Source organism: Gordonia sp. KTR9, assembly GCF_000143885.2.
Lineage (GTDB): Bacteria > Actinomycetota > Actinomycetes > Mycobacteriales > Mycobacteriaceae > Gordonia.
In genome coordinates this window covers 1150149-1380834 of sequence record NC_018581.1, presented here as the reverse complement: position 1 = coordinate 1380834, position 230686 = coordinate 1150149, and the positions used below count along the sequence as shown (strand labels likewise).

The 230686-nt window shown below is 67.2% G+C and carries 200 protein-coding genes, 4 tRNA genes, 6 pseudogenes, 2 riboswitches and 1 other annotated feature (2 of these 213 only partly in view); of the genes and pseudogenes, 115 read left to right on the top strand and 95 right to left on the bottom strand.

Annotation, left to right across the window (positions count from 1 at the left end; all coding sequences use genetic code 11):
- On the top strand, positions 1–1389 hold the 3' portion of the coding sequence (gene pruA, locus KTR9_RS07005; protein ID WP_014925806.1) for an L-glutamate gamma-semialdehyde dehydrogenase. Its footprint begins 258 nt before the window's first position; the window shows 1389 of its 1647 coding nt (coding positions 259–1647); its start codon lies off the left edge, out of view; its stop codon occupies positions 1387–1389.
- Positions 1389–2339: a proline dehydrogenase family protein gene (locus KTR9_RS07000; protein ID WP_014925805.1), complete on the top strand. Its 951-nt coding sequence runs from the start codon at positions 1389–1391 to the stop codon at positions 2337–2339. Before pruA ends, KTR9_RS07000 begins: the two co-directional genes overlap by 1 nt.
- Before the next feature lie 404 nt (positions 2340–2743).
- Here the strand turns inward: KTR9_RS07000 and KTR9_RS06995 are convergent, their stop codons facing one another.
- Positions 2744–4324, bottom strand: coding sequence for an FAD-dependent oxidoreductase (locus KTR9_RS06995; protein ID WP_014925804.1), 1581 nt, complete (start codon positions 4322–4324; stop codon positions 2744–2746).
- Positions 4321–5106 (bottom strand): FAD:protein FMN transferase, encoded by a 786-nt coding sequence (locus KTR9_RS06990; RefSeq protein WP_238554063.1) that lies wholly within the window; start codon positions 5104–5106, stop codon positions 4321–4323. The genes KTR9_RS06995 and KTR9_RS06990 overlap by 4 nt, the downstream gene beginning before the upstream one ends.
- On the opposite strand from KTR9_RS06990, the gene KTR9_RS27920 reads away from it, so the two are divergent.
- Complete coding sequence (locus tag KTR9_RS27920; protein ID WP_238554164.1) at positions 5036–5185, top strand: hypothetical protein; 150 nt, start codon at positions 5036–5038, stop codon at positions 5183–5185. The two genes, KTR9_RS06990 and KTR9_RS27920, sit on opposite strands and share 71 nt — an antisense overlap.
- A gap of 19 nt (positions 5186–5204) precedes the next feature.
- Here the strand turns inward: KTR9_RS27920 and KTR9_RS06985 are convergent, their stop codons facing one another.
- The 3 genes from KTR9_RS06985 to KTR9_RS06975 all read right to left on the bottom strand — a co-directional run bounded on the left by KTR9_RS06985 (position 5205) and on the right by KTR9_RS06975 (position 8115).
- Positions 5205–5753: an FMN-binding protein gene (locus KTR9_RS06985; protein WP_193363232.1), complete on the bottom strand. Its 549-nt coding sequence runs from the start codon at positions 5751–5753 to the stop codon at positions 5205–5207.
- Between the two features lie 68 nt (positions 5754–5821).
- The gene (locus KTR9_RS06980) at positions 5822–7558 is read right to left on the bottom strand and encodes a substrate-binding domain-containing protein (RefSeq protein WP_014925801.1); all 1737 of its coding nucleotides are present in this window, start codon (positions 7556–7558) and stop codon (positions 5822–5824) included.
- A 119-nt stretch (positions 7559–7677) separates the two neighbouring features.
- A complete protein-coding gene (locus tag KTR9_RS06975) occupies positions 7678–8115 on the bottom strand; it encodes a type II toxin-antitoxin system Rv0910 family toxin (protein WP_010843575.1) in 438 nt (145 codons plus the stop codon).
- On the opposite strand from KTR9_RS06975, the gene KTR9_RS06970 reads away from it, so the two are divergent.
- Positions 8093–8713: a DNA-3-methyladenine glycosylase gene (locus tag KTR9_RS06970; RefSeq protein ID WP_044506119.1), complete on the top strand. Its 621-nt coding sequence runs from the start codon at positions 8093–8095 to the stop codon at positions 8711–8713. The two genes, KTR9_RS06975 and KTR9_RS06970, sit on opposite strands and share 23 nt — an antisense overlap.
- A gap of 3 nt (positions 8714–8716) precedes the next feature.
- Here KTR9_RS06970 and KTR9_RS06965 read toward each other — a convergent pair whose 3' ends face one another.
- The 3 genes from KTR9_RS06965 to KTR9_RS06955 are packed head-to-tail and all read right to left on the bottom strand — an operon-like array spanning position 8717 to position 12722.
- Entirely contained in the window at positions 8717–8989 is a 273-nt protein-coding gene (locus tag KTR9_RS06965) for an antitoxin (RefSeq protein ID WP_010843573.1), read from the bottom strand.
- 53 nt (positions 8990–9042) lie between these two features.
- Positions 9043–11541, bottom strand: coding sequence for an HAD-IC family P-type ATPase (locus KTR9_RS06960; RefSeq protein ID WP_014925799.1), 2499 nt, complete (start codon positions 11539–11541; stop codon positions 9043–9045).
- A complete protein-coding gene (locus KTR9_RS06955; protein ID WP_014925798.1) occupies positions 11538–12722 on the bottom strand; it encodes an MBL fold metallo-hydrolase in 1185 nt (394 codons plus the stop codon). The genes KTR9_RS06960 and KTR9_RS06955 overlap by 4 nt, the downstream gene beginning before the upstream one ends.
- 194 nt (positions 12723–12916) lie before the next feature.
- Here KTR9_RS06955 and KTR9_RS06950 point away from each other — a divergent pair, with 194 nt between their 5' ends.
- From KTR9_RS06950 to KTR9_RS06940, 3 genes are read left to right on the top strand one after another with little or no spacing between them, the layout of a single operon-like run.
- Positions 12917–13540, top strand: coding sequence for a TetR/AcrR family transcriptional regulator (locus tag KTR9_RS06950; RefSeq protein WP_010843570.1), 624 nt, complete (start codon positions 12917–12919; stop codon positions 13538–13540).
- Positions 13524–14810 carry an alanine racemase gene (locus KTR9_RS06945; protein WP_014925797.1) on the top strand — a complete coding sequence of 429 codons (1287 nt, stop codon included), beginning with the start codon at positions 13524–13526 and terminating at the stop codon, positions 14808–14810. Before KTR9_RS06950 ends, KTR9_RS06945 begins: the two co-directional genes overlap by 17 nt.
- Positions 14807–16129 carry a D-arabinono-1,4-lactone oxidase gene (locus tag KTR9_RS06940; RefSeq protein ID WP_443134921.1) on the top strand — a complete coding sequence of 441 codons (1323 nt, stop codon included), beginning with the start codon at positions 14807–14809 and terminating at the stop codon, positions 16127–16129. The genes KTR9_RS06945 and KTR9_RS06940 overlap by 4 nt, the downstream gene beginning before the upstream one ends.
- Before the next feature lie 10 nt (positions 16130–16139).
- On the opposite strand, the gene KTR9_RS06935 is transcribed toward KTR9_RS06940, so the two are convergent.
- Genes KTR9_RS06935 through KTR9_RS06910 form a run of 6 tightly spaced genes read right to left on the bottom strand, consistent with a single transcriptional unit; the run spans position 16140 to position 22230 of the window.
- Positions 16140–16607 (bottom strand): nucleoside deaminase, encoded by a 468-nt coding sequence (locus KTR9_RS06935; RefSeq protein WP_014925795.1) that lies wholly within the window; start codon positions 16605–16607, stop codon positions 16140–16142.
- Positions 16604–17584 carry an ornithine cyclodeaminase family protein gene (locus KTR9_RS06930; RefSeq protein WP_014925794.1) on the bottom strand — a complete coding sequence of 327 codons (981 nt, stop codon included), beginning with the start codon at positions 17582–17584 and terminating at the stop codon, positions 16604–16606. The genes KTR9_RS06935 and KTR9_RS06930 overlap by 4 nt, the downstream gene beginning before the upstream one ends.
- Positions 17585–17619: 35 nt before the next feature.
- Positions 17620–18546 carry an ABC transporter permease gene (locus KTR9_RS06925; RefSeq protein ID WP_014925793.1) on the bottom strand — a complete coding sequence of 309 codons (927 nt, stop codon included), beginning with the start codon at positions 18544–18546 and terminating at the stop codon, positions 17620–17622.
- Entirely contained in the window at positions 18543–19694 is a 1152-nt protein-coding gene (locus KTR9_RS06920; protein ID WP_083888938.1) for an ABC transporter permease, read from the bottom strand. Before KTR9_RS06920 ends, KTR9_RS06925 begins: the two co-directional genes overlap by 4 nt.
- A complete protein-coding gene (locus tag KTR9_RS06915; RefSeq protein WP_014925791.1) occupies positions 19694–21235 on the bottom strand; it encodes an ABC transporter ATP-binding protein in 1542 nt (513 codons plus the stop codon). Before KTR9_RS06915 ends, KTR9_RS06920 begins: the two co-directional genes overlap by 1 nt.
- A gap of 11 nt (positions 21236–21246) precedes the next feature.
- Positions 21247–22230, bottom strand: coding sequence for a BMP family ABC transporter substrate-binding protein (locus KTR9_RS06910; protein ID WP_044506118.1), 984 nt, complete (start codon positions 22228–22230; stop codon positions 21247–21249).
- 163 nt (positions 22231–22393) lie between these two features.
- Between KTR9_RS06910 and KTR9_RS06905 the strand changes: the two genes are divergently transcribed.
- Positions 22394–23134 carry a GntR family transcriptional regulator gene (locus KTR9_RS06905; RefSeq protein WP_014925789.1) on the top strand — a complete coding sequence of 247 codons (741 nt, stop codon included), beginning with the start codon at positions 22394–22396 and terminating at the stop codon, positions 23132–23134.
- 10 nt (positions 23135–23144) lie between these two features.
- On the opposite strand, the gene KTR9_RS06900 is transcribed toward KTR9_RS06905, so the two are convergent.
- Entirely contained in the window at positions 23145–24527 is a 1383-nt protein-coding gene (locus tag KTR9_RS06900; protein WP_044506116.1) for an L-serine ammonia-lyase, read from the bottom strand.
- Between the two features lie 228 nt (positions 24528–24755).
- Positions 24756–24849, bottom strand: a riboswitch (glycine riboswitch).
- Between the two features lie 233 nt (positions 24850–25082).
- Between KTR9_RS06900 and KTR9_RS06895 the strand changes: the two genes are divergently transcribed.
- The 11 genes from KTR9_RS06895 (at position 25083) to KTR9_RS06845 (ending at position 39685) form a co-directional block, all read left to right on the top strand.
- Positions 25083–26399: an aromatic ring-hydroxylating oxygenase subunit alpha gene (locus KTR9_RS06895; RefSeq protein ID WP_014925787.1), complete on the top strand. Its 1317-nt coding sequence runs from the start codon at positions 25083–25085 to the stop codon at positions 26397–26399.
- An 8-nt stretch (positions 26400–26407) separates the two neighbouring features.
- Complete coding sequence (locus KTR9_RS06890) at positions 26408–27487, top strand: hybrid-cluster NAD(P)-dependent oxidoreductase (RefSeq protein WP_010843558.1); 1080 nt, start codon at positions 26408–26410, stop codon at positions 27485–27487.
- A gap of 13 nt (positions 27488–27500) precedes the next feature.
- On the top strand, positions 27501–28748 hold the full coding sequence (locus KTR9_RS06885; protein WP_014925786.1) for a sarcosine oxidase subunit beta family protein: 1248 nt from the start codon (positions 27501–27503) through the stop codon (positions 28746–28748).
- A 40-nt stretch (positions 28749–28788) separates the two neighbouring features.
- Complete coding sequence (locus KTR9_RS06880) at positions 28789–29103, top strand: sarcosine oxidase subunit delta (RefSeq protein ID WP_014925785.1); 315 nt, start codon at positions 28789–28791, stop codon at positions 29101–29103.
- A complete protein-coding gene (locus tag KTR9_RS06875) occupies positions 29100–31937 on the top strand; it encodes an FAD-dependent oxidoreductase (protein WP_148281154.1) in 2838 nt (945 codons plus the stop codon). Before KTR9_RS06880 ends, KTR9_RS06875 begins: the two co-directional genes overlap by 4 nt.
- The gene (locus KTR9_RS06870) at positions 31930–32526 is read left to right on the top strand and encodes a sarcosine oxidase subunit gamma (RefSeq protein WP_014925783.1); all 597 of its coding nucleotides are present in this window, start codon (positions 31930–31932) and stop codon (positions 32524–32526) included. The genes KTR9_RS06875 and KTR9_RS06870 overlap by 8 nt, the downstream gene beginning before the upstream one ends.
- Positions 32527–32537: 11 nt before the next feature.
- Positions 32538–33386 (top strand): formyltetrahydrofolate deformylase, encoded by an 849-nt coding sequence (gene purU / locus KTR9_RS06865; protein WP_014925782.1) that lies wholly within the window; start codon positions 32538–32540, stop codon positions 33384–33386.
- Between the two features lie 34 nt (positions 33387–33420).
- The gene (locus tag KTR9_RS06860; RefSeq protein ID WP_014925781.1) at positions 33421–35877 is read left to right on the top strand and encodes a GcvT family protein; all 2457 of its coding nucleotides are present in this window, start codon (positions 33421–33423) and stop codon (positions 35875–35877) included.
- A 13-nt stretch (positions 35878–35890) separates the two neighbouring features.
- Positions 35891–37633 carry a BCCT family transporter gene (locus KTR9_RS06855; RefSeq protein ID WP_014925780.1) on the top strand — a complete coding sequence of 581 codons (1743 nt, stop codon included), beginning with the start codon at positions 35891–35893 and terminating at the stop codon, positions 37631–37633.
- A gap of 77 nt (positions 37634–37710) precedes the next feature.
- On the top strand, positions 37711–38526 hold the full coding sequence (locus KTR9_RS06850) for an IclR family transcriptional regulator (RefSeq protein WP_014925779.1): 816 nt from the start codon (positions 37711–37713) through the stop codon (positions 38524–38526).
- A 64-nt stretch (positions 38527–38590) separates the two neighbouring features.
- Positions 38591–39685, top strand: a complete 1095-nt coding sequence (locus KTR9_RS06845; RefSeq protein ID WP_014925778.1) for an XdhC family protein — start codon at positions 38591–38593, stop codon at positions 39683–39685.
- A gap of 10 nt (positions 39686–39695) precedes the next feature.
- Here the strand turns inward: KTR9_RS06845 and KTR9_RS06840 are convergent, their stop codons facing one another.
- On the bottom strand, positions 39696–40427 hold the full coding sequence (locus KTR9_RS06840) for an enoyl-CoA hydratase (protein ID WP_010843548.1): 732 nt from the start codon (positions 40425–40427) through the stop codon (positions 39696–39698).
- Positions 40428–40480: 53 nt separating this feature from the next.
- On the opposite strand from KTR9_RS06840, the gene KTR9_RS06835 reads away from it, so the two are divergent.
- The 6 genes from KTR9_RS06835 to KTR9_RS06810 all read left to right on the top strand — a co-directional run bounded on the left by KTR9_RS06835 (position 40481) and on the right by KTR9_RS06810 (position 47046).
- Entirely contained in the window at positions 40481–41674 is a 1194-nt protein-coding gene (locus KTR9_RS06835; protein WP_014925777.1) for an NAD(P)-binding domain-containing protein, read from the top strand.
- Positions 41675–41720: 46 nt separating this feature from the next.
- Positions 41721–42041: a helix-turn-helix transcriptional regulator gene (locus KTR9_RS06830; RefSeq protein ID WP_035717806.1), complete on the top strand. Its 321-nt coding sequence runs from the start codon at positions 41721–41723 to the stop codon at positions 42039–42041.
- Positions 42041–42673 (top strand): hypothetical protein, encoded by a 633-nt coding sequence (locus tag KTR9_RS06825; RefSeq protein WP_014925775.1) that lies wholly within the window; start codon positions 42041–42043, stop codon positions 42671–42673. Before KTR9_RS06830 ends, KTR9_RS06825 begins: the two co-directional genes overlap by 1 nt.
- Complete coding sequence (locus KTR9_RS06820; RefSeq protein ID WP_010843544.1) at positions 42670–43566, top strand: ABC transporter ATP-binding protein; 897 nt, start codon at positions 42670–42672, stop codon at positions 43564–43566. Before KTR9_RS06825 ends, KTR9_RS06820 begins: the two co-directional genes overlap by 4 nt.
- Positions 43563–44804 (top strand): ABC transporter permease, encoded by a 1242-nt coding sequence (locus KTR9_RS06815; protein WP_014925774.1) that lies wholly within the window; start codon positions 43563–43565, stop codon positions 44802–44804. The genes KTR9_RS06820 and KTR9_RS06815 overlap by 4 nt, the downstream gene beginning before the upstream one ends.
- Positions 44805–45384: 580 nt before the next feature.
- Entirely contained in the window at positions 45385–47046 is a 1662-nt protein-coding gene (locus KTR9_RS06810) for an HNH endonuclease signature motif containing protein (RefSeq protein ID WP_044506111.1), read from the top strand.
- A 142-nt stretch (positions 47047–47188) separates the two neighbouring features.
- On the opposite strand, the gene KTR9_RS06805 is transcribed toward KTR9_RS06810, so the two are convergent.
- From KTR9_RS06805 to KTR9_RS06790, 4 genes are all read right to left on the bottom strand, one after another.
- Positions 47189–48484, bottom strand: a complete 1296-nt coding sequence (locus KTR9_RS06805) for a cryptochrome/photolyase family protein (RefSeq protein ID WP_044507680.1) — start codon at positions 48482–48484, stop codon at positions 47189–47191.
- Between the two features lie 14 nt (positions 48485–48498).
- Positions 48499–48867 carry an FKBP-type peptidyl-prolyl cis-trans isomerase gene (locus KTR9_RS06800; RefSeq protein ID WP_004020157.1) on the bottom strand — a complete coding sequence of 123 codons (369 nt, stop codon included), beginning with the start codon at positions 48865–48867 and terminating at the stop codon, positions 48499–48501.
- A 56-nt stretch (positions 48868–48923) separates the two neighbouring features.
- Positions 48924–50246 carry a citrate synthase gene (locus KTR9_RS06795; protein WP_010844776.1) on the bottom strand — a complete coding sequence of 441 codons (1323 nt, stop codon included), beginning with the start codon at positions 50244–50246 and terminating at the stop codon, positions 48924–48926.
- Positions 50247–50307: 61 nt separating this feature from the next.
- Positions 50308–51258, bottom strand: coding sequence for a carbohydrate kinase family protein (locus KTR9_RS06790; protein ID WP_014925771.1), 951 nt, complete (start codon positions 51256–51258; stop codon positions 50308–50310).
- Between the two features lie 125 nt (positions 51259–51383).
- Here KTR9_RS06790 and KTR9_RS06785 point away from each other — a divergent pair, with 125 nt between their 5' ends.
- The 6 genes and pseudogenes from KTR9_RS06785 to KTR9_RS06760 all read left to right on the top strand — a co-directional run bounded on the left by KTR9_RS06785 (position 51384) and on the right by KTR9_RS06760 (position 55131).
- Entirely contained in the window at positions 51384–52049 is a 666-nt protein-coding gene (locus KTR9_RS06785) for a 5-oxoprolinase subunit B family protein (RefSeq protein ID WP_014925770.1), read from the top strand.
- A pseudogene (locus KTR9_RS06780) lies at positions 52046–52919 on the top strand (biotin-dependent carboxyltransferase family protein). The gene KTR9_RS06785 and the pseudogene KTR9_RS06780 overlap by 4 nt, the downstream one beginning before the upstream one ends.
- A gap of 127 nt (positions 52920–53046) precedes the next feature.
- A complete protein-coding gene (locus tag KTR9_RS06775; protein WP_014925768.1) occupies positions 53047–53442 on the top strand; it encodes a phage holin family protein in 396 nt (131 codons plus the stop codon).
- Positions 53443–53700 carry a DUF3618 domain-containing protein gene (locus KTR9_RS06770; RefSeq protein WP_010844781.1) on the top strand — a complete coding sequence of 86 codons (258 nt, stop codon included), beginning with the start codon at positions 53443–53445 and terminating at the stop codon, positions 53698–53700. It begins immediately after the preceding gene.
- Between the two features lie 64 nt (positions 53701–53764).
- Entirely contained in the window at positions 53765–54034 is a 270-nt protein-coding gene (locus KTR9_RS06765; RefSeq protein WP_010844782.1) for a DUF4235 domain-containing protein, read from the top strand.
- A gap of 44 nt (positions 54035–54078) precedes the next feature.
- Positions 54079–55131, top strand: a complete 1053-nt coding sequence (locus KTR9_RS06760; protein ID WP_014925767.1) for an oxygenase MpaB family protein — start codon at positions 54079–54081, stop codon at positions 55129–55131.
- Positions 55132–55147: 16 nt separating this feature from the next.
- On the opposite strand, the gene KTR9_RS06755 is transcribed toward KTR9_RS06760, so the two are convergent.
- Complete coding sequence (locus KTR9_RS06755; protein WP_014925766.1) at positions 55148–56221, bottom strand: isopenicillin N synthase family dioxygenase; 1074 nt, start codon at positions 56219–56221, stop codon at positions 55148–55150.
- Positions 56222–56265: 44 nt separating this feature from the next.
- Positions 56266–57534: an MFS transporter gene (locus tag KTR9_RS06750; protein ID WP_044506108.1), complete on the bottom strand. Its 1269-nt coding sequence runs from the start codon at positions 57532–57534 to the stop codon at positions 56266–56268.
- Between the two features lie 186 nt (positions 57535–57720).
- On the opposite strand from KTR9_RS06750, the gene KTR9_RS06745 reads away from it, so the two are divergent.
- Positions 57721–59421 (top strand): purine-cytosine permease family protein, encoded by a 1701-nt coding sequence (locus KTR9_RS06745; RefSeq protein ID WP_010844786.1) that lies wholly within the window; start codon positions 57721–57723, stop codon positions 59419–59421.
- 60 nt (positions 59422–59481) lie between these two features.
- Here the strand turns inward: KTR9_RS06745 and pdxH are convergent, their stop codons facing one another.
- Positions 59482–60177 (bottom strand): pyridoxamine 5'-phosphate oxidase, encoded by a 696-nt coding sequence (gene pdxH / locus KTR9_RS06740; protein ID WP_425307045.1) that lies wholly within the window; start codon positions 60175–60177, stop codon positions 59482–59484.
- Between the two features lie 210 nt (positions 60178–60387).
- Between pdxH and KTR9_RS06735 the strand changes: the two genes are divergently transcribed.
- The 6 genes from KTR9_RS06735 (at position 60388) to KTR9_RS06710 (ending at position 68842) form a co-directional block, all read left to right on the top strand.
- Positions 60388–61515: a citrate synthase 2 gene (locus tag KTR9_RS06735; RefSeq protein ID WP_014925764.1), complete on the top strand. Its 1128-nt coding sequence runs from the start codon at positions 60388–60390 to the stop codon at positions 61513–61515.
- Positions 61516–61669: 154 nt separating this feature from the next.
- Positions 61670–61960: a hypothetical protein gene (locus KTR9_RS27245; RefSeq protein ID WP_044506100.1), complete on the top strand. Its 291-nt coding sequence runs from the start codon at positions 61670–61672 to the stop codon at positions 61958–61960.
- On the top strand, positions 61957–64341 hold the full coding sequence (locus KTR9_RS06725; protein WP_044506098.1) for a TPR repeat region-containing protein: 2385 nt from the start codon (positions 61957–61959) through the stop codon (positions 64339–64341). The genes KTR9_RS27245 and KTR9_RS06725 overlap by 4 nt, the downstream gene beginning before the upstream one ends.
- A gap of 1380 nt (positions 64342–65721) precedes the next feature.
- A complete protein-coding gene (gene serC, locus KTR9_RS06720; protein WP_014925761.1) occupies positions 65722–66867 on the top strand; it encodes a phosphoserine transaminase in 1146 nt (381 codons plus the stop codon).
- A 232-nt stretch (positions 66868–67099) separates the two neighbouring features.
- Complete coding sequence (gene sepH, locus KTR9_RS06715) at positions 67100–68074, top strand: septation protein SepH (RefSeq protein ID WP_014925760.1); 975 nt, start codon at positions 67100–67102, stop codon at positions 68072–68074.
- Positions 68075–68842, top strand: coding sequence for a DUF6928 family protein (locus tag KTR9_RS06710; RefSeq protein WP_010844791.1), 768 nt, complete (start codon positions 68075–68077; stop codon positions 68840–68842).
- Positions 68843–68907: 65 nt separating this feature from the next.
- Here the strand turns inward: KTR9_RS06710 and KTR9_RS06705 are convergent, their stop codons facing one another.
- A complete protein-coding gene (locus KTR9_RS06705) occupies positions 68908–69210 on the bottom strand; it encodes a DUF2537 domain-containing protein (RefSeq protein ID WP_010844792.1) in 303 nt (100 codons plus the stop codon).
- Entirely contained in the window at positions 69207–70061 is an 855-nt protein-coding gene (locus KTR9_RS06700) for a TrmH family RNA methyltransferase (RefSeq protein ID WP_014925759.1), read from the bottom strand. Before KTR9_RS06700 ends, KTR9_RS06705 begins: the two co-directional genes overlap by 4 nt.
- A gap of 80 nt (positions 70062–70141) precedes the next feature.
- Between KTR9_RS06700 and KTR9_RS06695 the strand changes: the two genes are divergently transcribed.
- Positions 70142–71365, top strand: coding sequence for a GNAT family N-acetyltransferase (locus KTR9_RS06695; RefSeq protein ID WP_148281254.1), 1224 nt, complete (start codon positions 70142–70144; stop codon positions 71363–71365).
- Between the two features lie 223 nt (positions 71366–71588).
- Here KTR9_RS06695 and KTR9_RS06690 read toward each other — a convergent pair whose 3' ends face one another.
- Positions 71589–72053, bottom strand: coding sequence for a MarR family transcriptional regulator (locus tag KTR9_RS06690; protein WP_044506095.1), 465 nt, complete (start codon positions 72051–72053; stop codon positions 71589–71591).
- A gap of 107 nt (positions 72054–72160) precedes the next feature.
- Complete coding sequence (locus KTR9_RS06685) at positions 72161–73729, bottom strand: NCS2 family permease (RefSeq protein WP_010844308.1); 1569 nt, start codon at positions 73727–73729, stop codon at positions 72161–72163.
- Between the two features lie 24 nt (positions 73730–73753).
- On the opposite strand from KTR9_RS06685, the gene KTR9_RS06680 reads away from it, so the two are divergent.
- From KTR9_RS06680 to KTR9_RS27805, 5 genes are all read left to right on the top strand, one after another.
- Positions 73754–74002: a DUF2530 domain-containing protein gene (locus KTR9_RS06680; protein WP_010844309.1), complete on the top strand. Its 249-nt coding sequence runs from the start codon at positions 73754–73756 to the stop codon at positions 74000–74002.
- A 189-nt stretch (positions 74003–74191) separates the two neighbouring features.
- The gene (phnD, locus tag KTR9_RS06675; RefSeq protein ID WP_014925757.1) at positions 74192–75091 is read left to right on the top strand and encodes a phosphate/phosphite/phosphonate ABC transporter substrate-binding protein; all 900 of its coding nucleotides are present in this window, start codon (positions 74192–74194) and stop codon (positions 75089–75091) included.
- Positions 75088–75900 carry a phosphonate ABC transporter ATP-binding protein gene (locus KTR9_RS06670; RefSeq protein WP_010844311.1) on the top strand — a complete coding sequence of 271 codons (813 nt, stop codon included), beginning with the start codon at positions 75088–75090 and terminating at the stop codon, positions 75898–75900. Before phnD ends, KTR9_RS06670 begins: the two co-directional genes overlap by 4 nt.
- Complete coding sequence (phnE, locus tag KTR9_RS06665) at positions 75881–76723, top strand: phosphonate ABC transporter, permease protein PhnE (RefSeq protein ID WP_014925756.1); 843 nt, start codon at positions 75881–75883, stop codon at positions 76721–76723. The genes KTR9_RS06670 and phnE overlap by 20 nt, the downstream gene beginning before the upstream one ends.
- Positions 76720–78120, top strand: coding sequence for a tyrosine-protein phosphatase (locus KTR9_RS27805; protein ID WP_014925755.1), 1401 nt, complete (start codon positions 76720–76722; stop codon positions 78118–78120). The genes phnE and KTR9_RS27805 overlap by 4 nt, the downstream gene beginning before the upstream one ends.
- Here KTR9_RS27805 and KTR9_RS06650 read toward each other — a convergent pair.
- The 4 genes and pseudogenes from KTR9_RS06650 to KTR9_RS06635 all read right to left on the bottom strand — a co-directional run bounded on the left by KTR9_RS06650 (position 78117) and on the right by KTR9_RS06635 (position 84269).
- Positions 78117–79601, bottom strand: coding sequence for an APC family permease (locus KTR9_RS06650; protein WP_014925754.1), 1485 nt, complete (start codon positions 79599–79601; stop codon positions 78117–78119). The two genes, KTR9_RS27805 and KTR9_RS06650, sit on opposite strands and share 4 nt — an antisense overlap.
- A gap of 22 nt (positions 79602–79623) precedes the next feature.
- A pseudogene (locus KTR9_RS06645) lies at positions 79624–80695 on the bottom strand (phosphotransferase family protein).
- Between the two features lie 13 nt (positions 80696–80708).
- Complete coding sequence (locus tag KTR9_RS06640; protein WP_044506093.1) at positions 80709–81959, bottom strand: acyl-CoA dehydrogenase family protein; 1251 nt, start codon at positions 81957–81959, stop codon at positions 80709–80711.
- Between the two features lie 84 nt (positions 81960–82043).
- Positions 82044–84269 (bottom strand): outer membrane protein assembly factor BamB family protein, encoded by a 2226-nt coding sequence (locus KTR9_RS06635; RefSeq protein ID WP_238554061.1) that lies wholly within the window; start codon positions 84267–84269, stop codon positions 82044–82046.
- 596 nt (positions 84270–84865) lie between these two features.
- On the opposite strand from KTR9_RS06635, the pseudogene KTR9_RS06630 reads away from it, so the two are divergent.
- Positions 84866–86041 (top strand): annotated as a pseudogene (locus KTR9_RS06630) (HNH endonuclease).
- A gap of 202 nt (positions 86042–86243) precedes the next feature.
- Here the strand turns inward: KTR9_RS06630 and KTR9_RS06625 are convergent.
- Positions 86244–86825, bottom strand: coding sequence for a phosphatase PAP2 family protein (locus tag KTR9_RS06625; RefSeq protein WP_014925750.1), 582 nt, complete (start codon positions 86823–86825; stop codon positions 86244–86246).
- A 110-nt stretch (positions 86826–86935) separates the two neighbouring features.
- Here KTR9_RS06625 and KTR9_RS06620 point away from each other — a divergent pair, with 110 nt between their 5' ends.
- Complete coding sequence (locus KTR9_RS06620; RefSeq protein ID WP_014925749.1) at positions 86936–87658, top strand: hemerythrin domain-containing protein; 723 nt, start codon at positions 86936–86938, stop codon at positions 87656–87658.
- Positions 87659–87677: 19 nt separating this feature from the next.
- Here the strand turns inward: KTR9_RS06620 and KTR9_RS06615 are convergent, their stop codons facing one another.
- Complete coding sequence (locus KTR9_RS06615; RefSeq protein ID WP_010844322.1) at positions 87678–88817, bottom strand: acyl-CoA dehydrogenase family protein; 1140 nt, start codon at positions 88815–88817, stop codon at positions 87678–87680.
- 118 nt (positions 88818–88935) lie between these two features.
- Here KTR9_RS06615 and KTR9_RS06610 point away from each other — a divergent pair, with 118 nt between their 5' ends.
- Positions 88936–89529, top strand: coding sequence for a TetR/AcrR family transcriptional regulator (locus KTR9_RS06610; RefSeq protein ID WP_010844323.1), 594 nt, complete (start codon positions 88936–88938; stop codon positions 89527–89529).
- Here the strand turns inward: KTR9_RS06610 and KTR9_RS06605 are convergent.
- Both KTR9_RS06605 and KTR9_RS06600 read right to left on the bottom strand, forming a co-directional pair.
- Positions 89489–92272: a sacsin N-terminal ATP-binding-like domain-containing protein gene (locus tag KTR9_RS06605; RefSeq protein WP_014925747.1), complete on the bottom strand. Its 2784-nt coding sequence runs from the start codon at positions 92270–92272 to the stop codon at positions 89489–89491. The two genes, KTR9_RS06610 and KTR9_RS06605, sit on opposite strands and share 41 nt — an antisense overlap.
- Positions 92273–92289: 17 nt before the next feature.
- On the bottom strand, positions 92290–93096 hold the full coding sequence (locus KTR9_RS06600; protein WP_010844325.1) for a DUF3027 domain-containing protein: 807 nt from the start codon (positions 93094–93096) through the stop codon (positions 92290–92292).
- Between the two features lie 87 nt (positions 93097–93183).
- Here KTR9_RS06600 and KTR9_RS06595 point away from each other — a divergent pair, with 87 nt between their 5' ends.
- Both KTR9_RS06595 and KTR9_RS06590 read left to right on the top strand, forming a co-directional pair.
- A complete protein-coding gene (locus tag KTR9_RS06595; RefSeq protein WP_014925745.1) occupies positions 93184–95205 on the top strand; it encodes an MFS transporter in 2022 nt (673 codons plus the stop codon).
- Positions 95202–95714, top strand: a complete 513-nt coding sequence (locus KTR9_RS06590; protein ID WP_014925744.1) for a DUF2771 family protein — start codon at positions 95202–95204, stop codon at positions 95712–95714. Before KTR9_RS06595 ends, KTR9_RS06590 begins: the two co-directional genes overlap by 4 nt.
- Before the next feature lie 18 nt (positions 95715–95732).
- Here the strand turns inward: KTR9_RS06590 and KTR9_RS06585 are convergent, their stop codons facing one another.
- On the bottom strand, positions 95733–96146 hold the full coding sequence (locus KTR9_RS06585) for a cold-shock protein (protein ID WP_004020198.1): 414 nt from the start codon (positions 96144–96146) through the stop codon (positions 95733–95735).
- 228 nt (positions 96147–96374) lie between these two features.
- Here KTR9_RS06585 and KTR9_RS06580 point away from each other — a divergent pair, with 228 nt between their 5' ends.
- From KTR9_RS06580 to KTR9_RS06560, 5 genes are all read left to right on the top strand, one after another.
- The gene (locus tag KTR9_RS06580) at positions 96375–96584 is read left to right on the top strand and encodes a hypothetical protein (protein WP_010844328.1); all 210 of its coding nucleotides are present in this window, start codon (positions 96375–96377) and stop codon (positions 96582–96584) included.
- 5 nt (positions 96585–96589) lie between these two features.
- Positions 96590–97135, top strand: coding sequence for a flavin reductase family protein (locus tag KTR9_RS06575; protein WP_010844329.1), 546 nt, complete (start codon positions 96590–96592; stop codon positions 97133–97135).
- A 13-nt stretch (positions 97136–97148) separates the two neighbouring features.
- Entirely contained in the window at positions 97149–98237 is a 1089-nt protein-coding gene (gene moaA / locus KTR9_RS06570; RefSeq protein WP_014925742.1) for a GTP 3',8-cyclase MoaA, read from the top strand.
- Between the two features lie 11 nt (positions 98238–98248).
- Positions 98249–98497 carry a MoaD/ThiS family protein gene (locus tag KTR9_RS06565; protein ID WP_014925741.1) on the top strand — a complete coding sequence of 83 codons (249 nt, stop codon included), beginning with the start codon at positions 98249–98251 and terminating at the stop codon, positions 98495–98497.
- Between the two features lie 257 nt (positions 98498–98754).
- Positions 98755–98938: riboswitch (cyclic di-AMP (ydaO/yuaA leader) on the top strand.
- A gap of 6 nt (positions 98939–98944) precedes the next feature.
- Complete coding sequence (locus KTR9_RS06560; RefSeq protein ID WP_010844332.1) at positions 98945–99565, top strand: transglycosylase family protein; 621 nt, start codon at positions 98945–98947, stop codon at positions 99563–99565.
- 165 nt (positions 99566–99730) lie between these two features.
- Here KTR9_RS06560 and KTR9_RS06555 read toward each other — a convergent pair whose 3' ends face one another.
- From KTR9_RS06555 to KTR9_RS06540, 4 genes are read right to left on the bottom strand one after another with little or no spacing between them, the layout of a single operon-like run.
- The gene (locus KTR9_RS06555; protein ID WP_014925740.1) at positions 99731–100177 is read right to left on the bottom strand and encodes a molybdenum cofactor biosynthesis protein MoaE; all 447 of its coding nucleotides are present in this window, start codon (positions 100175–100177) and stop codon (positions 99731–99733) included.
- Complete coding sequence (locus tag KTR9_RS06550) at positions 100174–100665, bottom strand: MogA/MoaB family molybdenum cofactor biosynthesis protein (protein WP_014925739.1); 492 nt, start codon at positions 100663–100665, stop codon at positions 100174–100176. The genes KTR9_RS06555 and KTR9_RS06550 overlap by 4 nt, the downstream gene beginning before the upstream one ends.
- Entirely contained in the window at positions 100658–101170 is a 513-nt protein-coding gene (gene moaC / locus KTR9_RS06545; RefSeq protein ID WP_014925738.1) for a cyclic pyranopterin monophosphate synthase MoaC, read from the bottom strand. Before moaC ends, KTR9_RS06550 begins: the two co-directional genes overlap by 8 nt.
- Positions 101171–101175: 5 nt before the next feature.
- Complete coding sequence (locus KTR9_RS06540) at positions 101176–101448, bottom strand: hypothetical protein (RefSeq protein WP_010844336.1); 273 nt, start codon at positions 101446–101448, stop codon at positions 101176–101178.
- A gap of 101 nt (positions 101449–101549) precedes the next feature.
- On the opposite strand from KTR9_RS06540, the gene KTR9_RS06535 reads away from it, so the two are divergent.
- Together KTR9_RS06535 and KTR9_RS06530 are read left to right on the top strand one after the other, a co-directional pair.
- A complete protein-coding gene (locus tag KTR9_RS06535; RefSeq protein WP_014925737.1) occupies positions 101550–103703 on the top strand; it encodes a protein kinase domain-containing protein in 2154 nt (717 codons plus the stop codon).
- A gap of 124 nt (positions 103704–103827) precedes the next feature.
- Complete coding sequence (locus KTR9_RS06530; RefSeq protein ID WP_044506087.1) at positions 103828–106203, top strand: protein kinase domain-containing protein; 2376 nt, start codon at positions 103828–103830, stop codon at positions 106201–106203.
- A 14-nt stretch (positions 106204–106217) separates the two neighbouring features.
- Here KTR9_RS06530 and KTR9_RS06525 read toward each other — a convergent pair whose 3' ends face one another.
- Positions 106218–106979: an IclR family transcriptional regulator gene (locus KTR9_RS06525; RefSeq protein WP_014925735.1), complete on the bottom strand. Its 762-nt coding sequence runs from the start codon at positions 106977–106979 to the stop codon at positions 106218–106220.
- Between the two features lie 154 nt (positions 106980–107133).
- Between KTR9_RS06525 and KTR9_RS06520 the strand changes: the two genes are divergently transcribed.
- The 7 genes and pseudogenes from KTR9_RS06520 (at position 107134) to KTR9_RS06490 (ending at position 114455) form a co-directional block, all read left to right on the top strand.
- On the top strand, positions 107134–108408 hold the full coding sequence (locus KTR9_RS06520) for a DUF6986 family protein (protein WP_014925734.1): 1275 nt from the start codon (positions 107134–107136) through the stop codon (positions 108406–108408).
- Positions 108405–109220, top strand: a complete 816-nt coding sequence (locus tag KTR9_RS06515) for a bifunctional allantoicase/(S)-ureidoglycine aminohydrolase (protein ID WP_014925733.1) — start codon at positions 108405–108407, stop codon at positions 109218–109220. The genes KTR9_RS06520 and KTR9_RS06515 overlap by 4 nt, the downstream gene beginning before the upstream one ends.
- Positions 109221–109256: 36 nt before the next feature.
- Complete coding sequence (locus tag KTR9_RS06510; RefSeq protein ID WP_044507658.1) at positions 109257–109919, top strand: response regulator transcription factor; 663 nt, start codon at positions 109257–109259, stop codon at positions 109917–109919.
- A gap of 235 nt (positions 109920–110154) precedes the next feature.
- Positions 110155–111369 (top strand): sensor histidine kinase, encoded by a 1215-nt coding sequence (locus tag KTR9_RS06505; protein ID WP_014925731.1) that lies wholly within the window; start codon positions 110155–110157, stop codon positions 111367–111369.
- Positions 111370–111484: 115 nt separating this feature from the next.
- A complete protein-coding gene (locus KTR9_RS06500) occupies positions 111485–112876 on the top strand; it encodes an MFS transporter (RefSeq protein WP_014925730.1) in 1392 nt (463 codons plus the stop codon).
- Positions 112877–112885: 9 nt separating this feature from the next.
- Positions 112886–113810: pseudogene (locus KTR9_RS06495) on the top strand (TAXI family TRAP transporter solute-binding subunit).
- A gap of 33 nt (positions 113811–113843) precedes the next feature.
- A complete protein-coding gene (locus KTR9_RS06490; RefSeq protein WP_014925727.1) occupies positions 113844–114455 on the top strand; it encodes an LGFP repeat-containing protein in 612 nt (203 codons plus the stop codon).
- Positions 114456–114475: 20 nt separating this feature from the next.
- On the opposite strand, the gene KTR9_RS06485 is transcribed toward KTR9_RS06490, so the two are convergent.
- Entirely contained in the window at positions 114476–115912 is a 1437-nt protein-coding gene (locus tag KTR9_RS06485) for an HNH endonuclease (RefSeq protein ID WP_044506083.1), read from the bottom strand.
- Between the two features lie 127 nt (positions 115913–116039).
- On the bottom strand, positions 116040–116432 hold the full coding sequence (locus KTR9_RS06480; protein ID WP_014925725.1) for a winged helix-turn-helix transcriptional regulator: 393 nt from the start codon (positions 116430–116432) through the stop codon (positions 116040–116042).
- A gap of 97 nt (positions 116433–116529) precedes the next feature.
- Here KTR9_RS06480 and KTR9_RS06475 point away from each other — a divergent pair, with 97 nt between their 5' ends.
- Together KTR9_RS06475 and KTR9_RS06470 are read left to right on the top strand one after the other, a co-directional pair.
- Positions 116530–116928 (top strand): hypothetical protein, encoded by a 399-nt coding sequence (locus KTR9_RS06475; RefSeq protein ID WP_044506078.1) that lies wholly within the window; start codon positions 116530–116532, stop codon positions 116926–116928.
- A gap of 158 nt (positions 116929–117086) precedes the next feature.
- Positions 117087–117494, top strand: a complete 408-nt coding sequence (locus KTR9_RS06470; RefSeq protein ID WP_044506076.1) for an STAS domain-containing protein — start codon at positions 117087–117089, stop codon at positions 117492–117494.
- 13 nt (positions 117495–117507) lie between these two features.
- Here the strand turns inward: KTR9_RS06470 and KTR9_RS06465 are convergent, their stop codons facing one another.
- Entirely contained in the window at positions 117508–118272 is a 765-nt protein-coding gene (locus tag KTR9_RS06465; RefSeq protein WP_044506074.1) for an alpha/beta fold hydrolase, read from the bottom strand.
- Between the two features lie 97 nt (positions 118273–118369).
- Here KTR9_RS06465 and KTR9_RS06460 point away from each other — a divergent pair, with 97 nt between their 5' ends.
- The gene (locus KTR9_RS06460; protein ID WP_044506073.1) at positions 118370–118984 is read left to right on the top strand and encodes a TIGR03086 family metal-binding protein; all 615 of its coding nucleotides are present in this window, start codon (positions 118370–118372) and stop codon (positions 118982–118984) included.
- Here the strand turns inward: KTR9_RS06460 and KTR9_RS06455 are convergent.
- On the bottom strand, positions 118981–119703 hold the full coding sequence (locus KTR9_RS06455; RefSeq protein ID WP_014925721.1) for an aspartate/glutamate racemase family protein: 723 nt from the start codon (positions 119701–119703) through the stop codon (positions 118981–118983). The genes KTR9_RS06460 and KTR9_RS06455 overlap by 4 nt on opposite strands.
- Positions 119704–119724: 21 nt before the next feature.
- Positions 119725–121236: an NCS1 family nucleobase:cation symporter-1 gene (locus KTR9_RS06450; protein WP_014925720.1), complete on the bottom strand. Its 1512-nt coding sequence runs from the start codon at positions 121234–121236 to the stop codon at positions 119725–119727.
- Between the two features lie 247 nt (positions 121237–121483).
- On the opposite strand from KTR9_RS06450, the gene allB reads away from it, so the two are divergent.
- The 4 genes from allB (at position 121484) to KTR9_RS06430 (ending at position 127992) form a co-directional block, all read left to right on the top strand.
- Complete coding sequence (gene allB, locus KTR9_RS06445) at positions 121484–122857, top strand: allantoinase AllB (RefSeq protein ID WP_014925719.1); 1374 nt, start codon at positions 121484–121486, stop codon at positions 122855–122857.
- Between the two features lie 72 nt (positions 122858–122929).
- Positions 122930–125278, top strand: a complete 2349-nt coding sequence (locus tag KTR9_RS06440; RefSeq protein WP_014925718.1) for a helicase-associated domain-containing protein — start codon at positions 122930–122932, stop codon at positions 125276–125278.
- A gap of 55 nt (positions 125279–125333) precedes the next feature.
- Positions 125334–126266 carry an oxygenase MpaB family protein gene (locus tag KTR9_RS06435; RefSeq protein WP_044506070.1) on the top strand — a complete coding sequence of 311 codons (933 nt, stop codon included), beginning with the start codon at positions 125334–125336 and terminating at the stop codon, positions 126264–126266.
- A 55-nt stretch (positions 126267–126321) separates the two neighbouring features.
- Positions 126322–127992, top strand: coding sequence for a DNA repair helicase XPB (locus KTR9_RS06430; RefSeq protein ID WP_014925716.1), 1671 nt, complete (start codon positions 126322–126324; stop codon positions 127990–127992).
- A 12-nt stretch (positions 127993–128004) separates the two neighbouring features.
- Here the strand turns inward: KTR9_RS06430 and KTR9_RS06425 are convergent, their stop codons facing one another.
- Positions 128005–129672: a serine/threonine-protein kinase gene (locus tag KTR9_RS06425; RefSeq protein ID WP_014925715.1), complete on the bottom strand. Its 1668-nt coding sequence runs from the start codon at positions 129670–129672 to the stop codon at positions 128005–128007.
- Positions 129673–129803: 131 nt separating this feature from the next.
- Between KTR9_RS06425 and KTR9_RS06420 the strand changes: the two genes are divergently transcribed.
- Positions 129804–130970 carry a pyridoxal phosphate-dependent aminotransferase gene (locus tag KTR9_RS06420; protein WP_044506066.1) on the top strand — a complete coding sequence of 389 codons (1167 nt, stop codon included), beginning with the start codon at positions 129804–129806 and terminating at the stop codon, positions 130968–130970.
- Between the two features lie 23 nt (positions 130971–130993).
- On the opposite strand, the gene KTR9_RS06415 is transcribed toward KTR9_RS06420, so the two are convergent.
- The 5 genes from KTR9_RS06415 to KTR9_RS06395 all read right to left on the bottom strand — a co-directional run bounded on the left by KTR9_RS06415 (position 130994) and on the right by KTR9_RS06395 (position 136030).
- On the bottom strand, positions 130994–131977 hold the full coding sequence (locus KTR9_RS06415) for an LLM class F420-dependent oxidoreductase (RefSeq protein ID WP_044506064.1): 984 nt from the start codon (positions 131975–131977) through the stop codon (positions 130994–130996).
- Positions 131978–132010: 33 nt separating this feature from the next.
- Positions 132011–132679 (bottom strand): GntR family transcriptional regulator, encoded by a 669-nt coding sequence (locus tag KTR9_RS06410; RefSeq protein WP_014925712.1) that lies wholly within the window; start codon positions 132677–132679, stop codon positions 132011–132013.
- Between the two features lie 96 nt (positions 132680–132775).
- Entirely contained in the window at positions 132776–133762 is a 987-nt protein-coding gene (locus tag KTR9_RS06405; RefSeq protein WP_014925711.1) for a transketolase family protein, read from the bottom strand.
- Position 133763: 1 nt separating this feature from the next.
- Positions 133764–134654, bottom strand: coding sequence for a transketolase (locus KTR9_RS06400; protein WP_014925710.1), 891 nt, complete (start codon positions 134652–134654; stop codon positions 133764–133766).
- Positions 134651–136030: an MFS transporter gene (locus KTR9_RS06395; RefSeq protein WP_014925709.1), complete on the bottom strand. Its 1380-nt coding sequence runs from the start codon at positions 136028–136030 to the stop codon at positions 134651–134653. The genes KTR9_RS06400 and KTR9_RS06395 overlap by 4 nt, the downstream gene beginning before the upstream one ends.
- Positions 136031–136197: 167 nt before the next feature.
- On the opposite strand from KTR9_RS06395, the gene KTR9_RS06390 reads away from it, so the two are divergent.
- The 8 genes and pseudogenes from KTR9_RS06390 (at position 136198) to KTR9_RS06360 (ending at position 143797) form a co-directional block, all read left to right on the top strand.
- The gene (locus KTR9_RS06390) at positions 136198–137043 is read left to right on the top strand and encodes a sugar phosphate isomerase/epimerase family protein (RefSeq protein WP_014925708.1); all 846 of its coding nucleotides are present in this window, start codon (positions 136198–136200) and stop codon (positions 137041–137043) included.
- A gap of 27 nt (positions 137044–137070) precedes the next feature.
- On the top strand, positions 137071–137841 hold the full coding sequence (locus KTR9_RS06385) for an SDR family NAD(P)-dependent oxidoreductase (RefSeq protein ID WP_014925707.1): 771 nt from the start codon (positions 137071–137073) through the stop codon (positions 137839–137841).
- Positions 137842–137965: 124 nt separating this feature from the next.
- Entirely contained in the window at positions 137966–138547 is a 582-nt protein-coding gene (locus KTR9_RS06380) for a TetR/AcrR family transcriptional regulator (protein ID WP_014925706.1), read from the top strand.
- Positions 138540–140096: a flavin-containing monooxygenase gene (locus KTR9_RS06375; RefSeq protein WP_014925705.1), complete on the top strand. Its 1557-nt coding sequence runs from the start codon at positions 138540–138542 to the stop codon at positions 140094–140096. The genes KTR9_RS06380 and KTR9_RS06375 overlap by 8 nt, the downstream gene beginning before the upstream one ends.
- Positions 140093–141811 carry a GMC family oxidoreductase N-terminal domain-containing protein gene (locus tag KTR9_RS06370; RefSeq protein ID WP_014925704.1) on the top strand — a complete coding sequence of 573 codons (1719 nt, stop codon included), beginning with the start codon at positions 140093–140095 and terminating at the stop codon, positions 141809–141811. Before KTR9_RS06375 ends, KTR9_RS06370 begins: the two co-directional genes overlap by 4 nt.
- A 322-nt stretch (positions 141812–142133) precedes the next feature.
- Positions 142134–142403, top strand: a pseudogene (locus KTR9_RS26840) (GIY-YIG nuclease family protein); the annotation flags it as partial.
- 58 nt (positions 142404–142461) lie between these two features.
- Positions 142462–143091 carry an alpha-ketoglutarate-dependent dioxygenase AlkB gene (locus KTR9_RS06365; RefSeq protein WP_014925702.1) on the top strand — a complete coding sequence of 210 codons (630 nt, stop codon included), beginning with the start codon at positions 142462–142464 and terminating at the stop codon, positions 143089–143091.
- Positions 143092–143278: 187 nt separating this feature from the next.
- Positions 143279–143797: a hypothetical protein gene (locus tag KTR9_RS06360; RefSeq protein WP_014925701.1), complete on the top strand. Its 519-nt coding sequence runs from the start codon at positions 143279–143281 to the stop codon at positions 143795–143797.
- 1 nt (position 143798) lies between these two features.
- Here the strand turns inward: KTR9_RS06360 and KTR9_RS06355 are convergent, their stop codons facing one another.
- From KTR9_RS06355 to KTR9_RS06335, 5 genes are all read right to left on the bottom strand, one after another.
- Positions 143799–144686 (bottom strand): oxidoreductase, encoded by an 888-nt coding sequence (locus KTR9_RS06355; RefSeq protein WP_014925700.1) that lies wholly within the window; start codon positions 144684–144686, stop codon positions 143799–143801.
- A 121-nt stretch (positions 144687–144807) separates the two neighbouring features.
- The gene (locus KTR9_RS06350) at positions 144808–146523 is read right to left on the bottom strand and encodes an adenylate/guanylate cyclase domain-containing protein (RefSeq protein ID WP_014925699.1); all 1716 of its coding nucleotides are present in this window, start codon (positions 146521–146523) and stop codon (positions 144808–144810) included.
- A 158-nt stretch (positions 146524–146681) separates the two neighbouring features.
- A complete protein-coding gene (locus KTR9_RS06345) occupies positions 146682–147233 on the bottom strand; it encodes a YceI family protein (protein ID WP_010844148.1) in 552 nt (183 codons plus the stop codon).
- 99 nt (positions 147234–147332) lie between these two features.
- On the bottom strand, positions 147333–147935 hold the full coding sequence (locus tag KTR9_RS06340; RefSeq protein ID WP_014925697.1) for an NUDIX hydrolase: 603 nt from the start codon (positions 147933–147935) through the stop codon (positions 147333–147335).
- Complete coding sequence (locus KTR9_RS06335; protein ID WP_014925696.1) at positions 147932–148975, bottom strand: hypothetical protein; 1044 nt, start codon at positions 148973–148975, stop codon at positions 147932–147934. The genes KTR9_RS06340 and KTR9_RS06335 overlap by 4 nt, the downstream gene beginning before the upstream one ends.
- A gap of 330 nt (positions 148976–149305) precedes the next feature.
- Between KTR9_RS06335 and KTR9_RS06330 the strand changes: the two genes are divergently transcribed.
- Positions 149306–150673 carry a PE-PPE domain-containing protein gene (locus tag KTR9_RS06330; protein WP_014925695.1) on the top strand — a complete coding sequence of 456 codons (1368 nt, stop codon included), beginning with the start codon at positions 149306–149308 and terminating at the stop codon, positions 150671–150673.
- A gap of 158 nt (positions 150674–150831) precedes the next feature.
- Positions 150832–152448 carry an HNH endonuclease signature motif containing protein gene (locus tag KTR9_RS06325; RefSeq protein WP_014925694.1) on the top strand — a complete coding sequence of 539 codons (1617 nt, stop codon included), beginning with the start codon at positions 150832–150834 and terminating at the stop codon, positions 152446–152448.
- 70 nt (positions 152449–152518) lie between these two features.
- On the opposite strand, the gene KTR9_RS06320 is transcribed toward KTR9_RS06325, so the two are convergent.
- The 3 genes from KTR9_RS06320 to KTR9_RS06310 form a co-directional block, all read right to left on the bottom strand.
- Positions 152519–152592, bottom strand: a tRNA-Phe gene (locus KTR9_RS06320).
- Between the two features lie 32 nt (positions 152593–152624).
- A tRNA-Asp gene (locus KTR9_RS06315) sits at positions 152625–152701 on the bottom strand.
- Between the two features lie 47 nt (positions 152702–152748).
- A tRNA-Glu gene (locus tag KTR9_RS06310) sits at positions 152749–152821 on the bottom strand.
- Between the two features lie 182 nt (positions 152822–153003).
- Here KTR9_RS06310 and KTR9_RS06305 point away from each other — a divergent pair.
- A tRNA-Lys gene (locus tag KTR9_RS06305) sits at positions 153004–153079 on the top strand.
- A gap of 23 nt (positions 153080–153102) precedes the next feature.
- On the opposite strand, the gene KTR9_RS06300 is transcribed toward KTR9_RS06305, so the two are convergent.
- Positions 153103–154029, bottom strand: coding sequence for a hypothetical protein (locus KTR9_RS06300; RefSeq protein ID WP_070415649.1), 927 nt, complete (start codon positions 154027–154029; stop codon positions 153103–153105).
- A 1117-nt stretch (positions 154030–155146) separates the two neighbouring features.
- Between KTR9_RS06300 and KTR9_RS26485 the strand changes: the two genes are divergently transcribed.
- From KTR9_RS26485 to KTR9_RS06270, 5 genes are all read left to right on the top strand, one after another.
- Positions 155147–156397 carry a hypothetical protein gene (locus KTR9_RS26485; RefSeq protein ID WP_238554057.1) on the top strand — a complete coding sequence of 417 codons (1251 nt, stop codon included), beginning with the start codon at positions 155147–155149 and terminating at the stop codon, positions 156395–156397.
- A gap of 18 nt (positions 156398–156415) precedes the next feature.
- Positions 156416–156943, top strand: a complete 528-nt coding sequence (locus KTR9_RS06285) for a hypothetical protein (RefSeq protein WP_014925690.1) — start codon at positions 156416–156418, stop codon at positions 156941–156943.
- 743 nt (positions 156944–157686) lie between these two features.
- Positions 157687–159207, top strand: coding sequence for a sugar transferase (locus KTR9_RS06280; protein WP_049942572.1), 1521 nt, complete (start codon positions 157687–157689; stop codon positions 159205–159207).
- Positions 159208–159269: 62 nt separating this feature from the next.
- Positions 159270–160301, top strand: coding sequence for a GDP-mannose 4,6-dehydratase (gmd, locus tag KTR9_RS06275; RefSeq protein WP_014925688.1), 1032 nt, complete (start codon positions 159270–159272; stop codon positions 160299–160301).
- The gene (locus KTR9_RS06270; protein WP_044506057.1) at positions 160298–161317 is read left to right on the top strand and encodes a GDP-L-fucose synthase family protein; all 1020 of its coding nucleotides are present in this window, start codon (positions 160298–160300) and stop codon (positions 161315–161317) included. The genes gmd and KTR9_RS06270 overlap by 4 nt, the downstream gene beginning before the upstream one ends.
- Here the strand turns inward: KTR9_RS06270 and KTR9_RS06265 are convergent.
- Entirely contained in the window at positions 161285–161728 is a 444-nt protein-coding gene (locus KTR9_RS06265) for an acetyltransferase (RefSeq protein WP_238554055.1), read from the bottom strand. The two genes, KTR9_RS06270 and KTR9_RS06265, sit on opposite strands and share 33 nt — an antisense overlap.
- A 77-nt stretch (positions 161729–161805) precedes the next feature.
- Here KTR9_RS06265 and KTR9_RS06260 point away from each other — a divergent pair, with 77 nt between their 5' ends.
- From KTR9_RS06260 to KTR9_RS06215, 10 genes are read left to right on the top strand one after another with little or no spacing between them, the layout of a single operon-like run.
- Complete coding sequence (locus KTR9_RS06260; protein ID WP_148281153.1) at positions 161806–163098, top strand: glycosyltransferase family 4 protein; 1293 nt, start codon at positions 161806–161808, stop codon at positions 163096–163098.
- A complete protein-coding gene (locus KTR9_RS06255; RefSeq protein WP_044506053.1) occupies positions 163095–163673 on the top strand; it encodes an acetyltransferase in 579 nt (192 codons plus the stop codon). Before KTR9_RS06260 ends, KTR9_RS06255 begins: the two co-directional genes overlap by 4 nt.
- The gene (locus KTR9_RS06250) at positions 163670–164809 is read left to right on the top strand and encodes a glycosyltransferase (RefSeq protein WP_014925683.1); all 1140 of its coding nucleotides are present in this window, start codon (positions 163670–163672) and stop codon (positions 164807–164809) included. Before KTR9_RS06255 ends, KTR9_RS06250 begins: the two co-directional genes overlap by 4 nt.
- Positions 164796–165644 carry a glycosyltransferase gene (locus tag KTR9_RS06245; protein WP_014925682.1) on the top strand — a complete coding sequence of 283 codons (849 nt, stop codon included), beginning with the start codon at positions 164796–164798 and terminating at the stop codon, positions 165642–165644. Before KTR9_RS06250 ends, KTR9_RS06245 begins: the two co-directional genes overlap by 14 nt.
- The gene (locus KTR9_RS06240; RefSeq protein ID WP_014925681.1) at positions 165628–167643 is read left to right on the top strand and encodes a GDSL-type esterase/lipase family protein; all 2016 of its coding nucleotides are present in this window, start codon (positions 165628–165630) and stop codon (positions 167641–167643) included. The genes KTR9_RS06245 and KTR9_RS06240 overlap by 17 nt, the downstream gene beginning before the upstream one ends.
- Positions 167640–168296 carry a hypothetical protein gene (locus tag KTR9_RS06235; protein WP_014925680.1) on the top strand — a complete coding sequence of 219 codons (657 nt, stop codon included), beginning with the start codon at positions 167640–167642 and terminating at the stop codon, positions 168294–168296. Before KTR9_RS06240 ends, KTR9_RS06235 begins: the two co-directional genes overlap by 4 nt.
- Positions 168293–168982, top strand: coding sequence for an acyltransferase (locus KTR9_RS06230; RefSeq protein WP_014925679.1), 690 nt, complete (start codon positions 168293–168295; stop codon positions 168980–168982). Before KTR9_RS06235 ends, KTR9_RS06230 begins: the two co-directional genes overlap by 4 nt.
- Positions 168982–169704 carry a hypothetical protein gene (locus KTR9_RS06225; protein ID WP_044506051.1) on the top strand — a complete coding sequence of 241 codons (723 nt, stop codon included), beginning with the start codon at positions 168982–168984 and terminating at the stop codon, positions 169702–169704. Before KTR9_RS06230 ends, KTR9_RS06225 begins: the two co-directional genes overlap by 1 nt.
- Positions 169701–171005 carry an O-antigen ligase family protein gene (locus KTR9_RS06220; protein WP_044507651.1) on the top strand — a complete coding sequence of 435 codons (1305 nt, stop codon included), beginning with the start codon at positions 169701–169703 and terminating at the stop codon, positions 171003–171005. Before KTR9_RS06225 ends, KTR9_RS06220 begins: the two co-directional genes overlap by 4 nt.
- On the top strand, positions 171002–172000 hold the full coding sequence (locus KTR9_RS06215) for a YveK family protein (RefSeq protein ID WP_083888935.1): 999 nt from the start codon (positions 171002–171004) through the stop codon (positions 171998–172000). Before KTR9_RS06220 ends, KTR9_RS06215 begins: the two co-directional genes overlap by 4 nt.
- 292 nt (positions 172001–172292) lie before the next feature.
- Here the strand turns inward: KTR9_RS06215 and KTR9_RS06210 are convergent, their stop codons facing one another.
- The 15 genes from KTR9_RS06210 to rfbB all read right to left on the bottom strand — a co-directional run bounded on the left by KTR9_RS06210 (position 172293) and on the right by rfbB (position 191753).
- A complete protein-coding gene (locus KTR9_RS06210; protein WP_014925676.1) occupies positions 172293–173306 on the bottom strand; it encodes an acyltransferase family protein in 1014 nt (337 codons plus the stop codon).
- Positions 173307–173444: 138 nt separating this feature from the next.
- Positions 173445–174614 carry an O-antigen ligase family protein gene (locus KTR9_RS06205; RefSeq protein ID WP_158409747.1) on the bottom strand — a complete coding sequence of 390 codons (1170 nt, stop codon included), beginning with the start codon at positions 174612–174614 and terminating at the stop codon, positions 173445–173447.
- 304 nt (positions 174615–174918) lie between these two features.
- Entirely contained in the window at positions 174919–175935 is a 1017-nt protein-coding gene (locus KTR9_RS06200; RefSeq protein ID WP_238554053.1) for a cellulase family glycosylhydrolase, read from the bottom strand.
- Between the two features lie 191 nt (positions 175936–176126).
- Positions 176127–177461, bottom strand: coding sequence for an O-antigen ligase family protein (locus KTR9_RS06195; RefSeq protein ID WP_014925673.1), 1335 nt, complete (start codon positions 177459–177461; stop codon positions 176127–176129).
- A gap of 76 nt (positions 177462–177537) precedes the next feature.
- Entirely contained in the window at positions 177538–179034 is a 1497-nt protein-coding gene (locus tag KTR9_RS06190; protein WP_014925672.1) for a polysaccharide biosynthesis tyrosine autokinase, read from the bottom strand.
- 101 nt (positions 179035–179135) lie between these two features.
- Positions 179136–180269, bottom strand: coding sequence for a glycosyltransferase (locus KTR9_RS06185; RefSeq protein WP_014925671.1), 1134 nt, complete (start codon positions 180267–180269; stop codon positions 179136–179138).
- Entirely contained in the window at positions 180253–181266 is a 1014-nt protein-coding gene (locus KTR9_RS26835) for a glycosyltransferase family 4 protein (RefSeq protein WP_238554111.1), read from the bottom strand. The genes KTR9_RS06185 and KTR9_RS26835 overlap by 17 nt, the downstream gene beginning before the upstream one ends.
- Positions 181267–181403: 137 nt before the next feature.
- Positions 181404–182498, bottom strand: coding sequence for a glycosyltransferase (locus KTR9_RS06180; protein ID WP_014925669.1), 1095 nt, complete (start codon positions 182496–182498; stop codon positions 181404–181406).
- Positions 182499–182529: 31 nt separating this feature from the next.
- On the bottom strand, positions 182530–183462 hold the full coding sequence (locus KTR9_RS06175; RefSeq protein ID WP_014925668.1) for a glycosyltransferase family 2 protein: 933 nt from the start codon (positions 183460–183462) through the stop codon (positions 182530–182532).
- Positions 183463–183469: 7 nt separating this feature from the next.
- On the bottom strand, positions 183470–184876 hold the full coding sequence (locus KTR9_RS06170; protein WP_014925667.1) for a lipopolysaccharide biosynthesis protein: 1407 nt from the start codon (positions 184874–184876) through the stop codon (positions 183470–183472).
- Positions 184873–185697: a glycosyltransferase family A protein gene (locus KTR9_RS06165; protein ID WP_238554047.1), complete on the bottom strand. Its 825-nt coding sequence runs from the start codon at positions 185695–185697 to the stop codon at positions 184873–184875. The genes KTR9_RS06170 and KTR9_RS06165 overlap by 4 nt, the downstream gene beginning before the upstream one ends.
- Positions 185698–185828: 131 nt before the next feature.
- A complete protein-coding gene (locus tag KTR9_RS06160; protein ID WP_014925665.1) occupies positions 185829–187133 on the bottom strand; it encodes a UDP-glucose dehydrogenase family protein in 1305 nt (434 codons plus the stop codon).
- Between the two features lie 51 nt (positions 187134–187184).
- Positions 187185–188588: a hypothetical protein gene (locus KTR9_RS06155; RefSeq protein ID WP_193363231.1), complete on the bottom strand. Its 1404-nt coding sequence runs from the start codon at positions 188586–188588 to the stop codon at positions 187185–187187.
- Positions 188589–188705: 117 nt separating this feature from the next.
- Entirely contained in the window at positions 188706–190223 is a 1518-nt protein-coding gene (locus KTR9_RS06150; protein ID WP_014925663.1) for a sugar transferase, read from the bottom strand.
- A 525-nt stretch (positions 190224–190748) separates the two neighbouring features.
- Positions 190749–191753 carry a dTDP-glucose 4,6-dehydratase gene (rfbB, locus tag KTR9_RS06145; protein WP_014925662.1) on the bottom strand — a complete coding sequence of 335 codons (1005 nt, stop codon included), beginning with the start codon at positions 191751–191753 and terminating at the stop codon, positions 190749–190751.
- Positions 191754–191878: 125 nt separating this feature from the next.
- On the opposite strand from rfbB, the gene rfbA reads away from it, so the two are divergent.
- The 3 genes from rfbA (at position 191879) to KTR9_RS06130 (ending at position 194386) form a co-directional block, all read left to right on the top strand.
- Positions 191879–192757, top strand: coding sequence for a glucose-1-phosphate thymidylyltransferase RfbA (gene rfbA / locus KTR9_RS06140; RefSeq protein WP_014925661.1), 879 nt, complete (start codon positions 191879–191881; stop codon positions 192755–192757).
- 32 nt (positions 192758–192789) lie between these two features.
- On the top strand, positions 192790–193755 hold the full coding sequence (locus KTR9_RS06135; RefSeq protein WP_014925660.1) for an acyltransferase family protein: 966 nt from the start codon (positions 192790–192792) through the stop codon (positions 193753–193755).
- 310 nt (positions 193756–194065) lie between these two features.
- Positions 194066–194386 carry a hypothetical protein gene (locus KTR9_RS06130; RefSeq protein ID WP_044506046.1) on the top strand — a complete coding sequence of 107 codons (321 nt, stop codon included), beginning with the start codon at positions 194066–194068 and terminating at the stop codon, positions 194384–194386.
- A gap of 95 nt (positions 194387–194481) precedes the next feature.
- On the opposite strand, the gene KTR9_RS27915 is transcribed toward KTR9_RS06130, so the two are convergent.
- From KTR9_RS27915 to KTR9_RS06090, 7 genes are all read right to left on the bottom strand, one after another.
- On the bottom strand, positions 194482–196452 hold the full coding sequence (locus tag KTR9_RS27915; protein WP_014925658.1) for a glycosyltransferase family 39 protein: 1971 nt from the start codon (positions 196450–196452) through the stop codon (positions 194482–194484).
- A gap of 35 nt (positions 196453–196487) precedes the next feature.
- Positions 196488–198446, bottom strand: coding sequence for a hypothetical protein (locus KTR9_RS06120; RefSeq protein WP_014925657.1), 1959 nt, complete (start codon positions 198444–198446; stop codon positions 196488–196490).
- Complete coding sequence (locus tag KTR9_RS06115; protein ID WP_014925656.1) at positions 198439–199884, bottom strand: glycosyltransferase family 2 protein; 1446 nt, start codon at positions 199882–199884, stop codon at positions 198439–198441. The genes KTR9_RS06120 and KTR9_RS06115 overlap by 8 nt, the downstream gene beginning before the upstream one ends.
- Positions 199881–200180 carry a hypothetical protein gene (locus KTR9_RS06110; protein WP_044506044.1) on the bottom strand — a complete coding sequence of 100 codons (300 nt, stop codon included), beginning with the start codon at positions 200178–200180 and terminating at the stop codon, positions 199881–199883. The genes KTR9_RS06115 and KTR9_RS06110 overlap by 4 nt, the downstream gene beginning before the upstream one ends.
- Before the next feature lie 45 nt (positions 200181–200225).
- A protein-coding gene (locus tag KTR9_RS06105; RefSeq protein WP_085949824.1) for an IS3 family transposase occupies positions 200226–201508 on the bottom strand; the annotation gives its coding sequence in 2 pieces (ribosomal slippage) (positions 200226–201220 and positions 201220–201508; 1284 coding nt in all).
- Positions 201102–201230: a sequence feature (AL1L pseudoknot), on the bottom strand. (Overlaps the previous gene by 129 nt.)
- Positions 201509–201557: 49 nt before the next feature.
- Positions 201558–202658 carry a hypothetical protein gene (locus tag KTR9_RS06095; protein ID WP_238554042.1) on the bottom strand — a complete coding sequence of 367 codons (1101 nt, stop codon included), beginning with the start codon at positions 202656–202658 and terminating at the stop codon, positions 201558–201560.
- 659 nt (positions 202659–203317) lie between these two features.
- Positions 203318–204220: an alpha/beta fold hydrolase gene (locus tag KTR9_RS06090; protein WP_193363230.1), complete on the bottom strand. Its 903-nt coding sequence runs from the start codon at positions 204218–204220 to the stop codon at positions 203318–203320.
- A gap of 30 nt (positions 204221–204250) precedes the next feature.
- Here KTR9_RS06090 and KTR9_RS06085 point away from each other — a divergent pair, with 30 nt between their 5' ends.
- A complete protein-coding gene (locus KTR9_RS06085) occupies positions 204251–205174 on the top strand; it encodes an alpha/beta fold hydrolase (RefSeq protein WP_010844536.1) in 924 nt (307 codons plus the stop codon).
- Positions 205175–205670: 496 nt separating this feature from the next.
- Here the strand turns inward: KTR9_RS06085 and KTR9_RS06080 are convergent.
- The 5 genes and pseudogenes from KTR9_RS06080 to KTR9_RS06060 all read right to left on the bottom strand — a co-directional run bounded on the left by KTR9_RS06080 (position 205671) and on the right by KTR9_RS06060 (position 209753).
- Positions 205671–206755, bottom strand: a pseudogene (locus tag KTR9_RS06080) (IS110 family transposase).
- 181 nt (positions 206756–206936) lie between these two features.
- Positions 206937–207845: a copper resistance D family protein gene (locus tag KTR9_RS06075; protein WP_014925653.1), complete on the bottom strand. Its 909-nt coding sequence runs from the start codon at positions 207843–207845 to the stop codon at positions 206937–206939.
- A gap of 19 nt (positions 207846–207864) precedes the next feature.
- The gene (locus KTR9_RS06070; protein ID WP_014925652.1) at positions 207865–208416 is read right to left on the bottom strand and encodes a copper resistance CopC family protein; all 552 of its coding nucleotides are present in this window, start codon (positions 208414–208416) and stop codon (positions 207865–207867) included.
- Positions 208409–209152: a YcnI family protein gene (locus KTR9_RS06065; RefSeq protein ID WP_014925651.1), complete on the bottom strand. Its 744-nt coding sequence runs from the start codon at positions 209150–209152 to the stop codon at positions 208409–208411. The genes KTR9_RS06070 and KTR9_RS06065 overlap by 8 nt, the downstream gene beginning before the upstream one ends.
- 85 nt (positions 209153–209237) lie before the next feature.
- Positions 209238–209753: a hypothetical protein gene (locus KTR9_RS06060; protein ID WP_044506039.1), complete on the bottom strand. Its 516-nt coding sequence runs from the start codon at positions 209751–209753 to the stop codon at positions 209238–209240.
- 72 nt (positions 209754–209825) lie between these two features.
- On the opposite strand from KTR9_RS06060, the gene KTR9_RS06055 reads away from it, so the two are divergent.
- Positions 209826–210665 carry a GNAT family N-acetyltransferase gene (locus KTR9_RS06055; RefSeq protein ID WP_014925649.1) on the top strand — a complete coding sequence of 280 codons (840 nt, stop codon included), beginning with the start codon at positions 209826–209828 and terminating at the stop codon, positions 210663–210665.
- A gap of 44 nt (positions 210666–210709) precedes the next feature.
- Positions 210710–211927, top strand: coding sequence for an alkaline phosphatase family protein (locus KTR9_RS06050; protein ID WP_044507642.1), 1218 nt, complete (start codon positions 210710–210712; stop codon positions 211925–211927).
- 149 nt (positions 211928–212076) lie between these two features.
- Here the strand turns inward: KTR9_RS06050 and KTR9_RS06045 are convergent, their stop codons facing one another.
- Positions 212077–213210, bottom strand: coding sequence for a DNA polymerase IV (locus tag KTR9_RS06045; protein WP_014925647.1), 1134 nt, complete (start codon positions 213208–213210; stop codon positions 212077–212079).
- Positions 213211–213264: 54 nt separating this feature from the next.
- Entirely contained in the window at positions 213265–213981 is a 717-nt protein-coding gene (locus KTR9_RS06040; protein ID WP_014925646.1) for a hypothetical protein, read from the bottom strand.
- A 287-nt stretch (positions 213982–214268) separates the two neighbouring features.
- Between KTR9_RS06040 and KTR9_RS06035 the strand changes: the two genes are divergently transcribed.
- A complete protein-coding gene (locus KTR9_RS06035) occupies positions 214269–214913 on the top strand; it encodes an Rv1733c family protein (RefSeq protein WP_014925645.1) in 645 nt (214 codons plus the stop codon).
- A gap of 30 nt (positions 214914–214943) precedes the next feature.
- Here KTR9_RS06035 and KTR9_RS06030 read toward each other — a convergent pair whose 3' ends face one another.
- Genes KTR9_RS06030 through KTR9_RS06020 form a run of 3 tightly spaced genes read right to left on the bottom strand, consistent with a single transcriptional unit; the run spans position 214944 to position 220019 of the window.
- Positions 214944–216746, bottom strand: coding sequence for an Hsp70 family protein (locus KTR9_RS06030; RefSeq protein ID WP_014925644.1), 1803 nt, complete (start codon positions 216744–216746; stop codon positions 214944–214946).
- Positions 216747–216791: 45 nt separating this feature from the next.
- Positions 216792–218609 carry a dynamin family protein gene (locus KTR9_RS06025; protein WP_014925643.1) on the bottom strand — a complete coding sequence of 606 codons (1818 nt, stop codon included), beginning with the start codon at positions 218607–218609 and terminating at the stop codon, positions 216792–216794.
- A gap of 27 nt (positions 218610–218636) precedes the next feature.
- Positions 218637–220019, bottom strand: a complete 1383-nt coding sequence (locus tag KTR9_RS06020; protein ID WP_238554040.1) for a GTPase — start codon at positions 220017–220019, stop codon at positions 218637–218639.
- 217 nt (positions 220020–220236) lie between these two features.
- On the opposite strand from KTR9_RS06020, the gene KTR9_RS06015 reads away from it, so the two are divergent.
- From KTR9_RS06015 to glsA, 7 genes are all read left to right on the top strand, one after another.
- The gene (locus KTR9_RS06015; protein WP_044506035.1) at positions 220237–220602 is read left to right on the top strand and encodes a hypothetical protein; all 366 of its coding nucleotides are present in this window, start codon (positions 220237–220239) and stop codon (positions 220600–220602) included.
- A gap of 63 nt (positions 220603–220665) precedes the next feature.
- The gene (locus tag KTR9_RS06010; RefSeq protein WP_010844550.1) at positions 220666–221205 is read left to right on the top strand and encodes an RNA polymerase sigma factor; all 540 of its coding nucleotides are present in this window, start codon (positions 220666–220668) and stop codon (positions 221203–221205) included.
- A 158-nt stretch (positions 221206–221363) separates the two neighbouring features.
- Positions 221364–221690 carry a hypothetical protein gene (locus KTR9_RS06005; RefSeq protein WP_014925451.1) on the top strand — a complete coding sequence of 109 codons (327 nt, stop codon included), beginning with the start codon at positions 221364–221366 and terminating at the stop codon, positions 221688–221690.
- Positions 221691–221751: 61 nt separating this feature from the next.
- Positions 221752–222633 carry an AlbA family DNA-binding domain-containing protein gene (locus KTR9_RS06000; protein ID WP_014925641.1) on the top strand — a complete coding sequence of 294 codons (882 nt, stop codon included), beginning with the start codon at positions 221752–221754 and terminating at the stop codon, positions 222631–222633.
- Positions 222634–222940: 307 nt separating this feature from the next.
- Positions 222941–223174 (top strand): hypothetical protein, encoded by a 234-nt coding sequence (locus tag KTR9_RS27910; protein WP_238554038.1) that lies wholly within the window; start codon positions 222941–222943, stop codon positions 223172–223174.
- A gap of 241 nt (positions 223175–223415) precedes the next feature.
- The gene (locus KTR9_RS05990) at positions 223416–223787 is read left to right on the top strand and encodes a VOC family protein (RefSeq protein WP_004023387.1); all 372 of its coding nucleotides are present in this window, start codon (positions 223416–223418) and stop codon (positions 223785–223787) included.
- A 77-nt stretch (positions 223788–223864) separates the two neighbouring features.
- Positions 223865–225130, top strand: coding sequence for a glutaminase A (gene glsA, locus KTR9_RS05985; RefSeq protein ID WP_044506032.1), 1266 nt, complete (start codon positions 223865–223867; stop codon positions 225128–225130).
- Here the strand turns inward: glsA and KTR9_RS05980 are convergent.
- Positions 225037–226149 carry an AraC family transcriptional regulator gene (locus KTR9_RS05980; protein WP_014925638.1) on the bottom strand — a complete coding sequence of 371 codons (1113 nt, stop codon included), beginning with the start codon at positions 226147–226149 and terminating at the stop codon, positions 225037–225039. The genes glsA and KTR9_RS05980 overlap by 94 nt on opposite strands.
- Before the next feature lie 117 nt (positions 226150–226266).
- Between KTR9_RS05980 and KTR9_RS05975 the strand changes: the two genes are divergently transcribed.
- The 4 genes in view from KTR9_RS05975 to KTR9_RS05960 are tightly spaced (at most 59 nt apart) and all read left to right on the top strand, a layout consistent with a single transcriptional unit that may run on beyond the window.
- A complete protein-coding gene (locus KTR9_RS05975; protein WP_014925637.1) occupies positions 226267–227721 on the top strand; it encodes an aldehyde dehydrogenase in 1455 nt (484 codons plus the stop codon).
- Between the two features lie 55 nt (positions 227722–227776).
- Complete coding sequence (locus KTR9_RS05970) at positions 227777–228574, top strand: maleylpyruvate isomerase N-terminal domain-containing protein (RefSeq protein ID WP_014925636.1); 798 nt, start codon at positions 227777–227779, stop codon at positions 228572–228574.
- A 59-nt stretch (positions 228575–228633) separates the two neighbouring features.
- Positions 228634–229470, top strand: a complete 837-nt coding sequence (locus KTR9_RS05965) for an SDR family oxidoreductase (RefSeq protein WP_014925635.1) — start codon at positions 228634–228636, stop codon at positions 229468–229470.
- Positions 229471–229504: 34 nt separating this feature from the next.
- Positions 229505–230686 carry the 5' portion of an acyl-CoA synthetase gene (locus KTR9_RS05960; protein WP_014925634.1) on the top strand. Its footprint extends 333 nt past the window's final position, so only the first 1182 of its 1515 coding nucleotides appear in the window; its start codon is at positions 229505–229507; its stop codon lies off the right edge, out of view.

The following is a 230686-nucleotide window of genomic DNA, read 5'->3' as shown; positions in this document are numbered from 1 at the left end:
GATTCGGCCCGCGCCGCCGCCGACGACTGGGCGCACACCAGCTTCGACGACCGCGCGGCGGTCATCCTGCGCGCCGCCGAACTGCTGGCCGGGCCGTGGCGCGAGCGGATCGCGGCGGCGACGATGCTCGGTCAGTCGAAGTCGGTGCAGCAGGCCGAGATCGACGCCCCGTGCGAGCTCGTCGACTTCTGGCGGTTCAACGTCGCCTTCGCCCGCGAGATCCTCGCCGAACAACCGGAGTCGTCACCGGGGGTGTGGAATCGGCTCGACCACCGCCCGCTGGATGGGTTCGTCTACGCCGTGACCCCGTTCAACTTCACCGCGATCGCCGCGAACCTGCCCACCGCTCCGGTCCTGATGGGCAACACCGTCGTGTGGAAACCATCGCCCACGCAGGCTTATTCGGCGCAGCTGATCATGGCTCTGCTCGAGGCGGCCGGATTGCCACCGGGCGTGATCAACCTCGTGCACGGCGACGGCGCGGCCGTCTCGGATGTGGTGCTCGCCGACCGGGATCTGGCCGGCATCCACTTCACCGGGTCGACGCGGACGTTCCGTCATCTGTGGCGCGAGGTGGGCGCCAACATCGAGCACTACCGGAACTATCCGCGCCTCGTCGGCGAGACCGGCGGCAAGGACTTCATCGTCGCGCATGCCTCGGCCGAACCGCATGCTCTGCGAACAGCATTGTCCCGCGGCGCCTTCGAGTACCAGGGACAGAAGTGTTCGGCAGCATCGCGGGCCTACATCGCACGATCGGTGTGGGACCGGATGGGCGACGAGTTCCTGGGCGAGGCCGCCGAACTCACCTACGGAGATGTCCGCGACCTGACGAACTTCGGTGGTGCGGTGATCGATCGGCGCGCGTTCGACAAGCAGGTCGCGGCGATCGATCGCGCCAAGTCGTCGGCGTCGCTGACCGTCGCGGTCGGCGGGGACTGCGACGACAGCGAGGGATTCTTCGTGCGGCCCACCGTGCTGCTGTCCGACGACCCGACCGACGAGGCGTTCGCGACGGAGTACTTCGGTCCCATCCTCGCCGTCCATGTCTACGACGACGCGGACTACGAGAGCATTCTCGGGCTGGTGGATTCGACGGCGCAGTACGCACTGACCGGCTCCATCATGGCCACCGACGTCGCCGCTGTCGCGCTGGCGTCCGATCGTCTGCGCAACGCCGCAGGCAACTTCTATGTCAACGACAAACCGACCGGCGCGGTGGTCGGACAGCAGCCCTTCGGCGGGGGCCGGGCGTCGGGCACCAACGACAAGGCCGGATCGAAGCAGAACCTGATGCGGTGGACGTCCACCCGGACGATCAAGGAGACCTTCACCCCGCCCACCACGTCGACGTACCCGCACATGGTGGCCGACTGGACGGGGATCTGATGGGTTCCGTCTTCGACACCGTGTTGCGGCCGGCGATCGTTGCGGCGTCGCGCAGCGAACGGATCAGGGACGCGTCCCAGCGATGGCCGGTGACCGAGAAGGTGGTCCGCCGGTTCGTCCCGGGCGAATCGATCGCCACCGCGATGAGCGCGGTCGAAAGCGAAGTCGACGACGGGATCGCGGTGACGGTCGACTTCCTGGGCGAGGACACCGTCGACGAATCCCAGGCCGACGCGACGGTGGGTGCGTATCTCGCACTGCTCGAGTCGATGTCCGGGCTCGGTGCGACATCTCCCGGATCCCTCGAGGTGTCGCTGAAGCTCACCGCGGTGGGTTTGGGTCTGCCGGAGCACGGCGCGAAGATCGCCGAGGAGAACGCGCGGACGATCGTCGAGGCGGCCGACGGGCTGGGCGTCCTGGTCACCGTCGACGCCGAGAGCCACGCCACCGTCGATCAGCGGCTGGCGATCGTGCGGTCGTTGCGCCACGACTTCCCGGACACCGGCACCGTGCTGCAGGCCTGCCTGCGTCGCACCGAGGACGACTGCGCCGAGTTCGCGTCGTCGGGAGCCCGAATCCGGTTGTGCAAGGGCGCCTACGCCGAACCGGCCGCGGTCGCCTTCGTCGAGCGCCGACAGGTCGACGACAACTACCTGCGCTGCCTCCGGGTGCTGATGAAGGGTTCCGGATATCCGATGGTCGCCACCCACGACCCCACGATGATCGACGCCGCGGCGATCCTCGCCGGCGAGTTCGGACGGTCCCCGGACACGTGGGAACACCAGATGCTGTACGGGATTCGCGTCGACGAGCAGCATCGCCTGGCCGACGCCGGCGCGCGGGTCCGGGTGTACATCCCCTATGGCGAGCAGTGGTACGGCTACCTCGTCCGCCGCCTCGCCGAGCGGCCGGCCAACCTCGGGTTCTTTCTCCGCGCCCTGGCCGGGTGAGTCGGTCATCCGTCGACCGTGCGTCCCTTTTCGTCGACTGTGCGTCGCTTTTCGTCGACTGTGCGCTCGCGGATCCGCCACTGGGCCACTGTTCGAAAATTTGCGTCCACGTCAGCACTACCGAAGGGCAATCTGCCCTTCGATCGACCTGAGGAGGACGAAACTTCATTCGACCGAGCAGTCGCGACTGCCAAGCCCCCTCACTACTCGCGAAACAAACGCACAGTCAACGAGAATCAACGCACAGTCGACGAAATCTGCCGCACAGTCAGCGGTTTCGCGAATCGGAGGCGTTCCACCGAATCGGGCAGGGTGGGTCTCGACATCGTCGGCAGGATCGTCCGTCGGGCCACCGAGATGGGCGGTCTACAGCGAGACGACGAGCATCGCCGTCTCGCAGGGATTCAGTACCCGGAGAACGAGTCGGCGTGCACACGCCAGGGCTGGGTCCTCGTGGAACCGTCTAGGCGGCGGATCGCCGCGGACGTCCGTTCGACGAACGCCGGTGTGCCGGACACGTAATAGTGTGCGCCGGCCGCGTCGGGACCGAGCAGGTCGGCGAGCCGGGCCGGATCGTCGATGCCGTCGGCCAGCTCCGGCGCGTCGACGGTCACGACGCGCGCGTTCGCCGCCCGGGCTCTGTCGAGATCGTCGGCGTAGACCGCGCGTCGGTGATCCCGCAGGACGTGCACGACCGTCAGACGGGAGAGGTCTCCGTCCGGCCCCGCTTGCACGAGTTCCCGGACCATCGACACGAACGGCGTGATCCCGATCCCGGATGCGATCAACACGACCGAGCCCGTCGACGGAAATGCCCGGGGCAGCACGAAGTCACCGCCGATGTTGTCGACGTAGGCGCGGCGCGCGGTCCCCTCGACCAGTGCCGCCTTGTACGCGGACGGCGTCGAGGCGACGGTGAAACCGAACTCCACCGGTTGCTGCCGGGGAGCGGACACGAACGAGAAGACCCGCCGCGAACCCGACCACACCGGCGCCGACCATCGCGGCACGCTGACGCTCGACCACTGCCCCGCCCGGAACAACGCAGGGGCACCGACCGGTTCGCCTCGCACCGCGTAGGTTCGGTCGGCGACCGGGAGGGTCACCACATCGAGCGGCACCCGGCGCGCGGTCCCGGTCACCAGCCGGACGGCGAAGGCGTACAGACATCCGACGAGCAAGGCGACCTCGGGCACGAACGCCAACGTGTACGCGTCGGTGATCGCGACCGTGTACTGGCAGTGCATGAGTGCACCCACCAGGGCCGCGTAGACGAGACGATGGATTCCGGTGGCGGGCGACGTGAGCGGTTCGGGCAGCATGATGGCCGCGACGAACAGCATCGGACTCGACACGATCCACGTCGACAGGTCCTGCCCACCCCGGACCAGCTCGACGACCCCGATCGTGACGAGCGAGGCACCGATGAACACCAGAGCCATCCGCCAGTCGCGGATCAGCGTCACGACGATCGCGCCGACGACGATCATCGGCACGAGAAGCGGTTCGGCGGCCACCCACCAGAAGGGAAAGCTGATGCCCTCGACACCGGCGTAGGCCAACGCATAACAACCGATCGCGCCCGCGACCGCGGGATTGACGATCAGCCGACGACGCCACGCGAGAACGTATTTCGACGCCGCGGCGATCGCGGCGCCCACCGCCACCGTGGCCACCGCGGTGTCCTCAGAGCCACCGGGCAGGACGAAGAACAGGATCAGTCCCGTGATCAGCCACGAATCGGAGTTCGGCGGCACCCGCAGCACACCGGCACATGCATAGCTCACCACCGCGCTGACCCCGACCGCGACAGACAGCCACACCGCGAGGTCGCCCGGGCCGTAGCCGAAATCGGAGTCGGTCGCGGACACGACGAAGGCAGCCGCCGCCAGCACCACCAACCCGCACAGCACCGCCCGATACGGAGTCAGGTGTCGCCGGGTGGCATCGATCGGCGAGAGAAGCTGCGGCAGAAGCGTTGTCACAGGAACAACTCCAATCCGGGGATCGCGGTGTGCTCGACACTCCCGTTGCGTCGGATGGTCACGTGGTGGAAACCCTCACGGTGGTGGTCGAAGTCGCCGCGCAGAAACGCCGCCGGCGTGAAGAACAGCGCCGTCGCGAGGCCGTCGGCCTCCATCGCCGACGGCGCGATCACCCAGGTCGCCAGAACTTCCCGTGCGGGCGAGGCGGTTCGCGGGTCGACGATGTGATGCCAGTCGGCCCACACCCGCCGGTTGCTCGCCGACGCGCAGATCGCGCCACCGGCGACGGACACGACCCCGATCGCCCTCGTCGGGTCCGACGGATGTTCCAGCGCCACCCGCAGCCCCCGGGAGCGCGGCGAGATCACCATGTCGCCACCGGCGTCGACCACGAAGTCGTCGAAGCTCTCACCGACGATCTCCGCCACCCGATCGACCGCGAATCCCTTACCGGCGGCACCGACGTCGAGCAACGCCGGTTCGCGGATCTCCAGTGCGCCCTCGTGCTCGCCGATCACGGCGTCCCAGGCCGGGGCCACCGGCACTTGCGCCGATGCGCGCAGCGAGTATGCCGCGTCATAACCCGCGTCGGCGAGCGTCTGACCCACCAGCGGCGACACGGCACCGCCGGTGAGGTCGTAGAGACGGCGATACCAGTCGACGAGCGGCTGGTCGGTGGCGGCGATCGGGTATCGGCCCGCCCGCCTGGCCATGTCCGCGACCGTCGAATCGTCCCGAAACCGTGACCACGCCCGGTCGATCCGGTCGATCTCGACGCCCACCGCGCCGACGACGTCGGCGGGCAGCGGCTCCGGGGTGCTGATCGTCCACCGGGTGCCGATCGCCTCGAAAGCCCAGTGATCCGCGGTGCCGAGGGAGGTCAGGCCTGGGCCTCTTCCTTGATCTGGGCGATCGCGTCGTTGAAGCCGCCGGACGTGAGGGACGAGCCGGACACCTTGTCGACCTCGATCTCGTCGATGTTCTTGCCCACCACGACGTCTGAGATACCGCCCGCGAACTTGCCCTGGTACTCCAGCGACGGACCCTTGGTCTGGCTCGTGTCCACCGACACCGCGGTGATGACCGAGTTCGACAGCGTGACGGTCACGCCGACACTCTGCGGACCGCCCGGCGAGATGTACTCACCACGCGCGGTGTACTCGCCGTCCTTGTACTCGCCGGAGCCGGTGTCGGCGACCTCGGTCGCGGCCGAATCTGCTGCTGTGGTGCCGGTGGTCGACCCTCCGGACCCGGAGTCCTCGGACGAACACGCGCCCACGACGAGCCCGGCCGCCGCCATCGCCGCGACGATGCCGCCGGTGCGGGCCAGGGCGGACGAGCCCCGGGACGGTCGGGTCGGACTCGGGGACACCGAGTGGGTCAGTGCGCTGGGTGCGAGGGTCTTGGGCGTCTCTGGGATGTGCGTCATGCACCAATTGTGCCGAGTGCGCGCCCAATAGTCCCGGCGACGGCCGACGCGCCGGCCGAGACCGGGTCTCAACGCCCGGCGGCCGCGACCCTCGCCTGGATGGCGTCGACGAACACGGTGCGGATGTCGGCCGCGTTCTCCGCGACGTAGGCGGTGCCACCCGTGGCCTCCGCGATCTGTTCGAGCGCATCGGAATCCGCGTCGTCGGAGATGCCGATCGTCAGCACCAGCACCGGACGTGCCGGATCCTCGAGGCGCTTCAGCTCGGCGAGCAGATTGTCGAGCGTGATGCTGTTCGGGTCCTCGTTCTGTCCGTCGGTCATGATTATGACGCTGTTGGAGTAGTTCGGGTCGTAGGTGTCCTGCACCCTTTTGAACGCGGCGAGGGTCGTGTCGTACAGGCCCGTTCCGCCACCGAGATCCGACAGTCCCTCCTCGACGGCCCGGCCGAGTGCGTCACGATGTGTACCGCTCCCCGAGCGGGCATCGAGGCGCCGGATCGGTGCGAGTTCCACCCAGTCCTGCCCGGGTCCGCCCTTGTCGACGCTGAAGGCCCAGCCGCCGATCATCGTGTTGTTCGGGAAGAGCTTGAGCCCGGTCTGCGAGGCGTCGATGAGCAGGCCCGCGCGGGTCGTCCCGCCGGCCGCCGTCTCCATCGATCCCGAGGTGTCCTGCACGACCAGCGAGCGGATCGGCACGCCGAGGACCTGCCACTGCCGCAGCGCCTTGTCGACCGACGACGGGTCGCGCAGTTCGAGTTCCTTGACCGGCTGCCCGACGCCGTTCCCGTCGGCGTCGCGGTATCCGGAGTCGGTCAGCGCCGCTCGGCCGGCATCGGTCTTCAGCGCGGTGACGAGCGCCGTCCCCGCGTCGGCGGCCGCCTGCTGACGAGCCGCAGGTGCCGTGTTGACCAGCGGGTAGTCGAGCATCACGGTGCCCGCCGCAGGGATCGTCGACGTCAGCTGGGAGCCCTGATGGGTCCGCATGAAGAGGTCGAACTGCTGCTCGGTGGTGACCACCGGGACGCCGGAGGTGTTGGCGAGGTTGAGACGTGTGCCCTCGTTGTCGTTGGCGAGGCGCGCGTTGTTCTGCTGGATGGCGAGGATGGTCATCGCCTCGGTGAAGTCCTCGTCGGCTAGTTCGCCGGAGTCGACCGCCGCGAGCGCGCCGATGATCGGCGCGTCTCCCGTGCTGGTGTCCACGGGGCTGCCGGTCCGCAGATCCGGCAGTTTCATGACCTCCACCCAGGTGCCCAACTCGGGCACGTCGGTGCCGGCCACGACAGTCGGGGTCGACGCGATGGACGGCGACACCATGTCGAGTTCACGTCGCACCTGGGTCGTCACACGGCGGGCCTGTACCTGCGAGTCCGCGACCCAGAGGTCCGGAGCCGCAGCGCCCTGAGTGAGCAGCCCGGGCACGTCCGCACCGGCGACCGTCTGCACGTCGTAGTCGAAACAGGAATCCGCCGACGCCTGACGCGCCACCTCACGCAGCGGACCCGTCATCGCCGAGTCCGACGCGACGGCCAACCGGGTACGTTCACCGCAGCCATCCGAACTCGTCTGCCAGATGATGACGCCGGTGACCAGAGCGACGACGACCAGCAGGACGGCACCCGCCCACAGCCATCCGCCGCGACGGCCCCCGTCGGTCTCGCGATGGTCGAAACCGAAATCGTCCTCGGGTTCTGACCGGGCATTGTTCGACGGAGACTGGGCACGACGCGGGACCGCCCCGCCCGTCCGCTCGTTCCCGTTCCACTCGTTTCCGGCGCGATCGGCACCGGAGCTGTGACGCCCCATTGTCTTCTTCCCCGTTCCCCTCGTACGGCGGCCTGCAGACCTGCCTCTCGCGTGGTCACCGCCCGACGCATCGACGCATCGGCGGCCGCGCTCGCGAACCTCACACGGTTACGCGTGGCTCAGCCGAACACCTCGCGGAACTTCAGCAGCGACTTACGCAGATCCCCCGACACCGCCATGGCCGCGGTCTTACCCACGGGCCCGATCAGCGGCAGCCCACCCAGATCAACAGTGAAGGTTACTTCCGATCCGCTCGAAGTGGGAGCGATGCCCAGATCCAGCTTGGCCTTGACCCCGCCTTTGCCGTTCCCCTTGAGGCGGACATGAGAGACCGGCTCGAACTTCTCGACCACCCAGTCGAAGCGGACGCGCGTGCCCTTGACCTTCACGATCGACGAGATCTCGGTCCCCTTGCCGAGCTCGGCGGCCGCCGGAATGGGGCTGCGCCACGTCTCGTGGATCACCAGCCATTCGCCGTACCGCGAGAGATCGGATGCCGCGGCCCAGGTATCTTCCGGTGACAGATCAACGCCGATGGAGTCACTCGTCTTCGCCATGACCCAAGAGAGTAGTGCCCCCGCCTCCGCCGCCGAACAGGCACGTTCGTTGCTGGGCTCACACCTGACCGGGCACGGCGTGACGATCCGCCTGACCGAGGTCGAGGCGTATGCCGGTCCCGACGACCCGGCGTCGCATGCCTACACCCGAACGGCTCGCTCGGAGATCATGTACGGGCCGCCGGGCCGGCTGTATGTCTATCGCATCCACGGCCACCATTGCGCGAACGTCGTCGTCGCCGGTCCGGGACCCGCAGCTGCGGTGTTGCTGCGCGCGGGTGAGGTGCTCGACGGCGCCGACGTGGCGCGCTTCCGACGCGGTGTGACCCGCGTCGGGCCGATCCCCGACGGTCGGCTCGCGAGCGGCCCGGGCAATCTGTGCCGCGCCCTGGGGATCACGATGACCGACCTGGCCACCGATCTCACCGACCCGTCGAGTCCGGTTGTCCTCGAGCCGGGCACGCCCGACCCTGGAGAACGCGTGGTCGCGGGCCCGCGGGTGGGCGTCCGCCGGGCCGCCGATCGCCCGTGGCGGTTCTGGATCGACGGGGACCCGACGGTGTCGGCGTATCGCCGGCACCCGCGAGCAGAGCTCTGAGGACTACTTCTGCGGGTGCTGGGGGTTCTGGGGCTGCGGGCTCTGCTGACCCGGCAGCGGCTCCCCGGGGTTGGTGGGGTTGGTGGGCGGATTCTGCTGACGCGGGTTCTGCCCTGGCGCGCCGACTGCCTTGCGCACCGCGTCCTGCGCCTTGTCGACCTGACCCGAGTACTTGTTCTTGGTGACCTTGTCGAGGGCGTCACCACCCTTTTCGATCAGGTTCGGGTTCTTCTGCAGCGTGGCCCTGGCCTTGTTGACGAGTCCCTTGAGATCCATCGCGTCTCCTCTGATCGACGTGCCGGACGTCTTCCGACAGCTTGCCGCCGATTCTATCCGTCGGACGCGACAGCACTGCCGTGCTGCGCGTCGTCCCCGTGCGCGGCGATCCACCTGGGCGCCACCCGCGAGACGACCTCGACGCACGCGATCCCGACTGCCGCCGAGACCAGGGCCACCGAGTTCATCCCCCAGTTCGAGGAGTCGAGCCGGAACAGGTCCTGGGTGAACGGCCACGCGAAGATCAGCACGTACGCGCCGGCCGAGACCGCCAGCAGCACGAGCTTCCACCAGTTGTAGGGACGGGCGACCACGGCGAGCACGTACACCGCGATCGCGATCAGCGTCATCAGCGCCGCGGTGGCGGCCTGTGTCTGCGCCGGCGAGAGGTCGACGGCGTCGCCCCCCATCTCGACACCGGTGCCGCCCGGGTTGACGAGCAGGTAGGTCACGAAAGTGCACAGACCGACGACGACGCCGTTGGGCACCGCGCTGAGCAGCACCCGGCGCACGAAACCGCGGCGGGCCCGCTCGTTGTTGGGCGCGAGCGACAGCACGAACGCGGGGATCCCGATGGTGAACCATGCCGAGATCGTCACGTGTATCGGCTGGAACGGGTAGCTGAGCGGATCCGACCCGAACACCGCGCCGAGCAGCCCGCCGACTCCGACGAACAGCGCGAGCAGGACCGCGTACACGGTCTTGGTGAGGAACAGGTTCGAGACGCGCTCGATGTTGCCGATCACCCGACGGCCCTCGCCCACCACATATGGCAGAGTGGCGAACTTGTTGTCCAGCAACACGATCTGTGCCACCGACCGGGCCGCGGAGCTACCCGATCCCATCGCGACGCCGATGTCGGCGTCCTTGAGCGCCAAGACGTCGTTGACGCCGTCACCGGTCATCGCGACGGTGTCGCCCCGCGACTGCAGCGCCTTCACCATGGCGCGCTTCTGGTCGGGCCGCACCCGACCGAACGTGACGCCGCGTTCGACGACGTCGGCGAGTTCGCCTGTCTCGGCGGGCAGCTCACGCGCATCGACCGACTCTTCGGCCGATCCGAGGCCCAGGGATGCGGCGACGGCGCCCACCGACCGGGCGTTGTCCCCGGAGATGACCTTCACCGCGACATGCTGCTGTCCGAAGTAATCGATCGTGCCGCGCGCATCGGGCCGGACCCGTTGTTCGAGAACCACGAGGGCGACCGGGGAGACCGTCCCCGGTGCGACCTGGCCAGGTGCGGGTTCGGTGTCGACGGGCGCGTCGGTGCACGCGAGCAACAGCACGCGGAGTCCGGCGGCGCCGATGTCGGACGCGAGGCGGGCCGTCTCGCCCTCCGGATCGAGCAGGACATCGGGCGCACCGATCAGCCAGTGCCCGCTGTCGTCCCCGGCCGGCGCGCCGGAGCCGTTCCCGCGGAACGACATCCCGCTCCACTTGGTGGCCGAGGTGAACGGTTTGATGGCCGTCACCGTCCAGTCCGGAGCGACCGGGTGGGCTTCGGCGACCGCGATCATGCTGGCGTTGGGGCGTGGGTCATGGGCGGCGAGCGCGGCCAGCACCTGGGCCACGGTCTCGCCGGGTACCGCCCCGAGGGTCCGCACCTCGGCCAGCCGCATCCCGTTCTCGGTCAGGGTCCCGGTCTTGTCCGCGCAGACCACGTTGACGCGCGCCAGTCCCTCGATGGCCGGGAGCTCGTTCACCAGACACTGTCGCCGGCCCAGGCGCACGACGCCCACGGCGAAGGCGATCGAGGTCATCAGGACCAGCCCCTCCGGGACCATCGGCACCAGCGCGGCGACCATGCCCAGCAACGACCGCCGCAATCCGTTGTCGCTGATGAAGAGCTGATTGACGATGGTCAGGATCCCGGCCGGGATCAGCAACCAGGTGATGACCCGCAGGATCTGGTCGATCCCGGAGCGCAGTTCGGAGGAGACCAGGGTGAACTTCGACGCCTCCGCGGCGAGTTGCGCGGCGTAGGCGTCGGCACCGACCTTGGTGGCGCGATACGCGCCGCCGCCGGCGACCACGAAACTGCCCGAGAGCACCTCGGCACCCGGGTCCTTGTCGATCGGGTCGGCCTCGCCGGTGAGCAGCGACTCGTCGACGTCGAGCGCGGTCGCCTCGATGACCTCGCCGTCGACGACGATCTGGTCGCCCGCACCGATCTCGATGATGTCGTCGAGGACCACCTCATCCGGCGGCACCTCGGTCACCGTGCCGTCGCGCCGTACCCGGGGTCGGGTCTGGCCGACGATGGCGAGCTTGTCCAGGGTCCGCTTGGCGCGGATCTCCTGGATGATGCCGATGCCCGAGTTGGCGATGATCAGCAGCCCGAACAATCCGTTGATGAGCGATCCGGTGAACACGACGATCGCGAACAACACCCCGAGGATCGCGTTGATCCGGGTGAAGACGTTCGCGCGCACGATGTCCGACACACTGCGACCGGACCGGTCGGGCAGCGCGTTGACCTGGCCGGCGGCGACCCGCTGTGCGACCTGGGCCGCGGAGAGACCGGGACTGGCGACCGGAGTCGGTACGCTCACGCCGAGGCCTCCCACCAACCGGGTTGTGCCACACCGGTACCGGTCCGGTGTGTCAGGTCGATCGTGCCACCGGGCTGCGGCACCAGGATCGTCGGCGAGTCCGGCCGCGTCTCCGCCTGCAGACGTGCGATGGGCTCCCCCCACGGGTGGCGCGCGAGGTTGAACGTCCCCCAGTGGATGGGCACGAACACCGAGTCCGATCCCGAACCGGGCGAGACCATCCGGTGAACCGAGAGAGCCTCCTCCGGGTTCACGTGGATGTCGGGCCACATCACGTCGTAGGCCCCGACGGCGATGAGGGTGAGATCGAACGGGCCGAGTCGGGCGCCGACATCCTCGAAACGTTCACTGTGCCCGGTGTCCCCGGAGAAGAAGACCTTGTGGTCTCGGCCCGCGATGGCCCAGCTGCCCCACTGGGTGAGGTTCCGCTCCAGCCGGCGGCCGGAGAAGTGCCGCGCCGGACCGCAGGTGAACCGCAACTCGCCCGCACCGGTCGGCACGACGACCTCGTCCCACCAATCCGCCTGCCGGATGCGGTCTTCGGCGATGCCCCAGGAAGCGAGGTGCGCGCCGACCCCGATCGTCGTGACGAACACCGCGTCGGGCTGGGTGTCGGCGATGGCCGTGACGGTGTCCATGTCGAGATGGTCGTAGTGATCGTGACTGATCAGGACGACGTCGAGCGGCGGCAGCTGCGACGGCGACACGGGCGCCGCGTGCATGCGCCCGGGACCGACGAGCCGGCTCGGCGAACAGCGACGGCTGAGCACGGGGTCGGTGATGATGCGGGCGCCGTCGATGTCGACGACGGCGGTGGCGTGCCCGAGCCAGGTGACGGCGAGGTCGGCGGGCGCCTCGAACCGCGGGACCGTCACCATGATCGGTCGGCGGGGCCGGCCGGGCCGCCGGGCCATGTCGGTGAGGACCTGCAGGCTCGGGTCGACGATCGACGGGGGTTCCGGGTTGTCGAAGGCACCGTCGCGCTGGTGCGGGCTCCCGAGCACGTGCGGCGCTATCTCCGCGCGGGAGGCGCCGAGCGCGCGGGCGGGGCCCAGTCCCTCGGCGGCGAGCCGTCCGACGACGGCATCGGCCACCGCCACGCCCGCCGAACCCATCCGCGCGAGGACATCACGACGCAGGTCGGTCGCGCCTTTTCTACCGGTCGTGGAGGTCACGTTCACACAGTAGTGCGTCCGGCGGATTCCGCCGGGAGGACGAGACCGCGGTCATCTGGGCGCACCGGCCGGCCGCCCACCGGTGTGATCTGCGATTTCTTCCGCGTGAAGCGCATTGTGCGCCTCACCGGCACTGATAGGCTGCGGCGAGCATTGTCCACCGTGCATGCGCCGGCGCATGTGGTCAGAAAGTCACCGAAGTGGCACGGATGTCCGTCGACCAACGTCGAAGCGCACTCATCGAATCGGCGTACCGCGTGATCGCCGATCACGGCGTGGAGGGCGCGACGACTCGTCGTATCTGCGCCCACGCCGGCATGCCTCTGGCGAGCTTCCACTACGCCTTCGAGAGCCGCACCGCATTGTTGTGCGCGGTGATGGAGACGGCCGTGCCCACCGACATCGAGCGGATGCTGCACACCCTGCTGCCCGGCGCGGTGTACTCGCCGACGCCCGACATCGCCAACATCCGGGAGAACATGGAAGGCCAGTTCCGGGCCTTCTACGATCTGCTCAAAGCCGATCCGGGCCGCATGCAGGCGGCCATCGCACTCGGGATCTATGCCCACAACCACCCTGAACTGCAGCAGGTGGGCAAACACATGTACGAGCAGCTCTACCGGGTGGCCTCGGCGGGGTTGCAGTCCATCACCGACCTCACCGGCGTGGTGTGGACAACACCCGTCGAGGAGTTGGGTCCGGTGGTCATCGCGGCCACCAACTCCATCACGCTCATCTATCTCAGCACCGCCGACGACAAGGTCGTCGACGCGATCATCCGCTCCATCACCGATCAGCTGATGACCCATGTCAGATTCGACTGACGGTGTTCCGACGACCGGGAGCCGGACCGCCCTCGACGTATGGGCGCGCGATCCCGGCGCCTACTGGGCCGCGATCGATCAGGCTGTCGCCGACGCCGGGCTCGACGCGCCGGTCCTCGTCCTGGACCGTGCGGCGCTCGAACACAACGCCGCCGATCTGATCCGACGATCCGGGGGCGTCCCGATCCGCCTCGCGAGCAAGTCCGTCCGGGTGCGGTCGGTCATCGAGGACGTCGTCGGGCGCAACGGCTTTCACGGAGTTCTCGCCTACGATCTCGCCGAAGCCCACTGGCTCGCCACGCAGTCGGGGATCGGCGAGGTGCTGATGGGTTATCCCAGCGTCCGACGACATGCGCTGGCCGCCTTGGTCACCGACGAGGTCGCGACGAGCCGGGTGAGCCTGCTCGTCGACTCCGTCGACCAGCTCGACATCATCGATTCCGTCGTCCCCGCCGGTGCCCGTACACCGATCCGCGTCGCCATCGATCTCGACGCGTCGTACCGCGTGCTCGGCGGGCGGGTACACATCGGTGTTCGCCGCTCGCCGGTGCACTCGCGCCGAGACGCACTCGAGCTCGCACGAGCCATCGTGGCGCGGCCCGGTTTCGACCTCGTCGGGGTCATGTCCTACGAGGCGCAGGTGGCCGGGGTGGCCGATGCGGTGCCCGGTAAGGCGTTGGCCAACCGCGCCGTCCGCGCGATGCAGCGCCGCTCGATGGCCGAGTTGCGGCGGCGCCGGGGCAAGGTGATCGCGGAACTGCGTCAGATGGCGGATCTGGACTTCGTCAACGGTGGCGGCACCGGGTCCCTCGAGGAGACGGCACGCGACCGCGCGGTCACCGACATCGCTGCGGGCAGTGGGTTGTTCGGCGGGCATCTGTTCGACGGATACGAGCGGTTCCGTCCCGCGCCCGCACTGTCCTTCGGTCTCGATGTCGTCCGTCGTCCGGCTCCCGGCATCGTGACCTGTGCCGGTGGCGGCTGGATCGCGTCCGGCCCACCCGCCGCCGACCGGTTGCCGAAACCGGTGTGGCCGACCGGACTCGAGTACATCGGCACCGAGACGGCCGGTGAGGTGCAGACCCCGCTGCGGGGTGCGGCCGCCGACGACATCGCCGTCGGGGACCGGGTGTGGTTCCGGCACACCAAGTCCGGCGAGGTGTGCGAGCGGGCTCGCGAGGTCGCGATCGTCGATCGGGACGACGCCGGGCGGGCCACGGTGAGCGAGGTCGTGCCGACCTATCGAGGAGAGGGCAAGTGCTTCCTGTGAACGGGACCGCTGCGCGTTCGACACCCGCCTGGCACAACTGGGGCGGTACCGCCGGATGCACACCCCGCCGCGTCGAGAGCCCGGCGAGTGCAGCCGAGGTCGCCGACCTCGTCCGCGAGGCCGCCGCGCGCGGTGGCACGGTCAAGACCGTGGGCGCGGGACACAGCTTCTCCCCCATCGCCGTTGCCGACGACGTGCAACTCGAGCTGTCCGGACTGCGCGGCCTGGTGGGCGTCGACGATCGGCGCGTGACGCTGCGCGCGGGGACCCACCTCCACGAGATCCCGGGACTACTGGCGCCGTTCGGACTCGCGATGACCAACCTCGGCGACGTCGACCGTCAGACCATCGCCGGCGCGACCTCGACCGGGACCCACGGCACCGGTCTCGCCTTCGGCGGCATCAGCACCCAGATCGTCGGCGCGACAATCGTCACCGGCACCGGGGACATCGTCACCCTGACCGCCGACGACACCGATCTGAAGGCTGTCGCGCTCGGCCTCGGCGCGCTCGGGGTCCTCGTGGAACTGACCATCGAGTGTGTGGACGAGTTCCGGTTGCACGCCGTCGAGGGCCCCGAGACGGCCGACGCGGCGATCGCCTCTTTCCACGAACGCGTCGCGAGCACCGACCACCACGAGTTCTACCTGTTCCCGCACACCAACTGCGCCCTGGTCAAGACGAACACCCGGGTCGGCGCCGACGCTCCCCTCACCGGTCCCTCACGCATCAGGCGCTACATCGACGACGAGTTGCTGAGCAACAAGACGCTCCGCCTGCTGTGCGAGATCGGGGCGCGCGCACCCAAGCTGGTACCGGCCATCAACGGTGTCACCGGTCGCGCACTCTCCGCGCGGGAGTTCACCGACTCCTCCACCGGCGTGTTCGTCTCCGACCGCGACGTCCGGTTCCGGGAGATGGAGTACGCCGTCGACCTCGCCGCCGTGCCGGAGGCACTGACCGAGATCCGCGCGCTCCTCGACCGGCGCGACTACCTCGTCAGCTTCCCCATCGAGGTCCGTGCCGCCGCCGCGGACGACCTCATGCTGTCCACGGCCTCCGGCCGTACCAGCGGCTACATCGCCGTACATCGCTACCATCGTGACGATCCCGCCGACTCCGACGCCTACTTCGCCGACGTCGAAGCCATCCTCGCCGGCCTGGGCGGCCGGCCGCACTGGGGCAAGATGCACACCCGCGACGCCGAGCAGCTCCGCGCCGTCTATCCCCGATTCGACGAATTCTGTTCGGTGCGTGATCGATACGACCCATCCCGGGTGTTCGCCAACGAGTACCTGCGCCGGGTGCTGGGCGACTAGCGCCGAGACGCTAACCGGCGTACCGCGACATCACCGGCAACGCCTCCTCCTCGAGCCGCGGTCCGTCCACGACGATCGCGGCGTCGCTGGACGCGATCATCTCCGCGCAGGACAGCCGGAAGTGCGGACCGTCCGGGATGACCGAGGTGAACGCCGCGGTCGACGCGGCGAACACGATCCGGCCGACACCCGCCCACACGCATGCCGCGGCACACATCGGGCAGGGCTCCCCGCTCGCGTACACGGTCGCGCCCGCGAGTCGTTCGCCGTGCCCGTCGGTGATCGCTCGGCGGAGTGCGACGAGTTCGGCGTGGGCACTGATGTCCCCGGAGGAGCTCACCTCGTTGCGCCCCTCGGCCACCGCGACGTCGTCGACGACGATCACGCTGCCGAACGGTCGGTTGCCTCTCTCGCCGGCCTCACCGGCCAGTTCGATGGCGCGCCGCAACAACTCTCGTTCCCGGTCGGAGATGGTCATCCGGCCAGCTCCACCCGCGTACCGACTCCCTGCTCCAGCGCCGCGTCGACCAGCAACCGTGCCGTCACGAGGTCCTGCAACCCGATTCCGACGGAGTTGAACAGGGTGATCTCCTCGTCGTCCCTCCGCCCACGGGAGGGTTGGACGATCACGTCGCCCAGTTCGACGGCGATGTCGTCGGCGGCCAGGTGGCCCTCCTCGATCGCGAGCAGGACGTCGCCGGATTTCGCCAGCGCCGTCGAGCGGCTGTCGACCACGACACGAGCGGCGGCCATACCCGCGCCGTCGACCTCCCGATGATCGGCTCTCGGCGGCGCACCCACCGCGTTCAGGTGCAGGCCGGCACGGAACCACGCGCCGTCGACGATCGGCTCGCGGGAGGGCGTGAGGGTGCACACGATGTCGGCGGTCGAGACCACGTGGCGCGGTGAATCCGCGGGCTCCACATCGAGATCGAGGTCGGCGATCGCCGTGCGGAACCGATCCACCGTCTCGATGCTCCGCGACCACACGAAGACCTTCTCCAGCGGCCGGACCCGCGCGATCGCCCGGGCGTGCTCGACCGCCAGCGCGCCGGCACCGATCAGGCCCAGCACCGCGCTCGACGTCCGGGCGAGATGGGCGGTCGCGACGGCGCTCGCGGCGGCGGTGCGAACCGCGGTGATCAGCCGCCCGTCGATCACCGCCTCACATTCACCGGTGTCGGCGGACATGAGCAAGATCGTCGACCGTTGCGCCGGGCGACCCGACTCGCGGTTGAATGGCATGTCCGACAGCATCTTCACCGCGCTGGCACGGTGTCGGCGGGCCGATGCCGCCATCGGCAGCACGGTTCCCCGGTCGATCGGCAGCATCGCCGGCGCGGGGTTGGTGGCCGAACCGGTCGACAGGTCGATGTGCGCCTGCTCGACCGCGGCGGCGACAGCCGCACGGTCGATGAGGGCGGTGACATCGGAGTGGGTCAGGACGATGGCCATGGGAAGGGTCTCTCTCTCAGGTGGTTTCGGGCGCGTCAGACACGGCCGACGTAGGGAACGGTGAGGCAGGACGGCGCCTTGCGGCCGCCGACGAGGCCGGCGACGGCGACGATCGCGATGATGTACGGGAGCATCACCAGCAGCGCGAACGGGATGTCGACCCCGAGTGCGGGTAGCGCGAACTGCAACGCCCGGGCCACTCCGAAGAACAGGGCGGCGACGACGATTCCGGTGACCTTCCAGCGACCGGCGATCACCGCGACGACGGCGAGATAACCCATGCCCGCGGTCATGTTCTCGCTGAAGGACCGGACCTCCGACAGTGCCAGCTGCGCACCGGCCAGTCCGCCGCTGCCGGCCGCGATCATCACGCCCAGGACCCGAATCCTGTTGACCGCCAGTCCGGTCCAACCCGCCGAGGTCGCATCCTCGCCGACCGCGTCGACGCGGATGCCCATCATGGTCCGGCTGGAGAAGAGGACGGCGAGGCACACGACCACCACCAGGCACAGATATCCGAGCAGGGTCTGTCCGAACAGTGCCGGGCCGACGACCGGAAGGTCGCTCAGGACGGGGATGTGGACATCGTCGAAAGCAGGGATGTTGTTGCCCTTGCCGTCGGCGAGCAGGATGCGCGAACCGAAGGTCGTGAGGCCGAGCGCGAGCGCGTTCGCCGCCACACCGATGACGATCTGGTCGGCTCGGCACCGGACGCTGAGCACTGCGTTCATCACTCCGAAGACGAGTCCGGCGCCGATTCCGGCGAGGACCCCGAGGACCGCGGATCCGGTGGTGACGGATGCGAGGACGCTGGTGAAGGCGCCGCACAGCATGATTCCTTCCATGCTGAGGTTGAGGACGCCGGCTCGTTCGCTGATGGACTCGCCGGTGGCGGCGAGTAGCAGGGGAATCGCGAATGCTGCCCCGCTGGTGAAGATCTCGGTGATCATCGTGGCGTTCATGCCGGCACCTCTTCGGTGGTGTTCGAGTCGCCGGCGCGTGTGTCCGCGGCTGCGGTGGGCTTCGTCGCCGGCCCGGTCGATGCCCACCAGGCGGTGGCGGCGATCAGGATGATGAGCACGCTCTGGACCACCGTGATGGTCGAGGACGGGACGCCCGCCTCGAGTTGCAGGTTGATCCCCCCGGAGACGAGGAACCCGAACAGGAGGGAGACCCCGGCGACCGCGATCATCGACCCCCGGGCCAGCAACCCGACGACGAGCCCGCTGAAACCGAACCCGGACGAGAATCCTTCGGCCAGCACGAACGGTGCAGTCGTGACGAGCAGACCGCCGGCCAGACCGGCACATCCGCCCGCAGCGGTGAGACCGAGGAACGCGGTGCGGTCGATGGGCACGCCCAACCGCGCCGCCGCCGACGGCGACAACCCCACGGCCCGCAGCCGGATTCCGACAGCGCTGTGCCGCAACATGATCCCTACGATCGCGGCGAGCACGACGGCGAGCACGATCGCGATCGTGGCCGGGTTCTTCGCCAGGCCCAGGAGCGGGAGATGCGTCGAATCGGTGAGGGACTCCGACTGTGGCAACGTCTCCGACGACGTCATCGGCTGCCGCAACAGACCTTCCTCGTGCACCATCAGAACCACCATCGCCAGTCCGACGAAGTTCAGCAGCAGGGTGGTGATGATCTCGCTGGCGCCGCGCCGGACCTTGAGCCAGGCGGCGATCGCCGCCCACAGGGCTCCGCCGAGTACGGCCGCGGCCAGCGTCAGCGGGATCGCCAGCACCGGCTGGACATCCGCCGGGAGGGACACCCCGACCGCCGTCGCGGCGATGCCGCCGAGGCAGATCTGCCCCTCGCCGCCGACGTTGACGAGTCCGGCCCGGTACGCGATGGTGAAACCGATCGCGACCAGCATGAGTACCGCGGCGCTGTTCATCGAGGTGCCCACCGCGAACGGTGATCCCAGCGTGCCGTCGATCAGTGCCTGGATCACGGTGGCCGGATTCGCACCGGCCGCGGCGGCGAGCGCGAGGCCCACCACCGCCGCGATCACGACGGCGCCGAGTCCGACGATGACGGGGTTTCGGGGACTGATGGTCGCTGTCGACAGACGCGACCGCATGGGTGTGTTGGCGGTGTCCATCATTCGACTCCGGTGAGTAGGTTGCCGATGGTGCGAGCGGCTTCTGGCGATCGGGCGTCGACGGAGCCGTGGAGGGCACCCCGGTAAGCGACGACGATGCGGTCGCACACCGCCAGCAGCTCGTCGAGCTCGCTGGAGGTCACGAGGACGGCGGCGCCGTCGTCGGCGGCTGCGCGCAGGCGGTCGAGGACGAACGCGACAGCGCCGACGTCGAGTCCGCGGGTCGGCTGCGCGGCGACCACGACGCGCAGTCCGGGTGTCGTGAGTTCGCGTGCGAGGACCACTTTTTGCTGGTTTCCACCGGACAGACTGCCGATCGGTGCATGCGGGCCGGGTGCGCGGACGTCGAACTCGCTCATCGCGGTACGCCCGTCGGCCATCATGCGGGACCGGTCGAGCAGCCCCCACCGTCGGTAATGCCGCAACCGGGGCATCGCCAGGTTCTCGGCGATGCTCATCGCGCCGATCATGCCCTCGGCGTGCCGGTCTTCCGGGATCACCGCCAGCCCGGCGCGCGTCCGGCGTGCCGGCGTCGCCGCAGTCAGATCCTCGCCGTCGATCGTCACGGTTCCCTGGTCCGGCCGTAGGGCGCCCGACAACACCGAGGTCAGTTCGGACTGGCCGTTGCCCTCGACACCGGCGATGCCGACGATCTCGCCGGCGCGGACGTCGAGGTCCACGCCTGCGAGCGCGACGCGACCGTCCTGGTGGGTCACCCGGACACCGTTGACCTGCAGGCAGATCGGCGCGTCCGGTACTCGTGACCGGGCCGGCCGCGCGGCGTCGCGGAGCGGTGTGGCGTCACCGAGCATCATCTCGAGCAGTTCCTCGCGACTGACGTCGGAGAGCGGTCCACCGCCGACGACGGTGCCGGCCCGCAGCACGGTGGCCTCATCGGCAACGCGCGCAACCTCACCGAGTTTGTGGGTGATCAGCACCACGGACTTCCCGGCCGAGGCCAGCGCCCCACACGTCTCGATGAGCGCGTCGATCTCCGCCGGGTCGAGGACGGCCGTCGGTTCGTCGAGCAGGATGAGGCGCGGGTCGGTCAGCAGCGACTTGACGATCTCGACGCGTTGCCGCGCACCGACACTGAGGTCCTTCACCATCGCGCTCGGGTCGACCTTCAGACCGTAGTCGTCGGCGATCCGATCGAGGTCGCCCTGCAGGCGCCGCAGCGGCGGCCGGAAACCCCCGGAACCGAGGACGAGGTTGTCGGCAACGGTCATGGTCGGTATCAGCGAGAAGTGCTGATGCACCATGGCCACCCCGGAATCGATGGCGTCGGCCGGGCCACGCGGACGATATTCGTCGTCGGCGAGGATCATCCGGCCGCGGTCGGGCGACACCGTGCCGAAGATGGTGTTGCACAGGGTCGACTTGCCCGCACCGTTCTCACCGAGAATGCAGTGCACCGAACCCGCACGGACCGACATGGTCACGTCGTGGAGCGCGCGGACCGTACCGAAGGTCTTCGCCACCGAGTCGAGCGTGAGCAGCGAATCCGCGCCTGCCACTGTGATATCCGCGGTGTTCGTCATCGTCGTCGGCCTCAGTACGGCGCGACGGAGCCGTCGGCGATGGCGGTTTTCGCGCGCTCGACCGCTTGCGCCACCGCCGGATCGGTCGAGCACACGACGTAGTCGGTGCCGCCCTTGTCACTGGTCAGACCGAACGGGACCTGCGCTGCTTCCCACGTGCCGTCGAGGACCGCTCGCACCGCGTACTCGACCTCCGCGCCGATGTCGGTCTTGACGTAACCGCTGTACACCGGGTTGGTGCAGTCACCCGGGATGGGACCGCCACTGATCTTGTTACCGGTTTCGCTCGCGGCCTGCTCGATGCCCTGCTTGCCGAGGTTCACGATCTGGCTCAGCACATCGGCGCCACCGGCGTAGGCGGCCGCCGCCGCCTGCTTGGCCTTCGCCGGATCGTTGAAGTCGCCGACATATTGCGGCGCGAGAACCCTGACGCCGGGTTCGATGAACTCGGCGCCGTTCTCGAAGGCCTTCGCCGCGTTCACGATCGCGGGGAGCTCCACGCCGCCGACGAACCCGATCGTGCCGGCCTTCGATGCCGCCGCCGACGCCGCCCCGGCGACGAACTCGGCTTCGGCCTGCTGGGGGTCGTAGTATGCGAGGTTCTCCATGGGCTCGGCATCGGCCGGGCCGCCGATCTCGACGAACGTCACGTCCGGGAACTGCGGCGCGACCTTGCGCAGGTCGGCGTCGGTCTGCCCACCCACCGAGATCACCAGTTCGTTCTCGGAGGCGAACCGCTGCAGGGCCTGCTGATAGTCGGCGGTCGCGACCTGCTCGACGTAGCTGATGTCGACCTGATCGCCGAGCTGCTCCTCGATCCGGTTGTAACCGGCGTACGCCGACTCCATGAAACCGGTGTCGTTGACCGAGCCGGGGAGGAAGACACCGACGGACAGTGTGCCGTCGTCGGCCGCCGAGCCGGAGGACCCGCAGCCGGACACCCCGAGTGCGAGCGCGCCGGCAGCGATCAATGCGATGGGAAGGGTACGTTTCATGGATCTCTCCTGGTCGGGATGGCTACCTCGTAGCGGTATACCGTTACGAAGAGAATCCGCGCCGTTCATTTCCATCCGATTACGCGTCCGTAAGGGAGCAGTTAACGGTATACCGTTATCCGATACGGGGGTACGCTGGCCCTCGCCACCAGAAGGGAGCGCCGTGACCAGAGCCGCAGACCGCCGGGAACGCAGCGAGCGGGATCGGAGTGACGCCGTGACGAAGAAGTCGCTGAGCGATGTCGCCTACGAGGTGTTGCGCGGGCGGATCGTCGGCCTCGAGCTGGCGCCCGGCACCCGGCTGGTGGAGCGGGACCTCGCCGTGGAGCTCGAGGTGTCGCGTATCCCGCTCCGCGAAGCGATGCAGCGACTCCAACAGGACGGACTCGTCGTCATGGTTCCCCGCCGCGGAGCGATCGTCGCGCCGTTCACCGCCGATGATGTCCGCGACCTGTTCGACGTCCGCGAGAGCCTCGAGGTGCTGGCTGCCCGGCTGGCCGCCGAGCGAGCCGGGCCGGACGGGCTCGCCTCGCTCGCCGACCAACTGGAGATCGCTCGCGACGCCACGGCGCGAGACGACAAGCCGGCCATCGCCGCCGCCAACTCACGGTTTCACACGATCATCGTCGATCTGGCCGGAAACCCCTTGCTGGAGAACGTCCTCGGCCCCCTGGAAGCCCGCACGCAGTGGCTGTTCCACCTGACCAAGGACCGAGATCCGAGCGTCCAGTGCCGCGAACACGAAGAGATGCTCGCTGCCATCTCCGCCCATGATCCCGACCGGGCAGCCGAATCGGCGTTCCACCATGTACATTCCGGCCGCGCGGCCAGCCTGGCGATGGCCGCGCACTGGTCGCGGGGCGTGCTCGACCCGGTGGCGCTGACCAAGAGCCGGCGCAGGTGATCGGCCTACGTCAGCACTCGACCACCCCCAGCGGCACGTGGACTGCCAGTCCCCCGGTCGCGGTCTCCTTGTACTTGGCGTTCATGTCGTGGCCGGTCGATTTCATGGCGGCGATCACCTGGTCGAGACTGACCAGGTGATATCCGTTGCCGCGCAGGGCCATCCGCGCGGCGTTGATCGCCTTCCCGGCCGAGATCGCGTTGCGTTCGATACACGGGATCTGCACGAGACCGCCGATCGGGTCGCAGGTCAGCCCCAGGCTGTGCTCCATCGCGATCTCCGCGGCGTTCTCCACCTGCGCGGGCGAACCGCCGAGCACCTCGGCCAGTCCGGCGGCGGCCATCGCCGCCGCCGAGCCCACCTCACCCTGACAGCCGACGTCGGCACCCGAGATCGACGCCCCCGACTTGATGAGGCCACCGACCGCCCCCGCGGTCAGCAGGAACCGGACGGTGACGTCGTCGGGGTCGGCCCGGCCGACAGGTGTGTAGCGCCGGGCGTAGTGCAGGACGGCGGGGACGATCCCGGCCGCGCCGTTGGTCGGCGCGGTGACCACCCGACCGCCTGCCGCGTTCTCCTCGTTGACGGCGAGCGCGACCAGGTTGACCCAGTCCTCGGCGTGGGCCGCCGATCGCAACGGGTCCTCACGCAGCAGACTGTCTCGCCACTGCTTGGCCCGACGGCGGACCCGTAGGCCCCCCGGCAACTCACCGTCGGTGGTGACACCGCGGTGGACGCAGCGCTCCATGACCGACCAGATGTGCAGCAATCCGCTGCGGACGTCGTCGGCCGACCGGGTGGCCGTTTCGTTCCGCAGAACGACCTCGGCGATCGAGCTGCCCTCGTCGGCACAGATCGCGAGCAACTCCGCCGCCGTCCCGTAGGGCAGGGGCACGGCGACACCGTCGGCCGGTCGGTCGAACTCGTCGTCGGTCACCACGAAACCGCCACCGACCGAATAGAATCGCGCGACCGGCAGGCGGGCGCCGTCACGGGTGTGCGCTCGGAGTTCCATCGCATTGGGGTGCCGCGGCCGCATGACCTCGGGATGGCAGCGGATGTCGTCGGTGGTGAACGCCAGGTCGACGAGGCCGCCGAGTCGGATGCGACCGGTTCGCTCCATCTCCGCGATCCGGAGAGACTTCGTCTCGGAGGTGATGGTCTCGGGTTCGTGCCCCTCCAGACCCAGCAACACCGCGGTGAGGGTGCCGTGCCCCGCACCGGTCGCGGCGAGCGATCCGTAGAGGTCGACCTCAAGGTGAGACACGGATGGCAGATCGGCCGTCCGGGCCAGTCCGCACACGAACCGCTGCGCCGCGCGCATCGGCCCGACGGTGTGCGAACTCGAGGGTCCGACGCCGATGGAGAACAGTTCGAAGACGCTGACGGTCACGACCGGACCCCGGCCGGACGGAAAGGATGTTCGGCGGCGGCCGACGTGATGTCGGCGCCATCGACTGCGAATGTGTCGAGAGTGGACATTGTTGTACTCCAACCGATCTCGGACGAGTGATGCACTCGACCGCCCTCCCTGCTCTGTCCGTGCACCTGAGAGTTTTCGCCACCGTGGTGGCCACCTTCGGTCAATCCGGCTGCGTTGACGGATTCGTCTCCAGAGTTGCCTCGGTGTGCGGTACCTGGGCCTGAGAGATTCCCGGGAGGCGGTTGCTCCTTCGGCGTCGCGGCCGTCCGCGATGATCTCCCGCACACGTCTGCGGCTCGTGGAGAACAGTCGCACGTCCGGCTTGACAGCGCAAGGCCCAGACCGCACACTTGTTGCACAAGGCGCGGTACGTTGCGTAGTGCGCAACAACATAGGAGATGTCCGAGCCGGCCGACGTCGAACCCGGCCGACTCCGAAGGTCACCCAATCCACGGCCGAAGACCCTGCGCCGCAACACATTCCCCTCGACCCGACCACGACTGTGCAGAGAGGTCCGCACTGCTGATGACCGCTTCATCCGTCGCGCATGCCGCCGCGCGGGCACCGGAACACGACGCCCGCACCCTGATCGCCGATCGCGTCGCAGGCCAGAGCCTGCCTGCCCCGTTCTATGTGAGCCGGGACTTCTTCGACCTCGATGTCGACGAGATCTTCTCGAAATCATGGCTTTTCGTGGCCACCGAAGCGGAGATCGCCGAGCCCGGTGACTACGTCACGATCACCTTCTCCACCCGGTCGGTCATCGTCGCCAGAGACGACGACGGCCGCGTGCGCGCCCACCACAACGTGTGTCGGCATCGGGGAGCCCGCCTGCTCACCGACCCGAGCGGCTCGACCGGGACGTTCGTGTGCACCTACCACTCGTGGACCTACGGCATGGACGGACGCCTGGAGTTCGCCGACGCCCAGGCCCCCGGGTTCGACAGATCGTGTTACTCGCTGCGGTCGGTGCACGTTCGGTCGATCGCCGGGCTCGTCTTCATCTGTCTGGCCGACGACCCGCCGGCAGACATCGACGAGGTCGCCGCGATCGTCGAGCCCTACCTGGCCCCGCATCGCCTCGCCGAAGCCAAGGTGGCCAAGCAGACCGACCTCATCGAGGACGGCAACTGGAAACTCACGATGGAGAACAACCGCGAGTGTTACCACTGCGACGGGCATCCCGAGCTCCTCAACGTCTTCTTCCCGACCTGGGGGTACAGTGACACCGGGTCCATCCCGTCGCGCCTCGGGCCGGTGTACGACCGGTATCGCCGGGTCACCTCCGAACAGGTCGAGATCTGGGACCGCCACGACCTCCCCCATTCTCGGATCGAGCAACTCGACACGCGCCCAACGGGTTTCCATGTCGAGCGTGAAGCACTCGACCTCGCCGGCGAGTCGTTCACCCTCGACGGGTCCGCCGCCTGCGGCCGTCTGCTGACCGACATCGGCGAGGCGCGGCTCGGCCGGTTGTCGATGCATCTCCAGCCCAACATGTGGCTGCACGTGACCAGCGACCATGCACTGGTCTTCTCGGTCATCCCGATCGCCGCCGACAAGACCCTGGTCCGCACCACCTGGCTCGTCCACCGGAACGCCGTCGAGGGCGTCGACTACGACCTCGACCACCTCACCGGCGTCTGGGAGACGACAAATCAGCAGGACGCCGACCTGGTAGCGCTCGCCCAGAGCGGCATCAGCAGTCCCGCCTACGTTCCCGGACCCTACGGCCCCTCGGAGTTCCAGGTGGAGGCGTTCGTCAACTGGTACGTCACGATGCTCCGCCGTCGGCTGGACATCCCGACCACCGGCACCGCGTCCGACGCCGCGAGCGCATGAGAGCAACCATGGCCGACGACATCTTCCTGCAGTGTGTGTCCCGGACCGACACCACCCGGGACATGGCCACCTTCACGTTCCGGGTGGCGGGCGGATCGCCGCGTTCGGGCCCCGGACAGTCGGTCGACCGGCCGATCGACGAGGTCGACGAACACCGGACCCTCGTCTTCGCCCCCGGCCAGTTCCTCGCCGTCACCATGGAGATCGACGGCCGGGCGGTCCAGCGCTGCTACAGCATCTCCTCACCACCGACGCGACCGGGAAACCTGTCGATCACCGTCAAGCGGGTGAACGGCGGCCATGTCTCGAACTGGCTGCACGACAACCTGGTCGAGGGAATGATGATCGCCGCGACCGGCCCGCTCGGCCGGTTCACCTACACCGCCCGGCCGGCCGAGAAGTACCTGTTCATCTCCGCCGGCAGCGGCATCACCCCGGTGATGTCGATGCTGCGCGCCGTGACCGACAGCGAGTCCCCCCTCGACATCGCTTTCGTACACAGCGCCCGCAACGTCGACGACATCCCGTTTCGAGACGAACTGGAGGATCTCGCACACCGGCACACCAATGTGACCCTGGCGTTCGCGGCGACGCGGATGGCCGCCGAGGACCACGCCGACTGGACCGGCCACCGCGGACGCATCGACCGCGCGATGCTCGAGCGGGTCTGCCCGGACCTCGCCGAACGCGAAGTGTTCCTCTGCGGCCCAGGGCGTTTCCGCAGCGAGGTCCGTGGCGCGCTGGTCGCCGCGGGCTCGGAGCTGGCGCGAATCCATGAGGAGAGCTTCGGCTTCAGCCTCCCGGCCGACGAACCGGACACCGAAACCGGTGTCGCGGTCGACTTCTCGCGCCGTGCGCGGCGGGTCACGGTGAGCCCCGGCACCACGATTCTCGCCGCAGCCGCGAAGGCGGGCGTCACCCTCCCGTCGTCGTGCGGAGTGGGTCTGTGCGGATCGTGCAAGGTACGCAAGCTCTCCGGCGACGTGGTGATGAACCACCAGGGCGGTATCCGTCCACGCGAGATCGCGCAGGGCAAGATCCTGCTCTGCTGTGCCGAACCCCTGTCCCCGGTAGTGATCGATTTCTGAGGAACACCCGACGATGACAAACCACCCCGCCGCCACCCTTCCCCCCGGCGCACACCTGCCCCATCACCCCGAATTCCTCTGGCGCGACGCCGAACCCAAGTCATCCTATGACGTCGTCATCGTCGGCGGCGGCGGCCACGGTCTCGCCACCGCCCACTACCTCGCCCGCGTGCACGGGATCACGAATGTCGCCGTGTTGGAACGGGGCTGGCTCGCCGGGGGCAACATGGCCCGCAACACCACCCTCATCCGCTCCAACTACCTGTGGGACGAGAGCGCCGGCATCTACGAGCACTCGCTGAAACTGTGGGAGGGTCTCGAGGACGAACTCGGTTACCCGATCCTCTTCAGTCAGCGCGGAGTGCTCAACCTCGCCCACACCGAGCAGGATGTGCGCGACAGCATCCGCCGCGTGGAGGCCAACCGGCTCAACGGAATCGATGCCGAGTGGCTCGATCCCAAGCAGGTCGCGGAGGTGTGCCCGATCGTCAACACCTCGTCCGACATCCGCTACCCGGTGCTCGGAGCCACCTTCCAACCGCGCGGCGGCATCGCCAAGCACGACTACGTCGCCTGGGGTTTCGCCCGTAGTGCGAGCGACGCGGGCGTCGACATCATCCAGAACTGCGAGGTCACCGGATTCGTCACCGACGGCGACCGGGTGGTGGGGATCGAGACCACCCGCGGCCGTATCGGCGCGGGCACCGTCGCGCTGTGCGCGGCGGGCCACACCTCCACCCTCACCGACCAGCTCGGCTTCCGGGTGCCGGTGCAGAGCCATCCCCTGCAGGCATTGGTCTCCGAACTCCTCGAACCGATCCACCCGACCGTGGTGATGTCCAATGCCGTGCACGTCTACGTCTCCCAGGCCCACAAGGGCGAACTCGTGATGGGCGCCGGCGTCGACTCCTACAACGGCTACGGTCAGCGCGGCGCATTCCACATCATCGAACGTCAGATGGCCGCCGCGGTCGAACTGTTCCCCGTCTTCGGCCGGGCACGCCTGCTCCGGACGTGGGGCGGGATCGTCGATGTCACCCCGGATGCGTCGCCGATCGTCGGGGCCACCCCGTACGAGAATCTGTACCTCAACTGCGGCTGGGGCACCGGCGGTTTCAAGGCGACCCCCGGGGTCGGGTGGGCCCTTGCCCACACGATCGCGACCGGTGCCCCGCATGCCGTCAACGCCCCGTTCACCCTCGACCGGTTCGTCACCGGTCACCTCATCGACGAGCACGGCGCAGCCGCCGTCGCCCACTGACCGCCACCGCCACCGCCACCGCCACCGCGAGGACGCCACGATGCAGATGATCCGCTGCCCCCACTGCGGGCCACGCGAAGAGACCGAGTTCCACTACGGCGCCGCCGCCGGCGTCGCGTACCCAGAACGACCCGCCGAACTCGACGACACGGACTGGGCGCACTACCTGTTCTTCCGGCCGAATCCCAAGGGTTCGTTGACCGAACGGTGGTGCCACACCGCCGGGTGCCGCCAGTGGTTCACCGTCGAACGCGACACCCGCACGTACGCCTTCGCCGGCGAACCGGTGCCTTCGCGTCATGCCGCCGGCGCCCCCGACTCCCCCGCCGACCCCGCACCCGGAGCCTCTCGATGAGCACATCCATGCCGAAACCCGATCTCTTCCAGCCCTTCCGAACCGGGGCCGGTGGACGCATCGACCGCAACACGCCCATCGACTTCGTCTTCGACGGGGTCACCTACCGCGGTTACCGCGGTGACACACTCGCCTCGGCTCTGCTGGCCAACGGGATCGGGGTCGTCACCACCAGCGTCAACCTCGGACGTCCCCGAGGTGTCACCGGAGCTTGGGCCGAGGACGCCACCGCGCAGGTGGGCATCGAGGCACCGTTCGTCGAACCGATGGTTCCGGCCACCACCGTCGCGCTGTGTCCCGGTCTCGTCGCCCACGGCGTTCCGGGCTGGGGCAAGCTCAGCAGCGCCGTCGACGATGCCCGGTACGACTCCCTGCACCACCACCCGGACGTGCTGGTCGTCGGTGCCGGCCCCGCGGGCCTGATGGCGGCGGTCGCCTGCGCTCGTGCCGGGGCGCGGGTGCTCCTGCTCGACGAACGCGCCGAGCCCGGTGGCCGGATGCCCGCAGCAAGGTGGGTGGCCGCGGCTGTCGCCGAGCTGGATTCCCACCCCCACGTCACGCGCCTGACCCGCACCACCGCCTTCGGCGCCTACGACGACGGCTTCGTGCTGGCCGTCGAACACCGCACCGATCACCTCGGAACCGACGCCCCCGCGCACCTCTCCCGGCAACGGGTGCATCGCATCCGGACCCGTCGTCTCGTTCTGGCCACCGGCGCTCACGAACGACCGATCGTCTTCGCCGACAACGACCTGCCCGGTGTGATGCTGGCCGACGCCGGCGGTGAATACCTCGAGCGCTACGGGGTGCGGGTCGGTCGGACCGCGGTGGTCTTCACCGCGTGCGACACCGCGTACTCCACGGCCTTCGCACTCGTCGACGCCGGGGTGTCGGTTCCCGCCGTCGTCGACGTCCGGCCGGCCGTCAGCGCGGACCTACGCGAGGAGGCTCGCCGTCGGGGTGTGCCGATCCTCCCGGGCACCACCGTCAGCCGCGCACACGGCACGGATGGCGTGACCGGGGTCGACCTGAGCGACGGCTCGTCCCTGTCCTGTGACACCGTTCTGGTCAGCGGTGGGTGGAATCCGGCCGCCCACCTGTGGAGTCAGCTGCGCGGAACGATCACCTTCGACGACCGCGCCGCGGCCTTCCTGCCGACCGGAACCGTGGCAGGTACCGAGATCGTCGGGGCGGCAGCGGGTCTGACGACCCTGACCGAGTGCCTGGCCAGCGGACGACGCGGCGCGGTGGCGACGCTCACCGGACTCGGGATCGGACTCCCGGAGCTGCGCAGCATCCCACGGGTCACCGAACGGACCCCCGCCGCGCCCGCGATCTGCTGGTACGTGCCCGATGGACCCGACGGCGGGACCACGTCGTTCGTCGACCTGCAGCGCGACGCGACCGTCGCCGACATCGCCCGCTCACTGGGCGCGGGCATGCGATCGGTGGAACATGTCAAGCGCTACACGACCATCGGCACCGGGCACGACCAGGGCAAGACCTCCGGCATCGTCACCTCCGGCATCGTGGCGGAGATGCTCGGCATCCCCGTGGGCGACGCCGGCACCACCACCTTCCGCCCGCCTTACACCCCGGTGACCTTCGCCGCGCTCGCCGGCCGCGACCGCGGGGATCGTTACGATCCGGTGCGGCGCACCCCGATCCACGACTGGCACGTCGAGCGCGGCGCCGTCTTCGAGGATGTCGGCCAGTGGAAGCGACCGCGGTACTACCCGCGTGGGGGCGAGGACATGCACGACGCGGTCCTACGCGAATGTGCCTCCGTGCGAACGGGTGTCGGCATTCTCGACGGCTCGACGCTCGGGGTGATCGACGTCGCCGGCCCCGATGCCCCGGACTTCCTCGACCTGCTCTACACCAACATGATGAGCACTCTCCCGGTCGGCAAGGTCCGCTACGGCGTCATGTGCGGCGCCGACGGGATGGTCAAGGACGACGGCACGGTGTTGCGGACCGCGGAGGACCGCTACACCGTGTACACCACGACCGGCAACGCGGCCGCCATCCTCGACTGGATGGAGGAGTGGCACCAGACCGAGTGGCCGCACCTGCGGGTGTGGATGACATCGCTGACCGATCAGGTGGCCACCTTCCCGGTCGTCGGCCCCCGGTCCCGCGACGTCGTGGGGTCGGTGTTCACCGGTCTCGACGTGTCGAACGAGGCGTTCGGGTTCATGGCGTGGCGAGACACCACGTTCCACGGGGTGCCCGTCCGGATCGGGCGCATCAGCTTCTCCGGCGAGCTCGCCTACGAGGTGAACGTCGGGGCCGGATACGCGCAGGCGGTGTGGGATGCACTCGTCGCCGCCGGTGAGCCGCACGGCATCACACCGTACGGCACCGAGACGATGCACGTCCTGCGCGCCGAGAAGGGATATCCGATCATCGGCCAGGACACCGACGGGACCGTCACGCCGCACGACCTCGGTATGAGCTGGGCGGTCTCGAAGAAGAAGCCCGATTTTCTCGGCAAGCGATCGTTCGCGCGCGGGTCGGCGACGGCGCCGGACCGCAAACACCTCGTCGGCCTGTTGCCCACGGACGGCAGCACCCGGCTTCCCGAGGGATCGCAGATCATCGCCCACTGCGCCGACCGCACCCTGCCCCCACCCCCGGTCGCGATGCTCGGTCACGTGACGTCGAGCTACCGCAGCGCGGAACTGGGCCGGCCGTTCGCTCTGGCGTTGGTGAAAGGCGGTCGCGATCTGGTCGGCACCCGTCTCGATGTCCCGATCGGGGACACGCTGTGCGAAGTCGAGATCACCACAACCGTTTTCGTCGATGCGGAAGGAGCGCGACGCGATGGCTGACACCACCGTGCACCACGCCCCGGGGCCCGACCTCGAACCGGCCGGTCCGCTGGACAACTGGTCGGCACGGTTCGCCGAACTCGCCCCGGTCGTCCGGCTCCACGCGAGCCCCGTCGCGCAGGCGGTCATCCGACCGACCGGGCAGGAGGCGCTGCAACGCCTCGGGCTGCCCGCGGCCTGCCGGCTGCGGAGAACCGAGGACGCCACGGTCATCTGGCTCGGGCCGGACGAGTATCTCGCCTGGGCGGCCGATGTGGCACCACACGAGTTCGCCGCGTCGATAGCCGACCGCGTGCAGGACGAGGCCTATGTCGCCGACGCGTCCGGTCAGCGCACCCGCATCGAACTCGGCGGCCCCCGGGCGGAGACGATCCTCGCGCACGGTTGCGCGATCGACCTGTCGCCGAGGGCCTTCGGGCCCGACGACGTGGCCCAGACGCTGCTGGCCCAGGCCGCGGTGATCGTGCATCGCGTGCCCGACGGATTCGCGATCTTCGTCCGCGGCTCCTATGCCGACTACCTCGCTGCGTGGCTCGTCGATGCCGCCACCGAGTACGTCGCCGACCCCACTCCCGCCCCGCTCCCGTAGAGGAACCCCCGATGTCCGATCGATTCACCCTCACCCTGCGTTGTCCGTCGCGCAGCGGCGTCACGCACGCGATCAGTTCGTTCCTCTTCAGCCACGGCTGCGAGGTGCTCGATCATCAGCAGTTCGACGACCCGATGACCCACACCCTGTTCGTACGAACCGAATTCGCGTCCGCACTCCACTCCGGCTCCGAGCAGCTGAGCGCGGCCTTCGACCATCTCGCCGCCGGACTCGGCGCCGAGTACTCGATCACCGACCAGACACCGCAACGGATCCTGGTGATGGTCTCGCGTCTGGGGCATTGCCTCAACGACCTCATCTTCCGGTGGCGGTCGGGCACCCTCGGCGGCGAACTGGTCGCCGTCGCCTCCAACCACACCGACCTGGCACCGATGACCGAGTCCGCCGGACTCCCGTTCCACCACCTCCCGGTGTCGCCGGACACCAAGGCGGCGGCCGAGAGCGCGATGCTCGACCTGGTGTCGTCCTACGACGTCGACCTCGTCGTCCTCGCCCGGTACATGCAGATCATCTCCGACGAGACGTGTGCGGCCCTGCGCGGCCGGGCCATCAACATCCACCACTCGTTCCTGCCGGGCTTCAAGGGCGCCAAGCCCTATCACCAGGCACACCAGCGTGGCGTCAAGTACGTGGGCGCCACCGCGCACTACGTGACCCCGGACCTCGACGAGGGACCGATCATCGAGCAGGAGGTCATCCGCATCGACCACACCCACGATCCCCGGCGCCTGGCCACCGCCGGCAGCGACGCCGAGGCACTGGCCCTGTCGCGCGCCGTGCGGTGGCACAGCGAGAACCGGGTGCTGATGAACGGGACCAGCACCGTCGTCTTCACCTGAACCAAGCCCTCTGCCCGAAAAGGATCGATTTCCCATGGCTGCACCGAAAGTCGTGATCGTCGGGGCCGGCATCGTCGGCACCTCGCTCGCCGACGAGCTCACCCAGCGCGGTTGGACCGACGTCACCGTCCTCGACCGCGGCCCGCTCTTCGCCACCGGCGGGTCCACCTCGCACGCACCGGGTCTCGTCTTCGCGACGAACCCCTCCAAGACGATGACCGAGCTCGCCTCCTACACGATCGACAAGTTCTCGTCGCTGTCGCATCCCGACGGCTGGTGTTTCAACCCGGTGGGCGGACTCGAGCTGGCCACCACCCCGGAACGGTGGGAGGACCTGCACCGCAAGGCCGGTTGGGCGGCCGCACGCGGCGTCGAACACCGCCTCGTCGACCCCGCCGAATGCGCCGCGATGCATCCGCTCCTGGAACGCGACGCCGTCCTCGGCGGCCTGCACACCCCGAATGACGGTCTCGCCAAGGCCTTACGCGCGGTGGAGGCGCAGGCCCGGCGCGCGATCTCACGCGGTGCCGAGTTCCGCGGCGGGCAGGAGGTCGTCGACGTCGTCGAGGTCAACGGCGAGGTACGCGGGGTCCGTACCGCGAACGGAGTCGTCGACGCCGACATCGTGGTGTGCTGCACCGGTTTTTGGGGCCGTGAGTTCGGTCGCCGGGTGGGACTGACCATCCCGCTCGTTCCGATGGCCCACCAGTACGCGATCACCACACCGGTCGACTCACGCCGCGGCGTCAACCCCGCCCTGGCCGAGGCGACGCTGCCGATCCTGCGCCACCAGGACCGCGACCTCTACTACCGCGAGCACGGCGACCGGATCGGTATCGGTTACTACGGTCACCGGCCGATGCCGTCGAGCGTGGGCGACCTCGATCACGAGACCGAGATCTCGCTCGACGAGATGCCCTCGAAGCTCATGTTCACCCCGGAGGACTTCGACGACGCGTGGCAGCACACGGTGGCACTGCTGCCCGAACTCGGCAACGGCAAGGTCGAAGAGGGCTTCAACGGCATCTTCTCGTTCACCCCGGACGGCCATTCGGTCATGGGTGAGCATCGCGACCTGGCCGGTTTCTGGGTCGCCGAGGCCGTGTGGGTGACCCATTCCGCCGGCGTCGCGAAGACCATGGCCGAGTGGATGATCGACGGCACCCCCGGCGTCGACGTCCACGAGATGGACCTCTATCGCTTCGAGGAGGACGCACTCACCGACGACTTCATCCTCACCACCAGCTCGCGGGCCTTCGAGGAGGTCTACGACATCATCCACCCGCACGATCAGCGCGTCGCACCGCGTAACGTGCGCACGAGTCCCTTCCACGACCGGGAGGCCGAGCTCGGCGCGGAGTTCTGGGAGAGCGGACTCTGGGAGCGGCCCGCCTGGTACGAGGCCAATCGCCCGCTGCTCGAGCAGAAGGTCGCCGACGGGTTGCGGATACCGGAACGCGACAGCTGGTCGGCCCGCCACTGGTCGCCCATCGCGGTCGCCGAGGCCGCGCACACCCGCAGCCACGTCGCGGTGTACGACATGACCCCGCTGACCCGGTTCGAGCTGTCCGGGCCGGGTGCACTCGCCCTGCTGCAGCACCTCACCACCAACAAGATGGACAAGTCCGTCGGCTCGGTGACCTACACGCTGATGCTCGACGAGAAGGGCGGTGTCCGTTCGGATCTGACCGTCGCCCGGCTCGCCGACGATGTGTTCCAGGTGGGCGCCAACGGCCCGCTGGACTTCGACTGGATCACCCGGCATCTCCCGGGGGACGGGTCGGTCGTCCTCCGTGACATCACGACCGCCACCTGCTGCCTGGGACTGTGGGGTCCGCTCGCCCGGGACGTTCTGGCCCCGCTGACCACGGCCGACCTCACCAACGACGGATTGCGATACTTCCGCTCGACGACCACCACCGTCGGCGCGGTCCCGGTGACGCTGATGCGGGTCTCCTACGTGGGCGAACTGGGTTGGGAGATCTACACATCCGCTGCCAACGGCCGGGCGTTGTGGGACACCGTGATGGCGGCGGGCCGGCCCCACGGCATCATCGCGGCCGGCCGGATCGCCTTCAACAGCCTGCGAATCGAGAAGGGCTATCGATCGGCCGGTGTCGACATGACGATCGAGCACACGCCCGCCGCGGCGGGCCTCGACTTCGCCATCCGCAGATCCGACGCGGACTTCATCGGCGGATCCGCTCTGGCCGAACGCCGTCCGGCGAGCAGGCTGCGCACACTACGCTTCACCGATCCGGCGGCCGTCGTCCTGGGCCGAGAGCCGGTGTCGGTGGACGGCGAGGTGGTCGGCTACATCACCAGCGCCGGGTGGTCTGCCACCGTCGGTGCGTGCCTGGCATTCGCCTGGCTACCGGCCGATCTCGCCGAGGACGTCACCGTCGATGTCGCCTACCAGACCACCCACCACGAGGCCGTCGTCATCGCCGACCCGGTCGTCGATCCCCAGATGACCCGAATTCGGAGATGACCGGAGAGGCACCATGAACGACGACATCAGCACCACATCCACCCGACCACGTATCGACCTGACGGTGTTCGGCGTGACCGCCGCACTCGTCATCGCCTTCCTGGCCTGGGGGTTGGCGGCACCGGACAACCTGTCCGCCGTCACCACCGACATCCTCTCCTGGATCACCGGCAGCCTGGGCTGGTTGTTCATCCTCTCGGCCACCGGATTCGTGGTGTTCGCGGTCTGCCTGGCACTCAGCAAGTACGGCAAGATCCCGCTCGGCAAAGACGGCGAGAGGCCCGAATTCCGCACCATCAGCTGGATCGCGATGATGTTCAGCGCCGGGATGGGTATCGGCCTGATGTTCTTCGGCTCGTATGAGCCGCTCTACCACTTCGTCGAGGCGCCTCCGGGTATGACGGCGGGCGACGTCCGGACAGCGATGGCCACCACCATGTTCCACTGGGGCTTCCACCCGTGGGCCATGTACGCGGTCGTCGGGCTCGCACTCGCCTACAGCACCTTTCGACTGGGCCGCAACCAGTTGATGAGCGCGGTGTTCGCCCCGATCCTGGGGAAGCAGGCCAACGGCGCGGGCGGCAAGGTCATCGACATCCTCGCCATCTTCGCGACGTTGTTCGGCACGGTCGCATCCCTGGGTCTGGGTGCGCTGCAGATCGGTTCGGGACTGTCCAACGTCGGCTGGGTAGACAACCCGGGCACCACACTGCTCGTGGCCATCATCGCCGTGCTGACCGCCGCATTCGTGGCCTCGGCGGTGTCCGGTGTCGCCAAGGGCATCCAGCGGCTGTCGAACATCAACATGGTGCTGGCGATCGTGCTGGCGGTGTTCGTGTTCGTGGTCGGGCCGACGGTGTTCATCCTCAACCTGCTGCCGACCACCCTCGGCGCCTACGCCAACGACATCACCGCGTTCTCCGCACGATCCTCGGCCACCGTCGACGCCGAGGGGGAGAGCTGGCTCGCCGGGTGGACGATCTTCTACTGGGCCTGGTGGGTCTCGTGGACGCCGTTCGTGGGGATGTTCCTGGCGAAGATCAGCCGGGGCCGGACCATCCGCGAGTTCGTGATCGGTGTCATGGTGGTGCCGACAACGGTGTCGCTCGTGTGGTTCTGCGTGTTCGGCGGCACCGCCATCCGGGAACAGACCGACGGCGTGCTGGGTTTCGATCCGGCGACCGCCGCATCGGAGGACACCCTGTTCCAGATGCTCGACCACCTACCGCTGACCGGGATCGCCTCGGCGCTGGCCATGATCCTGGTCGCGATCTTCTTCGTCTCCGGCGCGGATTCGGCGTCGCTGGTCATGGGCACGTTGTCCGAACGCGGGGCCCACGAACCCAGCCGGTCGGTGACCGTGTTCTGGGGCGTGCTCACCGGGGCGGTGGCGGCGCTGTTGCTGGCCATGAGCGGCGGCGACGGACTCAACGGCATCAAGCAGATGGCCATCATCGCAGCACTGCCGTTCGTGGTCGTGATGATCGGCATGTGCCTGTCGCTCTACCTCGACCTGCGCCGAGACCCGCTGATCGTCGCGCGCTCCCAGCTCGACGACCAGGTCGACCGGCACATCCGCAAGCAGGCGGAGAAGATCGGGACCGGTGAGATCCTCGTCGTCGACCCGGCCGCGATCGACCGGAAGACACGGGGTCGTCGACGAATCCGCCGCCGTGCCGACGCGTCCGCCGATCTCCCGGTATCGGCGACCGGCGAGCCCGCGGTCGCCGTCGCGGAGACGGAGCCGCACCCGTGACGGGTCCTGGACACCGTGTCGCGTTGCACGACGTGGTCACCGGTCCGGGTGGACGGGCAGGTACCCTGGGCGCTGCGATGGCTGAGGAGAGTGTGGAGATCGAGCGCCCTGCGGGAGCAGTCGATCGGGCACTGCAGGTCCTCGAGCTCATCGGCACCGCCGGTTCGGCCGGGATCACCGAACTCGCCCTCGAACTCGGTGTCCACAAGTCCACCGTTTCCCGGATCGTCTCCGCGCTGGAGGCACGCGGTTTCGTCGAGCAGGTGCCCGACGGCCGCAAGTACCGGATCGGATTGACGGTGGTGCGCCTGGCCGGCTCCACCATGGCGACGCTCGACATGACCAGATGCGGGCAGGACACCTGCGACGCACTGGCCGCCAAGACCGGCGAGACCACGAATCTCGCGGTCCTCGCCGACACGCAGGCGATCAACGTGGTCGAGGCCGTGGGTGCTTCCAATGTCGCCCTGCGGACCTGGGTGGGTCAGGCCTCGCCGGCGCACGCGACCTCATCGGGCAAGGTCCTGCTCGCCGGACTGTCGGAAGAACAACTGCGCCAGACCTTCTCGGGCGGGCTGGCGAGATTCACCGACCGCACGATCGCCGACGTCGACGACCTCGTCGACGAGCTGAGGACGGTCGACCGGCAGGGCTGGGCGATGGCGGTGGAGGAACTCGAACTCGGGCTGGTGGCGATCGCCGCCCCGGTGCGCGATCACACCGGCACCATCGTGTGGGCCCTCAGCATCTCCGGACCCCGATACCGCCTCGATCCGGACGATGCGGAGAACCTCGTCGCGACGGTCGTGACCGCCGCGGCCGATCTCAGCAAGCTGTTCGGATACCGCGCAGCGGGTTCGGCCAGCGCCCCGGGGATCGCCGAGAAGTCGTGACATCGGGTGGGCCGCCGGCCCGCGCGACGTGCCCGGCAGGCGGAGATCTGGTCCACTGGAGTACATGCGCGACGTCCTGCGGTCCCTGATCGAACTCCTCGACAGCGGTGACGCGCGGCCGGTTGCGCTCTGCCGGGTCGTCGGCACGACGGGATCGGCACCCCGCGAGCTGGGTGCGGCGATGATCGTGACGTCCGACGACACGGTGATCGGGTCGGTGTCCGGCGGATGTGTCGAATCCGCGCTCGTCCACACCGCACGCGACGTCCTGGCCGACGGCATCGCGGTGGTCGAGCAGTATGGCGTCGACGATCCCGACGATCCCGCGCCGGGTCTCACCTGTGGCGGGCAGATCGAGGTCCTGGTCGAGCGTGTGGCGCCGACCGGCGAGCATCGTCGGCAACTCACCCGCCTGGCCACCGCGCTCGACGACGACGAGCCGATCTCGTGGGCCACGACCCTCACCGACGAACCCGACTGGTACTTCGCCACTCCGACATCGCAGGCGTCCTGGCGTCGCCTCGACCGCGACGTCGCCGACCTGCTCGCCACCGGCCGCAGCGGCCTCGTCGGGGTCGACGACTGCGACACCCCGTCCGACGAACGTCCCCGGACCTTCGTGCAGACCTTCGGCCCGCCCGCGCGACTGATCCTGGTCGGCGCCAACGACTTCGTCCGGGCGCTCAGCTCGCTCGGGACGAGCCTGGGCATGCGGGTGACGGTCGTCGACGCGCGACCGGTGTTCGCCACCCGCGCAAGGTTTCCCGACGCCGACGACGTCGTCGTCGGCTGGCCGGATCGCTACCTCGCGAGTGAGATCCGCGACGGACGGGTCGGCGCGTCGACCGCGATCTGCGTGATGACGCACGACCCGAAGTTCGACGTCCCGACCCTGCGGGTCGCACTCGCGTCTCCGACTCTCGGCTTCGTCGGGGCACTGGGATCACGGCGGACCGTCGCCGACCGCAACCAACGCCTTCGCGACGCCGGCATCGACGATGAGCAACTCGCGCGCCTGCGCTCCCCCCTGGGCCTCGACCTCGGCGGGCACACACCCGGCGAGGCGGCGGTGGCCATCGCGGCGCAGCTGATCGCCGAACGCCACCGCGCCACCGCGACTCCCCTGCACACCGGCGACGGGCCCATCCACCGCCGGTAGCACCGCCGGATCAGGATCCGGTGAAACGTGGTGCGCGCTTCTCGGCGCGGGCCGCCCTGCCCTCCCGCACGTCGTCGCTCGCCCACGCACGCAGCATCGCCGCCGTCCGGTCCTCGGGGGCGGCGTCGCGGGCGCCGTCGCCGTTGAGGACGAGCTTGTAATGCTGCAGGGTGAGCGGGGCGAGGTCGGCGATGGTGCGTGCCCAGTGCTGGGCGTCGGTGAGGTCCCCGATGCGATTGGCGAATCCGAGCGTGTGGGCGCGGTCGGCGGTCAGCGGGTCGCAGCCGATCAGCATGCCTCTGGCCTGTCCCGCGCCCACCAGCGACACGAGTCGCCGGATCGTCCACTCGTCGACCGCGACACCGATCTTGGCGGCGGGGATGCCGGCGATCGCGTCCGGCGCCATGACCCGGAGGTCGGCCGCCATCGCGAGCTGCAGGCCGGCGCCGATCGCCGAGCCGTTCAGTGCGGCGATGACGGGCACCGGCGCGGCCTCGATACGCTGCAGCGTCCCGACCAGCGTGTCGAGAAAGCCCTTGTCGTACACGGGACCCGACAGATCGGCGCCGGCACTGAACACCGGTCCCCGGCCCGTCACCACGATGGCACGGGTCCCCGCGTCGAGGGCGGCGTCGAACGCTCCGGACAGGCCGGCGAGCATCTCCTCGTTCAGCGCGTTGCGCTTGTCGACCCGGTCCAGCTCGATCGTGACAACTGTTCCCTCGGTGGTGGAGTGGATCATGGGCCAAACCCTACCGACCGCACCGCCGCGGCTCGGCGTGACAAGGTGGTGACGTGGAGATCTCCCCGACCGGCGCACAGCCCGCCCCCCACACGGATGTGCTGATCATCGGCGGCGGACAAGCCGCCCTCTCGGCGGCCTACTTCCTCCATCGCTTCGGGCTCGGTGATCGCTATCAGATGCTCGACCACGCGCCTGGCCCCGGCGGTGCCTGGCAGTTCCGGTGGCCGACGCTGACGCTGGCCACCGCCAACCGCGTCCACGACCTGCCGGGATGGGGGCTCGTCGAGGCGCTGGGACTCGACTGCGACGAGCTGCCCGCGGCCACCGCCGTCCCCGACTACTTCGGCCGGTACGAGGAGAAGTTCGGCCTGACGGTTCATCGGCCCGTGCATGTGCGCGCCGTTCGCCGCGAGGGGGACGGCTTCCGCGCCGAGCTGGGCGACGGCAGTTCGGTCACATCGAACCTGATCGTCAACGCCACCGGGACGTGGGACCGGCCGTTCGTCCCCCACATCCCCGGCGCCGCCGACTTCCGCGGCCGGCAACTGCACACCCATGACTACACCTCCCCCGCCGAGTTCGCGGGCAAGCGCGTGCTCGTGGTGGGTGCCGGCATCTCGGCGATCCAGCTGCTCATCGAGATCGCCCGCGAGGCACCCGGCAGCGAGACGTTCTGGTGCTCGCGACGCGAACCGGTCTTCTCGAGCGGTCCCTTCACCCCCGAGCAGGGCCGCGAGGCCGTTGCGCGGGTGGAACGGCGGGTGCGTGCGGGGCTACCGCCGACATCGGTCGTCTCGGTGACCGGGCTGGCGCTCACCCCGGCGATCCGGGCCGCGCAGCGCGACGGGATCCTCGAGTGGCGGCCGATGTTCACCCGCATCACCGAGACGGGCGTGTGCTGGGACTGCGGGACTGCCACACCGGATCACCCGGACAACCATGCCCACCCGGACAGCTCGCACCCCGATAGCCCTTCTCACCTGGACGTCGATGTCATCTTCTGGAACACCGGTTTTCGCAGCGCCATCGACCACCTGGCACCGCTGCGGCTTCGAGCGCCCGGTGGCGGCATCACGATGACCGGCCGGCTCGCGACCGTCGTCGAGGCCGACCCGCGTATCCAACTCCTCGGCTACGGCCCCTCGGCGTCGACGATCGGCGCCAATCGCGCGGGACGCGAGGCGGCGCGTGTCGCGGCCGAGTACCTCGGGGCCACGACACGCCGCGCGTCGACCAGCAGCTAGTTCCCTCCGCTTGACATGTTGTTGTGTTTTCACAACACTAGATCGGGTGAGTCCAATACGCCGAGGGGAAAAGCTCCCCATCTACAACCGCATCGGCGTGCTACGTGCAGAACGGCAGATGTCGAGAGCCCAGCTGGCCGAACTCGTCGGGATCAACGTCCAATCGGTGGGCGCACTCGAACGGGGCGACAACTATCCGAGCCTCGACCTGGCGTTCCGGATCTGCGATGTCTTCGACCTTCCCGTCGAAGCCGTGTTCAGCCGCACCGAGTTCAGTGCGATGTCGGCGGAGCTCTACCGGCGCGAGACGATCCCCCACCGCGCCCGCGCCGACCGCCCCCACACCGACGATCCCGGAGGACTGTGATGAACAATCCGAACTCAGCGATCCCCGAGGAGGCAACCCCCGCTGTGTGGCGACGCTACGAGGAGTGGCGTGGTCGCCGGCACCAGGAGTTCAACTCCAAGTACTCACATTGGCTCGTGTCCTGGCGCACCCGCCGGACGTTTCGCCGACTCGTGCTGCTGCAGGCGTTCTTCTCGACACTGCTCGTGATCAGTTCGGTCTTCGCCTTCCTGAACACCGGGTGGTTCCTGATCCCCTTTGCCGTCGGCCTCGTCGGTCTGCTGACGACGCTGTCGCTGCTGCGGATCGTCACCGGGTCCATCGCGGACACCCCGGTCACCGCATTGGACGAAATACAGGTGGCGCAACGCAACTCGGCACGCGCCATCGGTTTCGTCGTGCTGTACTCCCTGATGTTCATCCCCTACGCGGTACTGATCGTCCTCAGCTTCCGCGACGAGGTGCCCGGCCAATGGGTATACGGCTGCGCCATCCTGCTGATCACCCTCGTCGTCGCCGCGATCTCCGTACCGACGATGCTCATCGCCTGGTGGATGGCCGACCCAGACCCCGAAGACCTCGACGCGATGCGGAAACCGTCCGCCATCGATGACCACCCGACCATCACCGACAACCAGGAGAGTGCGCCATGACCGCGCCGCTGATCGTCGACGGGCTCCATAAGCGCTACGGAGACCTTGTCGCATTGCACGACATGACCTTTGACGTCGACCCCGGTGAGATATTCGGCTTCGTCGGGAGCAACGGCGCAGGCAAGTCCACGACGATGCGCATCATCCTCGGCGTGCTGTCGGCAGACGCCGGTGAGGTCCGCCTGGGCGATCGCCCGATCGACCTGGATCTACGTCGCCACATCGGGTACATGCCCGAGGAACGCGGCCTGTACCCGAAGATGAAGGTGGGCGAACAACTCACCTTCCTCGCGAAGCTGCACGGCATGTCCGCGGCGGAGGCGGAGGACTCCGTCCGGCGCTGGACCGACCGGCTCGGCGTCGGGGCGCGCTACGACGACAACGTCGCCGACCTCAGCCTCGGCAATCAACAGCGTGTCCAGCTCGCGGCCGCCCTCGTGCACGACCCGGCCGTACTGGTGCTCGACGAACCGTTCTCCGGCCTCGACCCGGTCGCCGTCGACGTCATGAGCGACGTGCTCAAAGAGAAGGCGGCCGAAGGCATCCCGGTCATCTTCTCCTCGCATCAGCTCGACCTCGTCCAACGGCTCTGCGACCGGGTGGGCATCATCACCCGCGGTGAGATGCGGGCCCTGGGCACCGTCGACGACCTGCGTTCCCGCGACGGGGTCACCCTCGAGGTCAGCGGCCCCCGGTCCGACGTCGCATGGGCCGATGCCCTCCCCGGGGTCCGCGGTGTCGACTACGGCGAGACGACCCGCCTCCTGATCGACCCCGAGGTCGCCGACGATCAGTTGATCCTGTCGACCGCGCTGAATCATGGCCCGGTCCACCGGTTCGCGACCTCCACACCGTCCCTGACCGACCTGTTCCGAGAGGTGGTGTCCGCATGAGCACACTACGAGAAGTTTCGCCCACCCCCGCGGCCACCGGTCCCGGCACCGGCCCCAGGGCGTCTGCCGCACAGGCGATCCGGCTGGTGGCCGGACGAGAGATCGCGACCCGAGCCAAGACCAAGTCGTTCGTCATCAGCACCAGCCTGCTGATGGTGGTCATCGTGGTCGGTGCCATCGTCATCAACCTCTTCGCCGGGGGCGATGACGCCGAAAAGGTTGCGGTCGTCGGACAACCGACTGCCGTCACCGAGTCCATCGTGTCCGTGGGCGAGTCGGCCGGGACCACCATCACGACCGAGGCGGTGGACTCCGCCGAGGAGGCACGCACACGTGTCACCGACGGAGATGTCGCGGCCGCACTGGTCCCCGGCGACACTCCCGGTACCTACGTGATCATCGGCAAGAGCGGCGTCGACCCGGCCGTCGAGGGAGCGATCAGATCCGCTGTCGCACAGGTCAACCTGACCGAGGCACTGGCCGATCGCGGGGTGGACGCGGCATCGTTGCCTGCGGTCACCATCGCGGTGGAGAAGACCCAGCCGGACAAGCCAGACGAGGGTCAGCGCCTGGTGATCGCACTCGTCGGCGTGATCTTGCTGGTGACCGCGATCATGATGGGTGGCACGATGGTCGCCGTCGGCGTCGTCGAGGAGAAGACGTCGCGGGTCGTGGAGTTGTTGCTGGCGACGATCAAGCCGCTGCATCTGTTGTGGGGCAAGATCATCGGGATCGGGGCCGTCGCCCTGTCGCAGGTGTTGCTACTCGGTGCCACCGCACTGATCGCGGGCACCGCGACCGGGATTCTGACGCTGCCCAGCGCGGCGATCGGGATGTTCGCCGCGGTCATCGCCTGGTTCCTGCTCGGGTTCCTGTTCTTCGCCTCGTTGTATGCCGCGACGGGGGCCATCGTGTCCCGCCAGGAAGAGCTCAACTCCTCGTCGGCGCCGCTGACGTTCCTGGCCGTCGCGGTCATGTACTCGGGCATCTTCGGCGCGCAGTCGATGGACTCGACCTTCGTGCAGGTGCTGAGCTGGATTCCGCCGTTCAGCGCGGCGCTCATGCCGATGCGCATCGCCACCGGCGACACCGATGCCGTGCAGATCATCGTGACGTTCGGTCTGATGGGTGCGGCCTGCGCGGCCGCCACCTGGATCGCGGCGCGGATCTACCAGCGCTCCATCCTGCGCACCGGATCGCGCATCGGCTGGGGTGAGGTGCTCAAGCTCGCCCGCTGAGGCACCTCTGCCCCCTGAGGAGCGAGGTTCACGAAGGGTCCTGTTGCGATGCGTGGCAGGACCCTTCGTAACGCCCACTGTTGGTTGAGAGCCCCGATCGGAGCGAGGAACCCCTCCCCCGCTGGTTGAGCCGGCACCGAGCGTAGCGAGGCGTCCGTCCCCCCGCTGGTTGAGCCGGCACCGAGCGTAGCGAGGCGTCCGTCCCCCCGCTGGTTGAGCCGGCACCGAGCGTAGCGAGGCGTCCGTCCCCCCGCTGGTTGAGCCGGCACCGAGCGTAGCGAGGCGTCCGTCCCCCCGCTGGTTGAGCCGGCACCGAGCGTAGCGAGGCGTCCGTCCCCCCGCTGGTTGAGCCGGCACCGAGCGTAGCGAGGCGCCGAGTCGAAACCACCTGGCGACCCGAGGAACTCAGGCGTCGCCAACCCGGCCGCCCCATTCCGCAACGCCCGGAACCCGTTTCGACCACGACGACGTCGTCTGCTGAGATCGGGAAAAGGTTGTCGGTGGTCGGGTTTACATTGGTCTGTAGCGGATCACCCTGGTCGAGGCGGGTGACGAAACAGGCGTCGGGGGCGTTGTGAGGGTGTGGACCGATCTACCGGGCGAGTTCGTCGCCGGGGTCGATCCTGCCCGCGCGGCCGAGACCGACATGGTCATGTTGATGGCCGGCCTCGACGCCACCCGACGCGGAGAGTCCTATCTCGCCTGGCATCGATATCAGACGATCGCGGCGATGACCGACCGGCTCGTCACCACCAGCGCCTCAGGCTTCGTGATGGACGGCCACGCCGACTGCGCCGCCCGGATCGCCCGCCAAGCCGCGGTGTCGCGTCGGCGGGCCGAAATCTTGATCGACGAGGCAATCGCCCTGCGTGACCGGCTCCCCGACACCGCGGACACCTTGCGTGACGGGGTCCTGTCGCAGTGGCAGATCCGGCTGATCCTCTCCCGCACCGAGCTGATCCCCGCCGACGACCCCGTCATCCCCGCCCTCGACGCCGAGATCGCCGATACTCTGCGCCGCCGCAGCGGTGTGTGGGATCGGGCGCGGTTGCGGGACATGGTCGACCGCCTCGTGTTCCGCCACGATCCGGATGCGGTACGCCAACGCCGCAAAGACGCGATGGACCAACGTGGGGTGTGGACCCACGAACTGCCCGACGGCACCGCCGAACTCACCGCCGTCATGTCGGCAGAGAACGTGCGGATCTCAGCCAAAGCTGTCAGCGTCCTCGCTGATGCGGTATGCAAACGAGACGGGCGCAAGCGCGGGCACCGCCAGTCCGATGCGATGTTCGCGCTGTTGACCCGCACGGCATTCGAGTGCCAGTGCGCCGACGACGAGCCCTGCACTGCCGACATTCCCGACCCGCAGGGTGTCCTCGAGGCGGTGCGCGCCGAGATAGTGATCCATGTGGTCACCGACGCCGCCACCCTCGCGGGGGCGCCGGGGGTGGGGTTCCTCGACGAGCACGGCATCATCAGCGACGAGCATGTGCGTGACCTCGCCGCCCGCCCGGACGCCACGCTGTCCCCGGTCACCCCGGCCCGCACCCAACCCACCTACGTCGCCACCAACGACGACGATCACCGGCGGACCGCCCAACACCCGGCACCAGCCGAAGACACACGAGCCGACGACGACAACGGTGGCGCCACAACTCGATCGGACGGTGAGCCCGGCGACACCACCGCATCGGTAGCAGTGGTTTACCCGGCAACCCATCCTGGCAACGGGTACCGGCCGACCGCGTCGTGCGCTGATTTCGTGCGGGCGCGGGACGGGTATTGCACCGAACCCGGCTGCACCCGTACGGCATTCGCATGCGATCTCGACCACGTCACCGAATACGACCACACCGACCCCGCCCGGGGTGGGGCGACGTCGAGTGAGAACCTCAACGCCAAATGCCGCCCCAGTCACCTCCTCAAAACCCACGGTGACTGGGTCGACGTGCAATACCGCGACGAAGACGGCCGCCTGGTCACCGAGTACGAGACCCCCGAAGGGGTCACCCTGCCCGGGGATGCCGAAACCCTCGAGGACACCTTCCCCAACCTGCGACGAATCCGGTTCGAACAGGCCGCCCAAGCCCCACCCACCCCACACGTCATCGCCTCCGCCGACAACTCGGAGCGCACCACCAGCCGACTGGACGCCAAACTGGCCCGCCGGCGACAAGAACGCGCCCGCAACAAACGAGCCCGCGAAGAACTCGACCGCCTCGCCCCACCACCCTTCTGAAGATCTCATCCCTCGCAGCCACGGACAGCGGAGCTGGATCGGGGCAGTGCAGTCCTCCTGTGCAGCAGGTGGTTTCGACACGCTCGTCGCTGCTCAACCCAGCAGTGGGGGCGCTCAATTGACAGGGGGACGTTGCGGCGAACTAGATCTGGCCGAACCGACGGAGCGCTTCCTCACGCTCGGCCTTGTGATCGACCATCGGCTCGGGATAATCGTCGGCGTCGATGTCACCCACCCACCGCCGGACGTACTCGCCGTCGGGATCGAACTTCTTCGCCTGCGCCTCGGGGTTGAAGACCCGGAAGTACGGCGCCGCATCGGTTCCCGTGCCCGCCGCCCACTGCCAGCCGTGATTGTTCGACGCCATGTCACCGTCTACCAGCTGCTCGAGGAACCACTCGGCTCCCCACCACCACGGCAGGTGCAGATCCTTGACGAGGAAGGACGCGGTGACCATGCGCACCCGGTTGTGCATGTATCCGGTCTCCGCGAGCTGACGCATCCCGGCATCGACGAGCGGAAAGCCGGTCCGCCCGGCCTTCCAGGCGTCGAAGCGCTCGTACGCCTTGTCGTCGGTGTCGAGGTCGATGCCGTCGAACTGACGATTCCAGTTGTGCCACAGGCTGTGTGGCCAGTGATAGAGCACATCGGCGTAGAAGTCGCGGAACGCGAGCTCCCGCAGGTATGCCTGCGCTCCCTTCCCCTTCTGGTTGCCCAGATCGGCAGCGAGAGTACGGGGATGGATGTTGCCGTACTTCAGGTACGCCGACATCCGGCTCGTGCTGTCGCCCGCCGGGTCGTTGCGTCCGGAGTCGTAATCCGTGAGGCCGTCGTCGACGAACTCGGCCCAGCGCGCTGTCGCCGCGTCCTCGCCCGCGGGGATAGACAGCTTCGTCGGCGCGGCGGGAACCCGGATGCGTCCCGTCTTCGACAGATCCGACGGGTCGACGATCGACGCCGAAGGCACCGAGGAATCGGCCGGTGCGCGCCACCCGTGGTCACGCCAGCGGTTGAAGTACGGGGTGAAGACCTTGTACGGCTCGCCGTCGTTCTTGGTCACCCGGCCGGGCGAGACGAGGTACGGCGAACCGGTCGCCACGAGCTCGATGTCGCCGAGCCGATCGGCGACGGCCTCGTCGCGTCGCCGGCCGAACGGGGCGAAGTCCTCGGAGATGTGCACCCGTTCGGCGTCGACCGCGTGGGCCAGCTTCGGGATCTCCACCTCGGGTCGTCCCCGCACGACGAGCAACTTGCCGTCCAGCTTGTCGTCCAACTCGCGCAGCGAGTCGAACAGGAACGCCAGGCGCCGCTCACCCGAGGACTTCTCCAGCCTCGGGTCCACCACAAAGCACACGAGGACCGACGAATCGGTCCCCGAGGCGGCCGCGGCCAGCGGCGGGAGGTCACTCAGACGCAGATCGCGCCGGAGCCAGACCAGTGAGGTCGCGGACGTCAGCCCACTCCGAGCAGGTCGATGACGAACACCAGCGTCCGTCCCGAGAGTCGGTGACCCGCGCCGGCGGAGCCGTAGGCCAGCTCGGGCGGAACGGTCAGCTGACGGCGTCCGCCGACCTTCATTCCCGGGATGCCTTCCTGCCAGCCCGGGATCAACCGGTCCAGCGGGAAGTTGGCCGACTGGCCGCGGTCCCACGACGAATCGAACTCTTCGCCCGTCTCGTAGTCGACCCCGACGTAGTGGACGTCGACGATGCCGCCGCGAGCGGCTTCGGCACCTTCGCCGACGATGAGGTCGGAGATGGTCAGGTCGGCCGGCGGGGGGCCCGCCTGGAACTCGACCGTTGGCTTCTCGGTGCTGGTCACTGGACTCTCCTTTGAGTCGGGTGTTCGGCGGTCAGGCGTGTCCGTCGGGCGATCGCTCAGCGATCGCCCATCTGGACGTAGTCGCGTTCGGTGTAACCGGTGTAGAGCTGACGCGGACGGCCGATCTTGGTGGTCGGGTCCTCGTGCATCTCGCGCCAGTGCGCGATCCAACCCGGCAGGCGTCCCAGCGCGAACAGCACGGTGAACATGCGCGTCGGGAAGCCCATCGCACGGTAGATGACACCGGTGTAGAAATCGACGTTCGGGTACAGACGACGCTCGATGAAGTAGTCGTCGCTGAGGGCGACCTCTTCGAGCCCCTTCGCGATGTCGAGCAGGTCATCCTGCACGCCAAGCGATTCCAGGATCGTGTCAGCGGTCTTCTTGACGATCGCGGCGCGCGGGTCATAGTTCTTGTAGACGCGGTGACCGAAGCCCATCAGCTTGACGCCGGCTTCCTTGTTCTTCACCCGCTTCATGAAGTCCTTGGTGTCGCCGCCCTCGGCCTTGATGGCGTCGAGCATCTCGAGCACCGCCTGGTTGGCGCCGCCGTGCAGCGGGCCCCAGAGCGCATTGATGCCACCGGAGATCGAGGTGAACAGGTTGGCCTGCGACGAGCCCACGAGGCGGACGGTCGAGGTCGAACAGTTCTGCTCGTGATCGGCATGCAGGATGAACAGCATGTCGAGCGCCTTGGCGACTTCGGGGTTGACCTCGTAGGGCTCCGCGGGGAAGCCGAAGGTCATCCGCAGGAAGTTCTCGACGAGGCTCAGCGAGTTGTCGGGGTAGAGGAACGGCTGGCCTGCCGACTTCTTGTACGCGTAGGCCGCGATGGTCGGCAGCTTGGCGAGAAGGCGGATGGTCGACAACTCGACCTGCTCGTCGTCCTTGGGGTCCAGGGAGTCCTGGTAGTAGGCCGACAGCGCGTTGACCGCACTCGACAGAACCGGCATCGGGTGCGCGTTGCGGGGGAAGCCGTCGAAGAAGCGCTTGAGGTCCTCGTGGAGGAGCGTGTGGCGCTGGATCTTGGTGGTGAAGTCCTCCAGCTGCGACGGAGTCGGGAGCTCCCCGTAGATGAGCAGGTAGCTCACCTCGATGAAGGTCGACTTCTCGGCCAGCTGGTCGATCGGGATACCGCGGTAGCGCAGGATGCCGGCGTCACCGTCGATGTAGGTGATGGCCGACTTGGTCGACGCCGTGTTCACGAAGCCACCGTCGAAGGTGGTCAGGTTGGTCTCGGCCAGGAGTTTGCCGAGTGCGACCGAGTCGGTGCCCTCGGTTGCCTTCAGGATCGGGAGCTCCAGCTGTCCACCGGGGTAGGTGAAGGTCGCTGAGGCCGTGTCGGACGCCTGGTCGGCTGGGACTGTTTCAGCAGACACACGAACCCCTTATTCAGATCAGAGATTTTTACAGTGTCCGGGTAGGACACACAGGTACAACCTAGTCGCTTCTCAGCTCGCCCGCCCACGGAGGGTCGGCGCCGGGCCTCGACACCGTCACCGCAGCCACGTGAGCTGCGAATTCGGCCGCTTCGCGCCACTGCTGGGCGGTCAGTGAACGCACCGCGGCGGGCGAGAGCCGACCGTGCCGGTCCAGGTGGTGGACAAGGCCTCCGAGCACGCTGTCGCCCGCGCCGATGGTGTCGACGACGTCGACCGGCGGCGCCGGTGCGGTCACCTCACCGACCGGGGTGGAGACAGTGATCCCCGACGCCCCGGCGGTGGTGACGACGGCGGCCACACCGTCGGCCAGCCAGTCCGCCGCCGAGCTGCCCTTGGGCCCCTCGCCGAGCCAGGCCGCGTCCTCGTCGGAGAGTTTGACCAGGTCGACCGACGACATCCAGCTGCGGAAACGGCGTCGATAGTCGTCGGGGTCGTCGATGACCGCGGGCCGGATGTTCGGGTCCAGCACCACGACTCGGCCCTCGGCGCGGCAGGTGCGCATCAGGTTCTCGTACACGGTGGCACCGGGTTGCAACACCAGTGAGAGGGTTCCGAAGGTCACCGCCGCCACGGTCGGCGGCAGCGCCCCGGGATCGGTGACCCCGCGATCGGCGGTCCCCTCCACATAGAAGGAGTAGCGCGCCGAACCGTCGTCGGCGATGGTCGCCAGAGCCAGCGAGGTCGGCTCGTCGCGACGCTGGACCAGCGTGGTCCCCACCCCCGCCGCCCGGAGCGCGTCGAGGATCGCCTCACCATAGGTGTCGGTGGACACTGCGGAGAGCAACGAGACCGCACTCCCCAACCGCCCCAGGGTGATTGCCACGTTGAACGGGCCGCCGCCCAGGGCGGGCTGCAAGGGTGCCAGGCGTCCGTGGGTTGCTTCGTGCCGGCTCGGGCCCTGCTGCACGACATCGACCAGCGCCTCACCGCAGACGACGATCTCTCTCACGGCCTCTCCTCGGCATTCGCATCGGCACTCCGCGTCCCGGCACCACTCGAGTCTGCCATCCGCGTGCGGGCACAGGTCGGAGTTCGCCGGGCGGGACGCCGCGTCGGCCGGGGTAGATTCGACCCATGCACGAGCTGCCGGCGGGTCCCGACGCGGTGGTCCTGGACTTCTCGACCGACGACTCCCCGTCGGCCGCTGTGCTGGCAGCGACCAGGGCGTTGAGCGACGCGGTGGAGCGCGGCGAGCTCCCCGGGGTGACCGATCTCGTGCCCAGCGCACACACCCTTCTCGTCCAGGCCGGCCCGGGCCGCGGTCTCGACGAACTCGGCGTCCGCCGGGCCCTGCGGCGCCGCGGAACCGGCAGCGATCGCGACCCCCGGACCACCGACGAGATCGTCATCCCGGTCACCTACGACGGCGCCGACCTCGCGGATGTCGCCGCGGAACTGACGATGACGCGCGAGGAGGTGATCGGGTTGCACTGCAGTACCCGGTGGCGCGTCCAGTTCATGGGCTTCGCACCGGGTTTCGGCTATCTCGTCGCCGACGACGAGGGGTCGCACCCGTTCGACACGGTCGGTCGACACCGGGAAGCACGCACCAATGTCCCGGCGGGATCGGTCGCGATCGCGGCCGGATACACTGCGGTCTACCCGAAGTCGAGCCCCGGCGGCTGGCAGTTGCTGGGCCGCACCGATGTTCGGCTGTGGGACGAGAACGCCGATCCTCCCGCCCTGTTCACCACCGGCCGGGTGGTCCGCTTCGTCGACGCCGGGGACGACAGCCGATGACGTCGCTGACCGTTCTCGCGACGGGTCCGTTCGCGACCGTCCAGGACACCGGACGCCCCGGGTACGCGCATCTCGGCGTCCCGCGTTCGGGGGGTGCGGATCGCGCATCCCTTGCGCTGGCGAATCGCCTGGTGGGCAACACGGAATCGGCGGCCGTCATCGAGGCGACGATGGGCGGGTTGCGCATTCGCGTCGACGCCGACGTTCTCGCCGCGGTGACCGGTGCGGACGCTGTGGTGCGCCGCAACGGAATCCCCGAAGGACTGGCCGCGGCCGTCGTGCTGCGCGCCGGCGACGAGCTGGAGCTCGACGCGCCGACGTGGGGGCTGCGGAACTACCTTGCGGTGCGGGGCGGGATCGATGTCGATCCAGTGCTGGGATCACGGTCCACCGACACCCTCTCCGGACTCGGACCGGCCCCTCTCGACACCGGTAACCGGCTGTCCGTGGGTCACGCCGCAGGCGACTGGCCGACCGCTTCGTCGGCCCCCGCCGACAGCGAGCACCCGCGGGTCGTCGTACTGGAATGCCATCCCGGTCCGCGGGCTGATCACCTCGCCGCACCGGCCGACCTGGGCGTCGGGACGTGGGTGGTCGGATCCGACAGCAATCGCGTGGGCGTGCGCATCGACCGGGCCGAAGGGTCGTCGCAGCCACTTCTGCGCCACCGCGACGGCGCCGCCGAGTTGCGTTCGGAGGGCATCGCCCACGGGTCGATCCAGGTACCGCCGAGCGGTCGCCCGGTCATCTTCCTCGCCGACCACCCGGTCACCGGCGGGTATCCGGTGGTGGCGGTCCTCGCAGCGGAGGCGGTGGATCTCACCGCCCAGTTTGGTGCCCGGATCGGAGATCCGATTCCGACAGCACTGATCGGAGATCCGATTCCGTTGGCGCTGAATCGGAGATCCGATTCCGACAGCACTGATCGGGAATCCGACGTTTCGTATTCACCGGCCCCGGGAACGCTTGGACGAGCGTCCCGATAGGAGGTACGAGCGTGAGTGATCCGTCTGTGAACGACTTGTCGACCGTGCAGCTGGTGGAACGTCTGCAGCAGCAGACGACGACTCTGGTGAAGACCGAGCTGCAGCATGCGGTCGCGGAGATGAAGGGAAAGGGCACCCGGATAGGCGTGGGTGCGGGGATTTCCGGTGCGGGTACGTTGCTGGTGCTGTTCGGTCTCGGCACTCTCGTCGCGGCGGCAGTGCTCGGTCTGGCGAACGCGGTGCCGGCATGGCTGGCGGCGGTGATCGTCGGTGTGGTGCTGCTGGTCATCGGCGGGACCGCGGCGGCGATCGGGGCCAAACGAGCCAAGTCAGCGGTGCCGCCGGCACCCGAGCGCACCGTCGAGAGTGTCCAGCGTGACGTGGCGACCGTGAAGGAGCACCTGTAGATGAGTGAGACACCCGAGAACAACGCCCCATCCGACGATCCGCCGCCCGTCGAGCAGCAACGCCAGGAGCTGGCCGAGACCGTCGACGCGTTGGCCGCCAAGCTCGACGTCCCGGCGCGCGTGAACGACGCGGCGTCGAGGACCGCCCACACCGCGCAGGTGAAGGCCCAGGAGAACTCGACCGTGCTGATCGGCGCCGCTGTCGCCGCGGTCCTGGCTGTCGGTGCGTTCATCATCGTCCGCCGGCGGCGGCACTGACCCGTACAGCGCCACCCACGCCGTCACTGCGACCCGTCCACATCCGAATGAGCGAGGAACTTCCATGAGTGCCGTATCGAAGGCGATGTACAAACCGATGTCCCTGGCGACCAGCGTGCTCGGCGGTATCGCCGCCGGCGCCGTGTTCGGTCAGATCTGGAAACGGATCTCCGACGACGATTCCGCACCCGACCCCAAGGACCTGGAGCGTTCCAACACCGAGGTTCTCGTGGCCGCCGCGCTGCAGGGACTCGTGTTCGGTCTGGTCAAGGCCGCCGTCGACCGCGCGGGCGCACGGGGCTATCGGGCGGTGACACACGAGAATCCGGAGTGACACACGGTTGACACCCGGGTGAGACGAACCTAGAGTTCCGTCTCATGACCGAGGTTGTGGACGCCGCGCAGGAGACCTGTCCCGTTCATGGCGCCGACTCCGGCCACCCCGGCGACGCCGCACCGGCCCAGGAGTACGAGCCACTCGGTCCGGATTCGCTCACCTGGCAGATCTGGGGCACGTGGACGGGGATGTTCCAGGGCCTGTGGGCCGGGTCGATCCAGAACATGCATCCCAAGCTGGGTGCGGCGGTGTGGGACCACTCGGACTTCTTCGGTGAGCGGTGGCAGCGCCTGATGCGTTCCCTGTATCCGATCAGCGGGGTCGTCTTCGACTCGGTCGTTCCTGGTGCGCAGACCGGACTGGAGGTACGTGACTACCACCGGACCGTCAAGGGCACCATGGAGGACGGCTCCCGCTATCACGCGCTCGACCCGGATGTCTTCTACTGGGCCCACGCCACGTTCTGGTACGGCAATGTCCGACTGTGTGAGCGCTTCGGGCCCTTCCTCACCGGTGACCAGAAGCGTCAGCTGTTCGAGGAGTCCAAGGCCTGGTACGCCCAGTACGGCGTGTCGATGCGGCCCGTCCCGGACACATACGAGGACTTCCTCGAGTACTGGGATTACATGTGCCGCAACGTTCTTCGCGATCACGTCTCGGTCCGCACGGTCCTCGACATCACACAGTTGCCACCGCCGCCGTTCCTGGGTTTCATCCCGACGTGGTTGTGGGACCGTTATCTCGTCCCCCGGAACCAGAAGATCTTCATGTGGCTGACCACGGGCTTCTACGACGAGCCGGTCCGCGAGATCCTCGGACTCGACTGGACCGACAAGGACGAACGACGATTCCGCCTGTTGGGCAAGGGCATCAACCTCGTGATGCACCGTCTCCTGCCCAAGCGGGTGCTGCGTCATCCGCGCCCGCGCGACGCGTGGGACCGAGTGACCGGCAAGGTCGCCCGGGACGCACCGATCGTGCACACGCCCACACGCAACCTCCCGCCGGAGAGCGAGCGCGACAACCCCATGCACTACTGCCCGGTGACGGCCGCACGGCGAGCGTCCTATCCCGGGGTGCTCACGGCGGACTGAGACCCGCGAACAAGGTCTACTGCTGCCCCTGACTTCGACGCATCGCCTGCCGGACCCGACCGGCCTCACGGGTGGCGTGCGGATTCGGGCGTCCGGCGCGCGAGCCCGCGAGCTTCGCACCGATGTGCTCGCCCACGGTGATCGGCGAATAGCGGCTGCCCGCACCGACGCACGACGGAAGCGTCGTGATCATCGCGTCGAGATTGCCGTCGTGGAAGTACGCGGCGGACCGTCGCCGCTCCACCGTGCCGTCGACGATGGGCGGTTTCACCCGATGCAGAGTGGACGTCCACCGCTCATTGGTCCAGCGCGCCATCAGGTCTCCGAGATTGATCAGCAGGGCGCCGTCGGCGGGGCTCACGTCGTGCCAGTTGCCCGAGTGGTCGAGCACCTGCAGACCCCTGACCTGATCCGCCCACAACACCGTCACGATCCCGTAGTCCGTGTGCTCCCCCATACCGGTGAGCTCGCCGTCCAGTTCGATCTCCCCCGGCGGCAGTGCGTAGTTGTTCATCCGGAGCACGTCGAGGGAATGATCGGTGAAACTCTCGAAGAAGTCCGCGGGCAGATCGAGCGCGTCGGCAAAGATCCTGGTCAGCGTGTGCGCGACGCGTCGGGCCTCACTGAAGTACGCCGACACCGCCGCCTGGAAATGCTCGACGGCCGGCCAGGTGTTCGCCGCGTAGTGGTCGTCGGGCAGATCGAGGTCGGGGTACTGACTTGCCTCCACGCCGACGTTGTAGGCCTCGAAGAAGTCGTTCATGCGAGCTGCGGGCTCGACGCCCAGTGACAACGACAGGGATTCCGACTTCGGGGGCGCGTACCCACGGTTGATCTCCGGAGGTGTGCGGTAGGCCTTCTTCAGCTCGAGCGGAAGGGCGAAGAAGTCGTCCATGACCGCGGTGAACTCGTCGATGACCGCAGCCGGGATCTCGTGCCCGACGACCTGGATGAAGCCGACCGAACTCGCCGCGTCGTCGAACCTGGCCGCGACCACTGCCCGGTCGGCGGGATCGCCGTTGCGCGTATAGGGCGAGATGTCGATGATCGGCACGTCGAAGTCGGTGGCGGCGGCGGTCATGGCGTCCATGGTGGCACCGATCGCCGGGCCGCGCTGCCCGGCGAACTCGCTCCTCAGGTCCGCTGACCGGCGCGGTAGTGCACGAACGCCGGGATCATCAGGGCGGCCACGATTGTCGCGATCACGACCGCGACACCGCCGAACGCCGTCGCGGCGGCGACGCCGATCGAGGCGGCCGCAGCACCGTGCGCGACGTCGGCGATCCGCGGGCCGCCGGCGACCACCACGATGAACACGCCCTGCAACCGGCCGCGGACCTCGTCGGTCGCGGCGGCCAGCAGGATCGTCTGCCGGAACGCCGCCGAGGCCATGTCGGCCGCACCACCGATCATCAGCAGCACGACCGCGACGACGAGCATCGGAATGGCCGTCCCGTCGGCGAACGACACCGCTATCCCGGTCCCGGTGATCGTCAGACCCCAGATGATGATGCACACGATGACCGCGAGCCCCTGGCGCTCCACGCGAGCGACCCATCCCGAGAAGATCCCGCCGACGACGGCTCCCGCGGAGATCGCCGTGAACAACAGGGCGAAGGCGATGCCACCACCCTCCGGTCCGCCGAAGTTCTCGTGCGCCATCTGGGGGAAGAGTGCCCGCGGCATGCCGAAGATCATGGCGATCAGGTCGACGAGGAAGGACGCCAGGAGGATCTTGTGCCCGGCCAGGTAGCGCAGACCCTCGAGAACCGAACGCAGGCCGGCCACCTTGGGCGCGGCGTCGCTCTCCGGACGGAGGGACGGCAGCATCGCGACGGCGATGAGCGTCGGCAGCAGGAACAGCGTGTCCACGAAGTAGAGCAGTGAGTAGCCGAGCACCGGGATCAGGGAGCCACCGACGAGCGGCCCGGCGATCGCTCCCGCCTGCATGACCGTCATGTTCAGCGACAATGCGGCGGGCAGGTCCCCGGCGTCGAGGAGCCGGGGCAGCACCGCGGTCCGCGTCGGCTGGTTCACGGCGAAGAACGCCTGCTGAACGGCGAAGAGCACCAGGACGATCCACACGTTCTGTCCGCCCATCGCGGCCTGCGCCCAGAACAGTGCGCTGCAGACGATGAGGCCGATCGTCGTGATGATCAGCAGGGTCCTGCGGTCGACGACGTCGGCCAGCGCTCCACCCCAGAGCCCGAAGACGACCAGCGGGACCAAACCGAACACACCGGTCAGCCCGACATAGGCCGAACTGCCGGTGACCTCGTAGATCTGCGCCGGCACGGCGACGACGCTCAACTGCGCGCCGATCACGGTGACGATGTTCGCCAGCCACAACCGCCGGAAGTACTGGTTGCGCAGCGGCGTGGTGTCGGCGAGAAGACGGGCCATTTCCACGATGTTAAGACTGCGAACGACTGGCCGGCCGGTCAGGGCACCTCTCGGGTGCAATGTCCGAAAAGCACGAATCGCGCTGTGCCAACGGTTCTTAATTCCTGCGCAACACACGGTCATCGGCGCTGTAACAGGATTCTCCTAGCGTCACTTCGTGCATGTCACGACTGCGGGGAGGGCCCGATGACCACCGAACAGGCACCCGACGCCGACGCCGCGGGCACCGCCTCGGAACGTCGACCGGTGACCGGGACCGCGGCCGCAGCCGCCCGGGAGACGCTCGAGGACTACACGCTCAGATTCGCCCCGCGCAGCTACCGCAAGTGGAGCCCCGGCGTGGTCGCGATCTCGGCGCTGGGCGGCATCGCCTACCTGGCCGATTTCGCGATCGGCGCGAACATCGGGATCGCCAACGGCACCGGCAACGCACTCTGGGGCATCCTGTTCTTCGCCATCGTGATCGTCCTGACCGGCTACCCGCTCTCCTACTACGCGGCCCGGTTCAACATCGATCTCGATCTCATCACGCGCGGAAGCGGTTTCGGCTACTACGGCTCGGTGCTGACCAATGTCATCTTCGCGTCGTTCACGTTCATCTTCTTCGCCCTCGAGGGATCGATCATGGCGCAGGGGCTCGAGCTGGGGCTCGGCATCCCACTGTGGCTGGGTTATCTGCTCTCGTCCGTGCTGATCATCCCGCTGGTCATCTACGGCATGAACACCTTGTCGAAACTCCAGGTGTGGACCACCCCGCTCTGGCTGGTCATGATGGTGCTGCCCTTCGGTTACCTGGTGATCCAGCACCCCGAGGCCATCGGCGAATTCCTGGCGTTCAGCGGTGGAACCGATGGCCAGGGCGGACATGCCGTCTCGTTCGCCGGAGCGATGCTCGCCGCGGGTGTGTGTCTGTCGCTGATCGCCCAGATCGCCGAGCAGATCGACTACCTGCGTTTCATGCCGCCGAAAACGCCTGAGAACAACCGACGCTGGTGGACCGCGGTACTGACCGCGGGTCCGGGCTGGGTGCTCTTCGGCGCGATCAAGCAGATCGTCGGCCTCTTCCTCGCGGTCTACCTGATCGTGAACTTCGCCGATTCGGCCGGCGTCGCGAACGAGCCGGTGCATCAGTTCCTCGCCGTGTACGAGGAGTTCATGCCGCATTGGCTCGCGATGACCCTCGCGGTGATCCTGGTCGTGATCAGCCAGGTCAAGATCAACGTGACCAACGCCTACTCCGGCTCGCTCGCGTGGACCAACAGCTTCACCCGGGTCACCAAGACCTACCCGGGCCGGCTGGTGTTCCTCGTCTTCAACGTCGGCATCGCGATCGTGCTCATGGAGGCGAACATGTTCAGCTTCCTCAACGAGCTGCTGAACTTCTACGCCAACTGCGCCATCGCGTGGATCGTCACCGTCGCGTCGGACATCGCCGTCAACAAGTACCTGCTCAAGATCTCGCCGAAGCAACCCGAGTTCCGCCGCGGGATGCTCTACAACGTCAACCCGGTGGGCTTCGTGTCCGTCATCGTCGCGGGCGGACTGTCGATCATGGTGTATTTCAACGTCTTCGGCGACACGCTCGCACCGTATTCACCGCTCGTCGCCCTGATACTCGCGTTGGTACTGCCACCGATCATCGCACTCGCGACCAAGGGCAAGTACTACCTGCGTCGCACCGACGACGGCATCGACCTCCCGATGTACGACGAACTCGGCAACCCCTCCGACGTCAAGCTCCTGTGCTGCGTCACCGGCATGGAGTTCGAACGGCCCGACATGATCGCCTCAGCGGTCCCCGGCCCGAACGGCGAGAAGCAGTACATCTCCTCACTGGCACTGTCGTGCGACAAGACCGGTGAACACGTACTGCCGGCTCAGAACTGAGGGGTCGGGCCGCGCGCAGGCCGATCCGTGGTGTCCAGCTGCCGCGGACCGGACCGTCGGTCAGGGCTGAAGCCGTTCGACCCGCCAGGAGTGGTCGACGTGGGTCAGCCGAACCCGGTTGTGCAGGCGGTTCGCCCGACCCTGCCAGAACTCGACCTCGACCGGTGCGATGCGGTACCCGCCCCAGTCGGACGGGACCGGCACCTCGGCACCGTCGTCGAAGCCGCCGTAGGCCTCGGCGAGCGCGGCGGCCTTCTGCTCGAGTTCGACGCGGCTGCCGATGGGCCGCGACTGTTCCGATGCCGCGGCCGACAACTGGGAACCGCGGGGTCGCAGCTCCCAGTACGCCTGGACCTCCTCGGCGCTGACGTGTTCGACCGGCCCGCGGAAGTGCACCTGACGTTCCAGGGCGATCCAGGGAAAGGTCACCGAGGCATACGGATTCGCGGCGAGGTGGCGGCCCTTGTCCGAGTCGTGACCGGTGAAGAAGACCACGCCGTTCGCGTCGACGCCCTTGCACAGCACGGTGCGCGTCGACGGCCGGCCCTCCGCGTCGGCCGTGCCGAGGACCATCGCATTGGGCTCGGCGATGCGGGCGTCGACGGCTTCACGCAGCCAGACGTGGAAGAGATCCAGCCACGGCGGGTCGCCGCGCAACCAGCTCGGGTCGAGGTTCTCGCGGATACCGTCGGCGCCCGCGGCACGGTCACCCTCGCCGATGTTGGGTGGGATGCCGCCGCCGTATCCGACGCGCATGTTCGGCAGGTCGATGGGGTCGTGCGACTCGTCCAACACTTTGCTGACGCTACTCCGACCCCGCTGGTTACTCCGGGGTACACGCGGGGCGTCCGGCTGATCTACAGTTCGTCGTGGACCGCATCCCCGGCGAGTCCCGTCCCGCGAGGATTCGCGAGGATTCACCGGACAGCGGATGCACGACACGGACGTCGAGTGAGGTGGGTTGCCATGGCCAACACTGTTCCCGAGGATTTCGTCGCCGGGCTCGAGGGCGTCGTGGCCTTCACGACCGACATCGCCGAACCGGACAAGAACGGCGGCAATCTCCGCTATCGCGGCGTCGACATCGAAGACCTGGTCGAGAACAAGGTGACCTTCGCCGATGTGTGGGCGCTGCTGGTCGACGGCAGGTTCGGCAACGGTCTGCCGCCGGCCGAACCGTTCCCGCTGCCGATCCACACCGGTGACGTGCGCGTCGACGTCCAGGCCGCACTGGCCATGCTCGCACCGATCTGGGGTTACCAGCCCCTTCTCGACATCGATGACGAGACCGCCCGCGACAATCTCGCCCGCGCATCGGTGATGGCGTTGTCATATGTGGCGCAGTCGGCCCGCGGCATCCACCAGCCCGCGGTCCCCCAGCACGTGATCGACGAATGCGACACCGTCACCGCACGTTTCATGACGCGCTGGAAGGGCGACCCCGACCCCCGCCACATCGCCGCGATCGACGCCTACTGGGTCAGCGCCGCCGAGCACGGCATGAATGCCTCGACGTTCACCGCGCGGGTCATCGCCTCCACCGGAGCCGACGTCGCCGCGTCGCTGTCGGGCGCGATCGGCGCCATGTCGGGTCCCCTGCACGGCGGAGCCCCCGCGCGCGTGCTGCCGATGATCGAAGAGGTCGAGAACACCGGCGATGCACGAGGACTCGTGAAGGGGATCCTCGACCGCAAGGAGAAGCTGATGGGCTTCGGGCACCGGGTGTACCGCGCGGAGGACCCGCGTGCCCGCGTGCTCCGCCGCACCGCACAGGAATTGGGCGTACCGCGCTTCGAGATCGCCGCGGCGCTCGAGCAGGCCGCGCTCACCGAACTCCGGGAACGACGCCCCGACCGCGCCATCGAGACCAATGTCGAGTTCTGGGCGGCCGTCATCCTCGACTTCGCCGAGGTGCCGACCCACATGATGCCGGCGATGTTCACCTGCGGCCGGACCGCCGGATGGTGCGCGCACATCATGGAGCAGAAGCGTCTGGGCAAGCTGGTCCGCCCCGCCGCGATCTACACCGGGCCGAGCCCCCGGCGCCCCGAGGACGTCGAGGGCTGGGGCGACGTCGTGAAACCGGGCCTGTAGGCCCTGCCCACATAAGCGTCCAGCCTGGACAGATCGCTTGTGAACACCCGCTCGTCGGTTTGCGGCCCGCAACGTTTTGTGTTCCCCAAGTCACGTGCTCACAACGACTGTCGGGGGAACGATGAGCGGAGATTTTGTCGTAAATTCAGGTGCCATGGACGGCGTCGCAGGTGCGCTCGAGGGCATGGGCTACTTCATCGAGTCCGCACCTAGGCCAGACGTCACCGCCACCATCAACACGGCGATGCCGAACTCACCCCTCGTCGGCGCGGGCGCGGAGGCCACAGCGAAACTGACGCAGGCGCAGACCGCCGTATCGGGGCAGTGGGAGACGTTCGCCTCTGCCGTGCGCGCAGCGCGCACGATCGCAGTCGACGCCGACGACGAGAACGCGACCAAGTTCCGTACCCTTTCCGCCCTCCCCGAAAACGAGCCACCCCGATGAGCGGGCACCCGCCCCTGACCAAGGTGATCATGGACTCGTGGCAGCCCTGGGAGCTAGCCGAGGCCAAGCTCACCGGCCTGGCGAATGCCATTCGAGAAAACTCCGAGGCCGCCGAGCGAACGGTCGACCAGGTCCCAATTACGTCGTGGGCCGGCGGTGCCCGCTCGGCGGCAAATGCACGGGCGAGTGACCAGAACGGGTGGGCCAAAAAGGTAGCGGCCAAGGTCGACGACCTTCAGACTGCGCTCGACAACGCCGCGGCGGCAATCGACTCGTCGAAGACCGCGGTCAACAGCGCTCTCCTCGGCGCCTCGATGCAGCGCTTCCTGTTGGTCAGCGAATCCGATCCGTCGTGGAAGATGCGGTACGTCCCGAAGGAGGACGACGAGCTGACTCCTGGTCAGATCGCCGACAGGGAACGTGAAATGACCAGCTTCGTGAAGGGGAAAGCTGACGAGCTGGCCACCACAGCCTCCGATCACGCCGCTCTGATCCAGACCGCCGTCGGAAACCTGAACACCATCGCACCTCCGGCACTCACCCTCAGCGCGCAGGACGGGCGCCGCCACGGTCAGCTGGCCGCCGATGGCTGGACGGACGAAGAGGCTGCTGCGGTCGGACGCAGCCTGAGAGCCGCGGGGCTGAGCGACGAGCAGATAGCGCGGCTGACGAACGGCGAGAAGCTGAACGACGTCCCGCGTGGTGTCCAGGAGTACCTCCACACCTTCTACGGTTCGGTGGGCTCCGACGGACTGTTCGACCTGAAGTCCAAGTTCGACGGCATGCACACACCCGCCGGAGACTCCTGGTCCAAGGCCCTCGGCCAAGGCCTCCTCACTCTGTCGAACGAGAACGTCGGCGCGAATAGTGGGTATCAGTACCTGCCCGGCTGGGTGCAGGACTGGGCTAGTAATCACAACTCCAATGACGGAGCGCGCATCCGGAACGTCGATGTTCCACTCGCCGGTCTCCTCGCTCACTCCGGAACCGTGCCGCCGGGAGAGAGATTTGGTACCGAGCTCATCCGCAAAGCTGCCGGAGGTGCAAGCCGGAGCGCCGATGACAGCGGTTTGATAGCACCCGAGACCAACTACGGCGGGCCACACGACGGCCACGAGACACTCAAACGTACCTACGAGGATACGATCCGGACCTTTATGGACGTGGGCACCAGAAACCACGAGGCGTCAGCCGCCATCCTCACTGGTGAGTATTCCAGCGGCGAGAAGCTCGCTGCATATGACAGGGATGACATGGTCGGGTACGTCCTCAAGCACGATTGGGACGACGGTGGCGACGTCGCGGGTGGTCTCATCGACTGGATCAGAGACAGTGGCGGAAGCGGTGACCCGACCAGAGTTGCGCTAGCGGACCGCGCGTTCAGCGGACTATTCGATTTCGCCACATCTACCGCCGACTCCAACAACTTCTCAAAGTTGATGAACGTCAACACTGCTGGAGATGCAATAGGAACAATCAATCCGCATCTGGCGGGTGCCCTCCGAGCGGCATCCCTGCCGTATCTGAACATCCTTGCGGGCGGCGAGTCAGGAGTCCATGGCCACCCCGGATTCGATCCGGACGTTGCGCCCGACGAGATGCAGCGCCGTGCAGCACGCCTCTTCACCCTTGTCGCGAGCGATAACACTTACGGAGCGCCGACTGACGAGAATCCCGATGGCACAGGGGCAGGCGCAGACCTTTACCGCGACATTCTCGATCAGACGATTCGAAACGGCACCGTCGCGGGCGAATTGGCGTCCACAGAACCGCACCAAGCGCGATCATTGGCTGAGCTAAGCGCGAACCTCCGCGCCTTAGGGCAGTCCGGACTCTATGGAGCCGAGTACGATCTCCAGCTTGACGAGGACGCTACAACGGAGGCCGACAATGCTGCAGACACAAAGATCCGGAACATAGTTACTTCTGCGTCCGCTGGATTAACCGGTGTCCCTCATCCGGCTGTGATTGCTGTAGGAGCCGCGGGCACGGCGGCATCACCCTGGCTTCTGCCCGCAGAATCTGCAGGCGACATAGAATTCCGCCCTCCTACCGGTGTCGGGTCCGGTGGCACGGCAGCTGAAGACGAGATTCGCCTCGTTTACGGTGCGCTAAGGGGAATCGACGCAGCACCAGACGCCGGTGCACCCGCCGAATGGTACAGCGGGGACGGGCGACTCAAGCCACTTGCAGACATCCTCTCCGAGCACAAGGGAGACCAAGGCGAGCTCCTGAGTGCGATGGAAGGGGCGCTAGACAACCCACAGTTGGTGGAATCGCTACGTGCCGGTACCAGCACCGGCAACCAACAAGGGCGAATGAACTTCGATCCCACCGACCCCGACAATTACGACAACATGATCCTGAACGGTTCAGACTAGATGAGAATAAGACGCGGTACTTCTGCCGTACTCATCATGATGGCGTTTGCCGGGACCGGCTGTGCAACCTCGGAAGCCCCGGCTGAACAATCAGTCACATTCAGCTCACAGTCGGCATCATCCCCCGTCGCTCCGCAGGATTACCGCTACCCCTCCGAGACCGCCGGGCCATATAACGTCGTCTGGTCGGCCACAGAGGGAATCGATCTTCACAGCAGGCCGGCCGAGCTCGCTCGTGCGTACGTCGAATCCTGCCAATTGTCGGTATTCGGGAGACAGGCCGCTTATCCTGGCGCGGTTGCAGCCGCCCCAGCGCCTAGCGTTGAGAACAGGGTCGGTTGCCTTTTCGCACCGAAGCGGCCCGAGGGCTCGTTCCCGGCCCTCTTCGGCACGATGTACGCCCACATCGCGGAGATTCGAGCTTCAGAACGTGAGCTATCTGCCCGGGGTTGCTTCCTGCGCAGCGGTCGAGCCGAGGTGCGTACGGGAGAACCAGAAAGCGCCTATCTGAGTGCATATGAGTTCAGCTTCACAGCCAAACTCCCCCCGAATGCGGTGGATCCGCGATCGAATATCCCGCGAACGGCAGCACCGGGAACAGGAACACGGGCGCCGCAGTTCGATGTTTTCTATCCATGGAAGTTCGACGCGGTGCCATGGGGCATCCGCCCCCCTCCGCAACCGCCCTTCAACGAGCGGCCCTGTTCTCGATGGGCAGCCGGGATGCTTGATCGGATTCCGGCGTACTCCGGTCAGAGCCCTTTCGCGCCTGACGGATCTCCTGCGGAATTGGAACCAAAACTATTCGGCGAGAAAGGGTTCCCGACTCTGCCTCAATCACCCGCGTGGCCCGAGCCCTGACCAGACAGCAGCCAGAACAGTTTCCAGCCCTCCAAGTCTCGCGCTTGGCTCTCCCCTTCGGTGGCGAGAGCTGGAGTGCCGTACAACGGAGTAGATCCCATCACTGGATTGTGCAAATCCTCCCGCGTCTGAAATGCGGAATGCTTCTCGACGCACGCCCAGGCGCGGGGATCATAGGGCGCCGAACAGAGTCGTTCGGAACCTCATCGCCGTCGCCATCACATCCGGCGGCAGCCAGGCGATCTTCTGAAAGTTCAACTCGTCCCGGCGACGCGTTGTCGCAGTTCGTCGCGCTTTCGTGGACGGAACTGTCGAACGCCAGTCCTCATGCCCCGGCACCTTGACTGCTGCGAAGCCCGCGAACATGCGATTTCGTTCGAATCAGCGTTGCTTGAACCAGCGAAACCTGCTGGAACCCGCGCCCGTGCGGCATCCACCCGAGGTGGAACCGGCGTCGCCGCTTGCAGGTTGTAGGGACCGAACCCGGGGTGGCGGGGGCCACTCCCTAGAATTGCCGACATGAGCGAAGCCGCCACCGCACCGATCACCCTGCCCGCCGACCTGCTGCCGTCGGACGGCCGCTTCGGTTGCGGACCGTCGAAGGTGCGCCCCGAGCAGTTGCAGTCCCTCGTCGACACCGGCGCGTCGGTGTTCGGCACGAGTCATCGGCAGGCGCCGGTGAAGAACGTCGTCGGCTCGATCCGCGAGGGCCTGTCCGATCTGTTCTCCCTGCCCGAGGGCTACGAGGTCGTGATCTCCAACGGCGGCACCACCGCGTTCTGGGATGCCGCGGCGTTCGGCCTGATCAAGCAGCGGTCGCTGCACCTCACCTACGGCGAGTTCTCGTCGAAGTTCGCGACCGTCGCCAAGAAGGCGCCGTTCCTGGACAACCCCGCGGTCATCTCCACCGACCCGGGCACCGCGCCCGATCCGTCCGCGCTGACCGCCGACGACTTCGGCGGCGTCGACCTCATCGGCTGGGCACACAACGAGACCTCGACGGGCGTCGCGGTCCCCGTCGTCCGGCCCGCCGGTTCGGATGACGCGCTCATCGCCATCGACGCCACCTCGGGTGCGGGCGGTCTGCCCGTGGACATCGCCGACGCCGACGTCTACTACTTCGCCCCGCAGAAGTGCTTCGCCTCCGACGGCGGCCTGTGGGTCGCGCTCATGAGCCCGCGTGCGCTCGCCCGGGTCGCGGAGATCGCCGAGACCGACCGCTGGTGCCCGGAGTTCCTGTCGTTGCCGACCGCGGTCGACAACAGCAGCAAGAACCAGACCTACAACACCCCGGCCGTCGGGTCGCTGCTGCTGTTCGCGAACCAGATCGAGTGGATGAACGGCAACGGCGGCCTGGACTGGTGTGTCTCGCGCACCGCCGATTCCAGCTCGCGCCTCTACCAGTGGGCGGAGGCCAGCCAGTTCGCGACGCCGTTCGTCGGCGAGGCGGCCAACCGCAGCCAGGTCGTCGGCACGATCGACTTCACCGACGACGTCGACGCCGCGTCGGTGGCCAAGATCCTTCGCGCACACGGCGTCGTCGACACCGAGCCGTACCGCAAGCTGGGCCGGAACCAGCTGCGCATCGGCATGTTCCCGGCCATCGAGCCCGAAGATGTCAGCAAGCTCACCGAGTGCATCGACTACATCGTCGAGCGTCTCTGATCACCTCGTCGACCACACGCCGCCGGCGCGCCGCACGCATCGTTGCGGCGCGCCGGCGGTGCTTCACGAACCGGTAGCCTGGTTCACACAGACCACATCCGACGCATCGACCGCTGGCGTCGCTTGAGCCCCACGCGTGCTGAACTGCGGTTTTGCCGCGTGTCCCACAGTGAACCGGCAGATCGGTGAGTTAATGTGACCCCAATGCGTGCACCCACCGGAGGAGGAGCAGATGCGTGAGCTCCGCGTCGTCGGAGTGGAAACCGACGGCTCCCATGTGATCTGCCAAGACCCGCAATCGGGTGAGAAATTCCGGATCGCCTCCGACGAACGCCTCCGCGCCGCAGCCCGCGGCGACATCTCACGACTGGGACAGATCGAGATCGAGATGGAGAGTGCATTGCGGCCACGCGAGATCCAGGCACGAATCCGAGCAGGTGCAACCGTCGCCGAGGTCGCGGCCGCAGCAGGGGTGGGTGTCGAGAAGATCGAACGCTTCGCCCACCCGGTCCTCCTCGAACGCAGCCGCGCGACCGAGCTCGCCGGTGCTGCCCACCCCGTCCGCCACGACGGTCCCGCCGTCGCGACGCTCGTCGAGTCGGTCGCCGAGGGCCTCCACGCCTACGGCCAGAATCCGAACGACGCCGACTGGGACGCGTGGAAGGGCGACGATGGTTACTGGGTGGTGCAGGTGGCCTGGAGTGTCGGACGCACCGACAACCTGGCCCACTGGCGCTACCAGCCCGGTTCGCACGGCGGCAGCGTCGACCCGCTCGACGACCTCGCCGACGAACTCACCCATCCCGAGACCATCGCTCCGCGCCGTCGCCTGACCCCCGTGGCGACCCCCGAGGTCGCCGTCGAGACGACCCCGGACGGGCGCGAAGAGGTCACCATCGACGCGAACTCGATCATCGGTGCGCAGCGCGCCCGCCACGACCGGCGGACCACTGCCGAGGACGACGGCACCGTGCCTTTCGACTTCGGCTTCGACGACGAGCAGTCCGCCGAGCCCGGCGAGACCGCATCCGGCCCGGACACAACCACCGCCGGACCGGCCGTCGACGCCGAGGGCACCGACCCCGACGAGGCGCCGTCCGCCCCGGCGTCGGGTCCCGAACGTCCGCGTCGGAAGAAGACACGCAAACCGGCCGTCCCGGCGTGGGAGGATGTCCTGCTCGGCGTACGCAGCAACGGGAACAGCTGAGTGTCCTCGGCACGCGCTGCCACGGTGTGGTTCGTCGACTCCGACGATCCGGCCGCGATCCTCCGCACCGGTCCGGCCAACGACTCCCAACACGCCCACCAGCTGGCCACCGCCATCTTCGGCGACAGCGTGCTCGTCCCCCTCGTCGACACCGATCTCGCGGCGGCCGCCGCGGCCCGCGACACCCATGTCTACGCCGGCTTCTACGGCCCCCTGGCCGTCGTGTCCTGCTCGCTGTTCGAGACGACCACACCGTCGACGCTGACCCGCGCGCTCGCACGGATGCGCCCCAGCGCGACGACGACCCTGCTCTACACCGAACCCGACGCCTCGCTCGGGGTGTTCGCCCGGTGGGAGTCGGGGACTCTTCGGCGTTCCTTCGCGGCCGACCCGGTGACGATCCACGAGGATCACGGCCTGCCGTTCACGTTCGAGAAACCGTTCTGGGGCGGCGAACACCCGCTGAGCCACGCCGACGGCGTCCCCACCGCGCCGATGTCGCTGCCGTTCCACCCCGGGCACCTCGCCGAGGAGTCGAACCGCGCGTGGCTCGGATTCCGCTACACCCACCCGCTCGCGGAGTCGGACCTCGACCCGGCGCTGATCACCGTCACCTGCTTCGCGCTGCACCCGGCCGAGTACGAACCGACCGCCGCCGACTACGAGAACTACCGCGCGGCAACGGCTTCGCGCACCCAGCAGCGGACGGCGCCGCCGGAGCAGCCCACCCGTAAACGCGGCCGCATCCGCGAATACTTCGGGTTCTGAGGCCTTCGAGACGCTCGCAAGCTCGCTCCTCAGGCAACAGGAGAAGACGCTCGCAAGCTCGCTCCTCAGGCAGCGGGGGGTCGCCCCAGCGCCAGCAAGGCGATCGAGGACGCGACGCCGGCGAGGAAGCCGAGCAGCAGTCCCCACACGACCCAGCGCCACACGGGCCGCGCCCGGAACTCCCACAGGGTCCACCCGAGGCCGCCCGCGACGACCAGAACCGCGGCGATGCCGAGGAAAGGCAGTATCCCCCCGATGAGCTGATAGACCCCGACCAGGACGAACGCGGCGAACAACGCGCACGAAGCACCGACGATGATCCCCAGGACCCATGGCGTGGGCTCGCCGTTCTCCGACTCGACGGTCATTCCCCCATCGTGCCCGACCGTGCGCGCTCGTAGAACGCAACGGCCGCCGCGGTCGCCACGTTCAGCGAGTCGGTGCCCCGGCTCATCGGGATGCGGGCCTTCACATCGGTCGCCGCCATCGCCGAAGCCGTCAGGCCGGGACCCTCGGCGCCGACCAGGAAGCCGACCTTCTCGGCGGTGACCGCCTCGGCGAGAGTCACCGCATCGGGGTCGGGAGTCATCGAGACCAATTGGAAGTCCTGATTCCGCAACAGGTCCAGGCCGCGTGGCCAGTCGTCGAACCGCGCGAACGGCACGAGCAGCGCGTGGCCCATCGACACCCGCACGCAGCGGCGATACAGCGGATCGGCACAACCCTGCCCGAACAGCACCGCGTCGACGCCCAGTCCGGCGGCGTTGCGGAAGATCGAGCCGATGTTCTCGTGGTCGTTCACACCTTCGAGGATCGCGACCGTTCGGGCGTCGTCGAGGATGTCGGGCACCGTGAGCACCGACGGTCGACGGGACACCGCGAGCACGCCGCGGTTGAGGTGGAAACCGACGACCTCGGCCATGACCTCGGCGGTGGCACGGTAGAAGGGCACACCGGCCAGCGACGGGTCCCGGAGATCGGCGTCGAGTTCGTCGAGTCTCTTGGCCACCCCGAGGAAGGCGTGGGTCTCGAACCGCGACGCGATCATCCGCTGGGCGACGAGCACGCCTTCGGCGATGACGAGACCGCGGCCCGGGCGTCCACCGGGCAGGACCGGCAGGTCGGGGCGGCGGTCGACGGAGTTGAGATCGCGGAAGTCGTCGACGCGGGGGTCCTCCGGGTCGTCGATGTCGATCACGTTCACTGCGAGCCCGGGCACCGCAACAGTCTGCCACCCGGACGAACCCGACAGCGCCCGGGTATGAAACTGTGGAAGGCGTGACCAGCGCTTCGACTCCGATGTCACGTCTGTCCCTGAAACGCGCCACCGACGCCGACTGGGCCGACATCATCACCACTGACGCCCGCGCGTTCGCCATGCGCAACCCGTTGCCCGACGACGAGGTCGCCGATCTGCGCGGCAAGGTCGCCGACGACGACGTCGTGCTGGTGCGCGACACCGGCCTGGACACCCAGCCCCTCGTCGGGGTCGCGATGTTCTACCGGATGTCGATGTCGCTGCCCGGCGGTGGTGTGTCCGACGCGGCCGGCCTGTCGTGGGTCTCGGTGGCGTCGACCCACCGGCGCCGCGGCATCCTTCGTCGCATGCTCACCGAACTCGTCGAGCAGTGGGAGTCGGAGAAGTACACCTTCGCGATTCTCACCGCGAGTGAGGGCACCATCTACGAGCGGTTCGGCTTCGGCCCGGCGTGTTTCGCGAACTCGGTGTCGCTGACCCCGGGAGCGGCGATACGGGCCGCCCAGCCCGACGACGCCACCGTCCGCTACGCCGACGCCGACGCGGTGGCCGCGGCGATCCCCGATCTCCACGCACGCTGGACCCTCACGACGCCGGGCGCCCTCACCCGCACACCCGCATGGTGGAATCCCATCCTGGCCGACCGCGCGTCGGAGCGGCCGCTGTCGGCGAGCGGATTGCACTATCTGCTTCACGCCGACGGCTACGCGAGCTACCGCATCTTCAAGGACGAGACCGGCGCGGTGCGCGGCGAGGTCAACGAGGTGTTCGCGGTGACCGACGACGCGCACACCGACCTGTGGCGTGTGCTGATCAACCTCGACCTCATCCCGTCGATCACCGCGTCGATCCCGGTCGACGACCCGCTGCCGCAGAAGCTCGTCAATCCACGGTCGGTGTCGGTGACCGGCACCGCCGACACGATGTGGCTGCGAATCCTCGACGTCCCGGCCGCCCTGGGCGGCCGCCACTACGCGGCCGACCTGGATGCCGTGATCGAGGTGACCGACGAATTCCGCGGGCACGGAGGCGTTTTCGACATCTCGGTACGCGAGGGCGGAGCGATCGTCGCGCCGGCCAAGACGGGTGCGGTGCCCACGGTCCGGCTGGACATCTCGGTGCTCTCGAGCATCTACCTGGGCGGGATCCGACCGTCGGCCTTCGCGGCCGCGGGACGCCTGCACGTCGACTCCCCGGCGACGCTGCGCGCCCTGGACCACGCGTTCATGACCGACCGCGCACCCTTCTCCGGCACGTTCTTCTGACCCTTCGTGGCTCGTCGCTATCGCTCCTCGCACCTCAGGGAGCAGTGGTGAGTCCTCAGGGGCGGGCCACGGCTCACATCGCGCGTGAGCGCCTACCTTCTGCTCCCTGAGGTGCGAGCGAAGCGAGCCTCGAAGGGCGGCCTCACAACACGCCTCACCAGACCCTTCGTGGCTCGTCGCTATCGCTCCTCGCACCTCAGGGAGCAGTGGGTGCGGGGACGGCTCACATCACGCGTGACCGCGGGACGTCGGTGTCGGCCTGCCCGAGGATCTTCTCGAAGATGTGCACAGCCCCGCGCAGGATCTCCCGCTCGTCGAGGGACAGCTCCGCCAGCCGGTCGCTCAACCACGCCTTGCGGGCGGCGAGTTCGTCGATCACGACGTCGGCGCCTTCGGACGACAGCGTCACGATGGCCTGACGGCCGTCGGTCGGATGGGGTTCCCGTCTGATCATCCCCAGATCCGACAGCGAGGCGATGACCCTGGTCATCGACGGTGGCCGGACCCGCTCGGCCGCGGCGAGTGCGCCCGGGGTCATCGGTCCCTCGTGATGGAGCGTGTTGAGGGCGGACAGCTGGGTCAGTGACACCAGCTTGTTCTCGCGGCGGCCCCGGAGGCGGCGCGCGAGGCGGATGACCGCGAGCGACAGATCGCCGGACAGGCTTCCGTCACCATCTGGTGAATTCATCCACCCAGGGTAGGCCAGCCGAGCAGGCCGAAGACCTACGCAATGCGAAATTGAGTCGGGTGGACGACAGGAAACCCGACATACCGGAAGTGCACGGCGTCGGCGCGTCAGCCGATGAGGTCCGAGATCGGTCCGCGGGCGAAATAGGCCACGAAGATCGCGGCGACGAACCAGAGCAACGGGTGCACGGTGCGCGCCTTGCCCGCCGCGGTCGCCATCACGACCCAGCTGATGAAGCCGATGCCGATGCCGTTCGCGATCGAGTAGGTGAACGGCATCGTGACCACGGTCAGGAAAGCCGGCAGCGCGTAGTCGAACCGCTTGAAGTCGACGGTCGTGAGCTGGCCGATCATCATGGCGCCGACGACCACCAGCGCGGGGGCGACCGCCTCGAGCGGGATCACCTCGTAAAGCGGTGTCAGGAACATCGCCACCAGGAACAGCACACCGGTCACGACATTCGCGAGGCCGGTGCGCGCACCTTCGGCGATGCCGGAGGCGGACTCGACGAACACGGTGTTCGACGACGCCGACGCGGCACCGCCGGCGATGGCACCGGTTCCCTCGACCACCAGCGCGCGGCCGATCCCGGGCAGGTTCCCCTTCTCGTCGGCCAGTCCGGCCTCCTTGCCGAGGCCGGTCATCGTGCCCATGGCGTCGAAGAAGTTGGACAGCACCAGCGCGAAGACCAGTACCGATGCCGCAAGAACACCGATACGGGTGAACGCGCCGAACAGGTCGACGTCGCCGACGAGGCTGAGATCGGGCAGACCGCCGAGGGCGCTGGGGATGTCGGGCACGCTCAGACCCCAGCCCGACGGGTTCTCGACGCTCGACCCGTAGTCGAAGATCTGCTCCAGCACGATCGAGAGCACGGTCGTGAGGGCGATGCCGATCAGCAGACCACCCGGGACCCGGCGCACCACCAGGACGCCCATGAGCAGCACCCCGACCGCGAAGATCAGGGTGGGGACCGTGGAGATCGAGTTGTCGATGCCCAACTGCACCGGCACGGTGGTGCCGGCGGCGTCGGGGATGCGTTTGACGAAGCCCGCGTCGACGAAGCCGATGAAGGCGATGAACAAGCCGATTCCGGCCGCGATCGCGGCCTTCAGTTCGGCGGGCACCGCGTTGAACACCGCGGTGCGGAATCCGGTCACGGCCAGCAGCACGATGATGATGCCGTCGACGACCACCAGACCCATCGCCTCGGGCCAGGTCACCTGCGGGGCGATCGACACTGCCAGCAGACTGTTGATGCCGAGGCCCGCCGCGATCGCGAACGGATAGTTGGCGACGAGGCCGAACAGGATCGACATCACACCCGCGACGAGTGCGGTGACCGCGGCGACCTGCGCCAGCGGCAGGACGTTGCCCAGGACGTCGGTGTTCTTGTCGCCGCCCGGGATGCCGCCGATGATGATCGGGTTGAGCACCACGATGTAGGCCATCGTGAAGAAGGTGACGAGACCGCCGCGGAACTCACGGTTGATCGTCGATCCCCGTTCGGAGATCTTGAAGAACCGGTCGAGCGGGCCGCTCGCGACCGGACTGTCCGGACCGGGGGAGGTCGCCGGGAAGTCGGGTTGGCTGTGCGAGTGGCTCGAGGTGTCCGCATCACCGGGAGTGTCAGAGGACCTCAGATCGCGAGACTCACTGGGCTCATCGTGTGGCACGTTCCGAAAGCTACCCTGTTGTCCATGTCCGCGACACCTGAGATCCCCGATCTACCGCGCGCGCTGCGCGCCCCGGAGCCGGTGATCGTGGTCGGGATGATCGCGTGGGCCGTGGCGACGCTCGTCGTGGCGATCTCCGATCTCGGCGGCGACCACGCCCTCGAGATCTGTCTCACCGGTCTGGCCGTCGGACTGCTCGGGACGACCATCGTGCTCGTCCAGCGCGCCGGTGTCCGACGCGGAGACCGCGGGGCCCAGGAGGGGCTGGACTAGTTGCGCCCGCGCGGGTGCCGTGAGCCCGCGCATCAGTGAGCCCGCATCCGTGAGCGTTTCGTCTTCTGTTCACCTGACGTTCCATTCGCAGTACAGCGGTCTCGTAATTCCCCGATACCTTGACGAGTTCGAATACCGGAGTTCTCGCAATCGGCGCGAACCAGCACCGCGTATTTCGAAAGGTCACCAATGCGTCGCTACACCCTTCCGGCGGCAACCATCTTCGGCATCACCCTGCTCGCACTCACCGGCTGTCAGGCATCGAGCGACGACTCGAAGTCCGCGTCGGACGCTCCCATCACCATTGCCACGCTTCCCATTTCGGATGATCCGACCCAGGCGAATCCGGTCGACACCATCGTCGAACGGCTCGAGGCGGAGACCGGCCGCACCGTCGAGGTCACCGATGTGCCGGATTACCTCAGCGTCGTCGAGGCCATCCGCGCCGATCACGTCGACATCGGCATCATGTCCGGGTTCCCTTCCGCGCTCGCGGTCAACACCGGCCAGGTGGATGCGCTGCTCGCCTGGAAGGGCGATGGTGAGCCGGTCTCCACCTGCGTGGTGAAATCCGACTCGCCGGTCCGCACCGTCGAGCAGCTCCGGGGCAAGACCGTGGCCTTCGCCGACCCCGCTTCCAGCTCGGGCTATTTCATGCCCGTGTACATGCTCCATCAGGCCGGGTTGGAGCAGGGCAAGGACTACAAATCGATCTTCTCCGGCGGCCACGAGGGCAGCTTCGCCGCACTCGAGCAGGGGCAGGTCGACGCCGCGTGCACGGCGGTCACCCTGACCCGGCTGGGCGCACCGATGTTCCCGTTCGCCGACGGTGAGTGGCGTGCGGTCGGCGAGAGCCCGTCGATGGACGTCACAGGCACGGTGCTCGCGCGCCAGTCCCTCGACGACGAGACCCGCACCCTGCTCCAGGAGGCGCTCCCGAAGGTGTTCGCCGAGGAGAACGCGGAGGCGCTGGGCGCCTACAGCTCCTTCGCCGGACAGGACGTCGTCATCGCGCCCGATTCGAGCGTGTTCGCCCCCTTCGCCGAGATCGCGGCGGTTGCCGGCGTCGAGCTGGGAGATCTCCAGTGAGCACGGCCGCGCTTGCCCCGACGACCGACGGGGTCCGCAAGGGGCTTCCCCTGGTCACCGTCCGCGGTCTCCGTGTGGCGTACGACGACCGGCCTGTGCTGGATGGCGTCGACCTCGACCTGTTGCCAGGCGAGATGGTGGCACTGCTCGGCGCGTCCGGATCGGGCAAATCCACGCTGATGCGGAGTCTGACCGGTTTCGCCCCCATCTCCGGCGGGTCCGTACGGGTCGCCGGGCACGATGTCACCAACCTCGCCCGCGGCGAACTGCGCACCCTCCGTTCCGAGGTCGGACAGGTCTTCCAGCAGTTCAACCTGATCCCGCAGATGAGCGTGCTGACGAACGTGCTCACCGGCACCCTCCACGGGGCCGGCGCGATCAACCTCGTCGGCGGATTCTCCGGCGCGCACCGCAGGCGGGCGTTGGAGTTGCTCGACCGGGTGGGCATCGCCCACAAGGCGAAGGAACCCGCCCGCTCGCTCAGCGGCGGCCAGCAGCAGCGCGTGGCCATCGCGCGGGCTCTCATGCAGCAACCGAAGATCATCCTCGCCGACGAGCCGGTCGCCTCCCTCGACCCGAAGCTGGCCGGCTCCGTTCTCCGCCTCCTGCGGGAGATCGCGACGCAGGACGGAATCCCGGTGCTGGTGAGCCTGCACGTCCTGCCGCTGGCCCTCGCCCACAGCTCGCGGATCGTCGGACTCCGGCACGGCGAGATGCTCGTGTCGGCACGCACCTGCGACCTCGACACCGCCGAGCTCGCGGTGCTCTACGACGAGGAAGGGGACGACGATGACGAGCTCGACTTCTGAACAGCGCACCCGCCGCGCCGCACCCGACCTCGACCCCGCCGAGCGCGCCCGCATGGAACAGGCCTTCTCGGTGCCGCGCACGCGTTTCCTCATCGGCATCCCGGTGGCGGTCCTCATCCTGATCTGGTCCGCCGGCGGCGTCGGGTTCGACTTCATCGCACTCGGCGACGGCGCGGTGAACATGGCCGAGTTCGTATCCCGGCTCTTCCCACCGGATTTCACGAAGATCGACCTCATTCTGGAGCTCCTCCTGGAGACACTGCAGATGGCGATCGTCGGCACCGTGCTCGGCGCGGTGCTCTCCCTGTTCGTCGCGTTCGCCGCCGCGTCCAACATCGCGCCGAAGTGGTTGTATTACCCGGCCCGGTGGACGATGAACATCATCCGCTCGGTGCCGGACCTCATCTTCGCGCTGATGTTCGTCTCGGCCGTCGGGCTGGGACCGTTCGCGGGAATCCTCGCGATGACCCTCGGTTCGATCGGTTCGATCGGCAAGATCTACGCCGAGGCAATGGAATCGGTCAATCCGGGTCCGATCATCGCGATGCAGGCCGTCGGTGCCTCCAAGCGCCAGGTCATCCAGTACGGCGTTGTCCCGCAGGCTGCTCCGATGCTCGTCTCGTACACGCTGCTGCTGTTCGAGGGCAATGTGCGCGGCGCGACCATCCTGGGCCTCGTCGGCGCAGGCGGCATCGGTCTCGAACTCACCACCGCGATGCGGATGTACGACTACGGACACCTCAGCGCCATCATCATCTGCATCATCGTGCTGGTCACCGCAATCGACCAGGGCAGCGCACTCATCCGAAGGAGAATCACATGAGCACCACCATCGACCTCGAACCCAGCGCCCCGGTCAACCTGCGCGACCTCGGCGGCATTCCGATCGACGGCGGAGTCCTGCGCACCGGCCTCGCGATCCGCACCGACGACCTCGCATACGTCACCGACCAGATCGCCGAGCAACTCACCGCCGACGGGCTCACCGCCATCATCGATCTGCGTTCGCCCCGCGAGGTGGCGGCGACCGGACGCGGCCCGCTCGCCAGGTTTCCGGTTGCCTATCACCAGCTGCCGCTCATCGCGAACGTGGCGGATTCGATGGCGGCGAACACCCCGACGCTCGGCCACGAGGCGATGGGACAGATGTACGTGCGCATGGTCGAAGGAGCCGCACCGCACCTGGTCACCGCACTGAACGTCATCGCCCACACGCCGGGAACCACCGCGTTCCACTGCGCCGCCGGCCGTGACCGGACCGGTGTTCTCGCCGCGATGCTCCTCCTCACGCTCGGAGCGAGCGACGACGACATCGCCGCGGACTACGCCCGCACCGGCGACAACATGGTCGCGATCCTCGCCCGCATCAACCCGGTCATGGGTGCGATGTGGAAGGCGCTCGGCGTCGACCATGAGGCGCAAGACATCGCGGCACTGCTCGACGGCTCCATGGAGGGTGTCGATCCGCCTTCTGCTCGCGGTGCTTCGCGAACGCCACGGAGACGCGCTCCACCCGCTGCGCGCCGCGGGGTTGAGCAACGACACGATCGGGCGACTGCGGCAACGGGCACTGGGCGAATGATGTCGGCCATCACCCACGACACCGGTACCGCGGTGCGCCGCGGTCCCGGTCGTCCTCGCGACGATGCCCTCGACGAGCAGATCATCGTGGCGACCCTCGCCCTGATCGACGCGGAACAGGACGTGACCGTGTCCAGGATCGTCTCCCGCAGCGGGATCAGCCGGGCGGCCCTCTACCGACGATGGCCGTCGCTGACCACCCTCATCGCCGCCGCGCTCGACGTCGGACGCACTGTGCCGCCGGACATCTCCGCCGACGTCGACGACCTGCGCGAGGCCGTGCTCACCGTCATGATGGGCGATCCGGGCGCCGAGCACTCCGAGTACTCCGAAGCGCGACTCCGGCAGCGGATCCGCCTCGTGATGGCGGATCGCGCATTGCAGAAGGCCTATTGGACATCGCATGTCGCACGTCGCCGCGTCCCTGTGGAGGCCGCCCTCCGCACCGGGATCGAACGGGGTCTCCTACGCACCGATCTGGACATCGGAGCCTGCTTCGACGCCATCGCCGGTGCCGCGTACTACCAGATCGTGGTTCGCGGAGACCACCTGGAAGACCCGGCGACACAGGCCCGATTGCGTGCTGTGTTCGATGTGGTGTGGCGAGGGATGACGACCTGGCCGCAGCCGGTGGACTAGTCGCTCGATTCGGTTGACGACGCGGCGAATTCGTCGACGCCGGGTTCGGAGTCGAGTACCTGGCGATTCCGGACCATCATCCAGGCGAAGTACAGCGCCCCCGCGGCTATCAGTCCGAGGACGATCAGCGTCGGCACGGTCGCGTCGTCGGGAGTGACGAGGACGAACAGTGCGAACACCACCCAGATGAGGGCGGCGATCGCGATGGGGAACTCGAAACGGCCGAGGCTGAAACCACCGGCCTTGCGCTCCAAGCGCTTTCGGACCACGAGATACAGGACGACGATCCCACCGTAGATGAGGGCCGGCAGGATCGTCGAGGCGATGATCAGTTCGATGAGTGCCGAACCCGGGAGTGCGAGCATCAACACCACGCCGACGCCGAGGATGAGCAACGTCGCCGGGACCGGCGTCTGCGTTCGCGGATTGACCCGGCGCATCAGCCGATGCGCCGGGAAACGCCCGTCCCTGGCCATCGCGAACACCTGTCGGGCGCAGGCGGCCATCACGACCATGCCGGCACCGAACATCGCGAACACGATGCACACCAGCAGGATTCGTTCGGCAACCGATCCCAGCTGGTCGCGGATGATCGCCGCGACCGGTGAGCCGTCGCGGCTGACTGCGGCGACGTCCTCGATCGCGAGGGTCAGGACGATGAGGAAGGCCAGTCCGACGACCGCGGCGGCCACCACCGAACCGACGATCGCGCGCGGAACGCTCCGGAACGGATCCTTGGCCTCCTCGGCGAGGTTCGCCGCCGAGTCGAAGCCCACCAGGGTCGTCAGGCCCATGACCATCGCGGCCATCACTCCCCCGCCGATGGCCCAGTAGTCCGGCGCACCCGCGGCGATCCCCGCCGAACCCAGGTTGCCGAGATGGCCGCTGCCGGTGACCACCATCACCACCGCGAGCGCGACGACCAGGATCGCGACGATCGCCAGCTCGACGGCGACGGCTCCCGAGGTGAACAGACCGAGCAGCCGGGTCGACGCGATGACCAGGACAGCCTGGACGACGAGTACTGCAACGGTGATGACCCGTGCGACCGATTCGTCCTCGGCCATCCCCAGCAGCGGCATCAGCGCCTGGCTGGCGAGCGCATTGTCCATCGCGACGACGGCGATCGCGAGATACCAGAAGCTCAGCCATCCGAAGAGCCACCCGACCCTGGGGTTCGCCAGCCTCGACGCCCACTGGTACGACGACCCGCTCAGCGCGATGCGGGCGGCGAACTGGGCGACGACCAGCGCGATCAGCGTCTGTCCGACCGCGGCGATGATCCACAGCCAGATGCCCACCGGGCCGGCGGTGGCGAGCACTTCGCCGTAGGTGGCGAAGACGCCCACCGCGACCGAGATGAACGCGAAGGAGATCGCGAACACGGCGAATCCGCCGAGTGTCCGTCGTAGTTCGGGCCGATAACCACCCGTCCCCAACTCGTCGTCGGCGCTGGATGGGGCGATCAGGTCGTCGGCCATGTCGGCCCTTTCGTCGGAGCGATTACAACAGGAGGTCGTCCAATCGCTGCGCGAGAATCCCCACCGCGTAACCGAGACGTTCGAATGCCTTGTTGCTGGTCTGGCCGTGGTAGTAGCGATAGTAGATCTGCTGTGGCGATGACCGCCGCGCGGAACAGACCGAAGATCTCATACCACCGCCAGCGCTCCGGAGTCATGTCGAAACCCATGCGCTCGCAGTATTTTTCGACGAACTCGGCGCGGCTGATCATGCCCGGCAGATGTGTCGGGACCCGGCGCATGAGTTGCATGGCGTCCGGGTCGTCGGCCTGGATCCAATAGGCCATCGATCCCGCGACGTCCATCAGCGGGTCACCGAGGGTGGCCATCTCCCAGTCCAGGATGCCGATCACGCGGGTGGGGTCGTCCTTGTCGAGGACGACGTTGTCGAGCTTGAAGTCGTTGTGGATGACGCACGTCGCGACGTCGTCGGGCTGGTTCTCCGACAACCACACCATCGTCTGCTCGAAATCGGGTACATCCTCGGTGTGCGCGTTGCGGAATCGTGTGGTCCACCCGTCGACCTGGCGGCGGACATATCCCGGGCCCTTGCCGAGATCGGCCAGGCCCGTGGTGCTCGGGTCGACCGAATGCACCTTCACCAGGGTGTCGATGAAGTTGGAACACAACGCGCGCGCCTGTTCGGCGTCCAGCGGGACTTCCGCGGGCCATTCGGTCCGCGGGATGACGCCGTCGATGCGGCCCATCACGTAGAAGTCCGCGCCGAGGATCGAGTCGTCGTCGCAGAACGCGATCATCGGCGCGATGTAGCGGATGGCGGTCGCGAGTTCGGACTGGATCCGGTACTCACGTGCCATGTCGTGCGCGCCGCGCGCCTTGGTTCCGCGGGGCGCCCGGCGCAGGATCAGATCCCTGGCGGGATAGCGCAGCAGGTACGTGAGATTCGATGCGCCACCGCCGAACTGGCGTACCTGCGGTACCGCGTCGAGACCGGCCGGGTCCGAGGCGTTCGCCTCGAGCCACTTCGCCACCACCTCGACGTCGAATGCATCCTCGGTGCGGACCTCGCCGGCACCGGCGACCTCGTCAGTCATTCTCGTTCCCCGATCAGCGGTACTTGCCGAACTCGATGCGCGCAACGACGTTGCGGTGCACCTCATCCGGTCCGTCGGCCAGTCGCAGCGAGCGCGCGCCCACCCAGGCCTGCGCCAGCGGGAAGTCGTCGGTCAGTCCGGCACCGCCGTGCAACTGGATCGCGAGGTCGATCACGTCGAGCGCCATGTTGGGCACCTCGACCTTGATCTCGCTGACCGCCGACACCGCCTCTCGGGACAGGCCCTGATCGAGCAGCCACGCCGCGTGGTGGACGAGCAGCCGCGACCGGTTGATCGCGATGCGGGCGTCGGCGACACGTTCGCTGTTGCCGCCGAGACGGGCGAGCTGTTTGCCGAAGGCCTCGCGCGAGAGTGCGCGACGCACACCGAGTTCCAGCGACTTCTCGGCCAGTCCGATCGCCCGCATGCAGTGATGCACGCGGCCCGGGCCGAGGCGGCCCTGCGCGATCTCGAACGCCCGGCCGGGTCCGAGGAGGATGTTGGACGCCGGGACGCGGACGTTGTCGAAGCTGACCTCACCGTGGCCGAACGGCTCGTCGTAGTAGCCCATGGTGGTCAGCATCCGGTCGATGGTGACCCCGGGGGTGTCGATCGGGATGAGCACCATCGTGTGGCGGGACTTCCGGTCGGCCTCGGCATCGGTGACGCCCATGAAGATGAGGACCTTGCAGTCGGGATGGCCGACGCCGGTGGAGAACCACTTGGTTCCGTTGATGACGACGTCGTCGCCGTCGAGGACGGCGGTCGCGGCCATGTTGGTGGCGTCCGACGACGCGACGGCCGGTTCGGTCATGCAGAAGGCACTGCGGATCTCGGCGGTCAGCAACGGCTCGAGCCACTGCTTGCGCTGTTCCTCGGTGCCGTAGCGGAGCAGCACCTCCATGTTCCCGGTGTCGGGTGCGCTGCAGTTGAAGATGACCGGCGCGAGCCCCGACGAACCCATCGCCTCCGCGACCGGGGCGTAGTCGATGTTGGTGAGTCCGGCCCCGCCGTCGGTGCCGAAATCCGCGGCATAACGACCGGCGTGCTCGGCGGGCAGGAAGAGGTTCCACAATCCCTGCGACCGGGCCTTCTTCTGGAGCTCGGCGATGATCGGCGACGGCGTCCACGGGTCGCCGTCCCCGTCGCGGCGAGCCTTGATGTCCCGATGGATCTCGGGCTCGACCGGCTCGATCTCGGTGGTCACGAAGTTGCGCACGCGTTCGGTGAGTTCGGCCGACCGCGCTGACGGGGAGAAATCCATACCCGACCGTATCGCGGGGCGCCGACCGGTTGGCATCGTTCGGGGCAATCCGGCGTGCCCTTCCACCTGGGCTGCCGGTGTACCTCATTTCCAGTACACGGTGCTCCGCTCCGGACCCGCCGTCGTGCTGACCAGCTTCGCGAAGCAGTTGTCGGGACCGAATCCCTGCGCGCGACACCAGTTGTTGGCCTCCACCGGCCCCGGGAAGGTCGCCGCGGCCACCGTCACCCACCAGCCCCGGTACGAGAACACCGGCCACTCGTCACTCCAGAGGAGCCGAACGTCGTTGAACCGCAGCCGGAGTGCCAGGAATTCGTCGAGGATCGCCGGATCGGTCCAGGTGCGTCCCTCGGCCACGAGACCCGGTCGTTTGGAACTCAGCTGCGCGACCCACCGGTTGTTCAGGTTCGCCAGGATGAAGGCGCGATCGGCATCGGCCTGCAGACGCAGGGCGCCGACACTGCTCGCGGTCACGTCGGCGCCGGCCGGGAACGAGGGGCCGGTGGCGGTCGACGACGCCGAGGTCCCCGACCGGGGTGCCGTGAGCTTCGGCGGGGCACCGGGGGCCGGGCCCTTGTCGCAGTCGACGAGGTACCGGCCGGAGTCGCCGGTCGTGTCCGCGCCCTGCGTATCGAGCGTGTCCGGCAGCCGGAAGAAGCTCCCCGGCGGGTAGGTCAGTTCCATCGTCAGCGCCTCGCCCGCTCCGTCGAGCGATGGCACCGCAACCGGTGCGCGCCGGAAGTCGAAATTGCCGGACGCGACGATGCCGGTGCCGTCGGTGATGGTGATCCGGGTCTGCGGTCCGTACAGCACGTCGCCGCCCGGGCACTTCGCGGTGACCTTCATGGTCACGCCCAGCCCGCCCGCCGACGTCCGGAACGACTGCGGCGTGAAGACCGGGGGCAACCCGCACGGCGTGACGTACTCGGCTTCGTCGCCACCGGCGTCGTCGTCGCCGCGGGTCGTTCCGGGGACGATGGCCGACGGCCCGGTGGGTGCGAACCCGGTGATCGTGGTCGCGGTCATGGTGATCAGCCGATCGCCGACGGCGAACGTCAGCACCGGACGCGGCTCTGTACTGCCCGCCACCGGAACGTTGCCGATCGCGTCCGCCGACAACGACCACACCGGAGCGCCACCCACGAGATCGAGGGCCGTCACTCCACCATCGAGCGCGGGTGCCACGAGCCGTTCGCCGTCGGTGACGGCGTGGCCCGAGTACGTCGAGGTCGAACCACTCGACGACGTCCACAGTTGCTCTCCCGACGTCGGATCGAGAGCGACGTAATCGCCGGACGCCCTGTTGAACACGACCACCTCACGGTCGTCGGCCAGCACGATCCGAGACCCGAACCGGTCGATGTCCGTCAGGGCCGTCGACCACGTACTGGTGCCGTCCTCGCGGTTCACGTACAGCCCGTCCAGCAGGAATCGACCGCGCTGCCCGGGGGTGGCGACCGACGGCACGATCGCCGATTCTCCTGGCAGGTCCGAGACGGCGCCGTCTCGGCCCACCACCCTCACCCGCTGGTCGGACATCGCCATACCGGACACCGTGGCCGTCTCGAGCGCCAATGATCCATCGCCGAACCGACCGATCTCGCCTTTCCCGGCGCCGGCGATGATCTGGTGTCCGTCATCGGCGGACACGACGAGTGTCCGGAGACCGGCTGACGCCACGACCTCGTCGGTGGCGGTGAACTGCGACGAGTCACCGCTCCCCAACGCAGGTTCGGGTAGCGCGGTCAACCTACGCGCCCATTCCGTTCCCGACTCAGTGATCTTGTGGAAGACCACCGAATCGTCTGCCGCGTACTGAGTCATGAACGCGGCCTCACCGTTGAACGCAATCTCCGTGGACTGCGACGGTGCATCCACGCTGGCGAGCACTGCGCCGTTCCGAGTGTCGAGAAAGTGGACCTCTCCGTCTCCGACACAGGCGATCCGGTGGTCGACGATGGTGTCGGCACATCCGCTGACGACTTCGTCGAACTTCCAATTCGCGCCGGTACGGGTGTTGACGCCCACTACACGATGCGCGCTTCCGACGCTCGTGAACTTATCGCCGACGATGGTGACGAGGGTTTCACCGTCGGTGACACCGCCCGGCGCGCCATACCGTCCTTCGGACCCTTGCGGTGACAGAAAGCTCGTGCCGCCCAGCGAACCCGCATCGATGCTCCAGGCGGGACTCGGCTCGCTGGGGAACGAGCCCGTGAGCTGACCGGCCACGAGGTCCGGCGCGGCATCGGACCCGCCACCCCGCGACGACTTCCACCACACGACGCCCCCCACCACCAACGCGAGCACACAGACCAGCGCGATGCCCGTGATGAGGTATGCAACGCGGTTGGACCGTCGGGGGTGCGGCGGGTACCCGGGGTGGGGATATAGAGCTTGGAGATATCCGGGCGGCGGGTAACCCGGGGGCGGGAAGTTCGGGGGCGGGTAACCCGGCGGCGGGTAACCGGCCTGGGGGATATGCCGGCTGCGGTCCGGGATACCCGGTTGGACCCGGCGCCTTGTCCAGCGGCACGCCGGGGACCACCGTCGGGCGAGCGGGCTGGATCGACGTCGGCGGTTCGTCCCCGTGGGGCGATCCGGACGTGTTCGCATCATCGTCGGGAGGCCCCGGATTCGACATCCGTCCAGTGAATCCCAGTCCCCGCCCCGTGACTGTCCCCCGCCCGGAGGAATCTGGTCTGTCAGGACCGCGCCCGGTGACGAGCGACGCGGGGCACATTCACCACTGTTCGACCGATTATCCGAAACGGATGTGACTGGAGTTCACCTCTGTCAACGGTTTACGCACAGTCGACGATATTCGACGCACAGTCGACGAAATCGCCTGCACAGTCGAAGATTTCGCGATCCCCGACTTGTGGAAACTCCTCGAAATCGAACGGATGTTCCTGTACCTTGGAGTCATGCCAGAGCTCACCACCCTCCTCGATCAGCTCATCGAGACCGCACCGCCCGCCGACGACCTCACGGGCACAGCAACATTCGACGCGTTGAACGTGCTCCGGTTGATACGCAACATCGTCGATCACCAGATCGTCACCCACACAGCACAACTCGACGAGCTCGGCGTCGCACACAAGGCAGGTGGCACCACCCGGCAGCTCTTGATCGAGATGGGACACGCACCCGCAGTGGCCTCACGGATCACGCGCAGTGTCGACGGCCTACCCAACCTGCCCGCGCTAGGACGTCACGCCGCCGACGGACGCCTGTCATCCGAAGTCGTCTGACGCCATCGTCCGCGGAATGTCGCACATCGACAAACGCTGTCCCGACTGACTTTCCAACACCGATAAGAGTTCGTACGCGATCGAACTCATCGGCCAAGCACTCTCCGGCGCGACACCAGCACAAGTACTCGAACACGCCCGCACCATCGCCAGCATCCTCGCCGACGCCACCGACGACGGCCGCGTCGACATCCGCGCCGACCTGACCTAGACGGTCGGCGAGAAGTTCCTGGCGATGATCGACGAACGCTCCTGCCCACGACCCGAACCCGACGGCGCAGACGACCGACGCACCGCCGAGCAACGCCGCGCAGATGCCTTCGAGTTGATCCTCGATCAGGCTGCTCTCGGTGCGAGCATCGACAGCATCGGCTCCCCGCGTACCCAACTCATGCTCACCATCCCCGCCGCCGGCGCCGACCCCGCCACCCTGCCCTGGACGATCTCGGTCAGCGATCCGTCGCACGCGAGCTGCTTGGCGGTGGCGAGGGTGTTCCACTACAGATGGGACACACCCGGCGGTTGTTTCCCGCCCACCCGCGCAAAGCCGTGATCATCCGCGACCAATGCTGCGTCAAATGCGGTGCGCCGCAGTCGCATACACAGGTCCACCACATCGAGCACTGGGCCGACGGCGGTCCCACCGACCTCGACAACGGGTGCCTGCTCTGTCAACGCTGCCACACCCAAGTCCACCACCACGGCTGGGACATCGTCATCGGCTACGACCGACACCCCTGGCTCATCCCACCCACATCGATCGACCCACGGCGCCGTCCGTTGCCGGCTTACAACCGACGCACCATGCGACTCGACGCAGCCGCCTGACACCCGCCGATCACACTTTCGCGTAGCACCTTCCGCACCCGAACACCTCGGGACCGCAACCGTCCTTTGACAACTCCAGAGCGAACCGAGGTTGGCGTTCAGGCCAGAAGGCGATGACGACGATCTCGGGGCCGAACAAGCAAGGGGCAGTTTGAGTCGCATGTCGGATCGAACTGCCCCTTGCTGAAGATGGGGCCATGACCTATTGCAGATCCTCGGCGGGACCGCCGTAACCGCGCCGCGCTTCGTACCGGAGAAGTATCCACGTGGACAGCGCAACCCAGATCGCGCCGAACAACCATCCCGAGATCACGTCCGTGGTCCAGTGCACGGCCAGTTGTATTCGGGTGAGGCCCACGAGGATCGACAGCACGGGCGCGATCGCCAGGATCCAACGATGTGACCGCACCCAGGTGGAGCAGCGGTACGCCGCGACGGCGAACAGGCCGAACACGACCATCGTCATCATCGCGTGCCCCGACGGATAGGAGAAGGTGTCGATGTTGAGCAGGCGGTCTTCGACGGGCGGCCGGTCCCGCGCGAACGAGTATTTCAGTGCCTGCATGACCGCATAGCCACAAAGCACTCCGGCACCCACGAAGACGGCGTCGGCCCGGTGATGGGTCACCGCGAGCGCGATGACGACCACACAGGTCAGCGCCGTCATCGTCACGGTGTTGCCGAGCAGCGTCAGCACCTCGGCGATCGAGATCCACGGCTCCGAGCGGTTCTGGACGACCCAGTTCAGGATGTTCTCGTCGATCGTCGCCGGAGAGATCAACATCCCGTCACCCTAACGGCGTCACCCAAGTCGCCTTCAAGTGCGTCACAAGCGGCACGGCCGACTGTGGTCATCGAATCAGCCCGACCCCCGTACCGATGAGGACACCGACGATGACCACCCACCCCGCCCGCTCCACACACCCGATCCAGCTCATGCTCCCCGGGCAGGCCGCCGCGCCCGAAGGCCCGATCGACCCGTTCATGATGTACGTGCTCCACCACGGCTTCCGGCGCGACCTCGCCGACTTCGCCGCCACCGTCCCGGTCACGCCCATCGACGACGCGGGGACGTGGCGCGCGCTCGCGCGGCGATGGACGATGTTCGGACACGCGCTGCATCACCATCACGTCGGCGAGGACTTCGAGTTGTGGCCACTGCTGCTCGAGCGCTGCGACACCACCGAGCAAGCCGTACTCGCGGCCATGGAGTCCGAGCACGACGAGATCGATCCGCTGCTCGAGGAGTGCTCGGAAGGTTTCGCGCGGATGACCGGGCACGCCGACGACGCGACCCGCGCGGCACTCGCGGACGCGCTGCGGCGGGCCGAGGCTGTTCTCGGCAGGCACCTCGCCCACGAGGAGACGGACGCGATCGCGATCGTGCAGCGCCGGATGACGCCGTACGACTGGAACGCCTTCGAGGAGAAGATGGCCAAGCGGGCGGGTCTGGCGGAGACCCTGCGGACGAGCCCGCTGATGGCAAAGGGATTGGCGGGGCCCGATCGGGACGCGGTGTACGCCCGCATCCCCGCCGTCCTGCGGCTGATGATCGCACTCGGCGGACCGAAGTTCCGTCGGCTCGACAACCGGGCGTTCTCCTACAACCCGCGCTGATCACCGACGTCCGCGGAGCTCACCGCGCCAGCGACCGTCCGATGACCAGTCGCTGGATCTGGTTGGTGCCCTCGAAGATCTGGGTGATCTTGGCCTCGCGCATGTAGCGCTCGACCGGGAAGTCGCGGGTGTAACCGTATCCGCCGAACACCTGGACCGCGTCGGTCGTGACCTTCATCGCGGCGTCGGTGGCGACGAGCTTGGCGGTCGCGGCAGCACGCGTGTAGTCGATTCCGGCGTCGCGACGGCGAGCCGCGTCGAGGTATGTCGCGCGGGCCGAGTCGACCGCGGCGGCCATGTCGGCCAGCACGAACGACAGACCCTGATGATCGATGATCTTGCGGCCGAACGCGGCTCGTTCCTGCGCGTAGTCGACGGCGGCGTCGAGCGCGGCCTGCGCCAGACCGGTGGCCACCGCCGCGATGCCCAGGCGCCCCGAATCCAAAGCGGAGAAGGCGATCTGAAGTCCCTGCCCCTCCGACCCGAGCCGGCGCCCCTCCTCGACGAACGCACCGTCGTACGAGGCGCCGGTCGTCGGGACCGCGTGCAGGCCCATCTTGTCCTCGGGCTTGCCGAAGGTGAGCCCGTCGGTGTCGCGGGCGACGAAGAAGCAGGACACGCCCTTGGAGCCCTCACCCGTGCGGGCGAAGACGTTGTACACATCGGCGATGCCGCCGTGGGTGATCCACGCCTTGGAACCGGTCACCGTGTAGCCGCCGTCGGTGGGCGCGGCGCGACATGCGAGAGCTGCGGCGTCGGACCCGGCCTGGGGTTCGCTGAGACTGTAGGCGCCGATCAACCTGCCGTTCAGCAGGTCCGGCAACCATTGCTGTTTCTGCTCGTCGGTACCGAAGTTGAACAGCGGATGGCAGGCCAGGCCGTGGACACTCACTGCCACGGCGACCGCGGCCCAGCGCGCACCCAATTCCTCCAGCACCTGGAGGTAGACCTCGTACGGCTGGCCGCCGCCGTCCCACTCCGTCGGGTACGGCAGACCGAGCAGTCCCGCCTCACCGAGTTCGGCGAACAGCCCGTCGGGATACCGGCGGTCCTTCTCGTACTGGTCGACGATGGGCGCCATGCGCTTGTCCGCGACGTCGCGGACCAGCGCGATGAGGTCGCGCGCCTCGTCGTTGGGTAGCAGGCGATCGACCGGCATCACAGACCTCCAGGGAACGGCAATTGATAGCCAAACTAGTACTCAAGTCTTAACCACAGTACTATTTCGGCATCGGGGCGTACAGCCGACCGCCACACGTTGCGCAGAAGGAGCGAGCATGCCGACTCAGGGTTTCGCGACCCGGCGCCGGGCCGCGTTGTTCGACGCACTGCTTGAACTGATCCTGCGCGAGGGGTTCGCACACCTGTCGATCGGCTCCATCGCGGCCGAACTGCGATGCTCGAAGTCGACGCTCTACACGCTGGCGGCCAGCAAGGAGCAGCTGGTCACCGCCACCGTGACGCACTTCTTCCGCACCGCGACCGAACAGGTGGAGTCGCGCGTCGCGGCGTCGTCGAGTCCGCGCGACCGGGTCATCGTCTATCTGGTCGCGGTCGGTGAGGCACTCGCACCGGCGTCCGAGGCGTTCATGCGCGACCTCGACGCCTTCGGTCCCGCCCGCTCGCTGTACGAACGCAACACCGCGGCAGCGTCGTCGCGCGTCCAGGCGCTCATCGCTGACGGGGTGGCGGCGGGCGAGTTCCGCAACGTCGACGCCGCGTTCGCCGCCGACCTGGCGTCGTCGATGATGAGCCGGATCCAACGGCGCGAGGTGTGGGCGGCCACCGGCCTCGACGACGCGGCCGCCTATCGGCAGCTCGCGTCCATCCTCACCGCCGGGATCGACGCCGGCGACGCTCGAGGTGCGTGACACCCGCGGCGTCGACCCACCAGTCGACCCGAACCTCACGATCGATGTCATTGCCGCGCAGCGTGATCCACAGTTCGTCGTGTAACCGGGCCTCGCCGCGCGGGACCTCGGCGCCACGGACGGCTCCGAAACGCACCACATCGGGGTGCGCCCAGCCGACCGCCTCACCCGGTGCGGACACCGCCGTCGAGTACTCCTCGCTCGCGAGCGGCAGATCCAGCAGCGTGCCCAGGAGGTCGGCGTCTGCGATGGTCACCGTCGGGCCGGCGAGCACGCACTCGTCGTCGGCGAGCGCCTGGAGGAACCAGGGCCGGTCGACCACGACCGCGCGATCGTGCGCCCGACCGGACAGTGTCCGCACCCGCTCCGGTACCTCCACATCGTGCGGGTCGACGGCTCCGCGCCGGCACGCGGCGACGACGGCGGCATGAATCGACACCGCCGCACCCGGACTGATCGCCCGTTCCCGATCGCCGAGCCGGGTCAGCAGCAGCGTCGCGTCGTCGGCGGAGTCGGGTTCCAGTCGGGCGAGGGCGCCGCCGAGTTCGTCGGCGTGCGGGTGGTCGAGTGGGTCGATGACGCCTTCGAGGACGTCATCCGACGGTGATCGGTACTCCCCCAGCAGCAGACCGTCGACCTCGGCATGGCGTCGTAGCCACCAGGCGGTGTAGCCCGCGCGGTCGGCGAGCAGCGGCCGGATCCGATCGTCGGTGGCCAGCATGGTCAGCGCCGCCGGCCAACGCCGGTCGTCGACCAGATCGAGATCCCGCACCGCGCTGAGCTTCTCCGGAGCATCGGCGAGGGTCTCCCACCAGTCCTCCTCGTCGGGCAGGTCATGGTCGGGCGCGACGGGAAGGTCGTCGTCGACGACGACGAAACCCCACCCGACGCCGATCCGACGCAAGTGCTCGGCACCGCACTCGGCGACCACCTCTGCGTCGACGACGCCGAACGGGTGATCGTCGACCAGGACCTCGAGCAGCGGACTGCCGGGCAGCAGGAGTTCATCGGCCGGACGCAGCTCGCCGTCGGCGTCGAGCAGGGCGAGCGCCGACAGCCACGACGGCACCGGCGCCTCCGGGTCGGCCGCCAACACCGCGCAGACCTCGGCGGCCAGCCCGTCGTCGGCCGCCTCGAAGTCGACGTCCTCGACAAGACTGCGCAGCGCCGGATCCCCGACCGCCTCGGCCACCGTCAGATCCGCGACGCCGAGTCGCGTCAGCAACTCGTGGCGGGCCTCGGGATGCACGGTGGGAATCCACCGCATGGGCGTCGAGATCCGGTCACTGACGAACAGGCCGCGCACCCCGATCGCGGTCCTGCCGTCCGACCTCGGGATGGGCAGGGCCCCGAGTTCCTCGACCTCGCGCCCGGTCGACACCAAGGGGGCCAGGGCGTCGTACAGGTCGTGCCACCACGAGGGTTCGCGGTCGACGCCGACGAGCCGTTCGGCCAGTTCCGCCAGCCCGAGTTCCGATACGCCCAACCGACCGAGCGCCGGGAGATGCTGTGCCAGTGAGAGATCCGGGTGGACCAGGTCGCCGAAGAGTTCACCGAGTATCTCCGCGAGCCGATCGGTCAGGCCCACGAGCATCACCGCACGCGGTGGCATCAGGTCCGCACCCGCGGCCGCCGGAAGCCATGCGGCGTCGCGGAGTTCGCGCCGCACCGCCTCGATCAGACGCGCATCGTCGGGATTGCGCGCCAGATGCAGCTCCGGGACCAGGCGCACCCTGCGCGACGGTTCGACGAGCCGGATCAGATCGACGTAACCCGCTGCCGCATCGCCGATCTCGGCGCGCGGGTGGAGATGGCGCCGGTCCGGGGTGAGCGCGAGGTCGGTGATGCACCGGCACGGCAGGCTGAGTTCGATGTCGGTCGGAGTCGGCGCGCGCAGGACATCTCCGGCCGGCCCCGGCTCACCGTCGGCGTCGACGAGCCAGCGCGTACCGCCACGAGCGACCTCGAGCCAACGACGTGTCGACGGCAGGTCGGTCGAGGCGGGTCCGACGACCGACACCGTGGTCAGCACCGACTGCGCGGCATCGTCGTCGACGTCCGGGCCCGCCGACCGCTCGGCCGACACCTCGACCTCTCCGACGGTGATCCGTTGCAGCGCAGTCAGTTCGACGACGAGGTCCGGCGCCTGGGCCAGCATCGCCTCGAGGAGCGGACCGGGGTCCTCGCGGAGGTGAAGCACCACCTCGGTGTCGAAGCCCGGTGCCGGTTCCCGGTCCGTCGGCCACACCAACCGGAGCACCGGCACGTCTGATGCGGCACCGAGGGTGATGCCTGCGGCTCGCGCGGCCTCCAGCGTGGCGGACCGATCGAAGACCACCGACCCACTGCGCGAACGTATCTCGACACGATCGGCGACCGTCGCGGTCGCGGTGAACCCGACGCCGAACCTCCCGATCTGCCGATCACCCGGATCACCCGACGTCTTCGCCGACACCCGCAGCGCGGCGAGTGAACGCACCCCCGCATCGGTCAGCGGGGCGCCGGTGTTCGCGACGTGCAGTTCCGCACCGTCCACCCACACCGCGAGCCGACCTGCGATGCCGGCCGCCGACGCGGCGTCGGCGGCGTTCGCGGCGAGTTCGGTCAGGAGCCGATCCCGATATCCGACGGTCACCAGATCCGACTCGGCGGCCGCATCCTCGGCGAGCCGGGTCGGCGACGCCGCCCATGCATCCAGCGTGGAGGACCGCAGCACCGCGGTGTCGAACGGGTCGTCGCTCACGGTCGGGGCGCGCCGGATCAGGTTCGGGCCGGTTCCGCGTCCCGGGAGATCGCGACGACCTCGATCGCGCCGTCGTCGTAGGCGTCGTAGGCCGGCGACCCGTCGCCCTTGGGCCCCTGCACATCCGAATGCGCACCGCACCCGTACTCGGCCGAGACCACGCGCCCGTCGGCGGCCAGTTCGTTGGTGCACGCGCCGAACCCGGCCCGCAGAGCACCCGCCAGCGGAACGTAGAAGCCGCACGTGCAGCAGGGATACGGCGCGGCCTGGGCCATCTCCGAGCCGGGGCCGAAGTCGCCGTCGTACCAGCGCTGGGCGGCGTCGGCGCGCCCTTCCGGGCTCAGCAGTCGCTTGCGACCGAGCCCCAGCTCGCCCGCGATCTGACCGATGTCGTCGGGGTCGACCGAGTCGGACTCGAAGCGGAACTCGTCGCCGGTGTCGATCTGATTCGGCACCAGACGCGGGTCGTCGGGTTCGGCGGCAAGCAGATCGCCCGGTGCGAGGTCACCCGACGCGACACGCTCGGCCCACGGCACCCACGGCGGCGCGAGCAACGAGCCGTCGCCGGGAAGCAACACGACCTCGCTGAGCGTGATCTCGTCGCTGCCCGGGGAACCCGCCAGCACCACGCACCACTGCCACCCCCGGTAGCCCGCGAGCTCGGCGTCGAAGTAGTGCGCGGCTGCCCAGTCGCCCTCGGCAACACTGCGCCGATGGGCGCCCGGCCGCTGACCTTCGTCGAGCAGCGCAGCACGCGCGATGTCGACGGCCGCCAGGAGCCGTTCGCCGTTACCGTGCCGTTCGCCGTCACCAACCTGAGTCACTGCTCCAGTGTGCAATATCGCCGACGTGTGCCACACAACCGACCCGCTTCAAGCGACCACAGCCGGAGATGAGGAACAATCGTCAGCGTGATCCCACGGAGTTCCCGACACGACGAGGGGCGCGGGGCCCCCAGGGGTCCCGCGAACCAGCATCCCCATCAGCCGCCGCCCGACGACCGCGCACGACGCGCCGCGCAGCACCCCGGTTCGACCAACTATCCGGTCGACGAGACGCGACAGATGCGCACCCGGAGACCGGCACCGGGATGGGGAGAGCCACCGGCCGGCCCCGGTCCCGGCCGCAACGCCTACCTCCCCCCGCCCACCCACAATCCGCACCTCCCGCCGCTCGACGACCGCGGCCGTCCGCCGTCGGAGGACCAGACCCGCGCGATGCCGGCCGATCACGGGCCCCAGAACGGTTCGGACCAGACCGGTTCGGCCCGGGCACCGAAGAAGCTGACGGTGATGCGGGTCGCGGCGATGCGCAGCCGCGAGCTGACCGGCAAGGGACTCGGCAAGATCCACCGGGCGGCCACCGCCGACGGCGCCGACCAATCGGGCCTCACCGCGCTGACGCTGCCGGTGATCGCCAACTTCGCCGCCGACGCCGCGATGGCCGTCGCGCTGGCCAACACGCTGTTCTTCGCCGCCGCGACGGGTGAGTCGAAGACCAACGTGGCCCTGTACCTGGCGCTGACCATCGCGCCCTTCGCATTGATAGCTCCCCTGATCGGACCCCTTCTCGACCGGCTGCAGCGCGGTCGCCGGATCGCCATGGCCACGACCTTCGGCCTACGGGTCGTCCTGGCCCTGTTGATCATGTCCAACGTCCAGTGGAACGACGTGACCCAGCAGCTGGAGTACGACCCGTGGGTGCTCTATCCGTGCGCCCTCGGCCTGCTGGTGCTGTCGAAATCCTTCGGCGTGCTCAAGTCGGCCGTCACCCCCCGGGTGGTGCCGCCGACCATCGACCTGCCACGGGTCAACTCCCGGCTGACCACCTTCGGCCTGATCGGCGGCACGATCGTCGGTGGCGCGGTCGCCGCGGCCATCGAATTCCTGCTCGGCCAGATACTCCCGCTGCACCTGCCGGGCGCCATGGTGTGGCTGGCCGTGGTCGCCGCGGCCGGCGCCTACCTGTGTATGCGCATCCCGTCGTGGGTCGAGTCCACCGAAGGTGAGATCCCGACGACCCTCTCCTACCACGGCGAGCCCGCGCGGTCGGCCCCCGGCGACACCGATCAGCCGGCGAGCGCCCGGGACGGCGCCAAGATGATCGCCGCCAAGATGCGCCAGCCGCTGGGACGCAAGGTCGTCGCGGGATTGTGGGGCAACGGCACGATCCGCATCCTGACCGGCTTCCTGACACTCTTCGTGGCGTTTTATGCCAAGGCCCAGCAGGGCGACGCGTCGGACTGGACCCAGCTGCTGCTCCTCGGTGCGGTCGGTGCCGCCGCCGGCGTCGGCAACTTGATCGGCAACGGCATCGGGACCCGCCTCGAACTGAAGAACCCGCCGAACATCGTCGTCGGCGCAACCGCAGCCTGCTTCGTCGTCGCGGTGCTGGCCGCCGTCTTCGGCAACATCGCCGCGGCCGCGGTCGCCGCCCTGGTCGCCTCGGGAACGAGCGCGATCGGCAAGGTCTGCCTGGACTCCTCGATCCAGGACGACCTGCCCGACGAGTCCCGCGCCTCGGCGTTCGGTCGGTCGGAGACGGTGCTGCAGTTGTCGTGGGTGTTCGGCGCCTCGCTCGGGGTGCTGTTGCCGCCGACCCTGTGGATCGGATTCACGGTCGTGTCCGTGCTGCTCGGCCTCGGGCTGCTGCAGACCGTGATGACCACCCGCGGCAAATCACTGGTCCCCGGTCTGGGCGGTCGTCGCCCCGACCATGCCGCGCCGACCGTGGCCTTCCGCGCGGCCGGTGCGCGGTCGGACATCCGGCCCGGCCCGGCCGACGCCGAAACCACACCGCACCCCCAGCGTCCCTCGACCGCCCGGATGCCCACCCGGACACCGTCGACCGCTCCCTTCGAGAATCGGGGTGAGCGCCCGTACAGCCACGGCGATCACCCCCCGCACAACCAGACAGGACAACGCCGTCAGTGATCAGCAGTGGTGAGAAGAAGGCTCTGTCGATCATCGCGATCGTCGTCGTGCTGTTCGTGGCGGTGGTGGGGACATCGGTGTTCCTGCTGACCCGCAACGCAAGCTCCGACGACCAGCCCTACCTGCACGTCGCGGTCGGCGACGAGTTGCACACGGTCGATCCGCGCTGGTGGTGCGATCTGATGCTGACCGAATGCGATCCCGAGATCACCGCGCCGCGCGAGACCGCGGCGGTACCGGTGCCGGTGAATTCGACGGTCATGCTGACCGTCTCGAGTGAGATCGCGCAGGGCCCGTGGAACCTGGCGGCCGTCTACCAGACGCCCCGCGGGCTCGTCGAAGACGAGCAACCGCAGGGATCGGACAGCACCTACACGCTGACGCTGCGATCGGTACCGGACCGGGTCCTGATCGGATTCACCGTCATCTCCGCCTCGGCGCGGCTCTCCCCCGCCGACGAGGTCCTGCCCCGCGGTGAACTCGCGGTCCAGACCGCACCGGACGCCTAGGTCCTCAGGAATCGGTCCTCAGGAATCGAGCTCCCGCGCGACCGCACGCACGACTTCGGAGATCCGCTGCGCGGTCTTGCGGTCCGGGTAACGGCCCTTGCGCAGGTCCGGCTGGACCTTGCCCTCCAAGAGGGTGATGAGGTCGGCGACCATGCCGTGCAGCTCGTCGGGCGTGTGCCGCTTGACGTCCTTGCGGGCGGCCTCGCGCACGTTCTTGGAGACACTGGGAGCGGGCTCGAGCACCTTCACGCTCAACGCCTGCGGTCCGCGACGACCGGCGGCCATGCCGAACTCGACGCGCTGTCCCGGCTTGAGCGCCTCGACGCCGTCGGGCAACGCTGCCGAACGGACGTAGACGTCCTCACCGCTCTCCTGGGAGAGAAAGCCGAAGCCCTTGTCCGCGTCGTACCACTTCACCTTGCCGGTCGGCACTGTGCTCACCCTCATCTGTACTAGAACTGTCGAAAAACGACCCGTCACGACAAAAGACGCCGTCACCCATCTCGGCGGTCCGACGGCGAATGCCGCGCGAGCCCAGACGGATGCAAGGCGCCTGCTGCGACCATCCTAGCCAACGCCCCACCCCGAGGTCACACCATTACCCGGCGGACGCGCATCGCGCGGCGTCGGACCGATCGCCGTTGCACTACCGTGGCAGGTATGCAGAAGACGTCGTCCCCGCGATTGCTGCAGGCGGCCGGGGTTGTGTTCGGAATCGGAATTCTGGCGGTCGTGGCGTTGTTCCTCACACCATTGGTGACCGACGGCGACACCGCGCCGACCGCCGTCTACCTGCTGACCATGTGCGCACCGCTGGGATTCATCCTGGGCCTGGTGTACGCACTCCGTGCCGGACGCCGAGCCAGGTGAGGACCGTGACCACAACCATCGACACCACCCCCGACCTCTCGCCGGTCTCCGATGGGCGGGCGCTGCGCGATGCCTACAGTTGCTTCCCGTCCGGCGTCGTCGCGGTGTGTTGCGAACGACCCGACGGGGATTCGACCACCCTCATCGGAATGGCGGCCAGTTCGTTCACCACCGTCTCGCTCGATCCGCCGCTCGTCTCGGTCTGCGTCCAGAACACCTCGACGACCTGGCCGCGGATCCGCACCGCACCGGCGATCGGGGTCAGCGTGTTCGCCGGCGACCAGATCGAGCTCTGCAAGCAGCTCGCGGGATCGTCGGAGCACCGCTTCGACGGCATCACCCCGTTGAGCACCGATCGGGGCGCGGTCTTCGTGCCCGACGCCGCCGCGCACCTGTCGTGCACGATCCACAACGAGATCCAGGCCGGCGACCACACCGTCGTGCTCCTGGAGATCGAGTCGCTGCGCGCCGATCCCGGCGTCGAACCCCTGGTCTTCCACGCCAGCACGTTCCGTGCGCTCGAGGCACGGAAGGATCCCACCCGGAAATGAGTCTCTGCGCAGCATGAACACCGTCGGCCTCGGAATCCCATCGCCTGTGTCCCCGCGGGACGCAGCGGCTTCCGACGCGCCGGCCGAGGGTCCGCTGCGCGACACGTTCGGCCGGGTGGCGAAGGATCTCCGGGTCTCGGTCACCGACCGCTGCAATCTGCGTTGCTCGTACTGCATGCCCGCCGAGGGCCTGGACTGGATGCCCACCGACCAGGTGCTGTCCACGGACGAACTGATCCGGGTGCTGACGGTCGCGGTTCGCGACCTGGGTATCGACCGCATCCGGTTCACCGGCGGTGAACCCTTGCTGCGGCGCGATCTGGAGGACATCATCGCGGCCGTCGCCGGCCTCCCCCAGGCCCCCGAGATCGCGATGACCACGAACGGACTCGGACTGCCACGACGGGTGGCGAGCCTGGTCGACGCCGGCCTCGACCGCATCAACATCTCGCTCGACACCATCGACCCCGCCCGATTCGCCGAGATCACCCGGCGAGACCGGCTGACGGACGTGCTCGACGGCCTGGCGGCGGCGCGCCGCGCCGGACTCGACCCGGTCAAGGTCAACGCCGTCGTGCCCGCCCGCGCGGATCTGGCGGGCGTTCCGGACCTGCTCGCGTACTGCCTCGAGCACGGCTACGAGTTGCGGATCATCGAGCAGATGCCCCTCGACGCCGACCACGCATGGCAGCGAGCGCAGATGGTGACCGCCCGTGAGATCCTCGCAACGCTGCGTGAGCGCTTCACCCTCCTGCCCGATCCCGCGCCGCGCGGGAGTGCTCCGGCCGCCACGTGGCTCGTCGACGGTCACCAGGGATCTCACGGGCCCGCACGCGTGGGGGTCATCGCGTCGGTCACCGAGCCCTTCTGCGGGGACTGCGACCGCACCCGGCTCACCGCGGACGGGACGCTGCGCAACTGTCTGTTCGCGACGTCGGAAACCGATGTCCGCACCGCTCTGCGCACACTCCCCGACGACGAGATCGACGCCGCGCTCGCACACCTGTGGCGCGGCAACATGTGGGCCAAGGCGGCCGGTCACGAGGTGAACGCCGCGGGCTTCCGGCAACCGGACCGACCGATGTCGGCGATCGGCGGCTAGGCTCGCGTCCGATGCAGCTCACAGTCCGATTCTTCGCCGCCGCGCGCGCCGCGGCCGGCGCCGAGGAGAGAGTCGTCGAGATCGACCCGACGACCACCCTCCGCGTCCTGGAAGAGACCCTCGCCGCCGGAAACCCCTCCCTCGCCACAGTTCTCGAACGCTGCTCGTATCTGCGCGACGAGATCGCGTTCTCCGATCGAACGCGCGCACTCGGCACGTGCACGACACTCGACGTTCTCCCGCCGTTTGCCGGTGGCTGACGCCACACCGGGCTTGTGACCTTTGTCACATAACGGTGGAGTAACAGGATGGGCACGGGACGGCCACTAACCCGTTGAACTGGGATGACGCCCAAAGTGGGTCGGAAGACCCGGATCCGGGCCGAAAATCGCTTGCGTTCAGCCAGGTGATTCAGTCCAACGAACGACGTACTGTACGAAGCGTCCTCCTCGGAGGTCACGACACAGCAACCAAGACATAACGTCCCACCGGCCGCGCCGAGCCTCGTTCCGCCGGTGGGAACGACAAGCAATCTAGGAACGAGGACGGGGGACCCAACCTCATCCCCTGAGACCGGACACCACACCAGGTGTCCTCGGGGTTAAGTCCCGGAAGCCGCGGCGACCACCGCGACGACCGGGGCCGAGCACCTCTCGCTCGAACCCGACAGCTGACTTCGTAGGCGCGTGGAGAGAGGAAACACATACATGTCCGGACGTCATCGCAAGCAGACGACCAGCACGGCCGCCAAGACCATCACAAAGGTCGCCCTCACCGGCGCAGTCCTCGGCGGCGGAGCAGCCCTCCTGGGCACCGGTACCGCCAATGCGGCCACCGACGCCGAGTGGAACCAGGTCGCGCAGTGCGAATCCGGTGGCAACTGGGCCATCGCGACCGGCAACGGTTACCACGGCGGCCTGCAGTTCTCGCCGAGCACCTGGACCGGCCACGGCGGCGGCGAGTTCGCCCCGACCGCAGACCAGGCCTCCCGCGAGGAGCAGATCGTCGTCGCCGAGCGCGTGCTCGGATCGCAGGGCAAGGGCGCCTGGCCCACCTGCGGCACCGGTCTCTCGGGTTCGACCCCGCGCAGCGCGCCGACCGACACCCCGCGTGAGATCGCCCCGGTGCTCCCCGGCGGCAACGGCAGCGTCGACCTGGCCAAGACGACCGACGACGTCGCCAAGCAGGTCACCGACGCCCTCACCGAGGCCGGCGTCAGCCCCGAGATCAAGAACCTCTGGCAGGCGGCCAAGGACAGCGGTGTCTCGCTGAACCAGGACCAGATCAAGTTGTTCAACGACAACAAGCACCTGCTGCCCAACCCCTGATCCGGGACACAGACGAAGGGCCCCGCACGATGAATCATCCGTGCGGGGCCCTTTTCCAATGGTTTCGACAAGCTCAACCAGCGGGGGTCGGCTCAACCAGCGGGGGTCAAGCTCGACCAGCGGGGGCCAGGCTCGACCAGCGGGGGTCAGGCTCAACCAGCGGGTCTATGCCGAATTGACCCACTCGTCGGTGCCGTCGTCGAAGAACTGGTGCTTCCAGACCGGCAGCCGGGACTTGACCTCGTCGACGAGACGCGAGCAGGTCTCGAACGCCGCCCGACGATGGTCGGCGGCCACCGCGACCACGAAGGCTATGTCGCCGATCGCGAGGTCGCCGACCCGGTGGGAGACGGCGACCGCACGCACGCCGTCGACCGCTGAGACCTCCTCGACGACGTCGGCCAGCACCTTCGTCGCGGTGGGATGCCCGGAGTAGTGCAGGGCGGTCACCCTTCGCCCGCCGTCGTGGTCACGGACGGCGCCCACGAAGCCGACCACCGCCCCGGCCTTTCCCTCGGCGGCAGCGGCGACCATCGCCTCGTGGGCGGCCAGCGTGATCGGCTCGTCGACGACAGCGGTGAGCACCACGCGGGTGCCGGCGTCTCCGGTCATCGGTGGTCGCCTCCGCGAATCTGATCGAGTGCGTGGTGGACGACGCCGGCGAGCACGCCCAGCCCGTCGCGAACCCCGCCGGTCGAACCGGGCAGGTTGACGACGAGCGTCCTCCCGGCCACCCCGGCGAGCCCGCGCGAGAGGACGGCGGTCGGCACCTTGGGCAGGCCGGCCGACCGGATCGCGTCGGCCAGACCCGGGATCTCGACGTCGAGGAGCGGCCGGGTCTGTTCCGGAGTCCGGTCGGTGGGCGTCAGACCTGTTCCGCCCGTGGTGATCACGAGGTCGACCTCGGCGTAGATCGCGGCGCGGACGGCATCGCCGACCGGTGGGCCGTCGGCCACGACGTCGCATTCGTCGACCCGGAAGCCCTGCTCTGCGAGCCATGCCTCGATGATCGGGCCGGACCGGTCGGCGTAGACACCGCTGCTGGCGCGGTTCGACGCGACGACGACACGCGCGACGCGTGGTGTTCCCGGATCAGTCATCGGCCGGGTCAGCCGGGTCGCGGTACCAGTCGCCCGACTTGCCTCCGGTCTTGGCGAGGAGGCGGATACCGTCCATCTGCGCGCGTCGGTCCACGGCCTTGACCATGTCGTGCAGTGTCAGGCCGGCGACGGCGACCGCGGTCAGCGCTTCCATCTCGACGCCCGTCTGACCGGAGGTGGCCACGGTCGCGGTCACCTCGATCGTCTCGGCACCGATCGCGAAGTCGACCTCCACCGACGACAACGCCAACTGGTGGCACAGCGGAATCAGCTCGTCGGTCCGCTTGGCCGCCATGATCCCGGCGATGCGCGCCGTGGCGAGCACATCCCCCTTGGGCAGCCTCGACTCACTGAGGAGGCCGATCACCTCGGCGGTGGTGTGGAACGTGCCGGCGGCGACAGCGCGACGCTTCGTCGACGGCTTGGCCCCGACGTCGACCATGCGGGCCGATCCGGAGGCGTCGAGGTGGCTCAGCCGGGAGCCGCCGTCGCCTCCGGTGGGCATCGACGTCAGCGGTTGACGACGGTCTTCGACTGCACGAACGGCAGCTCGTCGACCGGAAGCGGGAACTCGGTGTCGCCGAACGGCGACAGCGCACCGGAGATGTGGGTCGCGAGTTCGGAGACGGCGTGCTCGGCGGCGTCACCGTTGTCGTCCTGCGGCCAGCCGTTGTCGACGTAGTGCTTCTTGCGGCCACCGGACTTCACGACTCGGCCGGTGCCGGCACCCGCTTCGCCGGGGGTGGATGATTCAGCGCCAGATTTGTTTGCCACGTCGAGCATTGTGCCATGTCGTTCGGATGAACAAGAGCCGTGTCAGGGCAGGACGGCCGTGGGAGGGGCTATCGTCGTCGCAACACAGGTCACGCCACCAGGAGACGCCCATGGCCGCCCAGCCAGTCCAGGTCGCCGGCTACCCGGTGATCACGCGGTTGGGCAGCGGTGGAATGGGCACCGTCTATCTGGTCGAGAACCCCCAACTGCGTCGGCGCGAGGCCCTCAAGGTGATCTCGATCGCCGAGACCGTCGACGAGGAGTTCGCGCGGAGGTTCAGCCGCGAGGCGCAGACCGCGGCGGCGCTCGACCACCCCGCCATCGTGACGATCTATCACTACGGCGTCACCGACGGCGACCCCTGGTTCACGATGACCCACCTCGACGGGCGCGACCTCCGCCGCGCCTCGCTCCGCCCGGACGAGGTGGCGACCGTCGTCTCCCGGGTCGCCGACGCGCTCGACTACGCACACGAGCACGGCGTGATCCATCGCGACATCAAACCCGGCAACATCATGGTCACGCGACGTGCGATGGACGACGCCCTCGACCGCGTGGTCGTGCTCGACTTCGGGATCGCGAAACTCACCACCGCCACCACGTTGACCGCGCCGTCGTCGTTCGTGGGGACCCTCGTCTACGCGGCGCCGGAGATCCTCGACGGCAAACCGGCGGGCCCCGCGTCGGATCAGTACGCCCTGGCCTGCACGGCCTACGAATTGCTCTCCGGCACAACCCCGTTCGACGCCGACACGCAGACGCGCCACATCGTCGCGAAGCTCACGACGCGGCCGGCGCCGATCAGCACCCATCGACCCGGGCTCGCCGCGCTCGACCCCGTCTTCGACCGTGCGCTCGCGCGCGGCCCGCTCGACCGGTATCCCACCTGCCGCGCGTTCGCCGCGGATCTGCACGCCGCGCTCGACCGGGCCGGCGCCGACGACCGACCACGCGCTCCCCTCCCGGCGACGCAGGTCATCCCGCCGCGATCGCCGGCGGACCCGACCCTGGCCTGGGGCTCCACCCCCACGCCCGCCCTGGCACCTCCCACTCCCCCGCCCCCGACACCTCCGGCGCGGACAACGGCGCGCCGGCGCCGGTGGCCGCTCGCCCTGGCCGCGGTCGTCGCGGTCGCCGTGCTCGCGGCCGTGGTCGCCATCGGCGTCGTCACCCTCGGCGGCTCTGACGACGGGGCCACCACTGATGCCGCGTCGTCGCCCCTGGCTGCCACGGACGCCCAGGCGCAGCTCAGCGCCGGTCTCGGTACCACGTGTTCGATTCGCGACGGGACCGCGTACTGCTGGGGCGACAACGCCGCCGGCCAGATCGGCGACGGCACGACCGAGACACGCCAGACACCCACGCGGGTCGCCGATCTCAGCGGCGTCACCGCGATCAGCACCGGTGGCCCCAACAGCTGCGCGATCGCCGAGGGCGTCGCCTACTGCTGGGGCAACAACGACTACGGGCAGGTCGGTGACGGCACGACCGACGCGCGCCTGACGCCGACCCGGGTCGCCGACCTCGCCGACGTCACCGCCATCTCGACCGCCAACTGGGCCACCTGCGCGATCTCGGCGGGCGCGGCGTACTGCTGGGGCACCAACGACTTCGACCAGCTCGGCGACGGCTCCACCGCCAACCAGTACCGACCGGTCCGCGTCGCCGGCCTCGACGACGTGACCGCGATCAGCGTCGGCGTGAACTTCGCCTGCGCCGTCGCCGCGGGCGACGCCTACTGCTGGGGACTCAACGACAACGGGCAGGTCGGCGACGGCACGACCACCAATCGGGTCAGCCCGACACGGGTCGCCGACCTGGACGGCGCGACCACGGTCTCCGCCGGCGCCGCCACCGCCTGCGCGGTCGCCGGGGCGAGCGCGTATTGCTGGGGCAACAACGACTTCGGGCAGCTCGGCGACGGCAGCACCTACGGTCGCCGCACGGCGACGCCGGTGACCGGCCTCGGCGAGGTCGAGTCCATCAGCACGGGCACGTCGAACACCACCTGTGCACTCGCCGGGGGCGTCGCGTACTGCTGGGGCGCCAACGCCTGGGGATCGGTCGGCGACGGCACGCTGACCGACCGTCCGGCGCCCACCCGTGTGCGCGAATTGTCGGATGTGAGTGCGGTATCCGCCGGCGAGCGGACCTCGTGCGCGCTCGCGTCGGAGTACCTCTGGTGCTGGGGTTTCAACGCCACCGGGCAGCTCGGCGTCGGCGGCACCGACGACCGTCCGACCCCCACGCAGGTCACGTTCTGACGACGGCGCCGTCATCCGGTTGAAGGGTGCCCCGGGCCCCTCCGGTTTCGGTATCGTCCCTGCATACGTCTGCGAGAGCAGTCATTTGGAACCCGTCGGGCCAAGTCCAGGAAGAGGTGACGCCGTGCCGTTGAGTCCCGGCACCCACATCGCCGGTTATCGCGTGGTCTCTCAGCTCGGCGCGGGCGGTATGGGCGAGGTGTACCTCGTCGAGAACCTGCAGCTGGAACGACGCGAAGCCCTGAAGGTCATCTCCACGGCGGTCAGTGCGCAGCCCGGCTTCAACCAGCGCTTCACCAACGAGGCACGCACCACCGCGAAACTCGACCATCGCAGCATCATCACCATCCATCAGTACGGGATCTCCGACGGCTCGCCGTGGTTCTCGATGAGCTACGTCGACGGCAAGGACCTCACCGAGGAGCGCCTGACGCCGGCCGAGGTGTCCACGGTCGTCACCGAGGTCGCCGACGCCCTCGACTACGCGCACCGCCACCACGTGGTGCACCGCGACATCAAGCCCGCCAACATCCTCGTCACGCGAGACCCTGCGACGAGCGTCGTCGAACGCGCCTTGGTGCTCGACTTCGGCATCGCCAAACTCGCCGGCTCGGCCAACCTGACCGGCACTCATTCCTTCATCGGGACGGTCGCCTTCTCGGCCCCGGAGACTCTCGAGGGTGCCGACGCCACGGCGCGGTCGGACCAGTACTCGCTGGCCTGCACCGCGTACGCCCTGCTCGCCGGACAGCCTCCCTTCGTGGGGCAGTCCGAGCCCTCGGTGATGCTGGGACACATCCAGCGGCCTGTCCCTCACATCGGCCAGCTGCGCGGCGACCTCGCCCAACTCGACCCGGTGTTCCAGCGCGCGTTGTCGAAGAACCCCGCGGCCCGCTACCCCGACTGCCGCAGCTTCGCGGCCGCGCTGAAGTCCGCTCTCGATTCGCCTGCGGCGCAGGGAAACACGATGGTCGCCGGCTCGGTGCCACCGCCCACCCTCGTCGGCGGCGGCACCGGCGGCCCGTCCGCCGGGCACCCCTCGGGACCCCAGCAGCACTTCGGCCCACCCCACGGCCAGTACACGCCTCCTCCGCAGGCGACGATGACCGGGCCGTCGGGGCCGCAGCCACTGATGAACAAACCGTCGGGACCGCAGCCGATGTACTCCTCGGCGCCCCACCTCTCGGGCCCGCACGCGCAACCCGGCCAGCCCCAACCCGGATACCCGGCGGGCATGCCGCCGGTCCCGCCGGGAAAGAAGAAGCGGACCGGGCTGATCATCGCCGGCGTGCTCGGCGCCGTGCTGCTGCTCGTGGTCGCGGCCGTGGTCGGGCTGGCCGTCATCGGCAGCACCGTCGACGACCCGGAGAAGGCCACCGTCGCGCAGCCGGTGGTGACCACCAACTTCGGCAGCAGCTGTGCCGTGGTCACCGGCAGCGTGCACTGCTGGGGCGACAACGACACGGGTCAGCTCGGCGACGGCACCACGACGCCGCACACCCGCCCGGTCCCGGTGACCGGCGTCTCGAACGCCACCGCGGTCGCCACCGGCGGCTACCTCACCGGCGAGAACGCCTACGTCGCGACGGCCTGCGCCATCGCCGCCGGCGATGCCTTCTGCTGGGGTAACAACCACTACGGCGAAGTCGGCAACGGCACCAGCGGATCGACGGTGGACACCGCGACGAAGGTCGGCACCATCTCCGACGTCAAGGCGATCTCCACCGGGTGGGGCACCACCTGCGCGGTCGCCGGCACCGACGCCTATTGCTGGGGCAACAACGAGTACGGCCAGCTCGGCACCGGCGGCGGCACCGACCCGGTGTCGGCCCCGACGAAGGTTCCCGGGCTCGGCGTCGTCACCGACATCGCGACCGCCTACGGCACCACCTGCGCCGTGTCGGACGGGTCGGCGTTCTGCTGGGGCGCCAACGACAACGGGCAGATCGGCGACGGAAGCACGACGGCACGCTCGGCACCGGTCAAGGTCGGCACACTGACCGACGTCACCGACATCGCCATCGGCGGCTATCACGAGGCATCCGATGACGACGACCCGAACACCAACACCAGCACCTATTTCCAGACGACCTGCGCGGTCGCCGGCGGCGACGCCTGGTGCTGGGGTTCCAACGCCTACGGTCAGATCGGCGACGGCACCAGCGAGACCCGTCAGGCACCGGTCAAGGTCAGCAACCTCAGCGGGGTCTCGGCCATCTCCACCGACTGGGGCACCACCTGCGCGGTCTCCGACGACCGGGCTTTCTGCTGGGGCGACGACGACCGCAGCCAGCTCGGCTCCTCCGGCGGTTCGGTGAAGATCCCCCGCGAGGTCTCGACACTGACCGACGTCACGTCGATCTCGACCGGCAACGGGACGTCGTGCGCGATGTCGGCGGCGTCGGTGTACTGCTGGGGATTCAACAACGACGGTCAGATCGGCGACGGCTCCAGCGGCGACGGCGCGAACCGCACGACACCGACGAAGCTCACCATCTGACCTACTTCCCGGATCTAGGTCTCCCTGGACCCGATGAGCGCCTCGGACACGGTCCCGGCCGCCGCGCGCAGCGCCCCGACCGCACGGGTACGCAGGTCGTCGTCGAATCGGGCCACCGGCCCCGAGATGCCGACCGCCATCGGCGTGGGAGCGCCGGGGACCGCGACCGCCATGCCGCAGACCCCGACCTCGTGTTCTTGTTCGTCCGTGGCGACGCCGTCCGCGCGCACCTGCTCGACGGCGGCGAACACGCCGGACAGCGACGTCACGCTCCACTCGGTGGCCGCGGTGAGCCCTGCCTGGGTGACGTGTTTGAGGATGCGCGCGTCGTCGAGTTCAGCGAGGACGGCCTTGCCCACCGCGGTGTTGTGCATCGTCACCCGACGGCCGACCTCGTTGTTGGTCCGCATGCTGTGCGGCGACGGGACCTGAGCCACGTAGATGACCATGTCCCCGTCGAGCACCGCGAGACTCGCGGTCTCGCTGAGCTCGCCGACCAGCGAGGCGAGGACGGGCGCGGCGACTGCGCCGAGCTGCCGATTGGCCACCTCACCGAGCCGGATGAGCCGGGGGCCCAGGGCGTATGACCGATTCGGGAGTTGCCGGACGTAGCCGATCCCCACGAGCGTCCGCAGCAGCCGGTGAATGGTGGGGGGCGGCAGCGGCGATTCCGCCGACAGATGACTCAGGGAACACTCGCCGCCGGCGCGCCCGATGAGTTCGAGCAGCTCGAATGCCCGCTCGACGGACTGCACACCGCCCGAGTTCCCCGCCATCGCCACCTCCACAGTCCGACATCACGCTACGTTCCATCATGTGAAACCACAATCGGCGGGCATTCCGCTCCAGGAGTGGTGGCTGGCACCTGATCTGCAGTAAACTCCGCCCTGCGGAATTCTTTTTCCACCAATCGTCATTAGGGGGCGCCTCGTGAGTGTGCAACCCGGCCGCCTCGGTGCGGCCTTCCTCGCCGAGGTCGAGGCCACCCTCGCACCGGCAGACGCCGTCCTGTCCGATCGGTATCCTGGCGACGACGGGAGCCGGCAGCCGGTCCACACGGTCTACGTCCCCGCCGACCGGTACTCAGCGGATCTGGCCCGGGACTGGGGACGGGCGGCGCTGGACACGGCTGCCGATCACGGCGGCCTCGCCGCCATCGCCCGCTCGACCGTCGCCCACACCGACTCGACCGCATCCGCGCTCGCGGATCTGGTGGAGGGCAAGCTGCGCACCGAGCCCGTCGAGGACCTCCGTATCGACTTCGAAGACGGCTACGGCGTCCGCTCCGACGACGAGGAGGACGCGGCGGTCGACGCCGCCGTCGCCGCGATCCGGGCGGCCGGCGACGCCTCGCCGCCGTTCCTCGGCATCCGTTTCAAGTGCTTCGAGGCCGACGTCCGAGCCCGCGGCCTGCGCACCCTCGACCTGTTCGTCGCCGGTCTGGCGGAGACCGGCGACCTCCCGGCGGGGTTGACGCTGACGCTGCCCAAGGTCACCTCGACCGATCAGGTCGTCGCGATGGTCGGCGTCGCCCGCGAACTCGAGCGAGTTCACGGACTGCCCGACGGCCGCATCGGTTTCGAGATCCAGGTGGAGACCCCCCAGGCGGTCATGGGCGTCGACGGCACGGCGGCCGTCGCGCCGATGATCCACGCCGGCGAGGGTCGGGTGACCGCTCTGCACTACGGGACCTACGACTACTCGGCGTCCCTGGGTATCGCCGCGGCCTATCAGTCGATGGAACATCCGGCCGCCGACCACGCGAAGGCCGTGATGCAACTCGCGGCGGCGGGCACCGGCGTGCGGTTGTCGGACGGATCGACGAACATCCTCCCGGTCGGCGACCCAGATGCCGTCGAGGCCGGCTGGGCGTTGCACGCGCGGCTGGTCCGCCGCCATCTCGAACGCGGCTTCTATCAGGGTTGGGATCTACACCCCGCTCAACTGGTCACCCGCTTCCTGGCCACGTACGCCTTCTACCGTGACGGATTCGACTCCGCCGCAGTGCGTTTGCGCAACTACGCGCATCGGATCGAGTCGTCGGTACTCGACGAGCCCGCGACGGCCCGCGCACTCGCCGGTTTCATCCGACGCGGCGAACTGTGCGGCGCGCTGACCGTCGACGAGGTCGAGAACGCGACCGACCTGCCCATCGCGAAGGTGCGCGAGATCGCACTCCCCCACTCACAGAGGACAACCCGATGAACACGACGCCGTACTACACCCCCGCCGGTGGACTCCCGCCGCAGACCGACCTGCTGAGCGACCGCGCGGTCGTCACCGAGGCGTACACGGTGATCCCGCGCGGTGTGCTCCGCGACATCGTCACGTCGGTCTTCCCGGAGTGGACCGACACCCGCGCATGGGTGCTCAACCGACCGGTGCCCGGCGGTGCGCAGACCTTCGCGCAGACGATCGTCGAGGTCGCCCCGGGCGGCGGATCAGATGCGCCGGAACCACAGTCGGCGGTCGAGGGCTTCCTCTTCGTCACCGCCGGCGCGCTGACCGTGACGGTCGCGGGCGAGGACCACACACTGACCGACGGCGGATTCGGCTATCTGCCCGCAGGTACCCCGTGGTCGGCGCACAATCGCGGCGACGTCCCCGCATCCTTCCACTGGATTCGCAAGCGCTACGAGCCCATCGCGGGTCACGAGCCGTCGCCGAAGTTCGGCAACGAGCGCGACATCGAGCCCTCCCCGATGCCCGACACCGACGGCGCCTGGCGCACAACGAGAATGCTCGACCCCCAGGACCTCGCCTACGACATGCACGTCAACATCGTGACCTTCGAGCCCGGTGCGTCGATCCCGTTCGCCGAGACCCACGTCATGGAACACGGCCTCTACGTCCTGGAAGGCAAAGCCGTCTACCGGCTCAACGAGGACTGGGTCGAGGTCCAGGAGGGCGACTACATGTCCCTGCGCGCCTTCTGCCCGCAGGCCTGCTACGCCGGCGGGCCGTCGAACTTCCGGTACCTGCTCTACAAGGACGTGAATCGGCAGATCGTGCTCTGAGGGGCTGGCCAAGGCCGCTGTCGTACCGTGGACCCGATGCGTATCGCGGTGGTGGAGGACGACGACGGGGTCGGTGACGCCCTCGTCGACGCTCTGATCGAGGTCGGACACGAACCCCGGCGAATGCGACGCGGTGCCGACCTCCTCCTCGGTCACCGCGGATTCGACCTCGCCCTGCTGGACCTCGGCCTACCCGACGAGGACGGACTGACCGTACTGCGCCGGTTGCGGACCGTCAGCGACATTCCGGTCGTGGTGCTCACCGCGCGACAGGACGAGCGGTCGGTCGTGCGGGCCCTCCGTGGCGGCGCCGACGACTACGTGGTCAAACCGGCGCGGCTCGGCGAGCTGATGGCGCGGCTGGAGGTGGCCGCCCGTCGGCGTGTGGCCGACGCGCCGGTCACCACGGAGCGACGGGTCACGACCGGCGACATCGTGGTCGACCTCGATGCGCGGCTGGTCACCGTGGGCGGCGCCGAGGTCGCGCCGACGCCCAAGGAGTTCGAACTGCTCGCGCACCTGGTCACACGCCGCGGTGAGGCGGTGAGCCGCGAACAGTTGATGGACGCGATCTGGGGCGACGCCCACGTCGCGATCTCCCGTAGCCTCGACGTCCACATGACCGCACTCCGGGCGAAGCTCGGGAGGCCCGGCGTGATCGAGACGATCCGCGGGTACGGCTACCGCTGGGGTTCCTGAGCGATGTGGCGGCGTGTGCTGCTCGTGCTCGTCGCCTATTCGGCGATCGTGGTTCTCGGCTTGGCCATTCCTCTCGCGACGACGGTGAGTCGTGAACGGCTGCAACGGTTCACCGAGAGTCGTACCGCATCCGCAACCTATTTCGCCGACCTCGCCGATCGGGAACCGGAGACGCGGGGGGCCAGAACTGCAGCGGGCCGTCGAACGCTACCGCGACCTCTATGGCGAAGGTGTCGTGGTCGTCGACCGGGCCGGTACGACGCGGGCCGCGGCCGGGCTCACCGCCGACTCGCCGGAGGTCGCCGAGGCCGTGTCCGAGGCGTTGCGCAACCAGCGAACCCGGATCGCGTCGGGATTGACACCCTGGTCGCCCCCGTCGGCACTGGTGGCCATGCCGATCGGCACGGGCACCCAGGTCGACGGCGCGGTCGTCATCGCGGCGTCGACGTCGGAGGCGAGACGCGACGTCGCCCGGACCTGGTCGGTGATCGGCGGTGGCGCCATCGCGATGCTCGTGGTGGGGTCGGTGATCGCTGTTGCGCTGTCGCGCTGGACTGTTCGCCCGCTCACCGCCTTGACGACACGGGTGCGATCGCTGCGCGCGTCGGTCATCGACCGTGTTCCCGGAGCGAGCGAGCCGAGGCCGAGCGAGCCCCGCGATCACCGGGCCACCGGCCCGCCGGAGGTTCGCGAGCTGGCCCGCATCTTCGACGCGATGGCCGACGACGTCGAGACCGCCACAGCCGCCCAGCGCCGCCTGGTGGCCGACACCGCGCACGCACTTCGTAACCCCCTCGCAGCGGTCAGATTTCGCCTCGACACTCTCGGCCTCGGCCTGACCGGCCGAGCGCTCGAATCGCATCAGAAGACCCTGGTGGAGATCGATCGGCTCGACCGCATCGTCGAGGACCTGCTGGTCCTGGCCACCGCCGAGGCGCGGCCCGCCGGCTCCGCCACCGGCGTCTGCGATGTCGGCGCCGTGCTGGTCGAGCGCCACGACTTCTGGGCGGGTGCGCTCACCGACGCCGGACTGTCGGCGTCGATCGCCCTGCCGTCGGGGCCCACTCGGACGACGATCGCGGCGCTCGACGAGGACGACCTCGTCCGCGCGATCGACGTCCTGCTGAGCAACGCGGTCAAGTACGCCGGGCCGGCCGCGTCCGTGGAGCTGGGCTGCCGGCCGGAGGGAGCGCGGATTGACATCTGGGTCGCCGACACCGGTCGTGGCGTGACGGAGGCCGAGTTGCCACGCGTGACGGAACGGTTCTTCCGTGCCTCGACCGGCGGCGGACCCGGCTCCGGACTCGGATTGTCCATCGCGCGGGCGCTGGTCGAGGGTGCCGGGGGCGAACTGACGGTGAGTGCCGGACGACCGGCGGGACTTCGGGTGGACCTGTGGATCCCGGCCGCGGACGTGGTGTCGAGTGCCGCGGCGGACGACCAGTCCTAAGGGAGTGTTAGGAAACCGCGATCGGCTTGGGTTGAGCCTGTGACTGCCTTCACAGTGTTAGGGGCACCGACGCCGGACCGGGTCGGGTGCACGTTCGACGATCTGGAGGACACCGATGACCGACTCGCCCACCCGGCACCCCGCGGACGCACGGAGCGCACCGCCGAGTTCGTCGCCCGCAGCCACCCGCCGCGCCGTGCTCAACACCTTGCGCGGGTCCTCCGGCAACCTCGTCGAGTGGTACGACGTCTACGTCTACACGGTGTTCGCGACGTACTTCGAGAGCCAGTTCTTCGATCCGGCCGACAAGAACTCGACCGTCTACGTGTACGCCGTCTTCGCCGTCACCTTCCTGATGCGGCCGGTCGGCTCCTGGTTCTTCGGCCGGTACGCAGACCGTCGGGGCCGACGCGCGGCGCTGACCTTCAGCGTGTCGTTGATGGCCGCGTGCTCCCTGGCCATCGCGCTGACACCGGGGCGGGAGTCGATCGGCGTGTGGGCGGCGGTCATCCTGGTGCTCTGTCGATTGGTGCAGGGATTCGCCACCGGCGGTGAGTACGGCGCGTCGGCCACCTACATGTCGGAGGCGGCCACCCGCGAGCGACGCGGCTTCTTCTCGTCGTTCCAGTACGTGACGCTGATCGGCGGACACGTGCTGGCACAGCTGACCCTGCTCGTGATGCAGGTGTTCCTCGACAAGGACCAGATCTCCGACTTCGGTTGGCGCATCGCGTTCCTCATCGGCGGCGTGGCTGCCGTCGTCGTCTTCTGGCTGCGCCGCAGCATGGACGAGTCGCTTACCCCGGAGCAGTTGGAGGCCGTCCGCAGCGGGGCCGACTCCGAGTCCGGATCTATTCGTGAACTCGTCCTGCACTACTGGCGCCCCCTGCTGGTCTGCTTCCTGGTCACCATCGGTGGCACCATCGCCTTCTACACCTACAGCGTCAACGCGCCGGCCATCGTCAAGACGGCGTACGAAGACCACGGTCGCACCGGGACCTGGATCAACCTCATCGGATTGGTGTTCCTGATGATGTTGCAGCCGATCGGCGGGATGATCAGCGACAAGGTCGGGCGCAAACCGGTCCTGATCTTCTTCGGCGTCGGCGGTGTCCTGTACACCTACGTCCTGATCACCTATCTGCCCCAGACCACCTCGGTGGCTGCGTCGTTGACCCTGCTCGCCGTCGGCTATGTGATCCTCACCGGCTACACCTCGATCAACGCGATCGTGAAGGCCGAACTCTTCCCGTCGCACGTGCGGGCCCTGGGAGTCGGTCTCGGTTATGCGCTTGCGAACTCCGCGTTCGGCGGCACCGCACCGTTGATCTACCAGGCGGCCAAGAACGGCGGCCACGTCCCCTGGTTCATCGCCTACGTCACCGCGGTGATCGCGGTGTCGCTGCTGGTCTACGTGTTCGTCCTGCGCAACAAGGCGGAGACGCCACTCGACCGCGAACAGGGTCGGGCCTTCGTCGACGCCGAGGTCGTCGCGCGGCGGGCCTAAGGTGACACCATGTCGTTTGCGCTCGGGCCGGTGGATCGGCGGACCGTGCTCCGCGGGGGTTGTGGCCTGGGTGCGCTGATTCTCCTGTCCGCCTGCGGAACCGAGCGCGGCGCGCCGGTGCGGCTCGCGGCGGGAGAGTCCGGGGGTTTCTTCTGGGAGTTCGCCGGCCTCCTCGCGGCGGCGGCCGACCGATCCGGCGCGCCGCCGGTCCGCCCTCGGCAGTCCGGCGGCTCCGCCGAGAACCTCGATGCGCTGGCGGACGGTTCCGCGGAACTCGCCCTCAGCCTCAGCGACACGGCCGTCGAGCGCGCCGATCCACGGCTCACAGCTCTCGGGTGCGTGTACGAGAACTACTCCAGGTGGCGGTCCGCGCCGATGCACCCATCGCGACGGTCGCCGACCTGCGCGGGCGGGTGGTGAGTGTCGGAGCGCCCGGTTCCGGTGCCGCGGGACTCTCCGAGCGGGTTCTCGCCGCGGCCGGTCTCGCTCCCGACCGCGACATCCGGCCGGTCCGGCAGACGATGCGCGATGCCGGCGCCGCGCTCGCCTCGGGAGCGGTCGATGCCGTCATGTGGGCGGGCGGTCTGCCGACGCCGGCCTTCACCGACCCGCGCGTACCGATCGCCCTGCTGGATCTCGGCGGCGTGGTGGCGGCCCTGCGACGACGGTTCGGACCCGCGTACGAGCCCGTGCGCATCCCGGCCGGCATCCGGCGGTCACCACCGTCGGGGTCGCCAACCTCCTGCTCGCTCGCCGAGACGTGCCGGACGCGACCGCCGCGGCGATCGTCGACCTGCTGCTCGACGAGTCCGCCCACCTCGTGCCGGCTCAGGCGATCGGCAGTCAGTTCCTCGACGCACAATCGTTGATCCTCACCGGATCCGTCCCCCTGCACCCGGGTGCCGCGGAAGAGTACCGTCGTCGGCACGGCTGAGCCACCGGCCTGTTCACACACTAGGGTGAGCGCATGAAGCAGGTGGCATCCCGTCGCGCCGAGTTCGTTGCCGGACTGTTCGTGGTCACGCTGATCGCCGCCGGTTGCGGCACCTCAGACACCGACGACTCGTCCTCCAGCGCGTCGGCGACCACCGTTGTCGCGGAGGATGCGGCACCCACGCCCACCGAGACGACGGTGATGGGTGAGGACGACGTCGAGGTGACCCTCACCGGCCCGCTAGCCGTCAAGTACGGCTCGGCGACGGAGGCACAGCGGGCAGCCCTGGGCAAACCGCTGACCGGGGATCACAACGCCGGAACCCGCGAGAGTGGCGTTGTGTACCAACAGTTTCGCGGCGGAGTGATCATCGCGAAGAACAGCAACCCCGCAACGCCCGGGTACATCGTCACCTCCGGCAAGATCCGGGACGCATGGAACACCGAGCGCGCACCGGACGGCACACCGCTACTCACCGGCACCAACGGCTCGGCCGGGCCTCTCGGCGTGCCCACGAGCGACGTGACAGTCGACGGTGACCTCGAGGTGGTGACCTTCGAACACGGCGAGATCTCCGAAAACACGACGACCGGTGAGGTGACCGTCACGGTCAACGGCAAGACCGTGCCCTCAGGCCTGAAGTAAACCCTGCCCGACACTGGCACTCACGCCGCCGCGTCCACAACCTGGTCCCGGCGAGAACTGTTGCGTTCCTTCCATTCCCATACCGCGTAGAGCACCTCGGTGGTGTACCCCAGACCCATCCGACCCCCACCGACCGGGACCGTCGCGTTGATCCCTATTCCAGGGTTCGGTTGCCACCCAGCCGGTCTCACAGTCGGTGGCGCCACCTCGATCTCGCCACCGTCCGGGCGGTGAAACGTGAACCGTTGCTGACCGTGCGCGGTGATCGAGAACTCACCTCGATGCAACGACCGATGACATGACCCGCACAACAAGATCAGATTGTCCGGATCCGTCCGCCCACCCACCGACCACCACCGCACATGATGAGCATGCAGATGACGCGTCCGACCACACCCCGGCATCTGACAACACCGATCCCGCACAAACAACGCCCGCACCAACGCCTTGTTCGGCGTCCGCTTCCTACGCCCCACACCCAACAACGCAAGCTTCCCCGGCTGCCCGGGAACCCTGCGACTCACCACATCTCGAATCGACGCACCGCACCGCGCCTCGGCCACCTCGACCTCAGACAACGCCGGACCATCATCGAGATGAGCCTGCTCCACCCCCTCACCGGCATGAATGAGGATCTCCGCACCCGGCGCTACATCAGGCATCGCTATCCCGTCATGCACCATGTCGGCCATCGCCACCACCGCCGGCGCCACATTCGACGGCACCTTCCGCCACAGATCCCGACGCCGCGACGGAACCACCTCCAATTCGCCGTCACCCGACTCCGGTTCGGTGTTCCGCGGAACACTCGCAGCGGTAGGCAGATCCGGATCGTCGCAGGTCCGGGTGCGTTCATACTCTGCGCGTACCGCACCGGCCAGAAACCGCGCGCCATCCAACGGACTCAACCTCAACGACACCGACAACGACCCGTCAGCATTCCACTTCCACCGGCCCGTCGACTCCTTCGGCGGCCGACCCTCCTCGGCGACGCCACGATCACGATCGATCTGGCCCATCGCCCGCACCGCCCGATCCAACTGACTCGCAGTGCACGACAGCGCCACATTCACCAACTCCCGCTCACGCTCCGGCGTGGCCACCCGCGTCAAGGCGCGCACCTTCGAATACGTCAGTCGACCTTCATGAAAAGCCTTGCGAATCATGGGTAATTCTCGTATCGCTTTTGCGATTCGCACATGCTCATGCGCCGTTCGCGATGCAATGCCGGCCTTCCACGACAACCAGTGCGCCAGTGAGTGAATCCCCGGTCCCCGCCACGAGTCCCGCTCAGCCAATTCCGCCACCAGGTCAAGGAAATCCGCGGTCAGCGCAGTGATCTGCGCGGCATACCCCAGCACCCGCCCCTCGAGCACCTCATCAGGCAACGACACTGGATCCGCACCATCGAACGTCGACGACACATCCCCACCCGAACGAAAAGCACTGACCCCCACAGCAACCCCCTGAACCAAGCGGATGGAACAGGACAAATGTATCGCCCAGCACCGACAACTCCCCGAGCCTTAACCCAAACTTCAGAGTGTTCCGCGGAACACTTCGCCGATCGGCGGTACCCGCGAGTCAGCTCGCCACTGCCCCCGGGCGAGCGATCTTCGGTTCGATGACCTCGGTCGCGTAGTTCTTCCCCCACTCGTTGAGCGCCGACACGAACGGGCCCAGCGCCTGCCCCTGTTCGGTGAGCGAGTACTCGACCCTGGGCGGGACCTCCGGGAAGGCGGTGCGCTGCACGATGCCGTCGCTTTCGAGTTCACGAAGCTGGCGGGTGAGCACTCGGGGCGTCACCGGACCGACCGCCCGCCCCAGAGCGCCGTACCTCATCGGCCCCTCGAGGAGGTTCTTGACGATGGTCATCTTCCAGGAGCCGCCGAGAACGGCGACGCTCACTTCGACCGGACACACCTCGTAGGCACGTCGAACCGGGTCCCGCAGGGTGGGCTCGCCCTCACTGTCCATCGTCGACCTCCCGAAGGCTTTCTCATGGACATTCTCGTCCATATGGACAATATTGTGCATACTACCGCCGATGCACGTATTGCGTTAGACAGAAGTCATGCACAATTCCGTCGATCGACGCGAGAGCGCTTCTGCAGACCGCGACTTCACACGTTTCACGTCCCCGACAATCCGGGCGTGGCTGGGCTCGATCGCGGTCCTGGCGACGCCGGCGACCGCCTCCCTGTACGACCTGGGCACTGTGCCCGGGTGGGTCGGGACGGGCTGCGCCGGAGCGGTCCTGACGCTCACCCATCTCGGGCTGCAGTGCCAGGCCGCGATACTCGTCTTGCGGGACGGTCGATGGCTCCCGGCCGTGCTGGCCGCGGCACTCTGCGCCGCGACGCTGATCGCGCTCTATCTGATGGCGTTCCACCACGCCGCGGGGTGGTATCTGCTGCTCATCGGTGTGGTGGCGGTGGCCGCGTACTCCGCCACCGTCGGCCCGCGCGCATGAGGCTTCCCCGTGGCAATCCGTATCGCGTACCGCGCCGAACGCCATACCGAGAGACACACCGAAGGCACCGGCGAAGCCAACTGCCGTAGCCGCACAGGCGAATCTCGATGCGCTGCCATTTCACCGATGGGCGATGTCGAGCGGACAGGGAGCGCTACATGAAGGCAGACAGGTTCGAACCGGTGGTCGTCGACGATGACCACGACGCCGCCTCAGCAGGTCGCGTTCTGGCGGTGATCTCCACGAAGCGCGATCAGCTCGTCATCCTGACCGCTCATGGCAGCATCGATCTGCTCACCGTTCCACGGTTCGGCGCAGCCGTTCTGGAAGCGGTGAGCGAGCAACCCCGCGGACTGATCATCGATCTCACCGCCACCGACTTCCTCGCATCCTCCGGCATCGCTGCGCTCCTCGCCGCGCGCGCGGCCGTCACCCCGAGCGGCCGGTTCGGTGTCGTCGCCGAGCATCCTGCGGTCACGCGGCCCTTGCGGCTGTCCGGGCTCGATCAGACACTCGGCCTCCACCCCTCGATGGCGGACGCCTTCACGGCGATGACCCAGGACTGACGAGAAGCTGCGCTCATTCCTCACTCAAGAACTGCACGATCACCGCATTCACCGCCTGAGGCGCCTCGATCGGGATGAGGTGCGTCCCGGGGATCACGGCCAACCGGGCTCCCGGTATGGCGGCGGCGACGTCGCGGCTGTGCTCGAGAGTCACCTCGTCTCGATCGCCCTGCATGACCAGGGTCGGTGCGGTGATCGCCGCCAGATCGCCGAGATCGATCTCGGGCTCGGAGTTGATCATCGACATCGTCTTGTCGAACACGACCTGGAAATGGTCCGCCCCGTCCGGGGATTCGGACGCGTACTCCGCCGCGAAGAAACCCATCAGCTCGTCGTCGGCGGTGTCGAGTGCATCGAGAATGCCACCGACGGCACGCCCTGAACTGTTGTAGTACTGACCGATCAGGACCAGATGACGGACCAGATCGGGCCGGCGCAGCGCCACCAGCACACCCACGACCGCACCATCACTCCACCCGACGATCTCGGCGGGGCCGTCGACGACCTCGTCGAGATACGCGATCGTCTCCTCGGCCATGTCCGCATAGTGGAACTCGTCCATCACGTCCGGGCTGTGGCCATGGCCGTGCCGCTCCGGAGAGAACACCTTCCACCCCGCCTCGACGAGGGCAGGCACCTGCCCGCCCCACGACGACGCGCCGGAGAAGGCGCCGTGCAGCAGGACGACGGGTCGGCCGTCCCCCTGGATCTCATGCCAGACACGGGTTTTCGGCTGGGGATGACTGATGGTCGTGTACTCGCGTATCGGAGAGGTCACCCGGTCAGAGTACGGGCACATCCGGTGCGCCACCGATGAGAAACCGGCGTCGGGCGGGTCAGCCCCGATGAGTGCTCACACCACGAGAGGGAGTCCCATGCCCACCGACACCACCCAGTCGCGATCGATATCGGCGGCCGCCGATCACATGCTTGCAATAACCGCCACGATCGCCGACACCGACCTGGACCGCCCGACACCATGTCCCGGCATGGACCTCGCCGCGCTGCTGGCCCATGTCGACGGCCTGTCGCAGGCGTTCGCGGCCGCGGCGCGCAAGGACTTCGGCCCGTTGACCTCCACGCCGCCGGACCCGGGCCAGAACCAAAGCCACCTGCCGGCCGAGTGGCGAGACGACCTGCGTCATCACGTGCACGACCTCGCGACGTCATGGGACGACCCGGACGCCTGGGAAGGCATGACCCAGGCCGGCGGCGTCGAATTGCCCGCCGAGATCATGGGACGGGTCGCCCTATCGGAACTGGTGCTACACGGCTGGGACGTCGCACACGCCGCGGGTGTCCAGTTCGACGTCCCCGATGAGATCCTCCAGGTCGTCTTCGACCTCCACCACCCGCCCCAGCCGCAGGACGAGCGCGAGGGCATGTTCGGACCGGTGGTCCAGGTGCCCGACGACGCACCGCTCGTCGACCGGCTCGCCGGCCTGACCGGCCGGGATCCGCGGTGGCCGCAGGAAACTCCCCAGCGCTAGCGGTTGAACGGCCAGCCGGTGATCTTCTTCTCCCGCGGCGGGGCGTAGGTCCGGACCTTGGACGTCGAGAGTCCCATCCGGACAAGCCCTTCGGCGATGGTGACGGCCGACCGAACGCCGTCGACGATCGGGACCCCGGTTGCCTCGCGGACCTGCTCCTCGAGCCCTGCCATCCCGCCACACCCGAGGCAGATCACCTCGGCGTGGTCGTCGACGACGGCGCGGGTGGACTGTTCCACGATCGCCTTGACCGCCCTGTCGGGGTCCGACTCGAGTTCCAGCACACCGAGTCCCGACGCCCGGACCGAGGCGCAGCGCTGGTCGAGGCCGGCGAGCTTGAGCCGGTCCTCGATGAGTGGGACCGTCCGGTCCAGCGTCGTCACGACCGAGAACCGGTGTCCCAGGTACATCGCCGTCGACGCCGCGGCTTCGGTGATGTCGACGACGGGGACCTCGAGGAGTTCCTGTAGTCCTTCCCGCCCGTGTTCGCCGTAACCCGCCTGGATCACGGCGTCATACGGGTCGGGATACGCGAGGACCGCGTCCATCACGGCGAGGGCGGCGAGGTAGGACTCGAAGTTGCCCTCGCACGAGTCGGCGCCGAAACGCGGTGTGATGCCGACGATCTCGGTCCCCGGCGAGGCGACCGAACGCGCCGAGTCGGCAATGGCCTCGGTCATCGACACGGTCGTGTTGACGTTGGCGACGAGGATGCGCACGGTGATGTCCTCCTTGAGCGATCAGTGGGTGCTGGCGACGGAGATCGGCTCCCCCGACACCTCGGCGAACGGTCCACGACGGTCGGCGACCGCCAGGTAGACGACCGCGCCGAGACCGGCGCCGATGAACCAGGAGAACTCCGAGACCACCTCGAAGGCCGGAACAAAGGCCATCACCAGGGCGATGGCGGCGGTCGGTACCAGTGCGGCGATCGCCCGCGGGTTCACACCGTTGCGGTAATGGTAGGCGCCGTCCGGCGCTTCGGTGAACAACGCGGGCACGTCGATCCGCGAGCGGCGGACGAGCCAGTAGTCGGCCATCACGATGCCGAACAGCGGGCCGAGTAGCGCTCCGAGTCCGCCGAGGAAGTAGTTGATCACCGCGGGTGAGTTGTAGAGGTTCCACGGCAGGATCACCAATCCGATGATCGCGGCGACGAGCGCCGCGCGCCGGAAGTCGAGATGACGCGGGAACAGATTGGACAGCGCGTAGATCGGCGCGACGAAGTTGGCCATGAGGTTCACCGCGACGGTGAGGATCAGCAGGGCCAGGCAGGCCAGCACCAAGAGGAAGGTGTTGGGGACGGTCTGGACGATGTCCGACGGCGACTCGATGACCGTGCCGTTGATCCGGAACTGCGCACCGGCCAGGACGATCACGATGCCGCCGAAGAGCAGCATGTTGAGCGGGATACCCCAGAAGTTGCCGCGCACGATGGCTTTTCGCGATTCCGCGTTGCGCGTGAAGTCGCAGAAGTTGAGGACGAAGGTGCCGTAGATCGCGACCCAGAGGCTGGCTCCGCCGATGATCTGGAGCCACATGTCCACACCGGTCAGTGAGTCGGGCGTCGACCACGCGATGGTCCAGTCGGCGTTGCCGAGCATCCAGATGGCCAGCGCCACCATCGTGATCAGGATGACCGGGCCGGCGAAGGCCTCGTAGCGACGGATCATCTCCATGCCGTAGCTGACGATGATCACCTGGATCACCCACAGCGACACGAAGGAGATCCAGCCCAGGGTCGAGAGCCCGAGGAAGCGGTTGGTGTCCAGGTCGGCGGCCCCCGGGAACAGTGCGACGAGCATGATCCGGAGCACGACGGACGCGAGGTAGGTCTGGATGCCGAACCATGCGATCGCCACACCGCCACGGATGAGGGCGGGGATCTGGGCTCCCCGGATGCCGAACGAGATGCGGCTCATGACCGGGAAGGGCACGCCGGTCTTCTCGCCCATGAACCCGGAGAGATTCAGCAGCAGGAAGAGGAAGACGCCGCCCAGCACGAGCGCCGTCAGGATCTGCCACCCACCGAGCCCGAGCGCGAAGAGTCCGATGGCGAAGGCGTAGTTGCCGAGACTGTGGACGTCGTTGGCCCACAGGGTGAAGATGTTGTAGCTGCTCCAGCGACGGCCGGCGCGGCTCGTGGGCGCCAAATCGTCGTTGTAGAGCTTCGGGCTCAACCCGTCCGGGACGGCTCCGGTGACACCGGAGGCGTTCTCACCGACGGGAATTGTGTGCTGCTCAGTGCTCATCTCTGCACTTTCGGTCGGACGGTCGACGATGACCGCGCTCCTACACTCGCGGAGTTCCGTGATGTGGAATGAAGATTCCGCGTTCGAGACAGTTAGCCTGACGATCGAGGGCGTTGTCAATAGCACGACACCGCGCTACTCGCGAGTTGAGTTCCGAAATCACAGCAGTTCATTCCATGATGAGGAATAACCTGGGTTAGTCTCTGGATCGACCCAGGATACGGCGACCAGCAAGGAGTCCCGCCCAATGACCGCAGCACCCGATGCCCCGGCCCCCTTCTCAGACACACCGTTCGACCTGGTCGTGCGGGGTGAGCAGACGCTGACCACGGCCGGCATCGTGGCCCGCGAGATCGGGATCCGCGACGGTCGGGTGGTCGCCATCGAGCCGCTCGGTAGCGGACTCGTGGGCACCGAGATCGTCGAGCTGGCCGACGATCAGGTGATGATCCCCGGGCTGGTGGACACGCACGTGCACGTCAACGAGCCCGGCCGCACCGAGTGGGAGGGTTTCGACTCGGCCACCCGCGCGGCCGCCGCCGGCGGCGTCACCACCCTCATCGACATGCCGCTCAACTCGATCCCGCCGACGGTCAACGTCGACGCCCTGGCCGAGAAGCGCGCTGCCGCGCAGGGGAAGACCCACATCGACGTCGGCTTCTGGGGTGGGGCCATCCCCGGCAACGAGAAAGACCTGCGCGGCCTGCACGACGCGGGTGTGTTCGGGTTCAAGTGCTTCCTGCTGCACTCCGGAGTGGACGAGTTCCCGCACCTGACGGCCGACGAGATGGAGGCCGACATGGCCACGCTCGCCGAGTTCGACTCGCTGATGATCGTCCACGCCGAGGACTCCCGGGCCATCGACAAGGCACCGTCACCCGAAGGTGACGAGTACCAGCGATTCCTCGCATCGCGGCCGCGCGGCGCCGAGAATCTCGCGATCGCCGAAGTGATCGAGCGCGCACGCTGGACCGGGGTCCGCGCCCACGTGCTCCACCTGTCGTCCTCGGATGCCCTGCCGATGCTGGCCAGCGCGAAGCGCGACGGTGTGAAGATCACCGTCGAGACCTGCCCGCACTACCTGACCCTGCTCGCCGAGGAGGTGCCCAACGGCGCGACGGCCTTCAAGTGCTGCCCGCCGATCCGCGAGGCCGGCAACCGCGAACTGCTGTGGGAGGGACTGCTCGACGGCACGATCGACTGCATCGTCTCCGACCACTCGCCGTCGACCGTCGATCTCAAGGATCCCGAGAACGGCGACTTCGGGGTCGCGTGGGGTGGAGTGGCGTCGTTGCAGCTCGGACTGTCGCTCATCTGGTCGGAGGCCAAGAAGCGCGGCATCGACCTGCCGCAGGTGATCGAGTGGATGGCGTCGCGGCCGGCGGATCTCGCCGGTTTGCCGACCAAGGGTCGCATCGCTCTGGGGTGCGACGCCGACTTCGCGATCTTCGAGCCGGAGTCCGCGCAGATCGTCGACGTCAACCGGCTCCACCACAAGAACCCGGTCAGCCCGTACGACGGTCGGGCACTCGCCGGCGTGGTCAAGGGAACCTGGGTGCGCGGTCAGCGGGTGGACTTCGAGACCGCCCGCGGGCGGATGCTCCGCCGCGGCGACGTCTGACCTCCCCCTGCTGCCTGAGCCCCACCCCCTGCTGCCTGAGCCCCGTCGAAGGCCGCCGGTAAGCTCGATCGAATGAGTTCGGATGACCAGCACACCGGCCTGGCCGATGAGTTGGCCGCGCGTTCCGACGACGCGCTGACCGAGCTCCTCCTCGAACGCCCCGACCTCGCCTCACCGACGCCGTCGGGCACCCGCGTGCTCGCCCAGCGGGCGTTGTCGGCGGCGTCGCTGTCCCTGGCGGGCGAGGACCTCGACGTTCTGGCCGTCGCGGTCCTCGAGGAGGTCACCGCGCGCCACAGCCGGAGCCCGAAGAAGACGAGACGCCCGTCGGTCGCCACAGTGGTCAAGGCCTTGTCCGGACGGGCCGACGCCGACGCCGTGCGGGCGCGGATCGATGTCCTCCGGCGCCGCGCGATTCTCTGGGGTGAGGACTCATCCCTGTTCGCGGGCGAGCACGTCGAATCCGCGATGCCCTGGAAAGGCAGGCATCTCACCGGACCTCTCGTCGGCCGTTCCGGCGAGGAGATCGCCGAGATGATCGCCGGTCTCGACGAGCGTCCGCTCGGCCTGCTGCAGACCCTCGCACGCGGACCGGCCCTCGGCCGGAGTCGCGACGCGGCACCCGACGCCGACCCGGAGTCCCCGGTCGCGCGCCTCATCTCGTCGGGACTGCTGGCCCGCGTCGACGACCAGACGGTCGAGCTTCCGCCGATGGTGGGCGCCGTCCTCCGTGACGAACCCGCTTGGCGCACCGATGTTCTCACGCCACCGCCGCTGCACGATCCCGGTGCGAAGCCGCGTTTCGGGGCCAAGGCGGTCGACGCTGCGGCCGGCGGCGAGGCACTCGAGCTCATCCGTCACCTCACCCAGCTGATCACGATCCTCGGGGCGACGCCGGCGGCGGTGCTGCGTTCCGGCGCTCTCGGCGTCCGCGAATTGCGACGCCTGGCGAAGCTGACCGGTCTCGAGACGCAGCGGGTCGCGTTCCTGATCGAACTCGCCGCCTACCTGCGGCTCATCGACGCAGGCTTCCCGGAACCCGCGCCGCCCAACGATTCCGGTGAGCAGTCGTTCGCGCCCACCTCCACCGCCGACACCTGGCTGCACCAGCCGCGGGAGCGTCAGTGGCTCGCACTGGCCGATGCGTGGATGCACATGCCGCGCCGAGCCTGGCAGGTCGGCGAACCCGATCGGGACGGCAACGCGTTGCCCACCCTGGCCGCCGACCTGCACGACGCCTACGCGCCGGTGCAGCGGCAGCTGATCCTGTCCACACTCGCCCACGCCGGCGCCGCGGTGGGGGTGCCGGCCGACACCGTCCTCGCCAACCTCCACTGGCACCGGCCCCGCCAGATCCGCCGGTTCAGTCGCCGCGTCGTCGGCGAAACACTGCGTGAGGCAAGGGAGTTGGGCCTTGTCGCGCACGATGCCCTGACCACGGTCGGCCACGCGTACACCGTCGAGGAATCGCCGGACTCCGACCCCGCCGACGTCGATGCCGCGGTGCTCGCCGCGATGCGCAAGGCTCTGCCCGAGCCGGTGGACCACTTCCTGACGCAGGCCGATCTGACGCTGACCGTCCCCGGCCCGATGACATCGGAACTCGCCGAACAGGTCGAGCTCGTCGCCGACCTCGAGTCCGGCGGTGCGGCGTCGGTCTACCGGGTCTCGCCGGAGAGCGTGCGCCGGGCCCTGGACGCGGGCCGCAGCAGCAACGAACTGCTGTCGATGTTCACGACGCACTCGAGAACCCCGGTGCCACAGTCGCTCACGTATCTCATCGAGGACGTCGCCCGCAGACACGGCCAGTTGCGGGTGGGCGTGGCGTCGGCGTTCATCCGCTGCGAGGACCCGACGGTGCTCGCCGCGGTGTTGCGCAGTGCGGCCGCCGAGCCGCTCGCACTACGCGCGCTGGCGCCGACGGTGGCGGTCTCGCCATCGGAGGTCCGCGACGTCATCGACCAGTTGCGGGCGGCGGGATTCGCTCCGGCAGGCGAGGATTCGTCGGGCGCCCTGGTCGATCTGCGCGAGCGGGGCAGCCGGGTCACGGTGTCGCGGGCGCGGCGTCAGAGCCAACCGCGACGCAACGCGCCGTCGGAGGCGCAGCTGCGGTCGGTGGTCACCCGCATCCGCTCGACCGACCGCGCGGCGGCGGCGACTCCGGTTCGCGGCGCGGCCTCGACGACCCCGGTCCGGGCCACGGGCGGGGGCGAATCCGCCACCGCGCTCATCCAGCTCGCCCTCCGCGCCAACCGCAGGCTGCGCGTCGGGTACGTCGACGCGCAGGGTTCGGCGAGCCGGCACGTGGTGACGCCGAAGATCCTCGGCGCGGGCCAGCTGGTGGCCGTCGAGGAGGGCAGCGACGACGAGCAGCGATTCTCGCTGCACCGGCTCACCAGTGTCGAGCTCCTCGACGCCTGAATCCGGCCGATAGAGACGTCCTGTGACAGACGTCTCATCCTTGGTAAGCTCGGGTATGACCGCGGCACGCGACCTCCCCGCAGGTGACCATCTCGACAGCTCTGTCGCCGACACCTATCAGCACGACCTCGTCGCCCGGATGAAACCCTCGCGCAAGCGTCCCCGGGTGACGCGACCGGCCGATCTGGTCACCGCCATCGGGCCATCGCTCGCCGGCGCCAACGTGATCATGCAGCTGGCCAACCCGAAGGTCGGTTACGGCGTCCACGAGAGCCGGGTGCCGTCGGGCAACGCGATCAAGCGGCCCATCAAACGCGGGCGGACCACCGGGACGTTCCTCGCCGTCGCACTGATGGGCACCGACGACGACAAGGCCTACATCCACGACGCCGTCGGTCGCGTCCACGACCAGGTGTACTCGACCGCGACGAGTCCCGTGCGCTACAGCGGGAACGACTCGCGTCTGCAGCTGTGGGTCGCGGTGTGCCTGCTCAAATACTTCATCGACCAGTACGAACTGCTCTACGGCCCCCTGAGTGCCGAGGAGAAGGAGATGGTGCTCACCCAGGCGCACCCGCTGGGCACCGCACTCAACGTGCCCCGCGAGAGATGGCCGGCGACCTACGACGACCTCCTCGTCTACTGGAACGCCGAACTGGCCTCGCTGCGGATCGACGACCCGGTCCGGGACGAGCTGCGCAGCCTCGCCGACCTGTCGTTCCTGGAGTACCGCGTGGGCCCGCTCGGCACGCTCGCGCACATCACGCTCGGATCGTCGCTCGCCTACGCGATCAAGGCCGGTCTCCCGCCGGAGTTCCGCGAGATGATGCGGTGGCGGTGGACCGAACGCGACGAGCGCCGGTACCAGCGGGCGCTCGCCGGATTCCGTCTCGTCGACCCCCTGGTGGCGCCCGTGCTGCGCGGGATCTTCCGGCTCAACCTGGTGGACCTGCGGGTTCGACGCAAGCTCGGAATCCCCGTGTTCTGACCCACATCGTGCCCCGTCGCTGACAACCGTCGGTGCTTTCTGGACAATGGACCGGGTGACCGACGGACCCCTGATCGTGCAATCCGACAAGACGCTGCTGCTCGAGGTGGATCACCCCGACGCCGCGGCGGCGCGCGCGGCGATCGCACCCTTTGCCGAACTCGAACGTGCCCCCGAGCACGTCCACACCTACCGGGTCACCCCGCTCGCGCTGTGGAACGCCCGCGCCGCAGGTCACGACGCCGAACAGGTCGTCGACGCCCTCGTGACGTACTCGCGCTACGCGGTGCCCCAGCCGCTGCTGATGGACGTCGTGGACACGATGGGGCGGTTCGGCCGGCTCCAACTGGTGAAGCACCCGGCGCACGGCCTCACCCTCGTCAGCTTCGACCAGGCTGTCCTGATCGAGGTGATGCGCAACAAGAAGGTGGCACCGATGCTGGGCGCGCGCATCGACGACGACACCGTCATCGTGCATCCGTCGGAGCGCGGTCGCCTCAAGCAGGTGCTGCTGAAGGTGGGGTGGCCCGCCGAGGACCTGGCCGGGTACGTCGACGGCGAGGCGCACGCCATCGAGCTCGCCCAGGACGACTGGCAACTGCGCGATTACCAGGAGATGGCTGCCGACTCGTTCTGGGCCGGCGGCTCCGGCGTGGTGGTTCTCCCCTGCGGGGCGGGCAAGACGATGGTCGGCGCCGCGGCGATGGCCAAGGCCGGCGCGACGACGCTGATTCTGGTGACAAACACCGTCGCCGGGCGGCAGTGGAAACGCGAACTCATCGCGCGGACGACGCTCACCGAGGAAGAGATCGGCGAGTACTCGGGCGAGCGCAAGGAAATCCGACCGGTCACGATCGCGACGTATCAGGTGATGACGCGGAAGTCGAAGGGCGAGTACCGCAATCTCGACCTGTTCGATTCGCGCGACTGGGGCCTGATCATCTACGACGAGGTCCACCTGCTCCCCGCTCCCGTCTTCCGGATGACGGCCGACCTGCAGTCGCGCCGTCGACTCGGTCTCACCGCGACCCTGGTCCGCGAGGACGGCCGCGAGGGCGACGTCTTCAGCCTCATCGGTCCCAAGCGCTACGACGCACCGTGGAAGGACATCGAGGCGCAGGGCTGGATCGCCCCGGCCGACTGCGTCGAGGTGCGCGTGACCCTGACCGACGAGGAGCGTCTGCAGTACGCGGTCGCCGAGCCCGAGGAGAAGTACAAGCTCTGCTCGACGGCACACACCAAGGTCAACGTGGTCAAGGCGATCCTCGACAAGCACCAGGGCCAGCAGACCCTGATCATCGGTGCCTACATCGATCAGCTGGAAGAGCTCGGTCGCGAGCTCGACTCTCCGGTCATCCAGGGTTCGACCAAGAACAAGGAACGCGAGGTGCTGTTCGACCGGTTCCGTTCCGGCGAGTTGCAGACCCTCGTGGTCTCGAAGGTGGCGAACTTCTCCATCGACCTCCCCGAGGCGTCGGTCGCGGTGCAGGTGTCGGGGACTTTCGGCTCACGTCAGGAAGAGGCACAGCGCCTCGGCCGGCTGCTGCGTCCGAAACGCGATGGCGGACAGGCGCACTTCTACTCCGTGGTCTCCCGCGACACCCTCGACGCCGACTACGCCGCGCACCGCCAGCGGTTCCTCGCCGAGCAGGGTTACGCCTACCGCATCACCGACGCCGACGACCTCCTCGGCCCGACGATCGGTGACACGACGTCCGCGGACTGAGCCCCCCGCTCCTCACGTCTCGACGAGGCAGTACCCGATCGACTCCGGTTCGTAGAAGACCCATTTGGTCTCGTCGCCGGAGCAGGTCACCGAGGCGTCCGAGCGCGTGGTGACACGGGCGAGGACCGTCTGCGCCGTCGCCGCACTGGCGCAGGGGGCTTCCCGGTAGTCGGCGAGGGAACCGCCCGAGAGCGGCACCAGATAACAGAGGTCCTCGTAGAAATTCGGTGTGAGACAGAGCTTGTCGGTGCTGTCCGGGAAGGTGAGCGTCGAATTCTGCGGGCTCGCGCACGACGTCGACGAGGCGATCTTCGACGCGGTGTAGAAGTTGAGCCCGGCTGAATCGCAGTCGACCTTCGAGGCGTTCACACTCGTCGCCGACCCGGAATCGGTGGCGATGCCGATGCATTCGCCGACCTCCACGTCCCCTGGCCCGTTGACCGCCGAGGTCGAGGTGTCGGGCGTGCGGGGCGCCGAGGTGCCCGCAGCGGAGGTGGTGGTCTCCGGCCCGGCGGCCGTGGTGGATCGCGACGTCGAGGTGCCGCCCGCGGACGGCGCGCTCGACACCTGCGTCGCGACGTACACGACCCCGGCGGCGATCGCGAGGACGAGGATCGCCGCGAGCGAGCCCAGGGCGATCAGCAGCCCGGACCGCTTCTTCGGCGGGGGCGGCGCGAAGCCGGCCTGCGAGGGATACCCGCCGGGATACGTACCGGGCGGCGGGAGATGGTTCGAATACGGTTGCGGTCCAGGTGGATGGCTCGCCGGCGGTCCCGGAACCGGTACCGGCGGTGGCACGCGCGCCGGTGCACGCACCGTCGGCTCCTTGGACAGCTGCGGTGCCGTGAGCGCGCGTTCGAGGTCCGCGGCGAACTCGCGGCAGGACCCGTAGCGGCGGTCGGGCTCCTTCGCGAGCGCGCGACCGAACACCGCGTCGACGCTGCCCGAGATGCCCGGGCGCAGGGTCGACGGGCGCGGCGGCATCGACTGCAGATGATGGGCGATGATCGACGCGGTGCTCGCACCCTGGAACGGCGGCCGGCCGGTCAGCAGTTCGAAGACGGTGGCGGCGAGGGCGTACTGGTCCGCCCGCGGGTCCACCGGATCGCCGAGCAGCTGCTCGGGGGCCGCGTAGGCGACGGTGCCGAGGAAGACGTTGGTCGAGGTGAGGTGACTGACGTCCTGTTCGGATTTGGCGATCCCGAAGTCCGCGAGCAACACTCGCGGCTCCGGGCCACCCACGCCCTGGAGCAGGATGTTGGCCGGCTTGACGTCGCGGTGCAGGAGTCCGGTTGCGTGCGCGCGGTCCAGCGCCGCGCCGACGGCACGCACGATGGCGATCACCGTCGGGGTGTCGAGCCCCTGCGGGTTCTGCCGGAGCAACTTGAGTGCATCGATGCCGTCGATGTACTCCATCGCGATCCACAGGTGGCCGTCGTACTCGCCGGAGTTGAAGATCGTCACGATCGCCGGGTGCACGACACTCGAGGCGTGCTCGGCTTCTTTGACGAAGCGCTGCCGGTACATCGGGTCACGGCTGAGATCGGCGGGCAGGACTTTGAGCGCCTCGTTACGCGGCAGATGCGGGTGTCTCGCGAGATAGATCTCGCCCATCCCGCCGCGGCCGACGAGTCGGATGATGGTGTAGCCGGCGAAGTGCTCGCCGGGATTGCGCGGCATCGCTCCTCCTCATCCGTCGGCGACTGGGGTCAGTCTGTCACTCCGGCAGCACCCACCGCGACCCCGTCGAACCCGCAGTTCGGGACAGGTCCGGTGTCCTCGCAGAGTGCACCTGTGCCACTGTGGGATCCATGTCATTCGAGGACAGGACAACCCGCCGCCTGCGTCCGTTCGCCACGACGATCTTCGCCGAGATGTCGGCGCTGGCGGTCGCGCACGACGCCGTGAACCTCGGACAGGGCTTCCCGGACACCGACGGGCCGGCGTCGATGCTCGACGCCGCACGGAAGGCCATCACCGACGGGCGCAATCAGTATCCGCCGGGGATCGGGGTGCCGGAGTTGCGTGACGCCGTCGCGCGGCAGCAACACGACCTGTACGGCCTGGACTACGACCCGGACCGCGAGGTGCTGATCACCGTCGGGGCCACCGAGGCGATCGCGGGCGCCGTCGTCGGGCTGGTGGAACCGGGCGACGAGGTCATCATGATCGAGCCGTACTACGACGCCTACGCCGCCACCGTCGCGATGGCCGGGGGTGTGCGGCGCGTCGTACCGCTGGTCCCCGACGGCGACGGTTTCCGCCTGGATCGCGATCGTCTCGCCGCGGCCTTCGGGCCGAGGACGTCGATGGTGCTGGTGAACAGCCCGCACAACCCGACGGGCACCGTCCTGTCGCCCGACGATCTCGCCGAGATCGCACGGCTGTGCGTCGAACACGACGTGGTTGCCGTCACCGACGAGGTCTACGAACACCTCGTCTTCGACGGGCGGACCCACACCCCGCTGGCGACGCTGCCGGGGATGCGGGAACGCACACTGCGGATCTCCAGCGCCGCGAAGACCTTCAACTGCACCGGCTGGAAGGTCGGCTGGGTGAGCGGACCGCCCGAACTCGTCGCCGCGACACGAACGGCCAAGCAGTACATGTCCTACGTCGGCTCCGGACCGTTCCAGCCCGCGGTGGCGCACGCCCTGGACCACGAAATGGGTTGGGTACGCGAATCCGCGCTGGCACTGCAGGCCAAACGCGACCTGATCTCGACCGCCCTGACAGATGCGGGTTTCGCGGTACACCGGAGCGAGGCAACATATTTCGTCTGCGCCGACCCACGGCCGCTCGGCGTCGACGACGGCATCGAATTCTGCCGGTCGCTACCCGAACGCATCGGCGTCGCCGCGGTGCCGGTGAGCGTGTTCACCGACGACCGAGAGCCCTGGCACCATCTGCTCCGATTCGCCTTCGCCAAACGCGACGACGTGATCGCCGAGGCCGCCGAGCGGCTACGCCGACTCTGACTGCCGGCTGAGGTGCGACAAGCTCAGCGCAACGCCGGGATGACCCGCTCCTCGAACAGTTCGAGATCCTCGCGGTCGACGGCGATGTTCGGGAAGTAGCAGATCCCGTATGCCATACCGGCCTCGGCGAGGCCCCGCAGGTTCTCCGCGACCTGTTCGGGTGTACCGACCGCGGGCATACCCCGGAATGCTCCGAGACTGCCGGCGGCGGCGTCGGGTCCGACGGTCTTGCTCAGCCGGGCTTCGAGGTCGGCGAGTTTGCGCTCCACGTCGGCCTCGGTCTCACCGAGCATGACGTTGTAGTTGGCCGACCGGGTGATCGACTCGAAGTCGCGTCCGAGATCGGCACAGTGCTGTTTCAGCACCTCCGATTTGTGCGTGAAACCTTCCGGCGTGCCGTCGAAGTTGGTGTAGTCGGCGTACTTCGCCGCGATCCGCAGGGTCTTCTTCTCCCCGCCGCCGGCGATCCACAGCGGCAACCGTCCGGCCGTGGGCTGCGGGGCACAGATGGCGTCGTCGACGGTGTAGTGCTTGCCGTCGAGGGTCGCCCGCCCGGTCTCCCAGGCCTGCTTCATGATCTGCACGCCCTCGTCGAGTCGCGCCAGCCGCTCACCCGCCGACGGGAATCCGTAACCGTATGCCCGCCACTCGTGTTCGTACCACCCGCCGCCGATGCCCATCTGCACGCGACCGCCGGAGATCAGGTCGGCGGTGGCCGCGACCTTGGCCAGGTACATCGGGTTGCGATAACTCATCGCGGTGCACATCTGCCCGATCTCGACCCGACTGGTGGTGGCGGCGAGCGCCGCCACCAGCGTCCATGCCTCGTGGGTGGCCTCGTCGGTCGGCAGCGGCACGGTGTGGAAATGGTCGTAGACCCACACCGAGTCCCAGCCGCCCGACTCGGCGCGGTCGGCGACCGACGACATCACCCCCCACTGGTCCGCGGGTTCCACACCCACGAGATCGAGACGCCAGCCCTGGGGAATGAAGAGTCCGAATCGCATGGCGTCCAACTTACGCGGGGACGTGATTACGCGTCAGATCGCAGTCGCGATGAGGTTGTCGGCAGCCCAGTTCAGATGTGCGACAACAGCGTCCCGCGCCCCGCCCGGGTCCCCGGCGGCAATGGCGTCGATGATGACGGCGTGACGGGCCACGTCCATGTTGCCCACGGCACGATCGGTGCCGGCGTACATGATCGACATGCGGATCGAACCCTCGAGGGAGGTCCACGAGTGCACGAGCGTGTCGTTGCCGGTGAGGCGACACAACGCGCGGTGGAAGTCGAGATCGGCTTCGATGCGATCGTCGAGCCGTTCGGTGCCGGCGCTCTCCATCCGCGACAGGGTGTCCCTCAGCTCGGCGACATGGCCGTCTCGTTCGGGCTGCGCGGCGAGTTCGGATGCGGCGAGGGATTCGAGGGCACCGCGCACGGCGAAGATGTCGCGGACCTCCTTCTGATCGAGGCTGCGCACCGAGAGCCGGCCACGCGCGCCCGACACCACGAGGCCCTCCTGTTGCAGCTGGCGCAATGCCTCGCGCAGCGTTCCGCGGCTGATACCCAGACGTTCGGACAACTCGGTTTCGACGAGCGCACTGCGAGGGCGGAGCTCACCGCTGGTGATGGCGGTACGCAGGGCCGCGACTGCCTGCTCACGCAGGTTGGTCCGCTGCAGACCCAGCAGCGCGCCCTTCTGGTCCGCCATGCCCGTCCTCCTGTCGACAACAACGATGTTGACTGCTGTTTGTTGACAAGAGTCTACGTGCACGGAATGTCCAGAAGGGCGCATGGCGGCCGCCGGTCAGAGTTCGGCGAGGACCCGGGACTCGATGCTGTCGGTGGACAGTCCGTACCGGTGGTGCAGGGTCGGCAGCGCGCCGGCGGCGAGAAACTCGTCGGGCAGCGCGATGGCACCGACCTGGACACCGAGTCCGCGTTCGACGACGGCCGCGGCCACGGTCTCGAACAGTCCCCCCACCCGCGTGTGGTTCTCCAGGGTGTAGGCGCGTCGCCCCTTCGCCAGCTCCGCGAGGACGGTGGCCGAGTCGAACGGCTTGATGGTCGGCGTGTGGACGACGCTCACGTCCACATTGTGCCGCTCGAGCCGCTCAGCGGCCTGCAGCGCACGCATGGTCATCAAACCGGAGGAGACGAACACGACATCGTTGCCGGGGCGCAGCACCTTCGCCTTGCCCAGTTCAAAGGTGTAGTCGTACTCGTCGAGAACGGTGGCCACCTTGCCGCGCAGCAGGCGCAGGTACGACGGGCCGGGCGCCGCCGCGAGTTGCGGTACGGCCTGTTCTAGGTCGACCGAGTCGCAGGGGTCGACGATGGTGAGGTTCGGCATGCCGCGGAAGATCGCCATGTCCTCGGTGGCCTGGTGGCTCGGGCCGTAACCGGTGGTGAGTCCGGGCAACCCGCCGACGATGTTGACGTTCAGGTTCGGCTCGGCGATGTCGAGGCACAGGAAGTCGTAGGCGCGGCGCGCGGCGAAGACCGAGTAGGTCGACGCGAACGGGATCAGGCCGGTCTCGGCCATACCGGCCGCGGCACCGAACAGCAGCTGCTCGGCCATACCCATCTGGAAGAATCGGTCGGGCATCGCCTGCGCGAGGATGTGCATGTCCGTGTACTTCGCGAGGTCGGCGCTGAGGCCGACGATCCGCGGATCGGCTTCCGCGGCACGAACGAGTGCGTGGCCGAACGGCGCCGCCACGGTTCGCTGACCGGGGTCGACGAACGAGGCGATCATCGCCGAGGTCTTGAGTTTCGGTGCGGTGGTGGTCATGTCAGGCCTTCGTACTGTTCGATGTGAAACGTTCGGTGAGCTGGTCGCGGCAGATCTGCCACTCGTGGTCCTCGATCCGCATGAAGTGCGCCTTCTCGCGTTCCTCGAGGATCGTCGCGCCGTAGCCGACTCTGGTGTCGCAGACGACGATCGACGGTGTCCCCCGCGGGGTGGCCCGGGAGGTCACGTCGTCGAAGGCCTCGAGGAGCGCTGCCGGATCGTTGCCGTTGACCCGCCGCACGTACCAGCCGGCGGCCTCCCACTTCTGCTCGACCGGTTCGATGTTCAGGATCCCGGCCGTCGGGCCGTCGGCCTGCAGTGCGTTCATGTCGACCATCGCGATCAGGTTGCCCAGTTGATGGTGATGCGCCCCCATGGCAGCCTCCCACGTCGAGCCCTCGTCGAGTTCGCCGTCGGACAGGAAGTTGAAGACCCGGGAGCCCGAACCCTGATGGCGCAATCCGAGGGCCATCCCGACCGCGACGGTCAGTCCGTGGCCCAGTGAGCCGCCGGAGATCTCCATTCCCGGTGTGTACGAGGCCATCCCGGACATGGGAAGCCGGGAGTCGTCGGCCGCGTAGGTGAGCAGTTCCTCGGTCTCGATGATGCCCGCTGCTGCCAGCGCCGCGTAGAGACCGATGGCGTAGTGCCCCGTCGACAGCAGGAAGCGGTCGCGTTCAGGCCATTCCGGGTCGTCGGCACGGTGACGGAGTCGGCCGGCGTAGACGGTGGCGAAGATGTCGGCGGCACCGAGCGCCTGGCCGACATATCCCTGGCCCTGGACCTCGCCCATGTCGATGACATGGTGGCGCATCCGGTAGGCGAAGTCGGTGACGGCGGACAACCGATCGGTGGTGCCGGCCTCGGCGACGGTGGTGGAGGTGAGAGTCACAGCAGTTCCTTGGTGGGATTGGATACGAAAGAGCGTTCGGCGACGAGGTCGTGCTCGGCGGCATCACGCTGTGCGTCGGCGACCATGCGACGCTCTGCGGGGCCCCACGTCTCGCGGGTCAACAGTGCGGCGACGAGGCCGATCGCGGCGTAGGCGGCGAACAGCAGGGCCGGTCCGACCCAGCCGAGCCAGATGAAGAGCAGAGTCGTGATGAAGGGCGTGAACCCTGAGACCATGGCCGAGATCTGATAAGCGAGCGAGGCCCCCGAAGCGCGGCGCGCGGCGTCGAACAACTCGGGGAACCACGCGCCCTGCGCACCTGCCAAGGCGTTCTGGCAGACGGCATAGGACAGGATGATCGTCGCGGCGATGAACAGGATCATGCCCGTATTGACCAGCAGGAACATGGGGATCGCGAAGAGTACGGCGAAGGCGCACACACCGATGTAGACCGGGCGCCGGCCGACCTTGTCGGTGAGCGTGGCCCATCCGACGGTGGCGGCCACTCCGATCGCGGACGCGATGCAGAGCGCCGTCAGGGTCTCGCTCTTGGTGGCGAGTTCCTCACTGTGCAGGTACGAGATCATGTAGGTGATCGACACGGCGTAACCGGCGGTCTCGGCGATGCGAAGTCCGATGCCGCGCAAGATGTCTCGCCAGTCGTGCTTGATCGACTCCATCACCGGTGACTTCTCCACCCGGCCCGACTCCTTGACCTCGTCGAAGACCGGGGACTCGGGGACCTTCGCGCGGATGATCAGTCCGACCGCGACCAGCACGATGCTGGCCAGGAACGGCACCCGCCACGCCCAGTCGCCGCCGAGGTGGACGCTGCCGAGGAACACCAGGTTGGCCAGCAGCAGCCCTACCGGGAACCCGGCCTGCACGATGCCGGTGTATCTCCCTTTCGACCGCCACGGCGCGTGCTCGTAGCTCATCAGGATCGCGCCACCCCACTCCGCGCCGAACGCGAGGCCCTGCACAATACGCACGATGACCAGGAGGATCGGCGCGATCACGCCGACCTGGGCATAGGTCGGGAGCAGGCCGATGACGAAGGTCGCCAGGCCCATCACGATCAGCGAGGCGACCAGGACCGGTTTGCGGCCGACCCGGTCACCGAGGTGTCCGCCGATGATGCCGCCGATCGGCCGGGCGGCGAATCCCACGCCGAGCGTCGCGAACGCGGCGAGAGTGCCGGCCACCGAACTCTGTCCGGGAAAGAACGCGGTGCCGAAGTACAGGGCCGCAGCCGTACCGAAGCCGATGAAGTCGTAGGTCTCGATCACGGCGCCGACCGAGGAGCCGACGGCAACGCGTTTTGCATCCGGCGTGCCCTCGATCGGGCCGCGCATCTGGAGTGCCGCTGTCGTCATCGCACACCCCTCCTTCGAATAGTGGGTCAAGTTTCTCAGTGAGCGTTGGGCCTCAACAACCACGAGTGTGACCCGTCGCACTTTCATTGTTAACAGTCGACGGTTGCCGGTTGACTGTTAGTTCGTCGACCCCTAATGTGTGCTGCATCACGACAAGGAGGTGGACGATGCGCCATCCGCGACTCGGCTGCTCGACGATCACGTTTCGTCGACTCGATCTCGACCGTGCCCTCGGCACCATCGCTGAGCTGGGTTTTCGCGAGGTCGACCTGGGTTCACTACCGGCGGTGTGCGAACACGTCCCGCTCCGGCTCGACGGCCGGTCCCGATCCCGGGTCGTCACCGCGGTTCGGAACAGCGGACTGGCGGTTCGCTCGATCAACGCCGACATCGGCGATCTGAACCGGCCCGCCACCCGCGCCGAACTCGACGCCGCTCGCGTGCACCTGGACAGCCTGCTGGCGCTGGCGACCGATGTGCGGGCGACCGCCGTGGTACTCCCGAACGGCGCGCTCGCCCATGACCCGGTCGAGACGCTGGGCGCCGACCTCGATCGGGTCGCCGACCGGCTGGTCGAGGCAGCCGGAGCCGCCTCGACCTACGGCGTCGAACTGTGGACCGAGTCACTCCACGTTCACCGCTTGTGCTGTACCGCCGAACGCGCGCTGGCACTGGCCGCGCGCCTGGAGGGCAGCACGGTTCGGCACGTCATCGACTTCAGCCACGTCGTCGCCGCCGGGGCCGACCTTGCCGAGACGATCGACGCCCTCGGTCGGGGCATCGCCCACGTCCATCTCCGCGACGCCACTCCCGGCGACATCAACCTCAGCATCGGGCGTGGCGTCGTCGACTTCGCCCAGGGCCTGATCGCATTGCAGCGCAATGCCTTCGACGGTCATCTCACCTTGGAGCTCGAGACACACGACGTCGACGACGCCGATCGTGCGTCAGCCGCGGCGGCGGCCGCCGACACCATCGAACCGCTCCTGAACCTCGACTCCGTCAGTACCTGAACGTCTTTCACAGCAAGGAGATCCACCATGAGCACCCAACGCACCGCCATCGTCACCGGCGCCGCATCCGAGACCGGCCTGGGCCGGGCAACAGCCGCGCGCTACGCCGAGGACGGTTGGGCCGTCGTCGTTCTCGACCTCGACGGCGAGGCATCGGCCAAGGTCGCCGCCGAGATCGGGAACGCCTATGACGTTCCCGCGTTCGGCACCGCCATCGATGTCGCCGACGAGTCCTCGGTCACTCGGGCCCACACGGCCATCGCGGCCGAGGTCGCCTCGGGCGCACTGCCCGCGGTCGGCGCACTCGCCAACATCGCCGGCATCACCTCGCCGGTCCCCTTCCTCGAGACCACCCTCGACCTGTGGAACAGGGTGATGGCGGTCAACGCGACCGGCACCTATCTCGTCACGAAGGCGTTCCTGCCGGACATGATCGACAACGGCTGGGGTCGCATCGTCAACATGTCGTCAGTGTCCGCCGAGCGCGGCGGCGGCGTCTTCGGCAAGGTTCCCTACTCGTCGGCCAAGGCCGCCGTCCTCGGCTTCACCAAGAGTCTCGCGCGCGAGCTCGGCGATTGCGGAGTGACCGTCAACGCCGTCGCGCCCGGCGCCGCCGACACCGCGATCCGGGTCGGCAGCACCGCCGAGCAGGAGGCGGCGATCGCCGCGAGCATCCCGCTCGGACGCGTGGCCACCACCCGAGAGGTGGCGTCGGTCATCACCTTCCTGAGCTCCGAGGACGCCGCCTACCTCACCGGCACCACCATCGACATCAACGGCGGAAGCCACATGCACTGACGCACCGTTTCTCCCGTTCAGCGATCCGCCCGGCCACCCCGTACCGGGCGGATCGTTGGTCCCCAGGGCGCCGAGTCAACGAAACTTACAAGCAGTCCGGACTGTTTGTGCTATCGTCGCCGATGTGACCGAGCCCACCCGAACCCCGCGTCGACGCACCCAGGCCGAGCGCACCGCGACAACGCGTGCGCTGATCCTCGACGCGACCGTCGACGCCCTCGTCGACGTCGGTTACGCGGCCACCACCACGCAGGAGGTGAACCGGCGGGCCGGCGTCTCCCGCGGGGCCCTGCTGCACCACTTCCCCACCCGGGAATCGCTCGTGGTCGCCGCCGTCGGACACCTCGTCGAACGCCGGCTGGCAGAGATCCTGTCGCGGCCCCGCACCGGTGACGAGGGTCTGGAAATTCTCATCGAGGCGTTCAGCGGCCCACTGTTCGATGCCGCGCTCGAGTTGTGGGTCGCCGCCCGGTGCGACGTCGGCTTGCGGACCGCGATCATCCCGCTCGAACAGCAGGTGTCCGACGCGCTCGCCGTGGGGTCTGCCGAATTGTTCGGTGACCGCTACACCGCCGCCGAACTCGAACTCTCCATCGAACTCGCACGTGGCCTGGCCGTGTCGCGCATCTTGCGCTCCCCCGACGCCGACCGCGCCCTGCTCGACGATCTCCTGCCCGTCTGGAAGGAACTGCTGACCCATGACTGACACCAGTCCCACTCCCCTGCACGAGAACACCCTGCCCCGACGCGTCGACGTCCTCGTCGTCGGCGTCGGGTTCGGCGGACTCGCGGCCCTGCACAGGCTCCGCACAGATCATCCGCAACTGCAGGCCCTGGCCATCGAACGCGCCGACGGCGCAGGCGGCGTCTGGCGGGAGAACGACTACCCGGGAGCGGCATGCGATGTGCCGACGTCGCTGTACTCCCTGTCCTTCGCGCCGAACCCGGACTGGTCCAACACCTACGGTCGGCGCCACGAGATCCACCGCTATCTGCGTTCGGTCGCAGCCGGTTTCGCCGATCAGATCCGCTACAACTGCGCCCTGACGTCGGCACGGTGGGACGGCGGCGCACAGGAGTGGGTCGTGGTGACGACCGACGGCGAGATCCGGTGCCGCTACCTGGTGGCCGCGCCCGGCGCCCTGTCCGAACCGGGACTGCCAGCCGTCGCCGGAGCGGATGAGTTCACCGGCACGATGTTCCACTCCGCGCAATGGGACCACTCCCACGACCTGCGCGGCCGCCGCGTCGCGATCGTCGGAACCGGCGCGTCGGCGATCCAGATCGTGCCCGAGATCGTCGACGAGGTAGGACATCTGACGGTCTTCCAGCGCACTCCCGCCTGGGTGGTGCCGCGTCTGGACCGCAACATCGGCACGCTCGAACGCGCGCTCTATCGTCGCGTTCCCGGAGTCCACCGGCTCGTCCGGAGGATGGTGTGGACCTATCGCGAGGCCTACGTGCTCATGATGGCCCGCAATCCCAAGCTGCTCCCGATCGCGAAGACCATCGCCCTGGCACAGCTGCGCGTCCAGGTCCGCGACCGCGCCCTACGTCGTCGGCTCACCCCCGACTACACCATCGGCTGCAAGCGGATGCTGTTGACCAACAAGTGGTTTCCCGCGCTCCAGCGCGACAACGCCACCGTGACCGGCGCGATCACCCGCCTCACCGCGCGTGGCGCCGTCGACGACCAGGGCCGCGAACACGAGGTCGACACAGTGGTGTTCGCGACCGGGTTCACCCCCACCGAACCGCCGATCGCGTCGGTGATCACCGGACGCGACGGCCGCACCCTCGCCCAGGCGTGGGCCGGTTCGCCCCGCGCCTACCGCGGGGTCGAGATCCACGGCTTCCCCAACCTGTTCTTCCTGTACGGCCCCAACACCAACCTGGGCCACAGCTCGATCGTGCTGATGCTGGAACCGCAGGCGTACTACATGAGCAAGGCACTCGCCGAACTGTCCCGCAGCGGCCGTTCGGCGGTCGAGGTCACCGAAGCCGCCCAGGATCGCTACAACTCCGACCTTGACCCCGAACTCGAACGCACGGTGTGGAATTCGGGCGGATGCTCGAGCTGGTACCTCGACTCCACCGGACGCAACTCGGTGATGTGGCCGAAGTTCACGAGCGACTTCCGTCGGATGATGTCGTCGTTCGACCCCGCCGACCACCGGTTCGACGATGCGATCCCCGCCGCCGCATCCGTGCACAGCGCCACCGAGACCGACACCGAGAGGACCGTCGCACCGTGAGTTCCATCCCTGACCACTACGACGCGATCGTCATCGGCTCCGGTTTCGGCGGTTCGGTTGCGGCCCTGCGACTCACCGAGAAGGGTTACCGGGTCGCCGTCGTCGAGTCCGGACGCCGTTTCACCGACGGCGATCTGCCCAAGACGAGTTGGCGCCTCAAGGACTATGTGTGGGCGCCCGCGCTCGGACTGTTCGGTGTGCAGCGCATGCATCTGCTGCGCGACGTCCTCGTCATGGCCGGCGCCGGCGTCGGCGGCGGATCGCTGAACTACGCGAACACCCTGTACCGGCCGCTCCCCGCCTTCTTCGACGACCCGCACTGGGGGTCGATCACCGACTGGGCGTCCGAGCTCGACCCGTACTACAACCAGGCCTCGCGGATGCTCGGCGTGACCACCTATCCGAAGGTGACGCCCGCCGACCGCGTGATCCGCAAGGTCGCCGAGGAGATGGGTGTCGGCGACACCTTCGTCCACACCCCGGTCGGCGTGTTCTTCGGCGAGGCGGGCAAGACCGTCGACGACCCGTTCTTCGGCGGCGCCGGCCCCGCGCGCACCGGGTGCACCGATTGCGGTGCGTGCATGACGGGTTGTCCGGTGGGAGCGAAGAACACCCTCGTCAAGAACTATCTCCACCTGGCCGAACAGGCCGGCGCCGAGATCATCCCGATGACGACCGTCGACACCGTCCGGCCGCGTTCGCGCGGCGGGTACGTCGTGGAGTCGCACCGGTCGGGCCGTCGCTGGTCGCGCCGCGGGCGCCGCGCGTTCACCGCCGATCACGTGGTGTTCGCCGCAGGCACCTACGGCACCAACAAGCTGCTGCTGAACATGCAGCAGGGCGGCCACCTGCCCGGGCTGTCGTCTCGCCTGGGCAAGGTGGTCCGCACCAACTCCGAGGCGGTCCTCGCCGCCACCGCCCGCGACCTCGAGACCGACTACACCGAGGGTGTGGCGATCACGTCGTCGTTCCATCCCAATGCGCACACCCACATCGAGCCGGTGCGATACGGCAAGGGCAGCAACCTGATCGGCCTGCTGCAGGCGATCCTCGTCGACGGCGACGGACGCCTGCCGCGCCCGTTGCAGGCACTCGTCGAGATGGTCCGCCATCCGCTGATCACGCTCCGCGGCCTCTCCGTTCACCGCTGGTCGGAGCGTACGATCATCGCGCTCGTCATGCAGACGGCGGACAACTCCCTCGAACTGTTCTCCCGCCGAGGCCGATTCGGCCCGATGCTGCGCAGTAGGCAGGGTGCGGGCGATCCGCCGCCGACATGGATCCCGGAAGGGCACGACGCGGTGCGTGCCGTCGCGCGCGAGATCGACGGCGACGCGGGCGGTTCCATTGTCGACCTGCTGAACATCCCGATGACCGCGCACTTCCTGGGCGGCTGCTCGATCGGTCGGTCGGCGCACGACGGTGTGGTGGATCCGTACCACCGAGTGTTCAACCACCCGGGCCTGCACGTCGTCGACGGTGCGACCGTCTCCGCCAACCTCGGTGTCAACCCGTCACTGACGATCACCGCGCAGGCCGAACGCGCGCTGGCGATGTGGCCGAATGCCGGCGAGGCCGACCCACGGCCCGAGCTCGGTGCGTCGTACCGGCCGGTCGAGCCGGTCGAGCCCCATCACCCGACCGTGCCGGCGCACGCACCCGGCGCGCTCCGCCTCCCGATCACGCCGGTGTCCAACACTTCACGCGCTGGTTGAGCCGGTTCCCCTCCGCTGGTTGAGCCGGCAGCCACCCCCCGCTGGTTGAGCCGGCAGCCAGCCCCCCCTCGCTGGTTGAGCCGGCACCGAGCGCAGCGAGGCGCCGAGTCGAAACCACTTGGTGACACCCCCACTGGTTGAGCTCGCCGCCACCCACCGCTGGTTGAGCCGGCCCCGAGCGAAGCGAGGCGCCGAGTCGAAGCCACCTGGTGACCCAAACGCCGAAACTCACCCCACACGGCACCTGTGGAAACTCTCGCCGCTCACCGTCGGCTGTGGAAACCTTGGCTGATTCGTCGCAGCAATCCTCGACAGTCGTCTCATGCCCGGATTCCTCTACATCCTCCAATGCTCAGACGGCACTCTCTACGTCGGCAGCACCCGCAACGTCGAGCACCGCGTCGACCAGCATCAGACCGGGAATGGATCGCGGTACACGCGGCCTCGTCGGCCGGTTCGGCTTGTGTACCAGCAGGAGTTCCCGCACATCGGCGAGGCCTACGCAGCCGAACGCCGGATTCACGGATGGTCTCGCGCGAAACGCATCGCGCTCGTCGAAGGGAAGTTCGACCTGCTTCCGGAACTGTCGCGGTCGGACACAGGATTGCGATCAGTCGAACACACGTGCGAAACCGGTGTAGACTGCGCTCATGTCTGTGGGCACTCAGGGCTCGTTGTTCTCGGAACAGTCTGCGGAGCCAATACTCGGCGATCTGTCGGCCTCGCTCTCGCGTCGTCCACTGAACGAGGGGGCATGGGTTGACCTTTGCCCTGGTTGGATCGGCGGGGCCGACGTACTCTTCGACCGGCTCCGCGAGTCCGTCCCCTGGCGCGCCGAGCGTCGTCGTATGTACGAACGGGTCGTCGAGGTACCGCGGCTCGTCTCGATCTACCAGGCCGATCAGCGATTCCCCGACCCGATCATCGCCGAGGCTCGCACCGCCCTGACCGAGCACTACCGCGATGAACTGCCAGAGGGATTCGCGACAGCCGGGATAAGCCTCTATCGAGACGGCGAGGACTCAGTCGCGTGGCACGGCGACCGCATCGGTCGAGCATCCACACACGACACCATGGTTGCCATCATCTCGCTCGGCGCCCCTCGGCCCCTGATGCTCAGACCCCGCGGTGGCGGGCGGTCGCTGAAGTTCACCCTCTCCTCGGGCGATCTACTCGCGATGGGCGGAAGTTGTCAACGCACCTGGGAACACGCAGTGCCCAAGGTTCGTGGCGTCGGCGCGCGGATCAGCATTCAATTGAGGCCGCCCGGGGTGTGGTGATCTAAGCCGGTCCGGTCACCAAGTGGCTTCGACTCGGCGCCTCGCTCCGCTCGGTGCCGGCTCAACCAGCGGAGGGTGGCTTGGTGCCGGCTCAACCAGCGGAGGGTGGCTTGGACACAGCTCGACCAATAGGACGATCCTCGTGCTTTAATCATTTCGTTATAAACCGCGAGGACCGAGAGAAGCCATGAAGCGCACCCGTATCGCCGCCGCCCTGCTCGCCACCGCCGCCCTGGCCCTGCCGGTCGCGCCGGCGTCCGCCAATCCGCTCGACACGCTGTTCGGAAGCGCCAGCGGCAGCCTCGACTCCGGCAGCGCCGCGCTCGGCTCGTCGGGTGGCGACAAAGTGACGCACTACGGCAAGCTCGGCCGTCCCGGCGCACCGAACGGCATCAAGTCGATCAACGTGTGGGTCTACACGCCCGACAAGACCCCGGCCGTCGTGCCGAACACCTTCCCGAAGAACTCGCGACTGGGTGTGCGCTGGAACTCGATCATCGACGCCGGTCCGATCGTCGACGGCAACGAGTGCCGCATGGAGGTCCGCCTGTCCGGACCCAAGGTCCCCAAGCAGGCCGCACTGTTCAAGACCCAGGACTGCACCGCGGTGAAGTCCTACTTCTTCAAGGGCGCGGGCGACTTCACCATCCGCGTCACCGACACCGTCTCCGGCGCGTCGAACAGCATCGCGTTCAGCGTTCAGTGAGTCAGCCGGCGGCGACGTCGAACTTCTCGCCCGTCAGTCGCTCCGATTCCTCCCACAGCGCTGCCCGGAACTGCGCGTCGTCCGCGGCCTTGCGGTAGCTGCTGCGTCCCGGTGCGCCTCGCATGCCGAAGAACTCGCTCGGCCCGTAGAACGTCCCGGACTTCACATCCGGCACGGTCGCCGCGTACAGCTGGGGCAACGCACCGTCGGCAGCCGGTTGGGCGATGGGCAGCTTGTTGCCGAGCTTCGCGAAGAAGTCGGAGAAATTCTCGCTGCGGCCCTGCAATTCGGTTGCGGCATAACCGGGATGGGCCACCAGCGACTTCTTCGACGACCCGGCGGCGTCGAGTCGCGCGGCGAGCTCCTTGCCGAACATGAGGTTGGCCATCTTGGAGTCGCCGTAGGCGCGCCAGCGCCGGTAGCGCCGCTGCTCCCAGTTCAGGTCGTCGAGCTGGATGCGACCGATCTGATGGACGGTCGACGACACGGTCACCACGCGATCGGAGATCTTCGGCAGCAGTAGCGCGGTCAGCGCGAAGTGACCGAGATGGTTGGTACCGATCTGCATCTCGAAGCCGTCCGCGGTTCGTCGAAGCGGCACCGCCATGAGACCGGCGTTGTTGACGAGCACATCGGCCCCGGTGACGCCGGCGGCGAAGGTGCGCACCGACTCCAGATCGGCGAGGTCGAGCTTCGCGACAGTCGCCTTCGATCCCAGCTCCGAGGCCACGGCGTCGGCTTTCGCGGTGTTGCGACAGGCGAGCACGACGTCGGCGCCGGCGCGCACGAGCGCCTTCGCCGTCTGGTAGCCGAGTCCGCTGTTGGCACCGGTCACCACGAACGTCCGGCCGGACTGGTCCGGAATGTCTGCTGTCGTCCAACCACTCATCGCGACCCCCTGGGATGCGTTGTCTCGTCCGGCACCGACGCCGGGTCCGTGCGGCCCACGCTATTGACCGGTGGGGACGACGTCAACGAGTCGACTCCGGCGCCGTGAACGTGAAGCGGGGTCATCCGCTGAAGAATGTCATCAGCCGCAACGGATTCGCCCCGACGATCCGCCGGGCGGGCCGTAACAATTCCGCGATCAGATTGGTCGACGACCCGAGACGCTCGACGAGCTGGATCGGCGCGTAGAAGGCGGTGGGCTCCGACCGGCCGCGCATGATCCGCGTGCCGAGAAGCTTCCATTCCTCGGCTTCCTCGCCCGCCGACTCGACGGCGGCACCACTCGCCAGGGCCGGAATGCGTCCGGTCTTGGCCATGTCGGACAACCGAGCACACTCGTTGACCGGGTCGCCGATGACGGTGTATTCGTAGCGCCGTTCGGCACCGATGTTTCCGGCGAATGCCTCGCCGTAGGAAACGCCTATCCCCCAACGGATGTCGAGGCTGCTGGCAAGGCGGTCGGCGAGGTCGCGGGCAGCACCCAGCGCGGCACCGGCCGGGTCGTCGATGTCGACGGGTGCACCGAAGACGGCGAGCGCGGCATCGCCCTCGAACTTGTTGACGAAGCCGGAGTGCTGATCGACGACGTCCGCGACGATGCTGAAGAACGCGTTGAGCAGGGCGGCGGTGTCATCGGGACTGCGTTGCTGCGCCAGCGCGGTCGATCCGACGATGTCGACGAAGAGGACGCCGACGCGGGTATTGGTTCCGTGCATGCCGACCCCGTCGGAGATCGCGAGATCGGCCACGGTGTCCCCGACGTGTCGCGCGAATATCTCACGCATGCGGTCACGTTCGGCGAGGCCCTCGACCATCTGGTTGAAACCGTGTTGCAGCACACCGAGTTCCGACGAGTCGTAGACGGGAACGCGCGCTCGGTAGTCGCCGTGGTCGACGCGGTGTACCGCGCGGCGCATCTCGGTCAGCGGGTCGGTGATCGCCTGTCCGACAAGCGCGATGACGCGCGCTCCGGACGCCAGACCGACCAGGGTCAGGATCACCGTCGTCCAGTCGACGGCACCGTGGACATCGGGCAGCAGACCGGTCCACCGGCCGGCGTTGACGGTCAGCAGTCCGACCATCGGCACCGCCGAACTCACCGCCCACACCGCCAGCATCCGTACGCGCACGCCGTTCATGACGTGATTGGTGGGAAAGTCCTCGAGCACCACGACGGCCAGCGGTCGCGCCGCGCGCTCGGCGAACAGATAGGTGAGACAGGCGCTCGACGACCCGGCGAGCGCGAAGGCCACCGCCACCCCGGCAACGGTCGCGGTGGTCAGTTGGTCGGCGATGAGTACGTAGAACAGCACCGCCGCCGACCAGGCCGTCGCGGTGACCACGACTTGGACGATCGGTATCCGCTGGACCGAGCGCCGCCGCGCGTGATCGGCGGGCTCGCAGCTGATGAACCAGCGGAGCTGCGGCCGGACGGCGAACAGCCCCAGGATGAGATTGGTGAGGATCCCGACCACGATCGCACCCACGACCACCGGGAAATTGGGCGCGCCCAGCGTCTCGTCGAAGGTGAGTTGTCCGCCGTTGAAGGCCAGTTGGACGAGCAGGAAGGTCTCGACGCCGATCACCGCATTGCTGGCGATCACGGCGGTCATCGCGGTGACGGTGGCGTGGAGAGCGATCTTGCTGCGGATCGGCGGACCGATTCGGGCCCATCCGCGCGGACTCGGGACCGTGGACACGCCCCACAGAAAACCCGCAGTGCGTCGGCGCAGACGTGTCCACGGCGCACCACGACGGGTCCGGCGTGGTCGTCCCATCGGCCTCTCCTGCCTGACGGCGTTCCCCGCAGCCTACCGAAGGGAAAAGGGGCCGAAACCACAAATGGACCGGCACCGCCGCGGGGTGGGCGCGGTGCCGGTCCATCGACCGGTCGGACTCGGGGGTTCCGGTGAGTCCGACCGGGGTCAAGCGCGGATCAGGCCTGCAGGGCCTCGATCTCGAGGTTGATGGTGATCTTGTCGCCGACGACGACGCCGCCGCCCTCGAGCGGCATCTCGATGTCGATGCCGAATTCCTTGCGGCTGAGGACGACCTTTGCCTCGAAGCCGGCAACGGTGCCCTGGCCCATGCCCGGGTTGGTGCCCTCGAACTCGAGCTCGAGCGTGACGGGCTTGGTGACGCCCTTCAGGGTGAAGTCGCCGTCGAGCAGGTAGTCGTCGCCGTTCTGGCGCACGCCGGTCGACACGAAGGTGGCCGTCGGGAACTTCTCGGCGTCGAAGAAGTCGGCGGACTTGATGTGGCCGTCGCGCTGCTCGTTGCGGGTGTTGATCGAGGTGACGTCGATCTCGGCCTGCACGGAGGGGGTGCCGTTCTCGTCGACGGTGATGGTGCCCGAGAAGTTGTCGAAGCTTCCGCGAACCTTGCTGACCATGAGGTGCTTGACGGAGAAGTTGACCGCCGAGTGCACGGCGTCGATGGTCCAGGTGCCGGCGGGGATGGGTGCTTTGACGGTGGTTGCGGAGGTCATGTCGTGGTCCTTCCAGAGGGAGTAGTCGTGCTTCACCAGACACTAACCGGACCACGGTCCGATTTCATCCCTCGCACCACAGTGATGTGCGTCACACACTCATTTCCAGGCGAACACCGGCTGCTCGAAGCCGTCGACCCGCGTCTGTCGATCCCGCAGGACGACCTCCGCGAACTGGTAGATCACCGCGGCCGTCGGCGCGTGGACGAGGGACCCGACGATCGGCAGCTGGATGACCGGCAGGTCCGACTGCGGGATGGTGAGGAACCGCGGTTCGACGAGCAGTTCTTCGAACGTGACGAAGAACAGCAGCGCCACCTCGTCGGGGTTGGGCGTCGGTTCCTGATACTCCTCGGCCCAGCAGACGATCGGCGTGATCACGAATCCCGAACGTGTCGGATAGTCGTCGAGCGCCCCGAGTACCGAACTCGGCGGCAACCGGATGCCGAGTTCTTCGTCGAGTTCGCGCAGGCCGGCCGTGACGTGGTCCTCACCGGGGTCCAGCCGACCGCCGGGGAGTGCGAACTGGGCGGCGTGGCGTCGCATCGTCGGAGGGCGTTTGCACAGCCAGATCCCCTGGCGTCCGTCCTTCTCCGCGACCGCGAGCACGACCGAGGCGGCCCGGGCGTCGGGGACATCCGCGGTGCGACGGTCGAAGCCTTCGACGCGGGCGGCGGCCACGGTCCGATCGAGGTGAGTCACACCCTCAGTTGATCATGTCCGTCGTTCGACGTGGCGGCTCGTGCGAGGTGGTAGCTCACGATGCTGAGCGCGGACAGCCCGAGGGCGAGGTTGAACAGGGCACCGAAGCCTTCGAGCGCGAAGTCGACGAGTGCGTTCGACAGCATGAACACGAGCGCGGCGATCCGAAGCCCGCGCAGCGGCCCGGTCGGTTCGACGCCGCGCCGGCGCGCGACCATCGCCGGCAGGGCCAAGGCCAGGGTGGCGACCCCGCTGATCAACAGGATCCACGTGGCCGGGGTACTGCCGGTGAGCTCGATGTAGATGTCGAGTTCCTCGCTGCGGTCGCCGGTGAAGTAGAAGCTCAGGACGCCGACGACGATGGTGAGGGCGGACCCCACGACCAGCCCCCATCCGACGACCGGGATCCATCGCGGACTCCGGAAGAAGTCCGGGATCAGTGCCACCGCACGGTCGCGGAGCCGCATCAACCGGTCGGGGGTGCCCTCGCTCGACTCGAGGAGCGCTCGGACATGCCCGATCGTCTCGGTGTCGAGCCCCTTGTCCTCGGCGACCACGAGGAATTCCTCGGCCTGGCGCCGACGACGCTCCGGAAGCCCGTGCGCGACACCGTCGGCCGCGATGACGGCCGCATTGGCGAGGGCCTCGGCACCGGTGGGCCGCTTCATATCTCGCACGACGCGGCTGATCAGCAGGATCATCACCACGAGCACGTACATGATCTCCGCCGACGGCCCGTAGAAGTAGTCGTTGGTGCGGGTGACGAATTTGCCGACCTCGTCGAGGAACAGGCCGAAACCGATACCGCCCAGGACGATCGCGACGATCCGCGCGGTCGCCCCGAGGAACAGCCATCCGGTGATCAGCGCCAGCATCATCAGCGCCCCGCCCCACAGCGCATGCGCGATGTGCAGGGTCCCGCCACCGATCTGCGGATACCCCGTGAGGTGCAGATACAACCGAGTGACGATGATCGTCGCGATCGCGATGATCAGGAACCACTCGACGGCCGCGGTGCCGTACACGCTGCGGACGACCACCGTGGTCGTGCGAGTTCTCATTGGATGAGTATGGACGGTCCGGCGCCCGCGCAGATCGCGAACCCAGAGAAGCGCACAGTCCACGGCCCAGTCGCGGCGCCACCGCCTCGCCGACCGTGCGTGCCGAATTCAGCTCTCGCTCAACCCAACACGCCACTCCTCTGAACGGGTGAATCTCGTTCCCTCGATCAGGTGAAAACCCGCCGGTAACTTGTCGCGCACTTCAGCGAAAGCAGACAATTGGCCGAGTTTCGAGATCGCGGAGCGCCGATTGAGCATGACAACACGGGGTGTCACGTCGACGCGACATTCACCGGGGCAGGGAGAACCATGACAGGCATTCGACAGGCGCTACGCGCATCTTCGGTGGGTTGCGCACTGTGCCTGGGCCTGATCGTTCCGACGGCACTGTCGTCGACCGCGGTTGCGGCACCGGTGTTGTCACCACAGACGCAGCAAACCATTGCCGAGCTCGACGATGCGGGCGTCTTCCGGCCCGCCGAACCCGACGACGGGCTCGGGCCGGACTGGCTGTCGACTACGTTCCCACGGGCGGACGGCAACACGATCGTGGTGGTGACACCCGGAACCGACGACGGCACCCTGTTCCCGCGCATTCACGGTCTACGCGCGGGCCGCCAGACCTTGATCATCGACTACCCAGAGGCGCTGGGGCCGTTGGTCTCCGGTCGTTCGGGTGCGGTGCTGCCGATCTTTGCACCCGGTTACGACGCGTCACGCGATGTCGCCATCGACAACAACCTGGCCGTCATGCGGGCGTTCGCGCAGCAGACCGACGGACAACCCTTCGTCGTGTACACCGGGTACTCCCAGGGAGCCGACGCACTCGGTGATGCCGCCGAGACAGCCGTGGCCGGCGGCACCATCGACGTCGACCGGTCGATGGTCCTGCTCATCTCCGACCCACGGAGCCCATGGGGCCTCAAGGCGTGGGCGGACGAGCACCCGGTGGTCGGCGCGGTGTTCGAACTGTTCGGCGCCGAGAGCAACGGCGCTCGCGACCCAGGGGCAACGGGCGAGGACCTGGACGTGGTGTCCGTCGTCGTGGTCGGCGATCCGGTTGCCAACTTCCAGTGGAAAACGCTGCGGCCGTTGAGTTCGCTACTCGTGAACGGCGCCGGTTTCATCGCGATCCACAGCGGCCTCGGCGAAGAGAACTACGGCAACCTGATCGATTACACCGAGCCCCCGACGACCATGCGGAGCCGGGACGGCAACACCACCTACGTCGTCTACCAGCCGAAGCACCACCCGCTCACGTTGGTCGCGATGATCCTGAACGACGCCGTGGGTATCGATCCGAGCGAATCCAACATCCGTCGGTGGGATGCGGTGAACAACGCCTTCTATCCCCTGGTGACGCCAACGGCATCGAACGCCGCAGTGCCGGTTGAGGACACGATGTCGCCGTTGGTTGAGCAGGCGACGAGCGCAGCGAGGAGCCGGGTCGAAACCACTCCCGAACCACAGACCACCGAAGGCGGACGCCACCGCCTGACCGGAGTCGGGCGCCATTCCACGGATGCCGAGCCCTCCTCCGACAGCACCGAAGCGCCAGCCGACGCCTCGAACACACCAGACGCGAGCACGCCGGACGCGGACACCGGAAACGACACTCCCGACTCCGAGACGGACACATCCTCCGACTCGACGGAGAGCGAGTCCGACGCCGCCTGACACGTCAGACGCCGCGCCGACGACACTCCCGGCCAGCACCCTTCGCCGGCTGCGCAGCCCATCGCCAAAACCGCTCTCTCTCAACCGCTTACCGCTCCTGTGGATTGCGATCCGGGGTTGTCGGTGGGGTGGTTTAGATTGGTGTTCAGAGGGCCGGGATGGGGACCGGCCCGCGACAGTCCGGAGTCATCGTGCGGGCATGGACCGATCTACCGAGCGAGTTTCTCGCCGGGGTCGATCCTGCCTACGCCGACGAGGACGACATGGTCACCCTGATGAACGGCCTCGGCGCCGGCAGCCGAGGCCTCTCCTACCTCGCGTGGAGCCGCTATCAGACGGTCGCGGTCATGTACGACCGTCTCGTCGGCGCACGCGAACACACCGACGCCTTCGTGATGGACGGTTACGCCGACTGCGCCGCTCGGATCGCACGCCAGTCGGCCATCTCGCGTCGCCGCGCCGAGATCTTGATCGACGAGGCCCTGACCCTCCGCGACCGGTTGCCCGAGGTCGCCACGACCCTGCGCGACGGGATCGTCACCGACGAGCAGATCCGCCTGATCATCTCCCGTACCGAACTCATCCCCGCCGACGATCCGATCATCCCGACCGTCGACGCCGAGATCGCCAGGACCATCCGTAACCGCCGGGGCTCGTGGGATCGTCCGCGCCTACGCGACATGGTCGACCGACTCATCTTCCGCCACGACCCCGACCTCGTCCGCGAGCGACGCCGTGACGCCCTCGACTCCCGCGGCGTGTGGACCGACAACTTCCACGACGGCGTCGGGGAGATCACCGCTGTCATGTCGGCCGAGAACATCCGGATCAGTGCCAAAGCGGTTCGCATACTGGCTGATTCGGTGTGTGAACACGACGGCCGCATTCTGGGTGTCCGCACCTCCGATGCGATGTTCGCGTTGCTCACCCGTACGGCGTTCGAATGTCACTGCGACCGTGACGACTGCACCGCCCGTATCCCTGAGGCCGACTCGCTCCTCGCCGCCCTCAGGTCCGAGGTCGTCATTCATGTCGTCACTGACGCCGCTACTCTCGCCGGCGCATCCGGGCCCGGGTTCCTCGACGGGTACGGCGTCATCTCCGACGAACACGTCCGCGACCTCGCCGCCCGCGAGGACGCCACGCTGACACCCGTCACCCCCAAACGGACGCGACCCATCCCCGGCGATACCGACCCCGAGGCGGGCACCACAGTCGTCTACCCCGGCGCCCAGCCGTCCGATCCCTATCGCCCGACCTCCGCCTGCGCGGACTTCGTTCGGGTCCGAGACGGGTACTGCACCGAACCGGGCTGTGAGCGTTCGGCTTTCGAGTGCGATCTCGACCACGTGACCGAGTACGACCACACCAGCCCCGCCCAAGGCGGCGCGACGTCGAGCGACAACCTGAACGCGAAGTGCCGCGCGGGTCATCTCCACAAAACACATGGCGACTGGGTCGACGAGCAGTATCGCGATGAGGACGGCCGCCTGGTCACCGAGTACGTCACCCCGGAAGGTGTCACGATCCGCGGCGACGCGGAAACCCTGGAGGATCTGTTCCCCAACCTGCGCCGCATCCGGTTCGAACAGGCAGCGCAGGCGCCGCCGTCACCGCGCACGATCGCACCGGACGACGATCCGCGTCCGGCCACCAACCGACTCGCCGCGAAACTGGCCCGTCGGCGGGCGGAGCGTGCCCGCAACCGGAAACAGCGCGAAGCCGAACTCGAGGCCGACCGTCAGGACTTCCTCGACAACCCGCCGCCGTTCTGACCATGGCCCTGAAGAAACCCCGTGCGATGCAAAAATCTCCACCAGCTGAGGCTGGTGGAGATTTGCGTTGTGGCCAGAGTCGGGATCGAACCGACGACCTTCCGCTTTTCAGGCGGACGCTCGTACCAACTGAGCTACCTGGCCGGAAGGAACCGATTCAACGAACCGAAACCTTTTGGCGACCCTGACGGGACTCGAACCCGCGACCTCCGCCGTGACAGGGCGGCGCGCTAACCAACTGCGCCACAGGGCCTTGTTAAATTATCTGCACGGTCCTCGTTGCCGAGTGCCGGGCAGGCGTACCCCCTACGGGATTCGAACCCGCGCTACCGCCTTGAAAGGGCGGCGTCCTAGGCCGCTAGACGAAGGGGGCCGGTCGTGTTCTCCGTTGGGAGCTTCGATAGCTTATGACACGTCTCGCGCAAACCACAAATCGCCTGATCAACGACATTAACGTGTCGTCTGGAGCAGTCCGACGACACGCCCGCCGAGGCGCCCGTTCGCCCGGCTTCTACACGTTGTAAACTCATCGACGCCCCGGCCGACCGGGGCCCTGCCCCTATAGCTCAGTTGGTAGAGCTACGGACTTTTAATCCGCAGGTCCCAGGTTCGAGCCCTGGTGGGGGCACCACCCTCTCGGGCTGAATCGCGATATCAGCACGGCGGACGTGGCACGGTGTCACTGCTCAGATCGAACTCCAGCCGAACGGCGCCGGCACCGTTTCGTGGCAGCACGACGGCACTTCCGGTTTGAGAGTTCCACGTACGCGGAACCACGACCAGGTTGTGATCGGTCGCCATGATCAGCACGAGTCCGTCGGTGCGATGACGGTACGCTCCTGCGGGGCTGCAGTCGGAGGTGACGACCCCGTCCATGGCCAGACCCAGATCCTTCTCGCTGAAGATCACTATCTGCGGTGACTTCGACAGGTTCTCTTCCGCCTCCTGCGCTCGCGTATGGCCGACTGCCAGAGAGTAGTCAGTGGCGCCCCAGAAAAAGCTGCCGCCCAGGAGCAGCAGGATCAGGGTCCACTCGGCGGGGGTCACCGCGCTTCGCGGTCGAGCATCCGGATCGTCGTCCAGACAGCGACGCCTTGCCACTACCACGCCCCAGAGCATCAGGAGCCCGATGATGATGCACGCGGGCGCGAGAAAGAGTCCACTGTTGAGCCATGTTCTGACGAACAGCCGGGAGAGCCCGTTCAGCAGCAGAAGGATGCTGATGATCGCCGCTGCGGGTAGCAGGCGTTGCGGCCACGGCCCATTCGCAAACTCCCTGGGGAGCGATCGCCACCCCCAGATCGCGGCGAGGGCGACCGCGCCGCAGATCGCCAGCGGTGTGAACAACCCGTCGGCGCTCCGCATGACGTAGTCGGTCGAGTTCAGCCCCACCACAGTCGAGTTCACCCCGAAGTACCGGCAGAAGCCGCGGGCGTGGAAGAAGCCCCAGTAGAACAGCAAGGCAGCGAGAAACGTTGCCGGCGCGACAAACTGGGCGACAACCTGCGCCACCTGCGGTAACCCCGCGAAAAAGTTCTGGGAAGTGTCCCCCTGTCTGCCATCAGGAGGCTGCTCAGCCATGGGGAGGACTCCCGGCGGCGTCCGACGAAGAAGGGGGACTCGGCTGCAGGGATGTCTCTGACTTCGAGTGTTGGCTGGGTACGACGGCCGTTGAGCCGGCCACGCCGTCAGGCTGTTCCACGCACGGCGCACCGAAGATGGTGACCGTGTCGCCGGGGTAGGCGTAGACGGCTGGCCCGGAATTCGGCGTCGGGAGGTCAGGATCAAGGCGGGTGAACAGGACCGTACCGGGCTCGTGATCTCGATGGGTGTCCCCACAGACGAGGGGCGTCGCCGGTGATTCCACGACAACCTTCACGCGAACACAGTCACTGGGGTAACCCGCCTCGATGCACTGGCCACTGATTCGGCCAATGAATATCTCGCGAATCTCCTCGACGGTGCTGGGCCCGAAGAGGTACTCACCGAGATCGATCGGCGCCGGCCGTCCGCCGCCACCGCGATCGAATCCGCCCGGCGCCCCCGGCGCCCCATCTGCACGGTCGGTCCCGACCTGCGCGTCTGGGCCGTCTCCAGCCGGAGAGCCACCCGAGTCGTCACACCCGACGAGGGCAACCGCAGCGATCACGACGGCGAGGACACTCCGTCCAAGGACTGTGACGTTCATAGTTCCTCCTGACCGAACTGTCTGAGACGCAATCATGATCAGGTCGTGGCCGGCCCAACGGCTGTGTGTGAGGCCACAAGAATCATGACTGCACGATCGGCGGTGAAATAGAGTAAACGACTACCTGTCTTCGTCGACGCACATTTCCCCGAGAATTCGTCCGACTGACGGACATCCGAATTCACGTCCGGCTCAGTCATAGTCGATGCAACCGCACCCGGGTTCATCGTCGTGAGCGACAGGTGCGCTTGCCGAGGTCGTCACCGGGGAAAATGGACTTCGATTGTCACTTGTGTTCACCGCTCAGCCGATCGCCACGTAGCCGATGACGCGGCTATCGGGTATCCGCCTACTCACGACGGACCGCTCAGGGCAGACCACGCTGTCTACACCGGACAAAAAGTCCGGGTGAACCAGTCGGGGCGTACCCCAGACGGTTAATAAAGGAGATGTCTCGTGACTTGGCTTGGATGGGAAAGTCTTGGTGGCACGCTGCAAGGCGCGCCGAGTGTGTCTTCCTGGTCGTCGGGGAGATTGGACACGTTCGTCCGTGGTACCGACAACGCGCTGTGGCACAGATGGTTCCACAACGGATGGTCGGAATGGGAAAGCCTCGGCGGAGTCCTCACTTCCGCACCCACCGCGGTCTCGTGGTCTGACGGACGGATCGATGTCTTCGTACGCGGTACCGACAAGGCACTCTGGCACAAATGGTTCCACAACGGATGGTCGGAATGGGAAAGCCTCGGCGGCGTCCTCACTTCGGCACCCGCCGTCTGCAGCTGGGCAGCCGGGCGGCTGGACGTCTTCGTTCAGGGAACGGACAACGCGCTGTGGCACAAATGGTTCCACAACGGATGGTCGGAATGGGAAAGCCTCGGCGGCGTCCTCACTTCCGCACCCACCGCCGTCTCGTGGTCTGACCGACGGATCGATGTCTTCGTACGCGGTACCGACAAGGCGCTCTGGCACAAATGGTTCCACAACCGGTGGTCCGGTTGGGAGAGCCTCGGCGGCGTCCTCACCTCCGGCCCCGGGGTCTCGAGCTGGGCCGGCGGAAGACTGGACGTCTTCGTCCGAGGCACCGACAACGCGATGTGGCACAAATGGTTCGACAAGACGTGGTCAGGTTGGGAGAGCCTCGGAGGTGTTCTCAACTCGGCGCCTTCAGCTGTCTCGTGGGGACCGAATCGTATCGACACTTTCGTGGCCGGGACCGACAACGCCATGTGGCACAAGTGGTGGGCACTGGTACCCACCGTACGACTGCATTCCAAGGTGCTCACTGCGCCCGATGTCGCCGTGGACACGGCGATCGACAGGATGCGAGAGGTCTACGCCGGCTGCGGCATCGCTGTCCAGCATGCGTCCACGGAGAATCTCGACTTCCCGACGCTCAACGATGTCGACGTCGGCCAGTGCCGCCGAGGTACGGCAACGGCTGAACAGAATCGACTGTTTGCCAACCGCAACGGCGCCGGGAGCACCGATGTGGTGGTCTACTTCGTGCGCTCAACCGTTCCACCGTTGAACGGTTGCGCTGCACATCCCGCTGGTCGACCGGGGGTCGTGGTCGCGCAGGGAGCTACCGCATGGACGCTGGGACACGAAGTCGGCCATGTGCTCGGCCTCGGCCACATCGACGACAACGACCGCCTCATGACCGGCAACGGTACGGGCAACATCACCAATCCGCCGCCAGATGTCGCCGCCGACGAGAGCACGACGATGCACGCCAGCCCGCTCACACCGGAAATCTGAGAAGACAGGAAACTCACGATGACTGTGACAATGAAAGACGTGCGGGCTCTCCTCGACCCCGACGAGCCTGACTACAACTCGGCAGCCGCCCTGGGGACGGACGCGCTACCCCATCTTGCGCAGCTCGCGGATGGCGGTGATGCGATGCTCGCCTCGAAAGCCACATACGCAGCGAGCCTCATCGGTGGCGAAGGTGCAGACGCTGTCGTGCACGGTGCTGCGCGCAACGACGACCCTGTTGTCCGGGTGGCCGCCGCCGCCGCGAGCGCGAACCTCCGGGCACGCGCGGCGAATGACATTCTGGAGGCCCTGATCGCCGACACGGACGCCGGTGTCCGCAAGATCGCCCAGATGGCTGTACCCGAGGAGGCGTCCGACTCCCTGCGCCAGAAACTGCAGCATGTCCACGACGAATCGAGCGCGGGTGACGCCATACCGATCGCCCGATCCGCGACCGGGGGCCTGATGCCAGGCGAGCGATCCAGGAGTGCGCAGTTCGGCGAACCAGGTGGACTGATGCCCGGCGAAGACGGCGGCGAGGTCTGATTGCGTCGGCCGATCCTATCGATACGTGGCTCCGGTTTCGACGCGTAGGAGGTGTCGGCCCTCGGCACCGATGATCTGTGCGGCGCGATCACAGCGCGCCGCACACGCTCCGGAGTACAAATTCGTGCCATATCCACAACGACTTCGCAGTCCCGCCTGAGCACGATTTCCATTGCCACCAGGTGCATCCTCACAGCCGAGCCATCCGATGATTAGGGACCGCATCGGTGCGAAACCGACTCCCCCTCTCCACGTAGAAATCAATCGACAAACAAACACGGTCAGTAGACAACATCGGAATCTCAATGCCAGTTTGACGACCGTCAATTCAATCGAGTGGGTCAAGCACTCTTCGCATCCGCTGTGACCGGCGACACAAACACCGGGTTTCGCCTTTCGCCGCACTTCAGAGCAGTTTCATGCAGCACGGCGCCAGCGACATAGAACCCGGACGGGGTGTGTTTGAGAGCGCGCAGACAGTAGACAGGTTTCGTTTGACAGTCGAACAGAAGCGCCGAGCGTGCTTCTTTCGACGATGTCCTGACAAATGACTTCGCTCCCACGACAAGGTCGTTTGTCCCACTCAGGAGCTATTCCACCCGTATTTGTCTGGTGCTCAGAAAAACGTCGAACAATTTCATACGAGATCGCATGAATGCCTTGTACAGTTCCGAATTGCCAAGGCGGCTGCGAGCCGATCGCATCAATCGACCGCGCCTCTTGGGTTCACTCAGGGGGAGTACATGAGCGTTCCAGTTGACCGGTTCACGCGTGCCTTCATCGGCACGGAGCGTGTGCCGGGCACAGCGTCGGCCACGTCGCAGGGTTGGCTCGTCCAGTACGCGCGGTGCGTCGCGTGGACCGATCTGTCACTCATCTCGATAGCCGTCCTGGCCGGGCAGTTCCTCCGGTTCGGCGCCGACCCGTTCCGGCCGATCGGTCGCGACGGAATCCCCGCACTCCTGGTCACCGCGACGCTCATCGTCGGATGGCAGACGGCATTGCGCGTCGGACAGGCCGGTGATCCACGCATCCTCGGCACCGGACCTGTTGAGTACCAACGGGTCCTAAGCGCGTGCTTCGTCTGCTTCGGCGCCTGGGCGATCATCGACCTCGCATTCGCTCTGGGCATCGCACGGGGTTTCATCGCGATCGCTCTCCCGGCCGGGACCCTGATGCTCGTCGCCGGCCGATGGGCCTGGCGCAAGCACCTGCTGATCGGACGCGAGAGCGGACGATTCCTGCGATCGGTGCTGGTCGTCGGTTCACGATCGTCGGCCCGAGCACTCATCGATCGGTTGAACACCAATCCCGCTCTCGGGTACCGGGTCGTCGGGGTGTGCCTCACCGATCCGCCCGGCTCAGCGCCGACACCGAGGTTCGCCGGCGACGCGACCCAGGTCGTGGTCGCCGACGTGCCGGTGTTCGTCGGCTACGACCGCGCGGCCGAACTGGTCCGCACCTGCGGGGCCAACACCGTTGCGGTCACCTCCGCCGACGCGCTCGGGCATCGGGCGATGCGTGAACTCTCATGGGAACTCGAGAACTGTGACGTCGAGATGCTCGTGGCCCCGGGACTGATCGACGTCGCCGGCCCGCGTATCACCATGCGTCCCGAGGCGGGCCTCCCCCTGCTGCACATCGACCGTCCGCGGTACAAGGGGGCCAACCGCTTTCTCAAGCTGACCTTCGACAAGGTCCTGACAGTCTTTGCCCTGCTTTTCCTTTCGCCGTTGCTCGCACTGTGCGCGCTGGCCGTGAAACTCGACAGCAGAGGCCCGGTGTTCTACCGCGCCGAACGCATCGGCACCGACAACACCCCGTTCTCCATGTGGAAGTTCCGGTCGATGGTCGTCGACGCGGACACCATGCGCGCCGGTCTCGCCGTCCGCGACGACGGGAACGGGGTCCTCTTCAAGCTCCACGCCGACCCTCGGGTCACCCGTGTCGGTCGAATCATCCGGCGCTACAGCCTCGACGAACTGCCGCAGCTGTTCAACGTGCTGGGCGGGACGATGAGCCTCGTCGGACCGCGCCCGCCCCTGCGCGAGGAGGTCGAGTCCTATGACCCAGTCGTCCGTCGGCGCATGCTCGTCCGCCCCGGGATGACAGGACTGTGGCAGATCTCCGGTCGCAGCGACCTGTCCTGGGAGGACTCCGTCCGACTCGACCTCTCCTACGTCGAGAACTGGTCACTGACAACCGATCTCGTCATCCTCTGGCGAACCGCGAGCGCAGTCCTCTCTCGTCGGGGCGCCTATTGACCGCCGCGTCCGCCCCTCATCCGAACCATCACGACGGCTCGACAACACCCTAAGGAAGCACCATGAAGAAGGCCCTGATCACCGGGATCACCGGTCAGGACGGCTCCTACCTCGCCGAACTGCTCCTGTCCAAAGGCTATGAGGTACACGGATTGATCCGACGCTCGTCGTCGTTCAACACCGCCCGGATCGACCACCTCTACCAGGACCCGCACGACCCGTTCGCCCGACTGTTCCTTCATTACGGGGATCTCAGCGACGGTGCGCGCCTGGTCACGCTGCTGGCATCGATCGACCCGGACGAGGTCTACAACCTGGCCGCGCAGTCGCACGTCCGCGTCAGTTTCGACGAGCCCGAGCACACCGGTGACACCACCGGGATCGGGTCGGTCCGATTGCTGGAAGCCGTGCGTCAGGCCGGCATCCGATGCCGGTATTACCAGGCATCCAGCTCGGAGATGTTCGGCGCGTCTCCCCCGCCGCAGAACGAGGACACCCTGTTCTATCCGCGATCCCCGTACGGAGCGGCGAAGGTCTACTCGTACTGGGTCACCCGCAACTACCGCGAGGCCTATGGCCTGTTCGCCGTCAACGGCATCTTGTTCAACCACGAATCACCGCGTCGTGGAGAGACTTTAGTGACGCGCAAGATAACCCGCGCGGTCGCCCGGATCAAGGCCGGCGTGCAGAAGGACCTCTACATGGGCAACCTCGACGCCGTGCGCGACTGGGGGTACGCGCCGGAGTACGTCGAGGGCATGTGGCGCATGCTGCAGGCCGACGAACCCTCCGACTACGTCCTCGCGACCGGCGTGCCCTTCACCGTCCGCGACTTCCTCCAGCACGCCTTCGATCACGCCGGCCTCGACTGGCGCGAGCACGTCGTGTTCGACGAGCGGTACCTGCGCCCCACCGAGGTCGATTCGCTGATCGGCGATGCGTCGAAGGCCGAACTGGACCTCGGGTGGCGCGCTGCGGTCCGCGCGCCGGAGCTCGCACGGATCATGGTCGACGCCGACATCGCGGCCCTGAAATGCGAGGGCACGGAGTGGATCGACAAACCGCAACTGCTCGCCTGGAGTCGCGCGTCATGACGATGTCCACCGCTCGAACGAGCTGGTCGCCGGGGCCACTCGACCCGTCGGCCTCCGTCTACGTCGCGGGTCATCGCGGCCTCGCCGGTTCGGCTCTCGTGCGAGCGCTCCGGCGGCGCGGGATCACCGACATCATCGGTCGCACCAGCCGCCGACTCGACCTCCGGGACCGGCACAGTGTCTTCGAGTTCTTCGCGCACACCACACCCGACGTGGTGATCTTGGCCGCCGCCCGGGTCGGCGGGATCGCCGCCAACAACAGGTGGCCCGTCGATTTTCTCTCCGAGAATCTGCGCATCCAGGTCAACGTCCTCGACGCTGCTGCCGCCTACGGCGTCGAGCGCCTGCTGTTCCTCGGGTCGTCGTGCATCTACCCGAAGTTCGCCCCGCAGCCGATCCGCGAGGACGCGCTGCTGACCGGCGCCCTGGAACCGACCAACGACGCGTACGCGATCGCCAAGATCGCGGGAATCATGCAGGTGCAGGCGACGCGACGGCAGTACGGGTTGCCCTGGATCTCCGCGATGCCCACGAATCTGTACGGGCCGAACGACAACTTCTCCGGGGAGACGAGCCACCTGCTGCCGGCGATGATCCGACGGTACGAATCGGCGCGCCGGGGGGCCGCGCCGAGTGTGACCAACTGGGGAAGCGGAACACCGCGTCGCGAGCTTCTCCACGCCGACGACATGGCCGAAGCCTGCCTGTACCTGCTCGAACACCACGACGATCCCCGTCAGGTGAACATCGGGACCGGCGTGGATCACTCGATCGCCGAGATCGCCGAGATCGTGGCCGATGCGGTGGGTTACGACGGTACGGTCGAATGGGACACCACCAAACCCGATGGGACGCCGCGGAAGCTGCTCGACGTCAGCACCATTCACGAATTGGGATGGCGGCCGACGATCGGTCTCGAACGGGGTGTCGCGGAGGTCGTCGACTGGTACCGGTCGGCCTACCACTCAGCGAGCGTGGGCAACTCACAGATCGGGGCCGGCGATGTCCGGGTCTGAGTCGTCGGTGATCACCGACGCCACCACCACCGTTCCGGGCGCGACGTCCCGGGAGACCGTCGCGGCGGCCCCCACGACCGCGCGTCGTCCGATGGTCACCGGGCCGGTCACACGCGCTCGCAACGCAATCCACGCACCGTCCTCCACGACGAGCTCCCCGAGCGCATCGGCCGGACACAGCAGTGCGGCGGCTTGCGAGACCACGACGTTCGCGCCGATCCGGATCGAACCCGCACTGTCGAGGGTCACCGCCTCACCGATCCACGAGTCCTCGCCGATCACAAGCCGCGCCGGACTGGTCACCCGCACCCGGGGCCGCATCAGCACGCCGCGACCGATCTGCGCACCGAACACCCGAAGCACCGCCAGGCGAACGGAATTGGGCACGAACACCCATCCGATCGCACGCATCACGAAAGGCCAAGCCAGCGATGGCAACTGAGCTAACACGATCGCCATCGTATCGAATCGGACGCAATTCGGGGCCGGTGAACCGCGTCGTCGAACCGCAGGATCGGCCGGAGGAGCGCAAGTGTGTCGACTTCATCGCGATCAACTACGCGCCCGAGGTCACCGGTATCGCGCCCTACGTCACCGACATCACCCGGCGCCTCGCCGCCCGTGGGTGGAGCGTGCGCGTCATCACCGGTTACCCGCACTACCCCCAGTGGCGCCTCGACGGTGACATGGCGGATTACACGTCCACGGTCGTCGATCAGGGGGTGATCGTGGTGCGTGTCCCGCACAGCATCCCGGAAGGTACTGCGCTGGTGCCCCGCTCACGGATGGAGCTCGAATTCGGGCTGCGCGCCATCGTCGCCCACCTGCGCCCGGAGGCGGTCACCGTGATGGCCAGTCCGCCGCTCATCGCCTCGGCGTTGGTGATGTTGCGGCGCAAGATCGGTCGTCGCACGCTGTCGCCGATGGGGGTGTGGGTCCACGACCTGTACAGCCAGGCGGTCACCGAGGCGGCCGCAGGTGGCACCCTCAGCCGCACTCTCGTCGGCAGGCTCGAGAAGTTCGCGCTGTGTTCGGCCGACGAGGTGGCGGTGGTGCATCCGCGCTTCGGCGAGATCATCGTCGACCGTCTCGGCGTCGACCCGTCGGTGGTGACCCACGTTCGCAACTGGACGCAGGTTCGCCACGAGCCGCGCGCGCCTCGAGACATGGCGCGTGCCGAACTCGGCATCCCCACCGACGCGATCGTCGCGGTGCACGCCGGCAACATGGGCCAGAAGCAGGGCCTGGAGAACCTCGTCGACTCCGCTCGGCTGGTCGCCGGGTCGACGAGTGCAGCAGCGCGGAAGGTGCACCTCTATCTGGTCGGGGACGGCAACCAGCGTCGGCATCTCGAGGACCGCGCCCGCGGGTGCCCCGACATCACCTTCGTCGACTCGCTCCCCGACGATCGGTTCCACCTCATGCTCTCCGCCGCCGACGTCCTGGTGGTCAACGAGAAGCCCGGCGTGGTCGAGATGTCGTTGCCGAGCAAGCTCACCACCTACTTCAGCTACGGAATACCCGTGGTGGCAGCCGTTTCCGATGATGGGATCACCGCTGCCGAGGTCCGGCGCTCGCACGCCGGCGTCGTCGTCCCGGCGGGTGATCCGGCTGCGCTGCTCTCGACCATCGCCCAGATCGCCACCGACACCACCGCGGCACTGACCATGGGTGAGGCGGGCGAACGGTATGCGGAGGAGGTTCTCGGTGCCGATGCGGCAGTCGAGAGGTTCGAGATGTGGCTGCACAAGCTGTCGCACCACGCCTCGGTACGGGCATGACCGTGACGACGCCGACCACGACAACCGCGCGCTCCGAGGTCATGTCCGAGCTGGAACCCCGACGCCTGTGCGACTACATCGTCGACAAGTCGGATCGCGGACGCAACCGACTGTGGATGATCACCTGGCTGGGTGTCGGTGCCGTCCTGCGAAGCGGCGTCGGCGGCACACTGCTGCGCTGTTCCCTGTTGCGCGCCTTCGGCGCACGGGTGGGCGCCGGTTGCGACATCCATCGCAGCTTCCGAGTCCACTTCCCCTGGAAGTTGGGCCTCGACGACGGCGTGCGGATCGACCGCGACGTGTGGATCATCAATCCGGAACCGGTGTCCATCGGCGCCGAATGCACCCTCGGCCGACGTACGGTCATCTGCTCGGGCGGGCATGATCACCGCTCGCCCACCTTCACCCGCACGAGCGAGTCGGTCGTCATCAGCGACCGGTGCCACCTCGGCAACGGCGTGACAGTGCTGAAGGGGGTTGTGCTGCAACCCGGTACGCACGTGCCGGCCGGAGCGGTAATCATCCCGGCGATCTCGGCGAAGTCGCGTCGGACGGCACCGGGTGGCCGGCCATGAAGATCCTGCAGGTACTCACACTCCTCTCCCCGGCCGGCGAGTTCGGCGGCCCCGCCACCGTGGCGGTCAACCAGAGCAGCGCGCTGGCCGCACTGGGGCACGAGGTCACGCTCATCGCCGGCTCGTGTGACGGGCCCGCACCCGCCCCCGACGTGCCCGGCGTTCGGGTCCTCACGTTCCCGACGCGAACCGTCGGCCGCGGGCGGAACTTCTCCCGCCTCGTCGCGCCGTCGATGCTGCGCTGGATCCGTGCCCACGCCGGTGATTTCGACGTCGCGCACGTCCATCTCGGTCGCGACTTCGTGACCCTCCCCGCCGCCCGCCTGCTGTCGTGGAGCAACGTCCCGACCCATGTGCAGACACACGGGATGATCAATCCCCGGCCGTCGCTGCCCTACCAGGTCATCGACCGGGCCCTCACGATTCCGGCGGTGCGCGACGCCCGAACGGCGTTCTACCTCAATGACGTCGAACTGCGGAAGCTCCGCTCGGCGATCGGAGATGCGCCCCACTACCGATATCTGGGCAACGGTGTGCCACTGCCCGACGCGGCCTCGACAGCCCGAACCCAGCCCGACGGACCGCCCGAGGTGCTCTTTCTCGCCCGGTTGCACCCCCGCAAGCGAGCTGTCACGTTCGCCCGCGTCGCGACCGAACTCGCGCCGCGATTCCGGGCGCTCTTCACGATCGCCGGACCCGACGAAGGCGACGGGCCGGCCGTCGACGAGGTGCTGCGCAGCTTCCGAGCGACGCACGACGCCGAGATCGCCTGCCGCATCCGGCGCGAACCACCGGTCCCCGCCGGCCAGGTGGCCGACCGCCTCGCGCGGGCCACGATCTACGTTCTCCCGTCGATCCATGAACCGCTGCCGATGTCGGTCCTCGAAGCAATGGCCGCGGGCCTGCCGGTGGTGGTCACCGACACCTGCGGGTTCGCCGGCCTGGTCGCCGACGCCGACGCCGGTCTCGTCGTCGACGACTCGATCGGTGCGCTGTCGGCGGCCCTGACCGGACTCCTCGCCGACCCGGACCGCGCACGCGCACAGGGATCGCGGGGGCGGCGCGCCGTCGAACAGCACTGGGGCATCACGTCGATCGCCCGACAACTCGAGGAGCACTACGATGCGGTCAGCTGAGCTCGCCGACACGACGGACAGCACGGAGACCGTCCGTGTCTCCATCCTTGTTCCGTCCTTCAACCCGGGGGCTCATTTCGAACCGGCGATCCGGTCTGCGCTCCGCCAGCTGAGCGCACTCGACGAGATCCTCATCCAGGACGCGGGTTCGACCGACGGAACCCAGAACCTCATCGCTGCTCTCGTGGAGGCAGACCCGCGGGTGAAGGCCGTGGTCGAAAGCGACGAGGGACAGTCGGACGCCCTCAACCGCGCGCTGGCCCGCGCCGGCGGACAATGGGTGCTCTGGCTCAACGCCGACGACGTGCTCGTCGAGGGCGCACTCGCCGCTGTCCGCGCGGCGGTGCGCGATTCGCCCGGCGCAACAGTGCTGACCGGCGATCACCAGCTGCTCCGGGCCGGTGGCGAGGTGGTCGGCAACTACCATGGCAAGCCCATCGAGACACGAACCCTGTTGCGGCGCTCCACATGCGCGTCGTTCTCCGGTTCGGTGATCATCCGCCGGGACTATCTCGAGTCGCTCGGCGGGTTCGACAAACACCTGCACTGCACGATGGACTACTCGTTGCAGTTCCGGATCGCCGAGACCGCGCCGGAACAGCGGTCGATGCCGGTTCCGATCGGCGCGTTGCGCTTCCACGATGCCTCGAAATCGGCCAACCTGTGGCGGACCTTCCTCGTCGAATCGTTCCGCCTGCGGATGCGGTATGCGACGTCACCCGCGGACCGCCTGCTGGGACTGGTGGGCACCGTCGAGCAACTCGCCTCGTTTCTCGTCTTCCGCATCCGGTTGACCCCGGGCTACCGAAGGTTGCGCGGTGTCCTCCGTGATTGACGAGAGCCGCGCCGGCAACCGGCTGCGCACCGACGCCACCGTGCGGATTCTGGCCCGGGTGGCCAGTTCCGCGATGCTCGGCGCGTTCCTCCTGCTCCTTGCCCGAGCACTCCCGGTCGACACGTTCGGCCAGTACGTTCTCGCGTACACGCTCGGCGTGGTGGCCGGCCTCGCCGTGGGCTTCGGTGCACCGATCCGGGTGATGCGCGTCGGCGCATCCGACGATGACCACGCCACCGCGGCAGGTCTGTACGTCGCGCACACCATCGCGGTATCCACGGTCTTCCTCATCATCGTTGCGGGACTTGCCTTCTCCGGTCTACCCCTGATCGTCGTCGCGGGCGTGATGTTCGCCTACTCCGACACTGTGCAGAACTTCGCGCAGAACTTCCTGGCAGGCACCCATGCGCATACCGCCGCCAGCTGCCTCGTCGTCGTGCAGCGAGCCGTACCCCTCGCGGTGTGGGGAGTGCTGGCTTTGTCCGGAAGCGACCTGGGTGCCGCCGCGCTCGTCGCGATCTTCGCGTGCACGGCCGCGACAGCGCTGCTGGTGCCGGCGGTATCCGTCGGGGTCCGGGGACTGCGCACCGCCGCCGGTGAGCTCCGCGGGCCCGGGGCAGGCACCGCGCGCTACTGGGCGCTGGCGATGTCGGGGACGCTGGCACAGCTGCAGGTCTCGGCCCTCGCGGTCTGTGCGCCCCCGCTGACCGTCGGCTACTTCGCGATGGCGACGCGCGTCACCGGGCCCCTCACCCTGCTCTCCGCCGCGCTGTCGACAGTCGCGGTCCCCGAGCTCGCCCGGCACGTCGACGACGCGTCGACCTTCGACCGGATCTACCGTCGCTACCGAAACGTCGTCGGCGCCTACTGCGTCGTCGTCGTCCTCGCGGCATGGCCGGTCGCCTGGGTAATCGTGCAGATCGTCGGCGCAAAATACGAACCCGCCCAGAACCTGATCATCGGCATGATCATCGCGGCGGGCATCTCCTCGGTCTCCCAGGCGATCAGCTCCAAGCACATCGCGGCAGGCCGACCCGGCACGGTGACCGCGGCGATCGTCCTGGGCGGTGTGGTGACGCTGCTCTTGCTCCTGCTCGCCGGCGCGCTCGACCACCTCGATGCGATCTGGCTCGCGCCCATCGCCGGTCAACTCCTCGTACTCACCGCCCTGCTCTCCGACGTCCACGAAGGTGGGAGAATGACCAGACTCGTCCGAACACATTGGGAGAAAGCACTTCTGGTGGTCGCCGTGGTGGCTCTCACCTTGACCGCCGGCGTGGCCCTCGCCGCCGCGCGCGAACCCGGAGCCGAAGTCCACCGAGCCGGCGTCGAGGTCACCTCCGCCGCGTCGACGTCGCGGTCGGCGAACAGCGCTCCGGCGGACAGCGACGCGGTCACGATCCTCGTCGTCGGCGACAGCTTCACCGAGGGAACAACATACGGCGGCAAAGGCAGTTCGAACTGGACCCGCATCGCGCAGGGTCGGCTGTCGCAGGAGCGACTGAACGAATGCCCCGTTCTGCTGCGGGTGTCCGGCCGGGGTGGAGCCGGCTACCTCACCACCGGGATCCGGCAGACGACGTTCGCTTCGGAGGCACAACGACTGCTCTCTCCCGACGTCTCGGCGATCGTGCTCGTCGGTAGCGGCAACGACCTCTCGCATCCGGCGAAGCAGTACCGGGCCGCGGTCAACGACACCATCCGCGCGGTGCGCAAGGCTCGACCGGAACTGCCCGTCGTCATCGTCGGCCTGTCCTGGATTCACAACACACCGGCCGCTCCGGAGTATGCGCGCGCCAACAGATTGCTCGCCGACGCCGCGAAACGGCACGGGGCATCCTTTGTCGACCCGATCAGAAGCCGTTGGTACGCCGCCCCACGCGACCACTCGATCGTGGGCGCTGATCTGCGCCACCCGACCGACGAGGGGCACGCCATCATCGCCGACCGCATGACGCCCGTCCTGGAGAGCCTGGCACGGAAGGGCAGCTGCGAATGAGTACGCCGGGAGTCACCCACAGCCGCCCACGGGTCACCCGTGTCGTGACCGCACTGGGAGTTGCTGCCTGCGTCGGACTGATCCTCACGATGGCGGTCGGCACGTTCTCGGCGCAACACGCGACGGTGCAGGCGACGTCGCGTGTCGTGCTCACCTACGAACGCGACGCCATGCAACTGCCGCAGGATTTCGATCCCGCACCCACCATGCTCCTGACACGGAGCATCGAGTCCTACTCGACATTGGTCACGAGCGAGAACTTCCTCCGTCGAGTGATCGACACCCACCACATCGCGATGAGTCCCGCTGAACTCCGCGGGGCAGTGTCGATCACGGCACCGCCCGAGACGACGATCATGGACTTCACCGTCCGAGGCGACGACACGAGCACCGTCGAAGCCGCCGCGATGGGCGTCGGCCGCGAATTCACCACAGCGCTCGCCGAACTCGAGTCGCCGGCACCCATCGAATCGCTCGTCCTCGGGCCGGTCGACGCCCACGAGACATTTCCCGATGCGCTGGCGCGTACCGCTCTGCTCGCAACCCTCGCGGGACTGACCGCGTGCGCTCTCGCGGTCATGTACACGCGGCACCAGGCAGACACACCACGATCCCGACCCACACCGCCCGCAAATGTCTGGAGGACACCATGAAGCGACCCAACAAGTGGCTCAGCCTGATTGCCTGGCTGCTCCCCGCGTCGAAGACGAAGAACGCGGTGCTGCGCACCCTGGGCAACACCATCGGCCACGACGTCAGTCTGGGACCGAACCTCGTGATCGGCTGCGGACCGTTTCGTGTCGGAGACCGCGGAGTGATCGCACCGTTCAACATCTTCCGGCAGTTGGCGCGCGTCGAGCTCGAGAAGGACAACTTCATCGGCCGGCTGAACCAGTTCACGGCAGCACCGTCGTATCAGAAGTTCAGCGACCGCGCCGGAGTGCTGTCGATGGCCGAGCAGGCAGCTGTCACCAACCGCCACTACTTCGACTGCTCTGGCCGGATCGAGATGGGGCCCTACAGCGCGGTGGGCGGCACTCGAAGCCTCCTGCAGTCGCACGAGATCGACATCGTCGAGGACCGGACCACCATCGGCACCATCACTATCGGTGAGCGGAGTCTGACGGCGACCGCGTGTCTCATCCTCAAGAACGCTGCGATACCGGCATACTCGCTCGTCGCCGCGGGTTCGGTGGTGACGGCGTCGTCGCATCCGGCGGTCGGCGACGCCGGGTTGTATGCCGGGGCGCCGGCACGATGGCGACGCGAACTCCCCGAATGCAAGTGGTGGTACCGGTCGTCGTACATGACGCCGGTGCGGGAGGTCGAGGGGTTCTGATGTTTCCGACCTCCAAGTCCAGACTCTCGACGGCACGCCTTGCGCTGTTGGCCGTCGCTGTCATCGCCATCGGTTCGGCATGCAACACCGCTGCTCAGGCCGAACGGTCTGACGATCGGGTCGCCTCGGCACAGGGTGCTGCGTTGCACGTCGACTACGCCACAGCGGCCGCGGTGCCGCCCGGCTTCGTCGCCGTCGAGCGGGGCCGCAACCTGCATCCGCTCCGGGTCTCGGACGGGCGTCTGCTGCACGGTCGGTCCTCGGCGGCCGAAGCGGCGTCCTACCTCTCGACCGACCTCGCACCCGCGCGGGTCACACGAATCGGGGCGACCGTCGGCTTCTCGGGAGACGACGCCGGGGCAATTGCTCTGCTCGTCAGCGCAAAACCGGTGCCGCAGGACGAGTCCGACGCCGCCCCTGACGCCGCGGTGCACTTCGTCGCGACCCGGACGGGATGGTCGTATGCGATCTGGGAGGCTGGAGACGCCGGCCAGACGATCCTGGGCCAGGGCACCTATCGCATCGCCTTCGATCGTGACGCAGCCCGGTTCGAGATCGAACTCGACGGGGACCGGGCGAAGGTCTACCTGCCCGACGCCACGTCGATCGTGTTCACCGACAACCGTATCGCCGACTTCGGCGGCAGCTGGGCGACCTGGGAACTGTACGAGGATGCCCCGGGCACGAGCCCCGCCTCGTTCCGGGAGTTGTGGGCGTCATGACGATGATCTTCGCGACGTTGCTGGTGGCACTGGGCCTCTTCCTCGCAGTCGCGTACGACAGGCAGTGGGCCCGGTATGTCGATCGATTCCTGTGCAGCTGGTTGATCGCTTTGACGGCATGGCCGGTCATCGTCATCTACGCGGTCGCCCCGGCGTTGTGGTCGTCGGCCGATGCCGCCGGAGCGATCTTCGCGGTTCTGTTGTACGGTCCCGCAGCGGGTATGAGTGTGGCGGCCGCCCTCCACGCGGTGGCCACTCGCGGCTTCCGCATCGACGGCTCGGCCGCCATCCTCGCACTGCTCATGGGGTACGCCTGCGCGGCGATGATCGTCGACGGCTCGGGCAGGGTCGTCAATCTCGTCATGTCGATGGCTCTGCTGGTGGGTTTCGTGTTCCGCTACCGATCCTTCGGGCTCGACGAGGTGGCCCGGTCTGCCCGCGTCGCGCTCGTCGTGACGGCGGGAATCCTGCTGATCTCCGTGCTGTTCAACTCGTCTCGCGTGGTCGGTGCATGCCGAATCGACAAGTGCACCGACCTCGGTGCGGTGCTCACCTCCCCGTTCGCCGGCAACGGCAATCTCGCAGGTATCACGATCACTGCACTCTTGCCGTTCGCGGTGTATCGCGTGGCCATGTGGCGTGTCCTCGCCGCCGTCGCGGGGGTCGCGTTGATCGGCCTTCTCGCCGGCAGCCGAACCGCTTTCGGCGGGATCGCGGTCGCCGGCCTGCTCGGAGTGCTGTTGGCCCTCCCGTCGATCACCGCTCGGGTTCGGAACCTGATGCTGGGTCTCGCGCTGGTCGCAAGCGCGGTCTACTCGCTGTTCCCGCTCTACATCGGTTACACCAACGCCGATTACAGCTTGCGGGGCTATCTGTGGAACCAGGCCCTGCGGGAGATTCCCGACCAGTGGTTCTTCGGACACAATCCGGCGTTCTGGGTGGAGTCCGGTGCGTCGCTGTTGTTCAAGGCCAACTATTCGCCGCACAACGGTTGGCTGGAAATCCTGTTGTCGGTCGGCGTCTGGGGAGTCGTGCTGATCGTCCTGGCCGCCGTCGTCAAAGTGGTTCAGACAACCGATGCGACGACCCGGGCGTATCTTCTCGCCTACTTCAGCACGATCCTCGCCCTCAGTTCGCTGGAGGCGGTGTACGTCCCGTACTTCCTCGGCATCGCACCGTTCGCCGCACTGCTCCCCTACTTCCTGTACCAACACCGTTCGCCCGCTCACCGTTCAACCCGATCCCCGTCACCCGTGCCCGGTCACGAGGTTCTCAACGAGTCACAGATGGAGCTCCGATGAAAGTCCTCAACGTCATTGCCGCAAAATGGATGCTCGTCGTGGCATTCACCCTGATCGGTCTCATCGCCGCCATCGGCTATTCGCTGCTACAGCCGCAGACCTACGTCGCGACCGTTCGGACCTACATAGCCACCGGCACTTCCGACATGCTGGAGGCCTACCAGGGCAACCAGGCGGCCCGGGCGAGCATCCAGACGTTCGCGGTGCTGGCGACCGACCCGACCGTTGCGCAGCGAGCGATCGACAGGTCGGGGGTCGACATCTCGCTGCCGCAGTTCATCTCCGAGATCTCGGTCAGCGTCCCGCCGCAGACCGTCATCCTCGATGTGTCTGTCCAGAACTCGACGTCGGCCGACGCAGAGCAGTTGTCCACCGCACTCGCGCAGGAGCTCGTCGGCACCGTCACCGCGCTGCAGGAACCGACCAGCGGCGGTCCGGGTGCGCTTCGACTGGTGGTCGTCGACCCGAACACCCAAGGTGCCGTTCGACAACAGCTCATCGACCCGGTCCTCCTCGGCGTCGGCGCGGCCGGCGGCGCGCTCGCCGGCGCCTTGCTCGCACTGCTCCTCCACCGCCGGCGCGGCGGCGCACCCGAAGTCGAGGAGTCCGAACGGATCCCGGACGGACCGACCACGGGCGACATCGAGGTGACCATCAACTGTCCCTCGAGCGCAATGAGGAGCCACCATGTGCCGGTTGAAGAGTCGGCGGTGAGCAATCACTCGCCGCTGGTCGAGCAGCCGATGAGCACGGGACACAGCCGTCACCCACTGGTTGAGCAGCCGACGGGCGCAGGGCACAGCCGTCTCCCGCTGGTTGAGCAGGCGACGGGCGCAGGGCACAGCCGTCTCCCGCTGGTTGAGCAGGCGACGAGCGCAGCGAGGAGCCGTGTCGAAACCACCGACCGTCCTGCCGCGTACACAGCTCGCCACACTCTCAGTCGGCATTCGGCGACTCGCCGTGGTGGGTTTATCGGGCCGGGTCGGGAGAACTGAGCCAGCGAAAACTCCGGAATTTATTACGTCTCTATAGCTTTCGTCAATCCCACACCCCTGAACGCGTTGGGATGCAGACAGGGGCCGCGAGATTGCGTCAACTTGTGACCGTCTACAGGTTTACAAAACTCCGTTAGCGGAATCGAACGGCGCCCGTAAAAGTCCGACTTCGGAAGCTCGTCCCCCTTTCAGGCCAACGACGCAACTGCTCCGCCCGGGGACCGCAACAGCATCGACTAGACACTACGCTGGTGTGCAGGGTTCATAATCTATTTCGCTGGTCACCGATTGCCTAGTCAAGCGCCTTCGGGCCTCGACTCGGGGCCCTCCCAGAGGCGCGAATCGTCACTCGATGCCGGCTTGGGAATTCGAATAACCAACCAATCGGCTTGAACCGATGGCGCATCATCATGAACCCGATACTGGTGCCGACTCCGATCACTAGGAGAGCCGGGAAGAGCAGCCATGGGTTAACAACACCGTGTTGGGAGAGCAATGTGCCGGCGGACTTGATCGCGATCAAGTGGACGACGTACAGCACGATCGATTCTCGGCCGAGGTACGTCAAGCCATCACGAAGCCTAGACTGCGGAATGCGAGGAGCGATACATAGGGCTAAGAACAACCCACATACCACTGGTATAAAGTACAGAGGTTCGTACAGAACCTTCCAGTGCGCGACACTGAATCCTGATGCGATAGCGCCAATCACGAAGACACCCACGAGGACAGACGGTCGGTTATATCCGGACAACCGGGATGCGTGGTCAGAGTAAATCTTTCCAAGGACAAAGAACGCAAAGAGGAAAGCCATCTTTTCCAACCGAAAATCTGCGGTAAGGAAGTGGGAGGCGGCGAGCGCGATTAATGCTGGAATCCAGAACGGAACTGGTCGAATAATCCATGCAACTGTGTAAAAGATCAGCAGAAACCAGAGGTACCAGAGATGCGTCTCGACAGGATCATAGACGGCGCGGGCAACTGTGTAGCCAGTTAAATCCCCTTGAGCCGCCAGGGCAATTAATGTCCAGACGGCATAAGGCCAAAGAATCTTCCGCGCCTTGCCGTCGAAGTACACGCCCGCCGGCTTGGACAGTGAAAAATTGAGAAGCATACCACTGAGGAACATCAGCATCGGCATCCTGAACGGCTGCAGTGCCAAATTGAATATCTCGATAACCCTGGGGTAGGAGTCGGCGTAGTAGTTCAACGCTAGACCGGAGTGAAGAACAACGACCAAGAGCATTGCAATACCACGTAGGGCGTCCATCCACTCAAACCGTTGCTTCTGCACACCCAGAATCATGCCGGTCCCCGTGCAGTCCAGCTTACTCAAAACGGGTTAATGTCACGGAATTTTCTTTTCGGACGCAGCATGGGCAGAGGAGTGTGCCTGTCTTGCCCCGAGCAGCAGCAACAGCGAACCAAGCGCTGGATGCGCGCTCTAATCCGAAGGAAACCTGGGTTGGCGCCGACTGGTCGACTCTTGTGACGTCTGCCGGTGGGCGCGCCGGTTCTGCGGTTCGCAGACGGCGCCTAGGCTCCCTCTCTCGAAAGCACATACTGCCAGCGCAAGTCCACTCCACACGATGAAAGCGTGTGGACTGAGTCGCCACGCACGGAGAGGGTCTTCGGCAATCTCGCATAACAAGAGTGCCAGCAGAAACAGAGCTGGAATACTGGAAACTGGGAAACACCGGCGAAACCGCACCGCAATGACGAATAGGGCGAGCATCGTTGCCGTTACGGCCGCCCATCCACCGACCGCTAATTGGGTCAACCACATGTTGTGCGCCGTCCCAGCGCGAGCGCCGATCGCGGATGCGAACGCGTTGTCGCTGACCTCGAACACCGTCGTTCCCCACCCGAACAGCGGATGTTCGGGGATATAGAACCGAGTCACCTTCCAAATTAGTCCGCGATTGGTGAACGCCGCATCTTCGGTTGTGCGAAGCGGGACGATGACGATCGCTCCTGCCGCAATGATCCAAGCTCCGGTGACCAACCGAGTTGTAGGACGCAACCTGCCGACCTTCACGGTGACCAACACGCAGGTAATTATCACAGCAGCCACGATCGAGATCCGAGATGCGGACCAAACGAGTGCGACTCCCACGACTAGTCCTCCAATGAGGCGTTCCTTTCCCCGAAGGGCCAAGAGCACGAATGGCAACGAGAGCGTCATGGCCAGCCCTAGAATATTGGAGTGGCTGTAAGGACCCGCCAGGGCAGCTTCCCCGATGATCGCTTTGTCGTCAGTTTGATGCCAGCCGTATGGCATTGAGCCTATCCCCATCAGCCCCAGAGCGACACTGGCTGCAGCAGTCGCAACACCGATTCGTCCGACGAGAACACAGACATCGCGGACTGCCGGCGCCGCCAGAAAGAAGGCGAGGAGCATCAGCGGCCAGACAAACTCGTAATACTCAGGAGCAATCGAAGATATAAGTGCAGACTCTAGTACGTAGATTACAGCCCACGGCAAAACAATCACGACAGGTATGAGAAAGGGAACGGCTGATCGCTGGCTTCGATCACCGATCGACAGCAGAACCGAGAGCAATAGTGCTGTTATGAGTAGGAGCATTGTCGTTTTCGTGACATAATCGGCCAATGGTGCCGAGGGGGCGACAACGTCGGAACGGAGCGAATCGCGCCCGCTCGTGAGCAACTGCGCCAAGCTCGCGCCCCAGGAGTACACCCACAGGAACACGACGGAACACAGAGCTAGAGTTGCCTGAGCCGGCCGCGGGGATCCCATGTGGGGATCCTCGTTCTCCGGGCAGCAATCTGCTCACCGCCAACGGCTTTTTGGTCTGTTCGGACCACAGGTAAGGACCGAACACGGCGTTCAGTTTTCGACTGGACTATCCCGCCCACTGGTACGAGCACCGCTAACCAGACGGCGTGGCTTCGTCCTAACTGAGCTGTCCCCGCAAGGCGTCCGCAACCGGCTTCGGTGAGCCGTCAAACCGATACAGCCCGAAGTTCGAATTATCGTCGGCAGGATTGGTTGATAAGTCGCGGGAGGTGAAGATGAAGATTGCCGCGATCCAAGCTAAGCCGTTCGCCCGGTTTACCGCGTCGATGATGATCCTTGATTGTGCGATCTCGGATGTGGACGCGGGGGTGTTCCCAGTGGGTTGACCGAACTCGGTGATCCACATCGACTTCGCTGCATCGCCGTTGGTGACCATCGTCGCCCGGCCGGTGGGCAACACAGCTGCACCGCCCCCGTCCCCTCCACGTGGGTCGGCGGTTATTGGGTAGGGAAGCGTGTACGGATGGACTCCGATGCCGTCAAAGTAGTCTTTCGCACCGAGCGAGTACAGATCAGCGATGAAAGTCGTATCTCGCGTCTCAGTCCGCAGGCTGGACAGACCACCTGTGACTATCGGTTGGTTTCCACCCGCCGTACGGATACCGTTAAACGCTGACCTGAGCAGTGGGACGTACTCCCCAGCAGTCGGCGGGATTAAATAGTGAGACAGATTCGGTTCGTTCCAGATCTCCCACGCTGCCACTCGAGAGGCGTATCGCAAGGCTACTTGGTGCGCGAACCGGCCGAACGCCGCCGGGTCGGCGGGCGCGTTACCGTTCGCGAACGGATTGGCCCCGGGTTTCTGCGCCCACACAGGTGCCGGTCCTTCAAGGTTCATCAGGATCGAAAGGCCACTGGATCGGGCTGCATTGACGGCCGAGTCCAGGCGCGCCCAAGAGAAGTTCCCCGAGGTCGACGGTTGAATGAGGTTCCACTTCGCCGGTATCCGGATCGCTTTCGCACCAACGGCCCGGATCTGCTGAGCCTCGCCGATAAAGTCGGCACCGGCGTACTGCGTTGAAACCGATGCCACGCCCACGACCACACGGACTGATGCCGCAGACTGTCCAGGCGCGACAGCAAAGCTGGCGAGTACGCCGACGGTGATCAACATAGGTAGTACAAAGCGTCGCATGAGGCCTCCCATGGCTAGTCTCACCGATTGTGGCTCGCAGAGCGCTGGTGCGAGGCAATTCGTGAATGTTGCCGGGGAGCCATGTTGGGCATGGAACAGGTTACTCTAGAGTTCGCAACCATTCGAAGCGTCCGGAGCCGTGCAAGTCGGTTCAGTCCCTTGCAGACTGCTCACGCCCGCTCTACAGATACAGGCGGGGCGGCTACCGATCTAGTGGTGGCGACGAAAGATGGTCGCGCGCCTTGGGGCGAAGACTCAGTCCTGGTCGAGACGGGATATGCGACGGCGAAGAACATGCAGATCCAGACAACGTACGCGGTTATTGTGCCGCCAGTGCTGATCGACGAGAACAGCTGTATCGAAACCAAAGCGATCAAGACGGAGGCCATCCCAGGATTGACGGACCTGTCCGTGAGTAAGCGATCGACGACGATCCAGCACACACCCGCGAAAAAGCACACTGCCAGGACCGCACCAAATCCGACTAGGTAGCCGAGGAATGCGGACTCGGGACTGGTCTCCAGACCGTAACGGGAAGCTACAAAAGGCTTGACTCTCTGGATCCCCTCCCCAAAAGGGAAAAAGCTCCCCGCGTCGGGGAGGAGGACAGTCCAGGCACTTCGCCGTGCGTCCGCGGATCCAGAGTCATCCGCAATCCGGCCTGACACCGCGTCGAAGGCGCCGAAGAAATTGAAGGCGAGGTACGCTCCCACGACTCCCGATCCGAGGATGACCCGCCGGCCAGACGTCGCGGAACTCGTGACGATCAGGAAGATGATCCCGAACGCAGCCCCTAGAAGGCCAATGCGAGACTGCGTCAGGGTCACTCCAAACACCAGAATGATGAGTGCCACGTAGGTGAGCCAGGTTCGTCGCATCAGAGCGAGAAGGGGTATGGCGGTTGCAATGTAAAGACCCAGGTCGAGCGGATGGTCGATAGTCCCCATCTGGCGATTGGCCTGATCGACGATGTGCCACCAGAACCGCCGCATGTACTGATCGAGAAACGGCTGCGCTACGAGGTCACGAGACACCAGCAGTGCAAGCATGCTCTGTGCGCACGCGACGAGAACATATCCCAGCGCAAGACTTCGGTAGAACGTCCCGTACCGTTCGGCGAGATCGCAACACATTACGAAGATCAACACTGGCGCCACGATGAAGTTGAGCCAGAAGGGTATCGCGGTACCTGGGCTAGTCCCGGTGATGAGTTCAGAGAGAAGTGACCCGGCGACAAAGACTGCCACAAGCCCGGCCGCTCCCTTTGGGATGGAGGCCAGGATCCGCCCCGACTTCGGGGGCAGGTGACGAGCGGGGATCAGCAAACGCGTGAACGCTACTGCAAACGTCATGACTGTGCAGACATGCACGCCCAACAGGGAGATGCTCGCTGCAAAGGGGACTACGGCATAACCGATCATCACAGCAGCTACACCGAAGCGCGGATCGAGGTACATAACAATGCATGCGATACCCACCAGAAGCAGGGTGAGAACTACAGTCATAAGGATCGACTACCTCTCGCGCTGCACGACCGATGAGTTACCGCCTTAGTTCGTAACGGCATTGATCCGTAACAATTCACCGGTAGACTGATCGACCGTCATTTGGACTGTCGGACACGGAATCGCGGGAGGCACGTGCTTCGACCGTAGCGGGATTCACGTGCCGGGCGTCCACATCCGACGCATTCCCGTAGTACCCGTACCGATATGTCCGCTCGCGATCGCTGACGCCGTTTATTACAACACCAAGGATGGTGGCCTGCGCTCGTTCAAGTTCAGTGAACGTCGACAGGAGCTCTGTACGCTTGGTGCTGCCCGCGCGAACGACGACCACTACGCCATGCACCCACTTGGTCAATTCGACGGCATCGGTAACAGGCATTACCGGGCCCGAGTCGACAATGACGAGGTCGTACTGAGCTTCGAGCTCTGCGAAACACTGTCCGGTTCGACGCGATGCAAGCAACTCGGCAGGATTCGGCGGCACCGGCCCCGAAGCGAGCACGTCGACACCTGGAGTGTTCGACCGCTGGATGACATCCGAGACGCTCTCGACGCTGCCGCGCAAATAGTCGGTGAGTCCGATGCTGTTCGTCAGGCGCATTCGCTGAGAGGCGGAGGGCTTTCGCAGGTCAGCTTCGACGAGTATAACCCTGTTTCCCGATTCGGCGAAGGCCGCTGCGAGATTTACTGCGGTCGTCGTCTTGCCTTCGCCGGGATTCGCGCTCGTGACCAGGATTCTGCGAGCAGGAGTGTCTACGCTGACGAAGCCGAGATTGACGCGCAACCGACGATAGGCTTCGCCTGTAGGACTCGCCCCTGCCGGCGCAAAGTCCAAGAGCACCTTGTCCTGTAATGCGGAGTCTGCAGGCACTGTGCACAGGGATGAGACGTTCGGAAGTAGCTCAGTGACGTCACCCTCACTACGCAGCCGAGTATCGAGCCGATGACGCGCCAGCACGATGAGAAGTCCCAACAGCAGTCCTATGCCCAGTCCGATCGCTAGATTTCGCTTCGTACGCGGCGAGATGGGAGCATCGCTGGTAGTCGCCGGACTCACCACCGTCACTTTTGCAAGCGGGTCGCCACCCGAACTCGGGGTCTCAAGAACCGAAATGTACTCAACTAGGGATTCTGCAACTCGGTTCGCCAGACCACTAGCAACGTCCGGATCAGCATTCGTCGCGTTCACGGTCAAAATTACAGTCTCGACCGAGGTGTAAGCGGAAACCGCCTCACGCGCGTCCTCAACGCTCATCTGGATACCAGAGTCCGCCAACGCGCTTCTGAGGACGGCTTCCGAGTCGACCAGACGCACATACGAAGCCACGCGCTGCTGCGAAGCCAAAGAGCCCTGGTAGGCGTTCTGTACAGTCGCTTCTGTTCCCGACGTGACATACAAGACCGCCGAGGAGCGATACATCGGGGTCTGAGTAAGACTCAGCCCGATCGCCGACGCGCCCCCGATCAAGACGCAGAGCCCGATGATCCACCAACCGTCGCGGATCACGCGGAGCAGCACCCGCAGACGGTCACCCGTCGACGCGGTGTCTACAGCTTCAGTTTGATTCACAATTCCTGCCTCGGTTGGGGGCTCGGACTGTCGAGCCGGTCGACCTGACTTGATTCGAGTGAGGTCCCTCTGATCGAAACCTCGCCGATGAGATTGCGCGCTTAGTTCAGCGCGGATGTTAGGGAAGAATCAAAACTTGCCAAGAGTTCGTTCTCGTAGGCTTCACACACCCCGGCCCAGGTGAAGTGTTCCCGCTGCCGAAGGACGGCCGAACGGCCCAGCCTAACGCGGGCGTCTTCGCTGCCCATGACGTCAATCAGTGCCTCCGCAATCAATTCGGGATCCGGCGGGGTAAATACTCCCGTGTCACCGAGAACCTCTCGATTGAATTTGGTGTCACGGGCTACAGTTGGCGCTCCACAGGCCATCGCCTGGACCAATGCCGGATTAGTACCTCCGACGCTGTGCCCATGGAAATATGCGCCGCAGTTCTGCCACAGAGCGAGAAGTTCATCGTCATTCGATATGTGACCCAACCAAGTCACACTTTCGCATGCATCTGCCAACGCTGCAACTCGCGCTTCGATTTCGCCGCCGTAGCCTGAGGACCCCACTATGACGACTTGTAGATCGTCGGGAAGACGTTCGACAGCGGCGATGAACTCTGTCACGGAGTTCTCCGGTACAAAACGTGCGACATAGAGGACGTACTGTCCAGAACGGAAGCCCCGGACCGGAGCAAGGTCGCCCGTCTCGGTTCCGCCGTACGGGATGTACGTGCCGACACGGGCAAATTCGGCAACCCATCGGTCGCGGATGGCTAGAGAGTCACACACTATCCGATCAGCGAAACGACCAGTCAACACGGCACCCGTGCGGAAGACTTTCTTTGCAAGGCCCCCCCACTTCTCCCGTTCCCACTCGATGCCGTCGACGTTGAGGACCACCGGAATGCCGCGAGCCCTGAGAATTGGCAGCCAGAACCCGTTCGCCACATTCATGACCAGTGCCACGTCTACGTTGCGAAGGGCCGCGTCAATCGAGCTGGTCAGTCCGTACGAAAGAGTACTGAGTGATCTTTTTTCTATGCCTGCCGAGAACACCTGGACTAAGGTAGCGTCGTCTTGATCATGACTTACCCGATCGACTCCAGGTCGGCAGTAAACCACCACATTCCATCCACGTTCGGTAAGGAAGGGCACCAGTTTTCTCACTAGTGTTTCGAATCCCCCGTAATAGCTCGGGTAGCCACGTGTACCCAGAATCGCCACGGTTGGTTTAGCTGATTTTGCCATCGTTAATCCTCCGAATTTGCGCGGCGAGGGAAGGGCGACGTCGACGTCCTGCTGAGTCCTGCAGCCCTGCCAGTCTCAGGGAGATGTCTAGGACCGAGCTGGCGGTCGTCAACTTTTGAGCGTTGGCGTGAGTATGTTCGGCGACTCGTGCCATCAGCGCCGGATCGTCAAGCAGCCGGCGAATGGCGCGAGACCACACAAGAGGGTCAGTGGAATCGACGACGCATAGCGCTGCAATCTCTGGATCGGTGACCAACATCCCGGCGGCGCCATACCTGTGTCCGATGATAATTGGAAGCCCTGCAAGGCTCGCCTCCACCGCGCTCCGTCCGAATGCCTCGCGATACGAAGTGCCCACGTAGATCGACGCCTCCGGCCACATCTGCTCAGGTGTTGCCCAGCCCATGGTTACGCAGAAGCCCCAATTTGCCGCGGACAGTTCCCCATACAATGGACCGTCCCCGAAGATTCGCCCACGATGTTGAACAAGCTCGCAGACTTCAGCGAACAACTCAGGTCGTTTATCGACATCAAGGCGCCCGGCCCATACTAAGGGACCGGACGCATTGTGCCCATTGTTACTTCTCGCCAGCGACTTGATCCCGGGTCGCACCACGCGTGGTGCGACCCATGGACGAACGTCCTCGGCAAGCGTGTCGGTCGTAACCCAAACCTCTCGTGCACGCCGCAAAGCCACTACCTCGATGAGGCGTAGCAGCTGTCGGCGTGATGCGTTCTGCTCCCCTCTTGCAGGCCAAGGGAGTCCGCGGATGTATGACACCCAAGAAGGCTTGCTTCGGCGCCCCCTGAGCGAGTCCAAGAACAACGCAATGTCGGACTGCGTAATAAGTGTGATGACCCAGTCGGCACGATCATAATTGTCATCCGATGCGAGTATCCGCCGAATCTCGGAGATCACTGTCAATCCATGACGATGTACCTCGACCGCGGTGACAGAATCGTGCTGACGAATCGTCCCGGGCGCTCCGGGTCGCATACCGACGGTCCCAGTCCAGGGCATGCCCTGGCTCCGCGCCTCCTCGATGAGATCGTACAGCGAATTATAGACGCCGCTGCGGGCCATCAGCGGAGCTGCGACGAGATGAACTCTGATCTCCTGCCCTGCCACCTACGTCACCGTCCGATGAGATCGAGGAGGAACTGCGCCTTGTGACGCCAGGTCACGGAGTCGGGGATATGCGCGGCAATCCTCTTGGGTCGGCCGCGACGAACGCTCTCGGCCAACCACGCCTGATGTCCGTCCCCGTCGACGACAAAGACTCCGTCGTCGAGTTTGCGGTTCTCGGTTCCCAAGACTGGCGTCGTCAGAACCGGCAGTCCCGCGGCTCGATACTCGTAAGTCTTGATCACGTCACCACCGACCTCGCCGCGGCCCACGCGGTGCGGCACCCACCCGATGTCGAAGGTCGTCAGCAGATCAGGCACGCGTTCGTAGTGGACGTCACCGAGGAGACGGATGTTTGCCGCCGCGGCGAGCGGGCGCCGATACTCACGATCAAGGATGGGGCCAGCGAAAACGAACTCGATATCGGGAAACCGCTTAGCGGTCTGCGTGATCAGATCAAGGTCGAGACGACGTCCGATCTTCCCGACGTATCCGACTGTGATCGCTCCCTCAGCTCGAGACGCCTGTACGAACCTCTCCGGGTCGCACCCGTTGAGTACGAGGTGCACGTCGGAGCGCCCGAACCGCTGCGCGAGTTCTGCGGTTGCTTCCGAATTCGCCGTTACGTGGTCCGCCCGAGAGAACATCCTTTCGTAGGCTCGGTTGACCTGGTCGCTGATCCCTTCGAACGCGAAGTGCACCGTCCAGTCGTCCAACAAATCGAAGACAAGCGTACGGTCTCCCCCACTCAGATCCCCCCAGGAGGAGCTCAATGACACGAATGGATTCCAGACCACCGCGTCGGCGACGGCCATATCTGAACCGAGGCGCGGGTACTTCGGCAGCGAATCCACCCACCACGCTTGGCGGTCGGACAGACGCGGCAACATCCACGTGAAGGTGTTGAGCGCCATAGTGTTTTCCGCGATGCTCAAGTTCCTGGATTTTACGGACGCACCGATCAAGTGAGGCTCAGGGCGCGAGATCACGGCCGTACTCCCGGTACCCGCCAGCAGCCGTCCGAACCACTCGATCAAGTGACCATCTCTCGTTCGGTAGCCTTCCCGGCTCAGCTTGTGCTGGCCGTGCATCGGAAACGCCATGAGCGCTACCTTCGTTTCCTCGGACGTTGATCTACGCAACGGGTGCTCCATTGTTGGTTCGGCGGTACTCGTAGGTGCGGTAACCCAACAGTCCGAGTATCTTTCCAATCTCGAAACTAACTACGGTGAACGGCTTGGCAGCGATTATGCGGTCGAAGACCAGTCCCCGAACGAAAAGGAGCGCGTAGTAGCCCGCTCGCGGCATACCTCTGACGAGTGCCCGATACGGATTGTCCCTGTACTTCAGGCGAACCCGCGAATGCACGATTCCGCTGCGCATGCTTCTTCGTACCAACCACTTAGCGCTGAGTCTCGACGCAGGAACATCTTCGGAGACCACCGCTTCATTGCAGTAGACAATTCGCGCGCCGCTTCTTCGCAGACCCCAGAAGAAGTCCCAGTCGCTGCCACCTGTCTCACTGAACGACGGATCGAACCGGGGTTCACCGGCACGTACCCACGCTTCGCGGGCGAGCACAGTGTTATTTGTCGCCGCCGACAACAAAGGAGTTCCACTCGCAACCCTTTCACGCTGGAAGAATCCGCCGCGCCGGATCCAGGTGGGGCAATCTTGTGGAAGACAGGTGATCACGGGCCCCTGAATCACATCGGAGTCACTGGACTCGAGATAGGAGACAAGCGCGATGAACCAATCGGGTTCGACCCACTCGTCGTCGTCAACGAAGATGATGCCGTCGTACTCCGCGGTAAAGTACTCCAAGCCCCTGTTACGCGCCTGAGCAATTCCGGCGTCAGGTTGAATCGCGTAGAACGTAACGGCTAAATGCTGCTCGGCGATAGTGCGTGCTGAACCATCAGGATCGTTGTCGACCACCACCACATCGGCGATTTCGTCGCCCGAAGTCAGGCTGTCCAGCAGACGCTTCAAGCCATCGGGACGCATGTACGTAGCGATCGAGATTAAGTATTGCCCGCGGACGGGTTGTGACGGACTCTCCTGCATTGTCGCTTCAGCCTCCTGAGTACTCTGCGTTGTGGCGCTTTCGTACAACGACAATTGCGCGCTTCGCGAACTCGCGGCCTTTCTGGCCGAGGAAAACGAAGTCATCTCGTCGAATCCGCAGGAACATAGCCGGCTTCATGCCGAACACTAGGTAGGCGAGAACCAGAACGAACAAGCCACAGATCGCGTTGGCCACCATCGACGCGATCGCGGCGCCCATTGCACCCATAGTCGGCAGAAGTATCACCAGCAGAACGATATTCAGCACAACGGACGACAAAATCGCGATGCTTCGCAAGATCGGGCGCCCGCGAGCCGTCATACCGGCTGCAGCAACCGATCCTGGGTTTCCGATGACGGTACCGACGAGCACGACCGCAAGAACTGCGGTGACCGAAGCGAACTCGGGTCCGAACGCCAACGGGACAAGCCCCCACCCCACCAGCACTGCAGTAACGCCCACTCCCGCAGTGATTATGGTCGACAGCCGTGCGGCTCGCCCGAGGCTCTCGTCGTCATTCTGCGCCGACTGAACAGAGAACACCACATCCCTGACTGCGGCGTTGAAAGTTCGAACCATGTCAGCCAATGACACTGCAACAATGTAAATACCGAGTTGCTCTGCTGACGACAACGGCAAGAAAAGGACCTGGTCCAACCTCGCAAGGACCACCCCAGCAGCTGATCCAATCCAGGCACCGAGGCCGAAACGTGTCAGCTGTGCTGCATGCCGTCCTACCGCCAGATCCGAGTCCGGGGTCGGGGACCGCCTGCGGTACCTCCCCAGCAATCCGAGATAGGCGATGATCCCCACGCAATTGCCGATCGCAAGCACCCACGCGGCTGAGGCAATCGTCAAGCTACCGGTCGCGAGGAGAACCCCAAGCGCGCCAACGCGGAACACACTTGCGAGACATTGGTCGGATGCCACAAGGAACCATGCCTGTAATGCCCGGGCATAGCCACGGACCACGAGTGCAACGAGGGCCGGTGTGAGCATCAGGCCAACCGTTGAAATCAACCCACTGATGTCCGGATGGTCTCCGGCCAGGTTGTGGGACAGCGATGCAATCAGCGCACTACCAAGTGGACCGGCGATGCACACTACCAACAACCCGAGGCCGAGGGTTCGCAGTGTTCGCACACGACGCGCGACGAAGTACGTCACAGCGTCGGGCATTCCGAGCGTGAGCGCAGCTGACGCTACCAGCAGCGGGGCCGTCGCAGCAGCGACGAGACCGCGCCCCTCCGCACCAAGGGCACGGGCCAAGAGAGGCGCCGTGACAAGCGACGCTAGCAGCGGCGTCAGATTCCCCAACGTGACGATCGCGATACTTCGGCCAACGTCTCGCCCGGGCCTTCGAGCGGCGGTGGCTTCGAAGTCCTCAACCACTTCGGTCCTGGGCACAGTCATGAAGAGCCGGCCAACCGCTTCCGGTCCAGCTCCGAGTACGTCGCGGCGATCTGCGCGTCGTTCCCTCCCTGCATCACATTCGCGTGTTTCAGCCCAATTGCCTGAGTGGATTCGAGAGAGATGAAGTCTCGACTGCGACCGTCGACCACGCGGATCGGAATCTGCGCCTGGAGCGCGGTGTGATTGATCCACACATCGTCTGCTTTGGGGCACAGTTCCTCGAACTGGGTGCCACGGGCAACGAGTGCCCGCATCAGTTCGGCGGGGTACAGAGCACCAGACACCCCGGTTACAAAGTTCCGATTGGACACAGACGAGTCCTTGATCAGCGGCCACTGTGAATAGGGGGTCAGTCGTGGCCCGCTGTCCCGATCAGAAGTATCGATAACCACGCGGCGGGCCCTGTAACAGGCAACCCCGTCAGGGTGTCCGAGGTAGTACGCAAAGAGTCTGTGGAGCCAGTCGGCGGGGTACACAGTGTCGTCGTCCGCCGTCACCAGCGGGACACCGTCCGCGAGTGCGAGCGCCAGAGCGTCGAAGTACTTGGTGTGCGGACCCGAGCCACCGTCAGCGACACGGACCTCGAGGCCCGCCTGCCGCAAACGCTTAAGCTGTCTTGGTAGAAAGTCAACCGTTTTCTGATCGTCGACCCACAAAATGATCCGCGATGGCCGCAGCTTCCCCCTCAGGATCGACTCGATCGCAAAGTGGGTCATGGCGACGCGATCCCCGTAGCTGGTGAGGCTGACGATCGGAGCGCCGACGTCACCCAGCGCGGAGCGCCGCAGCGGCAGTTTGTTGGTGATCCTGATCCAGGTCAACAAGGACTGCTTCTGAACACGGAACTTGACACCGCCGACAGCACGTCGAAACCTCGACCGCCCATCATCACTACTATCGAACTGCATATCTTTTCGATTCCCGATTCCGTGCGTTTCTTTCCGACTGGCGCTCAGCGGAGGAAGGACCAACCGGCCGCCTCCCACACAGACTGCTCAAGACACAACCGGCCATCAATGATGGTCCGACCCCGCACGATCAAGTTCAGATCAACAGGCTTCAGGGAACGGAACTCTTTCCATTCCGTCAGCACCGCGACCACATCTGCGTCCATACAAGCGTCACGAGCGGTCTCCGCGTAGTCCAAGGTTGGGAAGAGTCGCTTCGAATTCTGATTTGCCTTCGGGTCGTAGACCACAACTGACGCGCCCTGGAGCTGCAGCTGGCCGGCGACGTTCAGTGCGGGTGAATCCCTTACATCGTCAGACTCTGGCTTGAAGGCCGCGCCGAGTACAGCCACGCGTTTCCCGAGAAGTGAACCGCCGCATGAACGCTTCGTCAGGTTCACCATGCGGTTCCGACGACGCATGTTCACGTTGTCGACCTCCCTCAGGAACGACAACGCCTCCGAGGCACCGAGCTCGCCTGCCCGCGCCATGAAAGCTCTGATGTCTTTTGGCAGGCACCCACCACCGAAACCGAGTCCGGCGTTGAGGAACTTGCGCCCGATCCTGTCGTCATGGCCGATCGCGTCTGCCACGGCGGTCACATCGGCACCGGCGGCCTCACAGACTTCGGCGATCGCGTTGATGAACGAGATCTTGGTTGCAAGAAATGAGTTGGCAGCGACCTTGACCATCTCGGCACTCTGACGATCCATCACGATATAAGGCGTGCCCGCCTCGATCATCCGGGCATATACCTCACGCGCCGCGCTTTCGAGTTCACTTCCTCGCTCGGCGCCTACGACGATCCGGTCCGGCCGAAGCGTGTCGTCAATCGCATGGCCCTCCCTAAGGAACTCGGGGTTCCAGCCGAGGTGGACGGTGACGTCGTCTTTGGCCAAATCTTGAGCTCGGTTTGCGAGGCGTTCGCACGTTCCGACGGGCACCGTGGACTTGCCGAGAATGAGTGCGTCCGTGGTCAACAGTGGCACCAAGCTCTCGACCACGCTTTCCACGTAGCGGAGATCAGCAGCGTACTCACCCTTACGCTGCGGTGTTCCGACTGCAATGAAATACACCCCGCCCCACTCCGCAGCCTCTTCGTAGCTCGCGGATATCCTTAGCAGTCCTGACTCCAGGTGCTTCCGGACCAGGTCAGGCAAACCGGGCTCGTAGAACGGAACCTCACCCCGGGCTAGTTCTTCTCTACGGAAGTCATCCAGCTCGATGCCCAGGACCTCGTGCCCGAGTTCGGCCATACAGGCAGCATGCGTCGCGCCGAGGTAACCGAGTCCGAAGACAACTATCCTCATCCGAATTCCCTTCTCAATGCCTTGGTCGGGACCAGCCCTTGGAACTGGTCGCTAGTCGTTGCGTTCACAGAAAAACAGGACTTTTGCTGATGCCGGTCGACTGGCAACGCGAGCCGTAGCCACCGGCTCACTGTCGCCCGGACCGGATGCGCATTCCCTGTCGAGATCCGGCGGCACGCCGTCCATCGATGTTTTTCGGGCGAGCCTTGTTCCGTCAGTTGATGTTTCATCTTTGGTAAATATTTCTGTGGCGGTCAGCTCAACGAAGTCGGACCCGGGAAGGTCGACATTGACGTCGACCCAGTCGCCGTTGCCCTCCCCAGTATTGATCGCAATAAGAACAAGGGAGTTTCGGCCTCGCAATCCGTAGAGTCGAATGTTCGAGTTCGACACGTAGGGCGCAACCGATAGCATCGCCATACCGTTGGCCATGCGATTCAGCATGAACAACGCCTTGAACGGATCCGCCGTGTTTATCGCACGGTCATCGGCGACACAAACTGGCGAGTAAGCGATGCAGTCAGTAATCGTTCCATGGAAATAGATCCCGTTGAACCCTTGCGTCGCCGCATCGAAGGCGAAGTCAAGCATCCAGAGTGCACCTGCGAGCCGGTTGCTTATGCCTGCCATTCCCCCGCAGTTGATTGAGTTCACCTCTGAAAGAACTACTTTCGGCGCACTTGACAGCGACGCCGCGTGGTAGATGTTATCGAGCGAGGACTTCCTTCTCTCATCCGCGAACTCTGTGAACAACGCACGTGGGAGCATCGACCCGGTGTCACATCCTTGCGCGCCGTAGAAATGCGAAGCATAGACATCCGGCACTGCAGCAGGCAACCGAGCGAATTGCGACGCGCTGCTCCAGATGAAGTCACTTCTGTTGCCGCTAGCGTCCGGCGCCTGAATCGCGACGTCAGGTACAGCCGAGCGGATCTCGTTCGTGTACCTACGAACGTCGCTCGCGTAGGTGCCGAAGGGAGGGTTCGACGGGTAATAGACGTTGGGTTCATTGCCGATGGCGATCGCTGTCAGCCAGTCTCCAAAGATGGACCGGGCGTGCCGGGCCATGTCGGCAGCGCGCTGAGGGTCCCGGGCCCGGAGATTGACGCCCATCACCACACGCCACCCAAGCTGCTTGGTCAGCTCCGCGAGTTTGTTCAAACTCGCCGGAGTGGCGGTGAAACCGTAGTCTGTCGGCTTCGACTCACCTTTCGACGTCCAGAACATCTGGTCCGAAGTGTTGCCCCCGATCCGCAAGACCATTCCCGGACGAAAGTCCTCGAACAGACTGACAAGCTTTCGTGTCTGGAGTGCCTTGCCATCGCCGGCGAGCGTGGAGGATTCGATAGACAAACCGATGCTGTCGGTTACGAAGCCATGTCCCGATTCCCCAAGCATCTGCGCTTGAACCGTCTCCCTTGTGTCATGCGATGCACACGATGCAAACAGAAGCACGACCGGGAGCATTACACTGAGGACTCGAACGTCCATTGCTTCTGAGCCACTACACCTTTCGTGGGTATCGTTCAGGTTTTCGGGCGTGGGTGAAAACGTTAATCGAGCGCCCATCGCTCAGTACGCTCCGTCTTTGTGAAGCACCGCACGGATGGTTCGCCACAGAATCAGGGCGTCCTGCATAATCGACCAGTTCTCGACGTACGAGAGATCTAGCCGCACGGATTCTTCCCAAGACAGGTCGGAACGTCCGGACACCTGCCACAGTCCAGTCATCCCGGGCTTGACGAGCATTCGCCGCGCCACCCGTCCGTCGTACTGCTCGACCTCCTCGGGCAGAGGCGGGCGCGGACCGACGAGGCTCATCGTGCCGCCCAGCACGTTCAGCAATTGCGGTATCTCATCGATGCTGTATCGCCTGATGAAGGCACCCACTCTTGTTACACGTGGGTCGTCACGCATTTTGAAGAGCACACCTGCGCCCTCATCCAGCGATATGAGCTCCGACTTGCGCTTGTCTGCGTCCTCAACCATCGATCGGAACTTCCACATCCGAAATGGCCGGTTGTTGATTCCGACCCGTGTCGCGCGGTAGAAGACAGGACCTGTCGAGTCCAACTTGATGGCCACAGCCACCGCGAAGAAGAGCGGAGCCAGTGCCAACAGGATTGCCGCCGAACCGACTCTGTCTACAAAGGCTTTGCGAAAGCGGTTGGCACCTTCGTACCGAGGCTTATCGATGTGTAGCAACGGCAGACCTGCGACCGGTCGCACCATGACACGAGGTCCGGCGACATCGGTGACGCCTGGAGACACGATCATGTCGACATCGAGTCCTTCGAGATCCCACGAAAGGGCTTGCATAGCGTCGTGCCCCAACGCTTCCGCGGACGTCACTGCGACAGTGGTAGCTCCCGAATCCGCAACCGAGTCACATACTTCGTCGAAGGTTCCAAGGACAGGCACCTGCATGTCGCCGACCGCCATCAGACGAGGCCGTCCACTCCGCTCGGGAAGGCAGATACCGACAACGCGGTAGCCCAGTTCCGGATGCTTTACGAGGCGCTCCATCAGAGGCACCGCAGAACTCCGCGTGCCAACGACCAAGACGCGTTCCAGATTCTCTGACCTGCGCCTCTGGACCAGCAGAACTCGTCGCCACAGCCACCTGGACAGCACTAGCCCGAACGTGCCGATCGGCAAGGCGAGGGCGAGGAATCCTCGAGCGATGTTGAGCTTGAACAGAAGGTCGCACATCGCGAGCAGACCGAAGACCGATAGACACGCACTAACGACCCGACTATATTCTTGCGAACCGGATGCGATGATGCGGCGGTCGAGGCTCTGAAATGCGCGGAGGGCAAACAGCCACGCAACTGCCAGCGCTACGGAGACGTAGATCGCGGGCGCACCGACCGCACCATTCGGCGTCATGGCGCCATCGGCACCAAATCGGACCCGCTGAGCCACCGCTACCGCGAGACCGACTATCGCAGCATCAGAGATTGACACCCGCATCAGGTACGTCCGCATCCAAGAGCGCGAACGGTCCTGTGCACGATCGACAAACCGGAGCCGCTGACTGCGGCGGCCAGCGCTACGCACTGGCCGTTCGTAGGCTTGACGATCGGCCATTGCCCACCTCCAAACAACCCCGTAATACTGAAGGAAAAGGCGAACTCCCCAAACGCCACACGAGAACGATTTGCACCCTTGAAAACACGTCCTGTGCGGCGAGCTTATTTCACTTCGATCACACTGACAACTCGGCCACGCACCGCTAATTTGCCTGTTCGAGGTGCGTACTCGGTTGATTTACTTGTTCGCAACAGTCATGCCAGCATCCTCCTGACGCGCGAGCTGGAGGGTCCTCAGAAGGAGGCATGAGCTGCCCTTATGCTCGCGAATCGGTTTTTCGCGACCGTCGCGCGTCACCCAAACGGCCATCGGCAGCACAGCAAAATGGTGCTGCCTGCAAAATAGGGACGCATTCGGCAGGCTCGGACTTCAGTCACGTGTGTTCGTGATCACGTATTGGAAACGTCAGCGCGCATTAGATATTTCTTGGGGCCCGCGAAGTAAATGCTCACCGGGAGGTCGCCTCTAATCGGCAACGGCAGGTGAACAGTGTGTGACATATTCATGGTCCGTGCGTGTGGTTCAGCCGGTGACGCGTTCGGTGGTGGCGTATTTCTGTTCGACTGCTTCTTTGGCGGGTTGCCACCAGGCGGGGTGGTCGCGGTACCAGTCGATGGTGGCGGCCAGGCCGGCGCGGAAGTCGAGGTAGGCGGGGGTCCAGCCGAGTTCGGTGCGCAGGCGGGTGGAGTCGATGGCGTAGCGGCGGTCGTGGCCGGGGCGGTCGGTGACGAAGTCGAAGGCGTCGGTGGGTTGGTCGAGGAGTTCGAGGATGGTTTCCACGACGGTGCGGTTGTCGACTTCGCCGTCGGCGCCGATGAGGTAGGTCTCGCCGATGCGGCCGCGGTCGATGATGGTCCACACGGCGTCGTTGTGGTCGTCGACGTGGATCCAGTCGCGGATGTTGCGGCCGTCGCCGTAGAGCTTGGGGCGTACCCCGGAGAGCACGTTGGTGATCTGGCGGGGGATGAACTTCTCGATGTGCTGGTAGGGGCCGTAGTTGTTGGAGCAGTTGGAGATGGTCGCGGCCACGCCGAAGGACCGCACCCAGGCGCGTACGAGCAGGTCGGAGCCGGCTTTGGTCGAGGAGTAGGGGCTCGAGGGGTTGTAGGCGGTGGTCTCGGTGAAGCGGGCGGGGTCGTCGAGGTCGAGGTCGCCGTAGACCTCGTCGGTGCTGATGTGGTGGTAACGCACCCGGTGGGCGCGGACGGCTTCGAGCAGGGTGTAGGTGCCCACGAGGTTGGTGGAGACGAAGGTCGAGGGGTCGGCCAGGGAGTTGTCGTTGTGGGATTCGGCGGCGAAGTGCACGACGAGGTCGGTCTCGGCGACGAGGCGGTCGACCAGGGTGGCGTCGGTGATGTCGCCTTCGACGAGTTCGACGCGGTCGGCGACCGGCGCGAGGGTGTCGGGGTTGGCGGCGTAGGTGAGTTTGTCCAGGACCCGGATCGAGGTGTCGGGGCGGGTGTCCAGGGTGCGCAGCACGAAGTTGGCGCCGATGAACCCGGCACCCCCGGTCACCAAGATTCTCATAAGGACTCCTTTAGACCATAAGATCACGAAAGTATTTACTGACATTGATCGCAACGAATAATCGTGAACTCCCCGAAACGATTATCAATTCTGCGAAATGTACACAACAGGCTTAACCTAGGCGAATGAAGGGCATCATCCTGGCCGGAGGCACAGGCACGCGGCTGCACCCCATCACGCAGGGGGTGAGCAAGCAGCTCGTCCCGGTCTATGACAAGCCCATGATCTACTACCCGCTCTCGACGCTCATGCTGGCCGGGATCCGCGACATCCTGATCATCACCACCCCGCACGACGCCCCGGCGTTCGAGAACCTGCTCGGCAACGGCGACCAGTTCGGCATCAACCTGACCTACAAGACCCAGCCCTCCCCGGACGGCCTCGCCCAGGCCTTCGTTCTCGGCGCCGATCACATCGGCACCGAGTCGGTCGCACTCGTCCTCGGCGACAACATCTTCTACGGACCCGGAGTGGGTAGTCAGCTGAGGGGGTTCGAGGATATCGACGGCGGTGCGGTGTTCGCATACTGGGTCGCCAACCCAGAGGCCTACGGCGTCGTCGACTTCGACGCCGACGGGAACGCATTGTCGCTTGAGGAAAAGCCTGCCAGGCCCAAGAGCAATTTCGCAGTCCCCGGCCTGTACTTCTACGACAACGACGTCGTCGACATCGCCCGCGACCTGAAGCCCAGCGCCCGCGGCGAGTACGAGATCACCGACGTCAACGCGCACTACCTTCAACGCGGCAAGCTGTCCGTTCGAGTGTTGCCCCGAGGAACGGCATGGCTTGACACCGGGACGTTCGACAGCCTCCTCGACGCCGGCAACTTCGTGCGCACCGTCGAACAACGCCAGGGTCTGAAAATCGCTGCTCCCGAGGAGATTGCTTGGCGACAGGGTTTCATCAGTGACGAAGAACTTGTTGCGAGTGCTCAGAAGCTCATGAAATCCGGCTACGGACACTATCTCTCGTCGCTACTGGCGCAAGGAAGGCAAGCCCCCTGAGCACACACGATGCTGCTCCCTCACGTCGGTCGGTGCCCTTAGACCTGCTCCGCGTTCTTGGAATAGTTGCTATCGTCGCCGGGCATGTCTGGGACAACTTGTTCACCCGTGAGGCGATCTTTACGTGGCACGTTCCTCTGTTTTTCTTCCTTACCGGGTACCTGTGGACGACAACCAGATCGTTGGGAACTGAGGTACGGAAACGTTCGCGCACGCTACTCGTCCCGTACGTGTGCTGGCTCGTACTGATATCAGTCCCATATGTCGGCCTCTCGGTCTTCAGAGACTCGAAACAACCGGCCCCGCTCATCGGCGACATCCTGTGGGGAGGCGCTGAGCTAGGTCGTCCATACTCTGCATTCTGGTTCGTCACAGCCCTGTTCTTCGCAGCTGTGCTGCTTCGATCAATGCAGCGCCTGCCACGTTGGACACCGTGGGCACTCTCAATTGTCGGGCTCGTCGTCTGCTACACGTACAGCTCGGCGGTAGCTGCACTCCCGCTGTCTCTTGGCGTCGCAGTTCCCGCGACGCTCTTTGTTCTTGCCGGAGTTTCCTTTCGGTCGGTCAGGGAACACATACGGCGTCCAGCTGTCTTGGGTGCCGCAGCACTGTTGGTATCGGGAGTACTCATCATTTCTGGCCTGAGCGGACCGATGGATATGAAACAGGCAGACTTCGGCACACCCGCACTGAGCGTGATCGTCGCAGCGGCGATCTCAGCTGGGCTCATCCTGGTCGCCGAGCACGCGATTCGCTGGAAGGGACGCGTTGCCGATTGGACAACGAGACTTGCCGCTGCCGGTTTCATGGTAGTTCTGACGCACGCGGTCGTCTTGTGGCTTTTGCGGACTCCGCCGACGGGTAGCTGGGTGGACTTCGGAGCAGCTCTACTCCTGCCTTGGGCCGCTGCTCTCACGCTCGCCCTCACATCACTGTCGCGGTACCTATTAGGTGTAGATCGTCGCAGGAAGAAGCGCTTGGCCTTGGGTGGGCTCTGACTTTCCATACGGATGCTGCGGTCGAGCGGACCTGGAGCGACAAGAAATCCCAGCACACCAGCGAAGCGACAAGAAATGTTGCCAAGTTGGCCCCGAGCGGGGCATGGAAGTTGATTGGGACCTGCCTGGCCGCCCTCATTGACGTCCTCGTGATCGCAGGTAACTGAGCCTCGTGCCCTACCGCATCAGAGTCCCGTTTGCGCCGCAGACCTCTCAAGTCTTGTCGGGCGACGCAACCCGTTGACCGGGCAGTTACCCCCTCCGTGCCAGCCACCGAGCACAGAGGAGTCCCGATGCCCATACTGTCTTGATGCCAGACCCGTTCCACGCCCTCGTGCTGATGAATCTGCTCTTTGTTGTCGGTGCCTGGTGTCTGGCCCGGCCGAGCTATACCGGGGCCGCGGTCCTCGCGGCCACCGGCGTTGCCTGGGCGCTGTGGAATCAGCCGATCGAGGGTCGCGTTCTGGTGTCCTTCAATATCCAGCACGGCATAACCGAGTCCGACATTCTGTCGGTGCTGGCGGTCGTGATCGCCGCTGTCACGGTCTATCGGTCGAGAGAAATGTCTCGGCAGAGGAACACGATGAGCGCCGGCGCAGGTGGGGGTTTCGACAAGCTCAACCAGCAGTAAATCGAGCTCAACCAGCTGTAAGGAAGCTCAACCAGCAGTAACGAGCTCACCGTCGTGAGGAGCTCGGCCGGCAGCAGATCGCCCGGCCGTCGAGGTCACCCCGAGCCTTTGATGCGGTAGATGCGGAACTGAGGCGTCCCGCTTGGACTTGTGACCGCCATTTCCAGCGTGGCGATCCCCGCACCGTCGTCCCACAGCGTCGGATATCGGACGTTGATGGCGTCGAGCCGGCCGAGTCCGGTCGGCCGCGGGGTCAGGATGTACTGGACGCCCTGGGACTGCGGTTGGTTGAGTTTGGCGAAGAAGTCGTAATCGCTACGGACCACGAATTGTTCCGGCCGGTCGGAGAACAACCAGATTCGCGAGATGCCGAAGGTGTCGACGAGCACCGATCCAGGCGGGAGCGCCTGGTCGTCGAACCAGCCAGCCACGTTCCGCGACACGTCGCCGAACCAGTAGAACCAGAATTCCGACGGCGGATAGCGGTCCGGCCAGAACGCCGACCGCAGGCCGTACTCCTCTTTTCCCAACGACGGGGTGAGCATCGACGTCGCGGTCACCGGTAGCGAGGTGACGAGCACCAGTGCCATGAGTGCGGTGAGGGAGGTCCTTTCGACACGCGACCTCCGCAGGCTCCGGTCGCTGCTCAAGGAGCGGGGTGTGGGGGACCCTTCGTGGCTCGTCGCTAACGCTCCTCGCACCTCAGGGAGCAGGGGTTGACTCGCCAACGCTCCTCGCACCTCAGGGAGCAGGGGTTGACTCGCCAACGCTCCACGCACCTCAGGGAGCAGGGGTTGACTCGCTAACGCTCCTCGCACCTCAGGAAGCAGGGGTTGACCCGCGAGCGCTCCACGCACCTCAGGGAGCAGGGGTGGACTCGCCAACGCTCCTCGCACCTCAGGGAGCGGGGATGTCGCTCTCGAGAAGCGGGGGCCACGCGCGACGAGTATGGCGACCACGACGAGGGGTGTCGCCGCCATGTAGAAGCGGAACCAGCCGAAGGTCGAACCCAGGATCACCGCGGACATCTGGAACAGCAGTACCGAACCGAAGAGGACACCGACCACCGCCGCGTCGACGCGGCGCCGGCAAACCGCGATCCACCCGACGATCGGCAGCACCGCGAACAGCAGCGGTTGCATACCCAGCAGATTGCCAGCGATGACCTCGGCGAGCGGGCCGGCACCGACGTCCTCGGCGGAGATGATCCCCGCCGCCTCCACCTGGGCGGCGTTGCCGTACTGGGAGGAGAACTGGGAGAACGCGTTCCCGTCGAGCAGCCAGCCCAGTCCCGCCCACAGGACGAAGGCGAACACGGTGGGCATCACCACGATCGTCGCGTCGTGCAGACCGAACGGCGCGCCGGCCCGCCACGCCTTACGTCCCCGCATACCCGCCGGGCGGTGACGCCGCGTCGACATCACGAACACGCCGAGCGCGACACCGGCAGCTGCCGGCAACGCCTCATATCGGGTCAGATAGGCCAGCCCCAGCGCGACACCGGCAACGACGAGATCGACGACGCGGAAGCGATTCACCCACAGCAAGACCCGACGACACGTCCAGAGCAGGAAGAAGAGGAACGGCGCCTCACTCATCCCCATCCCCGCATACAGGACGATCATCGGGTTCAGCGCGAACGCGGCGACCGCGGTCCACCGGAGCACCCGGCCGGCGCCGTAGTCGAGCGCGATGCGCCGAACCTGCCATCCCGCACCGGCCATGAACAACGCGCTCATGACCGCGCCCGCGAACCCGACGCGTCGCAGCTCCGGCCAGCGGTTCAGCGGCCAGTGCGACGACAGCTCGACCAGCGGGATCTCGACGAGGCTGGGCAGCGGGTTCCACACGAAACCGATCGCGCCCAGATGAGGATCGCGGCTCCAGATGGTGAACCCGGCGTTTCCCACGCGACTGCTCGCGTCCGGGTTGATGTAGCCGACGATCAGATACAGATAGACACCCACCGCGAGATAGACGAACGCCAGCCCGGCGAACAGGGAGATCCCCCACCACTGGACCCGGGTGAGCCGACGACGGCCAGAGGCGTCGACGCCCTGGACCATCGTCGTCCCCGCACCGCGCTCGCGGACCTCCACTGTCACGGTGTGTCGGCGCCGTCAGACGGTTCGTCGGAACGCCGGCGGTACACCGTGATCCCGACCGCGACGAGTACCGCGACCGCAACCACCGCGATGCTGATCCCCAGCCACATCAACCAGCTGGTGCCGACCTGATCGACCTGTGCCCGCGGACCGTCGGCCCGGATCGTCAGCAGCTCGGTCTGACCCGCGCGACCGGCCACCAGGACGTCTCCACGAAGATTCGCCAGATCCCCCTGCTGGTCATCGAGGTAGGCGAACAGCGGGTCGACGAGATCCCACGAGCCGGATGTGCTCACCAGCACGACGGTGCGTGAGTTCTGCGCGAACGCCTGGATGGTCCCCAGCCCGTCGGGGATCGCCAGACGGATCTGGGCCGCCAGGTCGACGAGCGTGGACGAGTCCTCGGTGTTGATCGGCGGATTCAGCGCACGCGCGTTCTCCGCCGACGCCACCACGAGCGCACCGGTGTTGCTCGCGATCGCCTGGTCGAGTGGCACCAGCACCGGCGCCAACGCGGTCGCCGAACTCCGCTGGACCGATGCGATCAGCTCGGCAGCGGCGTCGAGCTGAGCCGGGTTCGTGTTGTCCAGGGCCACCTGCACCGTCGGTTGCCAGCCCAGCGGGATCGACGAGAAACCACCCATCCGAACAGGTGTCGTGCTCGACGACGCCGTCGACGACGGGTCGATCTGGAAGCTCAGCGGCACACTCCGCGGCGAGCAGGCACCCGGACCCGGCTCGTAGGAGATCCGGAACTCGAGCGGTTCGTTGGCCGCGACCTGAGCGGCCGGGATGGTGAATTGCGTGTCGAGGGTGCCCGAGGCGTTCAGCGCACTCGTGTGCAGGATCTCGCCGCCACTGACCGCCATCACGTTCGCCCGCTCGTCGTCCCGAACCGGCGTGTAGCGCGCGAGCAGGTGCACGTTCACCATGCCTGGCCGTCCCAGCGACAGCATCGTCGGATCGAAACCCGGAACCAGCGTCGTGATTCCGAGCACTTCAGTGGACAAGCGATCCGAGAACTCGCCGAAGGTCACCGAATCGGAGCCCTGGATCTCCCGGTCCGACACGGATTCGACTGCGGCAGAACTCGTCTGGGCCAGGTCGGTGAGCCCGTCGCGGAACAGCGCCACCTGGTCGGGCAGTGAGTCGGCGTCACCGCTGATCACCAGCGCCGCCGACGGTTGTCCGGCACGGTCGAGACGGGCACCGCCCGGACCGTCCTCCTCGCGGATCAGGATCGTGCGCTGCAGCGGGCCGCCCGGCGACGGCACACCCTCCCCCGTCGACTCGATGACATCGATCGACACCCGCTGGGGCCGATAGTGATCAGTGATGGCGGCGACCGCCCCCAGAGTGGCCTGGGCGACTGCGACACTCGGGTTCTCGGGCGTGACGATCGTGACGCCGCCGACCACGGTGCCGAAGAAGTCCTGAATCGTGCGCGGTGACGACGCGACCCCGGCATAGGCCACATTCAGTCCGGTCAGAGACACATCCGGAATGGGTCCACACACGGAGTCGCCGGTGCCGTTGCGCAGCGTCATACGCAGATCGGCCCGGCCGTTGTCGCCGACAGGCACTGCCGCGAGTGGCACGGAGAACGGCGTGCTCAGCTGTCTCGGGCCGAATCGCGGTACGACGACGGTTCCGACGATCGTGCCGTCGGACCGGGCGACCTGGATGAAGGCGTCGGACACATTCGTCGCCGACGCCACCACTCCGGACAACCGCGTCGGGGACATGCCCTCCGGCACCGGGACACTCACTCCGACCGGGACGTCGGCGCTGTCGAACGTCACCGAGTTGCCCATCCCCAGCTGCCGCCAGTCGAGCGTCGTGAGCCCATCACCGGGCGCAGCGGCAGCCGGCGCCACCGAGGCCACACCGACGATCAGCGCCGCCACGGTCGCACACCAGATGCGGCGAAGACGGACACGGGTATTGCTAGGCATTCTCAGAACCTTTCGGCGGTCGCGGGGCCCCGGGCATGGACGAGAGCCCGTGCACGGTCTTCTCCCAGTAGGAGGGCTTGTAGATGAGTTGGGCCATGCTCTTGATGGCCGCCATGGACTGCAGGAACCAATAACCGGGCACGAGAAGGGCCGCCCCCAGCAGATAGGGCTTGTCGCGGGTACGCGCGGAGACGACGCCCAGCATGATGGTCGCCAGGTTGCCGACGGTGAACATCAGCAGGCAGAGGTAATAGACGGGTCCGGGGAACACACTGTTCATGAAGTCGGGCTTGCCCGCGAACCACACCAGCAGCAGTGCCCAGAACAGCAGGTTCAACGTGTTCGCAATCGGCATCCCGGCCGTCAGGTTCGAGATACGCAGCGCCGGAACGAGTCCGAGTTCCCGAACCATGGACAACGGGTTACGCATGTGGACGAGGAAGGTCTGCAGATAACCCTTGTACCACCGGGATCGCTGCCGAACCCAGTTGACGACATCGGCATTGGCCTCTTCACCCGTCAGGGAGTCCAGCACCACCGTGCGGTATCCGAAGCGAGCCAACCGGATTCCGAGGTCGGCGTCCTCGGTGACGTTGTAGGCGTCCCATCCGCCGACCTCGCGCAGCACCTCGGTGCGGATGTGATTCGACGTCCCACCGAGGGGGATCACGCAGTTCGACGCGCTCAGCGCGGGCAGCATGTACGAGAACCACTGGTCGTATTCGATGGCGAACCAACGGGTGAGCAGATTCTCGCGCTCGTTGTAGTAGCCCAGCCGCGCCTGGACCGAGCCGACTTCCGGACCGCTCCTCGCGAACACCGCCGCCGCCTTGCGCAACTGGAGCGGGTCCGGGATGTCCTCGGCGTCGTAGATCGTGACCAGTTCGCTCCGCTCGGAGGGCAGCGCCATGGCGTGATTGCACGCCTTGGGTTTGGTCCTCGGCTCGCTCGGCGGCACCAGGACCGGGGTGATCCCGTCTAGGTCCGCCCTGCTGATGGCGTTGATGGTCTCCTGATCGTCCTCTTCCAGGACCAGCAGAATGTCGAGTTTGTCTGCGGGATAGTCGATTCTGCCCACCCCGGCAACCAGATTGGTGACGATCTCCGGCTCGCCGTACACCGGCAGCAGCACCGTGTACACCGGCAGGTCGGCGTCGTCGATCTGGCGTGCCTGCTCGTCGGAGACGGTGAGGACGCCACGTCCCGACATTCCGCGGATGACGAGGACGAACTTGTCGATGCTCGACACCAGGAAGTAGACCGCGCACACGCTCAGGAGCACCGCGAGCGACGTGCGCCAGGCGATGACGAAGGCGGTGGCGATCACCAGCGCCACCAGCAGCAGACCGACCTGCTGGCGTCGGCTCAGCGGGTGCCGCGCGGACAGAGCGGAGACGTGCGGCCCGTTGGTGATCCGCGTTGCGTCGAAGCCGGTCATCGCGACGGTTGTTCGACGGCCTCGACCATCGACCACGCCAGATCGGTCAGCGCGTCGTCCAGTGCCGAGTCGGTGGCGACCTGATCCTCAACGTCGGTCCCACCACGGATGAGCCAGCCCGCGGGGTCGACGACGGTGGTGCCGTAGCTGGGTGGCCTCGGCTCGGACACCTCCGACGACCCCGCCTGATGACGAGCGGCCATGAGGTAGAAGGCGAAGTAGCGCTCGCCGGCCGGGGTGGGGACTCGCCAGCTCCAGAATCGACCGGTCCACAACGCCTCATCCGAGGTGCGCACCGACTCGAGAGTGTTTGAATCGCCCCGGGTTTGCTGGAGGCTCGGTTAGTTGGTTCCAGCGTTTGCGGGGACCGGGTTCTCACGGTAGCTGGTGACGGTTTGGGTCGACCAGTAGGCGCTCTCGTACTCGACGGGTGGGACGTGTCCGATCTCGCCGTGCAGGCGGCGGTGGTTGAACCATTCGACGTACTCAGCGACGGCGATCTCGACCTCGCCCACACCTGCCCAGCCGCCTCGCGGGCGCATCACGGGGTTACGGATGCATTCGGCTTTGAACAGCGAGTTGAACGCCTCAGCCATCGCGTTGTCGTATGAATCCCCTTTGGAGCCAACAGATGTCACCGCTTCGGCTTCGGCCAGTCGTTCGGTGTAGCGGATGGCTCGGTATTGCACTCCGCGGTCGGAGTGGTGGATCAGCCCGGCCACGTCGTGGCCGGCACGCGACCGTGCCCACAATCCCATGTTCAGGGCGTCGAGGGCGAGGTCGGTGTGCATGGTGGTCGAGACCTGCCAGCCGACGACCATCCGCGAGAACACGTCCAGGACGAACGCCGCGTACACCCAGCCCGAGTGGGTGCGGATGTAGGTCAGGTCCGCCACCCACAACGCGTTCGGTGCCGCCGCGGTGAACTGACGGTTGACCCGGTCAGCCGGCCGGGGTGTTTCAGCTCCCTCGCTGCGCGTGGTCTTGCGTGTCTTGAGTCTCGCTATCCCTTGCAGCCCGTCGGCTTTCATCAATCGCTCGACGGTGCAGCGGGCAGCACTATGGCCCTGTCTGCGCAATTGGGCATGCACCTTGCGGGCACCGTAGACGCCGAGGTTGTCGGCATGCACCGCGCGGACCTGGGTAAGGAGCTCCCGGTCACGCACCACACGAGGCGCCTCGGTCTTCTGGGGGCTCAGGTGGGCTCGTACCGTGGACGGAGCGATCTGGGCGGACGTATCGCGCAATGCCGCACAGATCGGATCGACTCCGTGTTCATCGCGGTGAGCCGCGACGAACTCCACGATCAGCGCTGTGGGCGGTCGATCTCCGCCGCAAAGAAAGCCGAAGCCTGCTTCAAGATCGTGTTCGCTCGCCGCAGTTCACGGTTCTCCCGCTCCAACGCCGCGATGCGGTCAGCGTCCTCACTCGTGGTGCCCGGGCGGACCCCGCCGTCGATCTCGGCCTGACGAACCCAATTGCGCAACGCCTCGGGATGGACTCCGAGCTGATCGGCGATCCGCTTGATCGCACCTCTCGACGAATCGGGATCTCGTCGCGCTTCACATGCCATCCGGGTGGCCCGGTCCTTGAGTTCCTCACTGTACTTGCGTGGTGCTGCCATGCTCTCCATCCTTCACAGGTTCGAGAGCCTCCGACAGACCCGGGGCGGTTCAGTTGGCGATACTGCCGATCCGGGTGTGCCGGCCGTCCGCCGACGCCGGCGTGGCGTCGATCGTCGCCGGCGGCACCGTCTCGTACCACAGCCCGCGCCGGTAACTGGAGAAGCGGCCCAGGTCGGTGGTGGAGTACACGTCGAGGTACGCGGTGGACAGCGGCCTGGTCTGCGGACCGGTCACGCCCGCCGTGATCCGGTACCGCCGCACATCACCGCCGGAACCCATGACCCGCGGACCCCAGTCGAACACCTGGGGCTCGGTGATGCCGATTCCCAGCATGCGCATCTGCCCCAGCCAGTCCTCGCCGATCGGCGGCGAGGCAACAGGTTCCGGCGAGTTCGGCGCATGCGGGGTGAGTCCCAGGATCACCAGCGCCACAAGCCATCCCGACGCCAGCGTGACGATGGACTGCTTGGGCAGGGCGGCGGGTGTCGTCCCGACACCTCCGCTGCGCACGCGCACGATGATCGCGATCGCCGTCATCGCGGCCGCGGGCACGGTGAAGGCCAGTGCCGGAGCACCGGCCAGCACCCACACCAGCCCGAGGCCGACCAGCGCCGCCGCACCCGTCGTGGCCACGGCGACTCGCGGACGCCGGCGCAGCGACATGTAGCTCACGACGAGCCCGAGACCGACTGTCAGCACTGCGAAGGCAGTCGTCGACCCGCCGAACGCCTGCCCCAGGAGCAGGAAGTTCGGCGGGAAACAGACCAGCAGGAACGCCCAGACGAGGTAGTCGCGGACGACGCGCCGGATCCCGAAGATCACGATCGACGCGGCGAACACCCAGATCAGCAGCGGCAACAGGTCCGCGTGCCAGAACGCGGCGACCGCGGGAATCCGGGGAACGACCAGCGCCGCGGTCAGACCGAGTCCCCCGCCGATCACCACGACGAGGATGCGATCGAACTCGCCGTCACCGATCTCGCGACCGCGAGGCGTGGTGTCGAGGCCGAGTGCGATCATCAGCCCCCACACCGGGATGAACAGCAGATACGCCGTCGGCGACCCCTCGGCGAGCGCCGTGACGTTTGCGGAGATCGCCGGTGCGAACGCCAGCATGGCGGCGCCCACGATCGAGACGTAGCGGACCACGATCGACACCTCGCGCGGTCTGGTGAGCGCAACCCGGACTCTTAGTCGGCGACCCGGCTTCGGGTTCGACGGAGCACTGCCTGTGTCGACATCCGCAATCGGCGGTGCCACAGGCACGAAGGAATCAAGAACGGTCATGGGCCCTCCCCCTGGACGGTGCCCGAGCCTCGAGCTCGGGCACCGAGAGCGACTCGACGCCAACCCCGCGGGGCCTCCCCTGACATCCGAATCGCGAACTACCGGAAGACTAACGCTAAAGAGATTCTTGATAAAGCCGCCCAGGGATGGTGGCGTCTGGCGCGATGGCGCGAATGCAGCCTCGACGCACAGGCGAAGATCTCAATTTGAGATCACGTGATCCTCACCAGCACTTGAATTTTCATAGTTCTTGCGTCACCTGGAACAAGGCGTCACGAAAGTGTGGCGACATCGGAACCCTGACACGCTTTTGTGGGCATAGTCACGGAGCCAGAAGTGGGTCATGCGTACCAGTCCAACAACCGAAAAGCCTGCGCCACAAGCACTGACAACGGATTACTGTCGATCAGAAGGCGAGGATTGATGATCGCTAGACCCCGCCGATCGCTCCTAGCGACTGACAAACAAAAGTTGTCGTTCGGTAAGCGCAGCGCGCCGAGCGAACGGAATCACTCAGAAGATCAGCCCTCAGCGGATGTGTGAACTCCGACGGCCGACGGCCTCGTGACCGCATCGACCGCCTCGGCGAACGGCGGAATGAAGTACCGCGCGCCGAGGACACAGCACGCGTGACCACCATCGACCTCGAAACGCTGCGCGCCGGGGATGCCGTCGACCAGCAACTGCTGACGTTCGGGTTCGACCACGCGGTCGCGGATGGAGACGACCACCGCGGTGGGTACGTCGACCTCGTGCAGCCAGTCACGGGAATCGAACTCCCCCAAGCCGTTTCCGAAGTCACCGAGGTGCGCGAGCGGCGTCGAGAAGAACTGTCGGAGCGCCCAGATGGTGGTGTGGGACGCCTTGTCGAGGCTCTTGTCGGACACCCTCGGCAGCACCCGGTACACCGGGCGCAAGATGCGTCCCATGCGTTCCGACGACGCGCGGTGCCGGGGATCGTTGGTGCTGAAGAACGGACCGGTCGAACACAGCACCAGGCCGGCCACGCGCTCCGGGTGGCGCCGCCACACCAGCTGCGCGATCCCGCCACCCATCGAGAATCCGGCGACCGTGAACCGGTCGATGCCCAGGACATCGGCGAGCGCGACGACGTCGTCGGCACAGTCGCGAAGGTCGAATGTCTCGGACTCGATACCGCGGCCGTGCCAACGCGCGTCCAGGGTGATGACCCGGTAGCGATCGTTGATGGCGGGGATGGTCGGGTACCAGCAGAGCAGCCCGGTCGTCAGCACCGAGTGCAGGAGGAACACGGCGGGAGCGTCGCGCGGACCCGAATCGGTGACGAACGCCCGCCCGCGTCCGGGGAGCTCGACCATCCGTCCGTCCGGGATGTCCCGAGCCGGGTACGGGGTGAACACGTGGCGGATGGCGCGCGCGGTGCCGTGAACGAACTCGGGGATCACGCCATCAACGGTACGTGAGATGCTGGTCACATGATCGACATCGCCCGTCCGAAAATCGAGGGGTCGATCGCCGTCGCCGACGGTGATCGTCGGATCGGATTCGCCGAGTACGGATCGGCCACCGGACGGGCCATCGTCTGGCTCCACGGAACACCCGGTGCGCGACGCCAGATCCCCGTCGAGGCGCGCGCGTACGCACTCGAACGTAAGGTCCGGCTCATCGGACTGGATCGCCCGGGCGTGGGGTCGTCGACCCCGCATCGGTACGACAACGTCGCTGCCTTCGCCTCCGACCTCGCCGAGGTCCTCGAAGCCCTGGGCATCGACGACTTCGCGATCATCGGGCTCTCCGGCGGCGGACCGTACGCCCTCGGCGTCGCGCACGCGATGCCCGACCGGGTGACGGCGGCCGGCATCCTCGGCGGTGTCGCCCCGACGGTCGGGCCCGACCGTATCGAGGGCGGCGCCATGCGCCTCGGCACGCTCTTGGCGCCACTCGTCAGCGTCGCGGGCGACCCGATCGGCCAGGTGCTCAGCGTCGCCCTCGGCTTCGCCCGGCCCATCGCCGAACCCGCGATCACCATCTACGGACGGCTGTCCCCGCAGGCGGATCGAGAACTGTTGGCGCGACCGGAGTTCCGGGCCATGTTCCTCGACGACCTGCTCCACGGCGGGAGCCGCCGGATGGCCGCGCCGTTCGCCGACGTCGTGGTGTTCGCACGGGACTGGGGTTTCCGCGTCGGCGACGTCACGGTGCCGGTGCGCTGGTGGCACGGCGACGACGACCACATCATCCCGTACGCCCACGGCGAGCACATGGTGTCGCTGCTCCCCGACGCGAAGCTCTACGAGATGCCCGGTGAGAGTCACCTCAGCACCCTGCACATGGCGACCGACATCATCGACGAACTACTCGCGCTCTGGGACCAGTCGCGGCCGCCGTTGGGCGAGTGAGGCTCGACCCCCCGCTCCCTGAGGTGCGAGCGAAGCGAGCCACGAAGGGCATCACAACGTGCCTCACCAGGCCCTTCGAGGCTCGTCGCTGATATGTAGTGCTGCTTTGTCAAGTTCCATGGCGAGTTGGCCTCCTTGCTAGGGGGCTGTAGTGGGGGTTGGCCACCCGCCGCGGTGTGTGGTGGTCGTTACTCGCGACGGTGTTGTCGGACTGATATACGCGGGTTGGTTACCGCTCAACGGTGTTCGACAGGAGATGAAAACGCTGACCGACGGGTCTATGTAAGCGTGCGTACCGTGCACCCAGAGGTGTATACGCGGGTTGGTTACCGCTCAACGGTGTTCGACAGGAGATGAAAACGCTGACCGACGGGTCTATGTAAGCGTGCGTACCGTGCACCCAGAGGTGCTGGCGCACATAGCGACGCCGTGGATTCGTTCCCTGTTCACCACAGCGCAGTCGCGGCGGGTGGCCAAGATTGTGTGTCAGTGCTGGTTAGTCGTCGAGCACCGCCAGCGACCAGCACCAGCCGGCGAGCTCACGAGCGATCGCGGTGTTGGCCACGCAGGGATGCTTGCTGCGGCGGTCGAATTGTTGCCAACGCTTGTGTAGCCCTCGGTTGCCGGCATGGCCACGGGCGCGGGCCGAGGGTGAGGCGGCCTCCCACCGACGGCGCAGGGTCTGTCCGGGCGTGCCGTAGGGCCGCCGGTGTTGCCAGGCCGCCTCGACCAGCAACCGCCGCACGTGGGCGTTCCCGGCCTTGGTGATCGATCCCTGACTGCGGGTACCGCCGGTCGAGTATTCCGAGGGCACCAACCCGGCGTAGGAGCCGATCGTGGCGCCACTGAACCTCGACCAGTCGCCGATCTCGACGGCCAGAGCGAACGCGGTCAGCGTCGACACACCCCGCAGACATGACAATCGGGTGACCACAGCCCGCCACGGATCGGTGGCCGCGGTCTGTTCGATCAGCTCATCGAGGCGGTCTCGGCGTGCGGTCACGCTCAACACCGCGTCCAGGTCGTTGTCGAAGGCGGCTTGCAACAGCGGCAGCTCGAAACGTTGACGCTGCAGCCACTGTTGATGAACACCGGTCCAGGGTTTCCCGCCGGAGTAGACGATCCCCTGGCGCAGAAGCAGTTTGGACAATCGATGCCGCGCCCGCATCAGGTCGCTGCGAGCGTCCTCGCGGGCGCGGACCAGATCACGGGCCGCTTCGGTACCCTCCTCGGGCACACCGACCGCGACTACCTCGCCCAGGCGCAGCAACTTCGCCAGGTGCGCAGCGTCTCGGGCATCGGTCTTGACGCGGTCCCCGGCTGGCCGTTGCAGCTTCGAGGGCGCGGCAACCACACACTCCATCCGGCCGCAGTGATCGCCCGAGCCAATCCGAAACCCGTCGGACCGGCCTCGTAGGCAACCCGCACAGGCGGAGCCAAGCTGTGAAGCCAGCTCACGATGGTCGCCGCATCGGGAACCAACGTCTCCCGAATCACGTTGCCGCTGTCCTCATCGATGGCGTGAGCGACCACCGAACGAGCGTGAACATCCAATCCGACACTTGTACCCTGAACAATCACCGGAGGCCTCCTGATCTGCAATGTGGTGCTACCGCCGAGTGTGAACTCAGCAGCAGCAACCCACGATGTGTTTGCAGCTTGAGGCCTTCGGCCCCAAGGCCCTCATACCGTCTATCGCTCCTCGCACCTCAGGGACCAGGGGTTATGCGGTTCTTTCGGATTAGCGAGCAGGTGGGAAAGCTCAGCCGGCGGGGATCGGCGGTGTCGCCGACAACCCGGCCGCCAGTCCCAGGGCGACCGCCATGATCGCCAGTTCGACGACGGCGGCACGGACGGAGGCCGTCTCGCTGCTGCGATGCCGCTGCACCGCCGGTAACCAGCGTCGTCGATGCCAATCCGCGAGGCCCACGAGGATCGCGAGCACCGCGGCCTTCGCGAGGAGGATGCGGCCGTAGCCGCTGCTCACGAGGTCGGCCGGACCGCCGATCTCGACGAGCCCGGAGACCACGCCGGTCACCGTGAGCAGACCGACCGCCCAGGGGGCGCGGCCGGAGAAGACCGGCAGGCTGCGCGCCCACCCCGACCGCCCGCGGACCGTGATCAGCATCGCCGCGAGAACCCCACACCACCAGGCCGCGGCCAGCGCGTGCGCACCGATGAGGAACGGACCCCACGAGTCGTTGCCCGCGTGACCGGCGATCGAGGTGGCCAGCACCCCGATCGCCGCGAGCGCACCGACCACGAGGACGGGTATCTCGATCCCGGTCAGCAGGTCCAGCACCACCCACACGACGATCAGCAGCGCAACGATCAGCGCGACCATCTCGGGTGCACCCGAGAACAGGACGTCGCCGAAGTCGCCGGCCGTCACCTCGAGCACCTCGGTGCCCGCCCGATCGGCGGTGCGGATCCAGGCGCTGACCAGTACCGCCAGCACCCACACCCCGGCCAGCAGGCCGATCACCCGGGTCGAGGGCTCGGCGTCGACGGTCGGTAACGCACCCAGGCCGAGCAGCACCACGGAGACGCCCAGCGCGAGGGTCGTGGGCACGGCGACCAGGTCCGGACCGTCGGGACGGGCGAGCAGCCAGCTCACCACCAGACCGCCGGCCAGGGTCACCACGAGGATGAACCCGTTGCGGAGTGTCATGTCACGATCCGGATGGTCGTCAGCGCCGTGTCGACGGTCGCCGGCTCACCCAGAACACGACGCCGAGTCCGACGATCAGGACCACGGCGGCCCCGGCGATGAACCACCACACCGGGATTCCCTCGTCCGACGACGCGTCGACGGCCTCGATCGCCGGGCCCGGTTCGCCGTTGCCGGCAACCGCGAGCTCGAACGTGCGCTGCCCGCTGATGACGTGCCCGTCGGCCGAGGTCACCCGATAGTTGACGACGTACTCGCCGGCCGGACCGAGCTCGCGCACGCCGACGCGCACGTTCGGTCCGTCGACCGAGGGGTCACCGGACTGCCAGTAGTGATCGTCGGGCCCGACGACGTTGAGCACCGCATACGACGACTGGACCGGTTCGTTGAAGGTCAACGTGACCGTCTGCGGGCCGGTCTGCACCGTCGCGCCCTCGGCGGGGTCGGAGGACACCAGCCGAGAGTGCGCCGACGCCGGGGCCGCGGCCCACGATCCGACGAGCCCGAGACACAGCAGCGCCGCAAGCACCAGGACGACGCGCCGACCAGCCACCGGACGACGGTCAGGCATTGCCGCCGCCACGGCCGTTACGTCGGAGCACAGTCAGCGCGGCCACGCCGATCACCGCGCCGAGAGTGCCGACGACCAGGCCGATTCCACCGAGCCATCGAGCGGCGGAGTCTGCGGAGGATGACTCGGAGGTCTCCGAGCCCTGCGAACCGTCCGACGCCTGCGCGCTGTCGGTCGGAGCGGCGGCGTGCGAGCCGCCGTGGTGGCCGTCGCCGGAGTCGGGCGGCAGCGTCAGGGTCGGCGCGGGCTTCTCCGGCTCGGAGCCGTCGGCGGGCGTCGGCTGGTTCCAGTCGGCGGTCTCACCGTCGGCGTAGGTCTGCAGCGCCGGGAGTTCGACGGTCTCCTGCTCGGGGAACGGTCCGCCGGAGAACCGGAACTGGCCGAACTGCCCGACCGGAACGCCCGGCGAACCCGGGTCGGCGGTCCAGGTGATCTCGGTGACCTTGTCGTCCTTCTTGGTGACGACGGACTTCCAGCCCGGCATCACCTCGGGACGCGCCGAGGTCAGGCCCGGCAGCGTCACACGCAGCCCGGTCGTCGCCGCGGCGTCGGACTCGTTGGGGACGACGAGGGTGACCACGCCGTACCCGCCCTGCGTGACCGTCGGTGCGTTGGCGGTCACGTGCGCCGACGCGGCACCCGCACCCGCGAAGGAGGCGAGGCCGACGACTGCGGCGGCGGTGGCGGGCGCGATGATGCGGCGGGCGATGGTCGCCCGCGGAGAACTGAGCTTCATTGAATGTGTCTTTCGATGGTTTTCGGGACCGGGCGCATGGACGCATGCATCGACCCCACATCTGTCGATCTGGGGTTCGGGCGCGTCAGAACGTGCCGGGTGGTCCGCGAACGCCGTTGCCGCACAGCGCAGGTGCGGCCGGAACACAGGGCTGCGTCCAGAAGACGGGCGCTGCCGGGCGCGCCGCGAGGGCGACCGGCGGCACCAGCGATCGGATGACCGTGCCGATCGAGGCCAGCAGATGCGCACCGACGACGATCAGCGCCGCGCTGAGCGGGATCGCCACCAGGTGGGTGAGGAGCATCGGCAGCGTCGAGGTGCCGTGGGCGGCGTGCCCGGCGTCGAGCGCGAGAGCCCAGTGACTCGCCGCCTGCGCGACGGACAGGATCATCGTGGTCGACACCGCAGCCGTCAGGAATCGTCGCCGACCCGGCGCGAGCAGCATCGACGCGACCGCGCCGATCGCGACGCTCAGCAGGATGCCCGACGAACTCGGCATCGCCCCGCTCGCCGCACCGTGCGCGGCGACCGCCACCGCGGGAACCACACCTGCCGCGGCGACGCGCGAGAACGCGTCGGGCGATCGGGAGGTGCGGGACATGCCTTGATACTAGATCGGCGGGCTGGGCCAACCCCGACCCCGGTGCCGCGGGGCGATGACACAATCGTTCCCATGTCGGATGCATCCCTCGGTGTCGAGGTTCGTGAACTGTCCTCGCCCGACGAACTCGAGGACCTGCTGCGGATCTTCGACGACGTGTGGCGGCCGGACCCGACGAACCGTCCCGTGGGTACCGACATGCTGCGGGCGCTCAGCCACGCCGGCAACTACGTCGCCGGCGCCTTCATCGGCGACCACCTCGCCGGTGGCAGCGTGGCGTTCTTCGGCGCACCGGTCGGCGAGACCCTGCACAGCCACATCACCGGGGTCACCCGGCGCGGGCGCGGACACCAGGTGGGTTACGCGCTGAAGATGCACCAGCGCCGGTGGGCCCTCGAGCGCGGCCTGTCGACGATCACGTGGACCTTCGATCCCCTCGTCGCGCGCAACGCCTACTTCAACCTCGCCAAGCTCGGTGCGACGCCGATGCACTACTACGAGGACTTCTACGGCGAGCTCGGCGACGAGCTCGGCGGGGACGCCGACTCCGACCGGGTACTGGTCGCCTGGGATCTGAACACCGCTGCGCCGTCGGGGCCGGGGGTTTCGGGGCCGCCGCAATCGGTGGACGAGCTGCTCGCCGACGGAGCGGTGTCGATCATCGACGTCGACCAACCGTCCCGCCCCGTCGCGCACCACGAGCGCGTCACCCCCGAAGCCGGCGTCGTCGTCGAAGTGCCGCGCGATGTCGAGTCGATGCGGGTGAGCGCGCCGCTCGACGCCGCCCGGTGGCGGATCGCGCTGCGGGATGCGCTGTCGCCGTTGCTCGTCGAGGGAGAAGCGCGTCGTGCCGTGAAATTCCTGCGGTCGGGACATTATGCCTTCGGTCCGGCCGGTTCGGGGGCTCGGTGACGGAGGCTGTGGACCCGCTCGCTCCGCTCCCGGCGTCCGAGGCTGTGGACCCGCTCGCGGCCGATCCTGCTCCTGTCGAACCGACCCCGACCGAACTGACCCCGGCCGACTGGCACGGCTTCCCCCACACGCTCGCCGACGTCCTGCCCGCCGCGTCGGTTGCGCTCGGAATCGCACCCGGCGGCGCGGGACCCGTTGTACCGCCGGGCGATTCGGTGGTGGTGCTGCTGATCGACGGACTGGGCGCGACTCTGCTGAACGACTACGCCGACCATGCCCCGACGCTGCGCGAACTGACGTCGACGACGCTGCGGGCCGGGTTCCCGGCAACCACCGCCACCAGCATCCTGAGCCTCACCGCCGGGACGTCGTGCGGAGTGCACGGGATCATCGGGTACAGCTTCCGCCCGGGCGACGAATGCCGCACCCGCGGGTCCCGGCGCGTTCTCAACTCGCTGCGCTGGACCCTCGACAACGCCTCCGGCCCGTCGGCGTTGATGACCTATCCCCCGGCCCTCGTCCGCACCGAACGCGGCAGCCTGGAAGAGCTGGCCGCCGAAGGTGTCCGGGTGACCTACGTGATGCCCGGCGAGTTCCGCGGAACCGGCCTGACGATGGCCGCGTTCCGTGCCTCGGGGCAGTTCGTGCCCGCCGTGACCCCCGACGGCATCCGGGAGGCCGTGCTGACCACCCTGCGTCGCCGGAGTCGCCACCGGCGGTTCGTATACGCCTACTACAGCGAACTCGACATGGCCGGCCACATCCACGGCCCGGGGTCGGCGGAGTGGCTGGCGAAGCTGCATGTCGTGGAACGGCTGGTCGCCGACCTTGTTTCCGAATTGAACGATGGGACAACCCTTCTCGTCACCGGTGACCACGGGATGATCACCGCCGACCGGGCGATCGACATCGACACCTCACCCGTCCTGCTCGACGGAGTCGACGCGGTGGCCGGCGAGGCACGGGTCCGGCACGTCTACGCGACACCGGGATCGGCCGACGACGTGCTGAGCGGGTGGTCGTCATATCTCGGCGACGCCGCCCACGTCGTCCCACGGGAGCAGACAATCGATGAGGAGTGGTTCGGACCGATCGTGAGTGATGCTGTCGCACAACGCATCGGCGACGTCGTCGCGGTGGCCCGCGGCAACACCACCCTCACCCGCAGCACACGCGAGACGATGGAGTCGATGATGCTCGGCCATCACGGCGCCTGGACCGCCGCCGAACAACTCGTGCCGCTGATCGTCGCGTCGGGGTAGGGGCGCGCCCTTCGAGGCTCGTCGCTTGCGCTCCTCGCACCTCAGGGAGCAGTGGAGGCGTCCTCGCCTGCGCTCCTCGCACCTCAGGGAGCAGTGGAGGCGTCGTCGCTTGCGCTCCTCGCACCTCAGGGAGCAGTGGGGGCGTCCTCTCAGGGAGCAGTGGGGGCGTCGTCGGTCACCAGGTCCAGGCGCACGCCCAGCAGGCGGACCGGGCGGTCGATGTCGAATCTGCCGAGCAGGTCGGCAACCACCGACTCCAGCTCGTCGTAGTCGAGGCTCGGCGCCGGGAGCTTGCGCGACTTGGTGCGGGTGTAGAACGACGTGGTGCGGACGGTCACCGCGACGCGGAAGGGCAACCGCTCCTCGCCGACCACCTGATCGAGCAACTCACGCAGGAGTTCGGCGGCGGCGGCGCGCATCTCGGTGGCGTCGGCGAGATCGGTCGCGAAGGTCCGGGACTTGGAATGCGAACGGGCCAGATACGGTTCGGCGGTGATGGCCGAATCGCCGCCGCCGCGACAGAGGACGTACAGCCAATTGCCCTGGTGCGGTCCGAAAGTGGCGATCAGGTCCTCGCGCGGGGCGGCGATCAGCTCGGTCACCGTGTCGACCCCGGCGGCAGCGAGTTTGGCCGACGTCTTCGGTCCCACGCTCCACAGGTCGCGAGTCGGCCTGTCCCCCATCAGGTCCAACCAGTTACGGTCGTCGAGCAGGAAGACGCGCGGGGCGTCGACGGCGTCACCGGGAGTGGTGGCCGGCGGACGTTTGGCGAACCCGGTGGCCATCTTGGCGCGCTGTTTGTTGTCGCTGATGCCGACGCAACTCGTGAGCCCGCACCGGTCGAGGATCTCCGACCGGATCCGTTCGGCGAGGTCGACGACGGCCTCGTCGTCCAAGGGATCGACCTCCGCGCCGCGCGCACTCACACCGAGATACGCCTCGTCCCAGCCCCAGACCTCGACCGGATGGCCGGTGGCGCGCAAGACGTCCATGACGTCGGCCGACGCGGCGTCGTAGGCACTCATGTCGAGCGGCAGGTACACCGCGTCCGGCAACTTGCGGTGCGCTGCCCGCAGCGGCATACCCGCACGCACGCCCACGTCGCGCGCCTCATACGACGCGCAGGTGACCACCTTGCGCGCCTCCGTCGGATCGCCGTTGCCGCCGACGATCACCGGCACCCCGACGAGTTCCGGGGCCCTCAGCCGCTCGACCGCGACCTGGAACTGGTCGAGGTCGACGTGCAGCAGCCACCGATAGCGCTGCGGAACCGAAGTGGTCACGCCGCCCAGGGTAATCCCCGAGCGTCGCCGGGATCACCCGGCGATCCGGTCCGATCAGCCGGCGATACGGACGTCGACCTCGCCCAGACCCCCCGACCGGCACGCGGTGCGCAACGAGTGTGGGTTGTAGCGCAGCACCGACAGCCGTCGGTCGGAGCCGTGACCGGCCTGGGCGAAGGCCGCACTCGCGGCGATGATGTGGTCGGTGAACTCGGCGCGCGCGGCGGGGTCGGCCTTCGCGACCACGCAGCGCAGCACCTGCTCCACGAGGGCGCGATCCCGATGGAGCGGCGGCGGCATGAGATTGAGTGCCGGAGAGGCAGTTCCGCAGTTCGTCGGGTCGGTCAGCGCATGCGCCGCGGCAACCAGGTAGGCGACGGCGACCAGCGTCGGGCGCCGGTCATCATGGTCGGGTCGCGAGACGGCGGCGCGGTATGCCCGCACCGGCTCAGACGTCGCGACATCGGTCAGGTCGGCGTCGTGCCCTGGCCCGGTCAGCCCCAGGACGGCGAGCGCCTCATCGTGCGGTGACGGAACCTGTTCCGCGGCAACCGCTTCGGCGTGCATCAACCGCAGGCGAGCAACGATCGCCTGGTGCCGTCGAAGCGCGGCGTCGATCTCGGGCACGAGATCGGCGGTCACCCCGAACACCGCGGAGTCCTCGGCGAGCGCCGCGTACCCGGACAGGACGATCGACTCCTCGATGTCGATCGCCTCGACGATCGCCGACGACGTGAGAAACGTGCGCGTACCGCGTCTCGACGCGCGCACAGACAAAACGCTGGTCAACTGAACCCCTCCACATAGACCATGAACAGTGACGATCATGAACACGACGACGAGCACGATCGGTGCCCCTCGAGTCGACCCCCTACGCCCCGGCACCCCCACGTGATGTAGGCCGGTCGGCGCAAGCTGACGATACGCGGAGTTCGGGCCGTATGTGAGTCGAACGACTGAACTTGCCGGGTTCGACGCCCGCATAGGGACCAAAGGCCCTGTCCCGGCGGTCCGCTTGCAACGACCATGTAAAGGGCGACCGGCATCAGGAGGGCGACATGCTGCGATTCCTCGCCCGCGAACTCCACAGCTGGCGTGTCATGCACGCATCGTCGAACGGTCTGGTCCGTCGCGGGGACCGTCTGGAAACCGTGACCCTGGTGATGCTGTGGCTGGCCGCCGTCGCGGGTGTGATGATCGCCCTGACCGTCGGCGGCGACACCTACGCGGCACACAAGACGGCGGCCGAGAATCAGGAACCGCGACATTCGGTGAGCGCGACGATCATTCGCACATCGGGCCAGGGCAGCGGCGACCAGAGCGATCAGCCCAGCCACATCCAGGACAAGGTCATCCAAGACAGCCTCGACCAGAACGGTGCCGGCCCGGACTCCGACTACACCACCGTGGCGTGGCAGGACCCGAACGGCCATCGGCTCACGGCCGCCGTCGACGCCGAGCCGCTCGACTCCGTCGGCCGGGTGCGCGTCGTCTGGCTCGACGACTCCGGCTCGGTGGCGGACCCGCCTGTGACCACCACCGATGCCGTGATGGAGGGTCTGATCGCCGGGACCGGGGTGGGGATGTTCGTCGTGCTCGGGTGGTGGGGCTCGACCGTGCTCGTCCGTGCGGTCGCCGATCACCACCGGTCACGGCGGTGGGACGCCGAGTGGCGTCAATTCGACATCGACAGCCATCCCTGATCGACGCCGCTTCGTCGAGCGTCGGGTGCGTCAGCCGCTGACGACCGCCCAGATGACGAAGGCCACCCAGGCGACGGCGCCGAGGATGTTGACCACGAGCGCCGTCGTGGTCAGGGCGTCACGCCGGCCGCCGGCGCGGGTGATCCCCACGACCGTGAGCACCAGGCCGACGACCGTGCCCAGGCACAACGGGAAGCCGAGAATGCCCACGATCAACCCCGCCAGGCCGAACCCGTTCACCTTCTCCGGCTGCGCAACAGGTTGCGCGGAAACGGGCTGGGCCGCAACCGGTTGGGCCGGAACGGGCGGGGCCGAAAGAGGCCGGGCCGAAACAGGCTGGGCGATGACAGGCTGCACCGGAACAGGCTGGGGCGGAACGGGCTGCGCGGAAACGGGCTGTTGCGCGGGTGGCACGGAACCGGGCCGGCCCCGTACGGGCGAGGTCCCGGCAGGCATCCGGTGCAACCGGGACCACTGGTCGGGTCGTAGGTCGGCCGGACCGACGGCCCCGAACACCGCGCCCGGCTGGACGGCGGCCCCCGGCCGCAGGTCGAGGCCGTGCAGCGTGCCCGCCACCGGCGCGTCGATCGTCACCCGCCCGGCCGGGGAGTCGACCGTGGCCAGGGGCTCCCCTGCTCGCACGATCTGCCCGTCGCGTGCCGAGACACCGGCGATCACCGAGCCGGCCGGCAGCGACGGGAACGCGACACGACGAGCCCACATCCCGGTCCCGACCTTGTCGGTGTCGATGCCGGGGACGACATTGGTCGAGCGGAGGAGGCCCCCCTGCGCGACGACGACCTTCGGGTCACCGATCCGGGCGACGCGACCCACCGACGACAGCGCGGACTGCAACATCGGGATGCTGCTGGTCCCGCCCGTGACGTAGACGATGACGGGTCCGTTGGGTCCGGTGCCCGCGGCGTCGGCGCGGGCGATCGCATCCCGGGTCAGCTCGACGGCCCGTTCCACGAACGGCCCGATCATCGCTTCGAACTCGCGTCGGGTCAGCAGCAGCGTGTGCCGGGTACCGGGGAGTTCGATGACGGCCTGCGCGGTGTCGGACAGCGCTTCCTTCGCCGCCCGCACCCGGTCGGCGAGGGCGATCGCGGCCGCCGGGGCGCGGAGCCGGCCCGGGAGGTCGGGATCGAGTTCGGCGGCTTCGTCGTGCACCCAGCGGATCATCCGGGCGTCGAGGTCCCGGCCGCCGAGGTGGTTGTCGCCGCCCGACCCGGTGACGGTGAATCCCTCGGCACCGTCGCGGACGAGGACCGCCACATCGCAGGTGCCGGCGCCGAAGTCGAAGACGCACATCCGTTCGTCGCCGCTGACGTCGTGCCCGCGGTAGACGTAATACCAAGCGGCAGCCAGTGATTCGGAGGCGATTCGCAGAGTGTCGGCGGGGATGCCGGCGCGCTGGGCCGCGCGTCGGAGGACGTTCTTGCGCCGCTCGCTCCAGCGGTCCGGATGCGTCAGGACGATCGAGTCGAACCCGGGCAGTCCGCTGTGGCGCAATGCGGTCCGGTGCACGTGCCGCAGCACGGCGCCGATCAGATCCTCGACCGGCCAGAACCGGTCGCCGAGTTCGATCTCGCCGTCGTCGATCCGCGACTTCGGGGTGTCCTCGAAGGCGTCGGGGGCCTGCAGCCTTCGCAGCACCGCCTCGTGACCGACGACGATGGACGCGTCGCCGGCGAACACCGCCGAGGGCATCGCGGGTCCGCCCTGCCCGAGCGGCACGATGACCGGCTCACCCAGCCCGACCCGATATGCGGCCGCAGTGTTGCTGGTGCCGAAGTCGATACACAGTCGCCGCCTGCTCTCCTGCGCCACGTGGCCACCTCCTCAGGTGCAAATCGTTGCACACGACACCGGTATTCATCCGGCGGGCGCTCGAAGAACGCGGGCGATCGACTTGCGCACGTTGTCCACGGCGACGATCTGATTGCGGAGATCCGCGGCGGTCTTCTCGCGTTCGGCCGCGGACTTCTTGGACTCGGCCGCGGCGTCGTTGATGATCTTGGTCGACTCGGCCAGCAGCTTCTCGAGCAGTTCGTCGTAGGCGATCTGCAGGTCGCCGCTCGCCTGCGCCTTGATCGACTGCAGCTGGGACCGCACGTCGGCCTTCATGTCGTTGACCGCTTTCGTCAGCCACTTGCGGTGGTTCTCCTTGCCGACCTTCGACGCTCGGAACCCGACGACCACACCCGCCCACACCGGCACCGCGACGACGTTGACCACCGGGATGATCGCCAGCGGCCCGCCCGCGGCCACGATGGACAGCAGGATCGGGTCGACCATGTTCTTCCACGGCGAGATCTTCTCCTGCTCACGGAGCTTGAGCTCTCCCGCGCTGCCGGCGATCTGCCCGACGAGCTCGTCGGAGATGGCGGCGTCGGCGAACAGCGCATCGGCGATCCGCTCGATGCCGGCGACGAACGACGCGCTCACCTCGCGGGCCGCGGCCTCGAGGTCGACGGTCATCTGCGCGATCAGCTCCTGACCCGCCCGGTGCGGTTCGTAGAAGCGGAGCTTGTCGATGCGCGTGGACCATTGGCCGAGCAGTGTGTCGAAGCGGTCGCGCATGAGATCGTCGGTGCGCAGCGACGCCGCGGTGATGTCTTGCGTGAGGCGCGCCCGCCACTCCCGGCGGCGATCCTTGAGGCGCTGGAGACGGTCCCGCTCGGCTGCGATGTCGGCACGTTCGGCGGGGGTCGCGGTGGCGGCCTTCATCTCCAGGACGAGGCGGGTGCGGACGTCGTCGAGTCCGGCGAAGGTCAGCTGCAGCGCGTTGCGCACCGGGGATGCGGCACCCTCGCGGACCAGCGGGCTCAGGGCGTCGACGAGTTCTCCGACGCCCGACGCCGCGAGCGCCCGTTCGCGACGATCGGGATCGGTGATCGCCGCGGCCTGCGCGGCGATGCGGTTGGACACGCCGATGATCGGGATGTGGGCGAACCGAGGGGCGTTGGCGCCGATGAGTTTTCGGTTCTCGGCCACGATCGTCCGCCACTGGCGCATCACGAGGTCGGTCTTGGTGACCACCAGCACCACCGAGGCGACCTCCTCGCTGACGCTGCGCAGGAAGTCGAGTTCGGGCGCGCTCAGCGGTGCGGTCGCATCACACACCATCACCAGCACCGACGCTCCGCGAGCCGCGCTGACGGCGGCCTCGACGTGTTCGGGGACCAGCGACCCGACACCGGGCGTGTCGACGACGGTGACCCCGGGCAGCAGCGCGGCGTCGACCCCCACGCGCGCCGAGACCGGGGGCACGAGAACGGAATCGATGGGCGTGCCGGGCGCGAGACGTTCCGCGGGGACGCCGGCCGCGTAACGCCCGCCGACGGTCACCCAGTCGGCGAGCTCGGTCGCCGGGATGCGGTGCGCGGCGCCGGGGAACTCGACGAGGGCCGTCCCGGCCGGCAGGTCGTCGGTGGCGGGGGTGTACCGGACATAGACCGACGTGGTGATCTCGGTGTCGACAGGCGCGAGTCCGTTCACCCCGAGAAGGGTGTTCACCAGTGAGCTCTTGCCCCGGCTGACCTCACCGATGACCACCACGGTGCCCTGCGGCGCCGGCCGGTCGCGGACGCGAAGAGCGCGGTCGGCGATCGCGTCCTCACCGTGCTTGCGCAGCGCACCGACCGCCGTCTGCAACACCGCCTCGGGCGCGGCGGGTTCCTTGGAAGTCACTGTCTGCTCTCCTCGTTCGCCATCGCGTCAGTTGACCCACAGTCCGCGCCGGATGAGTTGATAGGTCTGCTCGAGGACCAGCAGCGCCTCCCGTTCCGCCGACGTCGCCGCGAAGGCACGCCTCGACCGGCAGTCGGTGGCCCGCTGCCGCGCGGCGTCGGCGATCTGAGGTGGCGCGGCGTTCGGCGGCAGCGACAGCAGCACGCGCACATCGCGACTCGCGACCACGAGGTTGAGCTCACCGACCAGTTCGCTGTCGGGCTGCCACCGGGCGAGGGCCTCGAGCGCGGTGACCTCGCGAAGCCGGTGCAGCGCGGGTGACGTCTCGGCCTCGTCGATGGCCTCCAGGAAGGCGTCGCGGCGCGCACTGCGGTAGGCGGACTCGCGCAGTGCGGCCAGAACGGTGCGGGCCTTGAGGATGTCGCCGACCGCGAGGAATCGCCGCCCGATCGCCAGTCGCAACTCATCGATACCCGAAACTCGGTGCAGCCATTCGCAATAGGCCCTCGCGCCCTGCCGCGCGATCTCGCCGCCCGCATCCATCGCGTAGGTGCCCACGAGTTGCTCGAGCCGGCCCAGTTCGTCGACGTCGATCCCCGGCGGAGCAGGCATCCCGCCGTCGAGGATGGTCAGCAGCTCCCACGACTCGAGCTGCCCGCGTCGCGAGATCTGCGCGGTCTCGCGTTCGGTGACCCCGCAGACACCCGCCTCGGCCATCAGCCCCGACACCGCGACCACCGCGCCCGCGATCGCCGGGAACCGCCGCCACACCCGGCGCGCGATCTCCTGGGCCTTGAGCATCGGGTTGTCGGCGGCGATGAGGTCGGCCTGCGAGATCACCAGGATCGTGTTCTGTGCCGACGCCCCGGCGTCGGCGAGGAACGCGACCTCGTCGGCCTTCGGTCCCGCGGCGTCGTCGAGCAGGAACAGGATGACGTCCGGCCGGGCGAGCCGCCCCTGCCGGCCGAACACCCGCCGCGTGGCGATCTCGGCGGTGTCGGTGAACCCCGACAGTCCGGGGGTGTCGATGACCCGGAAACGCTCGCGGAGCAACCGCGACGGGGTGTGGACGACCGCGTGGTCGATCTCCTCGGCTGGTCGGCCGAGGTCGCCGCGCATGGGGCCGGGGAGTTCGGTGACCGTGCCGTCGAGGCCGATCACCTCGACCCGCTGCGGGTTGCCCTCGGTGTACAGCGCGGCGACCCGGGTGCACTCGGCGCGGTCGGTCGGGGCGACACGGTCACCGACGAGGGCGTTGAGCAGCGTCGACTTGCCCGAACTCACACGTCCGACGAGGGCAACCGTCAGCGGCTCGGCCAGCTGGGCGCGCAGGGCGTGCAGTCCCGCGGGGTCCGGCGACAGCGGGCCCACCTCGTCGAGCAACTGCTCCACGCGACCACGCACGGTCATGCGCTGCTCCACGAGATCTGACCTCCCGAGACATTTCCGAATCCGGTGGGAACATTCCGGGCTCGGCGGCACTCCTAGGTACGTGCCGAGAATTCTCCATCACTCCTCGGCGCCCGGCAGTCGACCGGATGACAGTATCCGTGTCGAGTACCCGCGCGTCGGAGAATCCGGCGGTACAGATATCGGATGACCGACACACCTGCAGAGGCGGAAGACCATGACCGACAACCTGGATGACAGCTTCGAAGACGGCGGTTCCGACGGGGACGGCTTCGAGGAATGGCTGCGTGACACCGATCCACCCGGTGAACTGAGCGTGCCCGAGGCGGCGTGGGACGCCGCCGTCGACACCGCCTTCGACCCGTCGTACGAACTCACCACCGACCTGACCGCCGCACCCGGTCCGGATCCGCTGGACGCCGAATCCGAAGCCGATGTCGCCGGCTTCGACGACGTCGATCCGCTGTCGGACGACGTCGCCGGGGATCAGCCGGTGTCCGGCCCGGACGACGACGTCTTCGGCGGAACCGAGGATTCGGTGGACGATCCCTTCGAGGCCGGGACGATCGATGACGACTTCTGAGAAGCGCGGCATCGAAAATCGCGATGCGCTGCCACGGCAGGGAGGCGGCCCTACGATGAGCGGGTGCAGTCGTTGATCGACGAATCCCCGTCCGGCGCGGATCTTCTCGAACGCGCCCGCGCCGGAGATCAGGCAGCCTTCACCACGCTCGTCGAGCAGCACCGAGACCGGTTGTGGGCCATCTGTCTACGCATCACCGGCAACCAGCACGACGCCGAGGACGCGATGCAGGACGCACTCGTCGCCGCATGGCGCGCGATCGGCAACTTCCGGGGCGACGCGCAGCTGTCGACCTGGCTGTACCGGATCGGTTCCAACGCCGCGCTCGCCCGCATCCGCAAACGCACGGATGCCGATGACATCGCCGACCACGACCCGATGAGCCACCTGGACGTCGCCGCGCAGGTCGTGGTGTCCGATCGCATCGCCGAAGCGTTGTCGCAGGTACCCGACGCCTACCGGGCGACTTTCGTGCTGCGCGTCTACGGCGAGTTGAGCTACTCCGAGATCGCCGAGGCGCAGGGCATCGGTCTGCAGACCGTGCGCAGTCGCATCTCCCGCGCACGCTCCATCTTGTCCGAGTTGCTCGCGGACCTGCGGTGACGGCAGTGCCGCGTGACCGGCGCGATGAGGTAATCCGCGCGAATGAACGCAACGCGACTTCGGGGCACGGGGGAACAAACCGGGCCAGACTCACCTCCAAGTAACCAGAACCACTTCACCTCCCGGCGCCACCACGCCACACCCGAAAGGACCCCGCCATGAGCACCGAGATCCCCGCCGACGCCGTTCTCGTCGACACCGACGGCGACGGAGCCGTCGACGCCGCCCTCACCGACGTCGACGGTGACGGCACCACCGACGCCATCCTCGACACCGACGGCGACGGCCAGGCCGACTCCATCGCCTACGACACCAACGCCGACGGCGAGATCGACGTCATCGAAGCCGACACCGACGCCGACGGATACACCGACATCGCCGTCGCCGACACCGACGCCGACGGCACCTTCGACACCGCCGTCGACGACGAAGGCAACGTCGAGGTCGGCGACTTCGGCAGCATCGACGGCGGCGACGCCGTCTGACCCCTCGCCCGTTTCCATAGCCCGAAGCCGCGTGTACCGCGGCTTCGGGCTATAAAACGGTGTGGGCACGATCGGCGGACTCGAATTCGCGGTACCGGTCTGGGCGACTGCGACCGCACTGGTACTGGTGCTGGTGGTCGCATGGTTGTTCGGTCTCGTCGCCCGGTGGTCGCTGCGCAGACGCGCTCGCCTCGACGCCACGACGGCGATGGTCCTGTCAATCCTCGGCACCGCGCTCGGTCTCTACATCGCCGGCCTCGTCGACAAGCACCTACGGGTGTGGAGCGCGACGACGGTGGTGCTCGGCCTGATCAGCTCGGTCATCGCGGTCGCGACCTATGCCGCGCTGGCGGCTCGGCTGCAGCGGCAGTCCAATGCCACTGTCGCCCAACTGCTCTCCGACGGCGAGTCCGACCGGCTCGAGTTCAAGTCGACCGCCCGGGTGAATCTGCGCAACGGTGAGAAGGACCAGCGCATGGAGCAGGTGATCGTGAAGACGGTGTCGGCCTTCCTCAATTCCGACGGCGGGACATTGGTCATCGGCGTCGCCGATGACGGAACGCCCCTCGGTCTCGAACCCGACTTCGCGACGCTGAAGGTGCCCGACGCCGATCGGTTCGAACTGTGGCTTCGCGATCTCCTCACCACCACGCTCGGACAGAACACCGCGGCGGCGGTCGGGATCGTCGTCGAATCGGTCGCACGGCCCGGGGAATCGGGGTCGGTCGAGGTGTGCCGCGTGACGTGCTCGCCGTCGCCGCGGCCGGTCTACCTGCGCGCCGGAAAGAATGCGCTGCCAGAGTTCTGGGTGCGCGCGGGCAATTCCACCCGCCAGCTCACCGTCGATGCGGCCGCCGACTACGTCATGCACCGCTGGCCACTCGGCGCCGGCCGTGCAGTTGCGGCCCAGATCCGTGCGGCGGTCCGATTCTCGGCGGGCTGAGAAATCTCATCCAGCTGAGCGACGTCGAAGGGCATATTGCCCTCCGCCACCCGTGAGATGGACGAGAAATCGCGGACATCGGCCGGTCCCGATGAAACCGGGTGCCGGTTCGCTGCGTCAAAGCAGGCATGACCTCGGATTGTGGCGTCTTCACACTGAACGAACTGACCGCGCTGGGCTGGACGGCGGAGGACATCAAGCAGGCCCGGCGCACCGAAACCCTGACCCCGCTCGGTTACGGGTGGGTTCGCGCGGCCAACGCCGATTGGCAGGCCGTGGCTGCAGTGACCGCGGGGCGGTCTCGGCGATGTTCGAGCGGTGCGATCCGCGTTCGCAATCCGGGACCGAATCGATCGTCCGGCTCAGACTCATCGCCGCCGGTTTCGACGTGGAGGTGCAACCGTCCATCGGTGACCGCGAGCGAGCTGACCTGCGAACGGGGTCATTGCTCATCGAATGCGACGGCGAGTCGTACCACTCGGACAGGGCGGCCTTCGGCAACGACCGTCGCCGAGACCGGATGACGATGCTCGACCGGTAGATGACGATGCGACTGACGTACGACGACGTGCTCTACGGGTGGGATCAGGTTCTCGAGGAGATCCGTGCGGTCACCCGCCAGGACCGGCATCGCATCCGTCGTCGGGATGACCCTTCGTGACGGCCCTCCGCAGGCTCCGGGCCTCCTCAGGGGGCGGCGGGCGACCACATCGTCGAATAAGGACCGTATCTGTCCGCATCTCTTGAGAGGCTTGTGTCACATTACAACCCCAGGAGGAACCGTGAACTGGACACTCGAGCTCGTCATCCTGCCGGTCAGCGACGTCGACCGCGCGAAGGACTTCTACTCGAAGATCGGCTTCAACGTCGACCATGACCACGTCGTCTCCGACGAGATCCGCTTCGTCCAGATCACCCCGCCCGGGTCCGCCTGCTCCATCGCATTCGGCAAGGGGCTCACCGACGCCGAGCCCGGGTCGGTGAAGGGTCTGCAGATCGTCGTCACCGACATCAACGAGGCTCGCGAACAACTGCTCGCGGCGGGCGTCGACCCCGGCGAGGTCGACGAGCAGGCCTGGGGCCACTTCGTGTACTTCGCCGATCCCGACGGCAATTCCTGGAGTGTGCAGTACATGCCCTACCGCCAGAACTGACCCCAACGGATTTCGTAGCGACAATGCGGACGCAGCGCGCATTGTCGCTACGAAATCCCGGGTGGTTACGGTGGGATATGCGCTCCCCCATCGACGACTATCTCGAACAAGTCCTGAGTGACTGCCGCGACGACGACGGGGGCGAGGTCGCGACCGGCAATCGCGAACTCGAACACGCGGATCCGTCGTCGTTCGGCATCGCCCTGGCCACCATCGACGGCACCGTGTACACCGCGGGAGACGCCGACCACGAGTTCTCCATCCAATCCATCGGCAAGGTGCCGGCCTACGCTCTCGCCCTGCGGGACCGGGGACTCGAGACGGTGCTCGAACGAGTCGACACCGAGCCGTCCGGCGACGCCTTCAACGAGATCTCACTCGAAGCGGAGACCGGACGACCGCGTAATGCCCTGATCAACGCCGGCGCGGTCGCCGTCCACGGCATGATCGACGGCTCCGACGCGACCGACCGGACCGACCGGATCATCGATCTCGTCAGCACCCTCGCCGGTCGCAGAGTCGAAGTGGACAGGGAGGTGCACCGCGCCGAGCTCGCCTCCGACGACCACAACACGGCCCTGGCCTACCTGCTGCGCTCGGCAGGCAAACTCGACAGCGAACCCGATGACGTCGTCGACGGATACGCCGCCCAGTGTTCGATCCGGGTCTCCTGCCGCGATCTCGCTGTCATGGGGTCCGTACTCGCCAACGGCGGGATGTCGACCGGCAAGGACGAGAGGCTCCTCGAAGGCTGGATCACCCGACACGTCCTGTCGGTCATGGCCACGTGCGGCATGTACGACGGCAGCGGCAGCTGGATGGCCAGGGTGGGCATTCCCGCGAAAAGCGGTGTCAGCGGCGCGATCCTGGGCGTGCTGCCCGGCCAGGTGGGGCTCGCGGTGTGGTCGCCGCAGCTCGACGACCAGGGCAACAGCGTGCGCGGCGTCGCGGTCTTCGAACGCCTGTCCCGTGACATGGAACTGCACATGATGCATGTGGCGCCCACCGGCCGGCCGGCGCTGCGATCGGCGACCGAACGGGACGGCGAGACCGTCGTCGAACTCCAGGGTGACGTCCGTTTCGCCGGGGCGGAGATCGTCGCCAGCCGTGCCTGCGAAGGATTCGCCACCGACGCCGTCGTCCTCGACCTGACCCACGTGCGGGTGATGGACGACGCCGCCCGGCGGCTGATCGGCGAGGTCGCCCGACGCCTCGGTGAGGACTACGACCTGCGCATCGAGGATCCCGATCACCTCATGGACGTTGCTTCAGCTGACGACGACTTCTCGGATGGCGACGACACCCCGGACAGCGACGACCCGCCGACCGCCGAAGACTCCTGAAGATCTCGGGACGAGTCCTGACCCGGGGCGGTCAGCTCGCGACGCTTCGCCAGCGGCGGCAACCCGAACCAGCGTCGGCAACTGCGGGTCAGCGTGCTCTGCTCGGAGTACCCGATCTGTCGTGCCACCGCCGACAGCGGGACACCGCGATTCGCCAGCAGCGAGACCGCTAGCTCGCGGCGGGCGTCGTCGACGAGCTGCTCGAAGGTCGCGCCGGCGTCGGCCAGACCCCGCTGCACAGCACGGGGATGCATCATCAGCAGTTTCGACACCGCGTCGAGAGTCGCGGCACCGGCAGGCAGTGCCCGCACGATGAGCTGCGACACCGCGTCGACGAAAGCCGTCTCCCGGTCGTGGCCGGTCATGAACCGGATGGCCACGTCATAGGCGAGTGCGTCGACCCGGCGCAGCGTCTGCTGCATCACCCCGCGGGGGAACACCACCAGGTTGGCCGGCGCCTCGAACTCCACGGGGCAGCCGAAATAGTCGGTGTACACGCGCGGATCGGACATCGCCGGATGGGCCAGCGTGATCCGGTTCGCCCGGAAGTCGTGTCCCAGTGTCATGTGGAATGTCGACCGGGTGACACCCATCGCGAGTTCGACGACGTGCGGGCGGTAGGGCACACGCTGCAGCACCGTGTCGAATTCGTAGGCAACCTCTCGCTCGCCGTAGTGCATCTGCGCGGTGATGGCCGGGCTGTACACGTGCGCGAAGGCGGAGATCTGCCGGAAGGAATCGCCCACGGTCTCGGCGTTTCGGGCCGCGATCGCCACCGGACCGAGGATGTCCGGGTCTTGACGTGCCGCGAGACGCAGACCGAAGTCGGGCACGCCGAACTCGGCTGCGCACAGGCCGATGATCGTGGACAGGGCGGTGAACGGGACGAACCGGTCGTAGGCACCCAACACCGCAGGGTCCACCCCGACGCGGGCCAGCATCGCGCGGGCGTCGCCATCGTGTTCCTCGATCAGCTCGGGCAGCTGACTGAGCGACGACGCGCAGATCAGGTCGGCCATGGCACCAACTGTCAAATACACGTCGCGAGATGTCAAGAAATCGGCGTGAATGAGGAGTGATCATGGACACACACGGCCGGACGCTCGACGGCTGACACAGCAGCAAGGAGTACCGAGATGACCACCATCGACTCTGTTCGCACGAGTTTTTTCATCGACGGCGGCTGGCGCGCACCGTTCGGCTCGGCGACGATCCCGGTCATCTCGCCGCTGACCGAAGAGCAGTTCGGCGCGGTACCCGAAGCGACCACCGCCGACGTCGACGCCGCCGTCGCGGCGGCCCGCACCGCCTTCCGGTCGTCGGGCTGGCGCGACCTGTCCCCGGCCGACCGTGCCGCACATCTGCGCCGGTTCGCTGACGAACTCGACAAACGAGCCGAGGATCGCGCGTCGGCCGTGACGTCCGAGAACGGCATGCCCATCGCGCTGGCACGGTTCGCCGAGGGCGCGGCCCCGGTCCAGCTGCTGCGCTACTACGCCGACCTCGTCGAGACCACCCCGGTCGAAGAGACCAGGACCAGCCAACCGCTGCCCGGGTCGACGATCGTGCGCCGCGAGGCCATCGGCGTCGTCGGGGCGATCGCGCCGTGGAACTTCCCGGCGATCCTCTCGATGTTCAAGATCGCTCCCGCCCTCGCGGCCGGCTGCACCGTCGTCCTCAAACCGTCGCCGGAGACGAGTCTCGACGCCTACGTCCTCGCCGAGGCGGCCATCGCCGCCGAACTGCCCGCCGGCGTCCTCAACATCGTCAACGGCGGCAGCGAGATCGGCCGCCACCTGGTGTCGCACCCGCACGTCGACAAGGTCGCGTTCACCGGCTCGACCCCGGCCGGCCGCGAGATCGGCCGTGTCTGTGGCGAACTCATCCGTCCGGTGACCCTCGAGCTCGGCGGCAAGTCCGCAGCCCTGGTGCTCGACGACGCCGACCTGGAGCAGACCGTCGGTGGACTGGCCACCGCGTCCCTGCTGAACACCGGCCAGACCTGCTACATGTCCACCCGAATCCTGGTGCCCGGCAGCCGTTATGACGAGTACCTCGAAGCCATCAGCACGATGTGCGCGTCGTTGCCGGTCGGCGACCCCATGGACGAGAACGTGGCCGTCGGCCCGCTGGCGAGCGGCCGACACCGCGACCGGGTGCTGTCCCTGATCGAGCGCGGCCGATCAGAGGGCGGCACGGTCACCACCGGCGGCGGAACTCCGTCGGGTGTCGACCGGGGGTTCTTCGTCGAGCCGACCGTCTTCGCCGGCGTCGACAACTCGGCCACCATCGCCCGCGAAGAGGTCTTCGGGCCGGTGCTGACCGTGCTGCGCTACGACGACGTCGACGACGCCATCGCTCTGGCCAACGATTCGTCGTACGGCCTGGGCGGAACGGTGTGGACCTCCGACCCCGACCGCGGCGTCGACGTCGCCCGCCGCGTCGAGACCGGGTCGTTCGGGGTCAACTACTTCAACCTCGACTGGGGTTCACCGTTCGGCGGCGTCAAGGCCAGCGGCATCGGCCGCGAACTCGGACCCGAGGGTCTCGCCGCCTACCAGAACCTCAAGTCGATCTTCCTGCCGGGCTGAGCAGTACACCACCATATCCTCTCTCCCACAACATATCTCAAGGAGGCGATCGGCCATGTCCGATGCCGGGGTCACCGCTGCCAAAGCGCTGGTGAACGACACCCTCTCACTGCTGGACCGGCTCACGCCCGCCGACTGGACAGCCGACAGCGCGTGCCATGGGTGGCGCGTGCACGACGTCGTCACCCACATGGGGTTCTTCTTCAACTTCATCGCCGACCCCAACCTGGTCTTCCCCGACAATCCGAGCGGGAAGTCCGAGCGGCTCAACGACGCCGCGGTGCGCGAGCGCGCCGACTGGACGTCGGAGCAGGCCGTCGACTACTACCGCGCACAGTCGGAGGCGGGCCTCGCCACCCTCGCGGCGCTGCAGGGCGAGGACCTGCGGGACCAGCCGCTGGACATGCTCGACCTGGGCACCTACCGGCTGCATCAGCTCAGCGACGCCGTCACCTTCGACCACCTGGTGCACCTCACCAGCGATCTGCTGCAGCCGTTCGGGCCGCTGGATTCCGCCGAGGTGTCGGTCAGTGCCGCCATCGATCCGGCCATCGACTGGATGATCGCCGGGTTGCCCCAGATGAACGGCGCCGCACTGCATCCCACCCTCACACGGCCGGTCGGCCTGCATCTCACCGGCGCCACGGATCGCTCGTTCGTCGTCGACCGGGACACCGCCGGCACGATCGTCACCGTGCGCGAGACCGACGACCTGCCGTCCGACGTCGCGACCTCCTCGGCCACCGACTTCCTGCGCTGGGGCACCACCCGCGGCGCCTGGCGGTCCGCGGTCACCGTCAACGGCGACCGACAGCACGTCGCCCACGTCCTCGACGCCATCGACATCGTCTGACGTCACCGACCATTCATCCTCACCTGCAATCGATCTCGCACCCTGAACGGAGTACACCCATGCCCGAGTACCTGAAGGACAAGGTCATCGTCATCACCGGAGCCGGCAGCGGCTTCGGCAAGCTCATCGCGGAGAAGACCGCGGCCGCCGGCGCGCATGTCGTCGGGGTCGACGTCAACGCCGACAACGTCAATGCCGTCGTCGAGGGCATCCGCACGGCCGGCGGCTCGGCCCTCGCCCAGGTCGCCGATGTCACCGACATGGAGCAGGTCACGGCCGCGGCGACGGCGGCGGCCCAGCAGTTCGGTGCCATCGACGTCCTCGTGAACAACGCGGGCGTCATGCCGCTGGCCTACTTCGCCGATCACGCACGCGCATGGCAGAAGTGGCACGCCGCCATCGACATCAACATCAAGGGCGTCGTCAACGGCATCTCGGCGGTCTACGACCAGATGATCGCCCAGGGTCGTGGGCAGGTCGTCAACATCTCGTCGATCTACGGCAACGCCGGCATCGAGGGTTCGGGCGTGTACAGCGCGACCAAGGCCGCGGTCACCACTATCTCGGACTCACTGCGCATCGAGGCCAAGGGCAAGATCAAGGTCACCACCGTCAAGCCGACCGGCATCACCGGCACCAACCTCGCCAGCTGGATCGTCAACGACACCGCGATCATGGGCCTCGTCGGCCAGCGCGCCGCCTCCTACGGCGAGCACGTCACCGCCCTCATGAACGACGACCTGCCCGCCGAACTCACCGACGTCGACTCCATCAAGTACTGGCTGATCAAGCCGGACGACCTCGCCGACGCTGTCGTGCACGTCATCGATCAGCCCTGGGGCATCAGTCTTTCCGACGTCACGGTACGCGCCAGCGGCGAGGACTACCTGTACTAGATCGACTCGCCCCACTCAGTCACGAGGAGTGTTGATGTACCCCGGAGCCCATCTCTCCACCCGCCCAAACGATCCCGCGGTCATCATGGCCGAGTCCGGGGAGACGGTCACGTTCACGCAGTTGGAGACCCGGTCCATCCAGGTCGCCCGATCCCTGGCCGAGCGCGGTCTGCGGCCGGGCGACCACCTCGCGGTGCTCGCCACGAACACCGCGCGGGTCTTCGACATCTATTGGGCTGCCATGCGTTCGGGCCTGTATCTGACCATGGTGAACTGGCACCTCACCGCCGCCGAGAGCGCGTACATCGTGACCGATTGCGGCGCCAAGGCACTGATCGTCGACGCCGCTCTCGGCGACCTCGGCGCCGAGCTGACACCGCTCACGCCCGGTGTCGGGACACGGTTGGCCTACTCCGGCCGGATCGTGGGCCACGACGACCTCGACTCCGCCGCGTCGGGGCAACCGACCGAGCCGCCGGCGAATCAACCGCGGGGTGCGGACATGCTCTATTCGTCCGGCACCACCGGCCGCCCCAAGGGCATCAAACCCGAGCTGCCGAACCGCCAGATCGGCGACCCCGGCGACACCATGACGGCGATGAACGAATCGGTGTGGGGCGTCGGACCCGACACCGTGTACCTGTCGCCCGCGCCGCTGTATCACGCTGCGCCACTTCGGACCTGCGCCTCGGTGCAGGCGCTCGGTGGCACGGTGGTGGTGATGGAGCGGTTCGACGCGGAACGGGCGCTGGCGCTCATCGAGGAGCATCGCGTCACCTACAGCCAATGGGTGCCGACGATGTTCGTGCGTATGCTCCGGCTCCCCGAGGAGGTGCGCACCCGGTATGACACCTCGAGCATGACAGTCGCGGTGCACGCCGCCGCGCCGTGTCCGGTCGACGTCAAACGGGCCATGATCGACTGGTGGGGCCCGATCCTCTCCGAGTACTACTCGTCCACGGAACTCAACGGCCTCACCATCGTCGACACTCCGGAGTGGCTGGAACATCCGGGAACGGTGGGGCGAGCGGTGCTGGGGAACATCCGGGTCTGTGACCCCGCGGGTGCCGAGGTGCCCACCGGCACCATCGGCACGATCTACTTCGAGCGAGACCAGTTGCCCTTCGAGTATCACAACGACCCCGAGAAGACCCGTGCCGCACAGCATCCCGATCATCCGACCTGGACGACGACCGGGGACGTCGGTTACGTCGAC

What these genes read in the sequence shown, in the direction of transcription:
- KTR9_RS07000 (WP_014925805.1), top strand. Translation starts at nt 1,389, where the DNA reads ATGGGTTCCGTCTTCGACACCGTGTTGCGGCCGGCGATCGTTGCGGCG.
- KTR9_RS27920 (WP_238554164.1), top strand. Translation starts at nt 5,036, where the DNA reads ATGTCCGCGACCGTCGAATCGTCCCGAAACCGTGACCACGCCCGGTCG.
- KTR9_RS06985 (WP_193363232.1), bottom strand. Translation starts at nt 5,753, where the DNA reads ATGACGCACATCCCAGAGACGCCCAAGACCCTCGCACCCAGCGCACTG.
- KTR9_RS06980 (WP_014925801.1), bottom strand. Translation starts at nt 7,558, where the DNA reads ATGGGGCGTCACAGCTCCGGTGCCGATCGCGCCGGAAACGAGTGGAAC.
- KTR9_RS06970 (WP_044506119.1), top strand. Translation starts at nt 8,093, where the DNA reads ATGGAGTCACTCGTCTTCGCCATGACCCAAGAGAGTAGTGCCCCCGCC.
- KTR9_RS06975 (WP_010843575.1), bottom strand. Translation starts at nt 8,115, where the DNA reads ATGGCGAAGACGAGTGACTCCATCGGCGTTGATCTGTCACCGGAAGAT.
- KTR9_RS06965 (WP_010843573.1), bottom strand. Translation starts at nt 8,989, where the DNA reads ATGGATCTCAAGGGACTCGTCAACAAGGCCAGGGCCACGCTGCAGAAG.
- KTR9_RS06945 (WP_014925797.1), top strand. Translation starts at nt 13,524, where the DNA reads ATGTCAGATTCGACTGACGGTGTTCCGACGACCGGGAGCCGGACCGCC.
- KTR9_RS06935 (WP_014925795.1), bottom strand. Translation starts at nt 16,607, where the DNA reads ATGACCATCTCCGACCGGGAACGAGAGTTGTTGCGGCGCGCCATCGAA.
- KTR9_RS06930 (WP_014925794.1), bottom strand. Translation starts at nt 17,584, where the DNA reads ATGGCCATCGTCCTGACCCACTCCGATGTCACCGCCCTCATCGACCGT.
- KTR9_RS06925 (WP_014925793.1), bottom strand. Translation starts at nt 18,546, where the DNA reads ATGAACGCCACGATGATCACCGAGATCTTCACCAGCGGGGCAGCATTC.
- KTR9_RS06920 (WP_083888938.1), bottom strand. Translation starts at nt 19,694, where the DNA reads ATGGACACCGCCAACACACCCATGCGGTCGCGTCTGTCGACAGCGACC.
- KTR9_RS06915 (WP_014925791.1), bottom strand. Translation starts at nt 21,235, where the DNA reads ATGACGAACACCGCGGATATCACAGTGGCAGGCGCGGATTCGCTGCTC.
- KTR9_RS06910 (WP_044506118.1), bottom strand. Translation starts at nt 22,230, where the DNA reads ATGAAACGTACCCTTCCCATCGCATTGATCGCTGCCGGCGCGCTCGCA.
- KTR9_RS06895 (WP_014925787.1), top strand. Translation starts at nt 25,083, where the DNA reads ATGACCGCTTCATCCGTCGCGCATGCCGCCGCGCGGGCACCGGAACAC.
- KTR9_RS06890 (WP_010843558.1), top strand. Translation starts at nt 26,408, where the DNA reads ATGGCCGACGACATCTTCCTGCAGTGTGTGTCCCGGACCGACACCACC.
- KTR9_RS06885 (WP_014925786.1), top strand. Translation starts at nt 27,501, where the DNA reads ATGACAAACCACCCCGCCGCCACCCTTCCCCCCGGCGCACACCTGCCC.
- KTR9_RS06880 (WP_014925785.1), top strand. Translation starts at nt 28,789, where the DNA reads ATGCAGATGATCCGCTGCCCCCACTGCGGGCCACGCGAAGAGACCGAG.
- KTR9_RS06875 (WP_148281154.1), top strand. Translation starts at nt 29,100, where the DNA reads ATGAGCACATCCATGCCGAAACCCGATCTCTTCCAGCCCTTCCGAACC.
- KTR9_RS06870 (WP_014925783.1), top strand. Translation starts at nt 31,930, where the DNA reads ATGGCTGACACCACCGTGCACCACGCCCCGGGGCCCGACCTCGAACCG.
- purU (WP_014925782.1), top strand. Translation starts at nt 32,538, where the DNA reads ATGTCCGATCGATTCACCCTCACCCTGCGTTGTCCGTCGCGCAGCGGC.
- KTR9_RS06860 (WP_014925781.1), top strand. Translation starts at nt 33,421, where the DNA reads ATGGCTGCACCGAAAGTCGTGATCGTCGGGGCCGGCATCGTCGGCACC.
- KTR9_RS06855 (WP_014925780.1), top strand. Translation starts at nt 35,891, where the DNA reads ATGAACGACGACATCAGCACCACATCCACCCGACCACGTATCGACCTG.
- KTR9_RS06850 (WP_014925779.1), top strand. Translation starts at nt 37,711, where the DNA reads ATGGCTGAGGAGAGTGTGGAGATCGAGCGCCCTGCGGGAGCAGTCGAT.
- KTR9_RS06845 (WP_014925778.1), top strand. Translation starts at nt 38,591, where the DNA reads ATGCGCGACGTCCTGCGGTCCCTGATCGAACTCCTCGACAGCGGTGAC.
- KTR9_RS06840 (WP_010843548.1), bottom strand. Translation starts at nt 40,427, where the DNA reads ATGATCCACTCCACCACCGAGGGAACAGTTGTCACGATCGAGCTGGAC.
- KTR9_RS06825 (WP_014925775.1), top strand. Translation starts at nt 42,041, where the DNA reads ATGAACAATCCGAACTCAGCGATCCCCGAGGAGGCAACCCCCGCTGTG.
- KTR9_RS06820 (WP_010843544.1), top strand. Translation starts at nt 42,670, where the DNA reads ATGACCGCGCCGCTGATCGTCGACGGGCTCCATAAGCGCTACGGAGAC.
- KTR9_RS06815 (WP_014925774.1), top strand. Translation starts at nt 43,563, where the DNA reads ATGAGCACACTACGAGAAGTTTCGCCCACCCCCGCGGCCACCGGTCCC.
- KTR9_RS06785 (WP_014925770.1), top strand. Translation starts at nt 51,384, where the DNA reads ATGCACGAGCTGCCGGCGGGTCCCGACGCGGTGGTCCTGGACTTCTCG.
- KTR9_RS06770 (WP_010844781.1), top strand. Translation starts at nt 53,443, where the DNA reads ATGAGTGAGACACCCGAGAACAACGCCCCATCCGACGATCCGCCGCCC.
- KTR9_RS06765 (WP_010844782.1), top strand. Translation starts at nt 53,765, where the DNA reads ATGAGTGCCGTATCGAAGGCGATGTACAAACCGATGTCCCTGGCGACC.
- KTR9_RS06760 (WP_014925767.1), top strand. Translation starts at nt 54,079, where the DNA reads ATGACCGAGGTTGTGGACGCCGCGCAGGAGACCTGTCCCGTTCATGGC.
- KTR9_RS06755 (WP_014925766.1), bottom strand. Translation starts at nt 56,221, where the DNA reads ATGGACGCCATGACCGCCGCCGCCACCGACTTCGACGTGCCGATCATC.
- KTR9_RS06750 (WP_044506108.1), bottom strand. Translation starts at nt 57,534, where the DNA reads ATGGCCCGTCTTCTCGCCGACACCACGCCGCTGCGCAACCAGTACTTC.
- KTR9_RS06745 (WP_010844786.1), top strand. Translation starts at nt 57,721, where the DNA reads ATGACCACCGAACAGGCACCCGACGCCGACGCCGCGGGCACCGCCTCG.
- pdxH (WP_425307045.1), bottom strand. Translation starts at nt 60,177, where the DNA reads ATGCGCGTCGGATACGGCGGCGGCATCCCACCCAACATCGGCGAGGGT.
- KTR9_RS06735 (WP_014925764.1), top strand. Translation starts at nt 60,388, where the DNA reads ATGGCCAACACTGTTCCCGAGGATTTCGTCGCCGGGCTCGAGGGCGTC.
- KTR9_RS27245 (WP_044506100.1), top strand. Translation starts at nt 61,670, where the DNA reads ATGGACGGCGTCGCAGGTGCGCTCGAGGGCATGGGCTACTTCATCGAG.
- KTR9_RS06725 (WP_044506098.1), top strand. Translation starts at nt 61,957, where the DNA reads ATGAGCGGGCACCCGCCCCTGACCAAGGTGATCATGGACTCGTGGCAG.
- serC (WP_014925761.1), top strand. Translation starts at nt 65,722, where the DNA reads ATGAGCGAAGCCGCCACCGCACCGATCACCCTGCCCGCCGACCTGCTG.
- sepH (WP_014925760.1), top strand. Translation starts at nt 67,100, where the DNA reads ATGCGTGAGCTCCGCGTCGTCGGAGTGGAAACCGACGGCTCCCATGTG.
- KTR9_RS06705 (WP_010844792.1), bottom strand. Translation starts at nt 69,210, where the DNA reads ATGACCGTCGAGTCGGAGAACGGCGAGCCCACGCCATGGGTCCTGGGG.
- KTR9_RS06695 (WP_148281254.1), top strand. Translation starts at nt 70,142, where the DNA reads ATGTCACGTCTGTCCCTGAAACGCGCCACCGACGCCGACTGGGCCGAC.
- KTR9_RS06690 (WP_044506095.1), bottom strand. Translation starts at nt 72,053, where the DNA reads ATGAATTCACCAGATGGTGACGGAAGCCTGTCCGGCGATCTGTCGCTC.
- KTR9_RS06680 (WP_010844309.1), top strand. Translation starts at nt 73,754, where the DNA reads ATGTCCGCGACACCTGAGATCCCCGATCTACCGCGCGCGCTGCGCGCC.
- phnD (WP_014925757.1), top strand. Translation starts at nt 74,192, where the DNA reads ATGCGTCGCTACACCCTTCCGGCGGCAACCATCTTCGGCATCACCCTG.
- phnE (WP_014925756.1), top strand. Translation starts at nt 75,881, where the DNA reads ATGACGAGCTCGACTTCTGAACAGCGCACCCGCCGCGCCGCACCCGAC.
- KTR9_RS27805 (WP_014925755.1), top strand. Translation starts at nt 76,720, where the DNA reads ATGAGCACCACCATCGACCTCGAACCCAGCGCCCCGGTCAACCTGCGC.
- KTR9_RS06650 (WP_014925754.1), bottom strand. Translation starts at nt 79,601, where the DNA reads ATGGCCGACGACCTGATCGCCCCATCCAGCGCCGACGACGAGTTGGGG.
- KTR9_RS06640 (WP_044506093.1), bottom strand. Translation starts at nt 81,959, where the DNA reads ATGGATTTCTCCCCGTCAGCGCGGTCGGCCGAACTCACCGAACGCGTG.
- KTR9_RS06625 (WP_014925750.1), bottom strand. Translation starts at nt 86,825, where the DNA reads ATGTTGATCTCTCCGGCGACGATCGACGAGAACATCCTGAACTGGGTC.
- KTR9_RS06620 (WP_014925749.1), top strand. Translation starts at nt 86,936, where the DNA reads ATGACCACCCACCCCGCCCGCTCCACACACCCGATCCAGCTCATGCTC.
- KTR9_RS06615 (WP_010844322.1), bottom strand. Translation starts at nt 88,817, where the DNA reads ATGCCGGTCGATCGCCTGCTACCCAACGACGAGGCGCGCGACCTCATC.
- KTR9_RS06610 (WP_010844323.1), top strand. Translation starts at nt 88,936, where the DNA reads ATGCCGACTCAGGGTTTCGCGACCCGGCGCCGGGCCGCGTTGTTCGAC.
- KTR9_RS06580 (WP_010844328.1), top strand. Translation starts at nt 96,375, where the DNA reads ATGCAGAAGACGTCGTCCCCGCGATTGCTGCAGGCGGCCGGGGTTGTG.
- moaA (WP_014925742.1), top strand. Translation starts at nt 97,149, where the DNA reads ATGAACACCGTCGGCCTCGGAATCCCATCGCCTGTGTCCCCGCGGGAC.
- KTR9_RS06565 (WP_014925741.1), top strand. Translation starts at nt 98,249, where the DNA reads ATGCAGCTCACAGTCCGATTCTTCGCCGCCGCGCGCGCCGCGGCCGGC.
- KTR9_RS06560 (WP_010844332.1), top strand. Translation starts at nt 98,945, where the DNA reads ATGTCCGGACGTCATCGCAAGCAGACGACCAGCACGGCCGCCAAGACC.
- KTR9_RS06555 (WP_014925740.1), bottom strand. Translation starts at nt 100,177, where the DNA reads ATGACCGGAGACGCCGGCACCCGCGTGGTGCTCACCGCTGTCGTCGAC.
- KTR9_RS06550 (WP_014925739.1), bottom strand. Translation starts at nt 100,665, where the DNA reads ATGACTGATCCGGGAACACCACGCGTCGCGCGTGTCGTCGTCGCGTCG.
- moaC (WP_014925738.1), bottom strand. Translation starts at nt 101,170, where the DNA reads ATGCCCACCGGAGGCGACGGCGGCTCCCGGCTGAGCCACCTCGACGCC.
- KTR9_RS06540 (WP_010844336.1), bottom strand. Translation starts at nt 101,448, where the DNA reads ATGCTCGACGTGGCAAACAAATCTGGCGCTGAATCATCCACCCCCGGC.
- KTR9_RS06535 (WP_014925737.1), top strand. Translation starts at nt 101,550, where the DNA reads ATGGCCGCCCAGCCAGTCCAGGTCGCCGGCTACCCGGTGATCACGCGG.
- KTR9_RS06525 (WP_014925735.1), bottom strand. Translation starts at nt 106,979, where the DNA reads ATGGCGGGGAACTCGGGCGGTGTGCAGTCCGTCGAGCGGGCATTCGAG.
- KTR9_RS06515 (WP_014925733.1), top strand. Translation starts at nt 108,405, where the DNA reads ATGAACACGACGCCGTACTACACCCCCGCCGGTGGACTCCCGCCGCAG.
- KTR9_RS06510 (WP_044507658.1), top strand. Translation starts at nt 109,257, where the DNA reads ATGCGTATCGCGGTGGTGGAGGACGACGACGGGGTCGGTGACGCCCTC.
- KTR9_RS06500 (WP_014925730.1), top strand. Translation starts at nt 111,485, where the DNA reads ATGACCGACTCGCCCACCCGGCACCCCGCGGACGCACGGAGCGCACCG.
- KTR9_RS06490 (WP_014925727.1), top strand. Translation starts at nt 113,844, where the DNA reads ATGAAGCAGGTGGCATCCCGTCGCGCCGAGTTCGTTGCCGGACTGTTC.
- KTR9_RS06480 (WP_014925725.1), bottom strand. Translation starts at nt 116,432, where the DNA reads ATGGACAGTGAGGGCGAGCCCACCCTGCGGGACCCGGTTCGACGTGCC.
- KTR9_RS06475 (WP_044506078.1), top strand. Translation starts at nt 116,530, where the DNA reads ATGCACAATTCCGTCGATCGACGCGAGAGCGCTTCTGCAGACCGCGAC.
- KTR9_RS06470 (WP_044506076.1), top strand. Translation starts at nt 117,087, where the DNA reads ATGAAGGCAGACAGGTTCGAACCGGTGGTCGTCGACGATGACCACGAC.
- KTR9_RS06460 (WP_044506073.1), top strand. Translation starts at nt 118,370, where the DNA reads ATGCCCACCGACACCACCCAGTCGCGATCGATATCGGCGGCCGCCGAT.
- KTR9_RS06450 (WP_014925720.1), bottom strand. Translation starts at nt 121,236, where the DNA reads ATGAGCACTGAGCAGCACACAATTCCCGTCGGTGAGAACGCCTCCGGT.
- allB (WP_014925719.1), top strand. Translation starts at nt 121,484, where the DNA reads ATGACCGCAGCACCCGATGCCCCGGCCCCCTTCTCAGACACACCGTTC.
- KTR9_RS06440 (WP_014925718.1), top strand. Translation starts at nt 122,930, where the DNA reads ATGAGTTCGGATGACCAGCACACCGGCCTGGCCGATGAGTTGGCCGCG.
- KTR9_RS06435 (WP_044506070.1), top strand. Translation starts at nt 125,334, where the DNA reads ATGACCGCGGCACGCGACCTCCCCGCAGGTGACCATCTCGACAGCTCT.
- KTR9_RS06425 (WP_014925715.1), bottom strand. Translation starts at nt 129,672, where the DNA reads ATGCCGCGCAATCCCGGCGAGCACTTCGCCGGCTACACCATCATCCGA.
- KTR9_RS06420 (WP_044506066.1), top strand. Translation starts at nt 129,804, where the DNA reads ATGTCATTCGAGGACAGGACAACCCGCCGCCTGCGTCCGTTCGCCACG.
- KTR9_RS06415 (WP_044506064.1), bottom strand. Translation starts at nt 131,977, where the DNA reads ATGCGATTCGGACTCTTCATTCCCCAGGGCTGGCGTCTCGATCTCGTG.
- KTR9_RS06410 (WP_014925712.1), bottom strand. Translation starts at nt 132,679, where the DNA reads ATGGCGGACCAGAAGGGCGCGCTGCTGGGTCTGCAGCGGACCAACCTG.
- KTR9_RS06405 (WP_014925711.1), bottom strand. Translation starts at nt 133,762, where the DNA reads ATGACCACCACCGCACCGAAACTCAAGACCTCGGCGATGATCGCCTCG.
- KTR9_RS06395 (WP_014925709.1), bottom strand. Translation starts at nt 136,030, where the DNA reads ATGACGACAGCGGCACTCCAGATGCGCGGCCCGATCGAGGGCACGCCG.
- KTR9_RS06390 (WP_014925708.1), top strand. Translation starts at nt 136,198, where the DNA reads ATGCGCCATCCGCGACTCGGCTGCTCGACGATCACGTTTCGTCGACTC.
- KTR9_RS06385 (WP_014925707.1), top strand. Translation starts at nt 137,071, where the DNA reads ATGAGCACCCAACGCACCGCCATCGTCACCGGCGCCGCATCCGAGACC.
- KTR9_RS06375 (WP_014925705.1), top strand. Translation starts at nt 138,540, where the DNA reads ATGACTGACACCAGTCCCACTCCCCTGCACGAGAACACCCTGCCCCGA.
- KTR9_RS06365 (WP_014925702.1), top strand. Translation starts at nt 142,462, where the DNA reads ATGTCTGTGGGCACTCAGGGCTCGTTGTTCTCGGAACAGTCTGCGGAG.
- KTR9_RS06360 (WP_014925701.1), top strand. Translation starts at nt 143,279, where the DNA reads ATGAAGCGCACCCGTATCGCCGCCGCCCTGCTCGCCACCGCCGCCCTG.
- KTR9_RS06355 (WP_014925700.1), bottom strand. Translation starts at nt 144,686, where the DNA reads ATGAGTGGTTGGACGACAGCAGACATTCCGGACCAGTCCGGCCGGACG.
- KTR9_RS06350 (WP_014925699.1), bottom strand. Translation starts at nt 146,523, where the DNA reads ATGGGACGACCACGCCGGACCCGTCGTGGTGCGCCGTGGACACGTCTG.
- KTR9_RS06345 (WP_010844148.1), bottom strand. Translation starts at nt 147,233, where the DNA reads ATGACCTCCGCAACCACCGTCAAAGCACCCATCCCCGCCGGCACCTGG.
- KTR9_RS06330 (WP_014925695.1), top strand. Translation starts at nt 149,306, where the DNA reads ATGACAGGCATTCGACAGGCGCTACGCGCATCTTCGGTGGGTTGCGCA.
- KTR9_RS06325 (WP_014925694.1), top strand. Translation starts at nt 150,832, where the DNA reads ATGGGGACCGGCCCGCGACAGTCCGGAGTCATCGTGCGGGCATGGACC.
- KTR9_RS06300 (WP_070415649.1), bottom strand. Translation starts at nt 154,029, where the DNA reads ATGGCTGAGCAGCCTCCTGATGGCAGACAGGGGGACACTTCCCAGAAC.
- KTR9_RS06285 (WP_014925690.1), top strand. Translation starts at nt 156,416, where the DNA reads ATGACTGTGACAATGAAAGACGTGCGGGCTCTCCTCGACCCCGACGAG.
- KTR9_RS06280 (WP_049942572.1), top strand. Translation starts at nt 157,687, where the DNA reads ATGAGCGTTCCAGTTGACCGGTTCACGCGTGCCTTCATCGGCACGGAG.
- gmd (WP_014925688.1), top strand. Translation starts at nt 159,270, where the DNA reads ATGAAGAAGGCCCTGATCACCGGGATCACCGGTCAGGACGGCTCCTAC.
- KTR9_RS06270 (WP_044506057.1), top strand. Translation starts at nt 160,298, where the DNA reads ATGACGATGTCCACCGCTCGAACGAGCTGGTCGCCGGGGCCACTCGAC.
- KTR9_RS06265 (WP_238554055.1), bottom strand. Translation starts at nt 161,728, where the DNA reads ATGCGTGCGATCGGATGGGTGTTCGTGCCCAATTCCGTTCGCCTGGCG.
- KTR9_RS06255 (WP_044506053.1), top strand. Translation starts at nt 163,095, where the DNA reads ATGACCGTGACGACGCCGACCACGACAACCGCGCGCTCCGAGGTCATG.
- KTR9_RS06250 (WP_014925683.1), top strand. Translation starts at nt 163,670, where the DNA reads ATGAAGATCCTGCAGGTACTCACACTCCTCTCCCCGGCCGGCGAGTTC.
- KTR9_RS06245 (WP_014925682.1), top strand. Translation starts at nt 164,796, where the DNA reads ATGCGGTCAGCTGAGCTCGCCGACACGACGGACAGCACGGAGACCGTC.
- KTR9_RS06235 (WP_014925680.1), top strand. Translation starts at nt 167,640, where the DNA reads ATGAGTACGCCGGGAGTCACCCACAGCCGCCCACGGGTCACCCGTGTC.
- KTR9_RS06230 (WP_014925679.1), top strand. Translation starts at nt 168,293, where the DNA reads ATGAAGCGACCCAACAAGTGGCTCAGCCTGATTGCCTGGCTGCTCCCC.
- KTR9_RS06225 (WP_044506051.1), top strand. Translation starts at nt 168,982, where the DNA reads ATGTTTCCGACCTCCAAGTCCAGACTCTCGACGGCACGCCTTGCGCTG.
- KTR9_RS06220 (WP_044507651.1), top strand. Translation starts at nt 169,701, where the DNA reads ATGACGATGATCTTCGCGACGTTGCTGGTGGCACTGGGCCTCTTCCTC.
- KTR9_RS06215 (WP_083888935.1), top strand. Translation starts at nt 171,002, where the DNA reads ATGAAAGTCCTCAACGTCATTGCCGCAAAATGGATGCTCGTCGTGGCA.
- KTR9_RS06210 (WP_014925676.1), bottom strand. Translation starts at nt 173,306, where the DNA reads ATGATTCTGGGTGTGCAGAAGCAACGGTTTGAGTGGATGGACGCCCTA.
- KTR9_RS06200 (WP_238554053.1), bottom strand. Translation starts at nt 175,935, where the DNA reads ATGTTGATCACCGTCGGCGTACTCGCCAGCTTTGCTGTCGCGCCTGGA.
- KTR9_RS06195 (WP_014925673.1), bottom strand. Translation starts at nt 177,461, where the DNA reads ATGACTGTAGTTCTCACCCTGCTTCTGGTGGGTATCGCATGCATTGTT.
- KTR9_RS06185 (WP_014925671.1), bottom strand. Translation starts at nt 180,269, where the DNA reads ATGGCAAAATCAGCTAAACCAACCGTGGCGATTCTGGGTACACGTGGC.
- KTR9_RS26835 (WP_238554111.1), bottom strand. Translation starts at nt 181,266, where the DNA reads ATGCGACCCGGAGCGCCCGGGACGATTCGTCAGCACGATTCTGTCACC.
- KTR9_RS06180 (WP_014925669.1), bottom strand. Translation starts at nt 182,498, where the DNA reads ATGGCGTTTCCGATGCACGGCCAGCACAAGCTGAGCCGGGAAGGCTAC.
- KTR9_RS06175 (WP_014925668.1), bottom strand. Translation starts at nt 183,462, where the DNA reads ATGCAGGAGAGTCCGTCACAACCCGTCCGCGGGCAATACTTAATCTCG.
- KTR9_RS06170 (WP_014925667.1), bottom strand. Translation starts at nt 184,876, where the DNA reads ATGACTGTGCCCAGGACCGAAGTGGTTGAGGACTTCGAAGCCACCGCC.
- KTR9_RS06160 (WP_014925665.1), bottom strand. Translation starts at nt 187,133, where the DNA reads ATGAGGATAGTTGTCTTCGGACTCGGTTACCTCGGCGCGACGCATGCT.
- KTR9_RS06150 (WP_014925663.1), bottom strand. Translation starts at nt 190,223, where the DNA reads ATGGCCGATCGTCAAGCCTACGAACGGCCAGTGCGTAGCGCTGGCCGC.
- rfbB (WP_014925662.1), bottom strand. Translation starts at nt 191,753, where the DNA reads ATGAGAATCTTGGTGACCGGGGGTGCCGGGTTCATCGGCGCCAACTTC.
- rfbA (WP_014925661.1), top strand. Translation starts at nt 191,879, where the DNA reads ATGAAGGGCATCATCCTGGCCGGAGGCACAGGCACGCGGCTGCACCCC.
- KTR9_RS06130 (WP_044506046.1), top strand. Translation starts at nt 194,066, where the DNA reads ATGCCAGACCCGTTCCACGCCCTCGTGCTGATGAATCTGCTCTTTGTT.
- KTR9_RS27915 (WP_014925658.1), bottom strand. Translation starts at nt 196,452, where the DNA reads ATGGTCCAGGGCGTCGACGCCTCTGGCCGTCGTCGGCTCACCCGGGTC.
- KTR9_RS06120 (WP_014925657.1), bottom strand. Translation starts at nt 198,446, where the DNA reads ATGCCTAGCAATACCCGTGTCCGTCTTCGCCGCATCTGGTGTGCGACC.
- KTR9_RS06115 (WP_014925656.1), bottom strand. Translation starts at nt 199,884, where the DNA reads ATGACCGGCTTCGACGCAACGCGGATCACCAACGGGCCGCACGTCTCC.
- KTR9_RS06085 (WP_010844536.1), top strand. Translation starts at nt 204,251, where the DNA reads ATGATCGACATCGCCCGTCCGAAAATCGAGGGGTCGATCGCCGTCGCC.
- KTR9_RS06075 (WP_014925653.1), bottom strand. Translation starts at nt 207,845, where the DNA reads ATGACACTCCGCAACGGGTTCATCCTCGTGGTGACCCTGGCCGGCGGT.
- KTR9_RS06070 (WP_014925652.1), bottom strand. Translation starts at nt 208,416, where the DNA reads ATGCCTGACCGTCGTCCGGTGGCTGGTCGGCGCGTCGTCCTGGTGCTT.
- KTR9_RS06065 (WP_014925651.1), bottom strand. Translation starts at nt 209,152, where the DNA reads ATGAAGCTCAGTTCTCCGCGGGCGACCATCGCCCGCCGCATCATCGCG.
- KTR9_RS06060 (WP_044506039.1), bottom strand. Translation starts at nt 209,753, where the DNA reads ATGTCCCGCACCTCCCGATCGCCCGACGCGTTCTCGCGCGTCGCCGCG.
- KTR9_RS06055 (WP_014925649.1), top strand. Translation starts at nt 209,826, where the DNA reads ATGTCGGATGCATCCCTCGGTGTCGAGGTTCGTGAACTGTCCTCGCCC.
- KTR9_RS06035 (WP_014925645.1), top strand. Translation starts at nt 214,269, where the DNA reads ATGCTGCGATTCCTCGCCCGCGAACTCCACAGCTGGCGTGTCATGCAC.
- KTR9_RS06020 (WP_238554040.1), bottom strand. Translation starts at nt 220,019, where the DNA reads ATGACCGTGCGTGGTCGCGTGGAGCAGTTGCTCGACGAGGTGGGCCCG.
- KTR9_RS06015 (WP_044506035.1), top strand. Translation starts at nt 220,237, where the DNA reads ATGACCGACAACCTGGATGACAGCTTCGAAGACGGCGGTTCCGACGGG.
- KTR9_RS06005 (WP_014925451.1), top strand. Translation starts at nt 221,364, where the DNA reads ATGAGCACCGAGATCCCCGCCGACGCCGTTCTCGTCGACACCGACGGC.
- KTR9_RS27910 (WP_238554038.1), top strand. Translation starts at nt 222,941, where the DNA reads ATGTTCGAGCGGTGCGATCCGCGTTCGCAATCCGGGACCGAATCGATC.
- glsA (WP_044506032.1), top strand. Translation starts at nt 223,865, where the DNA reads ATGCGCTCCCCCATCGACGACTATCTCGAACAAGTCCTGAGTGACTGC.
- KTR9_RS05980 (WP_014925638.1), bottom strand. Translation starts at nt 226,149, where the DNA reads ATGGCCGACCTGATCTGCGCGTCGTCGCTCAGTCAGCTGCCCGAGCTG.
- KTR9_RS05975 (WP_014925637.1), top strand. Translation starts at nt 226,267, where the DNA reads ATGACCACCATCGACTCTGTTCGCACGAGTTTTTTCATCGACGGCGGC.
- KTR9_RS05970 (WP_014925636.1), top strand. Translation starts at nt 227,777, where the DNA reads ATGTCCGATGCCGGGGTCACCGCTGCCAAAGCGCTGGTGAACGACACC.
- KTR9_RS05965 (WP_014925635.1), top strand. Translation starts at nt 228,634, where the DNA reads ATGCCCGAGTACCTGAAGGACAAGGTCATCGTCATCACCGGAGCCGGC.